A 230,686-nucleotide genomic window follows, 5' to 3' on the forward strand; every position below is an offset into this window, starting at 1 on the left:
ATTTAAACTACTTGATTTCACCCCCTACCTCCTTTATTCTCTGTATATGTAACTCTGGCTTTGCTTATCTATATCTAGTGCTCACATACTGACCTCATTCGTGTACACATGCAAAAATGTACAATTCCGGTGTACTCCATTAAAATTTTACACATAGGGCTTTATATAGATTTTATTTTTGTTAATATCCAACAACAGGGCCTTAGGCACTATGATAGATTACGTTTTAATGATATATTGATAGGTACTATAAAAGACTAATTACCCATGGCTTGGGCTGGAGGATGTATGAAAAAGGAATCAAATCAAGACGAAACCAGTTATTTATTTAATGTAGATGTATTAGTTAAAGGCCGTTCGAACGTAGAGGCCCTTCAGTTCCTGCTTAATCTCTTGAGCCAAAACGAACACATTGCGGATAGCCGGATTCAATCCGGTATTGAACTTGGGAATTTAATCGAAGCTGCACTGTATCTAAAAAAACAGTCAGCCAGTAATAACCCGTCTGACGCAGCTGCTACGCTTGCGGAAAAGTTCTCCAAAAAGAAGTCAGCCGCAGTTACGAACAAGCCGCCAGTCGTTCAAGAGATCAAACAATCCCACGTACAGCCAAAGCCTGCAACACAACAAGAACTTAGTACGTATGAATGGATCAAACGCTATATACAAGATAATACGCTTGTACGGTTAATCGTGAACCGCTATGGCGGACAGCGTAGCATCCCTTGCCGCATCCTCAATCTGGATCATGATAATAGCCTGCTGAGTGTGTATCATGTAGATGAGAAGCAAGTGTACTCCTTTAAAATGAATGAGATCGATGAAATCACATCGTAAATGTAAATACTTCATAAAAAAACGAAGCAAAAAAAAGAGAACGGGCAGGAAAAACATGACGTCTTTCTTGCCCCTTCTCTTTTTTTTGCATTATCCGAAAAGAACTCTAATCCTCTTTCTTCAGACCCATGGCAGCCCATGCCAGCAATATCCATCCTGCAATAAAACACACGCCTCCTAAGGGGGTGATAGCCCCCAGCACACGGATTCCGGTCAAACTTAGCACATACAAGCTGCCGGAAAACAAAATGATACCCGTTAATAACAGACGCGCTGCCCATCTCAAACGGTTGGAAGAACCCCACTGTCCAGCAGCCAACGCAATGATCAGCAAACCGACAGCGTGAATCATATGATATTTCACACCTGTTTCATACACGGCCAAAGCATCCGCGTCGATCCGGGGTTTCACAATATGTGCCCCGAACGCTCCAATGGCTACCGCCAACATCATCATTATAGATCCCACAAATATCCATTTTCGTTGCATGTTTGTGTACTCCTTTTCATCTCATCCTTTTAACCGAATGTTCTTCTTATTTTATCGAAACCGTATGAAGTTTACCAGCCAGCGTGTGTGAACAGACCGCATACAGAATTGGATGATTAGACCCTGTCTTTTGAAGGGTAATGTGTAGGGTGGCTTGCTTTTTTGTTTATTTTGTGGAAAATTAGTACCTGTTCGGACTATGTTCAAGGAGTTGAAAAAATGAGTACCCAAGATCCTAATTTGCAAAAGCCTGCTGCGCCTGAGGAGCACCCTGTTTTTTCAGAAACTCCTGTGTTCCAGCCTCCGGTCAAGCTCAAACATTCCGGTCCCGGAATTGCTTCTTTTATTATGTCGCTTGTCAGCCTGATCGGATATATTATTCTGGCTATTATGGTTATTAATCTGCTGGCTCATTTCGGCCAATACCAAACGATGAACCCGGAAGTCGCTCTGCAGCAAACCGGAACGGTACTGCTTCCTTTTATTTTTTTAGGCAGCCTGTTGCTGAATTGTAGCGGACTTGTGGTCGGTATCATTGGAATTGCGTTAAAAAACCGTAAGAAAACCTTTGCTATTACAGGCTTAATCATTAATGCACTTATTATTGTGGGCTTTATTGCACTTCTTGCCATCGGTCTTTCCGTTCCGAATAGCACAGCGGATATCTATCCTTCCTCCGTGCAATCTTTATAATTTTTCTGCATCACACAGAGAGGATTCAATGTATGAACAAAATTAAAATTTTTGCCGACAGTACCAGTGATATTCCTGCTCACTGGCGTCAACAGTACGAAATTAGTATTGTGCCATTGTATACAGTATTTGGTGATGAGGCATTGCAGGATGGTGTAAACATTCACCCAGAACAATTATTTCAACGTGTAAGCCGCGAGGGACATTTACCGCGTACCGCCGCACCTTCTCCGTCGGATTTTATTCAAGCCTTTGCGCCCTACATAGAACAAGGGGACGACATTTTATATATCAGTCTGTCTTCCGAACTATCATCGACGTACCAGAATGCGCTACTCGCTGCCTCCGAATTTCCGGAAGGTCGCATTACGGTTTTTGATTCCTTGAATTTGTCGTGCGGCTTTGGCCTGCTTGTGATGAAAGCTGCTCGTGCGGCAACCAACGGCAATACGATAGAGCAGATTGTAGACATGTTGACAAAAACCAGGCCGTTAATAGACACGGAATTTGTCATTGATACACTTGAATACCTGTATAAAGGCGGAAGATGCTCAGGCATGCAAAACCTGATTGGCAGTCTGCTCAAAATTCGTCCGGTGATCAAAGTGATTGACGGAAAAATGACGCCTGTCTACAAAGTCCGCGGCAAACGTGAAAAAGCACTGGATCAGATGCTGCAAAACGCTCTGAATCAACGAGATCAGATGGATAACGATATCATTATTGTCGTGCACGCTTTGGCCGAGGAAGATGCGCTGATGCTGCAAGCTCGCTTGAAAGAAGAAACGAACGCACAAGAGGTACTGCTAACTACAGCAGGCTGTGTCATTTCCAGTCATTGTGGTCCACAGACTATCGGTATTATGTATGCCAAAAAAGCATAGTTTATCCAATATCAAACCCGTTGCCGCATAGGTAGCGGGTTTTTTGGTGTTTTTCCAGCAATTTAGCAATGAATAACTTTCCTCTTTTTGATAGTATTATTCGTCGAGTAACGATATATGAATCTACAATCTATCATAAAAAAGAAGGTTATTTGGTATGAGTTCCAAACGATCACGTTGGTTAACCAGGCTCACCCTTTCAGCAACTGCAGCCATCACAATATTCACAACATTCACTTCATACTTAGCTGCTCCAGCAGCAGCATCATCCGGCGCTACGTTCCAAGATATTGCACACAGCTATGCCTATCAGTCTATTATTTCCCTGCACGCTAAAGGAATTTTGAACGGTACACAACCTGGTTACTTCTCTCCTAAAAAGGCTGTTACCAGAGCCGAATGGGTTACCGCACTGGACCGTACACTCGGTCTGGAGCCTGTACAAGCAGCCGTTTCCTCCTACCGAGATGTTGCCCAAAAGACGTGGTACTATGGATGGATTGAAGCGGCTTCTCAACTCAATATCGTTCAGGGGGGAACGTCTGCCACATTCCAACCTAATAGTCCTATAACCCGTCAAGAAGCGGCCTTGATGATCGCACGTCTCATCCGTTCTTCGGGCGGATCAGGAAATGCTACTTCCTCCTTCACAGATACTGGGGAAATTGCAGATTGGGCTCTTGATGCGGTAACCACCGTAAATCGTTACGGCTTTATGAAAGGTGAAAGTAACTATTTTCGTCCAGCATCCTCTCTAACCCGCGAAGAAACAGCGGCATTGCTGGAGCGTCTGCTAACGTATTCAACAAAGCATGCTAACCAAACTGCTTCCACCGCTTCTTCCATCCGACTAGGCTGGCAATATGATCAAACCGTTCAGCAGTTTGAAAATACGGTGCTCCAATCCAACATCAACACCCTGTCACCACGTTGGTTTTTTCTAAATGAAACAGGTAGTATAAGCGACTATACCAATGCGTCGCTGCTTACCTGGGCCAAACAGCATCATAAAAATATCTGGGCTATGGTAGGCAACCGTTCCAATCTGGTGCTGACGCACCAAATTCTATCCAGTGAGGTTCTACGGAATAAAACTATAACTCAGCTTGCCAATGCCGTATCTGTATACGGTTTGAACGGACTTGTCATTGATTTTGAAAATGTAGATGGTCAGGATCGTGCCAATTTAACATTGTTCGTCCAACAATTAAAAGCTAAGTTGAAGAGTCAGAATACGGTACTGGCGATTTGTGTATCTCCTGATTACGGAACGGACTGGACTGCCGCCTTTGATTATAAACAGCTTGGCGCTGCGGCAGACTATCTGATCCTGATGGGATATGACGAGCATTGGGGAGGTAGCTCGATCCCCGGCTCTGTGTCCTCATTGCCATGGCTCCGTGAAAGCGTGCGGCGTTTCGTACAAACCACCTATCCGGAAAAAGCGATCTTGGCGTTGCCATTATTTACACGGAACTGGACTCTTAATGCTAGCGGACATTCAATCGCTTCCTCTGATATATCACTAGATCAGCAAAACCAGCTAGTATCCCGTTCCGTCTCCAAACCAATCTGGAATGAGGATATTCAGCAGTATACCGTGTCTTACAAAGACACACAGCTTCATAAGCTGTGGCTTGAGGAAGGACGATCCTTCACTCGTAAGTATCGCTTGGGGCAGGATGCTGGGTTTGCTGGCTTCGCCTACTGGTATCCGGGCGGAGCCAGCTCTGATCTATGGTCCAGTGTAAAAAACGCAGACCGATTTATACAGCGTGGTTTATAAAATACAAAGCCTTCAACCTCACGTGAAAAGTGAAGTTGAAGGCTTTTGGCATACAACTTATCACCAGCCTATGACCGATATGCTACTTTCCCGTTTACAACTGTCATTCGTACCCTCACGTCAAGTAAAGCTTGCGGGCTTTCCGATACATCACGGTCAATGACTGTAAAGTCAGCGGCTTTCCCTTCAGCTATCGCCCCTCTTTCATCAGCTTCTCCGGCTGCTACTGCGCTTCCCGTGGTAAACAGACGAATGGCTTCATGTACATCCAGCTTTTCAGCGGGAAGATAGCCCTCATGCATTTCTTCCGGCTTGGCGCGAGTCACTGCCGCATGAATACCAAGAAAAGGGTTTAACGGCTCAATCGGCGCGTCACTACCTCCAGCACATGGAATGCCTGCTTCCAACAGCTTTTTCCAGGCATATAAATATTCAGTCCGTTCTTTCCCCACCCGATCCAGTACCCAAGGGAAGTCACTTGCGACAAAACGGGGCTGGATGTCCGCAATCAGCGGCAGCTTCGCCATTCTCTTGACCAAATCCCTCCTAAGCACCTGTCCATGGATCAGGCGATCTGGCAAACCGCTTTCCTCCGTGAGCACATGGGCCTCCATCGCTGTCAAAATCATGTGCGCTGCCCCATCCCCTATAGCATGTACAGCCACTGGAAAGCCTGCGGCCCTGGCAGCTGCCACCATCTGATTCAGCTCTGGCTGCGGTTGAATCGCCATTCCGCGGGTATGTGGAGCATCACTATAAGGTTCTGACAATAATGCCGTTCTTCCACCAATAGCGCCATCGGCAAACATTTTAATCGCACCGATTTTAAACCACTCATTTCCGGTACCTGCACGCAGCCCTTGCACTTTCGCTTCTTCCATAAAGGGATGATAGATGAGCTGGTGTGTGCGAAAAGCAAGACCTTCTTCCCTCAGCTCCCTGTAAATTCGCTGCATCGTCTCCACGCTGCCCAAAAAACGTAAATCTTCCGTGTGCGCAGCAGTTAGACCAAGCCGTAGCGCATCCAGGCAAGCCCGCCGAATCGTATCCTTCTTAACCGAATAATCCGGCTCTGGCTGCACGCTAGTAAAGGCAAAGGATGCTTCCTCATAAATCAATCCGTTCAACCGTCCATGTGCGTCTCGTCCATAGGCTCCCGAAGCCGGGTCAGGGGTGTCCTCGCTAATACCCGCACGCCGAAATGCCTCTGAATTGGCCAAGAACGTATGAAAGCACGTACGAGTGAGATATACCGGATGCTGATCTGTAATGGCATCCAGCTCGGCTATACCCGGAATTTCAACAGGAATAAACGCATTTTCATTCCAGTTAAGTCCTAAAATCCACTCTCCCGGCGGTGTTACAGCGACCCGTTTGCGCAGCATAGCCAGCATCTCTTCCTTGGAGGTAGCTGATGTTAAATCCAGCATAGCCAGCTTCATACCATGCATAGACAAATGCATATGTGAATCGGTTAAGCCTGGCAGTACATAGGCGTCTTCCCAATCCACAGTTTCATATTCCTTACCGGTCAACTGCAATTCAAGCTCCCGAGCATATCCGATGGCTTGTATCCGACCCTGCTGTACAACGATGGAGTCTCCTTTGGAAGCCCAATCCCCATGCAACCGGCCGTGCTTGAACAAAACGAATGTCAACGCCACTCATCTCCTTTTTTCAACTATACGCATATCCACTTCATATTACGCCTGTGTTGCCACTTCCAAGCGTAGTGTATTTATATCTATCTGCTGCACCTGCTGGGCAAATTGGTCATGAGCTGCACAGACAGCCATTTTATAATCCTGATCCAACTCATACTGCTTAAAATGACAATACTCGGTGGTAAAGCCCTCTGTCGTGAAGCCTATGAACGGTTGTGCCTTCAGTTCGAATGAAAAAGACTTCAACGGTAGAGTTAGTCCCTGCCCCTCGGCCTTCACAAAGCTTTCTTTAAGCGTCCATAGATCGTAAAAATAGGACAATCGGTTGTCTGCGTCCTGACGCATTAACGCATCATACTCTTTGTCCGAAAAGCACACTCTACCTACCTCAAAATCAATAGGACGGAGCTGTTCAATGTCGATTCCAAGCGGGTGATCATCAATAGCGCACACCACCCATTTTCCCGAGTGAGAAACATTAAAATGGAATGCGGGTGCATTTATCAAGGAAGGCTTACCGAACGCATTGTATGTAAATTGAAGACTAGCATTAGATACCTTCAATTGCCGGCAGACCAACCATCTTAGCAGCACATCGGCATATAAGCCCCTCAAAGCATCTTCCCGATGTAAAAAACGATCTAACTTGTGCTGCTTTTCCAGCGAAACCCGATTTACCAGTAATTCGTAATGCTCCTCAGCTTCCGGCTTGCTCGTATCAATCGCGTATATTTTCATGGTTGCCTCCTGTATATCTAATGAATATCAGCCAGTTTGTAACACTCACCGTTCGATTGAAGTCTGTTAGATATGGATGGCGTGTGCCGTGTACATGGTCAATATACTACTCTAGCACTTTCAATTCAATATGGATACAATTGGGATAAGCATCTCTATTAAAACTACTTCATAGAGCCTATTAATGAAAGCGCTTTAAAATAACGCATGCAGAGGAGGACGAAACAATGAAATATGATTTTGCCCGCTTGCTGTGTATTATGCTCTCTATTTTGCTGACGTTGAGCATTTTTCAGATGTTTTCACCTAAGATCGCTTCAGCCGCTTCAGCGAATGTTGTGAATGGCATTCAGTTTAAAGATACAGATGGAAACGTGGTCCATGCCCATGGGGGTGGTATGATTAAAGTAGACGGTTACTATTATTGGTTTGGTGAAAATCGTAATCCCAACGGCACGTTCAAGGCGGTATCCGCCTACCGTTCCTCTGATTTAAAAAACTGGGAGTTTCGTAAAAACGTACTAACCAGCAGCTCCGCTGTAGAGCTGAATGTTTCGAATATTGAACGTCCGAAAGTGATTTACAATGAAAAAACACGTAAATACGTATTATGGATGCATAAGGAGAATGGGGTTAATTACAACGAGGCCCGAGTGGCTGTCGCTTCTTCCGATACCGTGGACGGCGATTACACGTATCAGGGCAGCTTCCGTCCTCTGGATCACGATTCGCGCGATATGACCGTATACAACGATAACGGTACAGCTTACCTCATTTCGGCTACCCGGGTAAACGCGGATCTGAACATCTATCGTCTGACACCGGATTTTCTGCAAGTTGAATCGCTGGTGACTACACTTTGGCCAGGACAATATCGTGAAGCTCCGGCGATGTTCAAAAAAGGAGACGTCTACTTCCTGATTACATCCGGGGCAACCGGCTGGAATCCCAATCAAGCCAAGTATGCTACCGCATCCAGCATTGAAGGAACCTGGAGTAATACGATAAACTTCGGGGACGGTACGACATATGGTTCACAGTCGGCTTACGTGATTCCTGTTGAAGGTGCCCAGACAACTTCATACCTGTATTTGGGCGACCGTTGGGCGGGTGCGTGGAGCGGTCCTGTGCAGGATTCTCAATATGTATGGCTGCCACTGCGTTTTCCAACAGCGACTTCATTAGCCATGGATTGGTTCGACAGCATTAATATTGACACCGCCAGTGGTGTGGTCGAGGGGATAACAACGCCAATTGCCATTGATCCGGATGCCTATTATCAGCTAGTGAATCGCAAGAGCAATAAGCCACTAAGCATTATTGGCAATGCAACGACGGACGGCGCAGACCTGGAGCAGCGTGCAAATTCCGGAGCTGCAAACCAGCAATGGCAGCTCAAGGATGCAGGCAGCGGATATTATAAAATTGTGAACCGCAACAGCGGAAAGCTAATTGGTGTTGAAAGCGGTACCACAACAGACGGTACAGTTATTGAGCAGTGGAGTGACGGAGGCTGGTCCAGTCAGCATTGGCAATTAGTATCCGTAACCGGTGGTTATTACAAGCTGAAAAATCGGGCAACCGGCAAGCTGATCGATATTTCTGAAGGCGCCACCGCCGATGGAGCCAAAGCCATTCAATGGGGCGATAATGGTGGGACGAATCAGCATTTCCGTGTAGTTAAAGTAGAATAGCTCAAGTTATTTTCAAAAGGAGCCGTATTCCGAGCAGACATGGTGACTGCTAACGGAAAAGACGGCTCCTTTTTACGTAAAACGATGAAATTGATAATCTCTAGTACGTTACAATTCCCACGGATAATCTGTTGTCAAAAAACTAGCCAACTGTTTGCTTTCTTCCCTCCGCTGACGCCGTATGGCTGCGCGTGATGGAGCCGTCTGGTGCAATTGTAACTGCTCTTCTGTTTCTGGAATCACCTGCGGGACAGTCACCTTACGGTTGTTCTCGTCCAATGCCACAAAGGTCAGAAAGGCGGTGGCTGCGATTTTTCGGTCACCAGTCATCAGTCCTTCACGAATTACCTTTACGAACACCTCCATCGAGCTACGGCCTGTCCAGGTTACGAACGCTTCTAGAGTGACAGAATCACTCGGATGGATAGGTAGCAAAAAATCCACCGAATCCGTAGAGGCTGTAACTGTGTTCGTACGACACAGCTTAGCAGCTGCAATAGATGCGATATCGTCGATATACGACATTAATCGGCCGCCGAAGAGCGTGTTATGATTGTTGATATCGTTGGGAAATACTCGGGACGTCTTGAAGCAGTAGGTTTCTCGGATGTACTTGCTTTCCATGGATTCTTTCCTCTCTTTTCCTCGTTGCTCTCTTTTTATATCTCAGGATTTTGCAAAATCATGATGTGGAAGCCTGTTTTAGACTATGCTAATCATCCCACTAATCCGCATAATAAATCAATACATAAAAATCGGCATCCTCATCCGAATCATTCCGGTAGGTATGTATGTCAGATACTTGAAATTGCACGGCATCCCCTGCACTCAGCTTGAGCTGTTGCCCCTGCATTTCAAAGTACATTTCCCCACGGATCATGAGAATCGTTTCCTCCCCCAAATGCTTCTCTGCCTGGTGTGTAAAACCTGGCTTCAGACTTACCGTGAACACCTCAAACTTCTTTTCAGCGTGATACGGGAATACAGGGTAAACAAAATAGTTACCGTCCTCATCAATAACCGGATGCAGGTCTTCCCTCCGAATCTTCGTGATTTGCGGCGGATCTTCTTTGAGAAAGGTGGAGAAGGATACATGCAAACCGTTCGCAATTTTCCAAAGGGTTGTTACCGTAGGATTGGATTTCCCCTTCTCAATCTGAGCCAGCATCCCTTTGCTGACCCCTGTCAGTTCAGCCACCTTATCCAAACTTAATCCTCTAGTCTTCCTGATTTGAGCCAAATTAGAGCCAATAATATGCTGCATTGAATCCACGGACGATGCCTCCTTGTATCCAAAAGTCTATATAAGAAGAATACACAAAAGACTGTGTGTTCGCTATATATAGACTGTATCGTAAAATATCATTTATCTTTTGCAATTTTGGATGCATGACTTATTATCCACAGTAAATTAAGTGTAGCCGATCAAGGTAATACAAAGCTTAAACGGGAAGTAGACATGCTACAATTTACTGTAATTGTAATATGGTCAGGTTCCTCGCTTACTTCAACATGCAATAAAAACATTTGACATTGAATATAAATGTCCTTAAACTTTTCACTTATTAAAACTTTTTTCAAAACTATTGTAATATCCTGAAGGAGGGCTGCTATCCTATGACTTTTCCGTCCCTGAACACCCAACAGGTGAGAAAATCAAGTTTGGCTATCTAGGAGGGACTAAATTTGAATCTGCAAACCCGCAAGTCCCGCCACATGTATACGATGCAGCTGGCGACAATTTTTATTGGCTTTATTGTATTTGGCATCTCGGAAAATATTAAAGGCCCTGCCATTCCACGCATCCAATTCGACTTCAATCTGGATGAACAGCAGCTCGGAACATTGTTGTCTCTAAACGCACTTGGTTATTTGATTGCCTGCTCGTTCACCGCTGTCCTTGTCCGTAAGTGGGGAATCAAGGCGGTCAGCATCATTTCCTTTGCTTCCATGATCATCTCGGGAGTGTTCATCTATCTGTCGCACACGTATCCGTTCTTCGCCTCGTCCTACTTCTTGATGTATATCGGGAACGGCATGCTGGAGATTGCGCTCGCAATTTTGGGGGCGAGGATTTTTGTGAAAAATACCGGCACGATGATGAATTTGTCCCACTTTTTCTATGGGCTCAGCTCAACAGTCGCCCCTTTGCTGGCGACGGGAGTCATGTCACTGACGGTATTTGGACATATGCTGGACTGGCGGGGGATGTATCTGGCTATGTTGTCGCTCTGCTTGCTGCCGATTGTGGCCGCACTGCTCAGCACCTTCCCGGGAGACGATTTGCAGCATGAGGATCGAACCTCACTCAAGACGCTAACCCGCGATCCAGCACTCTGGATGATGGTAATGATCCTGTCGTTTGGAGTAGTCTCTGAGCTCGCAGTTGGGGGCTGGCTGGTCAACTTTTTAGAGAAAGCGTATTCATGGAGCACGGTGGAGGCGTCCAGCATGCTCTCAGCGTTCTTTCTTACCTTCTCGTTGGGGCGCCTATTGCTTGGTCCACTCACAGACCGGATGGGGTTCGTGCTTTCGACGATTCTATTCTCCGCCTTCTCAGCGATATGTACGTTCGCAGCAATCGCGGGTGGAGAGAGACTGGCGTTTCTCTTTGCCGTATCAGGTGCAGGTATTGCAATGATCTATCCGACCGTGATGGCGTTCATAGCAAGGAGATATCCGAAGGACAGTGATACAGCTATTACGTTCGTCGTCACGCTGATGGGCATAGGTAGTGTCATTGGCAACTATGTGATCGGCTGGGTAATCGAAGGGGTCAAGATAGTCTACGGCGCAACCACTGAGCTTGGCATACTGCGCGGACTTCAGGCGGGATATGGAGTTATCGGTCTATGCGCAGCCATCTGCGCGATCTCGGGAATTATTCTCTACGGATATCTGAAAAAGCGGCAGGAGCTTATATAAATCACCACCTTAGGGTTGCCCCATAAGTCATGAACTGACTGGGACGCCCTTTTTTTACGAGTTCCCCATTCAGTCAAAACAGCCCTTATATGAACACATCCGAGCTGCTTTGATTCATCATCAGTTCTTGCCCGTTTGCCATTTCGAAGAGCTCATCGGGAGTACATTTGAACACCGCTTTTGGATGACTGGCTGCTGCCAAATCGTCTGGAACCGGAACACGACCGAACCTTTTTGGTAAATACATAGCCTTCATTGGGTTGTCAACAGTAAAACAGCTTTTTAAGAGCAATTCTCCTGTAGGAACTATTCAACATAACATACAAACGTATAATATATTGATACTTTACAACTTACGTTATATACTATTATAAAATTTATACACTGGGGGTAAGGTTAAAATGTCCATAGCTTCGGAGTTGAGCGGAACGAAGCACGATTCACTCAGCTTTTTACAAGGGGTTAAAGATTGTATTCCTACATTGCTCGGTTATGTATGTATTGGGTTCGCGGCAGGCATTGTGGGCGCTTCATCAGGGGTTAGCACCATGGAAATTGCCTTCATGTCGGCGCTTGTATACGCAGGAGCCTCCCAGTTTATCATGTGCTCGATGCTGGCTGCAGCCAGTCCTCCATCCGTCATTATTTTAACGACTTTCATTGTGAATGCTCGTCATCTGCTGTTAAGTGCGTCGCTGGCTCCTTACTTTTCTAAATATTCATTGTGGAAAAACATAGGCATCGGTGTTCTTTTGACGGACGAATCCTTTGGAGTAGCGTCGGATAAATTGGCTAAAGGCGGGCAGGTCAGTGACCGCTGGATGAACGGGCTTAATATTACAGCTTATCTCGCCTGGATTGCATCCTGTGTAGCGGGAGGGGTTCTCGGGAACTGGATTTCCCGGCCGGAGGCTTTTGGTCTGGACTTTGCCTTGCCAGCGATGTTTCTTGCCCTGCTCATTTCCCAACTCCAAAGTGTCCAGACCTCCAAACTCAAGCATCGTCTGCTGCTTGTGCTGTGTATGGCTGTTCTGATGTACCTATTGTCCTGGTGGGTACCATCACATATCGCCGTCATTGTAGCGACCATGATCACCGCAACGATTGGAGTGTTAACCGACAAATGAACATTAATCCCAATGTCCTGTATATCATTATCGGTGCCATGATTGTCACGGCGATTCCAAGGATCATTCCCTTTGTCGTGCTGCAAAGGCTGGCGCTGCCCAAGCCAGTGCTACAATGGCTTTCCTATATTCCCATCTGCATATTCACGGCCCTCGTGATGGAAAATTTGCTCGTTCGAACCGAAACCTCCGTCACTCTTAATGGGCAAGTGCTTATGGCTGTTCTTCCTACGCTAGTGACCGCCTTGTGGAGCAAAAACCTGCTGGCTACCGTCGTTGTCGGTATTGTGAGTATGGCTGTAGTTCGACTTTGGTGGTAAAGATAAAAATACCCTCCTACAATAGGAGGGCATCTGCCATTTCTTATGATCCACCTGTCGTTCTTACTAACGAGGGCGACAGATTTTCTTCCTCAAAACCACGTTCTCGTTGTGAAAGATACGAGGAGGCTTGGAGCCTGAACATTTCTGCATACACTCCGTCTATATCTATTAAGCGTTCATGGCTACCTGCTTCTACAATTCTGCCCTCCTCCATTAAAATAATGGTATCGGCCATACGTGCAGAGGACAATCTGTGTGAAATAAACACTCCAATTTTCTCATGAATAAGCTGATCAAACTTTTGAAAAACCTCTTTCTCCGCGTGTGGATCCAAAAAAGAGCTCGGTTCATCCAAGACATATATATCGGCATTTCTCATAAAGGCCCTGGCTATTGCAATACGCTGCCACTGTCCTCCAGATAGCTGCTGTCCATCTTCAAACCATTTTCCAAGCAAGGTATTCATTTTATCAGGCAGGCCGACTATCAAATCTGTAATCCCCGCCTTATCTATAGCTGTCCAAATGGCCTCATCATTTTCTCTGGAAGCCACATTACCAAAGCCAATATTATCTCTAACAGCCATCTCATAATGGACAAAATCCTGAAAAACAACGCCTATCTTTTCTCTAAAACTGTCTTTATCCAATTCATGTATTGAGTGTCCATTAATTAAGATTTCTCCTTCAAAATCGGAATACAAATGAGTCAGTAACTTCACAATCGTTGATTTACCCGATCCATTTCTCCCTACAATGGCCAGCTTCTCTCCTTGATGAAGCTTGAAGCTAACATTAGAAATGGCATTCTCCTCCGTGTTCGGATATCTAAACGATACATTCCGAAATTCAATACTGTGAATAGTGGACAAAGGCAATTGCTGAACCGTTTTTTGTATTTTTGCCTCTTCCGGCATATCCAAAAAGTCAAATAGCTGCTTGATGTACAAATTATTTTGACACAAGCTTAAAATCCCTTGTACAATGCTCTGCGATGTTGACTGGGTTAACGTGATACCCTGAATTAAGCTCACCAAGTTCCCCACTAAAATTTGACCAACATAAGTGGCTTGTATGGCCATGAAAATAATAAATGCACACGCACCCTGATTTACAATCTGAAATACAAGAGAGGTATAGGATCTACGAGCCGCTAGCACTTTATCCTCGCGATAAAACCCTTCGAGTATCGTTTTATATCTTTTTCGCAAATAGTCTCCCAGTTGAAATATTTTCACTTCTTTAAAACTATTATCTCTTGTCACTAAAAACGACAAATACCAGGATTCACGTTGTCTTCCTGCTCTTTGAAAGTGAACATTAAATTCTCTTTGCCCGATACGTAAAAAAGAATAAAATGATAAGCATGGAATGAGAAAAATGAATAAGAATGCCCACCATCTCCATGCGATGAGAATAGCACCCGTCGAAAATAAGGTTACAACACTGCTAATAATGGCAAGGATTTGAGTAAATATTTCAAACGGCCTAAAATCTGCCTCTCCCTGAGCACGTTGGAGCATATTTTGCACATCTGCATCCTCAAACGACTGCAAAGACATCTTTTGTGCTTTTTCAATAATTCTGATATTTACCTGGTTCGATAGCCGGCTTTGAAACATTTTACGAAAAAAGCTTTCGCCAATATTGATCAGATCGTACAGCAAATTGACACCGATCAAGACGCCAAAAGCTATAAAAACAGGTTGAAAGCTGCCCCCTGACGCTCCGGCCACGACACTGTTGATTAATTCTCTCGTGGTTAAAAGGATCACAGCAGGAATTGCACCTTTCAATAAATTCGTAATGAGTATAGCAATCAAAAAGGAAGGATGTGTGTCCCAAAGCAGCCTGAATATACGAGGCCAAAATAAAAAGGTACGAAATATATTTTTATAGGACAAAGAGATCAGGTCATTGGTTTGTCCATTAGACTGTGACATAGCTTACCCCTTTCCTATGCAACAGGTTAGCTACTGTATGCTTAGCTAAAGCCATACATTTTATTTCTCGCTCCCTATTTACACCAAGCAGACGATTCAAATGCATATGAATGATGCTGCCTAAAATATCATCAGAAGGATTGGTAAGTTCGTGATTATTTTTAGCCAGGATTATCGCTTGAGCATACTGCTGAATCATAGTCTGTCTTTTTTCTACAAGCGCTAAGAAAGCAACCTGTGTGTTCGTATCTGCTTGTCCAATCCATTCATAATTCGATTCTACAGCGGTAATCAATGTTTTTTTGACATCCCTGAACGCCTTCATATGAGGCTTGCAATCAATTCTCTCTTCTAGCCATTTCACTTGCTCCTGAATCGTTAAACCAAAACCACTCAGATAATGAATAATGTTAATCACAGCCGCAATCTCTATGTCCAGATTGAAAGCATTAGAGCGAATTCCCTTCATATAGGCGATGACCCATTGACTATCCACGTCAAAAACCTGTTCTGCCAGCTCCATAAGTGTCTGTCCTCCATACCTCTCCAATTCAGGATGGTATGTATCTATGACCATATTCGTTATTAGCCCCTCTTCACGTAACTCGGCTGCCCACTGATTTAATTGCGCCAAACCAGCTGTCCATAGCTTATCGGGCTCTCCCTGAAAACGTAAACGGATATGATGTTCAGGATCAACGTATCGCAAAAAGTAAAATTTTCGACTCCAATCCTTAAACCCCGGCTGTTTTAAGAGATGCCCTAGGCTTAAGCCTACCAGGTCAGTCTCTCTTTCCTTGACTCCGTACAATTTAAGGTATAGCCACTCCCCTCCTGGAAATATGCCTCTATGAATGCTGGAAGGAGTATGAGTAATGAAGTTTTGAGAAACAATATGGTTTTGTGAACTAGGGATACTCGGTTTCACCTTTATTTTTTTCTTCTTTAGTGGAAACACAAATTCTCCCATATATCTTCCTGCCGTCCCCTGTACTGGGGTATGGAAGGGATTACCCAAACACTCGGTAAGAAGAAGTTCCTGTCCTTCACGTGTCTTGCTCACCTCATGTAGCAATTCTTTGATATGGAAGAGGTTACATAGGTCTAATAAAAGGCGATTATCCCCCATCGTTAGATAAACATAGCGCGGTACATTCCATTGTTGTCTCCACACATGGAAAAGTTCTTCTCCTTCTTTGGACTCGCATGATTCTGAAATATTCAATGAAGCTTTGCTCAGTTTCCACTGCGCAGCACTAATAATGATCTTTTTATATACTAGTCTTGGCAAAAAAGGGGATTGCTCTAATGGCCCCCAGTCAAAATAAGACCACGTACCAATCTCTTTATTGGTAATATCCGTTAGAAATCTGAATATATGTGGTGAAAGCTTGTAATTCAGCATGTGTGTTTGCAAGGGGATTATTTCCTTACCCAAACGTCTGGACTTGACATAAAAACGATCATGAGTAGCACCCACCACTAAATCATCAATACAGAGCGTATGGTCCTCATCTTTAGAAGAGGTGGTTCCCGACACAATCTCATATGCCATTAAATTTTTGCTTAATGAGATATTTGATATTTTCCCCTGTTCCGGCATAAAAACCATCTCTGACAATAACGCATCGGGATGAAAGCATCGGTGATGATCATATATTTCAGAGAATTTTTGTACAAACTCCTCACTAAACATATCCAGAAAACGTCCAAAGGTTTTACCCGCTCTATTCGAGCCAGCACTGGCTCCAAGTAAAAGCGAATAGTCTCCAGAATCAACTTTTTCAGGAGACTCAGCAAATATACTGTAATAGATCTCCATTGATTCTGGGGAAGTGTCGTAGTTATCAGAAATCATCAGTTGCTCTAACTGTTCATCTGTAAGGGCGAGTTCTATTTCATGATTAGAAATGGCATTCGAAACCCATTGAAAAAGAACAGCGTTGCGTTTAAATGCCTCCATGCCCATTGATTTTTTTTCATTTGAACGATACATTTCCGGTATACCCAGACCCCAATCCTCATCAAACAGTTCATGAATAGGAACCTCCTGATACACACCGTACTTTTCCAAGAAACGATTCAAATATTCAGCCAATTCATCCGTTTTGGGGGATGCATACAATTTGCACATGACTTCAGCCCCTAATGAAACCTCATCAAGCACATGTTTCGGCAGCGTTACTTCTTTATCCAAAAGAACATCAACTTGTACAGGTGTTTTTACAGAAATGATATCCAGCATTTTGTCACATAATTTCCGGTAGACCTTCTCTCCTTCTCCAATCGTGCATTGATTATATTGAAGTAATAAAGTATCAATTTCGTGTAAAATGTGAATCCAAGGATCGGAAATGTCCAGTTTTTTAATTTTTTCGAATATGTAATGAAAGGGTGAATGATCCATTAACGGAGGTCTAAGCTCGCTCAAAATAAACTCTTGCTCTACTAGTTGCTGCAAATAATCAGCTATGATTTCCAAAGTAGCGTCAGGGAATGCCTTTAATAGTATTTCTTTCAGTTCCATCACCCGAATTGGATGTTCCGCAGCTTCAAACGTCATTCGAACAACGTCAGTAAGCCGAATGGAATTAAAAATTTCTGCCGAATCATCAGCTTCTGCTGCTCCATGCTTAGGTCGAAATGGTAATTTGGCTCGATTTCCTTTGATCATAACCGTTTTGTTTAGGAAAACCTTTAGTTGATTAAATATGGCCGGATCAGCTTCTATTTTTTGAATCAGTTTATATATCCATTCCATGTCGGGTCTGGCTCTCTTCAGATGCTTAGGATAGCTACCAATATCCAGATCGGTGGTCTTCCCGCAAATCCCCTGCCCCACTCCTGAAAATAACCCAAATGGAGTCGTTCGGGTAGTCATCCGAATAAAATAACGATAAAAGCTGTTCAGCGTCTTCTCATACTTCTGTAGCTCTCCTTTATCATCCAAAGCATGACCATCATTCAAGTAATGTAAAAACTGCATTAGGGACGGAGAGGCTAATGCTATGGCTTCTTGAACAACAGCTTCTTGGGATATCAACTTTAATCGACGAGTTATTTCCTCCAAAGTAAGCTGGCTGTCCACATCTTGATCCGAAAACACCTGAAAATATCGGTCTAGCGATAGTAATGGAGCTCTGATTAGAAAAAAATCACATGCACTAAACCATCTTTCATCCCGATCTCTCACTTCATTATGTAGTTTATGCGCATCAGTGTAATGCAGTTGTCTCTTCACAACTGACCACCTCCAAGTTTTTAGGAAATATATTCAACTTGTAACCGATTCCATGACATGTTACCAGAATTTTTGGATGACTTGGATCATCTTCTATTTTCTCTCTCAATTTTCGAATGTGCACATACACCGTATTAGACGTAGTAAAAGCATCCACTCCCCAGACTCTGTCTATAATGTGATCAATCGTAGAAGCACACTCTTTTGCAGTAAGAAGATACATTAATAATCGGAATTCCATCATAGTCAGCATATGCTCATGCCCTTGCTTCCAAATAACCTTTCCAGCAGGATCAAAAATGACATTAGGTGATAAACTAATAGCCTGCTGTTCTCTTTCCATTTCATATGCAGATGAAGCCATTGAAAACAGTTGTTTGAGGAGATCCAATTGCCGTTGGTCATCACTATGATAGGAAAGAAAGATAAATGGAACTGTAAATTTTTCTTTAATGCTGTGCCAGTAAGACAAGTCCTCTAGCGTTATATGATCCTGATTCAAAGCTACACCGATACACTGCTCATCAATCTCCGGTAGAGCCTGGTAAAGCGAATCATAAAACATGATTCGAATGTTTTCTGGAGTGCTTAAAGTCTCAAAAAAATGCTTAATCTTCCTAAAAGATGATATAACCATAAATTTTTGTTTCATCTAATCCCCCCAAAACCAATGCTTCAGATAAGCAATAAGGTAGAGCGCCCTTAAGAAATTAGAAACAATTCACTCCATCTCCCTGAATATTTAGGATGTTCTTTCCCAATTCCATAGTCCAGCAAACTTAACGCAATCCCTGTTGCTCCTTGCAGTATTCCTACATTATGAACATGAGTTGTCCCCTCCAAATCCCGGTATCCAAATGGGAGCTCTTCATCGTATAAATTTACTAACTTTAAAGCTATCTGATCGGCAAAGTGTAAGGCTGCTATATTACCGGTTAAGCTATAGAATCTATGAGCCATATGAAGCAAACCAGCCAACCCGTGACAGAAAGTAGGGGATAGCGCGTTTAGTAGCTCATCATCTAAGCAAAATATGGATTGCATAGCTTTTTCCGCTATCTTTTTCCATTCTTCATTACTGCACTCAATTCCTGCTCTGAATAATGTCCAAGCTATTCCAAAGGTTCCATGACACCAGCCTTCAATTTCTCTCATCCCTACTTTTTTCTCTCTCTTGTTCATTGAAGACGCTTGAGAGTTTACAGGCCAATACCAGCCATATTGATCCTCCTGAATTTGAATAAGCAAAAAATCAGCTATATGTTTTATAGCCTCATGTAGTCCTTCAACTTTGATCTTTTTTTGTAGGGCAGTGACAAGCAGTGCAAGTATTCCGGTGATACCATGCGCCAAACCTAGATGGATTGAAGCCGAATCTTCCCTTGACGACAAATGTATATATTCAGGTATAAAGTGCGTAATGGTGTCTAATAATTGACGAGACAGATCACACATCGTCTTGTCTTCAGCAACCTCCAGAGTGTATCTGCCCACTCCGAGCAGCCCATTGATGATATCCATTTGCCTACTGAACTCTGTAATTGTGCCAATTACAGGTAAATCCCCCCACTTTACTTCAATATACTTATTAAGCTGAGAGATTAGTTTGTTATAATTAGCTCTGTTATTGGAAGCTAATAATATGCCATAAGCTACTCCTGTTGTTCCATAATAAAGAGAAATACGAGGCAATAATAATAGAGAGTTAGTATCTAAGTATCGTAACTGACTATGCACATGCTCTGCCCAATTTTGATCTGGCTCCAGGTAACCCCATTCGGACAACAGCGCAAACACACCCGGAATTCCATCGGCAAGCGAGCCAGGATTCCAAGGGGGATTTCCACGTGAAGGTGAAAGGTTGTTTGTATGATTAACTATCTTTTCTGTATATGATAGGTCTATTAGCTTTTGTGCTATATACTTACTGATTTCAACTGATCTCCCCTTCAAATCTTCAACCATAAATCCTTCCCTCATTTTCGTAACTGGAAAAGACACGGTTATAGAAACCGTGCCTTTTTTCCATGTATTTTCGTTATTAACACGTTTTGCAGAAGGTAAGACTAACTTGACAATTCAAAGTACCTGTTGCACATGAAGGAGTACAGATAATACCACTGGCTGGTTGAACTCCTTTTGGAGCAACCTCATTTTTAGCTACTTGCAAGTCCAGATCAAATTGATTTTTCATCTTGTTACCTCCTTTTTATTTTTTACAATTTTATTATAAGTTATATAATCTTAACTAGACTTTATATAATTCTTACATTTGTCTTAATTTCAACGAGTACATTTAAGATAAACCTTCATTATTTTTTAGTATTTTTAAGGACAACACACTAGATTTTAGTGACAATATAATGAAGAAAAAAATAATGGAGGCTTTCATATGAAAATTGATAGTTTTGTTATACAACAATCCGACCAAGTTCGTGCAAGAGATATTAGTAAAAAAATTGCTTTACGTCTATGCGAGCCCGAATCCGTCTATGCAGCAGTCCATGCGGAACACAATGTTTCGCCAGAAACAAAGTACCACCCATGGGGAGAAACTTCACTTTCGCATGGTTATCCTGGTAACATTCATTTACTATCGCAATGGCGTGCTACAGACCCTTCGTATGATTGGAATAGAGCCATACATTCAAACATGGCTCAGATCCAATCCTCACTTGCTAAAAATGGTCTTCACGATCTCTCTCTTTACAGTGGCTGGGCAGGCATCGCTTCGTCCGTAAGAGAGGCTTCTAATCATGGAAAGTACTACAGTAATTTCTTACAGCAAATACATCAATGGATGATGCCTCTTACAGAGCAATGGCTTCAGTCGAACACAGAAAAATTAAGCCTTCACGAAGGTATGCCCATGCAAGCCTTTGACACCATTTCGGGAGCTTCAGGGATTGGAAGATATATTTTGATGAACTCAACCGATCCTATCTGTACTCCTCTTGTTGAGCCAATTCTTCAATTTCTTACCGATCTTACACATCCCATACATATTCACAATCGTTATGTCCCAGGGTGGTACTCCCCGCAAAAGTTTCAATTTTTAGACCGGGATAAACGTAACTATCCTCTGGGCAATTTTAATTGTGGAATGGCACACGGTATTCCTGGACCGTTGGCTTTATTATCTGTAGCTTACAGTGCTGGAATTGAAGTAAAAGGCCAATATCAAGCGATTGAAACCATTGCGGAATGGTTGCTTAAGTATAAATATGAAGATGAATATGGTAGCTACTGGCCTCATATTGTTCCATTCGAAGCTGAAACAGGCTCTCTACGGTTTGATTTGGAACGAGCAAGAGAAGCATGGTGTTACGGTACCCCTGGCATTGCCTGTACCCTATTTCTTGCCGGAAGGGCTCTCCATAATGAGGAACTGCAAAAATTGGCTGTGAAAGCTTGTGTCGGTGCAATCTCCTATGAGATAGCTAAGCGGGAAATGGACTCTTCTGCACTTTGTCACGGTCTTGCCGGATTACTTACCATCTCTTGGCGAATGTGGTGTCATAGTAAAGAGCCTGCTTTTCTCCCGCTTATTCAACAGTTAACGAATTGTCTGCTTGATCGCTTTCAAATGGATAGCCCACTAGGATATCTGGACCCCGAGCCAAGGGCAGATGGCTCTCTAGTATGGCTGACAAAAGCGGGCATGCTTGAAGGCGTTGCTGGGATTGCAGCTGCTTTATTAAGTGTTTCTGAGAACAAAGAGATCGGTTGGGATTACATCCTCATGCTATCCTAACTACAACCAGTCCCTATTCACAAACATCTTTCTTCCACCATACAGATAGGCTAAAAACGTAAAAATGACAATCAGTCCGAGACTGTAAGGCTCAACTCTGGGTGCATAAGTCGCTGTTTGCGGCATCATAATATAATAAGGAATCGTAAAAGGAAACCACGCACCTATGGAAGAGTGAAAGCCTGTTATGACAATATTAGGAACCACACAACAAATGGACATTCCTAGAGAAGCTCCAAAATTCCGAATTTTTATCGAGAGCATAAGCTGTAGTGCTGCCAGGGGAAAAATCCCGAGCCACCCTCCCAAACCGGTAGAAAGAACGACAGACCAAGGGATTTCTCCTGGAGCACCTGCTATATTTCCACTTACAAAATAGCCTACTATAAATATAAGCTGATCCAGACCCAGTATGAGAATGAGCAATATATATTTTGCATAATAAATTTGCTGACGAGGATACGGGCTGCTTAATAAAATCTTCCATCCCCCATCCCGATGCTCGTACGCACACAAAAGAGAAGCAATAATTCCACAATAGAGCGGATAAAAAAACATAGAGTGAAATTGCGCTGAATAAGTATATAAAGTTAACCAACTGGGTGAAAAAAACTGCTTCAAATCATTCAGTTCCAGGACTCCCATTAAAGAATTTATGATCGCATCCAATATAATGAGAATCCAAACCATGATCCATTGAAGCTTTATTGTCTCCACGCGTAAAATAGAGCCCATGTATCTTTTCCTCTCTATTTGAATTCATGCTTGGTAAACTGTAGTGTACCAAGTCCCGTAAAGATGACTCCTGCACTTAAAGCAACGATCACCCAAATCATGTGTTCCTTCATCAGAGGACTTGATAATGCAGGGTACGACCAAGGCAATATTTTAATCCACAGAATACTTGTGCGTGCCAAAAACAAGCTTGCAATTGAACCGAATATACCAAACGCTAATGGGAATGCCTGATTAGTGAAAAGCGTAGACAGCCAAAGTTGAATTGCAAGTACTGGTAGGGTAGCCAAGCTTGCATTAATCGGCTGTAACAGCATGATCCGCCAAGGAATGGGTTCGTTTGTATATAACACCCAGATGAGGCTCATACCTGCTACAGTGATCAAGGCGGTACCCAACTGCAGAATCACAATCCATACGATTTTGGATAAATAGATATAACTTCTGGGAACAGGCATGGCCATAAGCTGCTTCCATGTTTGAGTATCATGCTCTGTACCGGCCATAATGCTCGCCAAAAGTGTACCGCCAAGCAGCATCACAAACGAAAGGAACATAAACATAACGGCAAAACCAGCGTAGACACCTCCCGGTCCTTGCCGAAAGTAAAGATACCATTCCACAGCAGTCATGCCTGTAAGTACACACCCCTGTATAAGAGGAATCCACCAGCATATTTTCTTCAGCTTAAGCCCCTCTGCCTTTATAACCCGGAGTATCATAAGCTTCGCTCCTTACCTGTCAGTTCCAGGAATATCTCCTCCAATGTTTTTTTCTTCTCTGTGACCCGATAAATGGGATGATTGTGTTCCACAAGCACCTTGATCATCTCCGAAGATTGTTGCCGATCTACAATAGGAGTCACGACCTCATTTTGTTCAATCGATTCAGCTCCGGCCGTCCACCCATGCTGAATCAGTGCACCGGCAGCCAGAACAGGATCTGGGGTTTCAATGAATAATTGAGGCTTGCTTTTGGCGGTGAGTTCCTTCATCGTTCCCTGGAAGATCATTTCACCCTGATTAATAATTCCTACATAGGTTGCAATCTGCTCAATTTCGCTTAATAAATGGCTCGAAACTAGTACCGTCATTCCGTAAGCGCCAGGGAGGCTCATAATTAACTCCCGAATTTCCTGAATACCAGACGGGTCCAAACCATTCGTCGGTTCATCAAGTATCAATAATTTGGGGTTGGCAATAAGCGCCATAGCAATCCCCAGTCTTTGTCGCATCCCCAAGGAATATCCCTTTACCGGACGATACGCATCCTTGGTTAATCTCACTAAATCCAGCACTTCATGAATTCTTCGGGTCGGCAGTCCACGCATGGTTGTAACGATTTCTAAATTTCGATATGCGGATAAATGGGCATAATAGGCAGGTGATTCAACCAAGGAACCAATATCCTTCAATATTTCCATACGCTGATCCTTCAGCTTTTTCCCAAAAATCTCAATTTCCCCGGATGTGGATTTAATCAGCCCAAGTAGCATACGAATCGTGGTTGTTTTACCCGCTCCATTAGGTCCTAAAAATCCATAAATCTGCTGTCCGGGTACCTGGAGATTTATTCGTTTTACAAATTCCCGTTTTCCAAAACGCCTAGTTAGCTGCTGTGTATGTATTACATATTCAGACATTTCCTGATCTCCTCTCGACTTCTAATGCTGAAGCTTAAGTTACATACAGTTTACTGAAGTAAAGTAAACATCAGGTAAACAGTCCCTAAACAACAGGCAAAAAAACCGAGCAAACTGCAAAATGTGAGATCAAATGTTAAAAAGTTAGATGTTTAGCGGCAGTGAAATCTCCATCCTAGTACCCGCTTTACTGCCTGAAAGGATATGAAGCGTTCCGTTATGCGCCTCAATAAAGCTTTTGGCAATAGGTATTCCATGCCCTTGGGAATGAGATACCTGCATGTACTCATTGGAATTCATTCCTATTCCGTCGTCTTCGATAGAAATATGAAGCTTATCGTTCGCTTTGCTTACTTCCATGGAAACGTGTGTACCTGGAGGATTATGAATGATAGCATTAATCAAAAAATTCTGGAGCGCTCTGCCTAATAATTTACTATCGAAGGGCATAATACATGCCGCGTCCATTGACGTAAAAGAAAATTCGTATTGCTCGGCTGAAGGATGGTTAGCGATATCTATGACCGCACTACGTAGAAACTCCACAATGTCCTCCTTCTCCAATTGGATTGGCAATGGACCTTCCTTAAGCTGCATAGAAGCATTCAAATCCTGAATCAACTGCTTCATTTCCGTCACTTTCTCACTGATACCCATACTAAAGCTTCTTCTTTCTTCATCAGACCAGTCATACTCTTGAGCAGTCAGCATGACCGCATATCCTTCAATATAAGATAATGGTGTTTTCAGATCATGGCTTACACCTGCTACCCACTGCTGTTTTCGTTTCTCTATTTCCACTCTCTCTTCCTCATTGCTGCGCAATTGGGCCGATAAGATGTTCATTTGTTCAAAAACTTCTTTATACAATTGATACGGAGGTTTATAACTATTTTTCTGATTTTTTTTGCCCTCTGGCAGTTCCAGTTCACTTAGCGGCGCTTGGAATTCCCCTGTCGCAATATTTCCAATCCATTTAATTACATACACCAAAGGTTTGCCTATATACCATCCGTAGGCAGCTATGAACACAACACTCTGCACGATACCAAGTCCTGTCCAGAATAGATCAATATTTATATTTTGAGATGCTCCAAATATACTTTTTATAAAAATATATAAGATCGTGCAAATAACAAAACATAGAACATAGGCCAGTACAAAGCATAACGTTACTTTCATAAAACGAAAGGACATCTTAACTAGAGAGTTCATTCTTGCTCCTCCATCTTGACTGACATCATTTTATAACCAAGTCCTCTTACATTGATTAAAAATTGCGGGTGCTTGGGATCAGGTTCTATTTTTTTCCGCAAACGGGAGATATGAATCACTACGGTCTTCTCATCACCCAAGAAGGCCTCGCTCCATATCGCCTCATAAAGCTGCCGTACACTGAAAATACGGTTAGGATGCTTGCACAGAAATACCAGCAGTAGCCATTCACGTGCCGGACAATCGACCTGCTTGTCCTCCACATACAATACACCGGATTCCAGTTCCAGACGAAAATATCCAAAATCTAAAGTGCGTAAGGTCGGTTTCATGGCCACTGTCGAAACTTTCCGATATTTCATTCGAGCTTTCATACGCGCAACGACTTCCAGCGGGTTAAACGGTTTGGTAATATAATCGTCCCCTCCGATACCAAACCCCATTAATTTGTCTAGGTCTGTATCTCTTGCCGTCAAAAAAAGAATAGGGGCATCCGTATATAGACGCATTTGACGACACACCTCAAACCCATCGTTATCAGGCAGCATAACATCAAGTACAATCACATCCACATGAGATTCCATCACGACTTGCAGCGCTTCCCGACCCGTTGCAGCATGCTTGACTTGAAGGAATCCTTCTTTTTTTAACACCGTTGTCAGCATATCCCGCAACCCCTGCTCATCGTCTACTATAAGTACTGCAATTTCTTCCATAACCCAAGGTTCTCCATTCTTTTTTTACATTTTTTACTTTCATTATAAAAGCAAACGGGCAGAATTTAAATCGAGTTCCATCACATATCGTTCATCCCCGTGAATATACTTAATAACCAACAAGGCCAAACTGTGCCGTGTATCCACTTGGGGGGTGCCTAATAATGCCGGAACCACGCCAGCCATATTCATTCGTCGTATCCCGCGAAGATTGGTCGCTGCATCGCAAAGGGTACCAGGACCAGCAACGTCATCAGCAGAAGGTCAAAGATGTCATTAAGCAAAATCTACCCGATCTGATAACGGAAGAAAATATTATTATGTCGGACGGTCAACAGATTATTAAAGTGCCGATTCGCAGTCTGGATGAATATCGCTTCATTTATAACTATCAAAAGCAAAAGCATGTAGGCCAAGGAGATGGCGACAGTCAGGTGGGGGATGTCATTGGACGTGATCCTGCTTCCCAGAAGCCAGGTAAAGGTGAGAAAGCCGGCGACCAGCCGGGACACGATATTATGGAAACGGAAGTCAGCATAGAAGAACTGGAAGATATGCTGTTTGAGGAAATGGAATTGCCGAATTTACAGCAAAAAGACAAGGATCAAATTGAGGTTGAATCTATCGTATTTAATGATATACGTAAAAAAGGCATGCAAGCGAACATTGACAAGAAACGAACCATTCTCGAAAATCTGCGCCGCAACGCCCGTGAGGGGAAACCGGGCATTCATCATATTAGTCCGGACGATCTTCGCTACAAAACATGGGAAGAGAAGACCATTCCCCAATCCAACGCGGTGATTATAGCTATGATGGACACCTCAGGTTCGATGGGCTCTTTTGAAAAATATTGCGCTCGCAGCTTCTTTTTCTGGATGACCCGCTTTTTGCGCCGTCAGTATGAAAAGGTGGAAATTGTCTTTCTCGCGCATCATACCGAGGCTAAAGAGGTTACGGAAGAAGAATTTTTTACCCGCGGAGAAAGTGGCGGCACAATCTGCTCTTCCGCTTATTTGAAAGCACTGGAGATTATCGACAAACGATATCCTCCTTCCAGCTACAATATTTATCCCTTCCATTTCTCGGATGGCGATAACCTGACCTCGGACAATGAGCGGTGTGTGAAGCTAATCGAGGAACTTATAAAGCGGAGCAATATGTTCGGCTATGGAGAAGTGAATCAATATAATCGCAGCAGCACGCTGATGTCAGCCTACAAGAATATTAAAAAGGATCAGTTTATGTACTATGTCATCAAGGAAAAAGGTGAGGTATACCAAGCCTTACGTACCTTTTTTCGCAAACGGGAAGGGGGATCGGTGGGATGAGTACCGACCAGAAGGAGCTAGAATATGCGATATCAGAAATTATGGAGATTGCCGATGGATTCGGGCTCGATTACTACCCGATGCGGTATGAGATTTGTCCGGCGGATATTGTATACACGTTCGGAGCCTATGGTATGCCCACGCGCTTCAGCCACTGGAGTTTTGGAAAAACATTTCACAAGATGAAAATGCAGTACGATTTTGGATTGAGCAAAATCTATGAGCTGGTCATTAACTCCAATCCCTGCTATGCCTTCCTGCTGGAAGGAAATTCTTTGGTGCAAAATAAACTGATTGTCGCCCATGTACTGGCACACTGTGATTTTTTCAAACACAACGCTCGCTTCTCAGCTTCTAATCGCAATATGGTAGAGAGTATGTCGGCCACAGCAGATCGAATCAACAGCTATGAAATGGAATACGGGTCAAAGGCTGTAGAATCCTTCATTGACTCTGTACTGGCGATACAAGAGCATGTAGACCCACAGATTATCAAACCAAGGCATCTGGATAAACAGCGTTACATGGAGCTCAAAATTCGGGAGCAGAAAGAACCCGGAAAACGCCAGCGTCCCCCTGGACCTTACGATGATCTGTGGTCACTGGACACAGTGAAGCAGCATAATCCAGCCGAGACCGAGGGCATCAAGATACGCCAGTTTCCACCGGAACCTGAAAAAGATATCGTCTGGTTTATTCAGGAATTCTCGGAGGTACTGGAGGACTGGCAGCGGGATATTATGACGATGCTACGGGACGAAATGCTGTATTTCTGGCCCCAAATGGAGACCAAAATCATGAATGAAGGCTGGGCCTCCTATTGGCACCAGCGGATTGTAAGGGAACTGGATTTAACCGGGGAGGAAACCGTTGAATTTGCGATGCTGAACGCTTCTGTCGTACAGCCTTCCAAGCAAAGCCTGAACCCGTACTATTTGGGACTGAAAATATTTGAGGATATTGAAAAACGATGGGATAACCCAACCCGTGAGGAGCAAGAGCGACAAGGACGCAAACCGGGCGAAGGACGCGCTAAAATGTTCGAGGTACGAGAGTTCGACTCAGACACCTCTTTTATACGCAATTACATGACCAAGAAACTGACAGAGGATTTGGATCTGTACGTGTTTGAGAAACGGGGACCCGATTGGAAAATTACCGATAAATCCTGGGAAAACATACGGGATCAGCTCGTGTTTTCACGTGTGAATGGAGGCTCCCCTTATATCGTCGTCGAGGATGGAGATTACCTGCATACGGGCGAGTTGAAGCTCAAGCACCAGTACGAAGGCATTGAGCTGGATTTAAAATATATGGAGCGCACACTTCCGTATGTATATCAGCTGTGGGGGCGCACCGTTCATTTGGAAACATTGATTGAGGGTAAGCTCGCCTTATTCTCATATGACGGTAAGAAACATCATCGTAAGTTTGTATAGTCATACAAAATCAAATAGCCAGCCTAATTTAAAAAAGGGGCATTCCTAAAAAGGATATGCGCCTTTTTTTTACTATTTCATACAACCTTAAGCGACCTTCGTTTCTTGCCAATTTCAGGACACCTGTTTCGTTTTGGATCAGGGGTGTATTATACTAATATGATAAATGACCCACGGGTCATAGTTGAGAAGCAGAACGAGGAGCGTTGATATAGATGAACACCCATCCCAGCTTTCGTGAAGTTCGTGAAAGTGATCAGCAGGTATTCCCGATCGCCTGGTATGCCGTTGGCTGGTCCAAGGAACTAAAGAATAAACCGCTTAAAAAGCGACTGCTTGGCAAAGATATTGTCCTGTACCGTGATGATCATCGTCAGGTACATGCCATCCATGCTTATTGCCCGCACCGAGGAGCTGATTTATCGCTCGGCTATTGTCAAAGCGGGCACATCACATGCCCATATCATGCATGGTCTTTCGATGAGAGTGGGCAGTGTGTGGATATTCCGGCACACCCGGGACGGGCTATTCCTGAGTTTGCTCATACCTATGCCTATCCCGCGATTGAAAAAGCCGGCCTGCTGTGGGTATATCCTCAGGCCGTTGGCTCAAAGTCTGAGATAAACTCAGAGATGGGGACATCCACGTCCCCACCTCCTCTGGAGATTTTTCCCGAGCTGGAGGACCCCTCTCTCATTTTGTCTCCCTACGATTCCGTGTGGAAGGCACATCTGACGAGAGTTGTGGAGAGCGTGCTGGATGTCGCTCATTTGCCAATTGTCCATAACAAAACGATCGGTAAAAAATCCTCCACCGACATTCATATCGAGTTTGAAGCGGATGACAATCATATTCGAGTGAAAAACGGGAAAGGTCTATTGCAATATACCTTTCCACAGCAATGGATTTTGACTCCCGTAAAAGAAGGACGCAGCAAGTTTATTAATTTCGTCACCTTCACTCCGATTGAGCAAGAGTTAACTGCCATCTACGGAATGGCTGGACGTAATTTTGCCAGATTTGTACCGGGTATGAGCCACATTTTTTCCAGATACAGTGGCAAGGTGCTGGAAGAGGATCGGGCCGTGGTGGAAAGCCAGCATCCGCGTCCAATCCCAGAAGCGCTGCGAATGGAGGCACACGTCCCCGCTGATGGACCTCAGGTTCGGTTTCGCAACCGCTGGTATGATTTCCTTGTCAACGATGAGCCTCGTGTACGACTGGGTCCAGAAACTACTTCCTCTTAAATTCGACGATGTAGCTTTGATTGAGCTGTTTTCCACCTTCCGAGATGTTCTGGTACATGGATAAAAACCGGGCGGATGGGCTCCATACCGTTGGGCTGTCATAGGATTGGATATCGGTCGTAACCGGAGTGGTTTTACCCGTGGACTGGTCAAACACATACAGCCCTCTCATGCCTTGCTGATCCTCATCATAAATGGAATAAGCAAGCTTGGACCCGTCGCTGGACCAGCTTCCACGACTCATTAAAGTGCCTTGACCGACGATTCCTTTCTCTTTGCCCTGTTCATCCAAAATGATCATACGGGCTGGTTCGGATGTATTCCATTTCCGTTTTTCAATGGCAATTGACTTACCATCAGGCGACACGGCAAAGGACATGGCCCCCTCTGCAATGGTCACAGCCTGAGGATGATTGAGGGTGAACCGATTCAGCACCGGATACCCTTGTTTATCACTGCCTGTATAAAATATGGCGTTACCCACTTTTTCGACATGAGACATCAATTCAGAGCGATTTGGATCTTGAAAACTCAATTCTTTAGCTTTTCCGTCCAGACCAATCAGCTGGATTTTACCATCCGGTGTGCCTGTAATGAGATCATTCTCATCGCTCCAGCTCACTTCGTTAGTCATATCCAGCTTGCCGATCGATGTAACCTTACCACTGCTTAGCTCCAAAATGTAGCCCTGAATATCATATTTGCTGCTGGTGCTACCTTCAGTAAAAAAGACATGGCGCTGATCCGGTGATACCACAGCAAGTAACTGTGGAGCCTTACGACCTGGTGTTAAAATCCGCTCCTTGTCTGTCTCTACATTATGAATCCACAGCTGGGTTTTACGCTCCACAATCAGCTCTTCGTCGCTCAGCCAAGACCTCGCGTAGACATCCCCCAGCCTGTCGATAGACGATACCACCAGCTCGTCCGTTACTTGCTGCTGGGCTGCATCCGTGTCAATCACAGTAAGCTGTTGCCCCGGTTTCATACCGGATGCTGGATTTGTCTCTCCTGCGCTCTTTATGCCGCAACCGCTGAACAATCCCCCGGCGATTAAGCCGGCCATGAGCACCCCCGTGGCTTTCTGTCTGAAAACTCTTGTACGGGAATCTTCGCGATGAGAGGAGCCGTTCTTTTGCCCATAGCTGCCTATGTTTTTCTTTATCATGTACAACGGCCTCCTTGTTAACGATACCCCCATTTTAATGCCCGAACATCTCATGAATACATCGGATTGTTTCCAAATTGTAAACAAGACACCATTTTAGCCCTGTGCTAACAGTTGGCCGTTTACAGGGAGCCATCGTGAACCAAGAGAGGGAGTCTAAGCGAAAATTCATTCCCACTTACATTTGTATGCCCGTTGTCATTTTCCAACCCACTATGATCTGAAGCTGTAAGCTGCAACTCTCCCCCCATGCGCTCCGCTAGTCTGCGCGCCAGAGGAAGACCGAGTCCCGTACCGCTGTCCTGACGAGATCGATCACGACTTAAGGTAGCAAACGGCTCAAAAATCATGTCCCATTGCTCCCTAGGAATCCATGGGCCGGAATTGCGTATACACACAATCACGGTGTCCTGTTCTACTCGATTCGATAACGTAATCCATCCACCGTCCCGATTGTACTTCACTGCATTATCCAGCAAATTCAGTACAATATGCATCAGATGCTTAGGGTCTCCCCACACCTGGGCAGGAACGGTATCTATCGAAAAATTCAGCCTACGCGCTGCCGCTTTTCCTCGAATACGGCTCCCTGCATCTTCCAGCAACGAATGCAGTTTCACAGCCTCTGTATGCAATTCAAAATCATATTTATCCAGCACAGATAGCCGCAGCGAGTCCTCGACAAGCTCGTACAACCGTTTTGTTTCCTTACTGATACTTTCTCTCGCTTCACGCACCAGTTCAGGATCATCCCCATACATATCCAGTAAATCAGCATAAGCCTGAATAGAGGTTAATGGAGTCTTTAGTTCATGACTGATATTTCCAATAAAAGATTTTTGCTGCTGCTCCAGCTCTCTCAAACGCTGAACCGCTTCTTCCAGCCGAAGCTTTTCGTTTTCCAGCGCGGTAATGCTCTCCCGAATCACATGACTCATCTGGAGCATTCCTTCATCCAGCCTTCCCAGCTCGTCCTGCCGCCGCAGCAGTCTGGCTTCTGGATAGTGCCCTGTCGATATCTGCTCGGAAGCGCGAGTCAGTCGTCCGATATCTCTCGTCTGGCGGCTGACATAGCCTAAGCCCAAAATAAAGCTCAATACCAGCACCGCACCCCCTGTCCATAGAAACAACTGGGCAATGGCCTGGTAGAACTGCTGCTGCGCTTCTGTTGAGCTATGAAGCTGTACCACTCCCAGTAAGCCGTCCGGACCTTGAAGCGGAGCCAAATAGGTGACTGCGCTACCTTCCGTAATATACGCAATTTTGCCTTGGAGCGCATAGGAAAGGGCCTGGCTGACATTTGTTCTAAAAGCCAGCGGTAGAGAATTGCCAACCTCATGCCCCTGACCATCATATAAAATAACGCGCATATTGCTGGATACGCCCAGTTCCACTGCGAGTTGGGGCGCCTGCTTCTTCATGAAGCCTTCCGGTGATTGGCGCACTCCCAACAGGTAAGACTGTTTTACACGCATTTCTACAATTTCGGCCTGGCGCTTTAAGCTGCGTTCCATTTGGTCTGTCTGGTTAGCGCGAATGCCAGTAAGCACGAGCCAGCTCAGCACACCGACAGTAAACAGCAGCAAAGCCGCCAGTACCAGGGGAAATTTCCAACGCAGGCTTAAGCCTACAGGTTTGCGTTTGCGCTTCTGTTGGTCGGTGGACCGCAAGCTTCCTTGCTGATGGAGTGAATGATGTTCGTTCACGTCATTTTCTCTGCCTTATAGCCGATACCATACACGGTCTGCAATATCGCCTGATGCGGCTCAAGCTTCTTGCGCAAGCGCTGGATATGAATATCCACCGTACGCGTTCCGCCCACATAATCGAAGCTCCATACCTGCTCTAGCAGCTCGTCCCGTGTATACACCCTCCCGGCATGAGACACCAACAGCGCCAGCACATCAAACTCCTTGGGGGTCAGATCCAGCGCTATGGCTCCAAGTTCAGCCGTTCGGCTGGACGGACGTACCCGTAATGGGCCGAGTACCATTTCTGTTCCTTCCGGGGCAGGCGCTCCTTCTCGCTCCAGTCTCCGTACCAATGCTTTAATACGAGCGAGCAGCTCCCTTAGGTCAAACGGTTTGCTCATAAAATCGTCCGCACCCAGCTCCAGCCCGAGTACCTTATCAACAATATCGTTTTTGGCCGTCAGCAGTAAAATACCGATGCCCTTCCGACCTTCCAAACGGCGGCACACCTCATATCCACCCAGTTTGGGCATCATCACATCCAGTATGAGCACATCCGGGTGGAACAAACGCACTTTTTCCAAGGCGTCCTCCCCATCAACAGCGGTTTCCACCAAAAAACCCTCTCGCTTTAACGCATAAGCCAGCGCATTCCGAATGCTTGCCTCATCGTCCGCTATCAGTATTTTTTTATCCATGTCCTGCCCTCCCTGCATTAAAAAAACGCTCCAGCTACCTATGTTCCCGCAAATAATAATGAATCAGACATGTATGACATATAAACTGCTCACGTGGATCGTTAAGATCAAAATCCGTCATGTCGCGTATCCGTTCCAATCTGTATTTTACTGAGTTACGATGTATAAAAAGATAATTGGCTGTATCTACCAGACTGCCCCTGTTTTCCAAATAATAAAATAACGTTTTGAGTAAGTCACTGCCATGTGAGCGATCATATTGCTGAAGTCTCCCCAGCTTGCGTTCAAACAAATTTGAAAATTCCTCTTTGTCCATCGCTTCTCCAAGCATATAGTGCATCTCTATATCGCTGTATTTGCATACACGTTTATCAGGATACAGCCGCTGGGCTACAGTAATGGCACGACGTGCTTCATTGTAGCTTTGCAGCAGCTCCCATAACTTTTTGGCACTTCCGATGCCTAAATAATAATCGGCGGTACCCCAGGCTTTTTCAGTTGACCAGTTTTTCAGCGTATCACTCCAGGACGTTTCCTGATCAGAGCCAGGTGCGTTCTGATGATCATTCGGCTGAAGAGTCGGCAGAAATAATATCGCACGATTTGAACGGAACTCAATATGAGACACCACACGCCGTCGGGTCGATTCCATACTCAATAACCCAGAAAGAATCTCTTCTGGCGGAGCCGTAGCACTTTCCAGTACAGCCACCTCCCAGTTATATTCCGGGTTGAATCCCAATTGACGACCTCTCCGCTCAACCTCATGCCGCACCGGCAACGGAGGTGTCATGAGCTCATCTATAAAATTCCCCCGTAGTCGGCTTTCCGTATCTTCTACTGCCTTTTCACGCATTAATTCTAACGCCATCACCAGCCGTGCCTGCTCAATACCAACCTGCTCCATATCATCCAGTTCATTGCGGGCAATGACCAACTTGGCGACTGTACGTTTATCCACACTAATTGGAAAATGACGAGCATCTTGTACCTTCGCCCAATCCCAATCTTGTGGTGAAGTGACAATGGCTTGACCACCATTATCAACCAAAGCAACCGGAGCTTTAAAAAGCTCTGCTATATTATCGCTTACAGCCTGTATGCCACTGTTCTCCAGCACCATCGTCGTTAACGTTCGATAGATTTCTTCCGAACGTCGCAGCAGCTCTGCCTGTCGGTTCAACACCATATCCATGACACGCTGCGTAATATCCGTATAGGGAATATCGGCTGGAATCTCAATCACAGGAAGGCCACAGGCATTGCTTTCTTCAAGCGCACTATGGGGAATTTCCGTGAGAAAGCGGGTAGGCTTGATCACAAGCGCCGCCGCCCCGCCCTGATGCAGTAATTGAATAATTTGACACAATACCTCAGGCTCATGACGGATCGAATAAGCCGTTGTCATTAATAATACACCTTCCCGGACCCAGCCTTTCAGGTCAGGGACTTCCATAATGTCAATAAACCGGACAACCCGGCTTAGCCCTTGTTCTCCGCTTAATACCTTCGCCTCCTTCAACACGGGTATTGCCATGAGCTCTTGAACTGTTACACCCGGTATTTTCATAAAGACAGACCACCCTGCTATTTATTTTGCAAAATCCTTAGTTCATCTAATTTTCAGGATAGTGTACCAAAAAAGTGTACAAAACAAAACCTTTTACCGCTTGGTCAAATCTATCCACACCAGCCCATTCCTATCTTTAGGAGCTCAATGGAACATAAATAAACCGCCCTTTTCTGGAAAAGGCGGTTTATTTTAATATTCAACTATTTATAATGAAGTTTAAGAACTATCCTGCTTGTACCCCACACGAAGTGTCTGCTAGCGTACCGAAACAGCTGCACCCAACGCCACAATCGGGTCAATAGCCCGAATCCCTAGTGTACGCTCCAGCTCTGGCGCAAAGTTCATCGTTACAAAACCTGTACAGGCAAGTACAATTACCTCAGCCCCCTTCTCCTGAAGCCGTAACGCTGCTGCCATAGCTGCCTCTTTACCTTGTGGAGTGTTCAAGTCCAGTGTCGTCTGCACACCTATGGGACGCTCTGTACCGATATAGGAATCGCCCAAAATGCGGCGAATCAGCGGCGGAGCCTCCTCCAAAATGGTCAACACGCCTACACGGCTGGCCGATGTCAGAGCCAAGAGTGCCGCACAGGACCCCGCCCCGTATACAGGTACAGATACAGCCTGACGAGTTTCCTCTAGCGCTGGATCAGCCGCGCAGCTAATACCGATAGACGTACAGCCTTGTTCAACGAGTTGTTGCGCCGCGAGCACAATTTTAGGCACCGCTTCCCGGTCTGTGATATCATCGTAGATCCCTTTCGGCTGATCGGGAATACATACACTGGTGACAGGTAGCCCGTAGCGCTGCTCAATGACCCGGCCGTGAAGGTCGATAGCTGCTTTGTCCTGCATGGTAAGCACTCTGATCATTCCAAGCATGATAACTTCCTCCCTTTATCGCTCTAGCAACTGACCAGCCTTCATAATCAGACGATCATCCAGATATACATCCGGTTTTTGTACGACTCCGTCAATATGTACACCCGCAGCGACAGTTCCCCCAAAGGTATTATTGCTGCCAAAAGCGACATGAATCGTGCCATATACTTTCTCGTCCTCTAACACAACACCTGTAATGCGGGCTTTATCATTCGTTCCAATACCAAATTCGGCCAGCATTCTACCATCGCCTTCGCCGAGCATATCCAACAGGGACTGTCCGGCTTCCCCTTCTGCCGCGATTAATCTTCCATTTTGCACCGTCAGCAGCAGCGGCTCTTTTAAGGCACCGATTCCCGCTACAGAACCGTCCACCACAATCTGACCCTGTGCCGTTCCTTCCAGCGGAGCAATATACGCTTCACCGGAAGGCAGGTTCCCCGATTCGCCGGGATTCAAATACATACCTGTGCTGGGAACACCGTTGCGCCCTTCTATGGTAAAGTTCAGACTATATCCATCCTTTTCAATCCGTACCTGCTTGGCAGCAGTCAGCAATGCGGTCACCTCTTCGGTCAGCGCCTTGACCTTCGGATAATCAGCAGCAATTGCTCCATTCATGAACATATCGTCTGTCATGCCAGGCATGGTCGCCAGGCGTGCTCCAGCAGCTGCGGCTTGCTTACGGGCACTTGTATGTGTCAGCGAATACCGGGTGACACATACAACAACGTTGGAGCGAAGCATGGCTTCGGCAACAGGGGCCGGAGGCTCCTCGCCCGATTTGGAGCGAACCTTCATCGTCAAAATAGCTGCTTCTGCCCCCAGTGCCTTGCCAGCTTCATATATGGACTCGCCCAATTCTTTTTTATCATCGTCGGTTACGACCAGAAGCGTCTCCCCAGCGGTAAGTCCCAAACATTTTTGCAATACATTTTTACTGATTTCAATACGTTGTTGACTCATAGTTCTTACCTCCAATTTTTAGCTCCTTACACCATTTCCGATACCAGTTTGCCAATCAAGGCATTGGACAATACAACGGGAACCCCTGAGTAATGCGCCGCTAGCTCTCTATGCGTTTCCGTATAGCCCATGCAATCCAGTACAATCAGATCGGCTTGATTCTTGAACTGTCCTGCTGCTCGGCGAAATTCTTCCTCACTGCCACTGTAAGGCGAGGCCGCCGCAAACTCTGGATTCAATCCATAAGGGCTGAATTTAAGCTTGAGGTTGTTCTTCTGTTCTTCGAGCGGTCCAATGAGACCCAACCTTCTTCCGCTGGACATGGCCTTTAGTACAGGAGGAAGCACATGATCTGGCTCAATTAGAAAAGCGCTTCGGGTATGCAATCCAGGAAACACACCGGTACAGAGTAACAAAATAGTACGTATGCCCTGCTCCTCCAAACGTGTGATTTTGTCCTGGAGCAGTGGCTGGATTTTTTCGCGTGAAATGACCACCGACTCCCCGGTCGTCAAGCGCGAGGTTAATACATATTCTCCCGGTGACGGTGATAGATGCTGTTGTATATAGTCCAATGAGAGCCCATCTAGCGCACCAGCCTGTATCAGCTCTGCCCGTCCTTCCAATGCCCTTTCTACGATAGGGGCCACATCTGACCGGGGGGCTTGCCCAATCGTAATCATCCCAAGCTTATGCATTTTGAATCCCTGCTTTCGCTTCATTTTATTTTACGCTCCTGGCGACAAAGGGCAAGCTCGCGGTCTGCCCTTATTTCGGTTCTGATGAATAGTTTTAATTTATGTTACTGCAACTTTCCTAACATAAACAATGTTCATACTGACCAAAACAAAGGCTTGTTTGTTGTGCATAAAGGATAAAAAAACAAAATCATAGCGCTATCATTACATTTTCATCCCTTTTAATGTAAATAAATATAACGCGCTATAAACATCTCTTCCCTCACTGCCCTGCGCTTTGAAGTGCCTTACCTGTCCGTATATGCTAAAATACTTCCGTATCGGCTATTCGCCTACAGGAGGGCATGATCATGAAACAATCTATTTTGATCGTAGAAGACGAAGAAAAGATTGCCCGGCTTCTAGAGATCGAACTTCAATTTGAAGGCTATCAAGTATGTAAAGAAAAAAACGGAATTGATGGGCTGGAGACGTATTGCAAAGGCAATTGGGATCTAGTGTTGCTGGATATTATGATTCCCGGTCTCAATGGCATCGAGCTACTTCGTAGGATTCGTAAGCATGATGCGAACGTTCCTGTCATTTTGCTGACGGCTAAAAGTTCCATTGCAGATAAGGTCGAGGGACTCGATTTGGGAGCCAATGATTATGTTACCAAACCGTTTGTGATCGAAGAGCTGCTTGCACGTGTACGGGCCGCACTCAGAGTGGGTGCAACGAAAGACATGGCTCCACAAGGGGTAGATAAATGGCTTAGTGCCGGGGATTTACGTCTCCATGAAGGTACTCGTGAAGTTCTTCGAGGAGAGCACAACATTGAGCTTACACCGCGAGAGTTTGACTTGCTCGTTCATTTACTCAGACACCAGCGGCAGGTACTTAGCCGTGAACAATTACTGGAAAATGTATGGGGCATAGATTATATGGGCGATACCAATGTGGTCGATGTGTATATTCGCTACGTGCGCAATAAAATCGACCCTACGCGCCAGCTCCCTGAGCTGATCCATACTGTACGCGGAATTGGTTACGTTCTGAAGGAATCCTTATGAAGCTACAAAACAAAATCCATACGTATACCTCGTTATTATTCGGGGTTTTACTTGTGGCCATTCATTTCTCAGTCTACTTCCTATTCAGCCAACTTTCGATAGACAGTCGAAAAGACCAGGTAGAGGCCGCAGCAGAGAACATAGTTCGTGGGATTCAACGTGCTCCGGTATCCGTAGCCGCTGAGGATCTTCTCCGAGCCTATGTACCGCTGGATGGCATGCTTCGGCTGATGAAACCAGAAGGTGACTTTCTTCCCCCTATCACCTCTTCTTCCGAGCAATCTCTTAGCTTGATGAAGGGCGTTTTTGATGAAACACGGCAGGTTCGCATGATTACCTATGAAAGCAATCGTTACATTCTTGTATCGCTCCCCATGATTTGGACCAATGGCGAGGTTGTCAATCTCCAGGTGACCGAAAGTCTGCAACCGACGATGCAGACGCTACAGGTACTCAGAATTGTACTTGTGGCTGTCACTGGAATTGCGCTCATTCCTGTTGTGGTGTCGGGAAGGCTGCTCGGCAGACTGATCACACGTCCAATTACATCTATGATTAGCACGATGAAAGAAATTCAGCGCAGCGGGAAATTTAAACGCCTTCCGCTCAATTCATCATCACGCGACGAACTGGTCGAAATGGGAGAAACATTTAATGACATGATTGAACTGCTGGAGCGGAATTTCGTCAGGCAAGAACAATTTGTATCTAATGCGTCCCATGAATTGAAGACACCGCTCACCATTATTGAAAGTTATGCCAGCCTGCTCAAACGGCGGGGGTTGCAGCATCCCAACATTTTCGCCGAATCCGTTGAAGCGATTCATTCCGAGGCGATCCGAATGAAGGACATGGCAGAGCAGCTTCTTCTGTTGGCCAGAAACGAAGAACAATGGAATGTCGTGCTGGAGCCTGTACACCTGACCAGAATAGCGACAGAATTAAAAGCTACATTTGAAAATGCGTTCGCCCGACAAATTCAACTGGATGTACAGACAGACTGCATTGGCTATACCGATGAAAATAAGCTGAAGCAGCTGCTATTTATCTTTTTGGATAATGCACGCAAATACAGTGACGAGCCGATACACCTGATGATTGATACGGTGGGCGGTACAGCTCAACCCTGCATAAGAATCACAGATCAAGGAATTGGAATCCCGGAAGAAAAGTTATCTAAAGTATTCGACCGCTTCTATCGTGTGGATGAAGCCAGAAGCCGCGAGGAAGGTGGGGCTGGGCTAGGCTTATCATTGGCTACAGGAATTGCACAAGCTATACATGCTCAAATTGGGCTAGAAAGTGTAGAGGGGAGCGGAACAACTGCAACGATCATCCTCCCTAGCGTTCCAAAATAATAAGCCAAAGGAGGGAATAACGATGAAAGCCATCTATGTGTGGATGATTGGGGGTACGCTGGCGGCTGTATTGATTACAATTTGTCTTTTACAGTGGCCTTGGGCACGGTCGTTAGCAGCTTCTCCATTGGAAGAAAAAGCCGTCATCCAATCCGTTTTGCATCAGTATCCCGGCGAGGTGCTCGAATCCCAACGCTTGGGTGATTTTTATCTGATCAGGCTGGAACGCGCCAAAGGGAAGTACGATATAAAAGCCAATGCCTATGACGGTGTCATCGACTCCATTAAGCGGACACAGGCTTATACAGATGCGAAGCAGGAGCCCCAAGATCACAAACCCGGTACCTCACCAACCAGAGACACATCGAATCCAGCTAATAAACCTGACCCGGTTTCTCTCGTTATTACAGAGAAAGAAGCAGCCAAGCTTGCTGCCAAAGCAGTTAACGGAACATCCGATGATATTGAGCTTCATCGCAACGACAAAGGCCTCTACTATCTGGTTGAGGTTGAGGTAAAAGATGGGCGTGAAGCAGTAGTACAGGTCAATGCAGTATCGGGCTCTATCGACTCTATAACGTGGGAAAAAGAAAAACAGGAGCACAACGAATCATGACGACTTGATGATCATCTCAGCTCATGTTTTCTCATGGTTTTCTCATGATTCTATTATGTTCCTCTCATGTTCAAGAGATAAGCTGTATTCATGCTTATAGCACAAGGAGGAATTATGTAATGAAAAAAAACTATACATTAGGAATTATGGCAGCCACGGTTCTGCTTGGAGTTACAGTTACGGGTGTCTCAGCGAATGCCGTATGGGCCGCTAAACCTACGGGCCTTATTGGAGCGACCGCCGCTGCCAACATTGCCAAGAAGGCTGTAGGGAATAATGCACAAGTTGAAGATGTCGAACTGGAGCGCAAGAACGGAAAAGTCTACTATGAGGTGGATCTCCAACAAGGGGATAAAGATTGGGATATAGGTGTTGATGCTTATACTGGGAAAACCATCCGTTCCCATTCTGAGCTTGATCATGACTCGAATGACGAGTCCTCCCTTAACAAGCCAAATCACATCACCCTGACTGAAAAACAGGCTGGACAAATTGCGCTTAAGCACGTACCCGTGAGTACCCTTTTGTCTTCTAAATTGGATAAGGAAGATGGACAGTTCATCTACGAGGTAAAGGTACTCACCAACGAAGGAACCGTTGAGCTTGAAATCCATGCATCATCTGGCGCAATCGTGGATACAGACGAAGATGATGATGACAACGAATATTAATCACCCAGGTCATAATCAGGGTAACTAAATACAGAGCTAATTAAAACGGAGCAGCGAACTTTCGCTGCTCCGTTTTTTTGACCAATGTGACATAGGAAAAGAACGAAGATGGCTTCATAAAACTGCACCTATTATTTCTTCATGAATAGACTGATAACTAACAGAGGATTACCTTTTTCTTCAATCCAAAGTCAAGTGAGGTTCTTATGGCGAAATCCTATACTAAAGCACAGATTCGCAAAATCACCCGTCGTTTCGGCCTGATCCCGTTAAAATCAAGCTTAGTCTCATCATTATACCGAAAAAATGCAGTGATCCAGGTGAAAACGAAAAAGGGAACTTATGCATTAAAGCCCTTTAGTCGTACAAAGATGATCCGTTCAAATACGATTCAACAGATGGAACGAGCTGCGAGTCATATAAGGCTTTTGAAAAAGAGAAAGTATACCTACATGCCCGCATGGCTCCCCACTCATTCCGGTAAGTTATGGACTCTACATCAAGGAACGCCATTTTATGTAAGTCAGTGGATCAAAGGACGGGGACTGGAGACCGCTGAAGATTTCGAAAAACTGGGGCGGGCACTTGCCACACTTCACGCCACCTCCACCGGCTTGCATCGGATGGATAAAGGAAAGTCCCCTCCAACCATTCAACAATTGCGGATATGGAAAAACCAGGATCGTCTTTTTCAAAGAAAAATGATAAAAAACAGTCGCCATGATAAAACGTACCGCAACTGGTACAATGCTCACGGCGAAGACTGCAAACGTTTATCCAGGCGAGCATGGAAGGATTTGCAGGATGCATCCATCATAAGGCTGCTTCGGATGGAACATCGGCATCCCTCCTTGATACACAGTGATATCACTACCCCAAATGTCATTATTTCGGATGACGGTCATCTCAAAATCATTGATTGGGATCGGGCTAAAATCGGCTCAATCTATGCTGATTTGGCAAAGGCCCTTATGAATACTACTCAATTCAATCCTGAATTTGTGCAATCCTTGCTGAAGGGATACCAAAAGCGTAAACCACTAAGCCGTACTGAACGGAAGATTGTTACAGCTTTATATAAACTACCACGAGAAGCCTGGCATGCTTCCCGACACCCGAATCGTTCAAGAGATCGCGAAATCCTGGACAATTGGGATCAGTCGTGGCCTCTTCGATTACAAATCATCCATATTTTGCAAGAGTGGGCTCATGTATAAAAGAAAGTGAGGATCAAAATGTCGATTTTATCGAACGTTGAGCAGATGTACGGAATCAAAATTCAGCGTACCCGTCAAATGAAGGACATTCACAAGATTGAGACCGCTAATACGACTTATTGCTTAAAACCCTACAAATTTCCGGAAGAAGAGATCCGTTTTATTACACGTGTCTTGTCCTACTTGGATGAGCGCGGGTTTACACGCAGCCAAAAGGTCTATCCAACAGTACAACAAACGGCTTACATGACCTATGAAGGTGTTTCGTATACATTAACCAATTGGGTTCATGGACTCAGACCAGAATTCACAAAAAGAATAGACTTCAAAAAGGGAATTGCTACTTTAGCCAAATTCCATTCCAGTGCCGTTAGCTTTCCTATCACTGAAGCTCCGCCATCCAGAATCCGTTATGAAGGCTTGAGCGATGAAATAGCTGGATACAAAAAACGCCTCATCCCATACAGAGGCACAGCACATCTCGTAGCTCTTTGTGAAGAAGTGTCCCATCGCCTACAGCAGCCCAAAGTTAGAGAAGCCATTGCTCAGGAGCAAAAAGCCGCCGCATTTATACACGGCGACTATAATTATCCCAATCTGATTAAAGACAAACAGCTCAAAATCCATTTGATCGACTTTGAAAACTGCTCCCTACATGTAAGGATGAAAGATCTCTCCCATCTTCTTCATCGGAATTGTCTTTGGAATGGGACAAAGATGCTGCGCGCGATAGATTACTATCAACGATATCGTCCATTGAGCACCCATGATTTGCATCTGCTTCACGCACTATTGATCTCTCCCTATCATGTGGTCCGCAATATCAGAATAGGCGGCTTCCGTTCTGCCAAGCGAGTCATTCCGTCGTTCGTGCATTTGAACAAATACCGACGTGAACTTAGATCGTTATTATAATCTGTCAGCTTGGAACTAAACAAAAAAAAACAGACCCGCTGAAAAGGTCTGTTTTTTTGTGTTCTGACAACAACTACAGGAAAAGCGCATGCCGCTAAAGCCAATCGACTTGCTGCCCCCATAGTACATTCAAGCCACATCTTACACCTGCAGCATTTCCGAGGAGTGCTGTAGCATTTCCAATTCCTTCACCATGTTTTCGATCAGCTTTGTGAACGAAGCCAATTTCTCTGAGCTGGAAGCCTGTTGCCGGGCACTGGCTGTTGTGGCAGCTGTTTCGGATTGTACACTGTCAAGCATACGGGCAATATCCAGCACCTTGCGCTGAATTTGCTCCTGTGCTTGCTTCGAATTGGATGCAAGCTTTCGCACCTCCTGTGCCACAATTTGAAACCCGCGCCCTGCTTCCTGCGCATGGGCAGCCTCAATCGCCGCATTCAGTCCCAGCAGATGAGTCTGATCGGACAGTTCCCGGATCGTACCGCTCATCTGCTCAATATGCTTAATCTCGTCACTCAAATGCTGTACCAATTCCTCTGTATGTTCCTGCGAAGAAGCAGTGTTGCAGGCACTCTCCGCGATATTATCCGTATTTTCCCTAAGCTCAGCAATCATCCCGGTCAAATTTTGCGCAATTCGGGACACAACGGTCAGCACCTGCGTTTGTTCGTCGGCCAGCTCGTTGATTTGTTCCTTTTCCTTTTCCTGATAAGCTTCCAGTACAAGCTGGGAATCCAGGTTGAACATTTTGGAAAGAGCATGCACAATAAAAAACCAGTCCTCTATCCCCGAACGCTTTAAAATGTCCACTGCAATATCAAGATAAGCAATGTACGTGCCCAAATAATAATCGGAAGACAATCCGATTCGGGAATGTACCTGCCCCACAAAAAGACGGTGTTCGATAAACTGATCATCTATTTTTCCATCTGCGAGAGAAAGCCAGTATTCACGTTGTGTTTGTTTTAGTCGTTCAATATTCGACCATTTGGAAATAATCGACATGAGATGCGGAACCTTTTCTACATGCTCATAAAACCGATCGACCACCTCATTCACAATAGATTGGAATAGTCCCTGATAATGATGCAATAAAGCCAAATCATCATCAGTAATACCAATATATTGTATCTGTTTTAATCTACTCTCCGCGACATGAATCATAAGTTCCTCCAAATAATAGTTTACATATATTTTACATTACCATATTTATCGGCAACTTTTTAGAAATTGTTAAAAAAGCAGAAGATTGATTATGATTTTTTTCATAGCAATTTCAGAAAATATATAATCACAACTGCCTGATGATACAAAAAAGAATCCGGCAGCACCTGAAATCCCCTGTGCTTGCCGAATTCCCTCTACGAAACACGTTGATCGGATACCTCACAACCGTGTGGCACCATCCAGATTAACCCATGATTTCACCATACTTACTTGTTTATTATTTCGTCTTACCGATTCAGGAGGCTACCTACATACCTCAACAGATCGTTAGCGCTGGCTCCTGTGTAGCCATGCTCCTCAATCAATCGCTTAATCACTTCATTCATCCGTTTGAGCTGATTAGCGTCAGGCGTTTTGGTCGAAGTCGTAATCTTCACAATATCCTTCAAATCGGCGAACAGCTTCTTCTCAATGGCTTCTCGCAGCCGATCATGATGATGATACTCAAACTTCCGTCCCTTGCGAGAATACGCGGAAATACGGATTAATATTTCTTCACGGAACGCTTTTTTCGCATTTTCCGATACCCCGATTTGCTCCTCAATAGAGCGCATGAGCCGCTCATCCGGGTCGAGTTCCTCATCTGTGAGTGGATCGCGAATTTTCGCCCAATTGCAAAAAGCTTCGATGTTATCCAAATAGTTGTCAAACAACGTCTTGGCTGATTCCTCGAAAGAGTACACAAAGGCCTTCTGCACTTCTTTTTTAGCCAATTCGTCATATTCCTTACGAGCCACGGAAATGAAATTCAGATAGCGCTCTCGTTCTTCCTTTGTGATGGAGGCATGTTGATCCAGACCATCCTTAATTGCTCGTAAAATGTCCAGGGCATTGATGGATTCCACATTTTGCTTAATCAATGCACTAGAAATACGATTAATGACGTACCGCGGGTCTACCCCGGACATACCTTCCTCTAGAAACTCACTTTGCATTTCTTTCAGATCGGCTTCCTTGTATCCTTCGACCTCTTCACCGTCATACATGCGCATCTTTTTGACCAGATCCATCCCCTGTTTCTTCGTCTCCTTCAAGCGGGTAAGCACGGAGAAAATGGCAGCCGTTCGCAGCGCATGAGGCGCAATGTGGATATGTTTCATATCACTTTGTTCAATGAGCTTGGCGTAAATCTTTTCTTCCTCAGATACTTTCAGGTTATAAGGAATCGGCATTACAATCATCCGTGATTGCAACGCCTCGTTCTTTTTGTTTGCAATAAAGCTTTTATACTCGGATTCATTGGTGTGAGCCACGATCAGTTCATCTGCACTGATGAGCGCAAACCGCCCAGCCTTGAAGTTTCCCTCTTGGGTCAGAGAAAGCAAATTCCACAAAAACTTCTCATCGCATTTCAGCATTTCCTGAAACTCCATCAGTCCACGATTCGCTTTGTTCAATTCTCCGTCAAACCGATACGCACGCGGGTCAGATTCCGAACCATACTCCGTAATCGTGGAAAAGTCGATGCTGCCCGTCAAATCAGCAATATCCTGTGACTTCGGATCAGAAGGGCTGAACGTACCAATACCAATCCGGTTTTCTTCCGATATAAATACCCGCTCCACGCGGACCTTTTCAATATCGCCATCAAATTCCGTGCGCAATCTCATCTGGCAGGATGGGCAGAGATTACCTTCAATCCGTACACCCAGCTCCTTTTCAAAATCGGGACGCAGCTCATGGGGAATCAGATGAAGCGGGTCCTCGTGCATGGGGCAGCCTTCAATCGCGTATACAGCTCCCTGATCCGTTCTCGAAAATTTCTCCAGACCACGTTTTAGCAACGTGACCAATGTCGATTTCCCCCCACTGACGGGTCCCATCAAAAGAAGGATACGCTTGCGTACATCGAGCCGCCTGGCTGATGAATGGAAATATTCCTCCACCAACTTTTCCAGCGCTCGATCCAGTCCAAAGATCTCCTGCTCAAAAAATTTGTATCGCTTATGTCCCCCAACCTCTTCTACACCAAAAGATTCAATCATCTTGTAAACCCGTGCATGAGCTGTCATCGCCGGCGTCGGGTCTTTCTTGAGTATCTCAATATACTCTCTAAAAGTGCCGCTCCAGGCCAGACGGTTGTTTTCCGCCCGGTACTCCGCAACGCGTTCAAAAATATTCATGCTCGGTTCCTCCCATGACTGCGTAATGACTATCCTCCACTCCTGATGATTATGGCTACACTCGTCACGCCTTTCAGGATATGATGCAATCCCCTTAAAAAAAGTGTAATACATACCTATGCAGATTGATTTAAGAATTGACCTATTTTTTATGACAGGTCTCTCTGCTTTTTCGAAAAAACCAAGGGATACACTGTGCTAAAATATACAACAACGACGCGGACCTGACGCATTATGGTACAATATAAGCTCGGAATAATGGGATAAAGGAGCGGGAGAAGTCATGGCGGTTCGGCATGAGACGGAGCTGTACGCTCCGGTGAAAGCCTTTTTTGAGAACTTGGGATATGAAGTCAAAGGAGAGGTACGCAACTGCGATTTGGTGGGTATCAAGCCAGGGCAACAGACACCACTGATTGTGGAGATCAAAAAGACGTTTAACCTGGCGCTTGTGCTGCAAGGCATGCAGCGTTTGAAACTAAGCAGCAATGTATATGTAGCTGTAGAACGGAATCGTGCCAAAAAAGGGGCAGTCAATCAGCGCTGGAACGAGCTGGTCGGACTGTGCCGCCAGTTAGGACTTGGCTTGCTCACCGTCACCCATTTTAAAACTAAGCCGCCGCTCGTTGAGGTACTGTGTAAGCCTGCGGCGCCTAGCGACAATGTCCACAATGCAGCAAAGGTACGCCCCGGCTCGCGCAAGGAAAAGCTGCTGCGGGAATTTCACGCACGCAGCGGTGACCACAATATCGGCGGCAGCACCCGACGCAAGCTGGTCACTGCCTATCGGGAAAAAGCGCTGCGTGTAGCCGTAGCCTTGCAGAGCTTGGGGGAAGCCGCTCCGGCGCAGCTCGCCCGCATAGCAGCCGTCAGCACAGCTGCTGCCGTACTTCAGCACAACTACTACGGCTGGTTTGAGCGCGTATCCCGCGGCCGCTATCGACTGACTCCGTTTGGCGAAGCTGCCCTGAACGAGTATGCGGCAGTACTGCAAGAGCATGGCATTAAAACGGCCACTGGAATGGACGCAGAGCTTGACGAGGACAGTGGACAGCTTCAGATTGCGGAAGCGCCAATCACTTACTCCACCGTTGCTGCGGAAGCGGAGGATGACTGACATGGGGCGATGGTTTTTGCTAGCTCCGCGCAGTAAATTCACTGATCGTCTCACCGATCAGATTCATGCCCATAAGCAATTGCTCACGGCCCGGATGGCTAAAATTGAGTCGGATATGGGACGCGCCTTCACTGCCAACCGCACATAGCGCACCTGGCATAAAGGCTACGCCTTTGGGTAACGCCGCCTTTAGCAGCAATGCGCTGTCCAGCCCATCGGGCAACTGCACCCATACATACATGCCACCGGACGGAATATGATACGTCACGTCTTTCCAAAACGGGCGCTTGAGCAGCTCCAAGATTAATTGAAGTCGAGTCGAATATTCCTTGTTCAACATCGCCAAGTGCTCGTGCCATTGAAAACGCGAGCTGGTCAACAATTGGAACAGCAGCCGTTGGTTCATCGTACTGGATTGCATATCAGCCAGCTGCTTCAAGGCGTACATCCCTTCAATTAACGGTGCAGGACCAGCAGCCCAACCCGTTCTCAGCGCAGGAGCAACTGTTTTATTGAACGAACCAATATAGAGTACTTGACCTCCCTGGCCCGCATGATCCAGCGCAAATAGTGAGGGGTAAGTCTCTGCAAATTTTCGACTCTGACCATGCGGACTCTTGTCATGGGACTCATTTTTTTGCTTCAAATGCAATTCACCATAAGAATCATCCTCAACTACTAGCACCTCATGATGCCTGCACAGGTCCAAAATTTCCTGCCGCCTTGCCGCGCTCCACAAGGAGCCCGTCGGGTTTGTAAACGTTGGCGTGGCAAAAAAAAGCTTGGGTCGATAACGGATCATTAAAGCTTCAAGCTTATCAGGAATGACACCTTCCGCATCTGATTCTACAGGAACGATCTGCGCACCCTGCATAGATAGTACTTGTAAACATCCAGGAGATGTCGGGTTTTCAACTAATACCGGATCACGCTCATCCACCATCAGCCTTATGATCAGGTCAATGGCCTGCTGACTGCCTGTCGTGAGAAGGATTTGACCTGGTGGTACTCTTACTCCTTTACGCTGTTCCCACTCTCCCGCAAGCCATGCCCGCAAAGGGAAATAGCCCTCCGGTTCACCATACTGGAGGGCGTCAGGGCCGGAGCCAAACACATCATGGGCCGCTTCTTCCAGCAACTTCACCGGAAACAGCTCTTGTGCAGGTAGTTCTTCAGCCAGAGATATAAAGGAGTGTCTTCTCGCATTTTCCCGGATATGACGCACTGGAGAAGCCAACATCGCAGCCGTTCGTGAAGCAAAGGAATATTGCATGAACATCCTCCTTCTCCTGAAAAATAGGTCATGATCTCCGGGCTGACGCGTCAGGCATATAGCTGCTTCATCTGACGCGCATATAAGGCATAACGTTCAATCGCCTGCGCCCGGCTGGACACGCCTAATTTCGCATAAATTTTACGTAGATAATTATCAATGGAGCGCCGGCTAACTTCGATCTCGATAGCAATTTTGTCATATGTAATACCTTGTACAATACGTTCCATAATAAACACTTCGGTTTGTGTCAATTCGTCAAAAGGCTCGGATGCCATTAACGGCATAAAGGGCCAGTTTCCACACCGAATCCAGTCCATTGGTAAAGAAGCAAATCCTTCGCGTAAACCGTTGATCAGATGGATTAACTGGCTCGGTGATGCCTGCTTGGATAACATTCCATTTGCTCCAAGCGAAATTAGCTGCTGAAACAACGTAATATTATCCTCATCCGTCATAATAACAATATGGCTGTCCGGAGACAAGGCCCGCATTTGTGTCAAAAATGGTTCCGCCGTTCCCTCAGGCAACCTGTAGTCCATTAAAATGATTTCCGGTCGAATGGAACAAGCCAGCTCCAAGCCTTCCGTTCCGGAGGAAGACATCCCTCTGACAAGCAAATCCTGCTGGTCTTCCAAAATAAGCTTTGTTCCCAGCATACTTGTAGGATGGATATCTATGATGACCACCTGCCATACTTTTCTCATATCTAAACCTCCTGATTTTACAAAAAAATACATAGTTAGTAGCGAAAATAATTCTAAAATTGGGGATTGCATATGTAGAAATTGCGCGAATGTGAACGTATAGGAAGCGAAAAACGTTTAAGGAAATTGTATCCTAGGACTTCCTTCCGATGCAATCTCTTTTTCCAATATTTTTATACGACTATTTCACTTTTGCGAAATAAATAGGCCCATGATAGAATTGGTACTGCAAATAAAGACTGGAAATTTGACTTTACACGGGAGTTGAAAATCGTATGCAAGCTTCACCTGAACGTCCTCCTACCGAAGCTCGGCGGAGCAATTCAAGAAAGGGGTTACCCGTAAAGGCTTTTCTGCTATTTTGGTTCATTCTTATTATACTAGGTGCTCTCGCAACCTATCTGTATAGCAATCACTTGAAGCAGCAAATGCTAAACGAGATGCAAACCCATACAGACCAACAGATTCAAGCACTCAAATCTGACTATGAAAAGCAACTGACTGCTCTTTCCAAGGAAGTTAGCGGATTGCAGGGAAAAGTCCAGTCCTTCAATGAACTACTGACCTTTACGAAGGATAATGCAAACAATAAGACCGATAACAGCAATAAACTGTATACCCAATTAAACGAAGTCAAGCAGCAACTCAATACACTTCAGAAAAAAATGGACTTGCTAAAATGAATGTAGACGCAAAACAAGTGAACCGGTTCTTTATGTTGGCCCTTGCTCCTTTTATCGGTTTGTTGGGGTGTATTTTGTTAGTGCATCCCTCATTGAGCTTTCCTGGGTCTACTTCTTCGAGTCTGCAAAAAGCTGAAGTCACTCTACAAACGCAATCAGTAGGCAAGCAGCTTGATGAAGCCAAGCAAACGGCAACATACACCTTGTCTACGATTCACCGGACTTCTGAGCTATACAAGCAAACGACCCAAACGATGAATCAGCTTGTCGTGACTGCCTCTACGCAGTCCAAGCGGCCCGCGATCATCTATGATCGACGTATCACCGCCAAACTGGGGGTTCCCTATGAGCGGGTAGATAGCAACCGGATTACCATTGAATTGTTTAAGGTAAACCCGGGAATTTATCATGGCTACGCTATGAAGGTCAAACTTAAAGATCCTACTGCTATGAAAATGTCTTTGGGAAGTGACAAATTGGGTGGCTCCGAAACCACCATGCGTGCAGTCTTGAGACACGGAGCTATTGCAGGCATCAATGCAGGCGGCTTTGCGGATGGAGACGGCAAACGCTATCCATTAAGCACTACTGTCTTGAACGGCCACTACCTTACTGGCTTTCAGTCCAGTTTTAAGGATTTATCCTTCGTCGGACTGAGTAACGATGGCAAGCTTATCGGTGGCAAATTTTACAGTCAAGGTGCTCTTGACAGCTTAAAGCCTGCCTTTGGGGCTACCTTCGTTCCCGTCCTGCTGCAAAGGGGACAAAAAATGCCTATTCCTGACAAATGGAAAGTCTCCCCCAAGCGGGCCCCGCGTACGGTCATTGGCAACTATAAAGATGATCAGTTGCTCATTATTGTCGTAGACGGCTACAATGAAAGCGGGGGTTCGGGCGCGACGCTCGAAGAACTGCAAGGGAAAATGTACAATCTAGGTGTTCAAGATGCCTATAATTTGGACGGAGGCGGTTCCTCGTCGCTTATACTTAACGGTCGAGTCGTAAACAAACCGTCAGATGGTAATTTGCGTCCAGTCCCTACTCATTTTTTGTTCTATAAATAGCTACCTAATAGTCTACTACTAAATTAAATATGCTAGCCGACGTACGGCTCTATCCGAAAAAAAGCATCACGAACGAATGTCGTGATGCTTTTGCCTCATTTAGGAGGAATACTGTGTCATTTCTGTCAGGCATTGAGCACAAATATAACGGTCTTTGAAATCGTTCACTTGTTCTACTGACCCGCAGAATACACATTTTGGACGGTAACGCTCCAAAATAATGTGGTCACCCTGAACCAAAATTTCGACAGGATCTCCCTCATTCATTTGGTACCTTTTACGCAGTGACTTAGGCAAAACTATTCTCCCCAGCTGATCAACTTTACGTACCACACCGGCAGGTTTCATCGTGATCGTACACCTCTCCTATTGAGTAATAACTTACAAATTTCTTACCATGCGAAAAACTAGGTACAAAGACACTATTCTTTATGTAGTATTCGCTGTCTTTTTGTCGAATCCTGCTGATCACAGGAAATTTTATTACATTTTTTCATAAAATCATGAACCATATCAAAGTATGGTACAGAATGTCTATAATATTTTTATCGACCGGAAAGCCAATTATCATTAGCCCTCGCTGAGAAATTTCGCAAATTTTCGACCATACAACCTTTATTTAAGCTCCACTGTCATGTACCTTTGAGCAACAAAGGTGAAACTCTTATTAGCAACTAAGGTCCTGGTTCTTTATTCGCATTTATACTTGTTCACTCGATGCTCTTTATGATAAATCCGGAAAATCCATTTGTCTCAGCGCTTCATATACAATAATCGCAGCGGAATTCGACAAGTTTAGAGATCTTACTTTATCAGACATAGGCATCTTGATACATGTATCTGGATTAGCAGCTAGCAGCTCTGGAGGCAAACCTTTCGTTTCTTTACCAAATACCAAGAAGTCTCCATCCTGAAATGCAATATCACTATATCGCTGATTCGCTTTGGTCGTCGCATAAAAAAAGCGGCCTTCCTGATATTTCTCCTGCACTTCAGCAAAAGACTCGTGATATTCAATGTGGACAGCATACCAATAATCAAGTCCAGCCCGTTTTAACGTGGCATCGTCGGTACGGAAGCCCAGTGGCTTCACCAGATGCAGATGAGTTCCGGTTGCAGCACACGTTCTGGCAATATTACCTGTGTTAGCCGGGATTTCCGGCTCGACAAGCACAATATGTAATGGCATCACGTTTCGTTCCCTTCATCATTAAATTCATCAGACAAATAACCTACAGTTTAACCAAAGTGTATACATTAAAAACATACACATTCTTTTATTTTAACAAAATCAGACAGATATGAACATCAAACGACAAAAATTTCAACCCACACCACTAAAAGCCTTCCCCTATACACATTCAGGGAAGGCTCTACATTTACTTTTTCGATTTTAAATATCGTGTATCGAAATATATGTCCGCGTAATTAACTGTTACGTTGCTTGAATCCGTCCATAAACTCGGCTAATGCTTGACAGTTCTCCAGTGGAACAGCATTGTAGATCGAGGCCCGAAGCCCTCCTACACTGCGATGTCCCTTCAGTCCGATAAATCCGGCCTGTTCGGATTCCTTAATAAATTGTTTTTCCAGATCCTCATTCGCGAGGCGGAAGGTTACATTCATGATAGAGCGATCAGCGCTGTCCACACAACCACGATAGAAGCCTTCGCTACTGTCAATACGGTCGTATAGCAAAGCAGCTTTCTGCTGGTTCACACGCTCAATGCCTTCCAAACCGCCTTCTTCCTGAATCCATTTCAGCACTTCATTCACCATGTATATGGCAAAGGATGGGGGAGTATTGTAGAGAGAGTTATTTTTTTCATATGTGCTATAACGCAACATCGTAGGAATATTGTCCGGTGAGGAAGTCAGCAACTCTTCACGGGCAATCACGACCGTCACACCAGAAGGTCCCAGATTTTTTTGTGCGCCAGCATAAATCAATCCAAATTGAGTAACATCAAAAGGCTTGCAAAAAATATCGCTGGACATGTCCACAATCAATGGTACGGACCCCGTATCCGGGAATTGCTTAAATTGTGTACCTTCAATCGTTTCGTTGGACGTCATATGCACATAAGCAGTATTCTCAGGCAAGTCCAAGGAATCCACATTCGGAAGACGCATGTACTTCTCATCAGCGGAGGATGCGGCAATATGAGCCTTGCCCAGTAGCTTGGCTTCTTTATATGCCTTGTCCGACCAGCTACCTGTCATTACATAGCTCGCAGTCTGTCCTTCGCGCAAGAAATTTAAAGGCAGCATTGCAAACTGCGTACTTGCGCCCCCTTGTAGGAATAACACCTTGTAGCCTTGTGGATTGCCCAGCAGAGATAACAGACGTTCCTGCGCCTCATTATGAACAGATTCATACACAGCTCCACGGTGAGACATTTCCATGATCGACATCCCTGTTCCCTGGAAATCTACGAATTCAGCTTGTACACGTTCCAGTACTTTAAGCGGCAATGCCGCTGGTCCTGCATTAAAATTGTAGGCTCTCTTACTCAACAAATTCCCATCCCTTCTCTACTCTGGTGTGGATATTATCGCTATGATAGCAGTATTCATAAATGCGTTCAAGACTTGTATAAAAATGTTTTCAATTTCATTTATGATGTGACAAAGTTGTGAATGTTAACGTATTTAACATCTTTATTTTGTAATTTTCACTTTAATATTAAAAGGTCCCCGGCATAAGACCGGAGACCTATCTTGAATAACAACTGTTACCCGTAAGCTAGTGGTTGTTATTCAAAGCAGCTAAGCAATCAAGTTATTAGCAGTCAAAATACAGGCTATATTCGTGTGGATGAACACGGATGTTCACCGATTTAGCTTCAGAACGTTTGAACTCTACATAGTTATCAATAAAGTCCTTCGTAAATACGCCACCTTCAGTTAAGAATTCGCAGTCAGCTTCCAGAGCATCCAAAGCCTCATCCAATGAACCAGGTACGCTACGGATTTTACCTTTTTCAGCGTCAGACAGCTCGTAGATGTTGGTGTCAAGTGGACCATAACCCAATTCGATTGGGTTCAATTTGCGCTTGATACCATCCAGACCCGCCATCAGCATCGCTGAGAAGGCAAGGTAAGGGTTAGCAGTGGAGTCTGGTGTACGGAACTCGATCCGACAGCCTTTTGGAGTAACAGCCGCTACTGGAATACGTACAGCCGCAGAACGGTTACCTTTGGAGAATACCAGGTTAACTGGTGCTTCGTAGCCAGGAACGAGACGTTTGAACGAGTTTGTGCTTGGATTTGTCAAAGCGATCAATGCAGGTGCATGGTACAGAATACCGCCAATATAATGAAGAGCCATTTCGCTCAGATTAGCATAAGCACCTTTTTCGTAGAACAAAGGAGTGTCACCATCGAAAATGGATTGGTGAACGTGCATACCACTTCCGTTGTCCCCGAAAATTGGTTTCGGCATGAATGTTGCCACTTTACCATATTGACGAGCTGTGTTGTGTACAATGTATTTATAGACGAGCAGGTTATCTGCTGTTTTCTTGAGTGTGTCAAAACGGAAGTTGATTTCCGCTTGGCCTGCCGTAGCTACCTCATGGTGATGGCGCTCAATTCTCAGACCTGCTTCTTCAAGCAAACGGCACATTTCACTACGGATATCTTGTTGGGTGTCTACTGGCGCTACAGGTACATATCCGCCCTTCACTCCCACTTTAAAGCCCAGGTTGCCGCCTTCTTCCTTACGGTTCGTGTTCCAAGCTGCTTCCTCGGAATCTACGAAGAAGGAGGAGCTATTCATGCCGCTTTCGTAGCGAACATCATCAAAGATGAAAAATTCGGACTCAGGTGCAAAAAATGCTGCTGTGCCCACTCCTGCGGATTGCAGAAATGCCTCAGCTTTTTTTGCAATGCCGCGAGGATCGCGGTCGTATTTTTCGCCATCTGGCGTAGCAATGTCACACAGAATATTCAGTGTAGGATGCTGAGTGAAAGGGTCGATAAAAACCGCTTCTGGATCGGGCAGCATAACCATGTCGGATTCCTCGATGCCACGATAGCCGGGAATGGAAGAACCGTCGAAAGCAACACCGTTAACAAATGTTTCTGCATCTACTTCGGAAGCTGGCAATGAAATATGGTGAGCACGACCAGACAAATCTACAAAACGAAAATCTACCCACTCAATATTATTTTCCTGAATTGTTTTCAATACGTTTTCAACGGACATGTCTTCTTCCTCCCAATTTTTCCGAACATTAAGTCTTATACAACCCTGAAATGTTCATGATCGAATGTTTTTTTCTGTCGTCATTATAAATCTCAAACATGACACGGGTCAATAGCTATGTAAGGTATTTTTTAAACTAATGTTAGATATGCTTACGCCCTTGATAACATTTGAATAGCACAAAAAGCCCGAAACATCGGGCTTTTAGGTAATTTAAATCTCATTACTGCGTTGCAGCAAAACTTTTATGCATTAATGTTAAACATTGGTTTTAAGCAATGGTACTAGGCGTGTGAAATGTTTTCCCCACAGCAGGAGCCAATATTTCCAAATCTTTCAGCAAATCTGAAAATTGATCTGGGAACAGGGATTGTACACCATCCCCCGTCATCGAGTTATCGGGATCTGTATGCATTTCAATAATTAGTCCGTCTGCTCCGGCAGCGACCGAAGCCTTCGTCATAGGAACAACCAATTCACGTCTACCCGTGCCATGACTAGGATCAGAAATAACCGGTAAATGGCTCAACTGTTGCAACACAGGGATCGCAGACAAATCGAGTGTATTTCTGGTGTAGGTTTCAAATGTGCGGATACCGCGCTCACACAGCATAACATTCGGATTGCCCCCTGCCAAGATGTACTCGGCAGCATTCAAGAACTCGTCATAAGTCGAGCTAAAGCCGCGTTTGAGCAACACTGGCTTGCCGCAAGTACCCAACTTACGCAGTAGATCGAAGTTTTGCATATTCCGTGTACCTACTTGCAGGATATCGGCATATTCCGCACAAATGTCTACGTATTCAGGTGTCATGACCTCTGTGATGGTCAGGAGGTCGTGCTTTTGGCCTGCTTCAGCCATCATGATCAAACCTTCTACACCAGTTCCCTGGAAGCTATAAGGCCCTGTACGCGGCTTAAAAGCACCTCCACGGAGAACTTGCGCACCTGCTGCTTTGACCAATCCAGCAATTTCATCTATCTGTGCAGCAGATTCAACGGCACATGGTCCACCCATAATGACAAGCTCGCCCCCGCCGATATTTACACCTTTAATGGAGATAACCGTATTTTCCGGATGAAAATCACGGCTGGCCAATTTGTAGGACTTCGATATTTTAACCACATTTTCTACGCCTTTCATTTGACGCAGATGTTCAGCCAGCTTGGGCTCTACGCTACCAATCAGTCCGATGATCGTGCGATCCGATCCCCTTGATACATGAGCCTGCAATCCTTCTTTCTCAATAACTTCAACAATAGCTTGAATATGTTCTTCAGGTGTTTGAACACCAGCGATAACGATCATTTTTTTCTTCCTCTCTATGATACATATTTTATTAACCCATTATAGATTGATATTATGACACTTAGACGCTTGTTCGCTTTTAAGCTTTTATTCGTTAAAGCAACTATACCTGTTTTAGCTATACTCGTCAAGGCTTAATTATCCCGAATTATTCAATATTCTAACTTAGTGAAGCTAACCGAATAATATCTATAAATTAAAACAATTTGAAAAGCCGCTATCCGGATGGTTGTATCCGAATAACGGCTGTAATCAATCACAAACTATTTCGTCGTTTTTGACTTCTCCCGTACAGGAGGCAGCAGTTTTTTCATATCTATGGTTCGCTGAATCTCCCACGTATCCGGGTTAGCCGCATCATACTGCTCCAAATACGTAATAACCTCTTTGGTAATCAGTGTCGGCGTGGAAGCCCCAGAAGTCACAGCCACTTTGGCTACTCCCTCAAGCCACTCCCTCTTCAGCTCGGTCACATCAGAAATACGATAAGCTGTTGTACCAGCAATTTCCTCCGAAACCTGAGCCAATCGGTTTGAATTGTTACTGCGCGGATCACCGACAACGATCACCAGATCCGCCTGTCCAGCCTGCTCAGCTACCGCTTCCTGACGTACCTGCGTCGCCAAACAGATTTCATTGTGTATCTCAGCACCTGGGAACTTCTCCAGCAGCTTCTTCATAATGTGCTTAATGTCCCATTGACTCATGGTCGTCTGATTCGTGATAAGGATTTTGCCAGCTGGTAACGTAAGACTGTCGATTTCTTCTTCCTTTTCAATCAGATGAACATGGTCAGGAGCAATACCGATAGCTCCCTCCGGCTCTGGATGATTCTTTTTGCCAATATAAACAATCTGATAGCCTTCGGCAGACTTCTCCCGAATCAGATCATGCGTTTTTGTGACGTCAGGGCAAGTCGCATCTACCGTAGTCAGCCCCTTGTCTCGTGCCAGCTTGCGAACCTCTGGTGATACGCCATGAGCAGTGAAGATAACAGTGCCGCTCTCTACCTGGCTTAAAATCTCCATACGGTTCGGACCGTCCAGTGTAATAATCCCTTCGTCTTCAAAGGAATTGGTGACATGACTGTTATGCACAATCATGCCTAATATATAAATAGGCCGGGGTAAGTCCAGATTTCTGGCTGCCTGACGTGCCAATACCATGGCATCGACTACGCCGTAGCAGTAACCCCGGGGCGAAATTCTGAGTACTTCCAAAATGAGCCCCCGCTTTCTTCGACACAGTATACAGCTCCAAAACTGGGCAGCTGTGGGCTTCCACGCCTCTACCGGCCAATTCTATGATGTAGTTGCCTTCCTATTATAGCCTATTCCAAAGGCGCGGAAAAGCTGACCGGAAGCCAGATGACAAATGTCGTTCCTTCTCCTTGGCGCGTAACCACTTCCACAGACCCGTGATGTTCATCAATAATCCACTTGGCAATAGATAGCCCCAACCCAATTCCCTCCGTCACCCCGCGTGACTCATCTGCCCGGTAAAAACGGTCAAAAATAAAGGGAACCTCACTCTTATCCATTCCAATGCCCGTATCACTGATCCGTAGCCCCACCTGTCCTTGATAAATAATGGCATCAAATCGGACTGTGCCTTCAGGTGTATATTTGAATGCATTATCAATGAAAATGAATAGCATTTGCTGCAAATAATCCTTGCTGCCATCCATATAAATACCATTCAGCAACGAAAAATCTCCCACATTCCATTCGGCCGTTCGCTCTAAAAACTGAGCACGACGGGCAACCTCACTTACAAGCGGTTCCAACGCAACGGGAGTCTTATCGAACGTTTTCCCTGTGTCCGCTCTCGCGAGTGACAACATATCACTCACCAAACGGCTCATCCGTTTGCCTTCATCCGCCATGTCATTTAATGCCTCCATAGAAAGCTCGCGAATCATCTCTTCATCCATATTCGGTCGCTCTCCTGGTTCGGTAGTCCACATTTTGAGCAAAAAATCAACGTTGCCACGGATCGTCGTTAGCGGCGTACGAAGCTCATGGGAAGCATCAGCCACAAAACGACGCTGTGCACCGTACGCATCTTCCAGCTCCTTGTAAAACACCTCTGTACGCCCCAGCATGTTGTTAACCGTCCCGATTAATTGTCCAATTTCATCTGGTGGTCCGTCATATTCAATCCGTACACTCAAATCATTACTGGATTGAATCTGATTTGCCCCCTCAATGACCTTGACCAGCGGCTTCATAGACTTGCGAGCCAGAAAGAGACCTGAGGTCGCAGCAGCGAGTAATGCAAACAACGAACCGTATACAAGCACATTTTGTAACCTGTTCATGAGTCGATCCTGAGAGCCCGTGAATTGTCCTACCTGTAGCAACCCGACCACCAACCCCAACTCCTCGGACTTAATGGGCTGTTGATAAATCATAAAGGAATCCCCATTTACGTTCACACGTCGAATCCCCTCATTTTGAACTGCTCCTGCCGCTGTAGATGGAACAGGGAAGGTGATATTGAGGTCTTTCATATTTTGGGTGGTTTTGGTAACCCCGGACGTATAATTGTAAATTTGTACATATAGCTGTGAGTCATCTATTCCACGCCCCTGCTCCAATCCTAAATCCAAGTTAGGGACTTCAAACAATCCCCCTTTAATAATAAGGCGTAATTGCTTGTTAATCTGTGGCGCCTGAGTCATAAGCTGACTTTTCACTTCATTATATGTGTAGTAATATACTAGTCCGTAAATAGCCAGACCAAAAATGACAAGTACAATAGCCAAGATGCTCGAATACCAAGCTGTCAGCCGCCACCGAATAGACATATTACACATCACCTCTTAAAATATAGCCAGCTCCCCGAATTGTACGAATGAGCCGTTTACCGCCATCCTGCTCCGTTTTTTGTCGTAGCATGGCAATATATACTTCCAGCACATTCGATTCTCCGCTATAGTCATAGCCCCAAATTTTGTCCATAATCAGATCACGCGACAGAACACGCTTGGGGTTTTGCATGAACAAATGGAGCAGTTCAAATTCTTTGGCTGTCAGTTCCAAGCGTTTGCCGCCACGAACCACTTCACGGGATTCGTTATCCAGTTGTAAATCCTCGAAGGTAAGCCGATTTCCGTTATTGTCCTGTTGTTCGGTTTTACGCCGCAAAAGCGCTCGCACTCGCGCCAGCAGCTCCTCCAGAGCAAACGGCTTGACGAGATAATCATCGGCCCCTAGATCCAAGCCCTTAACCCGATTCTCAACCTCATCCTTGGCTGTAAGCATCAGGACAGGTACCGTGCTTCCACCCTCCCGCATGCGACGGCATACCTCAAAACCATCGACCTGCGGCATCATTACATCCAGCACGACCACATCAGGCTCAGCTGTCAGCATTTTATTTAATCCCTCTGCTCCATTGGCGGCTGTCAGCACTTCATAGCCTTCAAATGCCAGCCCTCTGCGTAGCATGGAAACAATTTTTTCATCGTCATCAATAATCAGAATAGTAGAACGCATACACGATCGAACTCCTTTATCTCTTCTTTTCCCTCTATTGTAGCAGGAGTAGACGCGTGTAGCATCTGGCTGCTCCATACAGCAAGAAACGGAAGGGATCTTCCTTCCGTTTCTTGCGTGCACATGTTCATTTTTGTAGAGTTATCAGCTTATTGCTGAAGCGTCGAGCTAAAGTCATTTTTGTTGCCTATTTTCAGCTGAACATCTTTTTTCTGCCCAGCTCGTTCGATGTTAAGCGTCAGTGCTGTACCCACTTTTTGTTTTTGAATGAACTGGATCAGCTCTTGTGATGTGCTATAAGGCGTGCCATTGGCTCCGATAATCACATCGTAAGGACGCAGATCGGCCTGATAAGCTGGCGATTTGTATATAATATCCCGTACTACCGAGCCTTCGGTTAGGGATGTGCCCAATTCTTTGGCTACTTCAGGACTCAAATTTAACAGACTTGCACCAATGAAAGGTACAGGTTCTTTCGGGATAGGCTGGTTATTTTTCAGCTTATCGACGACTTCCAAAATTGTATTGGACGGAATCGCAAACCCGATTCCCTGTGCGTCTGCACTAACAGCTACGTTCATACCGATAACCTGCCCTTGCAGATTTAACAGCGGTCCGCCAGAGTTACCAGGGTTAATGGACGCATCCGTCTGAATGAGATGCTTGTATTGCGTCGGTTTTCCAGTCGATTCACTATTAATGGTGATCGTACGTTCTTTCGCACTTAGCACCCCGGCTGTTACCGAATGCTCAAAGCCTTCAGGGTTGCCGATTGCGACCATCCACTCGCCGACTTTAGCGTTATCGGAGTCACCCAAAGTTACTGTCGGAAAGTTGTTTTTGCCTTCAATTTTAAGTACCGCCAAATCAAGATCAGCATTTTTGCCCAAGACTTTGGCTTCGTAAGGCTTATTAGTTCCCTCTACTGTAACCTGAACCACACTCGCGCCTTCAACAACATGGTTGTTGGTTAGGACGTAACCCGATTTATCAAAAATAAAACCGGAACCAATACCAAGCGGAGTCAGCTGCCCGCTGTTGCTACCTTCATTTTCATTACTGTTACCGCTACTGCCACTGTCACCATACTGATTACCGAAAAAGTATTGATACAGCGGGTCATTGTAATAAGGGCTGCTTTGTCTGCCGCTGCTACCACTGGTTTGTTTGGCAAGCGTTTCGATTTTGACGACTGCCGGACCAGCCTTGGCCACAACAGATTGAACATCAGCGGTACCTGAAGGCATCACAGCCGGAACTGCGCTTGGAGTCGAGCCAGTTGTTCCTGAATTAGTCGTTTCTCCACTTTCAGCTGCCGCCGAAGTTAACGCCGTCTCGGGTGTGAACATATTTGTTCGGTCAGCTGTGTACATCAATACCGTAATGACCAGCATCCCAGCCAAAAAAGATAAGAAAATTGTTTTCACCTGCGACTTGGGCTTATTCGGTTTGAATTGCCAGTTGCCACCATTCCGACCCGAACCATCCTGTTGCTCAGGCATAGCGCGATGGTATGAGGGAGGAAGAGGTCTCACTGCCTGTGGTGGCGTAATCTCAACATCCTTTTCCACCGACTGCCCTTCCTTACGTTGTCCGTCCGATTGAACTGAAGAAAAAGGGCCGTAAGAATAATAATATGAGGAACCGTTCGAATCGTTTTGCCGAGTTGCATTATCGGTATCAACCTGATCGTTGTCGTTCCGGCGTCCGGAGTTATTATTTTTAAATTCGTCCATTGTATATCTCCTCCCAAACCCTATGCTTCAAGGTGGTGTTGTTTAACTGACTTTATTTTGCACTTTAAACCTTAATTCCACCTTAAAAACAATTAAAAAGGAGATAAAACCTTAGACCTATTGTACCTATTCACTTTCACTTAAAACGAAATGCCCCGGATATAATCCGGAGCATTATCAATTGTATATGCTTTTTTATTTCGTGTTAAAGTTTTCGTCGAACTTTTCGTTCGGTGTTTGAGCATTGTTTTGAACTTTGTTGCGACTGGAGTTTTGAACTTTTTGAGCTACAGCGCCTGTACCGCCTTGTTCTGTTGCAAATTCTTCATCATACTTCTCATTTGGTGTCTGAAAGTTGTCTTGAATTTTATTTTGTTCAGACTGCTTTACCTTTTGTGAAACGACACCAACCGTATTGTCTTGTGCAAATTCCGCTTTGAACTGATTTCCTGCGCTTGCCTTGAAGCCTTTGTTCGTGAAAGAACTTCCGCCTTGATTTGGCATAATTCTCAACCTCCCAGTATGTTTTGCGGGATAAGCTCATCCCGCAACATAGTATGTGATGTTGGAAAAAACAATATTCAAGGATTATATGGAAGCATCCAGTGTCGCGGTCGGAATAGTTTTATGCGTTTCTATCACCTTTTGGAGCGATTTGACCATCTTTTCTGTACATTTTCCGTTCCCTTTTTTTATAATTTGAACATCCACATCTTTCTTGCCCCATTCAGAATATACCTGCCGGGTTGTTTTAAAATACAAGTCAATTTTATTGCCCTTAATCGCAGAACCTGTATCTGCTACAATCCCGTATCCATAACCTGGAATGTACAATATGCTTCCCAAAGGAAACGTTTTGGGATCAGCCGCAATCGTAGACAGTGTGTTCTTGTCACGACGCACTTTTACACCGGAATACGTAATACCGTAACCGGGATGACTTGGCCGTTTGCCAGTCGATTCATAGCCTGCTGTATATCCTGTTGCCGTGACCGTCATGGTCGTAATAACCTGCTCTTCGCGTGGAGCTAAAACAGGTGTGGACTGCCATTTTTTATGCTGGACCGGTTCTTTGTGACCGTAAACTTCATTGCCGGGCAATACCAGACAGGTTGCAATTAACACGGTTCCCAAAATCCGTTTCCATACCAACATGGATCTCATAAAAAACCTCCCCTTGAGGCAAAGGCTTTCCAGAAATCCATTAGTTTATACGAACAGATTATTATTTTTGAACATCCTGACCTGGATAAAGTCTGCTCAGTTTCACTTTATCTTCAAAAATATGCAGGAGTGTCCGCACTATGGGGGTGTGTTCATCGTCTGTGTGCAATATAATGGAAGCAGGAGAAATCGAAATAAGGGTGCTCACGATTCGATCCTCGACCTCCATTTCCAATTCAATGCCTGGCATCTCGACAATGATGTCATCTGCATCAGGAATCGGTATGGGCACCATGGCACTATCCAGAATCGTAAAATTATGTCCGCCTTGGTGAAGTACGTGTACGAGCGGAACTTTGCTTTCCTGAAAAAAAACAAAATATTTAAGCAGCCCCATAAATTCTTCGTATTGCCGATCTGCCCAGAATTCTTCCATAGCATAGTCGACGATTTCTTCAAGCTCTTTTTTATACGCATGGAGCCTAAATTGAATCAGCCCTTCCAAATTGATCACACGAAGCTCCTTGAAATCCTTCTCCAGGAGAGTAGTCAGCTTACCATGACGCTTCAAACGACCTCTGGGGCCATCATCGTTTAACAGTGAACGAATCATACTGCGAATTTGCTCTGCATCCTCTTTCTCCAGCAACGAACAGGCTTTGGTGAGAATGAGATTGAGCAGCCCCCACTCCTTGACTTCGATAATATAATCCGCTATTGCCGAAGACATGATGCTGTATACACAGGGGAGAAAGCTTTCAAACGCCGAATTGCTTTCTGTGCCCTTGCAGGTCCATGCCACTTTGTTATCCAGCTGTCTGAAAGTGAATCGAAATCCGCGCCGTGACATATGTAGTCCCTTTGTTCTACTTTTGACCACTTCGTAAAACCGGTCGGTTTCCTGATCTCCGTCTGTATTGGTCCACACTGTAAACAGTTCCATTGGCTCACTCCTTTCGATCACTGCTTTCAGTATATGGCGGCCTCTGAAGGGTTATACGAAGTGAACGACTGGAAACAGAAAGACATATTCAAAAGAGGATGATCTGGTTTCAAAAAGCCGGTTGGCGTGTTATAAACATTACTGTGATATAGGAAAAAAACCGAAAGACGTTTGAATATTTAGGGTGGGGTATGTTAAGGTTATAGTAATATGAATTTTTCACAAGAGGGAGGAGATAAGATGTCAACGATGCTGAACATGCTGCGTACATTCATGATCGTCATATTGAGCCTCGTTCAGATTTTGTCCCTTCCTGTGACGTTTCATGCGGAAGACACCACTCAATCCCTTCAGTTTACGGCGGGATCTTCTCTTATGCCTCATGCTGATATTTCCTCGTTAGAAACAGACTCTCACGGTCTGGAGCATCATTCCAAACCAGCTATACGCAAGTCCTCCCCTTTACTTCATCTGGTGATCGCTGCGGCCAAATCACTTCCCTTTGTCATTTTGATAGCGCTTGTGCTGCTATTGAGCATCCCTAAACTACGTCTGCCTTTTATTCCTGTCATTTGCAAACTAAAGAAGCAATTGTACTTGTTCCCCATCAAATTTACCTCTAGTTATGTGGCTTAACCTCCCTTTGCATGCACATCACCACATTTGCATGTCTATTTGTTAACCTGTCCCAATAAGTGTAATACGTAAAGTCTATTTATCAGGTTTTTTATGTTAATTTATAAAATTTAATACAAAAAGAAAGTTTCCATGTCACTCCCAAAGTATGTGATTTATTTCCCATACCATTCATTTAAATAACGTATCATACAGGAGGCTTTACAAATGGATATTCGAGAGTCTATTTTGCCAGGAATCGGGATTAAGTATCGAATAGATGCAGAGAGTGGCGACCGAATTGTCATTATTATTCATGATGATGGCAGGCGCGAGTTGTATCACTTTGATTACGAGGATCTGGAACAAAGTATTTCTATGACAACCCTGAATGATCAGGAAGCGCGATTGGTAGCCTCCATCATCGGTGGTATGACCTATAAGCCCAAACAGCTTGAAAGTGTAGAAATGACGTTTGACGATTTTATTATCGAATGGTATAGAGTGGAATCTCATTATGCAAGTGTCGGCAAATCCATCGGTGAGCTGGATGTAAGGCAAAATTCGGGAGCCACTGTTATTGCCATTGTGGAGAAAAAAGGAAAGAAATATGTAAATCCTGGTCCTGAAGTGATGATTAACGATGATGCCACTGTAGTCGTTGTTGGGGAACGCGATCAGCAAAAACGCTTTAAACAAATCCTTATGAACGGAAGCGGGTGATTGGATGGATCATCTGGTATTTGAGGTTGGATTGGCTATTGCTCTCATCGCTGCAGCCGGACTTATTTCCTCCAAACTGCGCTTCTCGGTCATCCCTTTTTATATCCTGATCGGAATGGCAGTTGGGCCACATGCGATGGAGCTATGGCATTTTGATTTTCGCTTTATCGAAAGCGCCCCATTTATTGATTTTATGGGAAGAATCGGAGTGCTGTTTCTTCTCTTCTACTTGGGTCTCGAGTTCTCAGTAGGTCGGTTAATTAAATCAGGCCGTTCCATTGCCGTGGGCGGAACCATTTATATTGGCATCAATTTTACACTGGGGCTGGCTCTTGGCTTCCTGAGCGGCTTTCCTGTAGCAGAGACACTGGTTATCGCCGGAATTACAACAATATCATCCAGTGCTATTGCTGCGAAGGTGCTGGTAGATCTCAAGCGGACCGCCAATGCTGAAACTGAAATGATTTTGGGCATTATTATGTTCGAGGATGTTTTCCTCGCCGTATACATCTCCATCCTCTCCGGATTGGTTCTTAGCGATTCATCCTCGCTCGGTGGTGTGCTGCTATCAGCGCTAATCGCGCTAGGCTTTATGCTTGCAGTCATTATTATCGGCCGTAAGGCCGTCCCTCTGTTAAATCGGATTCTCCGTATTCGCTCCAATGAGGTATTCGGACTTGTTGTTTTCGGCTCTCTGTTTCTGGTGGCTGGTTTTTCGGAAACGATTCATGTGGCGGAAGCTATCGGCGCCCTGTTAGTCGGTCTGGTACTGGCCGAAACGGAACATGCCAAACGTATCGAGCATTTAATTGTTCCTTTCCGCGATTTCTTTGGCGCCCTGTTTTTCTTCAGCTTTGGATTATCCATTGATCCACTGTCCCTGGGAGGAAACGCGATATGGCTTGCACTGGCAGCAGTCGTCCTCACGTTGTTTGGTAACATTTGGGCAGGAATGCTGGCTGGGCGTACGGCCTCCTTATCTCCCAAAGCGTCAGCAAATATCGGCCTGACCATTGTGGCACGGGGTGAATTTTCGATTATCATGGCCAACTTGGGTAAAGAAGGCGGTTTGCTTGATATTGTTCAACCCTTTGCAGCCATCTATGTACTCATACTGGCGATTCTTGGACCACTTCTGACAAAGCAGTCAAAACCTATTTTTAATATGTTAAACAAAATATTTAAGTTCAAGGACCCCCGCCTACGAAAGGAAGAAAGTAAATCGGCGTAATTGTAAAAGCTGGATACGACAATCCATAGGAGGGAAGGCTATGCCGCACGCTGTAAAACATGCCGAAACTCTATGAGGCGGCTTGTGAAGCCCGCTTCAGGAGATGCGAGCAGGTTCCCTGTCTTTTATACGGTGATTGGCGGAATTACGGCATCCGTCGGTCTGGAATTGTTTTTGCATCCGCATGATATGATCGCTGGAGGCGTCACGGGGATCTCCAGACTCATGTCGCTTTATACACAGGAGCATTTTGGGTTACTGCTATTCGTTTTGAACTTGCCACTCATGCTGCTGTATTCTCTGTCTACTCACAAACCCATGCTGCTTCGTGCACTACCCGGCTTGTTCGCCTTTTCGGGCTCAGCCATCATTCTTTCGCCTTTTCCGGCAGTGAGCGGCCATCCGGTCGTATGTGCTTTGGGCGGCGGAATCTGTATAGGGCTTGGCGCAGGGCTGGCAGCTCGTCACGGTGGTCTGCTCGATTCACTAGGACTTAACGAGTCAGACGATGGCCGTCCATCCACATTATTGCTAACACATCGCAAGATTCCGTTAATACAGATTGTTATGCTGTGTAATGGTCTGCTGCTCATTACGGCTGGCTTTGTGCTAGGCTGGGAGCCAGCTCTCTATTCAGCCTTATCCTGCCTCGCCGCCTATGAAACGACCCGGCTGATGTTTACCGGTCTGACGCGTATGGTTTGTGTTGTCAGCAAGAAACAGCAAACCATCGAAGATGCCATATATCGCAGGCTGCGTATACACAGCACGCCTGTTGTAGACTCTGCCCAGATAGAGGGCAAGATTAAAAGCGAATCTGAGGATAAAAAAGAACAAATGGTCATCGTTTACAGCGTTCATCTGTTGGATTTGCAGCGCTTTAAGGCAGTCATCCAAATGGCAGACCCGCAGGCTGAGATCATGTATATGAAACGATGGAAAGCTTAGCAAAGTAACACATCAAAAAACGCTTATCTACACTAATCCTTGTACATAGATTAGTGATGGATAAGCGTTTTGTAATTAACAATATATTAACGGATATTAATTTTGCATGATAAAATCATGTTCAATACTGCTGGCACTGTCAAAAGTACGAATAATATCATAACGGGTATTGCGCTGTGCCGGAACGTGACCCGTCTCGCGGATCAACTGTAAAATGGATTCGATGTTAACCTTATACGTTGCGCCTGCAGCAGAAACTACGTTTTCCTCAATCATGGTGCTGCCAAAATCATCGCAACCGTAGTACAACGATTTTTTACCGATTTCAGGTCCCATGGTTACCCATGAAGACTGAATATGCTTGATGTTATCCAATACAAGACGACTGATCGCAACGGTCTTCAAATATTCCTCCGGCGTCTGGCGTTCCTTCTTCAGATTGGTGTTGTCTGGCTGGAAGGTCCAAGGAATAAAGGCCAAAAATCCTTCAGAATTATATTTGTTTTCAATGCATTCGTCCTGAGCATCACGAACACGCAACAAATGCAGCGCACGCTCCTCCATCAACTCACCAAAGCCGATAACCATCGTAGCAGTCGTGTTCATCCCAACCTTGTGAGCCGTTTGCATCACATCCATCCAATCACGCCAAGAGCCTTTGAGACGGCTAATTTTGCGGCGTGTGCGGTCATCCAAAATTTCTCCGCCTCCACCCGGAAGCGAATCCAATCCAGCTTCGTGAATGGCTCGAATCGTGTCTTCCATGGATAGACCGGATTTTTCCTTCATTTTGTGAATTTCAGCTGGCGAGAAGGAGTGCATCGTAATATCGGGAAAACGCTCCTTGATAGCTTTCAGCAAATCCGTATAATAACTGAACGGCAGATTCGGATTCACACCGCCTTGCATTAGAATTTCGGTGCCACCTACATCCTGCGTTTCCTTGATCTTCTGAAAGATCACCTCATCCGGCAAAACATAACCTTCATCAGAACCCGGTCTACGGTAAAAAGCGCAGAAGCGACAGTATACGTCACATACGTTCGTATAGTTAATATTTCGTCCGATGACGAAGGTTTTAATGGGATCGGGGTGCATGCGATTCATAACTTTATTCGCCGCATGACCTATTTTTTCTACCTCATCTGATTCGAACAAAGCAACGGTATCCTCTAAATTCAGGCGTTCGCCGCGTAGGGCTTTATCTAAAATATGGTCGATTACACTCATGGTGTATCCTCCTTCGCTGTCACAGGGCGACGAAATGAAAGACAGGACTTATGAACGAGAATGCTTTCACAAACCTGCGTTCGAACCCTGCCGTAATGTATGTTCATGACTGGCCTTGTATGTTGTCTGTGCTATTTAGCATAGTAAAACCTAATGATAATACTAACATATCTTTAGGTAAGGAACCATACTTATTCCCGCTTCTTTCTGCTTTTCACCTAGGAAAACAGGCAACTGCCAAGCTTATCTCAACATTGCATATAGCCAAGAAATAAGAAAACAGAACTGAAAAGTGCATTTTTTCACACTGTCCTTCATGTCATTCTTATAGAAAACAGCAAGCCTCCTGAATGAATGGAAACTTGCTGTTTAGTACTGTACATATTTGCTCCCTGCCTGAAGACGACAAAGATACTACTGATGTGCTAACGCTCTAGCGCAGCGCCTCATCCAGATCACTAATCAGGTCGTCAATATCCTCCAGACCTACGGAGAAACGAAGTAATCCGTCCGTAATCCCGCGCTCCAATCGTACACTATGGGGCATAGCCGCGTGTGACATCATCGCCGGATACGACAAGATGCTTTCCACAGCTCCCAGACTCACCGCTACAATTGGAATACGTACGCGACTGAGGACTTCTTTTGCACGCTCACCAGAACCCACATCAAACGATATCACTGCACCATAACCGCTGGATTGACGCTCATGAACTTCACGTCCTGGATGATTCTCCAGACCCGGGTAGTACACCGCCTCAATGTCGTTGCGCTCGTTCAGCCAATTGGCGAGCTTTGCTGCACTCTTTTCGCTGTGAGCCATACGAGCCTCCAGTGTCTTCATACCGCGCATGAGCAACCATGATTCCTGCGGAGCCAGCACGGTACCCAGTCCATTTTGGAGCTGCTTGATTTGTCTCCCCAGCGATTCGGTACGTGCTACCGCAAGTCCTGCCAGCACATCGCTGTGTCCGCCCAGAAACTTGGTCGCACTGTGCAATACAATATCGACACCCTGCTCAATCGGACGTTGATAATAAGGTGTCATAAAAGTATTATCCAATAGCGTCAAAAGTCCGTTATCCTGTGCCCAAGAGGTTATTCCTGCTACATCGGTAATTTTGAGTGTCGGATTGGACGGGGTTTCCATATATACAGCCCTTGTATTCTCCTGTAACGCCTCTTTCACAAGGTTGAGGTCCGTCATGTCAACAAAGGTCGTTTCGATATTCATCCGTTTCAAAATGGAGGTCAGCAGTCGATATGTTCCTCCATATACGTCCTCTGAAACAATGACATGATCTCCAGCAGACAAGAGCATAAATGTAGTAGAGATGGCCGCCATACCTGATGCAAAGGCAAAACCGCTAGCTCCGCCTTCTAATAAGGCGATATAATCCTCCAAAGCTTGTCGTGTCGGATTACCTGAACGGCTATAGTCATGCTGTGGAGGATTAAAAATATCATGATGGTGAAAGGTAGAAGCTTGATAGATCGGGACGCTCGAAGCCCCCGTAACACTGTCAATTTCAGAGCCGAAATGCAGCAGCTTGGTAGCGAACTTCCGCTCTTTGTCCAGATCCTGGCCGATCCTTCTCGCATCCTCTATCATTGCTGCTCCCCTCCTTCTACTTCTTGACGTGCCGCTTCCAGCGCCGAACGCAAATCTTCAATTAGGTCGTCTGTATGCTCAATGCCGACGGAGAAACGCAACAGCCTGTCATCTACCCCGACTGCATCCCGAATTTCTGCTGGTATGTCCGCATGTGTCTGCACAGCGGGATAGGTCATTAATGATTCCACACCGCCGAGACTTTCCGCAAACGCAATGAGCTTAATGTGACGAAGCAAAGGCTCCACATAACGAGCATCCTTTACTTTAAAGGAGAAGATACCCGTATTTCCGCTGGATTGTTTATTTTGAATCTCACGACCTGGGTGGCCTTCGAGAGCTGGATAAAATACTTCCGCCACCGCCGGATGCGTCAGTAAATAGTTAGATAGCACTGTTGCATTATGCTGATGTCGGTCCATACGCAGCGCTAACGTCTTCATCCCCTTCATCAACTGATAGCAGTCGCTCGGGGAAAGCACGGCCCCTATGGAATTGTGCAGGAAGGAAATTTCAGCTGATAGCTCTTTGCCTTTGGTTACGATCAGCCCTGCCAGCACATCATTGTGTCCGCCCAAATATTTGGTTGCGCTATGTACCACAATATCCGCGCCCAGCTCCAATGGCCGCTGGAAATATGGGGTTAGCAGCGTATTATCTACAATGGTAAGCAACTGATGTTGTGATGCCCACTCGGCAACCGCTCGAATATCAGTGATCATCATTAACGGATTTGTAGGTGTTTCTATGAATACAGCTTTGGTATTCGGTCGACATGACTGTTCGAGTGCTTCAAGATCGTTCGTATCCACATAACTTGCTGTTACACCAAATTTAGATAAAATACGCTCCAGCAAGCGATATGTCCCGCCATACAGATCCAGCGATACAATGAGGTGATCTCCCTGTCCAAACAATGCAAATACCGTTTGCAGCGCCGCCATACCTGAGCTACATGCAAAACCTGCATCACCAGATTCAAGTGCAGCAGAAGCCTCTTCCAGTACCTTTCGCGTGGGATTGATCGTCCGAATGTAATCAAATCCTGTGCTTTGACCTAGACGGGGATGGCGGAACGCCGTAGATTGGTAAATCGGGTAATTAACAGCCCCGGTTACTGGCTCCTCTACTGAACCGATTTGTGCCAATCTGCTTTCGATTTTCCACTGTTTCTCACTCATATGAATCCTCCTGTTAACTTCCATAGTGGGTGCTATAACATATCCTGCAAAAATGGATGTCAAAGACTATACTGCTGCGCTACTGCAAGGTGGTACTGTACAAGGGTAAACTACAAGCCCCTTTTTAAATCTGGGGCCCGATATCGTAAGGTGTTTCTTGGTATACATAATAGTTCAGCCAATTCGAGAATAATAAATTGGCGTGCGCTCGCCAGATTGAGGGCGGTGTGCGCTTGGGATCATCATTAGGGAAATAATTTTTGGGGACTTCAACTTCCATTCCTTTGCCCACATCGCGGTCGTATTCCCATTTCAGGGAAAGCGGGTCATATTCAGAATGCCCAGTTACAAAAATTTGTTTACCGTCAAGCGTGGCTACGAGGTACACTCCAGCTTCCTCGGATTCGGATAAAACTTCTAATTCGGCAATATGATCAATATCTTCCCGCCGAACCTCCGTATGTCTGGAGTGAGGAGCATAAAACAGTTCATCAAAGCCGCGTAGCAATTTTACTTTAGGTTTAATCACAGTGTGTGGAAATACGCCAAAGCATTTGTAGTCGAGCCCGTATTTTGGGACATCGAAATGATGGTATAAGCCTGCCTGTGAGGCCCAACAGATATGCATGGTCGAAGTTACATTCGTTTTCGTCCATTCAAAGATTTGCTGGATCTCCTCCCAGTAGTTCACATCCTCAAACTCAAGCTGTTCAACCGGGGCTCCTGTAATGACCATGCCGTCAAAACGACTGTTCTTGATCTCGTCAAACGTTTTATAGAACATGTTCAAATATTCTTGCGATGTATTTTTGGATACATGAGATTTCATGTGCACCAGCGTGACGTCCACTTGCAGCGGCGTATTGCCGACCAAGCGCAACAGTTGGGTTTCCGTCGTCTCCTTTGTAGGCATTAAATTCAAAATGGCGATACGCAACGGACGAATATCCTGATGATAAGCCAAGCTTTCATCCATTACGAAAATATTTTCGCCCTCCAGCACTTCCTTGGCAGGTAGCGTGTCTGGGATTTTAATCGGCATGTAAACTCACTCCTTGTTCGGTAAGTTTTGCGAAAATCGTCTTGTTGAGATGCCGGGCATATAATAAAAAGACCTTTCTCAGGTTAGAGAAAGGTCATATTTGTATCCATATGCGCCTCTCTCATCTGTCAGGGCAACGCTCTTTGTACAAAGCGCGCGTCCTGCAAGAATTAGCACCGTGCGATTAAAATCGCCGGTTGCCGGGTATCATCGGGCTAGTCCCTCCACCTGCTCTTGATAAGATTTCGCTATATTCATTTTAGGTTCACAAAGTTCTTGTTGTTCACTTTAATGCATCGGCTGGGCTTCGTCAAGATGGGACTTTTAAATTTGTACCCTGCATTCACATTTTGTCTACCTTTTCCATAGGTTAAATCATATCCCTCCTATCGCTGAAGCTCTTGCCACTACTGTTGATTTAGCCCATGATTTTGCGCTTGAAAGGCCGTAGGCCGAGCGTTATACTATACAAGTGCTATTAGGCAAAAATATGGAGCAGTAGTGCAGATTTGAGTGTTTCCTGCGATACTGTGGCAATCTAAAAAAGAACATTTGAGAGGTGAATCCGGAATGGAAGGCGACCCGAGTCCGAATAGGCGGCGATCCCTGAACAACAGCATAGGAATGACTTCAGCTTGCCGAAAGACGGGACGCCAGGCTCTGCATGCTCCAAAAGCCTCCGGCTTTTGATGGGAGTGCACGCTTACCCGCACCGGCTAACTGGCTAACTGAGTCCATTCCTTATGCTTAAGGTAAACGTATTTCCGTTACGACGGAGCATAAGGAGTGACATATATGAAAATCCGTTTGGTCAACAACGGGGTTTTTACCCCTGTCGAAGAAATTGAAATGGCGCTTACTGCACCGGCAGAAGGTTTTTATTGGATTGATGCCGATGTCGATGATTTGGCAGTGCTCCAGCCTTTATTTTCCATGCATGATCTTGCAGTAGAAGACTGTTTGAGTGAAGAAGAACAGCGTCCGAAGATTGAAATTTATGAAAGCCATTATTTTATCGTTGTAAATAGCATTCGTTTTGATGATGAAGAAATATTTTTGCGAGCTTTGAACATTTTTCTCGGCCGCCATTTTATCATTACGGTGACCAAGCAGAAAATAAATGAGCTTCGTACCCTCAAGCCTATGCTGTGGGAGCAAGAAGTCAGCCAGCCTGACCGTTTTATGTATCTGTTGGTCGACTTGATTGTTGACAACTATTTTCTGGTTGGTGACCGGATTGAGGTCCGCATTGAGAAGCTGGAAGAAGATATTCTAATGCATACGAAAAAGTCGCATTTGAACGAAATCATCGGCTTACGAAGTGAGATTCTGTGGCTGAAAAAAGTGCTGGGTCCACAAAAAGAAGTCATCAATACCCTGAACAAACGGGATTTGCGGCTCATCGACGATCAATTGCAAAAATATTTCAGCGACATTTATGAAAATGCTGTGAAAATTTCGGAGACTTTTGAAACTTACCGCGACTTGATGGGTAACCTTCGAGAAGCTTATCAATCCAGTATCGCCAACCGTGCCAATGAAATTATGCGTGTGTTTACGGCAATTACGACCGTATTTATGCCATTGACAGTCATTACCGGAATATATGGGATGAACTTCGATAATATGCCTGAGCTTCATACACGTTATGGCTATTTTGTCGTCATTGGTATTATGGTGGCATTAGGTGTCAGTATGTTCTGTATTTTCCGCAAGAAAGACTGGGTTTAAAAAGAACAGGGGGGAAAAGTACCGAGTTGGATACTTTTTTCGATTTTCAGCTTGGTCATAAAAAGCAGCAGCCGTGTCCTGTGTGGAACTCGCTGCTGCTTTTTAGTATGTTGAACCCTGAATGTACTTTAATACTTTAGCTTTATTCAATCAGTTCTATATTATCCAACATGTCGGTCGGGTACCTGCTGATGACGAAACCGTATACGGATCAGACGCAGACGCTCGTAAATTTGATCCAGTCCTGTTTCGGTTGCCTTTTCTTCCCCATACACTTTCAGCATGACGGGCTTGAGCAGCGTATCCCCCAACTCTTCATAAGCAGACCAGATGGCTGCCTGCTCCTCCTCAGATACATTCACCAACTCCTTGCGGATCAGCTTCTCCATATCAATGCCATCCCTGTCCAAATGCTCCACAGCTTCAATCATCTCTCTACGATGCAAACCTGTCTTCATTCCGATATGCTCCAGTGAAAGACCGTCCGAAATGCCTTCGATAATCGTTCTAGTTAGGCTGAATTTGTTCAGCTCCTGCCTGTACTGGTTCTCTTTTTGCTTGTATAGCCATGACAAAAAAACTTCTTCTTCCAGCGTCTCTGTTACCCAGTTTAACGGAAATGGTGTGGTCCGGTCATTTTGTGTCGTAATAGCCAATAGCTCCGTCCCATATTGCGACACTTTACCCTGCCCCATACCAGGCAGTTCCAACAGTTCTTCTTCGGTATGGGGAAGATAGACGCTAATGAGTCGAAGCAGCCGATTCGTAGCGATAAAATAAGGTGCTTTTCGTTCCGTTGCTGCCTTTTGCCGTCTCCACATCGTCAACTGCTCATACACTTCATCACGTGGAAACAAATCACTGTAGCAATACAGCTTTTGCAGCGTTTGTCCTCGTCCTGATGATCCTTCTTGCTCATGAAATACGCCATGGATTAAGGGCCTATAGCCCTCAGCCATTTTGAGCGCCAGCTCATGACGGTATACATGTAGTAATTCCTGCCACAAGCTGCCCTCATACCAAAGGTCGTCTATACTTTCATCCGGGACATGCTGTGTGCTCCAGCCTGCACTCCATCCCCCTTCATGCTGCCCAATCCATACCTGAGCAAAGTCCTCATAGCCCTGTTCATTTCGTTTGGACAAGCGATTTAAAAATACAATATCCATGATTTCTTCCTCCCTCATATCGTTGAAAGACAGTCCCGCACAACACAAAAACGCAAAAAAAAGCACCCATCCTGCGTATTCGCAAGAAAGGTGCTTCCCTTTTTGAGCCGTACTATACTGTTGCCTATATAATAACCGTACCTTGGAGTGCCGTCAACCATAAATTCTAATGATTCAGCTTTTCCTTTGCCAATGCCAGAGCACCGCACAATCCAGCATTGTCACCCAATCCCGGAGATACGATATATTGCTCAATATCTGTTGCCAGACTCGAATGCTGTACGTATCCGTTCAAAAGTTCTTGAAGCTTGGTACGAATGAGCGGGAACAGTTGGTCCTGCTTCATCACTCCCCCGCCCATAATAATTTTTTGCGGTGACAGGATTAATACATAGCTCATTAAAGCCTGTGCCAGATAGTACGCTTCCATTTCCCAGGCCGAGTGATCGACAGAAAGCTCATGTCCTTTAACCTTCCATCTTTTTTCGAGCGCAGGACCTGCTGCCAGTCCCTCCAAACAATCTCCGTGATAAGGACATGTCCCCTCGTAAGTATCTTCTGGGTGACGACGTACCAGAATATGCCCCATTTCCGGGTGGGATAATCCATGTATCAGCTTTCCACCAACCAAAGCACCCGCCCCGATGCCTGTACCTATCGTAATATACAGACAGTTGTCCAATCCTTTGGCGGCACCCCAAATAGACTCACCAAGTGCTGCTCCATTCACATCCGTGTCAAACCCCATAGGCACATCAAAATGCTCTTTCAGTTTGCCAATCAGATTGTAATTTCCCCAATGTGGCTTTGGCGTTGTTGTAATATAGCCATATGTATCACTACCTTCGATAGGATCAATCGGCCCGAACGAGCCTACGCCCAATGCTTCAATGCCCTTGCCTTCAAAAAATGCGATGACATTCTCCATTGTTTCTGCTGGGGTGGTTGTTGGAAAGCTCGCCCGTTCCAGTACCTCTCCACGTTCGTTGCCAATTCCACATACAAATTTGGTACCGCCTGCCTCAATTGCTCCCAATACTGTCATAGTTGCTGTTGTCCCCTTTCGATAATCCGGTTCTCTCTCCACTATATTCACCTGAAATGTACCTGAGGTCAATCCCCTTATCGCAATTGTATATAATCCTTCACATGACTATATAACTCCGTCGACATATGGGTATATAAATAAGGACACTAACGCACCAAGCGTCAGCATCCCTATATTACTTACTTTACTTAAATTGTCCGTATCAAGCCTAACAGCTTTATTAAGATCCGGTTGCGACACCCATCAATGTACACAAGCTTTTCATTTCAAGCTGCTCAAACTTGTCTACAATTTGCACGTGATCCAGCGTCAGCAGACAGCTATCCAAAGCACATGCTACAGGTACACCACAGTGAATTTCAGCAAGTTTGCGTGAAAGATGCAGCATATCCAAATCACTCTCAATTTTTTTACGGACCGAGGGTGTTAATTGATCCAGATTCTCCAGAATGCCCTCAATAGAGTCGTATTCCTGAACCAGCTTGAGTGCCGTTTTCTCGCCAATACCTCGTACTCCGGGATAATTATCGCTTGCATCCCCCATCAGGCCTTTAAGGTCCACCACTTGACGTGGCTTAAGCCCTTTTTCAGTCAGCAGGGTCTCCGGGGTGTATACCATATAATTGCCGTGCCCTTTTTTCATAATAATGACCCGTGTCCGCTCATCCACTAATTGAAGTAAATCATGATCTCCTGAGAGAATCATTACATCCATGTCCTCATTTTGCGAATAATGACGTGCAAGCGTACCGATACAATCATCGGCTTCAAAGCCTTCCGCTCCAATGTTGGGAATGCCGAGGCTGTCCGTCACTTCACGAATCAATGTAAATTGGGGAATCAAATCATCCGGTGCGTCGGCTCGGTTTCCTTTATACGCAGCAAAATGTTCCCCACGGAATGTCGTTCCGCCCATATCCCAGCAGCAAATGACATGTGTAGGATTAAACGTTTGGACTGCGTCCCAAAAATATCGAATAAAACCATATATGGCGTTCGTTGGCACCCCAGCTTTTGTACGACGGATATAACCGTTTGCGGCGGTTGCATAATAAGCGCGAAATAGCAGGGCCATACCGTCAACCAGCATTACGGATTGTTCATTGCGTTGTGTCACAGATTGTATTGCTCCCATTCATCATAATATTTAACCCCCACAGTATAACATATCGTGAGTGTAAATTGGGCGTTATTGAGCTTCCCATGTGCCCTCAAATGTTTCCTCTTTGAATCCTATCGTTACTTTGTTCCCGTCGGTTACAATCGGGCGTTTGATTAATCTTCCATTCGAGGATAAAAGCGAAATTTGCTCTTCACGACTCATGTCTCCAAGCTTATCTTTCAGCTTTAACTCTTTATACACCTCACCGCTTGTATTAAAAAACTTTTTTAGCTCCAGCCCGCTTTTTCGAATTAAATCTTCCAATTCCTCCGGGCCGGGCGGCTGTTCAAAAATAGGAATAAGTTCCGTCTCATGTCCCTTGTTTTGCAGCCATTTCACTGCATTACGGCAGGTACTGCATTTAGAATACTGATATACTTTCAGTTGGCTCATCGCTAGATTAACCTCCATTTGGTTTTGATAGCTTATTTATATTTTATTCTGAAAAATATTGCGCTCTTAATAGCTCCTGCATTTCAGCCATATCTTCAGGTAGAGGAGCATAGAACGTCAGCCGCCCCCCGGTTACAGGATGCTCCAAGGAAAGCTCTGAGGCGTGCAAGGCTTGTCGAGGCATCCTGGCATCAAGCTGATCATATCGCTCACGTTGCGCAGCATCATCGGGTGTAATCCGGTACATTTTATCTCCGATCAACGGACAACCGATATAAGTCATATGCACTCGAATTTGGTGCGTACGCCCGGATTCCAACTTTAGTCCGATGCGACTTCCCCCGTTCCACACTTCCTCCAGCTTATACAGCGTAAGGGCAGGATAACCATCCGGGGTCACCATACGTAAATGCGGATTATCCGGGCTGCGGTCAATTGGTCCGTCTACCTTACCTTCCTGCAGCTCAGGACGCCCATGCACCAGAGCCGTATAGCGCTTATCCACCGTTCCCGCAATCATCTGCTCAGAAATATGCTGGTGTACATACGGATTTTTGGCTACTACCAGCACACCCGTCGTCTCTTGATCAAGACGATGAACAGGACGAAACCGGAACAGTTCTCCCTTGGCCTGCCAATAATGCACAACCCCATTAGCCAGTGTTCCAGTGTAATGACCGTGAGTTGGATGGACAATCATACCCGCCGCCTTGTTCACCACTAACAAATGTTCATCCTCAAACAATATCTCAAAAGGAATGGGTTCAGGTAAAATATCATCAGAACGCTCGCGCTCCATGCGAATTTCTACTCGATCCCCGGACTTCACCTTTACGCTGATGTACACACGTGTCCCGTTCAGCATAATACCTTGCTCGGTCAGCTTGAGTTTGGATATTAACTTTCGAGAAATGTTCATACGTTTTTGTAAAATAGTCTTCAACAGCATGCCCTCCTCCTCAGGAGGGATCGTATATACGATAGGTTCATAGTACAAGCTCATCACAAATTCCCGGTTGCCTCCTTATTTGCGGAACACTTTTTTGCTGCGCACATATTCGACATCGGGCACACCCTGACGGACATTCGCTGTGCGAGCAACGGCAAAGAAATAATCGGAAAGACGGTTCAAATACCGACGTACCGCCGGATTGATGTCCGTATGTTTACCTAGTGTAACAGCACGGCGTTCCGCGCGTCGGCAAACCGTACGGCAAACATGAAGCGTTGAGGATAATGTGCTACCACCCGGTATAATAAAACGCTCCACCTTCGGATTTTCCTCCTGACATGCATCAATCCAGCCTTCCAGTCGCTCTGCCAGCTCGTCTTTCACCTTATATTTGCTTTCACTGATTTTAACAAACGCCAAATCCGAACCACAATCAAACAGCTCCTGCTGTATTTCCTCCAATTGAGTCCGAATATCCGCAAACTTTTCCCCTTCGGCAAAGCTGATCGCTTGTCCTACAAAGCTGTTCAGCTCGTCAATTGTACCGTATGCCTCCACACGGTCATCATCTTTGGACACTCGACCTCCAATCACAGAAGTTTGTCCTTCATCACCTGTTCTGGTATAGATCCCCATATTACTCCATCCCCCTTATCATTCCGTAAGTGCTTTCAGCACCTTGATGGCTTCTTCCTTATTGCTTGTACGAGGCGGCACGGTAGCAAATAATGTTTTTGAGTTATATTTTAGCTCCTTAAACATCTTCATCTGCTCCACCGGAATTCCGAACAAATGAGTTTCCTTGCTTACATCTGTTTCTTCTTCCTCCTGCCCCTTCTTCTTAAATACGCCGCCCTCGAACACGCCCCGAGCGTACGTCTTCTTGTCAAAAGCATCATCTAACGGCAGATTCGAACCATTCTGTCCATACAGCTTCATGTCCTCTTCCGGCAAAAGAAACAGATCATGCTCCCCGGCCGCATATTCTACAACCAGCTTCTGCTGGTTATACAGCGGACTGACTGAAATCTCAATAGTCGGAGCCTGTTCGCCCAGCTTATCCTTAAGCTTTTGTGCCAGCTCTTCACGGATGACTGAAGCATCCCCTTTATCCATAATAAAAATGGAGAAGCTGTCCTTGTCCCGTCCCCCACATCCAGCCAATAATACAAGTGTCAACATTCCGATAATCCATGGCGATAGCCTTTTTAGCCCTGTTCTCATATGTACGCCCCCTCTTCCATGCCATTAATATATCATAAGTTGTGAACGCAAAAAAAGAAGGCCCTACGGCCTCCTTCTTACCTTTGGCTGACTTCACACGGTTAAACCTTGCATTCCGTACCATACATTTTCATGTATTCATTGATTTTCAAATCGAGCTTGCAACTAATCTCGATGACAAGATCAGAGGTGAAGGACTGCTCTTCCTGAAACGTCCGCATCATCTCATTGCGCAGGAACAAAATTTCATCTTCTAGGGAAATGTCGTATCCTATTGAACTAGACGAATTATATCCAACATATGACATGAGCATTCCTCCTACAATTGAAAAATTGAACTTCCTGCTTTCGAATTCAAATTATAGCATAGAAATTTAGAAATAAAAGACTATTTTTTATGAATTACCCATAAAAAAATAATTTTAACCTTCTTTTCTTACTTTTTCTACAAAATGACCAATCCGATCCAGTGCCTCCGTCAGCTGAGCAACAGAAGTCGCGTATGAGCAACGAAGATAGCCTTCGCCTCCCAAACCGAACACATTACCCGGTACAGCCGCAACTTTAGCCTCTGCCAATAGACGCTGTGCAAATTCATCTGAGCTAAGTCCCGTGCTTTGAATACTAGGGAAAACATAAAAAGCCCCTCTTGGCTCATGGCACTCCAGGCCGATTTCCCGGAACCCTTCAACCATCAGACGGCGACGCTGATTATAGGCTTCTACCATACGATCTTTCTCACCCAAACCATTCCGCAAGCCTTCCAGTGCCGCAACTTGCCCCATAGAAGGCGCACACATTACGGTGTACTGATGGATTTTGAGCATAGCCGCAATCAGATCTGGATGTCCGCATGTATATCCAATACGCCAGCCTGTCATGGCGAAGGCTTTGGAGAAACCACTGACGAGAATCGTACGATCCATCATACCAGGCATAGCGGCAAAACTAACATGCTTCTCTCCATAATTCAATTCAGCATAAATTTCATCAGAAATGACGATCAAATCATGCTTTTCCACGACTTCGGCAATCGGAAGCCAATCTTCATAAGTCATCGTAGCCCCAGTTGGATTACTCGGATAGCATAAAATCAGCACCTTGGATTTAGGTGTAATTTTTGCCTCCAACGCCTCAGCCGTCAGCTTAAATTCATCCTTAGCAAATGTTTCAATACCTACCGGAATCCCGCCTCCAATTGAAGTGATTGGAGAATATGAAATGTAGCACGGCTCGGGCACGAGAATTTCGTCGCCAGGTACAATTAACGCACGCAAAGCAAGATCAATCGCCTCGCTTCCCCCAACGGTCACGATAATCTCATTTTTAGGATCATAATTAACTTCAAATTGCTCATTCAGATAATCACTAATCGCTTCACGCAGTTCTGGCGTTCCCGCATTAGACGTGTAGCTGGTAAAACCTCGCTCTAATGAATAGACACAGGCTTCCCGCATATGCCAAGGGGTTGTAAAATCCGGTTCGCCTACACCAAGGGTAATAATATCCTTGTTGCCACCCACCAAGTCAAAAAACTTACGAATGCCCGAAGATGGAATTTCGCGCACCAACGGGGACAAATAGGAACTCATGGCTTTGTTACTGTCGGTAAATGCTTCTGTTTTGAGATTCATCATGATCTTCCTTTACGGCGAAATCACCAGACGATTATCTTCCTGATGATCCTCAAAGATAATTCCGTCCTGCTTGTATTTTTTAAGCGTAAAATTAGTCTTGGTGGACAAGACCGAGTCAATAGGAGACAGTTTCTCCGACACAAAATTAGCGACCTCACGGAGGTTGCGGCCTTCAACTTCTACCAGCAAGTCGTATGCTCCAGACATGAGATAAACCGATTTAACTTGCGGATACAAATAAATCCGTTCTGCAATACCTTCAAATCCTCTTCCACGCTCGGGTGTAATCTGTACTTCAATCAAAGCAGTAACCTTTTCGTCGTCGACTTTATCCCAATTGACTACGGCGGCGTACTTAACGATTACATGTTGGTCTTCTAGCTCTTTAATTGAGGTGCGTACATCCTGCTCGTCAACCCCCAGTAAAGTAGCCAACAAAGTCGGTGTTCTTCTTGCATCTTCTTTTAACAATTCCAGCACTTTTAATTTCAAACCATTTAGCTCTGTCATTCTACATAAGGCCTCCATCGAAAGAGATTACTATACATCATACAATACGCACTTTAAACCTGCAAAGAAAAACCGTCCGCCCCGGTAAACCCGGCAGACGGACGGCTGTTATGGGAAATTGCTTCAAAAACGGAATATCCCGTTTACATATAGTAAGGGTTATTTTGGTGAGTAGGCTGCCCTTGCTGATGCATAGGTTGACCATATCCCCCCGCTGATGACGACTTTTGCTGAATGAACTGTTGGCATTCGTGTTGGGTCTTGCGAGCTTCTTGAATCTGTTTGTCCAAATCGATGCGCAGTGCTTTTGACGAAGTGGAGTACATATTGTTCTGACTCATCAGACGATACAAATCGCCTTGTAGGCGCAGCGTATCGTTCGTAAGGTCGGTGAACATCTGACGCACAGACGGACAATTGGATTCCGTTGTCGCTGTTGTATACTCTCCCACCGTGCGTTTCATATCGGCAAGAATGGTATAGAGCAAATCTTCTTCGGGCATAAATGACGTATTGTTCTGTGAAAACATCGTGATATTACCTCCTTTATTGGTTAATCCATAATTACTGCTGCGGTTGCATAGGAGCAAGCTGCTGGTGCTGTTGAAGTGCATTGGAAAGCAGGTTCAGGTGGTTCTCATGAGTTCTCGCGAATTGCAGACAAGCTTGCTGAATGGCTGGATGCTGAATGGATGCTGCTGTCGCCGTACATTGCTTGAGCAGCAGTTCTTCATTGGAAATGGAGTCCACGATGTACTCCAGCTCTTTGCCTGTCAAGGGTTGCATGTTGGTAGATTGCATAGTCTCTGTGCCTCCTTAAATGTTTTGTTGCACGCTGGTTATCTTGTCCGTTTGGCGAAATACTATGTACACATAAGAGATACTACATATTGCCTATAAGGAGTGCTGTTTATATGGAATTGATTAGCGGGAATACGTATTGGCCGAGTACCTTGGAGCAAACATCGGATTTTCCGCCTTTGGCAGAGGATTTAAATTGTGATGTACTGATCATCGGAGGCGGGATGGGTGGGTCCATCTGCTCCCGGCTATTGGGAGAACGACAGGTAGACACCGTGGTTATTGATAAACGCAAGCTGGTACATGGAAGTTCTTCGGCCAATACCGGACTGCTGCAATATAGCAATGATAAGACCTTAACCTCCTTCATCAATACGTTTGGTGAAACGAACGGTGTACTGTTTTACCGTATGTGCAAAGATGCTCTGGATCAGTTGGAAAAACTGTCTACCACGCTGGAAATTGATCCGTCCTTTATACGCCGCAGTAGCCTGTACTATGCAAGTACATCGGAGGATGTGCAGATCCTTCAGGAAGAGTACAAACAGCTAACCCGGTTTGGATTTCCCGTCGAATACTGGGATGAGCAACAGATTGCAGCCCGATTTCCTTTTCGAAAATCAGCAGCCTTGTACACGCACGAAGATGCCGAGGTTAATCCATTTTTGTTTGCCCAAGGACTGTTGCAATCCGCCAGCCGTCTCGGTGTACGCTTATATGAGCATACGGAAGCCAAGCATTTTGAATTTAATGAAAATGAAGTTGTTTGTTATACCAGCGGTGGAATTATCCGAGCGAAAAAAATCATTTTTGCAACGGGTTATGAAACACAGGAGATTAAATCAGATCGCGGAGCCGTTCTAGAAAGCTCTTATGCTATCGCCACCAATCCAATCGGAGATGTTCCCTTGTGGTATGAGCAGTGTCTGATTTGGGAAACTACTCGTCCTTATCTGTACATACGCTCAACACCGGAAGGACGCATCATTATTGGTGGTTTGGATGAACCTGTACTGGACGCCCATCAACGTGAAATCAGGCTGCTACACCAACAGCAAAAGCTGCTGCAAACGCTACAGGAGCATTTTCCGGGTGTTCCATTTCAGATCGACTATGCTTGGGCGGCTGTATTCGGCTCCTCTCACGACGGCTTGCCGTATATTGGTCCACATCCACGTTTTCCAAACTGCTATTTTTTGGAGGGTTACGGGGGAAATGGGACGGTTACGAGTATGATGGCCGCACAGCTATTGGCTGATGAACTGACGGGCACACACCGACCTGAAATGGAGCTTTATTCTCTAAACCGTACTACCAAGCCCTCGCCTGAAACAACAGAACCGATGGTTTAACATATGAATACAAAAAGAACCTCTTTCCCCTACTAATTGGGTCTGGAGGTCTTTTTTAATGTATTTTCAAACTATTCGGTTTGCTTGTGCCAGCGTTGTGCATGGGAATGAGATTTGCTCTGCTTCGTCTTTTGTTCCATTTTCAGCACACTTCGCATAAAAAACCATCCGAGCACTGGCATCAATGCAAGGCCAATCAACAACCAGATCATCGCCGTAGGAGCCTTGCTGATACTTAGGACACCCAAGAAAATGAGTGTTCCGGTCAATCGGCCTACCATTAAGCATAGTTCGCGCAGTACAACCAGTTCCACTCTCTGATTGGCATCTCCTTTACTCGTCCCCATTAAATCAAAGCTCGCAGAAATCATGGGAATTAAATATAAAGGCATAAATAAAGCGGTGCCGATCCCCATAATCAGTAGTGTGCTATACTCCATACGCCACAATAACGGTAATAGCGCGATCACCAACAACACGGCACCCAACAGCATACCCGCCGAACGATAGTGTGGCTTGAGCCATTTTCCGACAGCCCAAAAGCTGAAAAATGATACCGCCGAGGTGATAAGTGAAAACTGTGCCAGCTTCCATTCCTGTTGGGTAGCTACATATACGAGCAGCGTAATCAGGAAGGCAAACACCCCTTCACGGATGCCCTGGGCAATAAGCGATAACGACAACGGACGCCACATACTCCCTTTTTGTGACAATCGTTGCTTGGGCTCTTTCCAATTGTAATTTCCTGTCGGCTTACGTTTGCGAAGAAAGAAACTAAGCACCACTCCTACGACATAAAAGGCCAAGGAAATACTGAATATCACGCGATAACCTGCGTCATCCTCCATACGGGCAATAATCCAACCGGACAGCCAAGGACCCACTATACCAGAAAACGAGCCCAGCAGACCCACCCATCCGTTAAAATGATCACGGCTTGCCTGATCCGTGACTTCGAAAAAAATCACATTAAACGCCAGCCAGAATAAACCTAATGCTGCACCCAGCAGCATCCCGAGCGGCCATATGTAGTTCACAGCCTGCGGTCCCGTATATAACACGATCAGATAAAATAGGCCTGATAATGCGGTCCCCACGCGTAGGGCATTCATTTTGTTATGTTCCTTGACCCACTTTCCAGCCACCCAGACCATAATTCCCAGTGCAATTTGTTGACTAACATTAAACCAGCCGATCATCGCGTAATCCTGCCTGCTTTTCCACAAATACACGTTAAGAAATGTGCCTGACAATGCTGCTGCAAACACAAACAATCCATTCAAGCTTAATAGCAGAATGGATTGTCCGTTCAGGTTTGATTTCAATGCAGTTCCCCCTAACCGAAAAATCACCAATCAGCTTATTTCAAGCCAGCTTGTTCAAAGATTTCTTCGATTTAAGATGCCCGTATTGAGCTTGGGCCTATCCGGGGGATTGCTATTTAATTGTTGGAAATACCGCTGAGCTTCTCCAGCATCCGCAGTCGGTCATTCTCTGACAGTGTCTGCTGGACATGGAAGCAGCTAGGGCATACATAAACATTCAAGACGAACGGCAAATCCAGAACGGGCTTGCCCAGCGCTGGAGACATCGACGGTTCAAAACCTTCTCTGGTTACGGTTTGCGAACCTGCATGCAGCATGTACTCCCCACATTGAGAACATTCAAGAACCTCATCTTGTCTGTCGAGTATTTGTTCAGCGCCTTGTTCATAAGCCATCAGATCCGCACCGCTTTCTTCAAATTTTTGCAAAGTATGCAGCACAGGCAACTTATGAAGCTCATTATCCTGCAACAACGGTGCATCAACCGGTTTTTCAACTACGATTTCATCCTCTGCCTCATATAAAATATCCTGCTCCTCATCATCACCGAGCTGAATACTCAGTGTCCGATAACCCTTCAGGTCTTCTTTTTCATGAGAGTGGGGCGCCGGGGTTACAGAAGCCACATGATCATGTTTCGTCTCTTCATGTCCATGCTCACCGGCATGTCTATGAACAGGTGGAGAAACAGACTCATCTTCATCATCGGTGATGTCAGAGTACCCTTTTAGATCATTATGGCAATAAGGACACTCTTCCTCAGGTCCTAATTCTTCATCCCAAATAATTTCCATGTTACACCATGGACAAATAGTCATTTCCAAGCTTTATCATCCTTCCGTTCCAAGCGTATACCAAGCTCTAGTATACAAGTGTGTCAAGTTACACTGGCACCGATCACATAAGATAAAGATATGGAAATAATCATGGAGAACAAGCCGACAGCACGATTATCCTCTTTAATCTGTTGATCGATAGAAAATACTGGTGTCAGAAACTCAAAAAGAAAGTACGCCGCAAGAAGCAGTAAAAAGCCAACGAACGACCAAATCATCGTATCATACACACTGGATTTGGCTTCCATTGCAAAGCGGAGTACGTTGCAAATACCGAACATTTTCCCTCCCGTAGCCATGGCTACCGAAACATTGCCGCGCTTGATCTCTTCCCAGCATTTATAGCGGGTTACCAGCTCAAAACACGACAAAAATACAATTAGCTCCAGCACCGCCACCGAGAAATAACCCAGCATCATCCCCAACGGATGTGACAGCAATTCATCAATCGCCATCTTCACTTCGTCCCTCCCGTTCTACCAAGCGTTCCCGGGCAAAGCCGGCAACCCCTAGCTATTCCAATTCAGCAACTGTTACGCCTGTGCCGCCTTCATTGTAATTACCGATACGGTAGCTTTTCACATGCTTATGCTTGCGGAGGTACTCCTGAATACCGGTTCTCAGGACACCCGTACCTTTACCATGAATAATGTGTACCTGACCCAGATTGGCCAGAAACGCTTCATCCATGAAGCGGTCCACTTCCATCAAGGCTTCCTCCACGTTCGCCCCCCGAAGATCAAGTTCACTTCGTACGTTATCATCCCGTGTCCGCTTAACGCCAGTCACTGGTTTTTGAACTCTTGGAGTCGTTGTTTGTGCAGGTTGCAGTAGTTCCAGATCATCCAGACTGACCTTCATCTTCATGATTCCCAGTTGAATCACAGCTTCCTTGGTACCGGACAGTTCAACCACGTGGCCTTTTTTATTTAGACTGTGGACGGATACTTCATCGCCAGCCATGATAGAACGAGTACGCGTAGCAGCCGGGCGTTTGACGGTACTTTTTTTGCGTTGTTTCGGTTCAGCCTCATCCAGTTCTCTGCGAGCTGCAATCAGCTTATGCTCCTTAACCGAGGCCCCTTCTTCCTGAGCCAATTTACGCAAATCAGTAATGATTTTCTCTGCTTCACTACGAGCCTTATCCACGAGAACCCTTGCTTCGTCCTCAGCTTTTTCCAGCATACGGTCCCGTTGGGACTCCAGCTTATCCAGCTCCATCTGATGACGGCTACGCAATGCTTCCATTTCCTTACGTAGCTGCTCCGCTTTTTCCCGTTCTTGCTCAGCTGTCAAACGGTTCTGCTCCAGTGACGCGATCATGTGCTCAACGCGCTGGTCTTCTTCCGTTACCTCACCACGGGCATAGTCTAAAATACGCCCTGGCAATCCCAATCGCTCGGCAATGGCAAATGCATTACTTCGTCCGGGTACACCGACCAGAAGGCGGTAAGTCGGGCTTAATGTAGCGACATCAAACTCCATGCTTGCATTAATAATTCCTTTGCGCTCATAGGCATACGCCTTCAATTCACTATAGTGAGTCGTCGCAACCATGCGGCAACCCATGGCATGTATATGCTCCAAAATAGATACAGCCAGAGCCGAACCTTCTGCGGGGTCCGTTCCTGCCCCCACTTCGTCAAGCAATACAAGACTTTTTGGCGTCATATTTTTCAGGATGCTAATGATATTGGTCATGTGACTGGAAAATGTACTCAAGTTTTGCTCAATGCTCTGCTCGTCACCAATATCGGCATAGATTGCATCAAATACACATAGCTGGCTTTCATCCTCAACAGGTACAAACAGTCCAGACATCGCCATCAAGCTAAGTAGGCCAATGGTTTTCAGGGTAACGGTTTTCCCCCCTGTGTTCGGTCCGGTAACGATAATAGAGGTGTATGAATTGCCTAACTCCACATCAATGGGAACAACCTGCTCCAACGGAATTAGAGGATGTCTGCCCTTTTTCAGCTTCAAATATCCGCGGTCATTCATTAAAGGTAAGGTTGCCTTCATTTCACGGGCGAGACGCGCTTTTGCAAAAATAAAATCAAGATTGCCCAAAATGTCCACATCATACAGCAACATATCTGCTTGTTCTGCGACGAGTGCGGTCAGCTTTTGTAAAATGACTTCAATTTCACGCTCTTCTCTCAGCCTTGTTTCCCTCAGCTTATTGTTCATGGCTACGATGGATTCAGGCTCGATAAACAATGTTGCACCAGACCCGGATTGATCATGAACAATTCCGCCAAAATAAGAACGGTATTCGGCCTTAACCGGGATCACAAACCGATCTCCGCGAATCGTAATCAACTGATCTTGAAGCATTTTGGAGACAGTTGAGGAACGAATCATGGAATCCAGCTTTTCACGAATACGCACTTCTCCCGAGCGCAGCTCCCGACGGATTTGAGAAAGCTCTGTGCTGGCAGAATCCAGCACCTCAGCATTCTCGTCAATACAGCCTTTAATGGAGTTTTCCAAACCTCTCTGCTCCGAAAGCTGCTCACTCCAATACAGCAATGTTTCGACAGGATTTTCCTCATGCAAACTTGTCACGTATACCTGTATACGGCGTGCGGCCTGAACTGTTGTCCGAATGCCAAGCAACTCCTGCGGGCTTAACGTTCCACCAATACGGGCACGCTTCACCGCCGGAGTGATATCTACTACTCCGTTAAATGAAGGCACTCCTTTGAGGCGATCAGCAGCATAAGCCTCATCCGTGCCTTTCAGCATTTTCTTGATATGCTCCAAATCATCGCTGGGCTGTAGTCGAAGGGCTGTCTGTTGTCCCGTTGCCGTTTGGGCATAGTGACTTAGTTTATTTAGAATTTTTTGATATTCAAGGGTTTTGAAAATTTTAGAGTCCAACTTCACTACTCCTTTCACTTATATCTATATTATACCGAAAGCAGCAAACTTACGCTATTTGCCAACTCTGTTTTACACATAAGAAAGCTCTTCATGCCACACACTAACCTTTGTCTAACCCTGTAAATTCAAAAAACAAAGGAGGTTATTCCGTGAGCATTCTCGGGCACATTGTACGTTTCATCGTTGCCGCTCTGGTGCTGATGGTCGTAAGCTGGATCGTTCCCGGATTTAGTGTAGGCGGCTTTTGGAGCGCGCTGATTCTTGCCATTGTCATTGCCTTGGTTGGTTACATCATCGAGGCAGTGTTCGGCCGACGCGTTTCTCCATTTGGACGCGGTATCGTAGGTTTTCTAGTGAGCGCTCTGGTTATCTGGATCGCTCAGTATGTGGTGACCAATGTCAGTGTTTCCGTTCTGGGCGCATTGCTCGCTGCATTGGTTATCGGGATTATCGACCTGTTCATTCCGGTATCGACACCGTTTGAAGCCGGTCGCAAAGACGGGAAATAATTTCAGTAGACCCTCCCGGCAAAGCTGTCCCGAAGCAGAATTTCGTCTGCCAAAGGACAGCTTTTTGTCATCAACACTTCTGAGTGGATACAATAAGCAAACAATCCCCGGCGATGAGCAGCCGGGGATTGCCATACATTTATAATCCGTATCTACTGATCCTGTTCGATAAGTTCAATCCATTCATTGTACTCCGTTTGAAGCTTAGTGTATTCTTCCTGTAATTGACGTAATTCTGTAGAAATCTTCTCCGTATTTTCCCGATCTACGTCCTGTTGTACTTGTAACAAACGAAGCTGATGCGCCGCCATTTCATATTTTTGACCCACTTCGTCCAATTCAGACTGCAAGGCCATTCGTTCCTGCTCTATGGACTGCTGTTCAGCTTTCGCCGTTTTGGCAGCTTCAACCGCCAAACGAGTCTCCTCCTGAAGCTGTTCCTTTTGTTCAACTGTTACCGCTATTTCACGTTCCCAAGATGCAAATTCTTCCTTACGGGCAGCATCTTCAGCTTCCAGACGTTCCGCTTCTGCCTTCAACTGATCGTATTTAAGTTGCCACTCCAGAGATTCTTCCTCAGCACGTTCCAGTTTACTCCGCCGTTCGTGATCTTCCTGTTGAAGCTGCTTGATGTTTTGCTCCAGCTGTCCAGCTCGGCTCTTCATGCTTCCATATTGCTCCTGAAGCGATTGATACGCCTTCGCTCCCTCTTGCTCTCGGACTTTGGCTTTCTCAAGCTCATCCTGAACACGAATCAGCTCAGGTGAAAGCTCCTTGATTCTCGCTTCGAGTTGAACTAGCCGTTGCTGTTGTGAAGCAAATTTATCATTAATAGCTTCGAGCTCAGCCGCTGCGTGCTGTAATTGCTCCTGTATCGCTTCCTTCTGTTCACGTGCTTCCAGCAGGGAGAGCTCCAGCTCATCAACTGCCAACTGGCGTTCTTCTGCAAGTTTCTTCCATGACTTCTCGCTTTCAGCTAGCGTAGCCAGCTCACTTTGCAGCTTGCGAGAAGATACGTGAGCTTGCTCCAGCAGCTTCTGCATCCGCCGCTGTTCTTCCTCCAGCTTAGCCGTCTGCTGCTGCGTAGCCTTGGCTTCAGCTTCTAATTGATCATATCGGCTTTGCAGTTCTTCACGCGCAAGCGTATCTGCCTGCTCTCGCTCTATCGCAACCTGTCGCTGTGTTTCCAGCACAGACTCCAGCTCGGACTGTTGTTGCTTCAGTACTCTTGCTTGCTCTTGAGCCTCTCCCAGACGAGAAGAAAGCTCTCTACTGCCTGCCTGTACTTGTTCTAATTGTTCCTGAAGCTCCTCGACCCGAATCTCCTGCTCCAGTGCAGCTTCATCAGCTCGTTTCTGCGCTTCCTGATGCTGTAGCTTTTCTTCATTCAACGCCAATTCAGCCTGTTTACGTTCCTGCTCCAGCTGCTCATTCAGCCCGGAGCACTTGGTCTGCCATTCGCTTACCTTCTTACTATGCTCTTGCTGCAAAGCAGATCGCAGCTTGTCCAGTTCTGTACGCTTTTGCTCCTGATGAGTCTTCTCTGCAGCTGACAGCTTGGCTTCAGCCTGTTTAGCCGCTTCAGCCACTTCCTTCTTCATCTGCTCTTCTATCTGCCGGATACGAGCATTGGCCGCCTCCTGCTGCTCTTTCAGCTTGCGAGAAGCTTCTTGACGAGACTCCTCTAATTCACGTTTAGCTTGTTTTTGTCCATTTTCAAGTTCAGCCGCTTTTTTCTCCTGCTGTTCCAGCTTTGCCTTCAATTGGGCAATCTCCTTGGCTGATACAGATTCGGTTTCCATCAGCTTCTTCTGCGTTGCTTCCTTTTCTTCCTTTAGTTGAATAAGAGATTGATGCATATCTGTATTTTTTTGCTGCTGTTCCCCTAGAGCCGTCTGGAGTTGCGCCAGATCCCCCCGGAGCTCTGCTCGTTCCGCTGCTAAGCGGTTCATATGACTCTGAATTTCCTGGATTTGTACAGCTTCTTCTGCCATATGAACCGCAGCCAGCACGGCAATTCGGGGCATATCCAGACGCGAATGAGCTTGAGAAATGCTGTGCATACGCTCATCCACGTAATTGGCAACCTGCTTCATATAATCGGTATTGCTGCCGACGAGTTTATAAGAAGTACCGTAGATCTCTACAGTGACGCGAGTACGATCTGGTGTAGTCACAATTATGCCCTCCTTCAATACTACTGTATGTTGATTCTAAGGTGTGTCCGGTACTATGGTAACCCGCCTTCCGTGAAGCGTTCAACCTTATTAGTCCGGCTTCCCCGCAGCGGGTAAATATCAGAGTAAGAGAGCTCCTATGATGATAGGCCAAAAAGCCGTATCGAACCTCTGTCACTAAGATTCGATACAGCTTCCCGCATTTCCTGCTACTTTCTCAATTCCGCTCCAAAAGTTTGTTCCAGAGACGTAACGACAGGAGTATGCGCCGCATTGATCTCTTCATCCGTCAACGTATGCTCCCAATGACGATAGGTAAGAGAGATAGCTACGCTCTTCTTATCTTCACCAAGCTTACTGCCTGTAAATACATCAAACACTCGCGCATCCTGCAATAGCTCTCCGCCTGCAGCGTGAATAACACGAAGCAGTTCACCTGCCTCAACGTCTTTATTTACCACGAGGGCAATGTCACGTTCCACGGATGGGAAGCGAGCCAGCTCTCTGAACTGAATATGAGAGTTTGCGTGTTCAACGACCTGTTGCAACGCAATTTCCGCTACATACGTATCATTCAGCCCATAAGATTGTTGCAGCTCCGGATGAATCTGCCCAATGGTACCGATCCGTTGAGAGTTCCCATTCACATCCAGCCATACCGAAGCGGAACGGCCCGGATGGTAGCTTTGCGGTTGGTCAGCCACATAACGAATGCTGGCACTCAACCCGAAATACTCAAACACCGTTTCAAGCGCGCCTTTAATATCAAAGAAATCAACCTTTTCAGCACCAATATTCCATTGTTTTTCACGGCGTACCCCAGTCAGCAGTAGACTAAGCACTTGAATTTCCTGCGGCTGACGGGTTAATGTTTGTTCCTCTGTATAAAATACCGTTCCCATCTCAAAAATCGCCAGATTGTCTTGCTTGCGATTCATGTTGTACACTGCTGTATCCAGCATCTGTGGAATGATACTCGTACGCAAAACACTACGGTCTTCGCTCATAGGCATAGCCAAACGTACCGGATGGCTACCTTCTGTCAGGGCATTAAATAACCCCGTACTTTGCGGATGTACAAAAGAGTAACTGATCGTCTCCTGCCAACCACCATGAGCCAGCAATCTGCGCAGGGAGCGGCGCAATGATTGCGATGCTGTCAAAGCTCCCGGAGTTGTCGGCCCTTCAATCGGCGTGGTCGGGATATTGTCGTAACCATACAGACGAGCTACCTCTTCGATTAAGTCCACGTCAATGGTAATATCTCCACGGCGTGTAGGTACTTCAACTTCCAGTACCCCTTGCTCTGCGTCGCCACATCCGAAATGAAGTCTACCGAAAATCGTTTTCACCTCAAGCAGCGACAGTTCGGTTCCCAAATATCGGTTTATTTTATCTAGCGACAGCTTGATAATGCGGTTTTCAGCTTTTGCAGACGCAGATTCTACGATGCCCTGGTGTACAGTGCCTCCCGCATAACGCTGAATCAGCGCAGCTGCACGATTCACAGCAGGCACAACAGCGCCCGGATCAACCTCTTTTTCAAAACGCAGACTTGCTTCTGAACGCAGTCCAAGTTGACGAGACGTTTTGCGAACTGTACCGCCGTCAAACTTCGCAGATTCCAGCGCAATGCTGACCGTCGCATCCGTAACCTCGGAGTTGGCTCCACCCATCACGCCTGCCAATGCAATTGGTTTCACACCGTCTGTAATCAGCAGCATATGCGGCTCCAACTTACGCTCCTGATCGTCAAGTGTAATCAATGTTTCGCCGGCACGAGCGAGTCGAACTTCAATATTTCCATTTTCCAGCTTATCCGCATCAAAAGCATGCAGCGGCTGACCGTATTCCAGCATGACGTAGTTCGTAATATCTACGATGTTGTTGATCGGACGAACACCTGCCGCCATCAGACGGTTTTGAATCCATAATGGGGAAGCCGCCACTTTTACACCTGTGATATAACGGGCCGCATAGTGCGTACACAGTTCAGGAGTATCTACCTTCACGGACAGATGATCTGCTGCTGCATCGCTAATTTCCACCAGATCCTTAGCCGGATCAGCTAGCGAAATGTCACGTCCCAGAATCGCACTCACTTCATATGCTGCTCCGTGCATGCTCAGGCAATCCGAACGGTTGGGTGTCAGATCAAAATCCAGTACCTGATCATCCAGCGCCAGCAGCTTCGTAATTGGCATACCAATTTCAGCATCCTCAGGCAGCACCAAAATTCCTTCTTGCAATTCCTTTGGAAGCAGCTTGTCATTCATGCCCAGTTCTTTGGCCGAGCAGATCATGCCCATAGATACAACACCGCGTAGCTTGGCTTTTTTAATGTGGAAATCTCCCGGCAACTTTGCCCCTACAACTGCAACAGGAACCTTTTGACCTGCATCCACGTTTTTGGCACCACACACGATTTGCAGATCTTCCTCTTGACCTGCATCGACAATACATACATTCAGCTTATCAGCATCTGGATGCTTTTCCTTGCTTTTAACATAGCCGACAACGACGCCAGTAATCCCTTGATTGCGCTGCTCGACCTCATCAATTTCTATACCCGAACGGGTGATTTTCTCTGCTAGATCCTCCGCGCTTACCTGGTCCAGCGATACATACTCGGACAACCACTCGAATGATACTTTCATATGGGTTCACTTCCCTTGATATAGTTGTTTATTGACGCGCAAACTGTTTCAGGAACGACAGGTCACTGTTATAAAAATGACGAATATCGTCGATACCGTATTTCAATATAGCAATCCGCTCTACACCCATACCGAATGCAAAGCCGCTGTACACCTCGGGATCAAAACCGCCCATCTCCAGCACTTTCGGATGGACCATGCCACAGCCCAAAATTTCGATCCATACACGTTCGCCATTTTTCTTCACAAAAGTCACGTCTACTTCAGCACTCGGCTCTGTGAACGGAAAGAAGCTTGGTCGCAAACGGATTTCGGTCGATTCTCCGAACATTTCGCGTGCAAATTGAAGTAAGGTTCCTTTCAAATCACTCATACGAATGTCTTTTCCAATGACAAGCCCTTCAATTTGGTGGAATTGAAAAGAATGCGTTGCATCGTCATCATCACGTCGGAAAACTGTACCCGGACAGATAACCTTAATAGGCGTTTCGCCCTTCATCGCTTCCATCGCACGAATCTGAACCGGTGACGTATGGGTACGCATCAACAGATCCTCGGTCAGGTAAAATGAATCCTGCATATCCCGTGCTGGGTGATTTTTAGGCAGGTTCAATGCTTCGAAGTTATAATAATCCGTCTCTGCCTGTGGGCCTTCAGCCACTCGATAGCCCATACCTGTAAAAATATCCTCGATTTGCTCAATCACTTTGTTGAGCGGGTGCAGTCCACCTTGCGGCAACGCGCGTCCAGGCAGCGTAACGTCGATCTTTTCCGCTTGCAGACGCTCATTCGTTTCTGCTTTCGTGAACTCGTCCTGCTTACGGTTAACGACTTCTTCAATCGCCTCGCGCACCTCATTGGCTACCTGTCCAACAACCGGACGCTCTTCCGCGCTCAGCTTGCCCATACCGCGCAAGATTTCAGTCAGTGCGCCCTTTTTCCCCGAATATTTGACCCGTAAATCAGCCAGCTCCTTGGGTGTTGCCACCTTCTCCAATACTTCCAGTGCTTCTTCCTTCAAGGCCAGCAAATGTTCCTTCATTTGGATGGTTTCGCTCATCGCCTGTTCAGTCCCCTTTCTTCATATCCAGCTTTTCAGACAACAAAAAAAAGGTCTTTTCTCCCGGTAAGGGACGAAAAGACCGTGGTACCACCCTCGTTAGACAATAAGCTCAGCTCACCCGGCGTTCTGCCTTACGGCAACTAGTTACAGGTGATTGTTCATGCTATGCATCATCGTCTCGCTCTGCACGTTGTAACGGTCGTGAACCGGTATCCCCTACTTGCACATTCGCCATTCACATGGCGCCTGAGGTTCAAGGAACTGCTCCGGAGCGAACTTCAACAGCCCAGTATTTGCAGAAACGCTCTCAATCCTACGGCGCTTCCTCCCTGTTCAATCGGACACTGTCTACTCTTCTCCATCAAGACATTTTCAAAAATTCGAACTATTGTTCATTATTATATGCAAACTACCGCGCTTTGGCAAGCAGGGCATACGTTCATTTCTTTAGATATCGAGATCATCCAACCGCTCCAGATTTGCACGAATGCGCCTGATTTCGCTCAACAACTTCTCATTTTCGTCATTCGTGCCCGTCATTCCCATCAACTCTGTAAGACGCAATTGTAATCGAAGACGTTCCTCACGCCGCTCCTGGTCTTCTGGCTCCCGTTGACGGCTTAGCTCATCTTCTTGCTTTTCGTCGGCTGTCCCCTCATAGATTTCATATCCGCCCCCCGGCTTCATATCGAGTAACCGAGTTGCCGTGTACCTCACCAGCTCCCGATCATGTGAGACGAGCACCAGTGCTCCATCATAGTTACGCAAAGAATCCTCTACAATTTCACGGGTTTCAATGTCAAAATAATTCGTCGGTTCATCCAGCACCAGCAAATTGGCTCCACTAAAGTACAGACGAAGAAAAGCTACCCTGCATTTTTCTCCCATACTAAGTGTCCCGATCCTTTTAAACACGTCCTCTTTCGCAAAAAGAAAGCAGCCTAACACCGTTCTCGCTTCTGTTTGGGTCATCGTCGGGAGCGCAAGCAGACTGTCCAGCAACGTTTGATCCTCCGGAAGCTGCTCCAGCTCCTGTGAAAAATATCCGATGTTCAACTGTGGGTTGGCTGTGATTTTTCCCGTCTGCGGCTCCAGTTGACCTGTTAATAACCGAAGCAGCGTGGTTTTACCAATTCCATTGGGCCCCCGAACAGCCAGACGGTCTCCACGTGCAACGATCAGATTTAGATTTTTCACAATGATACGGTCGTCGTAGCTAAAGTCAACCTGCTCAGCACGCAGCAAATATTTTGCCTGAAACCCGCTGTCACTTAATTTCATGTGCAAAGACGCAGCCTCACGCGGTTGCTCTACTCTATTGGCCTCCAGTCGCTCTAGTTCCTTCTCCTTCGCATGATAACGGGAAATATTTTTTTTAGCCTTGGCCTTATAAAAGCTCTGAGTAACGGCCATCTCAACCTTGGATGCGCCACGATGCGCCTGATGAAACCATTCCCTGTAATTTCGAATCGTTTCCTCCAGCGCCTGTTTCGCCAGCTCCTGCTTTCGATAGCTGGCTTCCTGCTCTCGCAGTTCCCGCTCCTTTTGCGCTTTATATTCCTTATAGCCGCCTTTATAGCGCCCAATACCTGTCGATGTGAGCTCAACTATACTCGTAGCCACCCGATCCAAAAAGGCTCTGTCATGCGATACAAACAGCAGCGTTCCCGGATACGTAGACAGCCACTGCTCCAGCCAAAGCAAGCTTTCGGCATCCAAATGGTTGGTCGGCTCATCCAACACTAGCAGCTTCGGCTGCCTGACCATGAGTCCGGCCAATCGCACTCTTGTCTTCTGTCCGCCACTCAGGTCACCATAAGCAATGGACCACGTCTGAACAGGCATTCCCATTCGAGTGAGCGCCTTTTCCACCTCAGACTCCCAGGCAAAGCCTTGCAGGCGTTCGTATTCATCCATCAGCTCGCCGTAACGCTCCAGATGATGCTCCATATCCTTCCCAGCATCGGCTAGGTCAGCTTCCAGCTGTCCCAACGCTTGTTTGAGACGCCAATGCCGAGGGCTGGCCTGCTGTGCGGCCTCCAGTGCGGTTCGAGACCAAGCCACCGTATCCTGCTGCTTCAGCCAGCCCCGCTCTTCCAGTGGCAAATCATGCTCTACTTGACCAGAGGTTGGTGCTTCATCTCCCAGCAATATTCGCAATAGCGTCGTTTTACCTGCTCCATTTCTTCCAAACAGTGCGAGCCGTTCTCCTTCCATCACATCCAGTGACACATTCTCAAATAAAGATGTCCCGTTCCAATCCTTTACTACATTGCGAATACGCAAAATTGTTCTCATACCACGATCATCCTTTCCCAGTCCGGTTTTTTGATCCCGGAAGCAATAAAAAAAGCCGCAGAAGGCTGCGGCTTGCATACAAGGAATATAGAATGACTGTTATGAATCGTTTCAGAACATACGCTTATGAAAAATAACACCGCAAACGAATAAGCCAAATCCCGTTCCGGAATAAACGCATACGTCCCTACATTCATTTTCAGACACACTTCTCCCGTTGCAGCTTACAGCCGCCTGCCAGTAACTGTGCAGTTAAGTGGGAAAATCAGTGTGCTTACTTCATCGGACGTATGGTTACCTTCCTTTTCATGGGATACTTACTTGCAGTCAGTATAGCAGATCACAACACATTTGCAAATAACCCGCGTTATTTTCCGAATACCAAAGTTGTATTGGACGAACCTGCATATTTCGTTACAAACTCTTTAGTATATTCAGGAGTCTGTACCTGATAGCTATAGTTTTTGCTTGGGTTCCAGTTGGTTACACGCGATTTTTGGTTGTTGATGGCGGGTAAACTCCCCACATCTTTAAACTCGCCATTGGCTTTATCATCAAGAATACCGCCCTTTTCACTACCTTTTCCAAAGTAGTTGTACTCAGAATAGATTCTTGCATTCGTAGCAATGGTGTAAGCAAGCTGGAAATTATTAATATAATTATTTTTAACATGGAAATATCCATATCTCATAAGTCCTGGGCCACGTACAAGCAAGTTTTCAAAGTAATTATTAGCGATCGTGATATGGGGCATGCCATCATAATTTTTATTGCCATCATCAGGGTATCCCAAAATGAGACCATATTTATGATTGGCAAATTTGGAGTTACTAATGGTTACATAATCAGCCGATTGACCTATGTACAAAAGTTTGTCCAAATCCGAGCCATTCGCATTATAATTGTGACCTGCAAATGTAACATGATCAATCCAATAATTTGTACCTGCCGTGAGATAAAGTTGGATGTCATCGTTACCGTTAATGTTGGCACTGTGCTCAAAAGTTAAATTTTGAAAGATCACATTTCCCGAATTATTTGTTGTTTTCAAATGAATGTTAACCAGCTTGTTTTGCGCGTAAGAACCAATGAGTGATTTGTTGGAACCAATGTTGACCACGGTTTTAGAGGAGGCAGAAATATTTTTTTCGATTACCAGAATTTTAGGGGTTGAATCCCCTAACTGGTTTTTCAAATCGTTTAGATTATTGATATAGATGACCTGACCACCTTTTCCCCCCGTTGTGGCAGACTTCGTAGCTCCATTTTCACTTTTAGCCTGTCCGGCAAAACCAGTCATTCCATTCGTCGACGTATTTGGAAAATCAGCAGCGGCGAACGTAGAACTAGCTGGAAAATTAAACAGCATCAAAGTTAATGCTAAAAACAGAAAAGAAAATTTCCTCATTGCAGCTACACCATCCTTTTTTTAGTTAAATCCCAACAATGCGACTATACTTATTTTTTAGTAATTGGTAAATAGTTCTTTTTATCTGTTTATTTATAGCATATAAGATAAATATTTTATATTTTATTTTGTGCAGCAATGTAAAAATAGTTCGTAAGAACGCAAAAAAGCCGTGATACCCCGTTGGCATCCCGGCTATAATGTATTTATCTAGCTCCAAATAAAACAAAAACCCTTGCGTCACAAGGATTCCGAACTTCTTAAAACAGTAAGCGGGTGATGGGAATCGAACCCACGCTATCAGCTTGGAAGGCTGAAGTTCTACCATTGAACTACACCCGCATTTTATAACATCGCGATTCTTATGTATGACACGCTTAACCTATCGTCAACCAGCTGAATCAGGATGTTATTTAGTATAACTTACCTTTCAGCAAAATGCAAGCATACTACATACTATCCTGAGCCAGCCAATTCATAGGTTTACGTAAAAACAATTTTTCAAAGACTTCTGCCGGAATGGGGCGACTAAAGTAATATCCCTGACCCTCATGACAATCCTGTGCCTGCAAAAAATGAAGTTGCTCCTCATTTTCCACCCCTTCAGCCGTAACCTTCAGCTTCAAATGGTGAGCCATGGAGGCAATAGTAGATACAATTGCCGCATTTTTGCTGTCGACCAGTACCTCATTTACAAAGGAACGGTCAATTTTTAGACGATCAATCGGGAGATTCTTCAAATAATGCAATGAGCTATAGCCAGTTCCAAAATCATCAATACTGATTGCAACACCAATAGCCTTTATTTTTTTCAACTGTTCAAAGGCCCGATCCTTATCAAAGGTCATACTTTCGGTAATCTCCAGCTCTAGATAGCGTGCTTCAAGTTCCGTATAGGTCAAAATGCCCCGAATTACATCCACCAGCTTTTTTTGCTGAAATTGGCGCATGGATAAATTGACCGAAATCGGGATTGCTGGGTACCCGAGCTCCTGCCACTGCTTATTTTGCAGACAAGCCTCCCGTAACACCCATTCCCCCAAGGGCACAATTAAACCACTTTCTTCAGCCACCGGAATAAAATCGCCCGGCATCACCATCCCACGATGAGGATGATTCCAGCGCACCAGTGCCTCCAAACTCGTGAGCTCACCACTTTGCAGGTGGACACGTGGTTGATACACCAATGAAAATTCCTCATTTTCAAGCGCTCGCCGCAGATCATTTTCCAGCTGGAGTCTTTCATGCGCTCGCATCTGCATCGCGCTGGCATACCGCTGAAAATTCACTCCCTGCTCTTTGGCACTATGGACAGCCGTATCCGCCTGCTGAATAAGCTGTTCACTCTGATTCGCATCCAACGGGTATAAAGCTATACCAACGCTCACCGTCACATGATAAGACTCTCCATCAATATCGAAAGGCTGATCGAACAGCTTCACCATATCATCAATACGATTTCTCATAGCATCTGTATCTTCGTATCCCGTTAGAAGAAAGGCAAATTCATCTCCGCCCATGCTAAAGACAGCTTCCCCTTCATGGCTAAAATGCCCCAAGCGTTCGCCTACTGCATACAGCAAATAATTCCCTGCCATATGTCCAAGCGAATCATTAATCGCCTTGAAACGATCAATATTTAGCACTAAAAGCGCTATTGTCTCATCCGATTTTAATGATTTGCGCAATATTTTATCTAAGCGTTGGGAAAGGCGACGACGATTGGGGAGTCCTGTTATATCATCATTATAAGCAATGTGATTAAACTCAGATTCTGCTGCCTGCTTTTCACGATAAGGAACCAGAACCATCAACCGAACCAGCCCGCTCAACATATTATAAAATGCTATCGCGTTGGTCAAAAGTCCCAGAAGGTGATTAATATCGCTCATTTGCTCAGCAAATAAATAGAACAACTGACTCACAACACACAGCCCAATCCCACGAATAATAAGCAACATGCCCAACTCTGCCGGGCGGGCTTTCCGATATTTTCTCACCCCGAAAATAAAAGTGAGCACAAGCAGTAACATCACAGCCAGATTTAACGTCCAGCCCAGGTTGCCTATTTCGTATCGTATACGTAGATCTGGTAAGCCTGCACCAAATGTCTTAATAACTCCTAGAATCAGCAAAGTGCAGCCTATCCCCGCCCACAAAGCCACTGTTTTGTATTCAGACTTCGTCTTGCTAAACGGGAGGAAACAAACACATAAGAGCAAGACAGCGGTAAAGGCACGATTTACAAACAGCAGCCATAACGAAATGCCCGGAGACAAAGCAAAGTCCGTCAGGCTTACGAAACTAAACGAAACAATATGAACAAGGTAAAGCAGACCAGCCACCAAAAACGTCGGGGCAATAAGAAGCCTCTGCAAAGATAACTGTTCCAGTAAAACGGACCAGGATTGATAAAAAATACAAAAACAAATCGCAGCACAGGCAAATCCTACAATCGGATATAACAAGAAAAAAACATTATGGGAGTATATCTTATTCAAAGTTACGTGAAATAACTGAACCAAGACAAACAAAACTATCGAAGCAATGCCGATACCTATCGTTTTTTTTACTTCCAGCCGTATACTCATTCAGCCTCTTCAGCCCCCTGCATATCGGAGATTCCGATCATCTAAGACGTTTGACAGCTTTGGAAGCCGTTGTTTAAGTCTATAGTATCAAAAATAATGTTGTATTCTGGTATATAATAGCATTTAATCTGTGAAAGGTGAATCATTTTTTTGTCTTAAATTCGTGAATTCATTTTCGCATTTACGCAAATAACCGAGCTTACAGCACCAAAAAAGCGCATCATCTTGTCAGATTATGCGCTTCAGACAACCTTTTCCAAAAAGGTGATACCTATACCCCAACGCTGCACAACATAAAAGAAATAGTATGTACAGGACCCCTCTGCGAAAACCTCCCCATATTAAACTACAGGAAGCGTAATTTTAAATTGTGTGCCACTTCCATGTTTACTGTCTACATGTATGAAGCCTCCGTGATTTTTGATAATTCGATAGCTCACAGCCAGTCCCAATCCGGTTCCACTTTCTTTTGTTGTAAAAAAAGGATCAAATAAACGCGCCAATGTATTGTGATCCATACCTAATCCGTTATCTTCAATACAAATGTGAACATAATTGCCCTCAAGCACTGTATGGATATCGATGCAGCCCTCTCGTTCCCCACCGATGCTTTCAATGGCATCCATCGCATTTTTAATCATATTGAGGATAACCTGCTTAATCTGCTTCACGTCAATGGAAACCTTCATGAGCTCATCATTTTCATCCAATGCAATCTGGCAACCCTTCATCAATGCTTCGCTTTCTGTCAGCATCACTACCTCTTTCAGTAGCCCCATCACAGATACAGCCGTTTTTTGCGGAGCCGAAGGCTTGGACGAATTTAAGAACTCATAAATAATGTCGTTCGCACGATCAATCTCTGTTAATATAATCCGAGCATACTCATCCCTGCCCAACTCCACCAAATGCGGTCGAAGCAATTGAATAAAGCCCCGGATTGCGGTAAGCGGGTTACGGATTTCATGGGCGATAGAGGCAGAGATGCGTCCCAGCATCGCCAACTTATCGTTTTGATACGCCGTCTGCTCAATCTGCTTATAATCCGACACATCCTTAACGCTAAACAAAAAATCGCCATCCATCTGATCACCGTAGGTCACTGTTATCAACCAATGCCGACCATACTCATCAATCAACTCATGATAGCGCTTTCTATGAAAGATAGTTTCTTTATAAATCCGCATGATTTTCTTCTTCTTAAACCGACTTAACTCAGGATGATGCAAAATTTGCATCAAATTGCGACCTGCTAGCGAACTCCGTGGTAGCTCCAGCAATTTCGCCATTTGCACGTTAATAAAGGTCAGTACCCCGTCACTGTCAAACAGCATGATACCACTATCCAGGTTCTCCAGCACATTTTCATACTTGTTATTGGCGATCTGTGTGGAAGGACAAGCTCCCACGGTATCAAGCAAGGCTTCTTGGAATTCACTGATCATGCCAGGCTTCCCCCTTGTTTCGGAATGACAAACTGGCCGTATCGGACGCGTAATAATCTTGAAGAAGAGAAAGGCATCTATCGACTACCCTTCAATGGTGTAGAAAACAGTTTCACAGAAATCCGACCATCTGTTTCCAATTCGAGTCTTATTTTATGATAGACAAGATTAAGGATCGCAGTCAATCGGAAAAAGTGTCGAATCCACATTTTTATCCTGTTTTCTTTCGTCATAATATCTGCGCAACATTACCAAAATGAAAGATTACGTTAGGAACAAGCGCCCTACACACCAAAGAAGCTCTCCAGAATTGAGAGCTTCTTTGGTGTGTAGGATGTCAACTGCCGCTCTTATTATGTTGAAGCCGGGATCGTCTTTGGCTCATAACGGCCAGTCTTCTCTTAAGCTCTCCCTGCCATTTTTCATCATTCATCTGTTTGGCTACCATCAATAAATCCAGGGATATGTCAATTTGACGCTTCACAATTTCAAACGCATCTTCACTTTCACGATTCACACAATTTTCAAATATCGTATCATCGTCTTCCATGACATAATCCTGAAAATCAATCTCGGTTGCCCCATCTCCATGTGCATATTCAGCCAGAATTTCATACTCATTTTCGACTTTATAATGAACTTCAATGCGACGACATACCGGGCAAAACAGCAAAGGAACATTATGAACTTGGGTGCGGTAATGCTTCAGCGTTCCCTTGGTTCCTACCATGCTTGCTCCACAGCAATAACTCATCCGGGCTCAGCCTCCTCTGAACAAAACCTGTTCTGCCTTGTTTATCTTCTACAATACCTTATTCGCTTTCATCAGGCAAAATTCCTCCAGAACACAACAACATTTCCATAATTATTTGTTACTTCACTCTGTATTGTCTCATTCAAACAGGCTATCCTCACATCTTCCGCTGCACAGAGCAGGCAAGCAAGCCCCCAATAACGGAAGAGTAACCGCTAGTTGGGGGCTTGCTTGTTTAATTTCAACTTGTGAAGCTTATATTACAGATTTTGATCGCCTGGTTTCCAGTTCATTGGGCACAAGCCACCGGATTGCAAAGCTTGCAGTACACGCAAAGTTTCTTCCACACTGCGGCCTACGTCGTTGTGGTTAACCACTTGATATTTCAATTCGCCTTCTGGATCAATGATGAACAAACCGCGCAATGCAACGCCTTCTTCTTCGATCAGAACACCATAATCGCTTGCTGTTTTTTTCGTGATGTCAGAAGCCAATGGGAAGTTCAGTTTGCCCAGACCGTTGTTTTCTTTAGCTGTGTTAATCCATGCTTTGTGGCTGTGCACGGAGTCTACACTGATACCCAGAATTTCAGTATCCAGCTCTTTGAATTGGTCAGCAGCATCGCTCAATGCTGTAATTTCCGTAGGGCACACAAAAGTGAAATCCAGTGGATAGAAGAAAAATACGAGCCACTTGCCACGGTAATCGGAAAGCTTCACCGAACCAAATTCTTGACCGTCTCCAGTTACTGTTTCCAATGCAAAATCAGGGGCGGGTCTTCCTACCAATCTTTCTGCCATAATATGAAATCCTCCTTTAAAATATGTAAGAAAAACACCGAATGTGCTTTCCTCAATCATCTGTATTGTAATGAACAACTTACTTGATAAATGTTATCATTCGCTGAAATCAAAGTCAATATTGTAACCATTACTTTTTTATAATTATTTTAAACTAGCTTAAAAATTCACAACTTATTCACATTTTGAACTTTCGAATATACAAGTAGCTCCTGATTGCTCAGGAGCTACTGTGCCAAACATCTGCCGAAAAGGCTGTACTGTATAACCTTACTATATAATAGGAAGCTTTTTTTTCAGAACGGGTACATTTATGGAGCTTTTAACGAATAGCTGCTGCGATCAGATCGCCCATTTGAGTTGTCGAGATCGCTTGAGATTTATCCACCGCAATATCCGCTGTACGGTGCCCTGCATCCAGTACCTCAGCTACCGCTTTCTCAATGGCATCAGCTGCCTTCTCGTACCCGAAGGTGAGACGGAACATCAAAGCAACGGACAAAATCGTTGCAATGGGATTCGCCAGTCCTTGACCTGCAATGTCAGGCGCCGAGCCATGTACCGGCTCGTATAGGCCGAAGCTGCCTTGTCCAAGTGATGCGGAGGAGAGCATGCCGATGGATCCGGTCAGCATAGCTGCTTCATCACTGAGAATGTCACCAAACATATTTTCCGTCACGATGACGTCAAAGCTAGATGGACGACGCAGCAATTGCATGGCACAGTTATCGACCAATACATGCTCCAACTCGACATCCGGGTAGTCTACAGCAACCCGGTTAACTACTTCACGCCATAAACGGGAGGTTTCCAGTACATTAGCCTTATCCACCGATGCAAGTTTTTTGCGACGTTTTTGTGCAATTTCGAAAGATTGGCGCACAATACGCTCTACTTCCGTTACATTATATGCACAAGTATCAACTGCTTCCTCACCTTGAGGACTTTCTCGTCTGAACTTCTCGCCGAAATAAATGCCGCCCGTCAGTTCGCGCACCACGATCAGGTCCGTTCCTTCCAACACTTCCGGTTTCAATGTAGATGCGTCCTTGAGACAGTCAAAGACGACAGCAGGACGAAGATTCGAAAATAGACCGAGCTCTTTGCGTATGCCCAGCAGTCCGGTTTCAGGACGAAGTTCCTTTGGATTGTTGTCCCATTGTGGTCCTCCTACCGCCCCCAGCAGAACAGCATCTGCAGATTGACATACTGCCAGTGTTTCTTCTGGCAATGGTGTGCCCTTCTTATCAATGGCAATCCCGCCGAACAGCGCATGCTCCGTTTCAAATGAAAGGCCGAACACTTCTTCCGTACGTTTCAAAATTTTTTCTGCCTCTGCGACCACTTCCGGTCCAATTCCATCTCCCGCTATTACCGCAATCTTTTTAACGTCTGCCATCACGTACACTCCTCTTGTTATACAGCTATACAACTGTATTTTTCATACCTTCTTTGTAACATACATGGCAGGGCTTTGACCAAGATATAGAATCTATCAATTCAATAGGCACAGCCTATAAGCTTGTTTTTTCATCAGAGAAAAAGAAAACAGGACCGGAAACACCCGATCCTGTATATATCCAACTCTTAAGTCTACATAAAATTAAGATTTATAATCTACGCGATTACTGTAGTTTTTACGCTTGTCGATCAAACCATTCAGCGCATCCACGTAAGCCCGAGCACTTGCTTCCAGAATATCGGTGCTTACCCCGCGTCCCTGTACAGACAGTCCGTTTTGCGTCAGTACTACATGGACTTCACCCAGAGCGTCCTTACCATGGGTAACAGACTTGATGGAGTAATCTGAAAGTACAACGCTCTCGCTGCTGGCTTGGTCAATCGCATTATAGATCGCATCGACTGAACCATTTCCTTCAGCTTCTGTCTCGATAACCTGACCTTCATCGTTAACCAGACGCACTTGTGCGGAAGGCGTAGCCTTGTTCCCATAGGTAACAAAGATGGTTTCCAGCTTGAAAACTTCAGGTGCATCGGCCAATTTTTCTTCCAGCAATGCCAAAATATCATCGTCCGAAACTTCCTTCTTCTTATCAGCCAAATCCTTGAACTGCCCAAAAGCGCGATTCAGATCTTCTTCGTTCAATTCGTAGCCCAACTCGATCAAACGCTCACGGAAAGCATGACGACCTGAGTGCTTACCTAGTACCAGTTTGCTTTCTTTCAGACCGATACTTTCTGGTGTCATGATTTCATAGGTCGTTTTCTCTTTCAGCATACCGTCTTGATGAATACCTGATTCGTGCGCAAAAGCATTGGCTCCAACAATCGCCTTGTTGCCCGGCACTACCATCCCCGTCAAACGGCTAACCAAACGGCTCGTGCGCGCAATTTCAGACAATTGCAGAGACGTTTTGGCCTGAAAAAATTCCTGTCTCGTCTCCAGTGCCATGGCGATTTCCTCAATGGCGGTGTTTCCAGCGCGTTCACCGATACCGTTAATGGTTCCCTCAATCTGATCCGCACCGTTCAGGATGGCAGCAAGTGTATTAGCGGTAGCCATTCCCAGGTCATTGTGGCAATGTGCACTCAATTGAATCTTCTCCACATCGACCACATTTTCCTTAATGTGTTTGAATATATTTCCATACTCGTAGGGTGTCAAGTAACCTACCGTATCTGGAATATTGACGACAGAAGCCCCTTCTTGTACAGCCATAGTGACCATTTCAACCACAAAATCAAGCTCTGTACGACCTGCATCCTCCAAAGAAAACTCCACTTTAGGCAAATATTTCAACCCATAGCGTATGGCAGCACGAGCGGTTTCCAATACCTGTGCCTTCTCCATCCGCAGCTTATGCTGACGGTGAATAGGTGAAGTTGCCAAAAAGATATGGATACACGGGTCCTGAGCTCCCTTGAGTGCCTCGCGAACCGCATCAATATCCTGTTCCCTTGCACGTGAAAGGCCAATAACCGTCGAATTTTTTACAGCTTTTGCTACTGCATTAACAGCCGCCAGATCACCCGGAGAAGCAGCCGGGAACCCAGCCTCCATACGATCGATTCCCAGCTTCTCCAACTGATGAGCGATCTCCACTTTCTCACGAGTATTCAAGTTCACGCCAGGTGACTGTTCTCCGTCTCTCAACGTTGTGTCAAATATATATATTTTGCGCAACCTAACGCACCTCCTCAGGATTAGGACCCTTAAATTACAATGCGGCTCACGCAATAAGCAGGGCCGCATTGTAATTAATATTTATAAATAATTCATGTTGTCGAGTTCATAGTACAAAAGATTATTACTTTTTGATCCAATGCATCATTTCACGCAATTGTCCGCCCACCACTTCAATCGGATGGTTAGCTTCATTACGACGAGTAGCCGTCAGGAATGCACGTCCAGATTGATTTTCAAGGATGAAGTCACGAGCAAATTTACCTTGTTGAATGTCAGTCAATACATCCTTCATGGCTTTCTTCGTATCTTCCGTTACCACGCGTGGTCCAGTTACATAATCGCCATATTCCGCTGTATTACTGATGGAATCACGCATCGTTGCCAATCCACCTTCATACATCAGGTCAACGATCAGCTTAAGCTCATGCAAGCATTCAAAGTATGCCATCTCAGGAGCATAACCTGCTTCAGTCAATGTTTCAAAGCCCGCTTTTACAAGTGCGCTCACGCCGCCACACAATACCGCCTGCTCACCGAACAGATCCGTCTCCGTTTCTTCACGGAAGGAGGTTTCAATTACGCCCGCACGTGTACAGCCAATGCCTTTTGCGTAAGCAAGACCGATTTCTTTGGCTTGACCCGTTGCGTCCTGCTCAATTGCGATCAACCCCGGTACCCCAAACCCTTCTACATAGGTACGACGTACCATATGTCCTGGGGATTTTGGAGCAACCAGCAATACATCGCTATCTTTAGGAGCTACGATTTGTCCAAAATGAACGTTGAAACCATGGGAGAACAAAAGAGCTGCGCCTTTTTTCAGGTTAGGTTCAATTTCATTTTTGTACACAGAAGCTTGAGTTTCATCAGGTAACAAAATTTGAACCACATCTGCACGGCTTGTTGCATCAGCTACGTTCAGAACTTCGAAACCGTCGTTTCTTGCGACATCAGCTGATTTGCCTTCACGCAAACCAATAACAACATTCACACCACTGTCACGCAAGTTTTGTGCCTGAGCATGTCCTTGGCTACCGTAACCGATAACGGCCACTGTCTTTCCTTTCAATACGCTGAGTTCTGCATCTTTTTCGTAGTACGTTGTAACTGCCATGGTTAATTTCCTCCTTTTAATTGGACCCTTCATAATGAGCGGGTACTCCAAGAGACTTCCCTCGTGATTAGTATCTAAAAATCTCTTCGAGCCCCCGCTCTTATGCGGGCGGTTCTTTATTGATGTAATGCGCTATAAGCGGTAATTCGTTAAAGCTCCATATTAAGCATTGCCACGTATCATAGCTGTAACCCCGGTTCGAGTCAACTCCCGAATACCGTAAGGCTTCAACAACTCGATCATGGCATCAATTTTTTCTGTATCGCCAATGACCTGTACGATCAAGCTCGTCGTTCCAACATCAATTACAGCTGCTCTGAATGTTTCTACCACGCCCATGATCTCTGGCCGCTGAGGCGGTTCTGCCTTTACCTTTATCATCGCCAATTCCCGAGCTACCATCGGCTTGGAACTGAGATCAATGACCTTGATCACATCAACCAGCTTGTAAAGCTGCTTTTCAATCTGCTCCAGGTTGTTCTCATCCCCTACAGTCACAATGACCATACGGGATAATCCAACTTCTTCCGATTGTCCCACAGTTATGCTCTCAATGTTAAAGCCTCGGCGACCGAACAGGCCGGACACACGTTGCAAAACGCCGGGTTGATCATTTACCAGTACAGCAATGGTATTTTTTGTTGTCATTTTACTCGTCCCCCATCAGCATTTGATCAATTGTCGAACCTTGCGTCACCATCGGATATACGTTCTCTTCCTTGCTGACTACAAACTCGACAACGACCGGTCCGGGTGTATCAAGCGCCTCCTGCCAAGCCCGACGTGCCTCTTCCTTATTCGTAGCACGCAGCCCTTTGACACCGTATGCTTCGGCAAGTTTCACAAAATCCGGACTTCCAGCCAGGTCAATGTGACTGTACCGATTGTCATAGATCAATTCCTGCCATTGGCGAACCATTCCAAGCACCTGGTTGTTGATAATAACGATTTTAACCGGAATGTTATTGATTGCACAGATGGCTAATTCCTGCGAACACATCTGCATACCGCCGTCCCCGTTAATCGATATTACTAATCTGTCGGGATTGGCCATCTGAGCACCGATTGCAGAAGGGAAACCAAATCCCATCGTACCGAGTCCACCAGAGGTGACCCATGAGCGTGGCTGATTGAATTTGTAATACTGCGCTGCCCACATTTGATGCTGTCCCACGTCCGTCGTTACGATTGCGCCGCCCTTGGTCGTTTCATCCAACAACTCAACAACCCATTGTGGTTTAAGCACCGTTTCAGAATCCTTATAAGAATAAGGTTTCTCATTCTTCCAATGCTGAATTTGTGCTCTCCATGCATCAGCTCGATCCGCGCGTTTCACATCCTGATTCAGCAATTCCAGCACTGCCTTCACGTCACCCACGATAGGAATATCTGCTGCAACATTTTTTCCAATTTCAGCAGGATCGATATCAATGTGGACGATTTTAGCTTGAGGAGCAAACCCATCCAACTTGCCTGTTACCCGATCATCGAAGCGGGCTCCGATACAGATCAACAGATCTGACTGTTGAATCGCCTGATTGGAGGTGTATGTTCCATGCATCCCCGGCATCCCCGTCCACAGTTCATGTCCACTTGGGAAACCACCCAATCCGAGCAATGTTGTCGTAATAGGAATTTCCGTTTTACGAACAAACTCGTAAAGTGCTTCATGTCCACCGGAGTATACAACTCCTCCACCTGCCAGAATGAATGGACGTTCTGCTTCGGAAATAGCTTGAGTTAGCTTGTCTAGTTGAATTTTGTTGGGCAGCACTTTCGGGTTATAACCCCGCATGGTCACTGGTCCCGTTTGTGGAACGAACAACGTCTGGGCTGCGGAAATATCCTTCGGAATATCAATCAGCACCGGTCCCTTCCGCCCTGTGTTGGCAATATGAAATGCCTCATGGATGATTCGCGGCAGATCCTCTACATCTCTTACCAGATAGCTGTGCTTCGTAATCGGCATTGTAATTCCCGTGATATCGGCTTCCTGGAAAGCATCCGTACCGATCAGGGAAGATATAACGTTACCCGTGATGACCACCAACGGCACCGAATCCATAAAAGCCGTCGCAATACCAGTTACCAGGTTTGTCGCTCCAGGTCCGGAAGTCGCGATACATACGCCCACTTTACCGCTCGCCCGTGCATAACCATCTGCCGCATGAATAGCTCCTTGCTCGTGACGAGTGAGGACATGCTTGAAATCCTTAAAGCCATACATGGCATCATAGATATAAAGCACTGCACCACCTGGATATCCGAAGACACAATCTACTCCCTCCAGCAACAGGCTACGGAGTAAAATTTCCGAACCTGTAATCACTTCAGGCTTCATCCACTTTTCACGTAATTCATTGGTTGACCTAACTTCAGGAATTTGTGCACTCATTGGTCATCCTCCTTTACAAAATTTACATACATCTGACATTTGTAAAAACAAAAAAACCTTTCATCCCTAGAACAGACTTGCTGTTACTGAGGGACGAAAGGCTGTAGCTTCCGTGGTACCACCCGTGTTTGCCCGATATTTCGCAATATCGAACCTTGGCAGGTACAGAAATCGCAAAGGATCTCCATATCTGGCGTCTGTAACGTAGACCGTACGATTTTCCCTAATAGGTGATTCAGCGCACCGTTAATATCATCGGGCCCAAATACTTTTCAGGAAAACAGCTCCAAGGTGAGCTCGTTAAAAAGGGATTTTGGTGAAGCTTGCAGCTAATGCCTCACTCTCTGAACAAAAGAGCCCTAATCACTTCGTCCTCTTCATTGCCGTTGAGTTCATGTCATTCTTTCAAATGTTTAGACACATTATATGTCTCTCATCTGGGATAGTCAATACCCATATTTCATAAAAATTTATGTTTCTTTTCTGAAGCACCTCAGAGTCGCACGCTTGTAAGAGGTACCCGCATATTATAAAAAAGACCACACGGTGAGACAGTGCACTCCTCCAAAGCCACGTCTTATCTTGTTAAAAGGGTAGAAAAGGAGGCCCGTTTATGATTCGAAAACGCAGCTCTCAAGATGACACCATCATCTTTCGTCTAATCGAGCAAGAGCTTGTCCCCCTATCGCATTTAAGTGCCCAAGAAATGAAACAAATACGCAAAGAATTACCCCGGCGCTTAAACCGGGGCATCACTTTTGTAGCTTGCAGACCGGATAATGCACAGGTTGTTGGCTTCATTCATGTTATGCTGCATGGCGAACTATTATACATTGATTTGATCGCAATCTCTTCGGCTCATCAAGGTATGCGATACGGAAAAAAACTGCTGGAGCATGCCGAACACTACGGACGACTACGTCGCTGCAAGCGGGCTAAAGTTATGGTGGACGAAGACAATATCAGGGGGATCCATTTTTATCTGCGTCATCAATATCAAATACTGCGATACGTAGCTCTGAGCCGATGCCATGAACTCGAAAAGTCACTGTAAAAAGTATCTTTTTCGGGCTCAAGATTTTGTATGACTAAAATAAATTAGGGTAATACGGATATCCTACTCCGGGGTATCCCCCGTCTGTATACGGGCCTGGCTGCGGACCATATCCTGGTCCTCCATAACCTGGACCGTAGCCTCCATATCCCCCACCATAGGCACCAATGTATGGAGCTGTGCCGATGGCAAGCAAGTCAAACAGCACCAGAGGAATAATCGCCTTCGTGTTTACCTTTTTCTTGCGGTTTGGTTGAAGAACCAGTCGGTTACCCGAAATGCGAATCAGCTTGCCGCTGACCTGGGAACCATCCTTACGAGTAGCAAAGATGACTTTGCCGACAAGCTTCTCCACCTGCTTTCTGGTTACTGCCTGTTTCATCGTATTTCCTCCTTCTTTCTCAACGGATGGACAGATTGAACGGCTCCTTGATAGCTCATCACCACCACAAAATAGACCGGAGCTGACAGGGGCCGAGCGTCCCGTCCAATCTGCATAGCACAGTCTATTCCATTCATGCCAGTAGCGTATGTTTAAATGCCTGCACAATATAAAAAAATCTGGTACCTGCACATGCAGATACCAGATTTTTTATACACCAGGATTTTGCGAAATTCGATTCCAGTCGCTCCGAAGCAAGATATAGACAAACTAAACCATTTCGATCTATATCTTGTTCACTGGAAGTCGCTTATGGGATTTTTGCAAAATCCTCACACCAATGTACATTTTTCAAAACATGCACATTAGCTGTCTATAAGTTTTAACGCTTGCTTGGATCATAAAGTTGACCTAAAGCGGCCGGAGCGCGTGAACGTCCGACAGCCGCTACCAGTACAATAATCGTCAGGAGATACGGCAACATAAAAATAATTTCCTGGGGAATACTTTGCGACCATGCGAACAGCTGCACATAGTTGCGAATGGCTTGTGAAAAACCAAAAAACACTGCTGCGCCAAAAGCGCCGAGCGGATTCCATTTACCGAAAATCATAGCGGCAATAGCAATATATCCCTGCCCCGAAACTGTATTGTGCGAGAACATGTTGGTTGTAGTCAGAGTGATTGTAGCTCCACCAATCCCAGCCAACGCCCCACTGATCATAACACCAATATAACGAAGACGATTTACTTTAATACCCACTGTATCAGCCGCTCCTGGATGCTCCCCAACGGAACGCAAACGCAAGCCAAACGGTGTTTTATACAAAGTAAAATAGCCAATAATAACTAATAGAATGGCTAGATATGTCGTTGGGTAAGCTTGGAAAAAGGCTTTTCCTGCAATCGGGATATCCACAAGGTAAGGGATGGATATTTCGTTGAAACCCTGAATCCGACCGGTGTCACCATCTCCCTCAAATAAAAGCTTAACCATGTACAGTGTACTACCTGCTGCCAGAAAGTTAATAACTATACCGCTTATAACCTGATCGGCTTTAAACGTAATAGAGGCTACAGCATGAATTAGCGAAACCAAAATACCGAACACGGCAGCTGACAGCACACCTACCCAAGCCGCAGAGGTGCCTCCTAGTCCAGCTTGCTCGGCATAAAATCCGCCAACACCCGCTGCAAACGCTCCAAATACCATAAGTCCTTCCAACCCGAGGTTCGTTACACCGGATTTTTCTGAAAAAACTCCGCCGAGAGACGCAAAAATAATCGCCGTCGCAAAAACGAGCGTTGTATGGATTAATTCACCAAGTGTTAACCAACTCATTTTACAACACCTTCTCTTTCTTACGCTTGGAGTAGAGCGGCTTCACAACCCAACGTACAATACCTTGGGCCGCAATGAAGAAAATAATCGAGCCAATGACAACCCGGATAATCTCGGGCGGTACATCTGCGCTAAAGCTCATCCCCGCAGAACCATACGTAAGCGTTCCGAACAAAACAGAACCGAGCAGCACACCGAATGGGTTATTCATCCCAATCAGAGCTACAGCGATACCATCAAAACCCGTTCCCGGTGATCCTGCCATGACAGATTGATAATGGAATACTCCCAGCACTTCAAAGGCGCCTGCCAATCCGGCAAAAACCCCACTAATAAACATCGCTTTTATGATATTACGATTTACATTCATACCTGCATAGCGGGATGCATCCTGATTAAATCCGACAGCCCGAAGCTCATAGCCCTGCTTTGTTTTCCACATGAAAATGTAGAAAAAGACTGCTGCCAGCACAGCAATAACTGTGCCCCAATGTACCCGAGCATTCCCCATCATCTGGGACAGCCATTCGATGGAAATTGAAGCAGAAGGCTGAATATCCACAGAACGATTTTCACCATCCATAAGTGCGAACTGATTGATCACCAAATTAGCCAAATACAGACCAATCCAGTTCATCATAATACATGTAATAACTTCATTCACACCTCTTTTGGCCTTCAAATAGCCAGCAATCGCAGCCCACAGACCTCCAAAAACGGCCCCTGCAATTACAGCTAGCGGTGCATGAATGATAGCTGGCAACCCATGGAGTTTAATGCCCACAATCGAAGCAGCTGTCATACCTACCAGAAACTGACCTTCGCCGCCGATATTAAACAAACCGGCGCGGGCCGCAAAAGCAAATGCCAACCCCGTTAAAATCAGCGGAGTCATCTCACGGATAGCCTCTCCAAAGTTGTAGGAATCTCCGTATACACGGCTAAACAAAGCAGAATAGGCCACAATAGGGTCATACCCGCCAATCAGCATCACAATAGCACCCAGAAGGAGACCCAAAATAATAGAGACCAGCGCCAGTACAAAGGAGTCTTTTGTGAATATTTTCAATAGATTAGCCATTCTCTACTCCTTTCTTCACTGCACTTCCTGCCATCATCAGTCCCAGTTCCTGGTCATTCGTTTCTTCTGGCAGCACTTCCCCGACAATCTTGCCCTCATAGATGACAGCAATTCGGTCGGATACATTCATAATCTCGTCCAGTTCAAAAGATATGAGCAATACAGCTTTACCTTGGTCCCGTTGGGCAATCAGTTGTTTCTGGACAAATTCAATAGCTCCGACATCCAGACCGCGTGTAGGCTGTGCTGCAATGAGAAGGTCTGGATTTTTATCAATTTCACGCGCAATGATAGCCTTCTGCTGGTTCCCACCAGATAATGCTCTTGCCTTCGTGTGAATATCCGGTGTTCTTACATCAAACTTTTCGATAAGACTTTTGGCCTGTTTCTCTATAGCATCTTTGTTCAAGAAGCCATTTTTACTGTAAGGCGCCTGGTAATACGTCTCCAGCACCATATTTTCACTCATAGAAAAATCGAGCACCAACCCATGCTTATGACGGTCCTCCGGTATATGTGAAACGCCTGCCTCTGAAATTTTGCGTGGTGGCTGATTGGCCACCTCTTGTCCGAGCAAACGAATGCTCCCACCATCCACCTTGCGTAAGCCTGTCAAAGCTTCGATCAGCTCACTCTGTCCATTACCATCTACTCCGGCAATCCCCAAAATCTCGCCCGCCTTAACCTGCAGGTTCAACTCATTTAGAACATTAATGCCATCCTTGTTTTTAGAAATTACATTGTTCATTTCCAGTACCGTCTGTCCTGGTTGCGCAAGCTGCTTGTCCACTTTAAAGGACACACGACGGCCCACCATTTTTTCAGCCAGCTCATTGGGTGTTGTTTCAGACGTCTTGACCGTATCAATAACCTGACCTCTGCGAATGATCGTAACCGTATCTGCAATTTGCATAATTTCTTTAAGTTTATGAGTAATAAGAATAATTGATTTGCCTTCAGCGACCAAGCGTTTCATAATGTCCAGCAACTCAGTGATCTCCTGCGGTGTCAGTACAGCTGTAGGCTCATCGAAAATCAGAATATCTGCACCACGATAGAGCGTTTTAATAATTTCTACACGTTGCTGCATACCAACAGATATATCCTCAATTTTGGCATTCGGATTTACCTGAAGGCCGTACTGCTCAGACAACCGCTGTACTTCTGCGGCAGCCTTTTTATAATTGATTTTCAGACCCTTACGTGGCTCCGAGCCCAGGACAATATTTTCGGTCACGGTAAACGGCTGTACGAGTTTAAAATGCTGATGCACCATGCCAATCCCCAGATCAATCGCCTTATTTGGACTATCAATCTGTACGGGTTTACCTCCGATTTCAATTGTCCCTTCATCCGGCTGATACAGTCCGAAAAGAATATTCATAAGCGTAGATTTACCCGCGCCATTCTCACCCAAAAGGGCATGAATTTCTCCCTTATGCAGCTTGATGCTGATGGAGTCGTTGGCAACGATGCCGGGGAATCGTTTTGTAATTTGCTTTAACTCAACGACGGGGGTCGCTGCATCCATGAGATCACCCTTATACACTTTATAGTATGTGCTCCAATGAGCTGATTTTGCCCGTTATAATCCATATAACTCCAGACGTAAGAACAAGGCTAGTCTTATGAACCAGCCTTGTCGCCACCTATATGTTCTTCAAGCAAAACTTATTTCGAAGGAACTGTAATTTCGCCCTTAATAATTTTTTGCTTGTATTGTTCTACAAGATCAAGCACGTCTTTAGGTACGTTTTTCGTTGATGTGTCTGCCAAACCAATACCATTATCCTTCAGAGCCAGTGTCTCGACACCGCCCTTAAATTTACCGTCAATCACTTCTTTAGATACGCGTTTTACAGCTTCATCTACACGTTTTACCATCGAAGTCAATGTTACGTCGTCACCAAACTCAAGCGATTGGTCTTTATCTACGCCAATAACCCATACTTGCTGCCCTTGTTGCTTACGTGCGAGTGCTTCGTTAAATACACCTGTACCAGATCCGCCAGCTGCATGGAAAATAATATCCGCACCGCTGTTATAGATCGTCGCAGCTGCTGCTTTACCCAGGTCCGGCTTATCAAATGCACCTGTGTAGTTAACTTCCAATTTTGCATTTGGATTTACAGCTTTAATTCCTGCTTCGAATCCTTTTTCAAAACGTTTGATCAACGGGCTGTCTTGTCCACCCACAAAACCAATTTTGTTTGTTTTGGTAAGTTTACCAGCTACAACCCCCACCAAGAAGGAACCTTCATTTTCAGCAAAAACAACCGATTTCACGTTAGGCGCATCCACGACACTGTCAATGATCGCCAAGTTTTTGCTTGGGTTGTCTTTCGCTACTTGTCCAATCGCATTCGCCAGATTAAAACCGATTCCCCAAGTCAAGTTAAAATCACCCTTAACAAATTGGTTCAGGTTAGGAATATAATCTTGATCGGATTTACTTTGCAGGTATTTAACTTTAGCGCCTGATTCTTTCTCAGTGGCTTGTAGTGCCTCCCAAGCAGATTGGTTAAACGATTTGTCGTTTACTCCACCCACATCTGTAACCATGCCAATTTGGACATTCGATGTTTTGGCAGAACCACCTGTGTCTCCACCATTTGCGTTGGACGCACCTTGATTTTTGTTACCGCAGCCTGCGAGAATGACCGAGATCGCCAGCAGCATAACCAAAGACATACTGAACATTTTCTTCATGCTGATACTGTTCCCCCTTAGTGTTAGATCCCTGGACTGTCTCTTTTCTTTGAACATGTACATGCTCATGCATGCCATTTACTGACGAGACAGATCGTACAGAAGACTTACTTTAGAGATTATACAATTATGATCGGCTAAAATCTAGACAATTAATAACCTTGGGTCAATTTTTTTTAAAATCCCATCAATGTAAGCGCTGCAAAGTTAAAAAAAACATACATTCTTCCATCTCACGTCATATTTATTCGTATTTTGGAGAAAACGAAGTCTTTACCGTAACATTGAGTATGTACAAAAAAAGGCATCCCTACACAGCGTACTGCTTGGGATACCTTTTACCACTTTCGCGGTTTCCACGCTTAATTATTAATAATTAAGCGTTGATTTTGCCTTTAGCAACAGTTGCCAAAGAGTTGAATGCATTAATATCATTGACTGCAAGATCAGCCAAGATTTTGCGGTTAATGTCCACACCAGCCAATTTCAGGCCGTGCATCAATTTGCTGTAAGACAAACCGTTCAAACGAGCTGCTGCGTTGATACGCACGATCCACAGTCTGCGGAAGTTACGTTTCGTCTGACGACGGTCACGGTATGCGTAAACAAGCGATTTCATTACCTGCTCGTTAGCTGTTTTAAAAATGCGGTGTTTGGAACCAAAATAACCTTTAGCAAGCTTCAATACTTTTTTATGACGACGACGAACGACGAATCCGCCCTTTACTCTTGCCATATCAATAGACCTCCCAAATAATGTTTATACTTCATTCATTGCAGTACTAGTGCTATTTCAGGTTAGCGAGACCTTGTTTCAGACGTTTAACGTCCCCAGGTGCCATCTCAGGGTTAGTACCCAGAACGCGTTTTGCACGTTTGGATTTGTGGGAAAGCAAATGGTTTTTGTAAGCTTTGTAACGCATTACTTTACCAGTACCGGTAATTTTGAAGCGGCCTTTAAGGCTGCTATGTGTTTTCATTTTAGGCATTGAACTTCCTCCTTAATTTGTCATTGACTCTTTGGAGCCAATATCATAATCATGCTGCGTCCTTCGAGCTTGGGTTGGCGCTCCACGGTACAAAGATCAGCAACTTCCAATTTCACACGTTCGAGAATTTTTTGACCCACATTAGCATGAGTAATTTCACGACCGCGGAAACGAACGGAGCATTTCACCTTGTCCCCTTCATTCAGGAACTTCACCACATTGCGAAACTTGGTTTGGTAGTCATGTTCCTCGATGTTGGAACGGAACCATACCTCTTTGATGTCAACGATCTTCTGGTTTTTACGGGCTTCCTTTTCTTTCTTCTGTTGCTCATAGCGGAATTTTCCGTAATCCATAATCCGACACACGGGCGGCTTCGCTTGAGGCGCCACGTTCACGAGATCCAAGTTTGCGTCAATCGCCATTTGCAAAGCTTCACGCGTCGGTGTAATCCCGATTTGTTCCCCATTCGCACCAACTAGACGTACTTCTCTCACCCGAATCTCATCATTGATCATATGTTCCTTACTAATAACCCTCCACCTCCAGAACCTGTTATTGTTGTATTGTGTTTAAGCACAAAAAAGGGATGACGACTACACAGCCGACATCCCTGTCTGATACTCAATTCATCATGAAAGTTCAATTCACAAATCATTGGATCATGACCAGCCGGCAATACCGGGCAGGTGAGAAGTCGGACCTTCTACTTGTTAATCCATCTTTTCAATTAACATACTCGAATATCTTATCACGGTGCAATCGTGGTGTCAACCCTTTAATGAAAAATGAATGACACCGATCTTCAGTCCTATTTCACCGTCCAATTAACCTTGCTTACTTTGAACCTCTTCCAAGCGAACGACACGCGTATGCTGGGTATGGCTCCATTGCTTATTGTTCTGTGTAAAGAACGCATAGACCGTAATCGGATACCACGAAATCGCATAGATCGGGAACAGCAATAAGTACAGATATACTTTTTTGAATGTGACCTTTTCCAAAATCATTGCGATCACAAAAGTAGCAACATTCAGACCAATAGCTATAACACCAGTCCAAGCTGGTAACTGTACATAGATGTTCTCGATATTAGGTCCACCAAAGAAGGCGATATCTATCCACATCGCTACTGTCATCAAGAAGGTGAGCAGTACGATATACACGTTCAGACCATAAAGAGCCATATCGAATTTAATCAGGCTTCTATGCTTGATACTTTGCCACAGCAACGGGAAGAAATAACGACGAGCAACAGTGAAGTGACCTTGCATCCAGCGCAGACGCTGTCTTGACGAGGCCTTGAATGTCAACGGCTTTTCATCATATACCTTGGCATCGTAATTAAATCTTGGATATACGTTGCACTGTGTGCAGCGCATGGTGAATTCCAAATCCTCTACCAGACTTGTCGCACCCCAGCCCATTTCCTTAAGCAGATTTGTTTCAAAGCACATGCCTGTACCACCGAGGAAATTAGCCATGTTCAGATTGTGACGTGACAGCTGCCACAAACGGTTGATGTACCAATAAGATACCCCGTATGCCGCTGTAATCCAAGAATCCTCAGGATTCTTAGTATCAATGTACCCCTGAATAACACGGGCACCTGTACACAGATCATTGTTCATTTCACTCAAGAAATTGGTATGCGCCAAATTGTCAGCATCAAACATGACAATAGCATCATATTGGCGCGGCATAGCCCATAATTCCTTGAGCATCCACTCAATAGCGTAGCCTTTACCACGCAGATTCGGATTCGTACGTTCACAAGCATTCATGCCGTGAGCGCGAACGATGTCCGCAGTCTTATCTGTACAGTTATCACAGATTACGAACACATCGTAAAGTTCCTTCGGATAATCAAGTTGCTTCAAATTTTCCATCAATGCTCCGACAACCTGTTCTTCATTGTGGGCAGCGACTAAAATGGCAAATGATTTTTCTGGAGCCGCGTGCTCTTTCCTTTTCTTGCGAACCAATCCGAACAAGGAGAATGCAAACTGATAGACTGCGATCACCGCCAGTATGATCTGGAGCGTCACGAAAATAGCGTCTAACATGATCTCTTGTTACCCCCTTTTTATACCCCTTAAAATCTTGCGTTTGTTTGTTTTCTATCTGTGTAGCGCAAGTTGCGGCGCTTCGCGCGCCTTTTCTGTAGTTTTTGACCCGACCCTTGCTTTCTTCATTGGCTGTGCGCAGCCCCCTTTTGGCTGACACAGGAATGCCATTACGATTTTCGTTGGTTTTCAATCTTTTGTCAAAGCCCTTAAACTGGTCTCAGCAGCAAAAAAACACAACAAACTCCCGTTTGAACCGGGAATGCGGCGCTGGGCTTCTCATTCATGACGCTTAGGTCTTATTTTCATCCATTTGCTAACTTTTTATTTCTTTGGTCCCTCCTTTTTGTGGGCCAATTAGCAACCACTTCTAAACACTCTATCTTATTAGACGGATGAACGCAAAGAAAGTTATACAATTCGGCTTATATTCCATTAACATTTTTGTGTAGAATTGAACCAAGTAATTTATGAATCTTTAGTGATTCTTGAAATGAACAGCGTTTAAAAATATGATGAGAGCAAGAGAATAATTACTTATGGTCTGATTATGTCAAAATGACTCAAAATATTTGCCGACTGACCTGAACCGGCAACCGGAGGAAACCAAATGCAACGTCTAGTCGTAAAACTTGTAAATCTGGAGCAGCAGTTGTTCAAATGGATCAACGGACGCTTACACAACCGTTTTTTGAACTTCTGGCTTTATTATCTCACACATTTAGGTGGGGCTACCTTTACTATAGCCTCCACACTCCTTATTTGGTGGCTCGCTCCGAATCCGTGGAAAGATTCCGGTATGAAGGGAGCCATCGCTCTCGGGGTCAGTCACATCCCCGTAGCTATCGTTAAAAGGCTGTATCCGCGGATTCGCCCGTATTTGGCGCTACCAGGTACAAATACATTCCGCAACCCCTTGTCGGACCATTCTTTTCCCTCAGGGCACACGACCGCTATTTTTTCAGCTACCGTGCCTTTTATGCTACAGTCACCGATGCTAACACTGCTGCTGTTGCCTGTAGCGACAATTGTAGGTTTTTCTCGGATTTATCTGGGTCTCCACTACCCAACGGATGTACTCGCAGGAGCGGTCATCGGAACGTCTGCAGCAATAGGAACGGTTGCATTCTGGCCTTAAAGCCGATATGGTATGATTGAGAACATCCCAGCAGGAACAGGTGAAATGAGAGTGGCTAAAAAACGAGTGTTATTATTATCGGAAGGTTTCGGTGCCGGACATACTCAAGCTGCCTACGCGCTCTCAAGCAGTTTGCGGAAGCTTTCTCCGAATGTGCAGACAAGAGTGCTGGAGCTGGGGAGTTTTTTGAATCCAAGAATGGCCCCGCTTATTATTACAGCATACAAGAAGACTGTTGTATCGCAGCCTCGCCTAGTCGGATTGGTTTACCGTCATCAGTACAAAAAATCATTAAACCGTCTTACAACGCTCGCTTTGCACCGTCTGTTCTACACGCAGACCCGAAACATTCTCCGGCAGCTTCGTCCCGATTTGGTGGTATGTACTCACCCCATCCCAAGCGCGGTAATTTCACGTTTGAAGCGCTTAGGTTTACATGTTCCGCTTTGTACTGTCATTACAGACTACGATGCACATGGAACATGGATTAGTCCCGAGGTTGACCGGTACTTTGTATCTACGCCTGAAGTCATGCGTAAGCTGCGCGCGCGCGGAGTACCCGTCTCGAAAATCCAGGTGACCGGCATTCCCGTTCATCCAAATTTTTGGGAACATCCTGGGCACGATGAAATTAGAGAACAATTTGGACTTAAACCCATCCCGACCGTACTCGTTATGGGTGGCGGCTGGGGCCTTATGAATGACGAAGTCATACATCGTTCGCTTACTCAGTGGAGAGAAAACATTCAATTTATTTTTTGTTTGGGGCATAATGATAAAATTCGTCGTAAAATGCAATTGGATCCTAGGTTTAATCATCCAAATATTCATATCTTCGGATTTACACGGGAAATCGACAAATTAATGGAGGTATCGAATCTGCTCATCACCAAACCCGGCGGAATGACATGCACCGAGGGATTGGCCAAAGGGATTCCGATGCTGTTTCACAAACCTCTCCCTGGACAGGAGGAGGAAAATTGTCAATACTTTACGGCTCAAGGCTTCGGAGAACCGATTACTTCGCTGGATGTTGTCGTTAAATGGATGAACCGACTGCTACACGATTTTCCAGAAATCGTCCGCAAGCGACAGGAGCACGTCCATAATGTAGCGCGATATTATCCTCTTCAGAGCGCACAGAGTATTCTGGATATACTGGAACCGAACAGGGTGCTTTCCTAAAAGGAAGCACCCTGTCTTATTTTATCCGTTTGATCTGTTTTTATTTCCCATACTTTTCGAGACGTGTTTTTCCGTACTCTTCCAAAGCATCTTTGCCGATCAGCACCTCGACTCGATGAATATTCATACCTTTGCCCATGAACTTTTGTTCATATTCCGTCATGACATGCTCCTCGTTGATCCCCTCACGATGAAGGTTTAACGAAATATTCGTCATCTGCAAACCGCTATCTGCAAATGAATTCAGAGAAAACTCAAACAGTGTCTCCGAATCGGTCTTAAAATGAATTTGTCCTTTGCTGTTCAAAAGCTGACGGTACTTGTCCAAAAAACGAGGATGCGTTAAACGACGACGTGCATGCTTGGCTTTAGGCCAGGGATCACTAAAATTCAGATAAATGCGTTCAATCTCTCCTGGTTCAAAAACATTCTCGATCTGTTCAATGTTTGCCAGTGCCAATTTAATATTAGGCGGCGTATCAACCTCTGAATTACTCCAGGCCAGACGAGACTTTTCTGTTGCACGGCGAACCAGCTCATCATACATATCAAAGCCAATATAGTTAACCTCCGGATTCCGGAAGCTCATTTGGCTTATAAATTGCCCTTTACCCATACCGAATTCCACATGAATGGGACGATCATTATCAAAAACCTGCTGCCATTTCCCCTTATACTGTGCCGGCTCCAAGATGACTAGATCCTGCTGTTCTTCCAGACTTTCCCGTATTCCTTTTCTTCCGCGTAAACGCATGTTACTCCTCCATATACTCTGTTATCAAGGAAAAAGGAATTTCACCCCCCGCTTGAAGATACGGAAATGAAATTCCTTTTTCAATATATTTGGATTGGGGTCCAACTAATTTAATTGTTCATAGTCTACCCCATCAGCAGGTGAAAAATCAATTGTCTTTTGGCAAGCCGCTCTGATTTTTTGACGTGCGGTCGTTCCAATCTGACGATCCTGCCCAAAACGGACACCAGTCAATGCCAACGCCTCATCAAAGGTTAACTCAACAGTAACTTTATCCATACGCGTCTTATCCTGCGCATTCATAAAAGATCACCTCACGGGTTATTTGTGATGGAACCGACGTGCACTTACCCTAAAACAGGCGATAGAAACAGCATAGCTGCCTCCCTGAAGAATAATCATTAGCAACGGATAACTTTTATCTTCAGGATCGAAAACAGTCCTTTTATTGTATGTCTGGTACCGCTTACAATATAACATATTGTGTAACCTTTTTCAATCCGCAACGCCATAAAATCCGCACATTTTATTGACTTGTTCGGTCAAATGATTCCCAATGAAGACTGATTTTTGTTACAATAGGGTGATCGTAAAAAAAGGAGTACACCCATGAAAACAGATTTATTGCCTGCTCCTCTCCTGTGGGGAGATAAACGGTTCCATACTTGGAATTACGAAATGCGTGAGCAATTTCAAAATAAAGTGTTCAAAGTCATGCTGGATGCGGGTTTTACCTGTCCGAATCGCGATGGTTCCATCGCTAAAGGGGGTTGCACCTTTTGTAGCGCACGTGGATCGGGTGATTTTGCTGGGCGTCGTCGTGATGATCTGGTCACCCAGTTCAATACGATTCGGGATCGGCAGCATCTAAAATGGCCAAACGCCAAATATATTGGCTATTTCCAAGCCTACACTAATACGTATGCCCCGGTTGAGGAACTGCGAGAATACTTTGAGGTTATTCTGGAGCAGCCCGGCGTTGTCGGTCTGTCCATCGCTACACGTCCTGATTGCCTGCCTGACGATGTAGTGGATTACCTTGCCGAGCTAAACGAACGCACGTACCTGTGGGTCGAAATGGGGCTGCAAACTGTCCATGAATCGACCTCAGAGCTGATTAACCGTGCTCATGATACTCAATGCTATCTGGATGCGGTGGAAAAGCTGCGCAAGCGGAATATCCGCGTGTGCGCCCACATTATTTATGGTCTGCCCCAAGAGACGCATGAAATGATGCTCGATACGGGACGTGCAGTAGCGGCTATGGATGTGCAGGGCATCAAAATCCACCTGCTGCATCTCATGCGCAAAACGCCCATGGTCAAGCAGTATGAAGCGGGATTGCTACGCTTTCTGGAAAAGGACGAATACGTTAAGCTGATAGTTGATACGCTGGAGATTTTACCTCCCGAAATGATCGTTCATCGGTTAACCGGAGATGCCCCACGCGATTTGCTAGTGGGACCCATGTGGTCGCTTAAAAAATGGGAAGTGCTTAATGCCATCGATCATGAACTGAAGTCACGTGAAACGTGGCAGGGAAAATACTGGAGGCAACCTTAAATGGGGTTCCTATCCGTCCTGAGCTACGCTCATCAATTGGTGGCCGCGCGGGTGCAGCCAGGTGATACTGCTATAGATGCCACCGTCGGCACAGGAGCAGATACGTTGTTTCTGGCAAAAGTTGCTGGCAAACGGGGCTATGTCTATGGCTTCGACATCCAGCAAGAAGCACTGCATTGCGCCCGTCGTCGACTGGAAGAAAACGCTTCGCCTTCATTAGCAGAAGTATCGCTACTGCTACAAGGTCATGAGCAAATGCAGGAGGCCGTTCCGGACATGCTGCATGGCAAAGTCGCTGCGGTCATGTTTAACCTCGGCTACTTGCCTTCCGAAGGCGCCGATCCTACTGTCATCACCCATACAGACAGCACGCTCGTCGCACTTGATGCTGCCTTACAATTGCTGCGACCACGCGGCATTCTGACTGCCGTACTCTATCCAGGGCATGCTGGAGGCAGCGAAGAAGCAGAAGCCGTCCTTCAATGGGCTTCAGCTCTCCCGGTCTCCAGCAGTCAAAGCATTATTTATCGTCAATTACAACGAGCCGCTTCGCCTTACGTAGTGGCGGTTGAGAAGAAATAATGTCGGATTTTAAACTCAGGTTATGAGCGGCTTTTTTAGCCGCCTTACATATATCATTTTTCAAGCTCGTTTGGGCTCTATTCATCCCAGTTTATTGCCCCAGCGGCACGTTATTGATTTCCCTATTCTGTTAGGTCGCACTCATTACTCATTATGGAGGAGAGAAATTATGCTAAAGCCATACCCGCTGCAATTTCAACCTGAGTTCAAAGAGAGAGTTTGGGGAGGACGGGCCTTAGAGCAATTTGGTCTAACCCCACCAGAAGGACATATCGGTGAAGGATGGATGATTGCCGATCATCCAAACGGAACAACAACGGTCATCAATGGTGAGCTGGCAGGCAAAGGACTGGATGAAATCCGCGAGACCTACGGGCAGGATTGGCTCGGGGCCAAGGGTGTATCGGAAAAAGGCGGACGATTTCCACTTTTGATTAAACTACTGGATTGTAATGATGACTTATCCGTTCAGGTGCATCCGACAGATGATTACGCAGGACTTCCAGCCGGAGAATTAGGGAAAACTGAAATGTGGTACGTGCTTGATGCCAAGCCAGATGCCAAGATTATTTATGGTCTGACCGAAGGTGTAACTCGCGAGAGTCTGCGCACAGCTCTTGAAAGTGGGGACATCCTCGGCAGTTTGCGCCAGGTTCCAGTCGAAGCAGGCGATACGTTCTTCATTCCCGCCGGAACCGTACATGCACTGTGTGCAGGCGTTGTCGTTGCTGAAATCCAGCAAAATTCGGATACTACCTATCGCTTATATGACTACAATCGCCCCGGACTAGACGGCAAGCCTCGTGAGTTGCATATCGAGGATTCCCTCAATGTAACCTCCTACGAGGGTGCAGGTGCAACAACGATGAAAACGGACGGCTTACAGCCTGGAAAATGGCTCCAGCTGGCTGCCTGTGAGTATTTTGTTGTGGAAAAGGGTATCGTAGATGGAAGTTGGGCACTTTCTACAACGGAAGACAGCTTCACCATTCTCGTGATTTGTGAAGGCAGTGGGACCATAACATGGAACAATAATACCGAGTCTCTTTCCTGTAAAGCTGGAGATTGCTTCCTGTTGCCTGCTAACCTGAGCGGTTACACGCTGAATGACGGAATGACCGTACTTAGATCTTATCTTCCTTAAAGCTTAAAGGATGTGATGTCTAATTATGCGGGAATACACCTTCACCATCGCTGAAAATGACGGAACAGAGCTTTTTGCCTACCGCTGGCTGCCTGATCAGAATTTGCCCATTAAGGGGATTGTTCAAATTTCGCATGGTATGTGCGAGACATCCTATCGCTACATTCGACTGGCCGAAAAGCTTACTGGTTGCGGTTATGGTGTGTATGCCAACGATCATATCGGTCACGGGCGCACGGCTGGTGATCCTGATAAGCTGGGTATGCCGGGAGCTAATGCGTTTAATCGAATGGCAAACGGCATGCTGGAGCTAGGCGAAATTGCGGCTAAGGAATTCCCTGATCAGTCTCGTTTTTTGCTGGGTCACAGCATGGGGTCCTTTTTAACCCAGAAAATTATGTATGATGATAGGCAAACGTATCACGGGTTTATTTTATCGGGAACCAACGGACGACGTGGTCTCCTAAAGCTCGGAGAGCAAGTTGCTCTACTGCAAGCCAAGCTGCAAGGAATGGATCATCGCAGCATGCTGCTCAACGCTATGGTCTTTGGCGGCTTTAACCGCGCCTTTCGTCCAGTGCGTACGGCGTTTGACTGGCTGTCCCGTGATCCTGAGGAAGTAGATCAGTTCGTACATGACCCATTATGTGGAGCTATTTGCACGACAGGCTTTTTTCTGGATTTTTTCAGGCTATTGCAAGAAATCCACTGGCCTTCCTCGCTGAAACACATCAATCCCAAACTGCCAGTTTATATTTTTGCCGGGGATCGTGATCCAGTGGGTTTGTTCGGTAAAGGTGTGTTGTCACTAGTGGAAATGTATCGAAGCCTAGAGCTTCAGGACATGGAGTATCGCCTCTATCCTGACGGTCGCCATGAGATGCTGCATGAAACAAACCGCGACGAGGTGATGAGTGACATCGTAGACTGGCTCGACCGTCATGTTAACACAGGGGTGACCTCTGTTTCCGCATTGTCTGGAGCCTTCGAGGCACCTGAACAATCAAACTCGCCCAAGTCATCAGCCTTGTGAGGAAATAAGAAAAGAAACCTTTAAAACCACGATCAAAGTGGGATTGAAGGTTTCTTTTTAATTCCTTTATATTTCATTTGGGTATAGTTTTAAAAATCACCATGCATTTCGTTCTCTCAAGGAAGTAATATGAGCTGTATGATGTTTGCCATGCCAGGCATAGATGCCGATGTTTCGTTCCAGGCGGATCGTCTGGCCCGATTCAGGATGAATAAACGATCGATGTAGCTGATCTTCTCCCAACGATCGCAACACGGTCACCCACCGTTCATGCAGTCCTTCTAGCAATTGCAACGAAGGTTCCAGTGGAAGCTCCCTGGCGTCTGGTATTTCGGCCCAACGCCCCTCATCATATGGCTTGATCGTGGGTGTATCCTCCGTCAGTGCCAGCTTAAAACGGATATAGCTGTTCATATGGCTGTCTGCCACATGATGAACTACCTGCCGAATCGTCCAGCCCCCTTCGCGATAAGGCGTATTTAGCTGCTGCTCATTCAGTCCTTCGACCGCCTGACGTAGTTGTGCAGGCAATTCAGCAATATCGTGAATCCATGCGATAAGCTGTTCTTCTGTAATGGTATCTGGAACAACGAATGATCCTATCGGATAGCGCAAGTCTTTGCCCAAAACAGTTCCCGCCCTTCTCTACATCTACTGCCTGTCATATCAGTTGCCTTATGTTATAACTATGCAGGAAAAAAAGCAGACTCGCAAGAGTCTGCTTTTGTCATACACGTAAAGAGAAGATCCACTTACCTTTATTTTATCCTTCCAGTAACAATGATTCCGGATCTTCCAGCAATTCTTTAACCGTTACCAGGAAACGAACCGCCTCACTACCATCAATAATCCGGTGATCGTAGGACAACGCGATATACATCATCGGACGATTTTCCATTCGTTCCTCGTCGATGGCAATCGGGCGAAGTTGGATTTTATGCATTCCCAAAATACCCACTTGCGGCGTATTGAGAATCGGCGTAGACAGCAGGGAACCAAAAATACCTCCATTGGTTATAGTAAAAGTTCCCCCTTGCAAGTCGGCCAGAGAAAGTGAATTGGAGCGAGCTTTGCCAGCCAAATCTGCAATGCTCTTCTCGATCTCAGCAAAGCCGAGACGATCAGCATCCCTTACAACTGGCACGACTAAACCTTCCTTGGCAGATACAGCAATCCCGATATCATAGTATTTTTTCAGTACGATATCATCGCCATTAATTTCTGCATTCACGGTAGGGAAGCGCTTGAGTGCACCAACCACTGCCTTTGTAAAGAAGGACATAAAGCCCAAACCTACATCATGTTTTTCCTTAAACTTATCTTTACGGCGTTTACGCACATCGAGAATGGCAGTCATATCCACTTCATTAAAAGTGGTGAGCATGGCAGCTGTTTGCTGTGCTTCAACAAGACGCTTAGCGATCGTCGCTCTGCGTCGAGACATCCGCTGGCGTTCCACAGGCTTGCTGTACTCCGTTTGTGCTGGAGACGGAGGCGCAGGCTTGCTAGTAGCGGGAGACGCAGGTACAGATGCTGCACGTGACACTTCAGCGCTGTTATGCGTTTTTACATCCTCCTGGAAAACACGTCCGAGCGGGTCCTTTCCCTGTACCTGTTCAAGATCAATCCCGCGCTCACGCGCCAACTTCCGGGCGGATGGTGATGCGGTCTGGCCATTCCCGTCGCCATTCGATGAAATAGGCGGTGCAGACTTTTCTTCTGCTTTAACGCCGCCTCCTACGGAAGACGGTGAAGTCGCTACGGACGGTGCTTCAGGCGCTTGAGTCGCTGCAACTTCTCCAGCACCGGTTGATTCCGCATCACCACTGCCGCTTCCGATCAAGCCAACAGCTTCACCGATGACCACAGTATCTCCCTCCTGACGAAGGATTTTCTGGACCACACCTGCTTCTTCCGCACTAATTTCCAGATTGACCTTATCGGTTTCCAGCTCCAGTAGAACATCTCCCTGTCCTACGGAATCCCCTTCCTTCACAAGCCATTTGGAGATTGTTCCTTCCGTGATGGATTCTCCCATTGCTGGCACTATAATATCGCTCACAGCCGCTACCTCCCAAGTGTAATATTGTTTTTGGAATCCTGCTTCAACGCCGATTGAATAATTCGCTGTTGTTCTAGGCTGTGTACTTGCTGATAACCGCTGGCCGGGCTTGAACGATCTGGTCTGCCTGCGTAACGAATTTCCGCTCCCTGTGGCACTACATTCCGCAGACGAGGTTCAATGTAACTCCAAGCCCCCATATTTTTAGGTTCTTCCTGAGCCCATACGAACTCCTTAACATGCGGGAAGCGGCCGAAGATATTCCGAATTTCCTCTTCCGGGAAAGGGTATAGCTGTTCCACACGAATAATATGCAGACGCTCTTCTGCCTCATTCTTATCCTTTTCCAATGCTTCTTCGAGATCAATGGCAATCTTGCCACTGCATAGTACAATGCGCTCTACACGATCCGGACGTGCACCCAGACCAGGCTGTTCCAACACAGGACGGAATGCTCCTTCACTGAATTCGGAAGCAGGCGAAGCGACACGATTATTACGAATCAGGCTCTTCGGCGACATCATCACAAGCGGACGGGCTTCCTCACTTTCGCTTAATGCAGCCTGACGGCGCAGCAGATGGAAATACTGAGAGGCACTGCTCAAATTAGCGACAGTCCAGTTATTTTGTGCGGACAACTGGAGAAAACGCTCCAGACGTGCGCTCGTGTGCTCTGGTCCTTGTCCTTCGCTACCATGCGGTAACAGCATCACCAGACTCGATTTCTGTCTCCATTTGGCACGGCCCGCAGAAATGAATTGGTCAAAAATAACCTGTGCACAGTTGGCAAAATCGCCGAATTGCGCTTCCCAAATCACTAACGTTTCAGGAGAATACACGTTATAGCCGTATTCAAAGCCGAGGACAGATGCCTCAGACAATGGACTGTTATGAATACTGAACGAAGCACGTGCTTCCGGCAAAGTATGCAACGGGCAATGTGTACGGCCTGTTTCAGGCTCATGCAGCACGAGGTTACGGTGAGCAAATGTAGCTCGCTCCGCATCCTGACCTGTCATACGAATAGGCTTGCCGTCTGCGAGAATGGTGGCCAAAGCCAGCGTCTCCGCCAAGCTCCAATCTACCTTTTCTCCCTCGTTCAGAGCGGTTTTTCTACGCTGTAAAATTCGATCCAGCTTCGGATATACATGAAAAGCCTGTGGCCATTTGAGCAAGTTTTCATTGATTTGGCGCAGCTTTTTCAATTCCACTGCAGTACGTACCATAGAACTCTGATTCTTTTTCGCCTTCACAGGAGTCATTTCCGGCTCTTGTTCCGGTTGATTCTTCACATGCTCATGCGCTTCCTTCAGTCTGGTTTGGACCTTTTCAATGAGGCCGGCACTAAACGCTTCATCCACAACCCCCTGCTTCATCAGCTTTTGAGTATACAATTTGCTCACCGTCGGATGATTCTTCACCTTACGATATACCAGCGGTTGTGTTGTTTCCGGGTCATCGGATTCATTGTGACCATAACGACGGTAACCAATCAGATCAATCAGAAAATCCTTCTTGAAACGATTGCGGTATTCGCCAGCCATACGAGCAGCTGCAATACAAGCTTCGGGATTATCCGCGTTCACATGCACAATTGGAATTTCATAGCCTTTAGCCAGATCACTGGCATAACGGGTCGAACGGGAATCGACACTTTCCGTTGTAAAACCCAGACGATTATTCACAATAATATGGACCGTGCCGCCATTACGGAAGCCACGCAAATTAGTGAAATTAAGTGATTCTGCCACGATACCTTCACCTGGGAAAGCCGCATCACCGTGCATAATAATTGTAGCTGCCTTGCTCACATCCAGCTTCGGATAACCAGCCTCACTGCGGTCTTCCTGTGCAGCTCGTGAAAATCCTTGTACCACTGGATTCACATATTCCAGGTGACTTGGGTTATTCGCTAATGTCAGACGGGCCTGCACCGCTCCCCCATCTTTTACAAAACGATCAGCACCCAGATGATATTTCACATCGCCAGTCCAGCCGTAGTTAATTCCTGTGGAACCTTCCGACGGGATCAAATCTTTATTCGGCGAATGATGAAATTCAGAGAAAATTTTACTGTAAGGCTTGCCCAGCACATGAGCCAGTACATTCAAACGGCCGCGATGCGCCATACCCATCAGGACATGACTTGCTCCTGCATTTGTGGTTAGACGAATAATCTCGTCGAGTACAGGGACAAGCACATCATTACCCTCAATCGAAAAACGTTTCTGTCCGACGAATGTTTTATGCAAAAACTCTTCGAACTGTTCTACTTCTACCAATCTGCCCAGCAACGACTTGCGTTCCTGTGTTGTGAGTGGCTTGGAGGACCAGCCGGATTCTGCATAGCTGTTCAGCCAGCGGCGTTCCTCCTCGTTATGAATATGACTAAATTCATAGGCAATCGGACCTGTGTATGCTACACGTAACCGTTGAATGGCTTCCCATCCGTTAAGTGTTCCCGCAGGAGCGTTATCCCATATTAAAGAGGCTGGAAAAGCCTTTAAGTCTTGTTCAGTTAAACCGTAAGATGCTGGATTAAGCAAGCGTGTATCCTGCTCTGCATCCAGTTCCAGCGGATCGATTTGGGCGGCTAAATGTCCGTATTCACGGATATTCCACACCATTTTCCCCGCTGTAACCGCTTTCTGCAATGTGTTCGAATCAAGGTGCCCCAAAGCACTTGTGGGGGGGCCTTGCAATTTGTTGTCTATCATGGAAGCAGCCGAGTATTCGGATTGTGGCGGCTCACCCCATTGATCAAACAGCTCGCGGTAAGCCGGATCAACTGTTCCGGGGTCCGCTACATACTTTTCATACTGGTCCTGCACATAACCTAGATTAGGTCCGTAATACGCCTGCCAAGGTACCTGTCTGCTGCTCTCTTCCATTGTCATCTCGTTCCCTCCGTCAAATTTTGAAATTCATAGCTGGACGGAAATCATTTTCATTTTTTTATTAAGTCTTCAATTTAAGTTGTTCACAATATGCTCACATTATATGAAATCCTTCATCAAAAGTCGAATTTCACAATTCTTATTCCTCTTCCATTGTATAAAGTTTTCTAGCTATGAGCATTTCCTTTTTCTCAACATATCCATGCGTAAATGAGATGAATCGGGCTATTCTGTAATTCTCCCTCCCATTATAGACAATTACCGTATGGATTATTTCAGACAACATATCGGACAATTAAAAGAGGCCATTCCACAAAAAGAAGAAAAGCTTTGACTGGTATAAAAAAGTAATCACTACAAATGGCGAGGATTTAGCTTCATTAAGATTGAAGACTGACACCCATTTGTGAGTCAGACTCAAACACCTGGCAACTTAAATAACCAGCCGTCAGATATCAACCGACGGCTGGTTATTTAAGTTTATGTTGCTCCTCATACTACGCCAAACCATTTTGAAAACAACTTCCCAGTCCACCCCAATATGATTACGTTAACAGCAGAATTTAAAAGGTAGAGGGTCCGATACGATGCAAATTCAAACTTAAAGTGACATTAAAGTCACTTTTCTGTACAATATTCCTACTTTTCACTATTATTTTAATTAGGCATCTAAAAACCGCTTTGAAAGCGAAAGGGATGGAACTGTGACTGGATTAAAACAAGTACTCAGAAACAAGAATTATGTCAGGTTTTTTCTGGCAACCTTCGCCTCACAAATGGGAGGAATTATCGGGGTTACTGCATTCATGTTTTATTTGTTGAAACGGTTTACAAATCAGCCATACTATGCAACGCTTGCCGAGTTAATGTATTCGCTTCCGATGCTGGTAGTATTTCTCGTGGTTGGAGTGCTAGCAGATCGGATGGACCGACAAAAAATTGCTGTTAATTGTGACTGGATCAGCGCTTTTTTATCCTTATGTTTGCTTATTTTTATTTGGGTCGATTCGATTCCTTTGATATTTGCCCTCCTCTTCATCCGTAGTGCTGCCTCCAAATTTTTCTTCCCAGCCGAAAGTGCCATTATACAGGGGATATTAAACGAAGAGGATTACACCATTGCCGCAGGCCTCAATCAAATGATGGGGAGTCTTTTCATGTTATTTGGAGGAACTCTAGGGGCCGTCGTCTACTGGCACTTTGGAATTACTGGAGCCATCCTAATTGATGCTATTTCTTTTATTGTGTCTGCACTGCTTATTCGTTCCTGCAAAATTCCAAAGGAAGTACGCCTTCCGAACGGGGCACATCAATTTAAACAATTAAAATTCAAACTTGTCATGATCGATTTTAAACAGGGGTTTCTTTACATATTACGCAACAGACTATTGCTTTGGTTGGTTTCAGGCTTTTTTATGTTCGGTATTTTAAATGGTGGTTTTAGCGTTTTACCGATGTTTATTCTTAAATATAAGCTAGCTCCAGGCAACTATGAGCAGTATATGGTTTGGACAGGTATTATTTTTGGAGCTGGTGTGTTGCTTGGTACCCTAATCGCTTCTCTCATCTCCGCCAAGCTAAAGCTACACCAAATGATTGCAGCGGGAGTTCTGGTAGCCGGAATAGGTATGTGCACACTTGGATTTGTCAACCACCTCTATGCTTTTCTGATTATCAATTTTGTCATTGCACTGATACTTCCGTTCATTAACATTGGCATAGGAGGATGGCTTCCTCGTATTGTAGATCCTCAAATGATGGGACGTGTGCAAGGTTTAATTAATCCGTTAATGATGCTGTCCCAGTCTCTTACATTAGGTTTCATTGCTATAAGCTTTCCTTCATTTATTTCAATTGAAGTCTTGTTTTTATTAGTTGGGATCTGTACCGTTATTGTAGGAATATACTACACTATTGTGCTTCCCCGTTATGCTGATTACAGCACTTCTTCTAAAGCCCTTCAGGAATCTGTATAGGCAAATTAAAAAAGTCATACAGCAGACCATTCCGCCAGCGATTGCGATTGTTGTTTTGCCACTTCTGCCTCCGAATCCAGTGCAGAGGTGGCTTCATACATTCGTTGCATACGACTGCTCGTCACAACCCAGTAGAGACATAGACCGATAGGATATGTAATATTCAAAAAAAATGCCCGGCAGACGCATTAGCTGCATCAGCAGGACATTTTGATAAAAATCGGAGTAGCGGGATTCGAACCCACGACCTCACCCACCCCAAGGGTGCGCGCTACCTGACTGCGCTATACCCCGATAACTCAGTGTATGTAGATCGATGCTGTTATTTACCATTATATTCTGGTCATAAAATCCTGTAAAGGGATTATTTTCTCATTCTTCCGTTGCATTTTTAAGTTGTTTTCATTATGGTAGATACAAAAGTTAAGAGGTCAAAGACAGAGATCTTAGGAGCTAACCATGCAAAGCAAAAAAGTGCTTATACCCGTTGCATTACTTCTTTTAATACAGTTAAGTGTTCCTATGTGCTATACCTTTGCACAGGATAACCTTGTCATAGATCATGAAACGAAAGAGAGATTCAAAGAACATTATGGCTTGGATGAACCGGAATTTCCTTCATCAAAGCAGCAGCAAAACATATTATTGGGAGGTGATTTTGGATTTACTCCCTCTGGTGATGCTGTTGTGGTGGAATTGACCATATTGATTCGGTATCCGCTCATTTTTATCAGTCAACAACTGGTACATTCACTGAAATCATAATTTTTTTCTACAAGTTCCATGATATAGAGCATAAAAATCATTTATTTCGTAGCAAGTTGTCTGCCACTTGGGGTCACTTCATCCTTCTTATTGAAAAGGTTTAATTCAATGGGTCCCCTACCATGTAGCCACAGCAGTTCATCGAATAAAAATGTCAGTCCATCCTTAGCGCGTAAGCGTTCGATGATCTCCGTGACAACTTGCATAACTTCCCCTTGTACACCCTCTGCCAGTTGCAATCCTCCGCTCTCTCCATCTAGGTAAAGATGTGTATGATATGATTGCTCCACCTTCTTCACATGGCGCAAACACAGTATGCCATTTTCGAGGTAAAAGAAGTATTGATGGTCATACAGAATTCCTTCGATATTTCATACATATGAGGTAAATCATATGGCCCCTGAACCATGGATACCCGTTCCAATCCCATTACCCATTCTGTCATACATCCTCGCTCCATTCCTTTGTTCAAAGTTTCTTATTTGCCAATATACTTTCTTCTACAGGTAGTTTTTCAAACTAGGTGGTTGAACGATAATTAATTGCTAATTGTAAAACGTTTTGGTACGATAAGCATATTACTACGACGTTCACAAATAACATTTCAATAAACCAAATGCACATTACAGTGTTATTTTTATTGTTTTCAGAATACATCGAACAGTGTTTATTGTCAATACTTTGATGATTCTTTTTAACACTATAGAATGCATTTAGCTGGAGGAAAATATGATAAAGATTCATCTTTCCCGTATTATGGGCGAAAAACGAATAAATATTGCCGAGCTTTCCCGCATGACTGGATTACATAGAAACGGAATCACCAAACTTTACAACGAAGAAACAGACGGTGTGAAATTTGATACGCTAGATAAAATTTGTAAAGCTCTAGACTGCCATGTTCAAGATGTTATCGAGTATGTAGAGGATGATACAAATTAGTAAAATGAACTTCTCTTGTTATGAGAAACTGTTTCAATTAGGTTTAGAACCCTTGGCGTACTCCGAAGACGACGAAGAGAGCCGTTAACATGTTACGGCTCACTGTTTCTTATATAATATTCAAAATACTTTTTTACCGATCTTCCCACTCAAATTAGATTCGAAGATCATAATCCCTTCCTGTCAGGCGATTTTAAATAAATTCTTCCCATGTATGATAAATGTCGAATAAAGCATTGGGGTTACGCTCTCCGTCTAGAACCAGATACATTTTATTCGTTACGATCATGATCACATCCATATCTTTTTGCTTAGTCAAACCAGTGATAACAGGGCGATTAAGGCTAACATACGACTTGGGTTTAAAAACAACTCCCCAATCCAACCCACTGTGATTACTTTTTACAACCTCTCCTAGATAAATGGCAATATCCAGTGTAAAAGCTTGGGATTTTGTGGCGAGTTTATTCTCATATATATAGCTCTTCAACCATTCTTCAGTCTCTGAATGCTCCTCTTCTAATTCTGAAGCACTTTTACTTTGAATCTGCACATTCCTTAGATACCATTCCCAAATATCTATTAGCGAACGATCACTATAATCCAGATGTATCTGTGAAAATGCGCCAAGTTGCTCTAAACGTGAAGGTATTTGTCGTTTAAACCAATTAAAATGTTCTTTTGCTTCGTTTTTACTCATTTCAGAGTATTCTTTCATGACAAAAGGTGGTTGCATTAATTTATATTCCATTTTAAAAATTCCCTTCTTGCTTTGCTATCTTAATTCGAAGAAAAATTCACGGTAACACCACCTGATACTAAGATCGTTAGATGATCCGTAAAATATTGCTGTGGTGAAAATCTATAACATCTCTCTTCTTGATCCCATTCTTCCTCGAATCTTTCCAAGAAATAATGTACGTTTTTCCAATGGATCGTGAACGGTTCTACTGTCCCAAAACCTCCACAGAGACAGTCCGATATACTGTCCAAGCTAAATCCATAGTACCCTCCGGGCCCATTAATCGCTTCACCAAGTGCTATGAAAAATGTTGTAAAATCAGATATGTATTCGCCGTCCAAGGTGTAGACTTCTCCTCGTTTATCCAGTCTAGCAAAATGATTAGATGCAGAATGTATTCTAGTCACGTTTAGCCACCCGGACCGTTCTTCTTTAGAAAAACCTTGCCATATATTATTTTCAAGCGACTGAGCACCCTTTAAAAACTCCCATAATCTTAATTCCACAGGGGAGGGCTTCGCTTCAAGTATACCTGTTAACTCCAGATTGAAGTTTCCTTTATTATAGTTTAGTTTATGGATTATGTAAGATTCAGGTAGGTGATAACAATATATTCCAATCACTGTTTCTTCATCATTTAAAATAGCAATGTACAAGTTGTGTACAGATTGTTTTGTCTTTGTTATGTTTCCTATGAAATCCTCATTAAAGACAAATTGCTCAAAAATGACCTTTTCATATGTTTCGACAATGATATCACCCGTTAAGCCAACCACATCTCTACAATAGCCAACTGTGAGCCAACTTTCATCGTCAATGACAGCAAATCTCGGCCTCATTTTATATCATACCTCCTCACAATATTTCAAGGAATCTAGCATTTTAAGGCATCACTTTTAGCTTCTTGGGTAGAATTAATCAATTATTTTGAAGCCGATAAGGATTGAGATCCTCTACACTTTTTATCTTTTTTAGATCTTCTGCAGGTATTGCAAAATAAATTTTTTCCTTTTCGGACTTAAATGTTAACGAAGCATCATACTTCTTTTCAACAATCCACTGCTTTATTTCCAACATCTCTTGAAGATAATGAGTGGCTGAAAAGTTACCTTTAATATAAATTGAAGCTTCTGAGGAGAGTTTTTGACTAACCTTAGAATATCTTGGAACCTCGTCATGGTAGGTTAAAGCATCCCGCCCCATATGAGAAACATTTATGATGACTTCTGCATCTGATCCTGTAACTTGCTTTACTTTTTGGGCCACTGCCGTCTTTAGCTCATCCCTCCACACAGAAGAGGCATAGTTATCCATCATTTGCCTATAATAGTCTTCTTCCACCAAAAAAGAAATCCCTGAGTCAGAGATCACATTTGCTATAAATTTATCATTCTTAAAATCATAATCAACTGAATCAATTTTCCAGTTCATAGTGTACATTTTATGTAGGTAGTCAGTGACGTTACTCCGAAATTGGACTCTTTCTATCGGACTTCCTGTTGTAATGGATACAACTGTATATGCAATTACAATGATGATCACGAATAAAACAGTTTTTTTTACCACTCCAACCAAACCTCTCTAATAAAAGAATCATGTAAAAAGCTCTAAAGATTCCAGCAAAAAGTCACGCTTATATTTGTTTTTATAATCGGCTAGCTTTCTTCTTATCTTTTGTCTACATATGTCCTTTTGCGCCTTAGTAATTTTATCTTGTACGGTACTTATCAGTTGATAGGATTGTCTACTCGCTTCAAAGGTATCATCCAGTAAATCTACCAGCGCCACAACATGAGTAGATACGTCAAAAAATTCTAAAGCATATAACAGTGTTCCTCTATTCCCCTTGGTCTTTGGATTTCTTAACAAGTCGATAAGAGGTAATTTACATATGATAACAATCCGATGTCTCTTTTGTATATAGCGAACATTGTCGAGACCCTAAAGAGATATCCACTCATTGATTTAAAATAAACAAAATGTTATATTGTCTATAAAATAATCATCATTTAATTGAGGTGTTTGCTAAAATGGATCATTCCGAACTGTTCTGGAATGCTGGAATCGAAGAACTGAAGCGAGGATATATTCGCCAAGAAGAACAGGTCATTTGCCTGCTGGACGGACAGCGATTTGAGCAAGGCATCATATATCAGGATCAAGGGGTATTTTATGACGCCGAGAGGTACATGCGCCTTCATATTGAGCGGACGTACGGTTCGGTCTTTGACTATTTGATCGGTCTGGACAAAAAGCTGACTGGACTGACGGATCATCAGAATCGGTTGCTTCAGTTATTTTATCAAGGCATGGGCGATGCGGATATTCAAAAGGAAACTGGAATCGGTAGCGCATCCACCATACGTAATCATCGCTTTGGTCTCAAAGAAAAAGAACGGCAGGCCAAGGTATTTCTCACATTAATGGAGCTGCTAAAGGAGAAGGACCGCCACGCTCCCGCCATTGTAGAAGTACCCATAGGAGCACGGATGGTGGACGAACGCTACAACATTACGGAAAACGAGCGGCAAAAGGTACTCACGAAGTATTTTCCGAATGGTACGGACGGACGCCTGAAAACCTTTAAAATGCAAGAAAAGCACAAGCTGATTGTGCTGCGTGAAATTGCGGACCGTTTTGTAAAGGGACAAATATATCATGAGAAAGATATCAATGCGATTTTACAGGAAGTATATGACGATTATGTCACGGTGCGAAGATATATGATTGAATACAATCTATTGGATCGTAAGCCGGATGGCAGTGAATATTGGTTGAAGGAATCTTGAATCTCAACGTTTATGAAGTCAGCAATTTGCATAATTCGATTCCCAACGCTCGTAGGTACAATATATAGACGAACTAAATCGTTTCGATCTATACATTGCTGATTTGAAAATGCTCTTGGGATTTATGCAAAATGCTCAAATAGGAGGATTCGACAATGAATCGAAGAAAAGAATTGGTGCAGCAGTACATGGAGATGAAGACAGAGGCAGGAATCTATTGCATTCGAAATACACGTAATGGGAAAATTTTCGTCTCTTCCACGCCGAATTTAAAGTCGCTGAATGGACGGCGTTTTGAGTTGAACATGGGTGGATTTAAGAATAAACAACTACAACAGGAATGGAATGAGTATGGCGAAGATTCGTTTGAATTTGAAGTGCTGGACGTTTTGAAGAAAAAGGACTCCGTGTTCTTTGATGTCAAAGATGCACTAGCAAAGCTGGAGCAGACCTGGCTTGATCGACTCCAGCCTTACGGGGACAAAGGGTATTTGTAAACTTACCGATCCACGGGATGCTCTTCCCGAAGGTATCCAAAAATAACAGCGTCGACAAATTGACCTTTTTCATAAAAATAGTTTCTCAGGTGACCCTCTTTAGTAAAGCCACTTTTGAGTAGCAGCCGTTTGGAGCCTTCGTTATCTGGATCAATGAAGGCTTCTATACGGTGAACATGCGGCAAATGAAAGCCATAATCCACGACCACCTTCATCGCCTCCGTCATCAGACCTTGCCGCCAATATTCTGGTGCCAGCTCATAGCCGATTTCAATACGGGAGTGCTTCTTCTGCCAGTTATGAAATCCAATTGTACCCACGATCCGCTCAGGAGCTTCTTTTAACGTAATCCCCCAACGAAAGCCCTCTTGCTTCTCATATCTGGTTAGCATCGAACGAATAAATTTTTCGGCTTGCTCTACTTCTGTAAAGCTTTCCAAGTCATAATATTGTGTGACCTCATCCTTGGAGAAATAGCCGAACACATCCTCCGCATCCCCTACTGTAAGCTGTCTTAAACGAAGCCTATCGGTTTCTAAAATCGGAAACGTTTCCATTGACATTATCCATCTCCTTCACATCGAAGAACCTATCTTATCAGCCACCAGCCAATCCCAACCATCACTCCATTTATGAAGAATAATACAATACATGCTCTCCACTTGTTGCTTTCACTTGTTTGAAAAAAAACAGTCACTTTACTACGACACATGAACAACGTAAACAACAAATTCCAAATAATACGCATACCATATTTTACGTAGTATAGAGCAGGGTTTAGCTGTACACCGCCCAACGTTGGAGGGACATCCGGAATAAACAGAATTGCACACGTATAACGCATGGTCTCATATGTAAAATAAAATACTGCCAGCCACCAAGCCCACTTCTTACCAAATAACATGCCGACACCGGCAGTCGTCCCTGCCAAACCGAGTAACGCGATAAACCCTTGAAACATGCCCCTACAAATGCCTACTAACGTAGAAGCCTCATTTAATGCATTAAGCGTCAATAGCTGGGTCACCAACAGAAGTGCTCCATTAAAGATCAATAAAATGGCTGAAATGCTTACACCTAAAGGTCGTTCGAAAACCACGTTCGTTACATAATCTTCTACTTCTTTTTTCGTATACAGATCTGACACTTCTTCTACTCTCCTAACCCAAATTATATACATCCATTTTCGGGCGGGTATAATAACAGTATGTTCTCGCCTCATTCCCATATATCGGCTTTTAGGAAAATATGATTTAATCTTTCCTGAAAATTCCGTTATCCGTAAGCTAATCATTATTATTCAGTGCAGCGATACTGCTAATGACATCCTCTAAGGGTGTCAAATTAGCGTCATGAGAATCTCTATCATTAACAGAATCCCAAATAGAGTAATATCTATCCTTATACTACCATTCCAAGAATGAATCTGACAAATGAATAGACTACTACTCGCGCTTATGAATGTAAACGCGTTATTTTCGTGGCCCTGTAACCTTCAGATGACTGGATATACTCTACTTGATAACCCATTCGGGCATCCAAAAGCTCTTCCATAAACGGAAGGCACGGACTGTAAATAAAACTCCCTCCTGGCCGAATGGCTCTAAGCAATTCCATATATTTGCGAGCGTACTCATGAATATTACCATCTGCCTTCAGATGATGATGTATAAAATGATTGGAGAATGCCATATGTGAAACGATCGTTCCCCATGTACGTTCTCCAAAGGTGATCTCTAACCAATCTCCTTGAGTGACACAACCTTCTGTTTCAGCCAACCGATCTGTTCCGTAAGCTTCAATTCCACAGGCACGTAAATAAGTAACTAACCGTGCCTCAGATCCGCAACCAACGTCTAGAACAGGCTCTTGCAAACGAGCAATGTCCAATCCCAGTAGATTGGCTTGCAACTCCGGCGTATACTCCTCACAAGGTATCCAAAAGGTATACTCACACTCTGCATACTTAGCAAACATTTCACGTCCATTGGTACGAGTTAAAAAATCTCTCAAATGCCCGTAATGCTGCTGAAGCAGCAAGTCCAGGGTTGCTCTATCTATAAATTTCTTCTGAAACAGTTTTTCAATCCGGGTGAAAAGTCGATCATACAGCTCCGTAAGCTCCCTCGCATGATCTGTGTGAAAATGTAGATACTGATTGGTATTTACAAACTGGGACAGTATTTTAGCCGCTACATCCTTCACAAAAGCGTTATACATATGCTGGCGCTTCAAGCTTTGAAGCATGAGGATCAGTTCCGAGCTTCTCTGCGTCAGCCAGTACGTCATTTCTGTTGAAGGTCCTAACAGAACAGAACCCTCGCGCATATAAAATAAACTCCGATGCTGATTGTACAGGAGTTGACCGTTAATAAGATTATGAAGTTGAGCGACTGTCATTCTCGCTTCCTCCTTAAGATCCAGAACATTAAAGCCCTACCCAAGCCTCAGCAATGCTATCTTTGGGTAGGGCCAGCTTATTTTCTAAGTATACCATGACTATGGAAATAATGTTTTATTGCGAATCTTCCGCCTGTACATAAGAGGATAAAGGAATATTCAACTCACGTATTCCCTGAGCTACCAGCCGAGCTATTTGCTCCGCACCGTATTCCTGAAAATGTGTATCATCCTTCACTCCATCAGGAAATGCAGGATACACCCCTGGCTCCACATGTAAAAATAACGGGAGTGTTCCTTCCAGGCCAAGTGTATCATAGTACGCTACACTCAAGCGGCTAAGATCGACCAGTGCAACATTTGTCTCCGATGCTGTTTCCTTCATGGCCTGCACATATTCCGGGAAACTAATCCGAAACGAGACACTTGCCGCATCATAATCCCGGCGGCCAACAGGAGTAATTAGCACAGGTGTTGCACCGCGTTGGATGGCTCCTTGGATGTAGGTTTTTAAGTAAACTTTGTAATCCGCGGGTGAAACATAACGCTCTTGGTTGTTGATCGCGGCATCATTATGCCCAAACTGTATGAGCAGATAATCTCCTGGACGGATATTGCGTAAAATATCATCTAACCGCCCTTGTACCAGAAAGGTTTTCGTGCTTCGTCCACCAATAGAACGGTTCACAAATATAGGCTCATCTGTGAAGAACGGAGCAATCTTTTGCCCCCAGCCCGCCTGAGGCTTCATCGCGGATTTATAGGTTTGAACCGTAGAATCTCCCGCAAGGTATACCGAAGGATGTTCTCCAGCCGTTCGAGCATCCTTTGGAGTAATAACCAAAGCGTTAATCTTCGCTTCATTACCTGAGAAATACAATTCGAGCTGACCATCGATGAGTGCAAGTTCAAATCCAGCCTCGACAAATTGTCCTGCTGTTTTGGTAGTAGGTTCTACCTTGACGATGGACTCGGCTTTAACCGTAATGTCTGTGTTTCCGGCAGTATCTCCGGCAATTAGAGAAAGCGTGTAATCCGCAGGTGGTAAATTGACAACAAATGATGATCCTTGAACACGAACAAAATCTGAGCGTATAGCATCACTTCCACCACGATCCTCTTCATTCACTTTGGAAAGATCGGTAAATCCATAGCCTCGCTCAGGCGTGTAAACATCCTTGGCAGTGACTTGGGTGTAGCCGTCAGCTACGTTCCCAGGGCCAAAGTCAAATCGAAGAGGCGCCGCAAGCTGTCTTTCGGCCAGTGCCTGCCCTGGGATAAGTATGGTTGCAAACAACAAGCTGAACCCTGCGCATAATCCAATCATCTTACCGAACAACCTGTGACGCTTTCCCTTTTGTTTCAAGCGCAACCCTCGCTTTTCAGGTTATTTGAGTGGTTTATCATTGTCTATACGTGTATTGATCCCCGCCAACTTTTGACAGCCTTGGTCCAGTGCCCAGGATACCACAATGCCAACCGTGTACCTGATCAGATCCGCGGTCAGGAACCCTTTCCCAAGCACCAAGCCGCCAAGCGTCGTTGCCCGAATGTGGTTAATCCAGGGAGCCTGGTACATCTGACTGAACTCAATGGCGAAGCAAAACAGCAAGCTGCCCCACAGGGCTACAGACAATTGACGATTCACCCACAACATTCTCAGCCCAAAATAAATCATGCACGCCCACAAGGCATCCCCAAAGTGATTAGCAACGAATTCAGGCAACCGGGAGGAGTAAACCCGGCTTCCCAAACCCAACAAAATCGTGACCAGCACAGCAATTAGGTACGCAGCGCGAGCCTTCCAGCGGAATTTCCCCTTTATTTCCCGATTGGCCTTCCTAATGACGCTCTTACGAACGCTCCTCATGCTAAATCACCTGTCCTAATGCTGGGACATCTCCGCCAAGCTGCTGGAAATTCGTAAAGCATCCTCTCTTGGATAGCGCTTGCAAGATTGCTGAACCTTTTGCTGATGTCATATTGTATGCACACCAACTTGTCTGTATTTTTCATAATATAATTAATCATAATAAGCCTCCGTAATATCGTACAAACGTATCAGCAACTTCCAAACTGTTCGTGTGAGGATACTAAAATTCAATACCACGCACCTTGGCAAAAACCATTTGGTGTACCATGCTTCCCTCTTCATCATACTCGACGTTTCTTAAAATCCCCTCCAGTGTAAAACCTGCACGTTCCGCTACCTTGGCGCTGCGCGTGTTTCTGGAATCACAACGAATCTCCACACGATTAGCATGTAAATGCTGAATAGCAAAATCCGTAATACCGTGCACGGCCTCTGTTATAATGCCTTTTCCGGTCCATGATGTTCTGAGCCAATACCCAATTTCAAATCTTCGTGCATCCCAATCAATACGATGCAGACCGCTGCTGGCTACAAATTCTCCCGAAACCGTATCAAATACATACAACATCATATCAGACCGATCCAAAAATTTAAGTCTGGCTTGGCGCGAACGGATTTCAGATTCCTCTGCCGTAGGGAGATTTCTTGCAAACGGAAGCCAAGGCCGCAGTTCATTCGCACTCTCTCGCATCGCCTCATTGACTGCCGCCCCATCCCCCCACTGCGGGGCGCGGATGGTCAATCGTTCCGTCTGGAACTGGTCAGGGAACGATAAGAGAATGGGATTCGGTTGCTGCTCCATACTCATGATGCACCCTCCTCCTTATTCGTTGAATAACTGCGACGATCCAGCCAACCTGTAATTTCACGCAAACTCCCAATCTGATAGTCCGGTACAATGCCCGTTTCCTGCCACGTCATAAAGCCTTCCAGCCAGATGGTATGCAATCCTGCACTTTGTGCACCACGAATATCATTTGTCGGGTGATCGCCTACATAACAGGCATGGCCGGGATCGACAATGTCCAGCTCATTCAGAGCCAACTCGAAAATTCGAGGATTAGGCTTCTGGATGTTGACGCCGCCCGATACGATAATAGAATCCACATAATCCCTCAGCATAACTCGGTCGATTTTCGCTTGCTGCGTGCGGAGTGAGCCATTGGTAATAATACCCAGCTTCAAGCCACGCGACCGCAGTTCGGACAACACTTCCTTGGCCCCGTCCATCAACACCGTAAACTTATGAAATTCACCATACCAAAAGCCCAGCATCTCTTGTACTGATGTATCGGGATTTTTCAGTTCCAAGTCTGCATGCAGCTCGGTATACAGTTCCCTCTTATCCCGGTACCCGTCCTGATCCGCCAAACGTATCTGTTCAACAACAGCCGCGCGGCTCGCCGGTTCTTCTGCCACAATAAATCGTTCAATAAAGCGCTCTGTATATGCCGCAAACGCCTGTTTACGATGAATAAGAGTATTATCCAGATCAAAAATAATCGCTTCTATGGACATAAATAGCTCCCTTCCTTCATCTTCTTGCACCGATTAGGCTGAAACAAATTGAATAATTCCTATTAGAAATAAAAGAAAAAAAACAGACAAGAAAACGATGATCATGTACTTCAAGATTCTCTTGGAGGTCGACTTTTGTTCCAGTTTGATCTCGATCTGGGTCAACCTTTCTTTGATTTCTTCCAAATCCTGCTCCACCTTCACATCATGCTCCCCTTCCTTCGTTTCGACTTATTCATCTTCCTGACACTCACTCACACAAGTTGCTCCAAAAACGCACTTTTTTTACGGCATTAAAATCAATTTGTTCATAAGGCTTCTCCCCAAATTCCAGCTTGAAATACTCCTGCAAACATTCCCCATACACGATAATATCCGTTTGATACACTGAAAATACCGGATTTCCTTCTTCAGATGGCTGCTCTGGGATATATCGATGTCCGTTGATCGGGATTAGCTTGGGCACACGTAAAAACTCACGTTTACATATATCAACGGCTTCCGCCGAATCTGTCGGTTTTTCGCCCCATTCGGGAGGCCAGAATATATGCTGCTCTACATCAAAAATCATACCTTCCAGTGGCCAATTCAACCTTTGCCGAATTACACCCATCCGCTGTGGTGACGTATCTCTCCAAGGGATAAAGCCTTTACCGATGGGAAGAACACTCATCAGAAGCTCCCTCAAATCGGGCGGGAAGTGAATATCATACCTGTCTTCGACGTCGGTAACCTCTTGTATGGATAAGCCTGGAGCTAGGGTCACATCGTGTTTACGTAATAAATCTATGATATAAGCGATATCCATCTCTTATCGACTCCTCAGCAGCTAGCTAGTTGACCGGATTGGTCAAGAGGCCTACCAAGCTTGTAACTTCAACTTCACCAACACGGCGCGGGCCTTCCATAAAATATCCCCTCGTTCCTACCTGTATCCGGTGTCGGTGTACCTTTTCCCTCATTTCTCCAAACAAAACCCACATTCTCGCCTGTCCTTCCCGGTGAACCGGACGCTCGGTATCCATGATCAATTGACCATCTCCATCTTCAAACTCAGGATGTATGGTGTAAATTCCCGTCGTCGTGATATCATCGCTCTCATAGGCAAAATCGCAGCGGTACCCCTGAATAGGCAGCTGTTTCCTGCCTCCTTCTTCCGGCGTGTAAAATCGATACTTTATTGTAAAATCGTGCGTATGCTGTCTGCTATTTTCATAGGGGTTCCACATTTCATATCATCCCCTTAGGTCTTTTCCAAAAATATGTACTTCTTTCTAGTGTAATTCAATAGGAAAAGAAATCCAAGACCTATCCGCAATACATTGCTGAATAAGCTTGGATTATATGAGAGTCCTTTATTATAATATATATGACTTCTATACTTGCTGTCCGTTCACCTGAATATCTACGGCTACTTGCTGCCCCATCCAAGCCTGCATGCGATTCCACGAAAAAACCTGCTCCATGTGAAATACACCATATGGAAGTTCTGAACGGTACAGGGCGAGCGCTGCAAAGACGGTTGCCTTAGCGGTTAAATCAGATTGATGGTGCCCCCTCAGCCGACATTCGACCTTCGTCTCCTTGCCATTGAGCGTTCCTCGGGCATCTACCTTGACCGCTACAGCATTCCCTCCTAGATGTATCTTGCCAAAGCTGCGAACTACAGCATCACGCACAGTTTTCTGTCGGAGTAAACCTGATACTCCTATCGTTCGAAGCCCTGCCAGAAGCCGGGTGGTCAAGCGCGAATCGAAGCAAAGGCGTGTGCTAACCGTAGGAACTTTGAGCGTACGAGGAAGTGTCTGCTGATCCGAAAAAGGAAATCGATACGCCCGATGACGACCCACTCCTGCACCAAAGTCTGCTACTATTCCGTCGGTAAAGCTTTTTCGAGTCACAGGGCGTCCCTGTTCTATAACCTCCAAATCGGCATGAATCTGATCTACTGTCCACTCAATGGCAGCCTGACCGTGTCGATCCCCCAAGCCCAGCATCAAAGATATATTCAACTCATCCGTCTGATCCATGAGCTGTGTCGCTTGCAGTGCTAACAAATTGGTCAGCCCCGGAGCTAATCCTACACTTAACAGGGCTGTGGCCTGATAAGCTCGAGCCTCTTGATGACACTGCTCCACTTGACTCAAAAAGGCCGCATTCGCGGTAATATCCATGTAATGCACCCCATGTCGAAGACAGGCACGTACCAAGGCCGTATTGTCCTGATCCAGACACATGATAACCAATTTAGCTTGCTCTAATATCGACGGGTCCATCGGCTCATGAATATTTAGCTGCAAGGGCCGTATCTTACCATTCGATTGTCTACTAAATTCAGTGGCCCGCTCCAGACTACGACCTGCGGCAAATACCTTGCCGGGAAACATTTCACTTAACTCCGTGCATATAATTTTTCCAACATGGCCATACCCGCCAATGATGATGATGTTATCCTTTGTCATAAGTCGTCTCTCCCTCTTTAACCGCAAACCATGCATTTACTAAAAAAGCGCCATAATACCGGGTGATGTGGGTAAAGCCTGCCTCTATCAACAGTTCCTGTATTGCCGCATTGGACACCGGGTTTGACTCACGACCGATGGAAGCAGCGAATCGTTCCCAATCCTCGAGTGAAATGCCCTGACTCAGCATATGACCTTTCCATGCCTGCATTTGGATGGAAAAAGAAGGCTTCTGCGGATTCCCATTAATAGAAGCTAGACAAAAAGGTGCACCCGGCTTGAGTCGAGCGGATATCTGGCGTAGCAATGCCTGTTTACTTTCCAAGCTCCGAAGAAAATGAAGCACCAGCAGGCAGGTAGCAGCGTCATAGACCGGTTCTCTGCATGACTCTTCGCCGTGCTTTTCGTGCTGTTCTTCAGGCTGTTCTCCAGACAACTCTTCCAACGTACCTGCAACAAACGATATTTTTGAACTGATGCCCGCATGTGTCACACGCTTACGTGCCAAATCCAGCATGTGCTCAGAGGGATCGACTGCCGTAAAGGTCCATGCTTCATGGCGCCCTCCGAGTGTTATCAATTCCTGACCGCCTCCAGCACCGACAATTAGCACATTTGGATCTATATTTCTAGTATGAGCTTGTGCCTCAAGCTGTGCGGTTATCAGACAGTCTGTCATCTCATACAAATGAGCATATCCAGGTATTTTTAAAGCAATCGTATCCGCGTACTTATGCACATTCGGATGATTCCAGCTCATAGGTTGGTTTGAGTCCGTATTTCCAATAGGGGTATGTCTCATATGTGCTTTCCTCCAAACATTTAGCCTTGATCTTCTCAGACCATTCGTTTATTGTAGATTTTATTAAGAATCATTCTCAATTATAAAGACAATACGAATATCCACCATCCCATAAATGTGGGATTTAATAAGCGCGCTTGAGAATCTCCAGCTTTCACGATAGGAGTAAATGATGAACGCACACTACACACAATTTGCACAGCTTAAGGACGCCCGACAGCAAATCATTGATCTGGGGGAAAAAGCACCCTCATCCCTAACGTACAAGCACACCCTAATCGACCGCTTGCGTACTCAGATTGCTTTCGATGCGGCGTGCTGCACCTCAGTAGATCCGCGTACGCTGCTTTCCACGGGGGCATTTACAGAGTCGGGTGTGGAGGACATTCATAACAAACTGCTGGAATACGAATATCTGCACGACGATATGATGAAATATGATCAGTTGGTGCGAGAAGGACAGTCTGTAGCGACGCTACATGGGTCTACACAAGGCCAACCGGATCGGAGCACACGATATAGAGATGTTTTGCAACCCGCCGGATTCGGGGATGAGCTGCGTGTTCCGTTTATGTACAAAGGGAGCTGTTGGGGATTTCTTACGTTGTTCCGTCATCATGGAAAGCCTGTATTCAGCGAGGAAGAGCAACAACTGCTTGAAGCATTAGCGCCGTCCATAGCCTACCATCTGCGTCAGGCCAGTGTCGGTTTATCTCCAGCCCCTGCCATGATCACGGAAAATGAACTTGAGCCAGGGATTCTAATGCTTTCCGATAAGCTAGAACCGATCTCGTCCAATACAGTAGCAGAGCATTGGCTACAGCTGCTTCGGCAGCAGGAGGGAATCCATGAAGACAGCCTTCCGGCTCCTGTCCGGGCGGTATGCCTGCGAGCGCTATCCACTGCCACTGCACCAGCCCGACTATGTATCCCTTCCGCAGACGCAGGCACCCCATGGGTAACCATCAGAGCCACCCTTCTGCAAGGCGGACAGGAGCATACGGGTCAGAAGCAGCTAGCCGTATGGTTTGAGGCTGCTAAAGCAACTGACATGCTACCGCTTATGACCGAGGTGTACTCATGGTCCGAACGAGAGAGACAAATTGTCCAACTCATTGTTCAGGGCTTTTCGACCAAGGAGCTGGCTAGCGCACTTCATATTACTGCCTACACGGTGCAGGATCATCTGAAAGCGATTTTCTTGAAAACAGATGTAAGCAGCCGTCGTGAGCTAGTATGGAAGGTATATTCTAGATTCAATTAACCTATGTAAAGAAGACAGATGACCCGATTAGGGATCATCTGTCTTTGCATCACTGCTCTATTTGGACGCAAGAGCCTTATTTCTTCGAAGAGGAGTTCGTATCATCGTATGACACTGGTGAGGGCTTCGCAATCCATTCATCAGCCTCAGGCTCGATATCCACGCCATTTTCCAGCTTCGTTTTCTCCATCAAGGAATCTCCGTCCTCGTCCTTCTTGTTGCGGATTTTCGCTTCGTCTTGAGTGTGGTCGCTCATGTTGATTCCTCCTTTTTTAATTTCATCTGATGGTTGTACCTTACTCATAATTACCCATTGCCGTCCTGTACAAACCTCTACACGACCAGATGCCCTTTTTTCTCCGCCGGTCCAATGGTCGCCTCAATGCCAGCATTAAACTCCAGAAAGTCGCTCTCCACTCCATCGCTGAAAATAACTCCATTTTCCGGCATCTGCGATGCAATCCGTAACGGCTTTTCGGCTGCTACCTGACCAAACACGAGATCCGCAGCAGTCGTTCGACTGGGGAATGGTTCTCTCACCGTAAAATAAAGCGATGGCGAACTCCAAGTTGCACGATGATCATGACTCATTCCGTCTGCTGTCCCTTCCTGAGTGAAGGCTACACCGGGCATCAGCTGGCCTGGAGTCAGCGAGATTGGATGCCGTGTAGCACTGCCGACAATTCCGGCCGCTCCAGCCAGCACACTGGTCAGCCAGCCTGTCGCTCCCAAACCGGTTGAAACGATAATGCCGCTGGATGATTGTTGCTCTACCTGATCCTCCAGCCTTAGCTCATATCTCGCGGAGACATGAGTTTTGCGCCCAATGAACAAATCATTTACAGCATACAAGGATTGTCCATCATTTAATTGGGCTTTAGCCAGCGTAACTTCCTTAATTGGCCGTCTGTGCACGAACACATCCGGCACCACCCAGCGCAGGTCGGATACAGTAAACGGCAGCAATACCCCGTCCCAGCGCAATGGATCTGGATTCACACCGATAAGTGGCTGCTCGGTCAAATATTTTAACGTGTTGGCTACCAGCCCATCCTGACCCAACACCACCACTGTATCCTGCTCACCAAAAATAAAGTTCGGCACATGCTCCCGCTCCACAATCTGAACACGACCCAAGGCTGTTAACTCCGACGTTGCCGTTGCCACCGCCCTGCGGTAATTTTCGTCCTCCAGCACATAATCACTGAAATCCGCACCCAACCGTTCCATAAAGAAGCGAGCCTGCTGCACCGTATTGTATCGGACAATCAGTTCCTCCAGTCGCGTTTTACGCTTCACCAAAATGATCTTCTGCTCTGTCATTCGGCTGCTCATCGTGTTCTTCCTCCAGACCCTCTCGATCCTGCTGATCCGCTAGCTCCCGTATCTGACATGAGACCTTGCAGCAGATCCGGCGTAATATTCAGCTGACCGATTTTGCCTGCATTTTCTGCAAGCTCCTGGAATGCAATCGCAATTAGCTTATCCGGGCTCATATCCATGTTGGCCATAGCTTGAAGTACGTTCGGCTCAACATCCTGCAACGATTTCATGACTGCTGTCAGCTCATAGGCCTTGGCATCGGCTTCCGCCTTTTTATTTGTTACAGTCAGCTCAATCAGCTCGCGTTTTTTCTCCTCCAAGGCTGTGTCAAATCGTAGCTGCTCCTCTTTCATCTCGCTTTGCTTTTGCTTCACAGAACGCTCGGCATCGAGTTGAGTTTCGCGGATTTGTTTCTTTTTCGTCTCTACTGCAATCTCAGTGTTCAGCTCGTTTTCCTTCACACGCCGCTCTTGCTCAATAGATGCATTACGACGCTCATACAAAGCATGATCCGCGTTGCGAAGAATCTCTTCTCTCGCTTGAGCCTCCAGCGCTCTCATCGTCTCCTTATTGGGTAGAATCGCCAAAATCGACAGTCCCATAACCTCAATGCCGAGCTTTTCCATTTCCGTATGCTGTGCAATATCCTTCGTCATATTTTGGGCCAGACGTTCACTGGACTGAACAGCTTCTTTGAGCGGGACACGCTCCAAATACTTTTTGGTAAGCACCTTGGCGATGTTAATCACCCGTTGGGCCAGCTTGCTCGGATCATCCGAAATGTAGCGTCGTTCCTTCAAGTCATACGTATAGTTTAAAATCTGCGTCGTTCTCCGATAATCCACAATTCGATAAGTTAGTTGCCCCTGCACCGTCACCGCCTGAAAATCATTCGTCATGTCCTCAAACATGAACGGCGCATCAATGGAAGAGACGGGCACGACAACAACCGAGGTGGTCGGGGCGTAGTAATAAAAAGATAATCCAACACCCTCCCGAACCACCTTCCCGTTTTTCACCTTCATCACATATTCACTGGGCTGAAATTTAACAAAATTAAATCCAAACATAGCCACTTCCTCACTTTCTTTATAGTTTATAATATTTTGTTATTATCATTTTGTTATTAACAATAAAATAACACACATTTTCGATAATATCAATATGACATTTATAAAAAAATAAAGGCCATTTCCCCTCCGATATGCTCGGTTAGAGGAAACAGCCTTATTGAAACACTTTATTTATCATCCACATTCCATTCTCTATAAAATTGCTCCAAGTACATCTCCATCCATTGATGCCGAACTTCCGCCAGCTCTCGGGCATAAGCGGTATTCATTAAATCCTTGAGTTTGAGCAGCTTTTCGTAAAAATGGTATATGGCACTTTTACCTGCGGCACGATAATCATGCTGTGAAAAGTCTTTATCCGGGTGATGCATCATACTGCCTTTTGAGCCAGCATACATAAAGGTTCTTGCAATCCCAATCGCTCCAAGAGCATCCAACCGATCCGCATCCTGCACAACTTGACCTTCCAGCGTTTCCATAGGCGGGTTTTGTCCACCATTGTAGGACATCGTAGCTATAATAGTCATCACGTGCGTGATCACATCTGGATCACTTACATGCAGAAGCAGCCACTGCTCTACTTTATCCAGGCCCGCTTGCTTGGAATTATTTAATTTTTCATCCGCTACATCATGCAGCAGTGCTGCCAGTTCACAAATAAACGAATCTGCGCCCTCTTTGGCAGCAATTTTAAGGGACAGCTTTCTCACCCGGTCTATATGCCACCAATCGTGACCACTATGATCATGCTCCAACTGCTGCTGTACAAAGGGCTCCGCCTTTTGAATAATATCTGCCAAAATCGCTTCCTGTTGCTCCGTTCGTCTCTCCATATGTCACCTTTCAATCCCGTCCATACTTTCTATGGTAGGTTCGTTTAATTTTTTAATGCTTGGCCATCTGCTTACTGCGAATCATTGAGAGCGCCTTACGGGCTGCCAGTTTCCCATTCGGGCTTCCGTGCTTCACCACTTCTTTTAATAATTCGGTCGCTGGTTCATATCCATGATGTCCTAAAAGGACACATGCTCGTTCCTGTACATACATATCCTCATCGTCCAAATAGGGAAGCAATGAGTCTAGTTCGCAGGTAGGCGTGATCGCCATTAAGCTATAAAGATGCTGACATCTCACATCATCATCCACAGGTGAATCCTTTTCTAGCAAGGCTCTTAGTTCATTCATGCAACGAATATCTTCCGCTAATTGTTCTGTGCTAATGTCCTCGCCGGACGGATAATCCTTACGGAGCTGTTCCCACTCCAGTGCTGGATTTTGCTCCAACTCTGCAATCAGAGAAAACGCACTTCTGTACGCCGGTGACAAATCCGTTTCCTCGTGACTTATATAACACAACTTATATGCTAACGGCCCCTCCACATATATGCCAACATAATTAGAATGGTCATCCGTCCATAGAGGGACGATATGTTTAAATACCTCGATCTGCCCCATCCACTTGATGCCCTCGGCAAGCTCTTGCTCATTCATGAGTTGAAGCTGAACGTTCCGTCCCTCTCGTTCCTTGCTATGTACATGCAAAGCTTCCACCATGTCGTCTGGCAGATGAATTGCTAGCCGTTCAAGTACCTCTTGTAAGCTCATTTTTCACGCTCCTTATCTTCTCTACTCAAAATCTACTATATAAGACCGAAAAGGACAGGCTTTCTTCATTTTATTCTATATGGTGTATGCTATCCAACCTTTAGAACGAGAAGTCAGTAACCTGACAAAAAAAGAACCTCCAAAACCACACAAATCGCAGTCGCGGAAGTTCTTTTACATTTTCCCTACCCTATTGCTAATCCTATATAACTTATTCCGTATTCTTACTCCACGACACCAAGCTCGCGGTTTTTTTCCTTGAATCGGCTGTTATGAGAAGATACATATGCCGCTTTGTCAGCTGCTGGATCAATGTACAGCTTGGCGCTATTCAGTGCAAGGGCGGCATCTGTGAACGTACCGGCAATTAGATACAGCTTGCTTCCGTACTCGACAAAATCGCCTGCTGCGAAAATCCCTGGCAGATTCGTTTCCAGCTTTTCGCTCACTCGGGCATGCCACTCACCCATATCCAGTCCCCAATCCCGAAGCGGGCCGAAGTCGGATTTAAGTCCATGATTTACGATGACAGCATCGACATTCAACACCTGTATTTCGCCCGTATCTACATGACTGATCGTCACCTGTTCAATCGTCTCTCCATTGTTGCTATGTAGCTGACTCACCGCGTATGGTGTGAGGACACGGACCGAGGATGATTTCATACGAGCTACATTTTTCTCATGTCCGCCAAAGTGATCCCGACGATGTACGACGGTCACACTTGCCGCAATAGACTCTAGCTCATTTGCCCAATCCACCGCCGAGTCGCCTCCACCGGAAATCAGGACGTGCTTGCCCCGGAATGGCTCCAGCTCTTGTACAGTATAATGCAGGTTCGTAACCTCATAGCGGTCCGCCCCCTCAATCTCCAGCTTAGCCATTTTGAGAATACCATAGCCTACTGCCAGAACGATCGTGCGTGTCCAATGCTGTTCCCCTGTGGCAGAAGTTAGCAGGAACGTGCCATCCTCTTGCCGATCCAAACCAGTGATCTGCTGTCCCAGCACAATGGTAGGCTCGAACGTCCGCGCCTGCTGCTCCAGCTGATCAATCAGCTTTTCACATAAAACCGGGGTAACCCCCCCGACATCCCAAATCATCTTCTCTGGGTATATGCGCATTCGTCCGCCCAGCTCATGCTTGGCTTCGATCAGCTTGGTTTTCATATCTCTCATTCCACTGTAAAATGCGGTATACATACCGGCAGGACCACCGCCGATGATCGTTACATCATATAATTCCAAGGACACTGTCACTCTGCAACTCTCCCTATCATAACGTAATATGTCTGCTTCTATTATAAGTGATAATAATTATCAATATCAATTAAGAAATAAAAACATGACCATTAGAGAGGCTTTCGTGACCTTAGAACTACATTTTATAGGTTTATATAGCTACTGATTCCATTATTCTCGTAGATTATGCAAGGATTGCTGCACTATCGCATGCAATGCTTTTTCATTAAGTCCTGTCTGTACAAATTGAAAACGGTGATCTGCCAATCTCTGAACTCGGTCTATGATCTGCCCCAGATGATAAGCCGTATGCTCCACCACATGGTATATGTCATACATATTTATCGCCCCCGTATGGTCCAATGCTGCACAGAAGGATGAAAAAGCTTCTTCTACCTCATCCATCAGTTGTTCCTTGTTTTGCATGGAAGGTATAAAGCTATCCTCCATTCCTTGCTTGTATGTAATCGTCGGATCTATGAGCTTGGCTGCGTTTCTGCGCACATGTACCATGATATGGTTGATGATCCCACCAATGCTATTCGTTTCCGTCTCACCTACTCGCCATAGCACCTGTTCATCCAAAAGCACAATGCATGCCCGCAACTTTACCAAATATTGATCGTACATTCTGTGCTTGGATATGATTTTAAACTCATGCATAGAAGAATCCATATATTTATTTCCTCCTTCGTCCTATCAAGTGAATTTCTCAAAAAAATTACTTCCCTCGATCATCCAATACTGTTCAGGTGAAGGTACCTCGTTCAAAAAGTTTTGATATTCCCCTTTCCACCCCGCTGAGACATAGTGTTCAAACGAGGCTGGCTCAGGAAATAGCGAATAGAGAACTTTTTCATCAAAGTTAACATACAGAGCAGGACAGAACTCCAACACTTCATCCTGATGCTGAATAGCACCATCAAGCAACTGGAGCATTGAAGTTAGTTCCCCAGTAGCCACCTTATATTCACAGATGTGATCCAAAAATGCTCCCACTGTGGTTTCATCCAAAATAGGGATACCAAACCGTTCCTCCATCTCGGTATTCAAAAACCAATACTCTCTTTCCGTCACATACCAATTCCATTCCCCTTCAAAGATAACACCAACAATGATGTTTTGCGCATATTCAGGCCATAATTTCATGAGCTTCTCGCGTTCCCTTCTTTCTCACTCACAGTTCGATCCAAAACCGGTTTACACGGTTTCCGTCTTCCTCTATGTAATCCTTGTCCGGCGTTCCGCCATTTTGTATGATTGTTTTTTTGGAGGCAATATTATCGGAGTCGCATACGACCAGGGCTCGGGAAATCCCCAGCTCTTTTGCTTTTTCTAACGCCAAGGCCAGCATTGTAACAGCGTACCTGTTCCCTCGTGCAGAAGGACGGATACCGTAACCGATATGACCTCCGGCATTCATTAGGTGTTCGTTAAGGTCATGCCTGATATTCACTGCTCCCACGACCTGTTCATTCGCATTCACAAGCCAGTATGTTGAGCTTTTGACCCAGCCTTCAGACAGGTTGATTCCATTTTCCTGATTACTTAAAAGCGACAACATACCTTCAAAATCGTACGGCTCTACAGAGATCACCCAAGGCACCATATGCTCCTGGCTCTGTTTCCATTCCTCATAAAATGAAAGATAAGCTTCATTCCAGTCCTGATCCGGCTGTACCAATCTGACGGTCTGCATCCACTCACGGCCTCCTCTTTAAACGTTCAATTCATCTGCTATTGCTTATATTTCAATATCCATGAATTTTTGCGCCCAATCTGCAAAAGAGAGCTTATTATCCCAAGTGACTCGCTTCATCGCTTTGGCACATCCCCAGTTTAGAATCTGCTGATGCAGCATATGCACCCGGAAACGCTCAGTAAATCCTTCTTTGGCTTCCATCCCTTGTGCGTAAGCAGTAAGAAAACCCTTTGCCAACTCTTCTTCGCCGTTCTCCAGATACATGGTGGTTATTTTCGAAAGATCTGCAACCCCATCCCCAAAATAGGCTGTCGTAAAATCAAAAAGACCACTGACTCTCCAGCCCTTATCCCCATTCTGCACAAGGAAATTTTGCGGTTTAAAATCCCCCATCACAAAGGTGGCAGCTTCCAGCTGATCGAATGCTTGACGGGAGCCTTCCAATATTTCCTCTACCCATTCCATATCCTGTACAGAAATGTTCGAGTATTTTTTGGCATCCTCTAGCCAATATCGAATTCGTCCATACAACCATCCTCGATAAGAGACTTCAAAAGGGCGAATGGCTAGAGTTGTTGTATCCAGCTCTCCACTGTTCTTAACCTTCCAGCTATGAAGCTCCAACAGAACAGTAGCAAGCATTTCAGCCATTTGCTGTTTATCCAGCAAGGTCAGCTTTGCTTGCAACTCAGGTGTATGTATATGCTGACCGTATAGACGGGGCATAACTGCATAGCTCCAGCCGAAAATGTCCTCCGTATGATCCACAAGATACGGTGTTGGCACGGGTATTGGAGTCTGTGTCTGTATTTGCTCCACCATAAACTTTTCTTCTATCCATTGCCCTAGAAAAAGCGGGTTCCCCTTCAGCACAAACTGCCCAGCCGTTGAGGAAACATAGAGAGTTTGCCCTAGGACACCTTCTGCCGTTTTTTCGTAAGATAGCAAACGTCCCAAATCAAAACGATTCAGCATCCTTTGCATTTGATCATTTGTTACCTCGCCTAGCCGATTAGACGAAAAATAAATGGTCGTCGTCATCTCTACACACCATAGCTCTTAATCGTTGCTTCCAGGGTTTCATCCGTATCTGCTAGCCAAACGAAACTAACCTCAAACGTTCCCGGCTCGAAAAACAATGGAAATCTCCGCTTAAACCAATCCTGCATCGGCAGATTTAGCGCCTCCTTCATATCCACCCACAGCAATTCTCCCTCAGGGGGATTTTTTAATAGTTCACCTTCAGTGGCTGTAGCCAAATAGTTAAAGACCATATATCTCAGCCCTTGACTTGGATCACAATATTCGTCGATTCCTTTAAATACAATTTCCGTAACGGTTAAGCCTGTTTCTTCCTTTACTTCACGAATGGCCCCATTCACAATGCTTTCTGGAAACTCTACTTTTCCTCCTGGCGCAATATAACCCGGAAACCCCTTTCGATTTGGTCTATTCATAAGCAATACCTTGCTTCCGTCTTGAATCATACACATGGTATATATTTTGTGTGTCACTTCTGTTGTCAATCCGATCATACCTTTCTTTATTCACGATTCACTATAATCCAGCTTTACTTTCACACCGACATACTGTGGTTAAATATGGAATTTACCATACTTTAACTCGTTATTTTGTAGAGCGCAATAACTCTAACCATAGACTAGATTAGCAGGGTAACCTGGAGCGATCACAGTCCCTCGTCAAACAACTGTAGCCCTATGATTTCAAAGGCTACACCGTCACCCGCTTTAACGTTTACATCACCATTCATTTCTGCAGAATCCAAAATAAACGTAGTGTCTCCTATTACAATCTCCAGACATTCTATCCCGCCTGCTTCGCCCTGCATCACTTGATGTATCGTTCCTTGAATCCAGTAGTCGCCTAGCTTGGGTTGAGGTCGAAAAATCCCTGTCTCTTCAGTAGACTTCAGCCTTCTGAACCCTTCTATACTGGATTGAGAAGTCTCGACCGAAATGACACAGCCGGGAATCATCTTATTCAAGCTTTGTTCATACGGAACAACATACGCATATCCAGAAGTCAGTTCATGCCAAAAATATGTCCAGTAGCCGTATACTTTTTCCTTGCCAATACTACGAATGATGATATGCTGGTCTTTATTTATTTCCTTGATCTGTACGCGCATATATAGAGTCCTCAGTAGATACTTTTCTTATAATAATAGTGTTTAAAGCCTCTCGGAGCATCGTCAATAACACCAACGACTTCATACCCATGCTTTTCATAGAATTTGGGCGCTTGAAAAGTAAAGGTATTAAGTTGTATAAAATTACACCCTTTATCTCTAGCAATCTGTTTGATTTCACCAAGCAGTTGTGAACCGTAGCCCTTTCCTCTGTAACGCTGATCTACCCACAAAATATCAACCTCCACCCAGTTCCAACATAGTACACTTAGGAGACCGCCCATGACCTGACCGTCTTCATCTTTGAGCGTAAGATTAATCTCTTCGTATTGGGTTCGAATATCTGCTGGGACGTGTTTCGCATTAAACTCAATCAACTTGTTTCTGACTAAACGCGCTTCAGCTCTACTACTTCGATTCATCTGAGGTTCCAGCGTCATGGCATAAATCCTCCAATTTAAAATGATTACTAGCACTTACTGATTTAAATATAGAAAATAATAGGGTTAAAATACTTTCATCTTCCTACTGTTATATATTGTATATACTTTTCTATGTTTAGTCACATGATTCATTTAACGGATAGAATTATTCCGATCTATATAGCGCTGATTGAAAGTCGCTCCCTGGATTCATGCAAAATATTTAGTAAACGAAAAAAGCAGGCCCCTCTGAAACGGAGAGCCTGCTATCGTTTGTATCCATCGTCTGTCCTACAGGAAAAAAGATGGGATGATTAAATTGAAATATCCAGTGATTTCCCCACTCCCGTAATATCACTGCTGTTAGCGCTGTTGATACGAGTTGTTTCCATGTTACTTGGAGCGGGCTTTTCCATTTTTGGAGTTGACGTGCTGCTGGATTGCGAACTTTGCTGTGCAATTTGAGCTTCAATCTGTTTAATTTGCTGTTGAAGCTGCTTCATTTTTGTTTCTTTTGTATCTTTATTATCTTTACTTTGCTGTACCTTGTTGTACTCCGCTTCAAGTTGAGCTTTTTGCTTTTCCAGACTAGCTGTATCGTTAGTACTGGATGAAGACGAAGTGCTTGCAATAGATATAGAACTGCTGGATGTGGATGAAATGTTCATACGAGATTTCCCCTTTTTAAAAGTATGAGTTTTACACGTGTGGGCTAACCGGTTCTAAGCTATGGCATTGCACCCTAATGACAATGACGACGATGATACAGATTGTTCAAAAATCTTAGCGATTTTATCGAATAAAGCCGATATTTCTTCATCTGTGGCATTCGATTCATCTGTATTTCCCCACGCGTCTTTTAATGCAGAAAGCAGATCTGTTTCCTGATCTTTGTCCGAAGCTGTTGACCCGGATATAAGACTGGAACTCAGAACGCTCTGCAAATCACTCAGCAAGGATCTTTTTTCATCTACTGTAAGCTCTTTCTCAGATGTAGTGCTGTTATCCTCTTGATTGGAAGTCTCTTGGATATTCCATGCGAATGGAGGCATAATTCCACCCATCGCCTGCATTATAGGAGGCAGACCACTGCTATCCATTTCAGGATGGGACAGGCCACTTTCAGGCGGCGGTGCAGGACGATTATTTTGGATCGTTTCTGCTATCTTATCGAATAGCTCCGATACTTCCTCATCTGTTGCCGTCGAAAGATCCACACCGGCTAATAAGTCGCTAACCGAAGCCAGCGGATTCTTCGTGCTATTGGTGAGTTCATCTGTATCAGAGGAAGCACTTGAAGACATCAGGTAACTTTGCAGATCAGACAACAGCGTTTTCTGTTGGTCTGTAGTTATTGCAATGGTATCCTGGTCGTCGTACTTGTAATCATTACTGTAGTTTTCCGTAGGAAGCGGAGCCTGCATTCCTCCCGTGTACTCCACGAATTCCTTGCTCAATTCGAGTGAATCGTTAGACTTCTTGTGTGTGGTATGACCCGTGGTATTTAGTCCATTCTCATTTGACTTCACCGTATTCGATTGATCATAGGAAGTCGTGATGAGATGCCTGTTAATGGATAGTGACAAAGTAGATCCCCTCTCAGTGTACATAATGTTTTTAGCTGCCCACCTACCTTTCATCGGCAGCAAATCTGAATGCAACCTGAGGGGATGCTGAATGATAACTGAATAAATACAGACTCATTAATACCACTCTTTTTTTATTTCCTAGACCATAGTCAAGGAAAATCCCCTCCGCAGGACGGGGGGATTAACCCTACTCGAGACAGGAGTAAGTAAAGGGATAATTTGTTACTCTTAGCAAAGAATAAATGAACGTATTTTAAAAATTGAAAGTAGGGAAATGATGTATGATCCGTATTAGCCATTTGGTTCACGAGAGACTTATGTTCCTATTCAAATTTTTGTACTCGCCTGCATATGTGGGTAGTGTAACACCAAGTTCCAGATTTTTAGCTAAAAATATGATAGAATCCATTCCATGGAGTGAAGTTCATGCTGTCGCCGAGCTTGGTGCTGGCACGGGGGCAATTACTCAATACATCCCCTCTGCTGCTGAATTTCAACCCAGGGTTTTACTCTTTGAAAAGGACCAGGCCATGCAGCAGAATTTAAAAAGAAGATTCCCGAATTATCTGTGCTATTCCGACTCGCGTGAGCTTCAGCTTGCTATGAAAAATGCCCAAATAGAACAGCTTGACTGCATAATTAGCGGGCTGCCATTTTTCAATTTTCCACAAGAGATGCGAAATCAAATTATAGAACAAATTCATCTATCACTCAGGGATGGAGGAATGTTTGTCGCCTTTCAATACTCTAAACAGATGAAGCAGCAGTTAGGTGAATGGTTTGATATTGAAGAAATCAAGTTTGTGCCTATGAACGTTCCACCCGCATTCGTATATGTATGCCGAAAGAAAGCATAAGAAAGGAGTATGCGTATGGACGTGGAATATTTAATTTCCATCATCGAACAATACGGCTATGCAGCATTATTCTTTTCTCTATGGCTCGGAATTGTGGGTCTGCCCATCCCGGACGAAGTCATTGTGATGACTGGCGGGGCTGTAACAAGCATGGGCATACTTCACCCGTTACCCGCTTTTTTAATTGTATATCTTGGGGTTATATCAGGCTTGTCCTTAGGTTATGTATTGGGGAGAACCGTGGGTACCCCGATTCTAGAACGTTTGCGCCGGAAGAAAAAAATGGACAAGTACATTACGTTTTCGGAAAAATTGATACATAAGTATGGAAACTTCACTATTTGCATCAGTTATTTGCTGCCGATCGTCCGTCACATTATCCCATATATTGTCGGGATCAATAAAATGAGTTTCAAGCGCTATGCCCTCTTCTCTTATTCAACGGGTTTGATCTGGACGCTGATCTTCTTTCTGCTCGGACGTATCTTTGGCGATCATGTACAAGCAGCAGGAGAACTGATCCATCGTTATGGCTTGCAGATGGCATTGCTTCTCATCATGCTGACAATTATATTTTTTATAATGAAATTTGTGTGGGGGAAGAAAACAACGGAGGAGTAAAGGTTGAGCTTATTCGGCATGTTCATTTTGGCGTTACTTACCTACATGAAAAAGAAATAGACCGCCCTAACCAAAGGTCAACGGTCTATTCTCGATCTATCTTACGCGGCCGACTGCTCTTTATGCAGTTGCTGTATGCTGGAGCCGCGTTAGAGCACGGCTCCTTAATTATTCTTACCTCATTATAACCAATATTACGTAATTACGTGTTTTTATTGCTTGGATAATTATATAAGCGAATTTAAAAGTTACCTTAGTGCCACTACGCAGACGGATGGTGCTTCCCACCGCTCCCGGATTCTTCAAGTAAAATCTTTTATAGGTAGAAATCCGGGGAGATGATGCTTCCGAAGCGAGCTTTCCTACGGAAAGCTTTTAAAGCGACCGCTTCGCTTGTACAGCACCATTCCGTCTACTCCGTTTTCCATGTACATTTCTTCAGTTCAGCTTATATAGACTTTATTCCTCACATGAAAGAACAGAGCTATAGGATCAGCCCATAATGGTCGCTTGCTAACTGCAGTTGGTAAAGATCTCATTATTCTCTTCTGTTCTAAACTCGGTTACTAGCCTCAAAATTATACTCATCCAAATCTCTTGCGTCTTTAAAATAAGCCTTAAAGCTCTGGACTACGGTTTGATCCTTACTGAGAAATAAAGTTAAGGTTGAATCCCAGCAAATAACTTCAATTTTCGCTTTGGGATGTTGCATTGTCGATTCCAGTTGCCACCAGCCCTCATAGGCATTTGAATAGGACTGCATAGCTAATGCACCAACATCTGCAGCCTCAGATTTTTCAAATCCCATGAGCATTCCCCAAATAAATTGAATCTCATATCTATGTACAAGACGTGTCAGTTGTTCCCCAGTCATCCATAACTTCGTGTTTCCATACCCGTTTTCTTCAAAAGCCAGATTCTGCTCGACATACTCCAAAAGATCGTCCGGTATCCAATTCAGTTCTAACCCAGTAAGTAGCCAATTATATTCCGTTTGGATATTACTTATGGATTCGAAAACCAACTTTAGATCAGTAAAAAAGGGAATTTGGCGTGAATTAATTAATATAGCGTTCACGCATATTCCCCCTCACACATCTTTTATTTTTATCCACACTAATTAACCCTAAGTTATTCTTGTGTAATAGAATCACCTTTCTTATCTTTTTCTTCTTTTTCTTCAAACTCTTCAATATGCTGTTCAAGTACATATTCAATCTGTTTAGCAATTGATCGTTTGTTCTTATCAGCTATATATTTGATCTTCTCAAAGTTTTCTGGTTTTAATCGCAAAGTAAATGCTTTTTTATTCGTTGTCATTGTTTAAAACTCCTCACAATAGTGATGTCATTATTATAGCATTGTGATAACCCATTTACGCACCCTATTGACATCAAAGTGATGTCACCTTAAAATAAGATTATGATCTCACTTTGATGTCACCATAATGGAGGAAGATAAATGAAAGCTATACAAGAAGCCCTTAATCAATTCGTTTCTATTCGCCTGGAACATGTAGCTGGGTCGATGCTGGCTAATTCTCCAGAATACAAAGACTTAATGAAAGACTGTAATCAACTCTTTTCTATTTTACATGATTGCTTGCCAAAGGAATACATACAAACTCTTTACGATTATGATACCAATACTACTCTACTCCAAGGCATGGTTGAATCTATTATGTATGAACAAGGCTTGAAAGATGGCGTTTGTTTAAACCAAATTTTATCTGATTAATATTTTCACTTTAAAAAGAAACTTCTATCCCTGTTAGGAGAACTTTAGCCCAAATAATATTCTTGACCAAAACTGCGCACTCTACTTGCGTCAAAATTGTCAATTCGGCTAAATAAGTTGAACTCGAAAAATGAAACACAAAAACGGAGTAGGCGGAATGGTGCTGTACAAGCGAAGCGGTCGCTTTTGTCCCCGGATTTCCACCTTAAACAAAGACTAATTCAAGAAATCCGGGGGCGGTGGCGATGGGAAGCACCATCCGACTGCGCAGTGGCACGACAGGTAACTTTTTAGTTCAGGTTTGTCCTTTTTAGCAATACTATCCATATGATATACTATAAACTAACAACAGAATGGCTTAGATGGGCGGTCGGCTAGTCTCCTGCAAAGGAGGTGATGCCTGTGGAGGTTAAAGATACATTAATGTTGATGATTCAATTTGCAACGTTGGTGATCTTGATTATTTCCTTCAACAAAAAGAAATAGACCGCCCTCCGGAAAAGGTTAGCGGTCTATTTTACTAATCCAACCCTACAGCCACCGCCCTTATAAGCGGCTGTTGTAAAAGAGTGAGGATGTTGGTAGCATCCTTACTCTTTTTTAGTATATACTTATTAGCTTTAGTTTATCACAGGAAAAACCATATTGCCAATATGGAAAATCTTTTTAAGAGGCAGCTTTCACCCTACGTTACTTCTTTAATTGAAGCAGCTTAACCAGCTTGTCATGAATGGCAGTATTCGGGTAATTCCCGCTAAACTGAGAAGATCCGGGGCCCATCGCGGTTAACGCCACATCAACAGATGTATGTCCTCCTGTGGTCCAGTCGATATAAAACTTTTCATTAGAGCCTTTTACAGTAAAAGGACCATCCTCTTTGGAGACGCCTTCACCGGATTCATCCTCCGCATCTTCGCCTTCAATCGCCAAACCGCCCGTTTCATGATCTGCCGTCACCAACACTAATGTATCTGGATGCGCTTTGGCATACTCTTTAGCTACTTTAACGGCCTTATCGAGCTGTTGCCCAGCCTTAATCGTTAACTCACCTTCATTGTCATGCGCCATCTCATCCGTTCCTTCTTCCTCTACCATCAGGAAAAAACCTTTTTGGTTTTTGGAAAGAACATCAATCGCTTTAGCCGTCATATCCGGTAAAGAAACCGTTGGGTTGTAAGAGTTACCCAGCTTGTTGTGAGCTTGAAACATCTCTTCATTGGCGAACAGCCCTAACAACTTAGAACCTTTAGCTGCTTTCATTTCTGTCTGATCTGTCACATAGCTATAACCCAGCTTCTTCGCTTGTTCTACCAAATTTCCTTGAGTTCCCTTACTAGCTTCCTCAGGATCTTCTGCCGGAGCATCTGGATGTTTGCCTACTGTTCCTGCAGGGTACCAGAAATCCTCACCACCGCCCAGAATAACATCCACCTTGCTTTTCTCCAGATACTGCTTGGCAATCTCGCTTTGAGCGGAGCGTTTTTCGACATGCGCACCAAAGGCGGCCCCCGTTGCGTCTGTCACTTGGCTTGTCGTCACAACACCTGTAGACATGCCTGCCTTTTTAGCCAGCTCCATAATCGTTGTCACTGGTTTTTTATTCAAATCCATTCCGATCGCGCCGTTATACGTTTTCACACCTGTTGCAATGGCAGTCGCAGCGGCAGCAGAATCCGTAACCAGGTTATCCCCTGAACTTGTGCTAACCAAGCCGGTTACAGGCATGTTGTCCATTTCAAGTAATCCCGATTTCCCTACCGTCGCCAAGCGAATCGCGTTGCGACTTGCTTCTCCCATACCATCGCCGATAAAGAGAATGACATTCTTAGGAGCATCGACTTTCGCTGACGAGGTTTTCAGTCCTTTGGATACCTGTGCGGTAGTAGACTTGGTACTAGATGAGGCTGCAAAAGCGTTAGGGATATTAGCAGATAACAATGGCGCACTCAAAACGGTAATGGCACCGAAAGCAAGGATACTCTTTTTCATCGAACGCTTTTTCACAAGGTCACACTCCAATAAATTTAATATTCATATATGATAAAGTAATCATATATCTGCTTTGTAAAGCATCGTAAAGCAAAAGATTACACGAATGTAAAATTTGGAGTGACCACCTGTTTTTTATAAAACAAAAGAAGACACCGACTCTTGGTTTATCAAAGTCGATGCCCTCTGGCGTCTATATTTAAATGGCGGCGATATTTTTGCCGATCGGCATGGTGTAGTAGAGCGGTTTTTGCTGTCCATTTTGCTGATAGACTACAAGCAGAAGCGTGCGGCCTTCGGCTGTCAATGGGCTTCCCCCACTCAGGATATGATCCAGACTAAATGGCAGTACATCCAGCACCGCGTGCTTTTGCAGTTCCTTTTCACTCAGCTTCAATGAAGCAAAGGCTGGAATAATCTCGCGGTATGGCTGAGGCTGTTGATTGCCTACATTCGCCTCACCTGTACTCTCCTTGCTCGCATCTGCCACTAAATCTGCAACCGCAGGTGACAACAGCGCGTCCGGGTGCTGGAGAATCATTTTCATGTAGCTGGACCAATCGTCCTTCTCCAAGGTATGCTCCCACCAGATTTTACGCGGCTTGTATTTATGGTTCAGGAAATAATCAAGCTTCATCAGTCCAAGCACCATATCCATTCGCTTTGTTCCACGCGATTCCAGAAAGGACTGGAGACGCGTGAACAAGTCTTCGAGCTGATGTCCGATTTTTTGCCAGCCCTGTCCTTCCCAGTAGTCTCCGAATTCCTGAAAGAAATCAAAAGCGGACGAGAATTCACGCTCAATCAGATAGTTGACTGTATGATCCATACGATGAGAGTTCCAGTATTTCTCCAATACATCTTCCAAGCGCTTGAGCCGGACGATATCGGCAAAGGAAAGGACGTCATTGCTCAGCATTTCATACGGCGCAACATCCATATACGTATAGTTATACTTGTCTGCGTCGATACGCAGTCCGGTGCCACGCAGCATTTTGAGGAAGCCAAGTTGAAGCTCTTCCGGGCCGAGCGCAAAAACGTCATTAAACGTTTTACGGAACGTGTTGTAGTCCTCCAAGGGCAATCCGGCGATCAAATCCAAATGCTGGTCGATTTTACCGCTTTGTTTAACCTTGGTAACAGTACGGGAAAGCTTGGTAAAATTCTGGCGACGCTTAACCAACTCATTGGTGGGATCATTCGTTGATTGGACGCCGATTTCAAATCGAAATACGCCCGGTGGCGCGTTCTCCGCTAAATAATCCAACACCTCAGGACGCATAATATCTGCCGTAATCTCAAACTGGAAGACACAGCCACGGTGATTTTCAATCAAAAATTTGAACATCTCCAGTGCATAATCGCGTTTAATATTAAACGTCCGATCCACGAACTTGATTAGATTGGCCCCATTGTCGATCAGATACAAAATATCTGACTTTGTGCGCTCGATATCGTAATAACGCACCCCAACCTCAATGCTGGACAGACAAAACTGGCAGCTGAACGGACAACCCCGGCTCGTCTCAAAATAAACAACCCGTTTCCCGAGTTCCGGTATATCCTCTGCAAAACGATAGGGCGACGGCAGCTCGTTCAAGTCCGCTTTCGGGCGGCCGGGCATCTGAATAACCTCTTCTCCCTTACGGTAAGCCAGTCCATAGACAAAATGGAACTTGCGATCCCCTTCCAGCTCCTGTAGCAGTTGATGGAATGTTTCCTCTCCTTCACCAACCACGATAAAATCCACATTCGCCAAACGCTTCATCCAGTGATCCGTATCGTAGGATACCTCCGGACCACCCAGAACAATTTTGACCTCGGGCATAATTTTTTTCAACACATCAATGACCTTAATCGTCTCTTCAATGTTCCAAATATAACAGGAAAAGCCGATGACATCTGCCCCCCGTTGAAACAAATCGGATACGATGTTCATCACCGGGTCCTTAATTGTGTACTCCGCCAGCTCGATATCAAAGTCCTTTTCACTGTAGGCTTTGAGGCATCGAATTGCCAACGAGGTATGAATATATTTTGCATTTAATGTTGATAAAATGACTTTCATAGGTCACAACCTTTTATAGTTTGCATGAACTGTTCTATCCTTGCCTTAGTATAGCTATTCAAAATCCTCGTACACATCGTCTGCATAAATCTCGTCCTCGCTTACCGTTCCCCCGATATTCCCCTGATTTTGAAAAAAATCAAGAAACGGCTTGCCGTACTTGCGGAACTTCACTTCGCCGACACCCTTGATCCGCAACATGTCTGCCTCGGATTGCGGGCTCGCTACGCTCATCTCACGCAGCGTCGCATCATTGAAAATGATATAAGACGGTACATGCTCCTGAGCGGCCAGATCGCGGCGGATCAGGCGCAATTGCTCGAACACGGTTTCGTTGACTGCAGCCGGGTATGCATCGCGTCCCTGTCGTCCGCGTGAACCTGCTCCACCTGCAAAAGCCGTGGCATGTCGCACCACACGCTGCATGACTTCTCGCTGGCCTTTCAGCACTTCAGCCGCAAGCTGCTGCAAGCGTACGACCGGATATTGTCCCTCGGACAACATCAGATAGCCTTCCGAAACAAGAACATTGATAATTTCAGCAATTTCTTTTTCCGTCCGGTTGCCCATCACGCCATAGGTTGGCAGGCTGTCAAAACCATACTGCAGTACTTTTTTGTTACGCGAGCCTTTCAAGACCGAGGCGACCATCGAGACCCCATAACGCTCCCGCATGCGATGAATGCACGAAAAAATCTTTTGCGCATCTATGGTCATATCAACCAGTTCCCGCTCATCTGTACATGAACTACATATACCGCAAGCTTCATGCTCTTCCGCTTCTCCGAAATACTCAAGCTGTGCCGTACGTAGGCAACGAGTCGTGTAGCAATAATCAACCATCTGCTGGAGCTTGCGGTAGTCGTTGCGCTTGCGGTCTTCATCCTGTGGATTTTGCTCAATCAGAAACTTCTGCGTCACAATATCTTGCGGTCCGAACAGCAAAATACATTGACTCGGGTCGCCATCACGTCCTGCGCGTCCCGCCTCTTGCACGTAAGCCTCCATATTTTTAGGCATGTTGTAGTGAATGACATAGCGTACGTTCGATTTATCTATCCCCATGCCGAAGGCATTGGTTGCTACAATGACACGGATATCGTCGTACAAAAACCCTTCCTGGCTATCTGCACGTTCCTGATCTGTCATCCCGGCATGATAGCGCCCGGCTGCCATGCCTGCGTCACGCAGCCGTTGGTACAAATCGTCCACGTCCTTACGTGTCGCCGCATAAATAATGCCCGATTCACCCTCATGCTCACGGGCATAATTCAGTAAAAAGCTGCGTTTGTCTTCCCCGCGCAGCACACTGAACGCCAAATTGGGCCGTCCAAGGCCTGTAACGAACGTCTCCGGTGAGCGCAGACGAAGCAGGCGCACGATGTCATCCATGACCTGCGGTGTCGCCGTTGCCGTAAACGCCGCCACGATTGGGCGTTCGTACAGCCCGTCCACGAATGGAGCCACAGCCAGATAGCTGGTACGGAAATCATGGCCCCACTGGGATACGCAGTGTGCCTCATCTACCGCAACGCAGGAAATTGGCAACTGAGCCATTTCATCGCGAAACCAGTCCAGTTCCAGTCGTTCCGGTGCGACATACAGCAACTTCAAGTCACCATTTCGTGCAGCTCGTATGCGGTCATTCACTTCTCGACCACTCAACGTACTATTGATGTAAGCAGCAGCAATCCCCATTGTGGTCAGCGCATCCACCTGGTCTTTCATCAGCGAGATGAGCGGTGACACGACAATGGTCAGCCCCTCATGCAACAACGCGGGGATCTGGTAGCATATCGATTTTCCGCCTCCTGTCGGCATGATGCCCAACGTATCGTTGCCCTCCAGCATACTGGCCACAATTTTCTTTTGTCCCTCCCGGAAATCGGGATAGCCATAAAATTTTTGCAGCAAGTCCTGCGCCCGTTCCAATGTTGGTGCTTGTACAGTCATAGTTTCAAAACTCCTCATATTTCTAGCGTCCTTGACGCATATCGGCTTTTCTTTCGTTACCTTTAGTTTACCGGGGTTCAGGGTAATGTTCAACCGCTAGAAGACTGCCAATCTGGTTTAGTCCCTTATGGCGCTCGCTGTTTTCTCATGATATAGTGAACACGGTGCCGCAAATTTGTCCATAACTATGAAGAGACACGGTTCCAAGAAGGAGAAAGAATCCATGAACAATCGGAAACCCCAACGGAAAAATCATACAAAATCTACGTCAAACGCAAGCCATTCCAAACGCAGTCATAAACCTGCCGGAAGATCTGGCTCCCATAAACCGGAAGCTCAACGGAGAACGAATGCTTTAGATAAAGCCCCTGCCAAAACATACATCGTCCAGGAGCCTGCCGAGCTATTGAGCTTTTTAGTAGAACATGTGACTGGCATGGGTCGTAACTCCATTAAATCAGCACTGGCTCGTGGGCAGGTGTCCGTCAACGGCATTCCGCGTACCGTGCATAATTTTCCACTGGAGCAAGGTCAGACTGTCGCTCTTTCCAAGGAAAAAATAACTCCCGTCGTACCACTGACTGGGCTACGTATTTTGCATGAGGATGAAGCCATTATCGTTATCCATAAGGATGCCGGGTTGCTGTCCGTGGCTTCAGCGCAGGAGCAGGAAGTAACAGCATATCGCCAGCTTACGGCCCATGTGAGGCGCGAACATCCGTACAATCGTATTTTTGTACTGCATCGTTTGGATCGTGATACATCAGGAGTGATGATGTTTGCGAAAAGCGAAGCCATACAGCAGGAAATGCAAAAAGCGTGGAAGGAAGTTGTGTATGAACGAACATACATTGCTCTTGTCGAAGGACAAGTTAAAAAAGCTGAGGGTACAATCACTTCATGGCTGAAAGAAAGCAAGACGCTAAAAATGTATTCCAGTCCTTATCCGAATGACGGACAGCACGCAGTCACTCATTACAAGCTGCTTCAAGCCAATCGGCATTTTTCTTTGCTGGAAGTACGTTTGGAAACCGGACGCAAAAATCAAATCCGCGTACATATGGAGGATATCGGCCATCCAATTGTTGGAGATAAAAAATACGGTTCCAAATCCAAGTCGATTGGGCGTCTTGGCCTACATGCGAGGGTATTGTCATTTATTCATCCCGTCACCGGAGTATTGCTGCGTTTTGAATCCGACATTCCTAAAACCTTTTTGAATCCGTTTCGGGAGTAGAATTGGCAAAGCATACGGAGATTAGATGGAAAAATATAAGAGGAAATGAGGGGGCTGTAGAAGACAGCACCCTTTTTTGATTGATTAAGCGGTATACCTCCGAACACCATCAGCCATTTTCATCAACTCATCCCATATATATATGGGCGTATTACACACTGGACAATCTACCCAACCGTTTAAATAGGGTAATTGGGCAAGCAGCTTGTTCTCTTCAATTTTTTGGGCATATTCGTGTAACCACTGCATATTAGCACCTCTACGGTCCAATGAACGGGGGCTGATCGGATGGGGAACCAGATTGTCTGAATTTACAGGATCTTTATCATAGACAACCAGGGTGTCATTCTGTTCATCAGGCCAAATATAGAGCGGGGTACCGCAATGCGGACAATCCAGCGTATATTCGTCACCTGTATCGAAGCTTTGTAGCATATAAGCTACGCAGCGATAACCCTGAAAAGCAGCACCCGCAGCCAGAACATAGCGTTTACCGATATCTCCTTCGTGTTCCTTCGCATAGAGCACCATTTCTTCAGTCAATTCTGCAAGTCGGACAATGGCACTCCGATATTGCGCATAAATATATTCAGCCAGACTAGAATCCACTTTCACCTGATCCCTTGTAAATTCCAATGGAACTTTGGTATGTAGAGGATTGTTATTCTTCGCTTCGAATATTCCGCAAATGTTATATATATCTGCACGAATCCCTATATCAGAACTTTTTAACGCAATGTCTACAAGGTAAGGTACAGCCGCAAATGTACAAGTATACAACGTATTTTGGTGATACAGTTCCTCCCAATACAAGGTGTCAGCCATTTCGCCGTCATATCCGGCTTGGAGCTGCTTCAACATTTCTGGGACGTATTGAGAAGAACCGTAGGGGCCTTGGAGCAGAGTCCAGGCCGGATCGGACAAAGCCAGCATCTTGATACTCCTTTCACCGTTTTTCTTACAGTAGAGGATTTTGCAAAAATCTCATAAGCGACTTCCAATGAACTTTCCAATGAACAAGATATAGATCGAAATGGTTTAGTTCGTCTATATCTTGCACTTCGGAGCGACTGGAATCGAATTTTGCAAAATCCTGACAGTAACATGGGATCGGTTTGTAAATTAAATTTTGCTATCAAAATTCATTTTAACTTCATAATTCTCAGCTTCTTACGTTTATTTCATTATACGCACATTATTAGCTGAAGTTGCTTTTCTCGATTTACGCAATATACAAAATCACTATTTTTTCGGGTCTATAATCATATTCGGTTAAGCTTTCAGCATTGTGAAGGTGACACACATTAAATTAATGAATTACTAACCCGGTTCTTATGTTTTACTACGAGTCCTCTGTCCATTCAGTTCCTTCGCCCTATGCATAGTCTACATTATAAGTCCTGTTACTTAAAAATCGCTGAGTAAGAAATAAAGTATATATACGTTAAAATTTCCATACATGTAAAAACAAAGACGCTCCCCTGCCTGTTTTTAATTATGCCAAACGGGTAAGACATACTTGTTCAAGGCTTTAATCTAACAGCTACAGAACTGATTTTATGAATCGGTATATGAAAAGGAGTGTTGGGAATATTATGTATGAATACTGCGACTATAAGGGGAAATAGCCTATGACCATAACACCGGAACAGCGGATTACCCTGCACGGATTTAACAATTTGACCAAATCATTGAGCTTCAACATGTACGATATTTGTTACACCAAAACCAAAGAAGAACGCGAGGCGTATATTGAATATATTGATGAACAATACAACTCAGATCGGCTGACAGCTATTTTAAAAAATGTATCTGACATTATCGGCGCCCACGTACTCAACGTAGCCCAGCAGGATTATGTACCTCAAGGAGCCAGCGTAACAGTACTTATATCAGAAGGACCCATTGTGGAGGTACCGACTGAATCTTATGCCGAGTCACCAGGCCCCCTACCTGAATCTGTCGTGATACAGCTGGATAAAAGCCACATTACGGTTCACACCTACCCGGAATATCATCCAGACGAGGGGATCAGTACGTTTCGAGCTGATATTGATGTCTCTACCTGTGGGGAAATCTCCCCGCTCAAGGCACTCCACTATTTGACTCATTCTTTCGACACCGACATTATGACGATTGATTACCGGGTACGCGGCTTCACACGTGATACGAATGGACATAAGCTTTTCATCGACCATGATATCGCCTCCATTCAAAACTATATTCCAGACGAAGTGCGCAGTCAGTATGACATGATCGACGTGAATGTGTATCAGGAAAATATTTTCCATACCAAATGTAAGCTAAAACAATTCGATCTGGACAATTACCTGTTCGGCTACACCAAGGAAAGTCTGAGTGAAAAAGAGCAACAAAATATATCAACACGTCTCAAAATCGAAATGGACGAAATTTACTACGGTAAAAATATGACGTAACAGATCGAATGCGTGAAAATAAAATAGATCATTTTATAAAAAAAGGATGATCGCTTGGACTGGAATGCAGCCGGGCTTTCGTCCTTTTTTAAATACAAAATAATAGATATTACTCAACTTGATCTGTACAAGCGAGAGATTGTTCACTATGATAGGGGAAGAAACCACTAATTTAAAATATCAGCATAGATTTTACATCCGCTTCTTATTGTAAGCGCAATCAATTGATCCTACGTATGATTTTGTTATGGAAGACAAAGGAGGAATTTGTATGCAAGGCGGTATTGGCGGTAAAAACATCATTTTGCGATTGGAAATTTCCACCGGACACATCCAATTTGGTCAATTGATTACGCTGGTAAACGAACATGGCGGAGATGTGATTGCCATTGACGTCATTAGCACCTCTGAGAAGGTCACTGTGAGGGATATTACAGTGACCATTGCCGATCCAGCAGAAATCGACCGAATGATTGCTCGGATTAAAAAAGCACAAGGTGTTAAGGTATTATCCATCTCTGATCGTACCTTCCTATTACACCTCGGGGGCAAAATTGAAATGCAGCCCAAAGTCCCAATTCAAAACCGCGATGACTTATCTCGGGTATATACCCCCGATGTGGCACGCGTATGCATGGCGATTCACGAGGAACCGGACAAAGCTTTCCGTTTGACGATCAAGCGCAACACGGTCGCTGTCGTCTCTGACGGAAGCGCTGTTCTCGGGCTAGGTAACATCGGTCCCTATGCAGCCATGCCGGTTATGGAAGGCAAAGCCATGCTGTTCAAGCAGCTCGGCTCCGTCGATGCCTTTCCAATCTGTCTGGATACGCAGGACACCGAAGAGATCATTAAGGCCATTAAACAAATGGCCCCAGCTTTTGGCGGGATTAATCTGGAGGATATTTCGTCGCCACGATGCTTTGAGATTGAACAGCGGTTACGTAAAGAGCTGGACATACCTGTTTTTCATGACGATCAGCACGGCACAGCTGTCGTTTTATACGCAGGGCTGATCAATGCGCTCAAGGTTGTCGGCAAAGCCCTGTCTGACGTCAAAATTGTCGTCTGTGGTATCGGGGCTGCGGGTGTGGCCTGTACGAAAATTTTGCTATCTGCAGGAGCAGTCAACATCATTGGCGTAGATCGTCACGGAGCGCTTACAGCTGATGAAACATACGAGCATCCGATGTGGAACTGGTATGCGCAGCATACCAACCCTGATCGGCTGTCCGGCACGCTGTCCGAGGTTCTGAAGGATGCTGACGTGTTTATCGGGCTGTCGGCAGGTGGACTACTGCAACGAGAAGACGTGAAACGTATGAAAGAAGCCCCGGTGCTGTTCACTATGGCTAACCCGGTTCCCGAAATTGCGCCAGAGGACGTCGAGGACATTGCGGGTGTCATCGCCACCGGACGTTCGGACTATCCTAACCAAATTAACAATGTGCTTTGTTTCCCTGGCATCTTTCGAGCGGCGCTCGACTGCCGTGCCCGTGAAATCAACGAAGAGATGAAGCTGGCTGCCGCAGAGGCCATCGCAGGCACGATCCGTCCTGAAGAACTAAACAAGCTGTATATTATCCCTGGTGTATTTAACGAGAGTGCAGTTCAACGGGTGCGTGAAAAGGTGATTCAAGCCGCGATTGCGAGCGGTACAGCCAGAAGAGTGCCTCGGGATTTCAGATAAAAGAAAAGGATTGCTCCCCTAAATACGGGTGCAATCCTTTTTGCTATGGAAAGGTCAGTCTGCATATCCGTTTTCTTTACAGCGGTTATGACCTCCATTTAGAGAACAATTGACTGGCACGCTGGGCAAACTCCTCCAGATTAAAGTTGGAGTTGTCCAGCTTGTAGTACCATTTTTTTATCGTATCCAAAATCCATGAGGGAACCTTAACCTCCGAGATACCGGAATAAAACGTATGATACGCCCACACCAAATGCTCCCAGCGCTTGTCATCGCCTTCCTTCACGTATTCAGATACATCCAATACCTTGGCACGTCCGTCTTGCATGAGTACATTCTTGAGGTGAATATCACGGGGATTCAGCCCCTTGGATCGGACAAATTCCCTCGCCTTTTCCACATCCAGAATGACCTGCTCTGGCACAGGAATTCCTTGCAGCAGACAATCCAGCAGCGTAATACCGGATTCATAACTTATGACAATATACTTGTCGCCTTTTCCGTAATAATGAGGAAAAAAGTCAGACCCTCGCAAACGCTCATATACGTCGGCCTCCGCATCTTTCTTCTCGATCGCCATGTCTGAGTACACCTTGAACGCGTAGCCTGGCAACGTATCGAGCGTAAATACGGCCGCATCTGTCCCGATGCCAATACAGCGGACGTCTTGAGTGCCTGTTTTAATGGTAACCGGATCATTATCCTCCGTACTGTATACGGTCACTTGACTTATGATGTCTTCTGCCTGCCTCCATTGTTCTACCATGCGCGATCCCCTCCTTCTCTGTTCTAAACCAATACCAATAAAGTTAGTTCTATAACAGATAAATAGTATTACGGGTTATCTTTTGGAATGGCTTCAAAATAGGTTGATTCTTTTATAAATACGGTATGTACCGTGTCTAACGAGCGTCCGGCAGAAGCAACCTTCTTAACTCTGCATAGCTTGCTGCTGTTTTATAGATCCCCAGCACGTCAGTCTCCGGGGGAGCGTTCCTGTGATTGAACCAGATCACCTGCCAATTCGCAGCTATAGCTCCCGCCACGTCATTACGCCAGGAATCCCCAATGTAGCAGCAGTGCTCTGCTAACGTTCCTGTCCGTTCGTTCACTACTTCAAAAATGCGCGGATCAGGCTTGGCATAGCCAACGGTCCCAGATACAAAGATATGCTCTGCTGCAACATGATTTTCCAGTGCCATGGCCTTGATCTTGCTCATCTGGTGTTCCTCAAGACCGTTTGTAATTAATCCAACTAAAAAGCCAGCCGAGCTCAAATCATTTATTAACGAGGTCGCCCCCTCAAAAGGCTCAATTCGGTACTGACGATCCAAGTATTCTTGTTGAACATGTACTGCCTGCTCACGGGTAATTTCTACCCCGAATTCTTGTAAAGCCAGAATGAAACGGCCTTCCCTCATCTCATCCAGTTCATCCGGCCCTGCCTTCCCCTCCAATAGTCCTCCTTTAGCCGATAGTACATCGCTGTAATAGCGAATACGATGGTAGGCTTTCTCATAAGGAAAACGCTCACTCAATCCTAATACTGTACGCAATGCATCGCGTGTAGGGTGCAAATGATCGTACATCGTATCATCTACATCAAAAAAAACAGCCTTCTTTTGCAAATTCATATGCCCACTTCTTTCTGTTAAATCTTCGGATGACGCTCCTTTTCACCTTGTCCTGATATTATACCCGTTGGCCTGTTACGTTGCACCTTGTCCTTCAACTGCGCATCCTGCAATCACACTTCACGTTTGCTAACATACACTGAAAAGACCGCATTTTCACAAACTCACTTTACTTCTCTACCGAGCTAACATAGGTATCTTGTCCTGCTTTGCCCGAAAGCGTTTTATTTGACAACACACGGGTAAAAGGTCACATTTTTGAAAATATTCGTCATACAGGTTTACATTTCGTGTAAAATCACGTACCTTTTAGGGATGAACGCTTTACGGATGTACTTGGATAAGGGAGGCATACACGATGGATTCCGGTTCTAACCTAGCCTATGGATCAGCTACACCTTTGATTGAGGCACTTATAGAATTTGAAAAAGAGCTCGAAGCGAACCGGCATTCTCTGAGTTTTGATTTGGGATTGATTATGGAGCAGGGCCGCGCGCCACGATATATGGCTACACCACCAGATGTTGTTCCTTTTGCCCACGCAGGGGTGGACGGAATACATTATGGCTTTTTAACGGATTTTGGGCTTGAAAAGGACCTTTCCCGGGCCCCTATAGTATGTGTATCTCCCGTCGATTGGACGGGTGTGTGGGTGGTTGCCCGTCATTTGCAGGATTTTTTAAGCGTTGTTTATACAGAGAACAGTTCATTAAAACGATACTACGCCAGTGGAGATGACTATTCTGGACATGCAGGTCAGCGACTGCCTCAGATTGTAGATGAACGCACCGCGTTTGTACGCGAATGCTTTCGCGAACGCTTTGGTATCGAACCGATTCAGGATATGGCTGCGTATATCGACAGCTTGCGAACAGAACGGAAGCACAATGAAGCAGCTCCTACACTAAACGGGTTGGGCATTCAGTTATCTTCTTCTGCGAAGCATAGCTCTTCTATGGAGAGTGCCCTCTTGACCGTAACGGAGCCTTTCCTTTGGGAACAACAAGGCGAAGCTGTGCGTGAGTTGTTCCACAACGGTTCGCGTGAAGCCAGACTGGCTTTTATTCGGGATGCCCAGACACGGCATTTGTTCACCCATTCTGCCCTTCGTGCTTTTGTAGCTGGACAGCTTAAGGTGATGGGTCTGTCTGAGGCCGCAACATATCTGGAAGAGTCCTACTATACCGTTATTCCCGATATGATAGAATCTTGATGAAATCCTTGGCTTCCGCCTAACATAACCGCCTCTGAAAAGGCGGCTTTTTGTGCTACAATAAATGAAAATAATAGGGTCGAACGGCCCGGTACGAATGAAAGAGAGCGAGTATGAATAATCATTCCTATCCTACTCCTGAAATCATTGAGGTTTGTCTGTTGGCGGGCAAACTGATGATGCAAAATGGAGCCGAAACCTATCGTGTTGAAGACACGATGTCCCGCATTGCTTCGGCCTATGGCATATCCCAGTCCCATAGCTATGTAACACCAACTGGGATTTTTTTTGCCATTAATGACTCGGAGCCTGCCAAGCTCATCCGCATCGTAGAGCGGACTACCGATTTGCACAAGGTGACAGAGGTCAATTCCATTTCACGTAAAATCAGCACAGGCGATTTGTCTCCTCGCGCTGCCGTCAAGGAGCTTTCGGAGATTGAACGTGGCCCCCTCCGCTATTCCAACCGTGTACAGCTGATGGCTGCTGCGTTGGCCAGCGGTTGCTTTATGATCATGTTTGGTGGAGTGTGGCGAGATTTCCCCGCAGCTGTGTTATGCGGAGGTATCGGATTTGCAGCTGTACAGTATTTTCACAGGCTCGTTAAGGTTAAGTTTTTCTCAGAGTTTTCTGCATCTTTTCTAATCGGCTTGCTGGCGGCTCTATTAACGATAGTAGGCTGGGGACAGATGATGGATAAAATTATTATTGGCTCTGTCATGCCACTGGTTCCAGGCTTGCTAATTACAAATGCCATCCGTGATTTAATGTCCGGGCACCTTGTTTCGGGTCTTTCCAAGGGAGCCGATGCTTGCCTGACGTCTTTCGGCATTGGAGCTGGCGTTGCGGTTATCATTTCTTATATGTGATTCGGAGGAGATTCAAGTCTATGCTTGCACAATTATTCACAAGCTTTATTGCCACCGCTGCTTTCGGCATACTTTTCCATGCCCCCCGGCGTTCACTACTGCAATGCGGTTTTGTTGGTATGCTAGGCTGGCTTGTCTATTATTCAACCACGGACAGCATGGGGCCTGTGAGCGCCAGCCTTTTGGCAACGATTCTCATCGGCATCGTCAGTCAAGGCTTTGCGCGGCTGTACAAAATGCCTGTGATTATTTTCAGTGTGGCAGGCATGATTCCGCTCGTTCCAGGGGGAATGGCCTATAATGCCATGCGCCAGTTCGTACAACAACATTATCCTCAGGCACTGGAGCTGGCCATGAGCACGCTGATGATCGCAGGTGCTATTGCTGTCGGTTTGGTGCTGTCTGAGGTGCTTAATCAAATTTTTCACAGCATACGTTTTAAACCACAGCGCTAAAAGCGATGAAAATAGCAAAGTAAAAGAGGCTGCTCCTAAAATCATCCGCAGTGTTTGAGAAGATTTTGGAAACAGCCTTTTTCTGTACACATTACAAAGAATATTTAACTGTCATAAGCTATTATTCATCCACTCGCTTACCCAATATCGCTAAATCTCGCTCTATGCTGTCGAGCACAGCTACACGCGGATAGTATCCCCATTGCTCAAAACCAAACTTCTGCAGCAGCCCAATACTTGACTCATTATGACCAAAAACAAATCCCAACAACGTTGTAATCCCCAGTCTCGGACATTCATTTAGCAAGTGCTGTACCAGTCGACTTCCTGTTCCTGTTCCACGAGAATCCTCATGGACGTATATGCTAATTTCTGCTGTACCGTTATAAGCTGGACGCCCATAAAAGGACTGAAGGCTGGCCCATCCGGCAATTGCACCCTTTTGTTTTAATACCCACAAAGGGCGGTGGTTCTCCTGATGAGTCTCAAACCATGGAATGCGACTCTCCACTGTCACCGGTTCCAGATCTGCCGTGACCATTCGTCCTGCGATCGTAGAATTATAAATGTCCACAATATCGGGAAGATCCTCTTTGCACGCAAATTCAATGGAAAAAGATTGGTCCTTATTCATTATTCGTATCCGCCTCCTATTGTGTGATTTATTTATTGTACAAGACAAGCGCCCGATCAGCCATATCGAGTTGTTTTGCGGATTAGTCCCAAAGGGTTTTATAATAGAGCTTGAAGATAAGGAAAAATAAAAACGGGGAAAGCGATTTAACACGATGAGACGGGAGGTATGTTTCGGAGTCAAGGATTCTGAAGCAGCTTAATATGAATATTGGAACTCAACTCTTGATTTTGGAAATACCTATGGAATCTTTTTTTGGAAAAACGACTATTTATCCTGTACTGCTCAAGGACGAGGATGGACTTACACTGATTGACACGGGAATGCTCGGCCAATTGGAGCCATTACGCAAGGCTATCTCAGATGTGGGTGAGGATATCAGCCGCGTGAAAAGAATTATTTTAACACATCAGGATATTGACCATATCGGAAATGTTCATGCACTGCTGGATCTGCTGCCGAATACTGCTCTGTTAGCCCATAAGGATGACGTTCCTTACATGACAGGAGAGCGACCGTTTGTGAAGCTGACGCCCGAACGGATTAAACAAATGGATACTGTGCTTAAGCAGCAAGCAGAGGATATGATTCGCCGCCTGCCAGATTTGCGCTTTGCTCATATTCTTGAGGACGGTGAGCATCTGCCTTATGGTGGGGGCATACAGATTATTCATACACCCGGTCACACGCCCGGGCATATAAGCTTGTATGTGCCCGCACAAAAGCTACTATTGGCAGCAGATGAACTGCTGGTAGTCGAAGGTGAACTGGTCGGTCCTGCAGAGTCGGCTACGCCGGATATGCCACTGGCCCTGAAGAGCCTCGATAAACTAACTGTATTAGATGTCGAGAAGGTACTCTGCTACCATGGTGGTTACTATGATCAGAATGTACAGGCACGACTGCAAACATTATGTCAGGAAAGAGAATAAGTCATTCAATGCTATAAATAATTATGTATGAAGAGCTATAATGAATAAATAGACAGAAAGGAATGAGACTTTATGAATGAGAAAATAACCCGACTGTATGATGAACTGAAGTCACAGTCTTGGGACGGCCTGCTTGTGACCGATCCTAAACATATTTACTATCTGACGGGCTTTGCCAGTGATCCGCATGAGCGTTTTCTTGGTCTGGTGTTGCTTCGGGACCAAGAACCAGAACTGATCGTACCTGCCCTGGATGCAGAAGCCGCCCAAGTTGCTTCTTCTGTGACTCGTATATCCACCCACACCGATACGGACAATCCATATGATCTGCTGCGTCAACGTACAGGCACCGGTGTGAAAGCATTCGCGCTGGAAAAGGAGCACGTCTCCGTCCTCCGTTACGAACAGCTACATACTGCCATTGGCGCGGCTCAATATGTGGATCTAGGTCCAGTGCTTCAAGAAATGCGTGTGAGAAAAACTCCTGAAGAAGTACAACGTCTGAAACATGCAGCTCGTTTGGTAGAAGATGCTCTTCGTCACGGTCTCACCCATGTGCGCGAAGGGGTGACGGAAGTCGAACTGGTGGCAGAAATCGAATACCAGATGAAAAAGATTGGCGCAGATGGCCCGTCCTTTGACACAACAGTGCTGTCTGGACCCAAAACAGCCTTGCCTCATGGTGTTCCAGGCACCCGCAAGCTACAGCATGGCGATCTGCTCATGTTTGATATGGGCGTATACTCCGATGGCTATGCTTCGGATATTACACGTACTTTTGCTTTCGGAAAGCTATCGGCTGAGCTGGAAACGATTTATAATACGGTTCTTCGCTCGAACGAAGCGGGAATTGCCGCCATTCGCCCGGGAGTTTCCTGCGCATCCGTAGATCAGGCAGCACGGACTGTTGTTGAAGCCGCTGGATATGGCCCTGCCTTTAACCACCGAGTTGGACACGGCCTTGGCATGAGTGTTCACGAATATCCATCTGTACACGGAGGCAATAGTGATCTGCTTCATGAAGGCTTCGTGTTCACAATCGAACCCGGCATCTATGTGCCAGGCCTCGGCGGTGTGCGGATTGAAGATGACGTTCTGGTCACCTCTGATGGTGTTGAAGTGCTTACCTCTTTTCCAAAAGAACTGACAGTGCTGGGATAAAAACATCGCTATTCATTATATCGGTATGTAAAAAGTATGAAAAAAGGAGGGGCAACCCCAAGCCATCATGGCTTGAGGGTTTGCTCCTCCTCTTCTATAAAGCGGAAATTGCGTGCGATGTACAAAATGGGTGTACCCGCCGCGGTCAGTACAAATTTTAAGATGTAGGTGGTGAATAATATCTCGAGCCATATCCCCCACTCATAACCGTAAAAGGCAATAGTACAGAAAATGAGCGTATCTATAAACGAGCTGATCATCGTGCTGCCATTGCCGCGAATCCAGAGCTGATGACGTTCCGGAAAAAACTTGCGAATCCAGGCATACAGACGCACGTCCAGCAATTGACTGACCGCATAGGCTGTCAAGCTGGCAAGCGCAAGCCTTGGCAACAATCCAAACAGCTGTTGCATCGGTGTCTGGGCAAAATCCGTTGCAGTAGGCTGGAACTGCAGCACCATTTGCATCGTTATCGTCGTCATAATCAGAGTAAAAAAGCCGAACCACACAGCTTTACGCGCCTCTTTAGGCCCATATTTTTCATTCAGTAAGTCACTGGCCATATACATAGAAACATACATCGTATTTCCCAATGTAGTGGTAATGCCGACCAGATCAATCGTTTTGGTTACCTGAATGTTGGCTAGTACAGTAGCAACACCAATCCAGGCGTACAGCCCTTTTTTACCGAACAACCGAAAACATAACAAAAAGAACATAAAATTGACGAGGACAAAAGTTGCCCCCCATAACAGATTAAACATGAAATCCTCCTAGTTTTGATAGCGCGGGATGGTTGCGAACCGCGGTTCATCCGAAGCAAGCCGGAAAAACATTATTTTAATGTATCATAGATTAGGATTCGTGAACAGCTATAATTTACACTGTCCTAAACTCAATACAAAGAGCCGACCTTATGGCCGGCTCTTTGTATTGAGTACATTCTGTACGTGTGTTATATAGGCTACAGATGCGATAGGGGAATGCATCGTACACCTTTCGTTTATCATTTACTTAGGAGTGTGCCGTTGCATCCAAATCCATGCCATGATTGTTGAACACGTCTTGATCGTTCTCCTTGAGCACCTTGCCTGAAATGAGACCTGCAGTAATAGAATCATTGACATTTAACGCTGTGCGTCCCATATCAATCAACGGTTCGACTGAGATGAGCAATCCTGCCAATGCCACTGGAAGATTCATGGTGGAAAGCACGATCAGGGAAGCGAAAGTGGCACCACCGCCTACACCCGCCACGCCAAACGAGCTGACCGTAACGACCAGAATAAGCGTGAGGATAAAATCCCAGCTCGTTGGATCAATACCCACGGTTGGAGCAATCATGACCGCCAGCATTGCCGGATAAATACCAGCACAGCCGTTTTGCCCAATAGTCGCTCCCAAGGTCGCAGACAGATTCGCGATGCCGTCGGACACACCAAGCTTTTTCGTTTGTGTTTCAACATTTAACGGAATGGTCGCCGCACTGGAACGAGAAGTAAAAGCAAAAACCAGTGTAGGCAATACCTTTTTCACATACGTCACCGGATTGTAGCCGAACAAGGCCAGCAAAATAAGATGAATGATAAACATGACCAACAGAGCCACATAAGAAGCGAGCACAAACTTGATTAGCTTCAAAATTTCATCCGGATTGGTCGTAGCTACTACTTTAGTGATCAGTGCTAAAATGCCGTAAGGAGTCAATCTCAGCACCAGAGTTACAATCCGCATCACTACAGCGTACACTGCATCGATCACTTTACGGAAGGTTTGCGCCTGTTCTGGTTTTTTACGATCCAATCCGAGCACAGCCACACCGATAAAGGCCGAGAAAATGACCACCGCCAGCGTCGACGTACGACGTGCTCCCGTCATATCCTCAAAAGGATTTGAAGGAATAAATTCCAGCACCTGCTGTGGAATGGTCATGTCCTGAACTGTTCCAAGACGCTCTTCCATCTTCAAGCCCTGTGCTTGTTCCTTCTCCCCACCTTGAATCTCAATTGCCTTTAGATCAAACGACAAGCTGGTTACAATACTAACTGAAGCAGCAATTGCCGTTGTAATCAGTAGTACTGCAATAATGGATACGCTGATTTTGCCAAGGTTCTGTCTTCCCTTCAAATTCATAATAGCCGAAATAATCGACACCATGATAAGCGGAATAACTACCATTTGCAGCAAACGGACATAACCATTACCTGCGAGGTTGAACCAATCAACTGATTTTGTAATGACCTCTGAGCCTGCCCCATAGGCATATTGTAGAACAGCCCCGTAGATCAGTCCGAAGCCAAGTCCGGCAAATACCCTTTTTGTAAAGGAGATGTGCTTTTTCTGCATCCAGACCAATACGCCTAGCAGCAAAAGCAGCACAATAACATTTAAAATAATAAAGAAGGTATCCATGTATTATTTCCTCCAAACTTATACTTAATATGTTTTATAAGGTGATCCTTCAATCCGAAGATTACTATATCACAAAACCAACTATTTTTGTAGGTTTTCTAACAATAAAATAGTTAAGCAACTTCCACTTTGGATTTTATCGAAAACGCCAAACAGCAAGCCTTCATCTTTCGAAGGCTTGCTGTTTTTTGTCCTGAACACAACGACATGTATTCAACTTAGGCGTAAAATCTTTATCAGCCGTTAGACGATCACTGTGTATAACAGTTCCTGTTCCTTAACCACTTTATGCTGATTATCAGCGGACTCCAACTCGCTAAACTGAGCTACATTCGTAACAATAACAGGCGTTATCGTTTCGTAACCAGCCTTGCGGATTTCCACCAGATCAAACTCCAGCACGAGGTCTCCTACCTTCACGCGATCTCCTGCTTTAAGATGAGGCGTAAAATGAAGTCCTTTTAGTTTAACCGTATCCATCCCAACGTGAATGAGCATTTCAAGTCCTGAATCACTCACCAATCCAACAGCATGCCCACTTTTGGAAATGGAGAACACTGTACCATCCACTGGGGAAACAACCCGGCCTTCGGATGGTTCAATAGCCCAACCTCTACCCATGATTTCTTGAGAAAATGCAGGGTCATTGACTTCACTGAGCGGCTTAACTTCACCCATAATCGGGCTGTATACCGGGATTTTCTCACCTTTCGGCAGTGAGGACACAGCAGATTGTGCTATTTCATCAGTAGAGATGTCTCCGGCAGCGTCTGTTGTTGCTTGTGGTGCTTCTTCGTTCTTTTCATCTGTAAAGCCGATCAAATAGGTAACAATCGTAGCAACCACAAATGCAATAATAAGACCCAGGATTGCGTATAAGAAAGTCGGTCCAATAAACATCGCCAGACCAGGCACACCAACCAATCCACCCATGACATACGCTTTTGTACCAAACAAGCTCATGAAGCCCCCGCCGACGGCTCCGCCGATCAACGCAGCAGTAAATGGTTTTTTAAACCGCATATTTACACCATACATTGCAGGCTCAGTTACACCCATAATAGCTGTCAAGCTCGTCGAGAAAGCCACTGTTTTGACTTTGGCATTTTTTGATTTTAAGAATACACCCAGTGCAGCACCAGCCTGTGCCAAGTTGGCTGCTCCCATAATTGGAATCATGTAGTCAAAGCCCAACGTTGCAATCGATCCAATCATAATAGGAACCAACGCATAGTGCATACCTGTCATAATGATCAGGGAGAAGGTACCGCCTAGCAGCAGACCTGCAAGTGCACCTGTATTTTCAAACAACCAAGAGATACCGCCTGACAGGCCATTACCAATAATGGAGCCGAGCGGCCCTACAGCAACCAAAGTCAAAGGTACAATAATCAATAAAGTCAATGTCGGAACAACGAGCAACTTCAGTGATGCATGTGTATACTTATCAATGAATTTTTCAACATAAGATGCCAGCCAGACCGCAATAACGATTGGAATCACGGTCGAAGAATACGTGGCCGCTGTCACCGGAAGACCAATAAAGCTAACCTTCACGTTAGATGCCAGTAAAGCTGTAATCGTCGGGTGCAAAATGGAAGCACCAATCGCCGCACCAATAAACATATTACTGCCGAGTTTTCTAGCAGCACTGACAGCCAGAATAATAGGCAGGAAGTAGAACGCACCGTCACCTATTGCCGCTAAAATCGTATAGGTTTGACTCTTATCGGACATCCAGTTCATTGCCACTAAAAGAGCAATGATCCCTTTGATCATACCTGCGCCGGTGATCGCTGGCAAAATCGGTGTAAACATACCCGCAATAAAGTCGAACAGTTTGCTGATCGGGTTTTGTTTTTTCTTAGATGCAGTACTTGCTCCTGAGTCACTTTGCGGAGCCTTGGACATGTTGCTCACCAACGATTTGTACACGTTAGCTACGTCATTACCGATAATAACCTGAAACTGGCCGCCACTCTCCATGACTCCCATGACGCCATCCGTTTTCTGCAACTGCTCTTTCTGAGCTTTCTTATCATCATGAAGGTTGAAGCGCAAGCGGGTCATGCAGTGAATGACCTGCTCTACGTTTTCTTCACCACCAACCAGTGTAAGTATCTCTTTGGATAATTGATTTCGATCCATGAGGTGTTCCTCTTTTCTTTTAAGGTATAAAATAAAATGCGCAAATGGGCAATAAAAAAACCTGAATACAGAAAGCAGACAGCTTAATAAAAAGCCAATCTTCTTTCAGCATTCAGGTTTTGCCTTCTGGTTTAGAAGTAGCAATCCTAAATCCCTGATCATACATAAAATCATTGATTTTTAATGATACGCTCGATATGAATGGTGAGATACAACATCTCATCCTGGGACAAGCTTCGACCATAGATTTTAGTCGTATAATCTCTTATTTTTTCCGCGCAGGCGTAAGCATTCTTATACTGAACCTTAACCATATCATGAAGGGAATTATCTGTATTTTGTACAGGGGTCCCATTCATTACCCGTTGAGCAAAAAATTTGAGATGTGTAATAAAGCGGTAATAGCTTAAAGACTCTTCATCCAGATCCATTACAAAAAAGCGACTTACAATATTTATGATATCCTTGACAATGTTAGTCAGGGTTATCGTTTCGCGCATTTCGCTATTAAGCTGTGCATTCACCAAATGTAAGGCGATAAATGCTCCTTCATCATCTGGAAGTGTAACTCCCAGCTTGTCCTGAATCATGTGCAATGCTTTGGTCCCAATCGTGAATTCCTTACGGTACATTCGCTTGATTTCCCAGTAAAGTGCATTTTTGATATCCATACCCAAGCGATAACGCTCTATGGCAAAATGGATATGATCCGTCAGCGAAATATAGATGCTGTCATGCAACTCTACACCAAGTATCGTTTTGGCATATTGGATGATTTCATCAGAAATTTCAACATATTCAATAGGGATATCAGACATCAGGGTCATGAGTTTGCGGGAAACCTCGGTACTTTCAAGTTTGAAAATTTTCTCGATTTTCTCTTCTTCAATCTCATCGCCTGTGTTTTTTTTAAAAGCAATTCCTCTTCCCATAATGACTAATTCTTTCTGCTGTTCATCAATGACCGTTACGACGTTATTATTCAGCACCTTTGCTATCTTCATTCCATCACCTTAAGCCGCTTGGAGTAGTAAAAAAAGGCAATACCAAAACTGACACATAGTGCCTGCTTATGGTTTTGCCCGATACGCTCAGTAACAATCCACGATTGTGCAGTTTTGAATAACTGACACCATAATATCATATAAAGACTGAGGTGACAAGTTTTTTTGTAAACACTTTCATGAGGCTTTTGGGCGTTGGCACGCCTTAGCTGCCAGGGCTCTTTTCCACAACCGAGTTCGGAGAAGGAGAAGCATTCATGCCAGATGTGGACACTACTTGCGAATGCTCATCTTTTTCATCCACAAAGCCCATAAAATACGTAATTACGCCAGCTGTAACTAGTGAGATTAACATTCCCAAAATAGCATATATAAATGTAGGACCGACGAATAATCCCAAGCTGGGCAGACCTGATATACCACCAATAGCCGTTGCTTCAGTTCCAAATAAACTCATAAATGCACCACCGAGAGCCCCTCCGATCAACGCCGCAACAAAAGGCTTCTTAAAGCGCATTGTGACTCCATACATCGCCGGCTCAACCACCCCCATCATGGCAAGCAAGCCTGTCCAAAAGGCCAGCGTTTTCACTTTGACATTTTTGGATTTAAAAAACACGCCAAATGCTGCACCTGCCTGGGCAAGTACCGCTGCCACTACCACAGGAAAGACATGATCGTAGCCCAGTGTTGCAAGCGAGCTGATCATAATCGGTACCATTATATATTGCATACCTGCCATAATAAGCAAAGACATCGCGCCCCCGAGCAGCAGCCCTGCAAACACTCCTGCATTATCAAATAACCATGCGAGTCCATCCGATAAATGTTGACCGAGATACCCCCACAACGGGCCAAGAACGAACATCATCAAAGGTATAAAAATCATCAGAGTCAAAGTCGGGACAGCCACTACTTTAAGCCAATAGGGGGTATGCTTGTCTAACCATTTTTCCACATACGACGCCATCCAAACGACAACAAGCATTAGTATTATGGAAGAAGCAGACTGCCCGTCTATGACTGACAAGTCGCCAAAGCGAACCTCCTCACCAGACTGGAACAACTCTGTCAGGCGGGGATGCAATACTGATGCTCCGATGGCAGCCGCAACAAACATATTGCTGTTCAGCTTTCTTGCCGCACTTGCCGCAAATAGAATGGGCAAAAAATAGAATACCCCATCGCTGATAACCAATAAAATGGTATACGCCTGTTGATCAGATAACAAACTAGTAAATACCTGTTGGTCTGAAAACAAAAAACCTAAGGACATGAAAATAGATATTAATACCTTGATCATTCCCGCCCCAATCATTGCCGGCAAGATCGGAGTGAATACGCCTGATACATAATCTAATAGACGACTTATCGGATTTCTCCCTGTGGCAGCCCTGTAACTTCCGGAAGTCTGCTCCTGTTCATCTTCTCCCCTGACCTGCGAAATCATTTCTTTGGAAAGTAAATCCCGATTCATAACTACCTTTTCCCCTTTTTATATGTATATTGAAGACCACTTTCGAACTTACCAAACCAAGCTTAGAAGAATATTGTAATAAAAGCGGTATTCCTTATGCTACTTATATTACTTCTTTTTTACAATAGTTTTAAAGAAGGAGTAATCTATTCGTTTTTATGCACCTGATAATTTACATCTAACTTACATCTAAACACCTAAGACCATAGTTATATATTTTTTGTTTGTTTTTGGGCAAATATGACTATTCAACCGCCTGTTAATTATGTAAAATAGGTCTAACCTACTTTTTAGTAAATCATGGATTACTTCCCTTTCACATTCTTGTCCCTTGAATACAGCTGAAATATACATAGAATCCGAACATTTTCAGTCTTTTCTTCAAGCAAGGAGAGGAAAACAAGTAGATCATGGCGTGCCTAGTATCTTATTGGACAAGCGGCCTACATCAAGCAGGGGAATTCGTCTGATTTTATTACCATCATGTGAGAGGAGAATTTTCATGAAGAGTTTTAATCGTTCCATTGGCGCGAAATTACGAATTATGTTTTTGCTGATTCAGCTCTTTGCATCCCTTTTGTTCAGCATCAGTTTCTATGCAATATCCATGAGTATCATTAATAACAGTGTCATGCCTCAAGTAGACCAATTACTAGAAACTGGAGCTAAAAATGTGTATCAGGATCTCAATATTTCCTTAGCGGTTCAGGCCCAACAAGGAAGCGGTTCTGATTCCGGCTCCGCTATACAGATGGAATCCTATCTTCAGGAGAAGGTCGATACTCTCAAATTAGAATCGGCATATATCGCAGTAGTAAAGGATGGTAAAGCCGAAGTCGTCGCACGGAATGTAAAATCAGTATACAAGGTCAAGGATGCACTCATTCCTGTAGAGGATATTAAAAAAGCAAAACAAGGCGAGATGAATATCAGTGAAATTTACAGCGATTCGTACGGAGTACACAAAACCGCCTTCTTTGCTATATCGGGTAGTAATCTAGTTCTGGGCGTGAACGAAGATGTCGGATTCGTACAGGAAAAATCCCAACAAATTTTATGGATTTGCATAGGTATTACAGTGGCAACGCTCCTGCTGGGCGGAATTATTTCTACCCTCGTGATACGTAAAGTTGTAGAACCCATTGCTGAATTGGTTCGTCATAGCGAAAAAATCGCTCAAGGTGATCTTTCACAAGAAGCGAAAGTTCATGGAGTCAATGAAATTGCCCAACTTGCCCGCAGCTTCCAATCAATGTCTCATAACTTGAAAGAAATGATCGGCCATGTGCTTTCTACATCCGGTGCGGTTGTTGAAGGATCGGACGAGCTGCTTCGTCGGACTGAGGCTATGAGTGTAAAAGTGCAGGACTCTACAGTTGCCGCAGAGGAAGTAGCAAAGGGCAGTACCAGCATAGCTACAACTGCTGCTGAAAATGCACAGGCTATGGAGGAAATCGCTCAAGGTGTTCAGCACATCGCCTCCTCTGCCAATGATGTATCCGATCAAATCAGTGAAGCAACGAAAGAAACGGTTAACGGTAATACGCTCGCTCAAAAAGCTGTAGCTCAAATGTCACAGGTAGGACATGCTGCCGATGAATCGCTTCGATACATCCATAGTATGAATGAGCGCTCAGAAGCCATTGGCAGTATCGTTTCGGCTATTTTCGATATTACGAAGCAAATTCAAATGTTGTCCCTGAATGCCTCCATTGAAGCTGCCCGTGCGGGCGAACATGGACGGGGCTTCGCCGTAGTAGCTGGAGAAGTACGCAAGCTTGCCGAGCAATCTAAAGAAGCCACACAAGAAATTTCTGACTATTTGGTTACCATTCAAGAAGTATCGCAACAATCTGTGGACTCTGTGACCCAGGTTAGCCGTGAAATTCATTCAGGAACGGAAATGGTTCAACAAGCGAGCTCAGCCTTTAACCAGCTAAGTGAGCTTATGCAAAAGATCAATGCTACGATTCAAACGGTATCTGCAGCAACGGAGCAAGTATCCGCCAGCTCGGAGGAAGTATCTGCTTCCGTGGAAGAGACAGCTCTCATCGCTGCCAATGCACAGCATATGATTCAAGAAATCGGTTTTAACGCCGATGAGCAACTGAATGAAATGGAAAGCCACAGCGAGGTTGTTCGCCAATTAAGCAAACAAGCAACCGAGCTGCAAAAGGCAGTTCAAAAATTTAAAATTACGTAAGCCGATACAATAGAGGATTTTGCAAAAATCCCATAAGCGACTTCCAATGGACAAGATGTAGATCGAAATAGTTTAGTTCGTCTATATCTTGCACTTCAGAGCGACTGGAATCGAATTTTGCAAAATCCTGAATAAAAAGAGGTATCTCACAGTCTTGAAAATGGCTGTAGAGATACCTCTTTATTTTTTAAAAGCGATTTTAATAATCATCCATGAAGTTTATGAATTCATTCCCATAATACGATAAATTTGCTCCATATCTAAATGAGCCCGTACCACCTCTGCGACACGGTCAAACTCTCGTTCCTTGGCTTCACGTACAGTAAAAGTGCTTTCTAAAGGTGCCAAGCCCTTAGCTTGTCGCAATCCATCCAGCCAGCACCGGCGAAAACGGTCATTATCAAACACACCGTGCAAATAGGTTCCCCATACTTTACCGTCTGTCGTACCCCAGCCTTCCTCAAAAGCTGTTCCTTCGCCACGCCGGATATGGAATAGCCTTTTCATTTCGCTTAGGTTAAAAGTTATATCTGTAGGTTCGTATGGTTCCGTAACATACTCCGTAACGCCCATATGTATTTCATAGCCTTCAATGCTTGGCTTAGAGGCAGAACCCGAATCAGGCGCAGTACTAAGCAAAAGCGGGCAATGATTAGACAGGGTTCCCTGTACGCGTACGGTTTGCTTTTCCTTTAAAAAGGTCGTGGATAGAGCCAGCCAACCTAACCCTTCTGCCTGCTGCGGCAACCCAGATTCGACGGCTTGGGGATCAAATAGCGCTGTACCCAGCATCTGATAACCTCCACAAATGCCAACTAGCTGTGTGCGTCCAGTATTCATAGCCTGCCGAATGTCTTTCTCCAGACCTCTCTCACGCAATTCCAGCAGGTCTCCAATGGTGTCTTTGGTCCCCGGTAAGATAATGGCGTCCGGTACGCCCAACTGTCCGGATTCTGTGACATAACGAACACTCACATCCGGCTCTGCGGCCAGAGCATCCGTGTCCGTAAAATTGGAAATCCGCGGATATCGTATCACTGCAATATCCAGTTCTTTATCCTCTGCTGATCGCTTGGGCTTCTTATCCAGTACTACCGAATCCTCTGCTTCAATGCGAATGTCTGGTAGATAGGGCAATACACCGAGTACAGGAATGCCCGTCCGTTCTTCCAGCCAGTCTAATCCCGGTTGAAGCAGAGACAGATCACCTCTGAATTTGTTAATGATAAATCCGCGGATACGCTGTACTTCATGGGGTTCCAGTAACTCGATGGTTCCTACGAGAGAGGCAAAAACACCCCCCCGGTCGATATCTGAAATAAGCAACACTGGTGCATCCGCCCAACCTGCCAAATTCATATTTACGATATCTCGGTCCTTCAAATTAATCTCTGCCGGGCTGCCTGCCCCTTCCATAAGGACAATATCATAGGTATCACGCAACCGATTCAGAGCATCCATAACGGTCTGTTTGGCTTTTGGCAAAAAATCCTTCCGGTAATCGGAGGCGCTCATATAGGCATAAGGTACACCGTGTACAACAATTTGTGAGTGCATATCTTTGACTGGCTTAATCAGAATCGGATTCATGTCAGTCGTGGCCTCAATACCGCAGGCCTCAGCCTGCACCCCCTGAGCGCGTCCAATTTCCTTGCCGTCCTCGGTAACATAAGAGTTTAACGCCATATTTTGCGACTTAAACGGTGCGGGACGATATCCGTCCTGCGTAAAAATACGGCAAAGCGCAGTTGTCACCACGCTTTTGCCCACATCCGACGCTGTTCCTTGAAGCATCAATACGGCTGCCGGGTTCGTGCAGGACGGTTCGAAAGTTGACAATTGCCTCTTCCCCTTTAACGAATTCATTTCAAATCTGGTCACAACCCGTACAAAATTACAATAAACAACAATAAAACAGTCTCCAGCAATTCGTTTAAAGTTCCGTATATATCTCCCGTAAGTCCACCCAAGCGGCGGTTAATACGGTTTGCCGTGAAGGTTCCAACACCGTAAGCCAAGACCGGAATCAACACAAAACCTATCGAGATTGGAAGGCTCTCAGAATATGAAAGGAACGTCTGTATGGTTGATCCTGCCAACGACAGATTCCCAGTATCCCTTGTTGCTGTAGCCAAACCTGCCAGAAGATATTGTCCTACGGCAGCACTCAGGGTCACTAATACAGCCCAGAATACGGCTAACCCTACGCGGCCACCACTCATATCAGCAAAACGCGCAGCCAGCCCATCATCATTACGGGCTTTAGGCCAGCGCTTCATTGCATGTACCATAAACCAGCGGCTCCAAACCATCGGAAGCAGCAGTAAGCCAGACACATTCCGTTCAACCAACACTGTATACAGCAAAGAAGCCTTGAGCATGAGTAGCAACACACAAGCAATAACGCCCATTGCTCCTACACGGCTATCCTTCATAATCTCCAGCATCCGCTCACGGGATCGGTAGCTGAACAAGGCATCAGCCGCATCCATCCACCCGTCCAAATGCAATCCGCCCGTCAACCAAACCCAGACAACAAGCGTAAGAATCGCACACGGCAACGGCGGCAACACCATAGAAGTAAGCGCCGCAAAGCCCCAGACAATGATGCCAATAACCACTCCGACCAGCGGATAATAACTTGCACTGCGTTTAAGCAAATCCGGGGAAAAATCCAATTCCGCCTTCACCGGAAGACGCGTTAAAAATTGAAAAGCCGCAGCAACAGCCTGACGTTCGCGGCTCATAGCTTATATTCCAACTGTTTGAGTTCTACGGGAATGCCCGCCGTCACCAAAAATACTTCATCACAAAGACGGGCAATCCGCTGATTCATAACCCCACTCAAATCCCGATACAGCCGACCAAGCGGATATTCGGGCACAATACCGTCACCAACCTCGTTGGTCACGATGACGAGCTGCCCCGGATACTGCTCCACAGCTGCCGCCAGTTCATTAATGGCAGCTCTGGACGCAGCTTCGCCGTCCTCGCCTGCGGCCAGCAGCACGTTCGACAGCCACAGGGTCAGGCAGTCGACTAGCACCATAGGCGCGGGTGATGGCTGCGACGCTTGATCGCCGCCAAGCCGTCGCAGCAGCTCCGGCAGCGCCTTCGCTTCCTCCAGCGTCTGCCAGTCGTATCCGGCAGACTCGCGCTGGACCCGATGAAGGGCGATGCGCTCCTTCATCTCCATGTCATAGGCTTGCGCCGTTGCAATGTAGCAGGCGCCAGGCGCGCGCGACATGCATAATCGCTCGGCAAAGCCGCTTTTCCCGCTGCGTGCCCCGCCAGTCACGAGCGCTTTCATCGCTGCGCGGCTCCCTGACCGTCCGATACGCCTGCATCGGCAAAGGTCGCCATTTCGCGCATAATGCGGCACGCCGCATCAATCAGGTGCAAGCTAAGCGCACCGCCTGTGCCCTCCCCGAGCCGCATGTCCAAATGAAGCATGGGCTCCAGCTTGAGCTGCCGGAGCACCGCCGCGTGCCCGCGCTCGTCCGAGGCGTGCGATGCAAGCATGTACGCAGCGCTTGCAGGCGCAAGTGCACGCGCTACGAGGGCGGCTGCGCCTGAAATAAAGCCGTCCAACACAACTGGACAGCGATGTGCGGCTGCCCCGAGGATGACTCCTGCCAAGGCGGCAATCTCTAGACCGCCGACCTTAGTGAGTACGTCGAACGCATCATTTGCATCTGGCTGGTTCACGTCCAATGCGCGGCAGACAACCGATATTTTACGGGTAAGCCCAGCCATATCTACACCCGTCCCCCGGCCTACGATAACTTCCGGCTCCAGTCCGGTGAGAGCACATACGACCGCAGCGCTGGCTGTCGTATTCCCGATGCCCAGCTCTCCGGTAACGAATAGCCGTGTGCCACCTTTGACCGCTTCTGCTACGGCTTCTGCTCCGGCCAAAACCGCCTGTTCCGCTTCTGTACGCAGCATCGCTGGCCCTTTAGCTATATTCGAAGTACCCATGCGTACCTTACGGTCCACCAGATTCGCGTGAGCGACATCCGCATTCACGCCAACATCTACCACCTTGACATCTGCGCCCGCATGGCGTGCCAGCACATTAATTGCCGCGCCACCTGACAGCATGTTATACAGCATTTGCTGTGTAACCTCAGCCGGAAAGGCACTGACTCCCTCTTCACACACCCCGTGATCCGCAGCCATGACCATAACCGTTTTACGATCAAATTCAGGCTTGTCCACTCCTGTAATTCCTGCTAGCTTGATGGCCACACTTTCCAACTTTCCAAGACTTCCCGGTGGCTTTGTTAATTGGTCCAAATGGGCTGAAGCTGCCGAGGCCGCCACCCCATCCGGCTGGGCAATGCTATCGATCAGCTGACGCAGCTTGTTGTTCATAACTTCCACTCCCTGCTCTTTTTAAGTGTGTTTCATCGTTTATTTAATCTGCTGTATCCGAAGCACTCCTGCGCAGCAAGAGCTGCGGCACACCGCTATCGGGATGCGGAAGCATCACAGGCTCAACACCGTATACTCGTCGAATCCGATCCTCGGTTAATAACTTCGATGAAGCTCCCAATCCTTCAACCATTCCATCTTTGAGTACAAGCAAATCTTCGCAAAATTGGGCTGTCAAGTTAAGATCATGCAAGACCGCAATAATCGTCACACCCGTTTCTTGGCGCCAATCTGCCAACAGTTCCATAAATTCAAGCTGATAGCGCAAGTCCAGATAGGTCGTAGGCTCGTCCAGCAGCAATATTCGTGGCTCCTGCACCATTACTTTTGCCAAAGCTACACGCTGTCGCTGTCCCCCACTCAAGCGGTCCAATGCTCTGTCCGCCAGCGTGGTAAGACCCAATCGCTCTAGCACGCGATCCGTGATCGCCTCCACATCAACACCCTTTTCCCTGCCTAGCCAGTCCTGATGAGGAAAACGTCCCATTTCTACGACTTCCCTGACGGTGTATCCCACTGGAGGAAGCCCTTCCTGTTGGAGTACGGCTATGAGTCGGGAAAGCTCTTTTCTGCTGTAGCTACCGACCTTTTTGCCATAGATATGAACGTTTCCCGAAGTTGGCTGATCTACACCGGAAAGCAAATGCAGCAAGGTGGATTTTCCACTGCCGTTCGGACCAATAATCCCCCACCAAGTTCCTTCGTCGACGCTCCAGCTTATATTCTTTAACGCATGGAACTCTCCATAGGCACGTGTTAGACCCGCTACCTCTAACGCCCGATCACGTACCTTCTGTTGTTCACTTTGTTCTGTCACAGCATTTCCCCCCTGCGCAGCTTCTTGTTCCGGTACAGGAGATATGCGAAGAACGGTGCCCCAACAAAGGCCGTCATCACGCCCAGAGGAATTTCCGTGGGGGCTAACAACGTGCGAGCCGCCGTATCTGCCCAAGCCATAAAAATAGCTCCACCGAGCGCAGATAATGGAACAATCATCCGGTAATCAGGACCTGTCACCAGACGAATGATATGCGGTACAACGAGTCCCACAAAGCCAATCACTCCACATACCGAGACAGCGGCTGCTGTCAGTAGCGTGGAAATGATCAGAACAGATAGCTTCGTCGCATCTACATGAACTCCCATGTGAGCCGCCTGACGTTCACCCAAAGCCAAAATATTCAGCACACGTGCCCGGTTCCATAGAAATACCAGTCCTATGACCACATAAGGTAAAAGGATTCCTGTATATGACCAACCGCGCAGGCTAAGACTTCCCATCGTCCAGTACAATATTTCATTGACCGTCTCCTTCGACATGGCTGTCAGAAAGGAAACAACCGCCCCCAGAAAGGATTGCATCACCACACCCGACAAAATGAGACTTTGTGTCGGAATTTTTCCACCTTCCCGTGCCAACGTCAGCACCATCCACAGCGTCAGCATTCCGGTCGTAAATGCCACTAGCGGCAGCGTCCATATGCCAACAAATGAAAATTGAAGGCCCCAATAAATCAGTACTGCCGCTCCTACCGAAGCCCCCGAGGATACCCCCAGTGTATACGGATCAGCCAAAGGATTACGCAGCACACCCTGAAATCCGGCTCCCGCCAGCGCCAGCGCTGCCCCTACCAACATTCCCAGTAACACTCGTGGCAATCTGACCTTCAAAATAATCTGCTCTGAGGATGTATTCCAATCCGGTGTAAACGTATCGCCTAACCACGGAAGGTGGTTAACCAGAATGCCCGTGACCTGGCTGACCGGAAGCTTGGCCGAGCCGATGCCAAGACAGAGCAGCAGCGTCAGTAACAGCAGGACAAGACCTGTTCCTCCAAAGCCGATCAGTTTACGGTTCATTTGAAAATTTCAGGATACACGCCCTTGACCACTTCCTTGAGACCTTCCGTTACGCGTGGACCCGGACGACTGATCAAATTATCATCCACGGCAAACACCCGGTTGTGGCGAACAGCCGATATTTGATCCCATCCACTGCGAGCTTTAATGATTTCACCGAGCGTTTGACCAGTTTTGTCGTCCTTGACACTTTTGCTGTACAAAATCACGTCAGGGTTCGCAGCAATAATATTTTCCTCACTAATTTGGTACCACCCCTTCTGCGTGGCGCCTACATTTTCGCCGCCCGCCAACGTAATCAGCTCGTCCATAAACTCGCCTTTACCAACTGTCCAGCCTGGTGAAAACTCGACGTATACCCGCAGCTTCTGACCTTTACCGATATTTTTAATTCCTTCTTTCACTTCAGCTACATCTGCTCTCATCTTGTCAGTCACCGCTCTCGCTTCTTTCTGATGATCGGTGATTTTCCCATACAATTCGATGTTAGCCATGACATCTTCAACTGTCTTCGGTTCCGTTTTAAAAATCATAATTCCCATGTCGCGCAGCTTGGTCGTAGCCTGTTCACTAAGTGATATCCCTGCAAAAACGACTTCCGGGTTAGCAGCAATGATCGCCTCTTCGTTCGGTTTCATAATACCGCCCACTTTAGGCTTTTTCGTAGCTGCTTCCGGGTAATCAGAGTAGTCGGAGACGCCAACAATTTCCTTATCCAGCCCGATGGCGAACAGCGCCTCGGTTTCTGCCGGGGAGACGGAAACGATTTTATCCGGCGCTTTTTTGAATGTAAATTCCTGTCCTGTTGTATCCTTAACCGTGAGTGGGTAAACTGTTTTGCCCGGAGGCTCTTGTGCGGTTACGGTCTGTCCCGGCTGCTGTGAAGAATTCTGGTTCTCTTTATTTTCAGCATTTTTCCCATTAGCTCCACATGCACTCAGCACAACTGCCAAAATCAGAACCAATAGACCTGTTGTCCAAACCTTTATTTTTTTTCCTGCCATGATTTGCACCCCTTCATAAAAAATCGTTAAGAGCGTTACTTGAACATCATCAGATATCTTCTAAATCCAGCCTTCTTTTCCTATCAAAAAAACCCCGCATCCTCATATCAGGACACAGGGGCCACGTTAGCGCAGATCGTGCGCAGGCGGCAGCTTCTTTCCGCATGGACAGTCACTGCGAACACGTCATCCTTTCCTCGAAGGACTATGGTGACAGGCGGACGGGCAGGTATCCTGACTTATGGTAAAATGCATGTCCTGAAATTCTTTCATATGCTTAGTAGCACATAAAGCAGGACTAACGGGCATGTTTCCATTTACAGTGGCGGGACCGCGCCGGACTCACACCGACTTCCCTTTTAACAGCGCAGGCAAGGGAAACCATAGTTTCATCACGCTGCGCCGACCTCGTCTGCTGGATATTTGATAAGTGGTAGTCAAGCCGTTCTTTTACTTGATGATTATAGGTTAAAAAGAGGCGGCTTACAACCCAAACAGCCTCTTTATCCGCAGGTGTCTAACCTAATGAGGAAGCATTTCTGCTATGTAATTGTGCCGTCCTGCCAGCCTCAATTGAATCCTAAATGCTTCTCCCGGCCTCGGATTCAGACTCCAAAAATCATGACCCGGTATCAGCATGCAAGCCAACTGACGAATTACGCCACCATGCGTAACGACCAAAACAGAGAGCGGCGCAGCAGTCAAATCCATGGGTTGAACTTCCATAGCAACACGCCATTCATACAGAGAGTCAAGAAATTTCCGTAGACGATTCACAAAATCTGTCCAAGACTCTCCTCCAGGAGGGGTTATCCGTTGTGGCTCATCAATCCAAGCGCGATACAAAGACACATCCTTGAGCATGTCATACGTTTTTCCATCCCACTCGCCAAAATGAAGCTCTCGCAGACGTGGTTCCATCATAGGAGACATAGTAGATAGGGAATCTCCAGACGTCAATTCTGATTCCGGCACAATGATCTGCAAGGTCTGGCGACATCGCATTAAATCGCTGCAATAGATTCGAGCAAAGGACTGCCCTTGCAATTTTTCTTGCAAAGGCTTTAATTCCTGCTCTGCTCCCGGTAGCAAACCTAAGTCGGAGTGTCCTAGATATCGACGTTCCTTGTTCCATAAGGTTGTGCCGTGACGAACTAACACGAGTTCCATGTCCCAATGCAGATCTTCTTTAGCATCATACGGCACCTTATCCTCCTGTGAGTTCGGACTTTGTGCGTATTCTACTGTCCTTTTTGCTGCTATATCTTGTTTCAAGATCATGTCACTTCCTGCTCGATCATTATTCAGTGTGTCACTCCTCACCGCACCCATCCCAAGGCAAAACAACCTGCGGCTCCTAACAAACACAATCCTACAAACATACTGGACACGGCGAACATCAGCTGGATCGTATGCCGTATATCTTTCGACTCTAGCGGTCGTATCCAATCGCCCATGTATGCACGAAAGGAGCGCACGCCATGATACACATTATAGCCTCCAAGACGAATCCCCAGTGCACCGGCAACAGCCGATTCCGGGAAGCCACTGTTCGGGCTTGGGTGCAGACGAGCGTCTCGCTTGACTGTGCGCCAGCTTCTTGCAGCATCTCGCTTGTACATCCACGCCGCTACCACAAGCATTGCCGCTGTCAGGCGTGCCGGAATGTAGTTAGCGACATCATCCAGACGTGCTGAAGCCCAGCCTAAATGCAGATACTTTTCATTTTTGTAGCCAACCATGGAATCGAGCGTATTCACAGCACGATAAGCCAGCGCCAAGGGTGCTCCCCCGATCAGGGCATAAAAAAGCGGCGAAATAATCGCGTCCACGATATTTTCAGCGACCGTTTCAACCGTACCGCGTACAATCTCAGGCTCATCAAGCTGTTGCGTATCCCGCCCAACTATCATGCCCAGCTCCCGCCGTGCCGCAGCCAGGTCATCCGCCTGCAATGCTCGGTATACTGCCATTCCTGCGTCCTTTAGTCCTTTGGAAGCAATCGTGGTCGCAATCAGCACCATTTCTACGCCGACAGACAACCACGGATGGATCCAGGCAAGCAAGTGCAATAGCGCCCAGGCGAGCGTAAAGGAGCCTCCCGCCACAATGAGTGGAAGCAGTATACCCGCACGTTTCAACCCCCGGTCACTTCGGGCCTGGCGGCGAATCACTTTTTCCAATGCTGAAATGGCATGTCCCATACCGATGACTGGATGCGGCAACCACCTCGGGTCACCGATCAGCCTGTCCAAAAGATAGGCTGCCAGGATAATCAAGCTAACTGTCACGCCGCTGCTCCTCCTCCAGCACTTCACCCAATACAGACAGCAGCCTGTCGTTGGCTTCTGCATCCTTGACCGCAATCCGAAAATGGCTCGTCGTCAGCCCCGGATACATAGCACAGCTACGTATAAGAATTCCGCGTTGTCCAAGCGCCTGCTGAATCGCCGATGCGCTCCACGTACCCGGCGCCCTTGCCAGCACGTAATTGGCTTCGCCGGGAACAACACCGCAGCCCCATTCCGCCAAGGCGGTCAACAGGCGGTTGCGCTCCGTAGCAATCAGCTCCTGTGTTTGGTGCTCATATGCTTGCCCACTTCTCAAACACGCCTCCCCAGCCAGCAACGCCAATCCATTCACACTCCAGGTCACCTGTTTGGCCGTCATTCGCCGGATATAATCTGGATGAGCAATCGCATAGCCCAATCGCAAGCCAGGAATGGCATAAAATTTGGTCATTGACCGGATCAAAATCACATGAGGATAACGATCCAGCACAGGAAGTAGTGAGATTCGCCGTTCCAGCGGGATAAAATCAATGAATGCTTCATCCACCACCAGCACGGTACCCGTTTTGCCAGCCGCTTCTGCCAGTTCGCACAGCTCCTGCTTACCATATTGCACACCGTTTGGATTATTCGGCTGCCCAAGAAACAAAACATCTACCTGCTCCATGAGCTGAAGGATGTCCTCCACGTCCGCCTTCCATTGAAGCGAGGCCTTCCCGTACACCCGGTTGACCTCAGCTCCGAATTTGCCAGCCAGCTCCGCATATTCTGAAAAACACGGCTCCACTGTACCCACACGCTTAGGAGCCAGTCCCAATAGCAGGAGCGCCATACTTTCAGCCGCTCCGTTTCCGATACTTAACGACTCCGGTGGAACATGCAGTCGCCGTGCGAGCATATTTTTAAAATTCCGATGCCCAGGATCTGGATAGCGAATCACAGTGTCAAATGAGTGTTGCAGCGCCTCAAGCACCTCCGGTGGTGGACCAAGCGGATTAATATTTGCACTAAAATCTACAAAATTCGCAGCAGCTCCGCCGAATGTCGCTGCAGCTGTTTCCCTGTCCCCGCCATGACCGTAAACCTCTATCATTACCTCTCATCCTTTCCGGCCGTTTCCAATCATTTAGCTCCATTATGAGGCTGCTTTTTGCGTCCCGTCAATGCAAATGAGCTTTTGTGTACATGGCTCACTTGGGTTACAATAGAAGGAGGCACACATAAAATTACACAGTTTGTATATACGGAGGAATGGACATGCTGTTCATCGACAACCAGGGCATACACGATCCAGCCATTAATCTTGCCATTGAGGAGTACGCGCTCAAGCATCTTCCGCTGGACGACAGCTATCTGCTGTTTTACATTAATCAGCCTTCTATTATTATAGGCAAGCATCAAAATACTATTGAAGAAATCAATGCCGAGTTTGTCAGAGATAACAATATTCAAGTCGTTCGTCGCCTGTCCGGCGGCGGTGCTGTATATCATGACCTCGGTAATTTAAATTTCAGCTTTATTACCAAGGATAACGGGGAGTCCTTTCATAATTTCCTCAAATTTACGCAACCCGTGATTGATGCTCTTCGCCAAATGGGAGTAGAAGCTGAAATGACAGGCCGCAACGATCTACAGGTCGGAGAACGTAAAATTTCAGGAAACGCCCAATTTGCCACACGCGGACGGATGTTCAGCCACGGTACATTGATGTTTAACCTGAATCTGGACAATGTGGCTGCATCGTTGCATGCCAATCCCGAAAAATTCAAATCCAAAAGCACTAAATCCGTCCGCAGTCGCGTGGCTAACATCAGCGAACTGATGGACCGTGAGATGACCATAGAGCAATTTCGCGAGGAACTGCTGCGTTTCATATTCGGTGCAGAATTGGATCAGGTACCTCAATATAAGCTCACCGATACCGATTGGGCTAAAATCCATGAAATATCCAAAGAACGCTACCAATCGTGGGATTGGAACTACGGTCTATCCCCCGAGAGCAATATCAAGCACACACGTAAATTTCCGGTCGGCATTATTGATATCCGCATGGATCTTAAGGAAGGCTATATCCGTGATATTAAAATCTATGGGGATTTCTTCGGCGTGGGTGACGTTGCTGATATTGAAAATATCCTGCGTGGCAAGCGCTATGATGAAGGTGAGGTACGTCAAGCCTTATCCTCTCTCGATTTGAAGCACTATTTTGGTAATATTGAGCTGGACGATTTTGTTGGACTTGTATTTTTGGAAGACTAACCGTTACTTTTTCCCATCGTTTCAAGCCAATACTTCAGTGGTTATAAGGGGACAGGCTCTTATAGGGGCCGTCCCCTTTTCATTGCGATATTGTCATTTTGAATATTATAAGATACAATTTTAACATTGCCCCATGATAGAGATAAAGGAGAGAATACCGATATGTATAAATTAATTGCCATTGATATTGATGATACACTCATTAACGACCAGAAAGAAGTTACACCAGCGACACAACAGGCATTAGAAGCTGCTGTAGCGAAAGGTGTGGTGGTTACCCTCGCTACTGGACGAGCTTATGCCTCCGCACACAAAATTGCTCGACAAACTGGTTTGAACGTGCCAATCATTACGTACCAAGGAGCTTTGGTTAAAAACCTGCTGGACGAAAACGTGCTGTATGAGCGTTATGTTCCACTCGTGGCTGCACGTCGCCTGTATGAATTCTGCGTAGAACGCAATCTGCATCTGCAAACGTATATAGATGACAAATTGTACACACGTGAAGATAATCAGAAAATCAAAGATTACACAGAACTGAACAACACGGAATATTTTGTAGAGCCTGTATTCAGTAAAGTTATAGAGCAGCCGGCTCCTAAACTGCTGATCATCGACGAGCCGGAAGTGTTAGATGAATTAATTCCTGAACTTCGCGAACTGCTTGGCAATGAAGTTCACATTACAAAATCCAAGCCTCATTTTCTGGAAATTATGCATCATGAAGGCACCAAGGGCCATGCGCTTACCTTCCTTGCAAACCATTTTGGCTGTGAACTGTCGGAAACGATTGCTATCGGCGACTCTTGGAACGACCATGAAATGCTTGAATGTGCTGGTCTCGGCATAGCGATGGAGAATGCCATTCCTGATTTGAAAAAGCTGGCTGATTACATCACTCGTAGCAATAACGAAGACGGTGTTAAGCACGCCATCGACAAATTCGTACTCAATGTTGAATAAGCAAAAAGTGCCTGCTCCCATAATACTTAAATAAAGTAATACAACAACAAAGCCTCCAAACGTCGCATGATCAGTAACATACGACAGTTTGGAGGCCTTTTCTGTCAGATCATATAATAACCTGACCGCTATAAAATATCAGGCAGCAGAACGTACCTTGCGCCTGTTCACCAGACGGATAATTCCATTGTTCATAAGGATTAGTCCGGTCACAATGAGCAGCACCCCAGCCAGCATCCACCAGCTTACATGCTCTCCATACAACAACGCTCCCAAGCCCACCGCAATCGGCGGTGATATATACAGCCACGTCGTCGGAAACAGGGGATTTGTACGCTCCATGAGCCAGTAGAACAGTGTATGTGCAATCATTGAACCAAACAGGATCAGATAAAGTAAAGACCCCATGGCAGGAAGGTACTGCCACCCCTCAGAACTCCACGGTTCCGTGATCGCAGACAGTAACAGCAGCATCCATCCCCCATGGATCATTTGCGCCGCATTCAGGGCAATCGGGTTCGTTTCACGAAATACATCCATCACTCGCTTGGAATAAAGAGCTCCCCCGGAATAACACAGCTCCCCCAGCAAAATGACAAGGCATCCCGCCAGCCACAGACCACTGATCTGAACCGCCAATCCGGGCAGCACAACCAGTACCACACCAAGAAAGCTGATCATGCAGCCAACGACCGTAATCCGTGACGTTTTTTGCCGTAGCAGTACAGATTGCAAAATGACGATCATCATCGGCCCGGTAGCTGACAAAATAGCTCCGATCCCCGAGCTGACATATTGCTCTGCCCAATACAAGGCTGAAAATGTACCGAAGGTCGTTCCTGCTCCAATCAGCAACATTTCCTTACGCCATAATAACGACCATCGTACTTTTCCGGTCAGCTTCATAGCAATGAACAATATCGCCCCTGCCGCGAAAAAACGTACACCTGCCGATAGGAATGGTGGAAGTCCGGCTTCCACTCCCACTTTTATGGCCAAAAACGTTGTGCCAAAAATAAGACACATTACTGTAAACGCGATACCTATCATGATACGTCCCTCTCCCTTCAGTGCTTTTAAGCATACAGGGGGACGAACAGAACAGATGTATAACTACAGAACAGTTGTATATGTTTTTGAAGTGCTATATAGTACAATACACAGAAAGGAGCGTGGATAGCATGGGGAAGAACAACAGCGAACTACTCTTTCCAGCCGATCATGCCTTAAAGCTGTATGAGCAGGTTATCCATTATGTAACTGTGCGGATTGATCGCGGGGATTGGCAAACAGACATGAAGCTGCCGTCCGTACGAAGCTTGGCTCAGGAGCTGGGTGTACATCGGCTAACTGTTTTCCGGGCATATCAGGAGTTGAAGCAACGGGGACTGGTCTATGTAAAGGACAAATCAGGATATTACGTTCATGCTTCCCAAGCGACTGGGCATGCAAAATATGCTGGCTACTCGGGACATTCGTCCATTGACCTCACGATTCACTCCGAATCTGCCCATGCGGCAGATGATCCGTCAGTTTCAGCCTGGAGAGGAATGGATGGACTTAGCCGCGTTCAATCGGTAAATGCGAATTTCCAGTTTTCCAAAGCGCTGATTGACCCCTCGCTCCTGCCCAATCGATTTTGGGGAGAGCTGATGATACAGGTATTTGAAAAGCATCCGAAAGTAGCGGCCACCTATTCCGCTGTGCAAGGTGATGCCGAGCTTCGGGAGGCCATGGCGCAGCATTTTAGCGTGGATAAGCATTTTGCTTTATCACCGGATGAAGTGCTGATTACCTCCGGAGCACAGCAAGCCATTGATTTAATTGCCCGATCTCTGCTCCGTACAGGAGACCGTGTATTGATCGAACGCCCTGCCTATGGCCCCGCTATGGAAATATTCCGTAGACTAGGCGCACGTCTGACTATGACTGATATTCGACCAGAAGGTTATGATATGGACCAGATTGAGTGGTGCATGAAAACGGAAAAACCACGCCTCTTTTATATGAATCCAACATTCCACAACCCGACGGGCTTTACGGTCCCCGATGAGCAGCGCAAACGACTGCCTGAACTAGCCGAGCGCTATGGCTGCCTTATTGTTGAGGATGACAGCACCTATGACATTAGCTTTGGGCAAAAGCCCCCTTCTCCGATTTTCGCCTATGATGTTTCGGGAAGCGTCGTCTATATTCGAAGTTACAGTAAATATGTCGCACCCGGTCTACGAATCGCAGCCGTGACCTGCCGACCACAGCTCATGAACAGCCTGCTGAACGTCAAAGCGTTAGTGGATAATGGATCGCCACTGCTGAATCAAAAGCTGTTTTTAGAATACTTTCAATCTCCACGTATGCAGCAGCATATTAAAAAGCTATGTATCGCGCTCCAGATTCGTAAGGAAACGATGGAAGACAGTCTCCGCGATTCCGGTTGGACGTGGACCAGCCCGGCAGGGGGACTCAACCTGTGGCTCCAGCTGCCTTCTACGTTGAAACCTAATGAATTACTTGCCAAAAGTTTACAAGAGTCTGTATCCTTTGTCCCCGGCAATGTATTTGATCCCATCTGCGCAGAGGGTAAAACGCATATACGGCTGTCTTATTCATACGCCAACGAGCTACAAATCAAAGAAGGAATCTCCACACTTCTACGTATCAGTCAAACGATGTAAAGGTAAGGGCACCTTTATTCTAACGGCAAACTCATGCCGGTGTGTGCCAAGCTAATCCCTTCCAGAAGCCCATAGTTGCGTGTGACATCCACATCATGGGACATATGTGTAAACACTGTGCTTTCGGGTTTAAGCCTTCCTATAAGCTCCTGAGCCTCCAGCATGTCATATACGGAACGGGTGGCATACTCGGCCTCCTCATGATAAAAACTCGTTCCCAGGACGAGCAAATTCAGATTGTGCAAGGGCAGAATTTCCACCTCATTCAATCCAATCGAATCCGAACAGTAAGCCCACGAGAAGCCGTCCTTTTCCAGACGATAAGCGTAGGCATATCCGTTCTTCCCGTGATTCACACGCCATCCCCGGATATTCCATCCGCCAAGTTGGGCTCCCTGGTCTACTGGAATAAGATCCAAGTTTCCAGAGAGCCAGGAAAATTGACGCAAGATCGTGTCAATCACTTCCTGTGGCGCGTACAAGCGACCTCTGTTCCCAGTCCAGCGACAGGCATCTGCCCATTCTGGTAATCCTCCAATATGGTCAAAATGTGCATGTGTCACAAGGATCGTAGGGATATAACGCAGACCGCGCAATTCTAGCTGTCTGCGCCAGTCCGGGCCACAATCAATCATAAAGTCCTCCGTCTCGCTTTCGATCAGCACAGACGATCTCAATCTTACATTCGCCCCTGTCGTGCGAGCTTCTGTGCATACGAGACAATCACAATATACACGCGGAACCCCCATTGCATCCCCCGTGCCAAGAAAAATAAGCCGATTCATGGTTTAACTCCTATCTATCTGGGTCTTTTTACTACTATTATAACGAACAGACCGATTCTACGTAAATCATCTGCGTAAATCCTTCCAGCGTCCAACGCCAAAAGGAGCATGCCCAAAGCCGTGAAATCCGGCTAGACATCCCCTCATGCGTGATCGTATTTATTTTCAAATGATGATAGGCATTGGATCTTCCTTCAGGCGGTTTTCCACCATCCAGCTGGACTGGTCATTATAGAGATAGGCTCGATGCACCAACACTCGCACCTGCTGACCAGGTTCCAGCGTAGACTTCTCCAGTGAGCGGTATGTCATGAGACGATGATCCCCGACCTGTACTTCAACCATCCACTCACTTCCACGAAAATGCAAATGCTTCACTATGCCTTCCTCGGTCGCCGACAGAAGCGTAAATTCCTCGCTTGGCCCGACATCAATATACTCCGGACGGATCAAGGCACGTGTTCCCACTCCAGCAGCTTCTTCGAAGCCTCTAAGACTGCCTGCCTGTTCAATCACTGTAGATTCCCCAATAAAGGAAGCCACGAACGGGGTACCCGGTTTTTTATAAATATCCCAAGGCGTTCCTTTCTGCTCCAGTCGTCCCTGATTAATCACCATAATTTCATCCGCTACTTCAATCGCCTCATCCTGATCATGGGTGACAAAAATTGAAGTAATGCCCACCCGCTCAATCAACTCTCGCAGCCAGGTGCGCAGCTCCTGACGAATCTTGGCATCAATAGCCGCAAAAGGCTCATCCAGCAGCAACAGTTGAGGCTCTGGTGCCAAAGCACGCGCAAAAGCAACCCGCTGTCGTTGTCCACCTGACAACTGATGCGGATAACGATGCTCAAAACCTTTGAGCCCCGTTAGTTCGACCAACTCTGTGACCCGTTCCTTGATGCGGGTTTTGGAGCTTTTTTTCACTTTCAGGCCAAAGGCAATATTGTCGTAGACGCTCATGTGCTTGAACAAAGCATAGTTTTGAAATACAAATCCGATTCCACGTTCCTGCGGGGACAGCTCGTTTACCCTTTTTCCATGAAAATGAATTTCTCCTGCATCCGGTTGCTCCAGACCCGCCAATATGCGAAGAATGGAGGTTTTCCCCCCACCGCTTGGACCGAGTAAGCCAATAAGATGGCCCGCCTGAATATCAAAAGATACGTCCTTTACTGCATGAAAATTACCGAAATGCTTGTTTAATCCTCTTACTTCCACATGCATATCCGTACACTTCCTTTCCGCTTCTGGACCTGTTCAGGCACAGCAGCAGCCTTGCTTACCGCAAAGCACGTACCTCATTTCAAACATTTAATTATTCCAATGCATATACTTTGTTTTTTCTTATGTGATACTTTATCAAAGGAAAGTAATTTTCGTCAACTCTATATATTATCTTAGGAATTAAAAGGGTAAAGTATTAAGAAGAAAGGAGATGGAGTCATTGCTGCATACTTTAGAATTATCCACTACACGGCGAGATGAAATGCGCGATATTACACGAGAGGTTGCTTCATTGATCGAAAAAAGCGGGGTACAACAAGGAACCGCACTTGTTTATTGTCCACACACGACAGCCGGCATCGCCATTAATGAAAATGCAGACCCAGATGTCAAACATGATGTGATGTTAAGACTAGATGAAGTTTATCCGTGGGAGCATCCCCAATATCGCCATATGGAGGGAAATACAGCGTCCCACTTAAAATCCATTACGACAGGCCCCTCACAAACGATCATCATCCATGATGGAAAGCTGTTGCTCGGACGATGGCAGGGACTTTATTTTTGTGAATTCGACGGACCACGCAGACGCCAATACCATGTAAAGATCATGGAGGGCTAAAGGACCGGGTAAAAAAAACAGACCATGATGTTTTCCTGCTGGATGCATCATCGTCTGTTAAATCCTTAGTCGCTTTCGCAAAGTACCGTAATGATAAGTCACCGTCATGAAGTGCATACACCCAGAAAAGCGCCCTACATGTTCATGGCTGAAGCGTGTGAATGCAGGTACGCTCATAGGTGTCTGCACAGCAGCTTTACATGTGCTAAAGCAGCGGGCCTAATTTCTTCAAATGTTAAACCGTCCTGAATATAAAAGGATACAAAGCCATGCATGGATAAAAACAGGCTTTTCGGTACCCTTGAGCAATCTTCCTCCGAGTGCCCCTGACCACTCAATTCTTGACGGATCATAGACGCAAATAGTTCCACACAACGGTTTTGCTCTGTGCGACAGTATGCAAATAGTTCTTCATCGTGCATCATAAACATAATTTCGTACTGATATGGATTTTCCAAACCAAAACGGATAAATTCCAGCATCAAGTACTCCAGTCTGCTCAAGCCATCATCAGACGTACCTGTTGCTGCTTGCAGTAGAATCCCACGCAATGTATTAAAATCTTCAATCACAATGGCATAGAACAGTTCAGCCTTCTCTTTAAAATGATAATATAACGAACCATGACTGTAACCCAGATGCTGGCCAATGCTGCGCATTGAAATCGCACGGTAGCCCTTGGTAATAAACAAGTGCCTGGCCGCTTCCAGAATCCGCCCTCTTGACAACTCCTGTTCTACTGCTCTTCTAGCCATATTATTTATTCCCCTTCAATAAAGTAAAGCTGCTCTCCCTCCGACACAAGCGATTGCCCCTGCGTCAAGTCTGTTATCCAGTTGCTGAAGGATTCCGCATCACCAGCCAGCGGCAGACAGGTTAAGGTAACTTTATCCGTAAACATTGTTTCTCCAGTGCGGATGCTGCGATTGCGTAATTCATTTTCCACTTTGCCCAACCAGGTATAATCCAATTCTACAAAAACTTCGCGATGCAGCACACGCGTAATTGCATCCCCTGCCTCGATTGCTGCAACAGCACCATCTGAATATGCGCGAATCAGACCGCCTGCTCCCAGCAAAATCCCACCAAAGTAACGGGTAACAACAATAGCGACATTTTTCAGCTTCTGGTTGCGGATCACCTCCAAAATAGGCTTTCCAGCCGTACCACTCGGTTCTCCGTCATCCGATTGCTTTTGGATTTCGTCTCTTTCCCCAATCATGTAAGCAGAACAATTATGGGTAGCGTTCCAATGCTCTTTTTTGATACGTTCTATGAAAGCAGTTGCTTCTTCCTCAGTTTGAACAGGCTGAATATGACCGATAAAACGGGATTTTCGGATCACAATTTCCTTGTTTCCGGCACCGCGTACGGTTCGGTATTGTTCCAACATACACGTATAACCTTCCTTACTTCATTTTACAAGAAAGCAGTCCCCCGCTTCTGGCAGCTGGTGAACTGCTTTCCTGTACTTTAATTGATGCTATACACTATAACACTTCTGACCGAAATCCTGTTTCGCATCAGAGATTACAGCACTCTTATTCAGACAATCTCGCTTCAAGCTCAGCTTTTTCTTTTTCGAAGCCTGGTTTGCCGAGCAGCGCAAACATGTTCTTCTTGTAAGCTTCTACGCCCGGTTGATCGAACGGATTTACGCCCAACAGGTAGCCGCTGATGCCGCAAGCTTTTTCGAAGAAATAAGCAAGATAGCCGAAAGAGTAAGGGCTCAAGTCAGGAATATTTACAATCAGGTTCGGTACTTGTCCGTCTGTGTGAGCCAGCAATGTACCTTGGAATGCTTTTTTGTTTACAAAATCCACAGTTTTGCCTGCCAGGAAATTCAGTCCGTCCAGATCATCCTCATCTGCTTCGATGGTGATGTGACTAGGTACATTTTCAACTTGGATTACCGTTTCGAAAATGTTGCGGCTGCCTTCCTGAATGAATTGTCCCATGGAGTGCAGGTCTGTCGAGAAATCAACAGAAGCAGGATAAATGCCTTTGTAATCCTTGCCTTCGCTTTCTCCGTACAACTGTTTCCACCACTCGGATACAAAATGAAGAGACGGCTCGTAGTTTACGAGAATTTCAATTGCTTTACCTTTGCGGTACAAAGCGTTACGAACGGCTGCATATTGATAAGCCTCGTTCTCAGCTACATTCGGGTTGCTGTACTCTTTGGAAGCGTCTGCCGCCCCCTGCATCATTTCCTCGATGTTAATGCCTGCAGTAGCAATCGGCAACAAGCCTACTGCTGTCAGCACGGAATAACGACCACCCACATCATCAGGAATAATGAAGGATTCGTAGCCTTCCTCGTTAGCCAGTTTTTTCAAAGCACCACGTTCTTTATCCGTCGTTGCATAAATACGCTTGCGTGCTTCTTCTTTACCGTATTTTTTCTCCAGAGCTGCACGGAATACGCGGAATGCGATAGCTGGCTCTGTTGTCGTACCTGATTTAGAAATGACGTTCACTGAGAAGTCTTTTCCTTCAATCAGTTCCAACAGATGATTTACATATGTAGAGCTGATGTTGTTGCCTGCAAAATAGATAGCTGGACCCTTGCGTTGATCTTTAGGCAGCGCATTGTAGAAAGAATGCGACAGCATTTCGATCGCAGCACGTGCTCCAAGGTAAGAACCGCCGATACCGATTACGATCAGTACTTCGGAATCGCTTTGAATTTTAGCAGCAGCCTTTTGGATGCGCGCAAACTCTTCTTTATCATAATTAGTAGGCAGGTCAATCCAACCCAAGAAATCGGAACCTACACCGGTTTGGTTGTGCAGTTGCTCATGAGCCAACTTGATAGGCTCTGCAAAATAATCAATTTCGTGCTGACCTACAAAGGAGAGTGCTTTAGTGTAATCAAAAATAACTTTTTTAGACATGTTTGGAACCTCCTGTTTGGTATTACTAAGACCATGAATACGAACATAAGGACTTAGGAATAGGATACTTTAATTTGCTGGGCCTGACAAGCTTGCGTTACCTGTGTATCCTGTGCTTGACAGCCCTTCTTGTAGATAGGGTAGCATGCCCATGCTACAATTAACTGAGATCAACCTGTTTCAATATTCAATTCAAGCCGAACTCGCAATCTGCATCGGACGGCAACTTCCAACAAGAAAGGTGATTAGCAATGAAAAACATCGGATTTATCGGACTGGGCACCATGGGCGCCCCGATGGCATCCAATCTGCTAAAGCAGGGATTCGGAGTCACAGTTTATAATCGTACCGCTTCGCGCTGCGAACCACTGGCAGAGCAAGGCGCACGTACAGCTTCAACTCCTCGTGAAGCAGCTGAAGGTCAGCACTTGGTCATTACCATGGTCAGCGATGATCACTCCATTCGTGACATCTATTACGGCGAAGACGGCGTGTTTGCCGGTCTTACGGCTGGCATGACTGTGATGGACAACAGCACGATTTCACCTGAGCTGGTCAAACAACTAGCCGCCGAAGCGGACAAGCTGGGCTGTTCCTTCATTGATGCACCCGTAACAGGCAGTAAGCCCGCCGCTGTAGACGGCACACTCGTGTTCATGGTTGGCGGTGATGCAGAAGCCATTGCGGCACAATCAGATGTTTTTGATACGTTGGGCAAAAAGGTACTTCATATGGGACCTAATGGCAGCGGAGCCGTAGCCAAGCTCGCTCATAATACGATGGTTGGTATTCATAACCTCGCTCTGGCTGAAGGCTTTGCTATCGCGGCTAAATCCGGTATCCCGGCAGACAGCTTCCTTGAATTGGTACAACTCGGATCGGCAGGCAGCAAGGCCGCTGACCTGAAAGGGCGCAAAATCATTGAACATGATTTTAGCAACCAGTTCTCACTTGCCTTGATGCTTAAGGACTTGAAGCTTGCTTCCTCACTAACAGACAGCCTGTCCATCCCTGCACCTATGTTATCCATTGCCAAAAGCCTGTTTCAAGCCGGGCAAACGCAAGGCTACGGCGACGAGGATCTATCCGCTGTCGTGAAGACATACGAAGCATGGATTGGCCGCACCATTGGTGGTCAACCTCTCGAATAAGCTGTACCTTTCTTTGTAACCATACGGCTGTGCTTGTGTACATATGGCATAGCTTTAGGGTAAGCACACTTGGCTTGAAAGCTGAGTGTGCTTACCCGTTTTGGCTTATTATTCGGGATAAGAACAACAATAATCAGTTACACTTCGTACTTCCAGCTTAAATGATGACTTTGCAGGTACGTGAAAGGTTGCCGCCCCTTGTATTTCCAGCCATTCTTCAGTACCTGGAAGCAACACTCTCAAATCCCCTGCCAAAATCTCCATGATCTCACGGGAATCCGTGCCGAACTCATACGTTCCTGGCAGCATAATACCCAGTGTAACCTTACTGCCGTCACCCAGGATGACTGTACGGCTTGTAACCTGACCATCGTAATAAACGTTTGCTTTTTTAACTACGCTTACTCCATCAAACTGTGTCATTCGTTATCCCCTCATCTGCTCTCAATGGTTGAATGAATATTTGTGCATCATAACATAGATTTGATTCCAGCTTCAGTATGAAAATACACACTGTATCACCGTATGCTATACACTGGAATTCAATAGTGATTTTTTTGCAAAACATCAACTGTATGAAACAAACAGCCGTAAGCCTTTCTCAGGTTACGACTGTCTGTTTTAGATGCTCCAGTGTTTTATTTCAACAAAGCTTTCACACGGCTAACAACATTCTCTACCGTAAAGCCGTATTCCTTAATCACGCGGTCGCCAGGTGCGGATGCGCCGAATGTGCTGATACCGAGAATGTCGCCTTGGTCGCCAACATATTTTTCCCAGCCCAGTGGATACGCCATTTCTACAGCCAAACGAGCTTTCACTTCTGGCAGCAGAACGGAATCTTTGTATGCTTTGTCTTGTTTTTCGAACAGATCCCAGCTTGGGAAGCTGATAACACGTACTTGAATACCTTGTTCTGCCAGTGCTTCCTGAGCTTTAACAGCCAATTGTACTTCGGAGCCCGTAGCCAGAATTTGAGCAACCGGTTTGCCGTCTGCTGCATCTGCAACCACATAAGCACCGCGTTTGATACCTTCGCGTGCATGCTCAGCACTAGCAGCCAGGATTGGCAGGTTTTGACGAGTCAATACCAGAGCAACCGGGTTTTTCTTGTTTTCCAGCGTGTAAGCCCAAGCAGCAGAAGTTTCGTTACCGTCCGCCGGACGAATTACTGTCAGGTTCGGGATAATACGCAGGGAAGCCAATTGTTCGATCGGCTCATGAGTCGGACCATCTTCACCCACAGCAATACTGTCGTGAGTCAAAACGTAGGTTACAGGCAATCCCATCAGAGCTGCCAGACGAACGGCTGGACGCAGATAGTCTGTAAATACGAAGAATGTACCGCCGAATACTTTTACACCTTGGTGCAACGCCATACCGTTCATCGCAGCAGCCATACCAAATTCGCGGATACCGAAATAGATGTTACGGCCGGCGTAGTCTTCTGGCGTAAAGTTCGTCAGGTTGTTCAAATGTGTCATCGTGGAGCTCTCCAGATCGGCAGATCCGCCTGTCAGGAAAGGTACGTTTGGAGCCAATCCGTTCAGAGCATTACCAGATGCTACACGAGTCGAAACGGCTTTGTCTCCAGTCGTGTATTTCGGAAGATCACGATCCCATCCTTCTGGAAGATCGCCGTTTACAGCTGTTTCGAACTGCGCTGCCAAATCAGGGTGAGCAGCTTTGTATTTCGCGAACTGTTCATCCCATGCTTTGTTCGCCGCGATACCGCGCTCTTTTACTTTAGCAAATTGCTCGCGAACCTCTTGTGGTACGTGGAAGTCCTCTTCGTATACCCATTTGTAGAAATCTTTAGTCAGCTTGGCTTCTTCTGATCCCAGCGGGGAACCATGAGTACCACCGTGTCCGCCTTTACCTTGTTTGTTCGGGCTTCCGTAGCCGATGACTGTTTTCACTTCAATCAGCGTAGGGCGTGTCGAGTCGCCTTGCGCTTCTTCAATGGCTTTTTGGATGGCTGGAAGGTCGTTACCATCTTCTACGCGCAGTACTTGCCAGTTGTAAGCTTCAAAGCGTTTGGCAACACTTTCGGAAGAGGACAGGTTAAGCTTGCCGTCCAGTGTAATATCATTGGAATCAAACAATACAATCAGCTTACCCAGTTGTAAGCGACCAGCCAGCGAAGCAGCCTCGTGGGAAATACCTTCCATCAGATCGCCATCGCCGCAGATCGCATATGTGAAGTGATCTACAACTTTAAATTCGTCTTTATTATATGTTGCACCCAGTTGAGCTTCAGCCATTGCCATACCTACGGACATTGCGAGACCTTGTCCCAGAGGTCCAGTTGTAGCATCTACACCAGCAGTGTGCCCAAACTCAGGGTGTCCCGGTGTAAGGCTGCCCCATTGACGGAATTGTTTCAGTTCTTCCATAGGAAGATCATAGCCGCTCAGGTGCAGAAGGCTGTATAGCAACATGGAACCGTGTCCTGCGGACAATACAAAACGGTCACGGTTAACCCATGTAGGTTGATCGGGATTATGATTCATCGTTTTAGCAAAAAGTTGGTATCCCATTGGCGCGGAGCCCATCGGCATCCCAGGATGTCCCGAGTTTGCTTTCTCGATGGCGTCAATTGCCAACGTACGAATAGTTGTGATGGACAAATTGTCGATCGTGGAGTTTTCATCCTTTTGAATCGCTTGGTTCTGGTCAGTCATGGTTTGCCTCCTCATATTGTATAAAGTATGTCAATTGCATTCGGTCATACTCTCCAACATCACCGTCCGATATAGAAACGATGTCTATTGAAGTGAGTGAATCTGCTTGAATGTTTCAATATGACTTATACATTCTTAAGTATTGTACCATCTGCCGTGAAAGTTTGCCAGATCGTTTATAAAGATGATTGTGGAAATGTAGTACCGAGTCCTCATATAAATATACCCGTAATGTATTAACCTCATTTAAAAAATTATAAAATCACAAAAAAATATTATGTACTGACTGTTTATTAAGGCGAGTAACTCACATGAGGATTTTGCAAAATCCTAACATAAAAAAACAAAGCCCGTTATACAGCGGGCTTTGTTCAACAAAAAATATATACTCACAAATTTTTTCTAAAATTTTAAGATTAGTTAAAAACGACCGTTTTGTTCTCATGAACCAGAATACGATCCTCTGCATGCCACTTCACGGCTCTTGCCAAAACGACCCGCTCTATGGTGCGACCGATCCGTTTTAGCTCATTTACATCATCTCCGTGGCTTACACGCTGCACGTCCTGCTCAATGATCGGGCCGCCGTCCAATTCTTCAGTTACATAATGCGCAGTAGCACCAATAATTTTCACACCGCGATTATAGGCTTGGGCATATGGCTTCCCACCCACGAATGCCGGCAGAAAGGAATGATGGATATTGATAATCCGGTTGCGATAATGCTCAATAAACTTGGGAGAAATAATCTGCATGTAACGGGCTAAAATGATAACGTCAATGTCTTCGCCAATGACCTCTAGTTGGCGGCGCTCCGCCTCCGGTTTGGTATCGGCTGTTACCGGAATATGGTGATACGGGATGCCAAATGATTCCACATACTCCTTCATATCCGGATGATTACTAACCACCAATGAAATATCCGCGTCCAGATCCCCTGCCTGCCATTGCCACAGCAGTTCTACCAAACAGTGATCTTCTTTAGAAACGAAAATAGCCAGTTTTTTCTTGCGGCTAACCGCAGAAATCGTCCACTCCATACGGAATTGCTCAGCAACAGCGGCAAAATCCTGCTCCAACTGTGGCTGGGTTGCACTCAAATTCGGCAGATCAAATTCAATCCGCATAAAAAACATACCGCCGGACGGGTCCATTGTATATTGATCAGATTGAACGATATTGGCCCCATGCTCGTACAAAAAACGGGACACGGCCGCTACAATACCTGGTCCGTCTGGACAAGATACAAGCATACGCGCGCGATTTTCATGGGCTGATAGAGTGCTATTTGGCTGATGTTTTACGTGAATTTCCATGTGGCTATTAATCCCCCTTAGCTTATACCGTCACTGGCAAATGACTGCCGGCAAACCAGGCAATCAACCGTTGATTAATGTGTTCTTCACTCAAATCTGGAAATAGTGCTGCTTCCGTTATCATGTCATACAGACGCTCCAACGGCTCACGTGGATCGGCTTTTCTTGCTTTGGCATCATTTTTTAGCAGAGCCCAGGTGTCCAGCACAAATTTACGGACATCCACATCCTGTTTTTTGAAAAACGAATGCAATTGCTCTACCTGACCCAAAAACTCATCCCCAAAGCGTTCCTTTACATTTCCGCGAAGCAGGGCAATTTCAACCTCATACATCGGACGCTGAGTTTTGGCTTCCTTGCCAATCCATGGCGTCTCCAAAATAAACGGACGTCCTTGAAGTGCTTCATGATGCACCACATTATGAATAGTCTGATAGCCAATCCAGCCTGATCCGATCGGAGTATGTCGGTCTTTATGAGCGCCAACTGGATTTTTACTATCATTGATGTGAACAACTGCGATGCGATTCAAGCCGACAATACGGTCGAATTGCTCCAATACACCGTCCAGATCATTTACGATATCATAACCCGCATCGTGAATGTGACAGGTGTCCATACAAACCGTAAGACGCTCGTTATGCTCTACTTTATCTATAATGGAGGCAATCTCCTCAAAGCTACGACCCATTTCCGTTCCTTTGCCTGCCATCGTTTCAAGCGCAATGTTAACATCTGTCTCCTTCACGCCGTTTAGTACCTCGTTCAAACCATCAGCAATACGCCCGATTCCGTATTCTGCATCCTTATCGGTAAAAGCGCCTGGATGCAGCACGATATTTTTCACACCAATCGCGTGTGTGCGTCGAATTTCCTCCTGAAGAAAGCTGACCGCAAGCTCATAGGTATTTTCTTTGTAAGAGCCAAGGTTGATGATATACGGGGCATGCACCACGATATCTTCCATTCCCTTCTCAGCCATTAACTGCTTGCCTTCCTCCAAATACATGGACTCCATCGGCTTACGACGCGTGTTTTGCGGTGCTCCCGTGTATATCATAAAGGAGCTGGACCCGTAAGAAGACGCTTCTTTTGTAGCGCTGAGCAGACCTTTGTCCGAGAAGGACACATGAGAACCAATTTTCAGCATGATCCTGATTCATCCCCTTATCCTGTTATGCTTGTCTTATTTTAATTTAATCATTTTAACGTGATTATTGAAATCAAACAACATAGCTTTTATGGCAGCTTTCTTAAATGACTCTATTAAGGGAACACGTAGATAAAGTACACATCAGAATTTATGTTAGTCAAACGAGGGTAAATAAAATCATGGATTGACATCCTTAATCGTATAAAGGTACATTCATATGAAGTTTTTTTCTCAAAAAGGGTTATATTCTATAACAGATGTATTTTTTTGTGAATCGGAAGGAGAGCTGGCTCCATGAACATCATCGTATGTGGAGGAACTGGATTGGTGGGGAGTGCACTGGTCAAAAGCCTGCTAGACGACGGATACACCGTGAAAGTCGTTACCCGCAAGCCACTGGTAGGACACGAAGCGAGCCCCCGCTTGCAATATATGAGTTGGAACGAATTAAAACAAAAGCCTGAAGTACTGGAAGGCACAGATGCGGTCGTTAATTTAGCAGGCGAAACGCTGAATCAGCGCTGGACGGATAAGTCCAAACAAAGAATTCTTCAATCACGACTGCTATCTGTTGCCCGTTTGGCTCAAGCATTGAATGCTCTACAAAAAAAACCGAAAGTTATCATTCAGGCTTCGGCTGTTGCCGCCTATGGTGCATCCCTGACCGAAACATTCGATGAAACGAGCCCGCGTCGTTCGGAAGATTTTTTGTCTCAGGTGGTTGAGCAATGGGAGGAAGCCGCTAATGCCTACCCTTCTGATGCCCGTTTAATTAAGTTACGCATTAGCCTTGTGCTGGACAGAAAAAAAGGGGCATTCCCACTCATGAAGATACCTTATAGCTTCGGATTCGGCGGCAAAATAGGCAGCGGTCATCAATGGATGAGCTGGATTCATATTGAGGATATCGTTCGTCTGATCACGTACTGCATCCATACGACGGAAATCGTCGGGGCAGTGAATGCTTCATCACCACATCCCTTGACGAACGACCAGTTTGGGAGGACAGTAGCTATGGTATACCACCGTCCGCATTGGTTTCCCGTTCCAGGCATTCTCGTTCAAAAACTGCTCGGTGAGATGAGCACCCTTGTCTTGGATGGCCAAAAAGTACTCCCGCACAAAGCGCTGGAGCACGGATTTAAGTTTAACTATCCTTCACTTAAGGACGCTCTAGAGGAACTCCATTCTTCCCAAAAACAGCATTGAATTCAAAAAGAGGAACTCCAGGCTGGTAGGTAGTGTCACTACCAGCTTAGGGTTCATTTTTTAAGTCAGACACAATCTATCGAGCAGACTGCAAGTTTTTAAGATGCCTCATTTTATTATTATTAATAGTCCACTATTCATAAAGAAGGAAGCCCTAAATCTAACAGGCCTCTTCTTGACATCTATCCATATAACCTTCATTTATGATGCATTGGAGGATTTAGAAGAGTCCAACCGATAAGTATAAGAGACTCCAGCGATTTTAAAAGTGTCTCCCTCATTCAGGATGTACTCCTTATAAGGCACCATAGGCTCTCCATTCAGAGCAGTTCCGTTCGTCGAGGATAAATCCTTAACAATGTGGCTATGTTCTCCTGTAACTATGCAAAGCTCAATATGAGAACGGGAAGCTCCATCCGTATGCTCCACAAACTGGACCAATTGCGGATCTCTCCCGATGATAAAGCTGCCTGCAACGAATTGGTCTGGCTGCAACCGGATGCGCTCGGTCCCTCCACTACCTAGTGGCTTGCGTTCCAGGCAAGCAATCGGTGATTGCTGAACAGGTGAAATCTGTATCTCTTGATCTGGACGAAGCAGCATCGTTTCCTGCTTAGATGCAGCATTTAGCAGCTCCGTTACCCCGGAGAGAGACTTATAATAAGCCTCACTGGTATCACTGGCTTCCAATTCATTTCCCCGTCCCGCACCTTTCCACGATGGCTCGTGTAGGTCATAGTTTGCTGAAGTGTTCTCCCTATCTTCGGTAACTCGGTTTCCCGCGCTTTTAGATTCTGAGTTTGGAAAAGTCCATCTCCAGCTCTCCTGCCCTTGATCACTCGAATCGGAAGATTGCTTGTCTTGATGATGACGTCCCGCTACAAATCCGGTCAGCTTATCTACCTGATAACGATCATTTTTCCGCTGTGCTGAGGAAGAAGTAGTTCCTAACCATTCCGAATCCAATACAGGTACTGAATCGCTGTACATATGAGATGAAGCTCGATTGCGCTCCCATTTCCCCGTCCAGCTTATATAAGCAACAGCGGCAAGTACCAAGGTCAGCACCACGGAAATGATCAACGGTACCGTCTCTGGATGATCCAGATAAATATAACGCCACACGATGGCCGAAGCGAGCAGACATCCGAGAGTAATGTAGGTTTTATATTTTTGCAATCCAGGCTCCACATCTTCTACTTCGTTTTCTGTTACAAGCTCAGAATTCTCCTCTGGTTTCACGGACGGTTTGAGCCGATTGATCCGTTTAAGCTCCTGAATCTCCTGCAGAGTCTCCCGATGCTCTTGCCCGTATGTTCCGCCACGATCAGTATAGTTCCCCTGTGAGGTATGAGCAGATATGATAGGGTCGGCTGATGAAAAAGCTCGCCCTTCCATACTTTCTCCCTTCACGCTAGCACTCTCTGTACCAGCCTTCATTCCTTGCAATAGCAGTTCCTTTAGCAATCCCAATTCAAATTCATTTCTATCACACAGATCGAGTATGCGTTGTATATATTCTCCCTGAAGGTGGGCCACACGAGTCATTAAACGAATAACCATCTGCTTAAATTGACTGCCTGTTTGCCCTGCATACTGTAAACTGCGTAAAGGAACATAGGTTAAACTGGCGGTTTCCCTTGTACCTGAACCACTTAGAAAAATATAATCCTCGTGCAAAATAAACTGGCGGATATCTAACATATATTGCGGGCTGCGATGGAGGGCATCTGCCACTTCAAAAAGAATCCGGTAGAAATCAGAAGTCGACACGCTCCCACCTTTCCATAACTGGGAAAGCATGCGTTGCCCCGAAATATCGTAATGTAACTCTATCTGAAAATCGACTTCCTTTATTCTAAGTTCCAGCAGACCGGGAATCCGATTACCAGTCATCATGCCGGTCTGTACGGAATTTAAATCATCGGTCTTGAGCCCGTCTTCCTTGTTCAGAATCATAAATGTCCCGCCGTTCCGGGCAAAATCCCTGCTTAAACCAAACAATTCATGACCTCCTTAACAATTTCCTATCTCCGTGAGGTAGCATGATCTCCCCCAGCGGACATGTCATGGCAAGAAGTAAAGATAAGCACTGATCGCTCCCGGAATGACTGCCGTCATAAAAGGAAACCTGAGGTGCGCTTCATTTCCACCGGTCAGCGCTTTGCCGCTGCGAAATAGAAAAAATCCTCCTAAATTAAAAGCCACGCGCCGCAGTCTCATGATGGTTTCCCTCTTCCACAGCAAAATTCCTATGCCAATAATACCTGCAAAAAAAATCGAATATAAAGCTGACTGCCATGCAAAAGCGGCACCTGTCCATGCTCCAATCAAGCCGAACAGCTTTACATCTCCTGCACCAACAGCTCCCATCCAGTACAAAATCAGCATGAACCCAAATCCGGTACCCAGTCCAGCAACAGCAAATAAAAAACCGTGCCACCCTCCAAACAGAGTATTGAACACCAAGCCTACCACTATGCCGGGCAATGTAAGCTTATTAGGGATTTTCATGCTACGTAAATCCGTAACTAACGCGATCGCGAGCAGAACTCCGCATACAATATACATCCACGTCAATGCGATCTTCCCCCTTTATAAAATAGAACTAGCAGACTACCAAATCACTTTCCATCGTAGGTATTCCTGTCCGTCTATGTCGAGTCGATTCTATCTATCCATCAGCTGGCTTTTCCACGGTAAACGGAACTTCTATACGTTGACCGTCCTCTGTTTCAATCACAAAGCTCCATTGACCGGGTGTTGTGTTCGTTCCCACAAACCAGTTCCATTCAATAATCCCGTCCGCATTGGCAGAGGTCCAGCCCAAATGCTGGGCCGTGCTTTGGCCCGACTTATAAAGTACAGAAAGATTAGCATTCGTCCCAGGCTCAACCTTGGCCTTGATCAAATTGTACACACCCTTCACAGCAGGTTCAGGCTTAACGAGCAACTGTATGGAATGCTGCGCATCCTTATCCGCTGTTGCCTCTCCTGTACCTGTCCCCTCCCCTGTGTTCCCAATCCAGAGACGTTCCTCTGCCGCCGCTTGAAGCACAATGCTGCGATACAAAAAGGGGACCTTCATCGGCAGTTCATACGATAGCTCTACTCTAAAATAAGGGTCCTTAGTTCCTGTAAGAGCAGGTACATGTACACTCGTTATATGAATACGGTCATACTCCAGAATGCTTTCCTCCATAAAAGGCTTTAGCATCGGCTTCAGAACAGGATCGAGTGCAGCTTCCGTAAATCGCCCCCGCAGCTCCTCCATCGGCTTTTGACCGCCCTGAACAGCGCTTTCTACCCAATCACCAATTGGAGGTGGCAACTGGGCAGCGAATTGGCTTGCATATTCACTCACAGATAACTTGGGCAATTCATCCAGCGGTTCACGGACTGCATCTATTTTCGCGGACGCCGCCTCCACGGCTAGAGAAACTGGGTAAATTTTAGTCGAAACCTGCTTAACCGCTTCTGAAGCGGTGTTCTGCAAGGCTGTGGATACCAGCGTCATCTGAACCATATAAATGAGAAAAATAATAAAAAACAGAAACATTGGCAACACCAGTGACGCTTCTAAAACAATACTTCCTTGTTCACATTGCTTCTGCCCACAAACTTTCCGTAAACACCGATTAATAGGAAAAATGCGCTGTTTTCGTGACATAGTACACACTTCCCTTAATACTCTCGCCTTCTTTTGAGGCGGTTCCGAGCATCTTCATTACCCCAGGTAGAAACCACAGCCTCATCCCATTCTTGACCTCACCCGTTGCATACGTTTGCCGCTCAGCAGGATTGACATCTGTATTCAGGCGGATCAGAGCAAGCATACGGGACATTTTTCGTTCATTATTGCTATGGAGCATCAGGAACAATCGCAAATGATCCTTGTATGTCATTCGAAATTTCAGAAAATCAGACAATGGCACGTCTCCCTTTTGTGCCAGCATAATCATATCTTCTACCGCTTTTTCTACTCCATATAACAAAGCTGCCGCCAAAACGACCAGCGGATTACCTTTTGAGCTGTTTTTAACCAATCCCTCCATTGTTCGAATGGCAAGTCTCATAGCAAAAATTTCTCCATAGGCGGATGCCAGATTACCCGTCGGATTATGGAAGCCATACAGGATATACTCAACTTCCTGATTATTCACCTCCAGCTGATCTCCCAAAATCTGTGCAGCATTTCCCACATTTCCACCCGATCCGGCCAAACTGCCAAAACGGCTAAAATCCACATGATGGAAGTAAGAAAGTGCGTATTCATTCTGGTAAAACTCGTCTCCCAGTTGAGTCAGTAAATTGGATGCCGACCCGTATAGACCATCCATACTATCCATGGAAGCTCCCGCAGCATCATAGGTGTCATAGGGCAAATCAGCGGAAACAGATGGACTGGATGTAGACTGGTTAAACGAAATACTTTCATTGTAATACCGCTCCAGATTTTGGAATTGTTCTGCACTTTGTTTACCTTTGGAAAGAACCTCAATGATCCGATAGGCTTGTTTGAGCTTGTTTTTCGCCTCTTTTTCCATTTTCTTGCGTTCTTTGTCCGGTCCACGTCGCGTATCCATCATTTTGACTTCACCGTCGAGTACATTGGCAGGTCCCGCCCAAGCATACGCATTCAAGTATTTATCTATCTCTTTGAGCGTTGATGCGACTTCTTGCTTGAGCATGTCTGCATTCAAAAATGGATCTGTATAAAAAGATAAGGTACGCATCATGCTCGTTATTCTATTGTTAGCAGTATTTATAGAAGTCCGTTGCTTTTCGATTTCTGCTTCCCATTGCTCAAATTCCTTGTCTGAAATCAACAAATCCTCTGCTTTTTGCCGTGCGCTTCCTACCGACGGATCTGCGTTGGAGCCTGCTCCGCTGGGAGTAGGGGCTGCTGAAACCTCATCGTAGCCTGCATTGGCCGCCCTCTGCTTATATTGGGCAATGACTTTGCGCATCTCTTCATTAATCTGTCGGGCCTCATTTAACGGTTCCTTGGCTTCCAGAAGCAGCTTATCATGTTCTTCTCCAGCCTGAACCATGATCTGACGCAGGCGATCAAGCGCTGCCCTCGCTCTACGTGCATATTTTTCCATCTGCATGATTTTAACATCGTCCACACTCTTCTTATTGTCTTCATATACATGTACGTAATGCTTATATTGAGCGGCAATATCGGCTACAACCTCAAGCGGGTCCCATATATACTGATTGGGCATATAGGTGCCCCTCTGTTTAATAACCCGCTTGCGAACCTCTTCCATATAAGCTCCTGCCTTACGCTGCTTCTCCAGCATGTCATCCAGTTTGGCCTCTCGTCTGTCGTACAGCTTTTGCAACCTTTTCAGCAAATCTACCGTATGAGAAGCCTCTTTCATATTTTGAGAGAGCGGCTTAAGCTTTTCGAGCACTTCAAACGTAAAATCGACAGGTGCTTTATACTTCATCTCTTCACGGATCTGCTCGTTAAATATGGCATATTTACCAAGCTCCCTTTCCATTTGCAGGGAACTAGAATCCAGCTTCATATTCATAAGCGGTAGCGTTTCTGTGCGTGCCGTACGCCGCGCGCTGTCATTCAGCACTTTGACCATAATTTGTTCTCCGCCGCCTTCGCCATAAGCAAACAAACCGTACTCCTGTTGTAATGTCGGATCATAAGCAGACATCACTGAACGAACCGCCGCATGGGTCAGCCGTTCGGTCTGCACATGCAATGCAGCAATTCTCGCGTAATCAATAAATACAGCAATAAAACCGAACATGACCGCCAAAATCAGAATTAAAAAGACCGTGACAGCACCTGATTCCCCGTCCTTTGTGTTGTGTCTCTTACCAAACACCCGCTTCCTCCTTTCCAGTTACATTCCCGTTACTTACTTCTCACTGACCGTTTTGACCATATTGCATCAGTACTTTCCCTACAACTGCCGAATCTACCTTTTCACCTGATCCTCTGCCCATAAACTTCGCACCATAATAACGGACCAACTCCACCGTACGAATCCATTCCACAGGTTCGACCACACCAGAGCTCATTTCCCCTTGCAAATCTGTCTGATCTAAAAACTGATTCAACAAAGGTACCCTCACTATCTTATTTAACTTTGTGGTCACCTTACGGTGAATCATACTGTTCTCATATGTCATCTGCCCCTGCATGCCCGCAGGCATTCTATTTTCTGCATTGGACAGCTTCTGAGCAGGTAACGAGCCTCCCCCATTGCCGCCCGGAACCTGTACACTTTCCTGATTGTTGGCTCCGGTCCAGCCAAACAGGGCTCCCAGCATAATATCATCCTTCAGGCGCCAATAGAGAGAATCCCGTTGCCCTTGTGTAAATGCTCCCGTACGTGGGTCCTTGAAGCTGTTATCCCAACTGTAAGCGGCCCTTTCCGAAGCAGTAGCAGCGACCTGCACCAATATAGATTTTTGATATATGTACAGGCAAAAAAATAACATCACAAAAATGACCAGCAGTAGAATGGGAAAGACGAGGGAAGCTTCCAAGGAGAAGCTCCCGTCCTCTTTTTGTGCTAATTTACGCAGCATTATGAATCCATAAAATCGTTACTTTTTTTATCCGCCTTTTTCAAAAGCCCTTCTACAATTTTCTTGATCTGATCCTTAAAAATAATTGCCACCGCAATCAGAATGGCAATGATCAGGATCATTTCTAACGTACCCAGACCATCCTCATCCTTGTACAACTTACGAATACTGCCTGTTACTAATATCATCATCGTTGTATTCCTCCTACATATTCATCATCATTAAAGCCGGAGCGCCCACCAGCACAATTACCGTTAGCAAAATCAGCGCCATCGGGAATACTAGCTTAGATGAAGCCTGCTCCCCTCTTGTGCGGCTAATTGAAGTCCGCTTGCCCCATAACGTCTGGGATAACTCACGTAAAGCCATCACGAAATCGCTCCCGCCGCGCCTCATATTCAACAAAACTGTCGTCGTAAATACTGTCATTTCCTGAATACCACAACGTTTGCTCAGGTGCTCAAATGCCTGTTGAAAGGAATAGCCGCTTTCCCATTCCGCCACCGTCTGCCTCAGTTCTCGATACAACGGATGTTCCGTATCCGCCCCTTTACGTTCCACGCAATGTAGCAATGCCCGTTGTACCGTCTCACCTGCACCTACTAAAAGCATCATTTTACTCAACAGTTCAGGCAATTCCATTAAAATTTGCTGATCCCGCTTCTGTACTTTCCCATGCAAATCCTTGATCAGCGCGATGGGTACCAGAATACCAAGTCCCAATCCGAGCACCAGCCCGGTCGCATCCCCGCCCAGCATAAGCGATATTAAAGCTCCACCAGCAGCCATTA

General features: G+C 45.6%; 217 protein-coding genes, 2 tRNA genes, 1 pseudogene and 2 riboswitches (1 of these 222 only partly in view). Of the genes and pseudogenes, 60 read left to right on the forward strand and 160 right to left on the reverse strand.

Annotated features, from left to right (window positions below):
• The first annotated feature begins 288 nt into the window (after positions 1-288).
• Entirely contained in the window at positions 289-837 is a 549-nt protein-coding gene (locus BM358_RS03435; RefSeq protein ID WP_023987852.1) for a hypothetical protein, read from the forward strand.
• A 106-nt stretch (positions 838-943) separates the two neighbouring features.
• Here the strand turns inward: BM358_RS03435 and BM358_RS03440 are convergent, their stop codons facing one another.
• Positions 944-1,327 (reverse strand): DUF423 domain-containing protein, encoded by a 384-nt coding sequence (locus BM358_RS03440; RefSeq protein ID WP_028542927.1) that lies wholly within the window; start codon positions 1,325-1,327, stop codon positions 944-946.
• 219 nt (positions 1,328-1,546) lie between these two features.
• Between BM358_RS03440 and BM358_RS03445 the strand changes: the two genes are divergently transcribed.
• The 3 genes from BM358_RS03445 (at position 1,547) to BM358_RS03455 (ending at position 4,690) form a co-directional block, all read left to right on the forward strand.
• Positions 1,547-2,020 (forward strand): hypothetical protein, encoded by a 474-nt coding sequence (locus tag BM358_RS03445; protein ID WP_023987849.1) that lies wholly within the window; start codon positions 1,547-1,549, stop codon positions 2,018-2,020.
• A gap of 32 nt (positions 2,021-2,052) precedes the next feature.
• Positions 2,053-2,904, forward strand: coding sequence for a DegV family protein (locus BM358_RS03450; RefSeq protein ID WP_023987848.1), 852 nt, complete (start codon positions 2,053-2,055; stop codon positions 2,902-2,904).
• A 157-nt stretch (positions 2,905-3,061) separates the two neighbouring features.
• Positions 3,062-4,690, forward strand: coding sequence for an S-layer homology domain-containing protein (locus BM358_RS03455; RefSeq protein ID WP_028542928.1), 1,629 nt, complete (start codon positions 3,062-3,064; stop codon positions 4,688-4,690).
• A 68-nt stretch (positions 4,691-4,758) separates the two neighbouring features.
• Here BM358_RS03455 and BM358_RS03460 read toward each other — a convergent pair whose 3' ends face one another.
• Together BM358_RS03460 and BM358_RS03465 are read right to left on the reverse strand one after the other, a co-directional pair.
• On the reverse strand, positions 4,759-6,348 hold the full coding sequence (locus BM358_RS03460) for an amidohydrolase (RefSeq protein WP_028542929.1): 1,590 nt from the start codon (positions 6,346-6,348) through the stop codon (positions 4,759-4,761).
• Positions 6,349-6,393: 45 nt separating this feature from the next.
• Entirely contained in the window at positions 6,394-7,092 is a 699-nt protein-coding gene (locus tag BM358_RS03465; RefSeq protein ID WP_028542930.1) for a 4'-phosphopantetheinyl transferase family protein, read from the reverse strand.
• Positions 7,093-7,319: 227 nt separating this feature from the next.
• Between BM358_RS03465 and BM358_RS03470 the strand changes: the two genes are divergently transcribed.
• Positions 7,320-8,786, forward strand: coding sequence for an RICIN domain-containing protein (locus BM358_RS03470; protein ID WP_025723966.1), 1,467 nt, complete (start codon positions 7,320-7,322; stop codon positions 8,784-8,786).
• 108 nt (positions 8,787-8,894) lie between these two features.
• On the opposite strand, the gene BM358_RS03475 is transcribed toward BM358_RS03470, so the two are convergent.
• Both BM358_RS03475 and BM358_RS03480 read right to left on the reverse strand, forming a co-directional pair.
• Positions 8,895-9,410: an acyl-CoA thioesterase gene (locus BM358_RS03475; RefSeq protein WP_013309488.1), complete on the reverse strand. Its 516-nt coding sequence runs from the start codon at positions 9,408-9,410 to the stop codon at positions 8,895-8,897.
• Positions 9,411-9,510: 100 nt separating this feature from the next.
• Positions 9,511-10,059, reverse strand: a complete 549-nt coding sequence (locus tag BM358_RS03480) for a helix-turn-helix domain-containing protein (protein ID WP_023987843.1) — start codon at positions 10,057-10,059, stop codon at positions 9,511-9,513.
• Between the two features lie 413 nt (positions 10,060-10,472).
• Between BM358_RS03480 and BM358_RS03485 the strand changes: the two genes are divergently transcribed.
• The gene (locus BM358_RS03485; protein ID WP_028542931.1) at positions 10,473-11,711 is read left to right on the forward strand and encodes an MFS transporter; all 1,239 of its coding nucleotides are present in this window, start codon (positions 10,473-10,475) and stop codon (positions 11,709-11,711) included.
• An 85-nt stretch (positions 11,712-11,796) separates the two neighbouring features.
• On the opposite strand, the gene BM358_RS26365 is transcribed toward BM358_RS03485, so the two are convergent.
• Entirely contained in the window at positions 11,797-11,958 is a 162-nt protein-coding gene (locus tag BM358_RS26365) for a YbaK/EbsC family protein (protein ID WP_155613661.1), read from the reverse strand.
• Positions 11,959-12,112: 154 nt separating this feature from the next.
• Between BM358_RS26365 and BM358_RS03495 the strand changes: the two genes are divergently transcribed.
• Positions 12,113-12,838 (forward strand): AzlC family ABC transporter permease, encoded by a 726-nt coding sequence (locus BM358_RS03495; protein WP_028542932.1) that lies wholly within the window; start codon positions 12,113-12,115, stop codon positions 12,836-12,838.
• Positions 12,835-13,158, forward strand: a complete 324-nt coding sequence (locus BM358_RS03500; protein ID WP_028542933.1) for an AzlD domain-containing protein — start codon at positions 12,835-12,837, stop codon at positions 13,156-13,158. Before BM358_RS03495 ends, BM358_RS03500 begins: the two co-directional genes overlap by 4 nt.
• 43 nt (positions 13,159-13,201) lie before the next feature.
• Here BM358_RS03500 and BM358_RS03505 read toward each other — a convergent pair whose 3' ends face one another.
• The 5 genes from BM358_RS03505 to BM358_RS03525 form a co-directional block, all read right to left on the reverse strand.
• A complete protein-coding gene (locus tag BM358_RS03505) occupies positions 13,202-14,983 on the reverse strand; it encodes an ABC transporter ATP-binding protein (protein ID WP_256253338.1) in 1,782 nt (593 codons plus the stop codon).
• A 106-nt stretch (positions 14,984-15,089) separates the two neighbouring features.
• Complete coding sequence (locus BM358_RS03510; protein WP_028542935.1) at positions 15,090-18,344, reverse strand: lantibiotic dehydratase; 3,255 nt, start codon at positions 18,342-18,344, stop codon at positions 15,090-15,092.
• On the reverse strand, positions 18,319-18,996 hold the full coding sequence (locus BM358_RS03515) for a winged helix-turn-helix domain-containing protein (RefSeq protein ID WP_023987836.1): 678 nt from the start codon (positions 18,994-18,996) through the stop codon (positions 18,319-18,321). Before BM358_RS03515 ends, BM358_RS03510 begins: the two co-directional genes overlap by 26 nt.
• A 50-nt stretch (positions 18,997-19,046) precedes the next feature.
• Positions 19,047-20,309 (reverse strand): lanthionine synthetase C family protein, encoded by a 1,263-nt coding sequence (locus tag BM358_RS03520; RefSeq protein WP_023987835.1) that lies wholly within the window; start codon positions 20,307-20,309, stop codon positions 19,047-19,049.
• Between the two features lie 76 nt (positions 20,310-20,385).
• Complete coding sequence (locus BM358_RS03525; RefSeq protein ID WP_023987834.1) at positions 20,386-20,538, reverse strand: FDLD family class I lanthipeptide; 153 nt, start codon at positions 20,536-20,538, stop codon at positions 20,386-20,388.
• A gap of 198 nt (positions 20,539-20,736) precedes the next feature.
• On the opposite strand from BM358_RS03525, the gene BM358_RS03530 reads away from it, so the two are divergent.
• Positions 20,737-22,098: a lanthionine synthetase C family protein gene (locus BM358_RS03530; protein ID WP_028542936.1), complete on the forward strand. Its 1,362-nt coding sequence runs from the start codon at positions 20,737-20,739 to the stop codon at positions 22,096-22,098.
• Here the strand turns inward: BM358_RS03530 and BM358_RS03535 are convergent, their stop codons facing one another.
• The 5 genes from BM358_RS03535 to BM358_RS03555 form a co-directional block, all read right to left on the reverse strand.
• Complete coding sequence (locus tag BM358_RS03535; RefSeq protein ID WP_013309463.1) at positions 22,099-22,833, reverse strand: ABC transporter permease; 735 nt, start codon at positions 22,831-22,833, stop codon at positions 22,099-22,101.
• 14 nt (positions 22,834-22,847) lie between these two features.
• On the reverse strand, positions 22,848-23,555 hold the full coding sequence (locus BM358_RS03540; protein ID WP_023987832.1) for an ABC transporter permease: 708 nt from the start codon (positions 23,553-23,555) through the stop codon (positions 22,848-22,850).
• Positions 23,552-24,475, reverse strand: a complete 924-nt coding sequence (locus BM358_RS03545; RefSeq protein ID WP_023987831.1) for an ABC transporter ATP-binding protein — start codon at positions 24,473-24,475, stop codon at positions 23,552-23,554. Before BM358_RS03545 ends, BM358_RS03540 begins: the two co-directional genes overlap by 4 nt.
• Positions 24,476-24,619: 144 nt before the next feature.
• Complete coding sequence (locus BM358_RS03550) at positions 24,620-25,690, reverse strand: sensor histidine kinase (RefSeq protein ID WP_028542937.1); 1,071 nt, start codon at positions 25,688-25,690, stop codon at positions 24,620-24,622.
• Positions 25,687-26,406: a response regulator transcription factor gene (locus tag BM358_RS03555; protein ID WP_023987829.1), complete on the reverse strand. Its 720-nt coding sequence runs from the start codon at positions 26,404-26,406 to the stop codon at positions 25,687-25,689. Before BM358_RS03555 ends, BM358_RS03550 begins: the two co-directional genes overlap by 4 nt.
• A 164-nt stretch (positions 26,407-26,570) precedes the next feature.
• Here BM358_RS03555 and yhbH point away from each other — a divergent pair, with 164 nt between their 5' ends.
• From yhbH to BM358_RS03570, 3 genes are all read left to right on the forward strand, one after another.
• Positions 26,571-27,737 (forward strand): sporulation protein YhbH, encoded by a 1,167-nt coding sequence (gene yhbH / locus BM358_RS03560; protein ID WP_023987828.1) that lies wholly within the window; start codon positions 26,571-26,573, stop codon positions 27,735-27,737.
• Positions 27,734-29,176, forward strand: a complete 1,443-nt coding sequence (locus BM358_RS03565; protein WP_028542938.1) for a SpoVR family protein — start codon at positions 27,734-27,736, stop codon at positions 29,174-29,176. Before yhbH ends, BM358_RS03565 begins: the two co-directional genes overlap by 4 nt.
• 215 nt (positions 29,177-29,391) lie before the next feature.
• Positions 29,392-30,423, forward strand: a complete 1,032-nt coding sequence (locus tag BM358_RS03570; protein WP_028542939.1) for an aromatic ring-hydroxylating oxygenase subunit alpha — start codon at positions 29,392-29,394, stop codon at positions 30,421-30,423.
• On the opposite strand, the gene BM358_RS03575 is transcribed toward BM358_RS03570, so the two are convergent.
• The 7 genes from BM358_RS03575 to BM358_RS03605 all read right to left on the reverse strand — a co-directional run bounded on the left by BM358_RS03575 (position 30,410) and on the right by BM358_RS03605 (position 38,123).
• The gene (locus BM358_RS03575) at positions 30,410-31,591 is read right to left on the reverse strand and encodes a TolB-like translocation protein (protein ID WP_023987825.1); all 1,182 of its coding nucleotides are present in this window, start codon (positions 31,589-31,591) and stop codon (positions 30,410-30,412) included. The two genes, BM358_RS03570 and BM358_RS03575, sit on opposite strands and share 14 nt — an antisense overlap.
• A 122-nt stretch (positions 31,592-31,713) precedes the next feature.
• Positions 31,714-33,297, reverse strand: coding sequence for a sensor histidine kinase (locus tag BM358_RS03580; protein WP_028542940.1), 1,584 nt, complete (start codon positions 33,295-33,297; stop codon positions 31,714-31,716).
• Entirely contained in the window at positions 33,294-33,980 is a 687-nt protein-coding gene (locus BM358_RS03585) for a response regulator transcription factor (protein ID WP_028542941.1), read from the reverse strand. The genes BM358_RS03580 and BM358_RS03585 overlap by 4 nt, the downstream gene beginning before the upstream one ends.
• Positions 33,981-34,014: 34 nt before the next feature.
• Positions 34,015-35,550: a PucR family transcriptional regulator gene (locus tag BM358_RS03590; RefSeq protein WP_028542942.1), complete on the reverse strand. Its 1,536-nt coding sequence runs from the start codon at positions 35,548-35,550 to the stop codon at positions 34,015-34,017.
• 258 nt (positions 35,551-35,808) lie between these two features.
• Complete coding sequence (locus tag BM358_RS03595; protein WP_028542943.1) at positions 35,809-36,435, reverse strand: aspartate/glutamate racemase family protein; 627 nt, start codon at positions 36,433-36,435, stop codon at positions 35,809-35,811.
• 15 nt (positions 36,436-36,450) lie between these two features.
• Positions 36,451-37,401, reverse strand: a complete 951-nt coding sequence (locus tag BM358_RS03600; protein WP_028542944.1) for an aminopeptidase — start codon at positions 37,399-37,401, stop codon at positions 36,451-36,453.
• 26 nt (positions 37,402-37,427) lie between these two features.
• Complete coding sequence (locus tag BM358_RS03605; RefSeq protein ID WP_028542945.1) at positions 37,428-38,123, reverse strand: AroM family protein; 696 nt, start codon at positions 38,121-38,123, stop codon at positions 37,428-37,430.
• A gap of 326 nt (positions 38,124-38,449) precedes the next feature.
• Here BM358_RS03605 and BM358_RS03610 point away from each other — a divergent pair, with 326 nt between their 5' ends.
• From BM358_RS03610 to BM358_RS03635, 6 genes are all read left to right on the forward strand, one after another.
• Positions 38,450-39,151 carry a response regulator transcription factor gene (locus tag BM358_RS03610; RefSeq protein ID WP_023987818.1) on the forward strand — a complete coding sequence of 234 codons (702 nt, stop codon included), beginning with the start codon at positions 38,450-38,452 and terminating at the stop codon, positions 39,149-39,151.
• Positions 39,148-40,509 (forward strand): sensor histidine kinase, encoded by a 1,362-nt coding sequence (locus tag BM358_RS03615; RefSeq protein WP_028542946.1) that lies wholly within the window; start codon positions 39,148-39,150, stop codon positions 40,507-40,509. Before BM358_RS03610 ends, BM358_RS03615 begins: the two co-directional genes overlap by 4 nt.
• A gap of 22 nt (positions 40,510-40,531) precedes the next feature.
• Complete coding sequence (locus tag BM358_RS03620; RefSeq protein WP_023987816.1) at positions 40,532-41,125, forward strand: PepSY domain-containing protein; 594 nt, start codon at positions 40,532-40,534, stop codon at positions 41,123-41,125.
• A gap of 119 nt (positions 41,126-41,244) precedes the next feature.
• Positions 41,245-41,796, forward strand: coding sequence for a PepSY domain-containing protein (locus BM358_RS03625; protein WP_028542947.1), 552 nt, complete (start codon positions 41,245-41,247; stop codon positions 41,794-41,796).
• 206 nt (positions 41,797-42,002) lie between these two features.
• The gene (locus tag BM358_RS03630; RefSeq protein WP_028542948.1) at positions 42,003-43,013 is read left to right on the forward strand and encodes an aminoglycoside phosphotransferase family protein; all 1,011 of its coding nucleotides are present in this window, start codon (positions 42,003-42,005) and stop codon (positions 43,011-43,013) included.
• Positions 43,014-43,031: 18 nt separating this feature from the next.
• A complete protein-coding gene (locus tag BM358_RS03635; protein ID WP_023987813.1) occupies positions 43,032-43,928 on the forward strand; it encodes an aminoglycoside phosphotransferase family protein in 897 nt (298 codons plus the stop codon).
• A gap of 141 nt (positions 43,929-44,069) precedes the next feature.
• Here the strand turns inward: BM358_RS03635 and BM358_RS03640 are convergent, their stop codons facing one another.
• Both BM358_RS03640 and BM358_RS03645 read right to left on the reverse strand, forming a co-directional pair.
• On the reverse strand, positions 44,070-45,092 hold the full coding sequence (locus BM358_RS03640) for a globin-coupled sensor protein (protein ID WP_028542949.1): 1,023 nt from the start codon (positions 45,090-45,092) through the stop codon (positions 44,070-44,072).
• Positions 45,093-45,382: 290 nt separating this feature from the next.
• Positions 45,383-47,278: a PrkA family serine protein kinase gene (locus BM358_RS03645; RefSeq protein WP_023987811.1), complete on the reverse strand. Its 1,896-nt coding sequence runs from the start codon at positions 47,276-47,278 to the stop codon at positions 45,383-45,385.
• Positions 47,279-47,561: 283 nt separating this feature from the next.
• Between BM358_RS03645 and BM358_RS03650 the strand changes: the two genes are divergently transcribed.
• Entirely contained in the window at positions 47,562-48,395 is an 834-nt protein-coding gene (locus tag BM358_RS03650) for a DUF2161 domain-containing phosphodiesterase (protein ID WP_023987810.1), read from the forward strand.
• 19 nt (positions 48,396-48,414) lie between these two features.
• On the opposite strand, the gene BM358_RS03655 is transcribed toward BM358_RS03650, so the two are convergent.
• Both BM358_RS03655 and BM358_RS03660 read right to left on the reverse strand, forming a co-directional pair.
• Positions 48,415-49,668: an aminotransferase-like domain-containing protein gene (locus BM358_RS03655; protein WP_023987809.1), complete on the reverse strand. Its 1,254-nt coding sequence runs from the start codon at positions 49,666-49,668 to the stop codon at positions 48,415-48,417.
• 50 nt (positions 49,669-49,718) lie between these two features.
• Complete coding sequence (locus tag BM358_RS03660) at positions 49,719-50,375, reverse strand: response regulator transcription factor (RefSeq protein ID WP_023987808.1); 657 nt, start codon at positions 50,373-50,375, stop codon at positions 49,719-49,721.
• Between the two features lie 275 nt (positions 50,376-50,650).
• On the opposite strand from BM358_RS03660, the gene BM358_RS03665 reads away from it, so the two are divergent.
• Both BM358_RS03665 and BM358_RS03670 read left to right on the forward strand, forming a co-directional pair.
• A complete protein-coding gene (locus BM358_RS03665) occupies positions 50,651-51,058 on the forward strand; it encodes a hypothetical protein (RefSeq protein WP_023987807.1) in 408 nt (135 codons plus the stop codon).
• Positions 51,055-52,122 (forward strand): phosphodiester glycosidase family protein, encoded by a 1,068-nt coding sequence (locus tag BM358_RS03670; protein ID WP_023987806.1) that lies wholly within the window; start codon positions 51,055-51,057, stop codon positions 52,120-52,122. The genes BM358_RS03665 and BM358_RS03670 overlap by 4 nt, the downstream gene beginning before the upstream one ends.
• Positions 52,123-52,221: 99 nt before the next feature.
• On the opposite strand, the gene BM358_RS03675 is transcribed toward BM358_RS03670, so the two are convergent.
• The 12 genes from BM358_RS03675 to BM358_RS03730 form a co-directional block, all read right to left on the reverse strand.
• Entirely contained in the window at positions 52,222-52,470 is a 249-nt protein-coding gene (locus tag BM358_RS03675; protein WP_013309439.1) for an AbrB/MazE/SpoVT family DNA-binding domain-containing protein, read from the reverse strand.
• A 376-nt stretch (positions 52,471-52,846) separates the two neighbouring features.
• On the reverse strand, positions 52,847-53,311 hold the full coding sequence (trmL, locus tag BM358_RS03680) for a tRNA (uridine(34)/cytosine(34)/5-carboxymethylaminomethyluridine(34)-2'-O)-methyltransferase TrmL (RefSeq protein ID WP_023987805.1): 465 nt from the start codon (positions 53,309-53,311) through the stop codon (positions 52,847-52,849).
• 239 nt (positions 53,312-53,550) lie between these two features.
• Positions 53,551-54,642 (reverse strand): 3-phosphoserine/phosphohydroxythreonine transaminase, encoded by a 1,092-nt coding sequence (gene serC, locus BM358_RS03685; RefSeq protein ID WP_028542950.1) that lies wholly within the window; start codon positions 54,640-54,642, stop codon positions 53,551-53,553.
• Between the two features lie 265 nt (positions 54,643-54,907).
• Positions 54,908-56,332, reverse strand: a complete 1,425-nt coding sequence (glnA, locus tag BM358_RS03690) for a type I glutamate--ammonia ligase (RefSeq protein WP_028542951.1) — start codon at positions 56,330-56,332, stop codon at positions 54,908-54,910.
• Between the two features lie 271 nt (positions 56,333-56,603).
• Complete coding sequence (gene aroF / locus BM358_RS03695) at positions 56,604-57,641, reverse strand: 3-deoxy-7-phosphoheptulonate synthase (protein WP_023987802.1); 1,038 nt, start codon at positions 57,639-57,641, stop codon at positions 56,604-56,606.
• A 263-nt stretch (positions 57,642-57,904) separates the two neighbouring features.
• A complete protein-coding gene (locus BM358_RS03700; RefSeq protein WP_013309434.1) occupies positions 57,905-58,861 on the reverse strand; it encodes a 4-hydroxy-3-methylbut-2-enyl diphosphate reductase in 957 nt (318 codons plus the stop codon).
• A gap of 110 nt (positions 58,862-58,971) precedes the next feature.
• A complete protein-coding gene (locus BM358_RS03705) occupies positions 58,972-60,450 on the reverse strand; it encodes a sensor histidine kinase (protein WP_013309433.1) in 1,479 nt (492 codons plus the stop codon).
• A gap of 1 nt (position 60,451) precedes the next feature.
• Entirely contained in the window at positions 60,452-61,141 is a 690-nt protein-coding gene (locus BM358_RS03710) for a response regulator transcription factor (protein WP_013309432.1), read from the reverse strand.
• A gap of 149 nt (positions 61,142-61,290) precedes the next feature.
• Positions 61,291-62,877 (reverse strand): S1C family serine protease, encoded by a 1,587-nt coding sequence (locus BM358_RS03715; RefSeq protein WP_023987800.1) that lies wholly within the window; start codon positions 62,875-62,877, stop codon positions 61,291-61,293.
• A 195-nt stretch (positions 62,878-63,072) separates the two neighbouring features.
• On the reverse strand, positions 63,073-63,381 hold the full coding sequence (locus BM358_RS03720) for a hypothetical protein (protein WP_023987799.1): 309 nt from the start codon (positions 63,379-63,381) through the stop codon (positions 63,073-63,075).
• Positions 63,382-63,465: 84 nt separating this feature from the next.
• Positions 63,466-64,041: a 3D domain-containing protein gene (locus BM358_RS03725; RefSeq protein WP_023987798.1), complete on the reverse strand. Its 576-nt coding sequence runs from the start codon at positions 64,039-64,041 to the stop codon at positions 63,466-63,468.
• Between the two features lie 61 nt (positions 64,042-64,102).
• A complete protein-coding gene (locus BM358_RS03730; protein WP_028542952.1) occupies positions 64,103-64,984 on the reverse strand; it encodes a putative sporulation protein YtxC in 882 nt (293 codons plus the stop codon).
• A 240-nt stretch (positions 64,985-65,224) separates the two neighbouring features.
• On the opposite strand from BM358_RS03730, the gene BM358_RS03735 reads away from it, so the two are divergent.
• The 4 genes from BM358_RS03735 to BM358_RS03750 all read left to right on the forward strand — a co-directional run bounded on the left by BM358_RS03735 (position 65,225) and on the right by BM358_RS03750 (position 68,501).
• On the forward strand, positions 65,225-65,620 hold the full coding sequence (locus tag BM358_RS03735) for a hypothetical protein (protein WP_025723301.1): 396 nt from the start codon (positions 65,225-65,227) through the stop codon (positions 65,618-65,620).
• Between the two features lie 207 nt (positions 65,621-65,827).
• A complete protein-coding gene (locus tag BM358_RS03740) occupies positions 65,828-66,322 on the forward strand; it encodes a cation:proton antiporter regulatory subunit (protein WP_023987795.1) in 495 nt (164 codons plus the stop codon).
• A 4-nt stretch (positions 66,323-66,326) separates the two neighbouring features.
• Positions 66,327-67,553, forward strand: coding sequence for a cation:proton antiporter (locus BM358_RS03745; protein ID WP_028542953.1), 1,227 nt, complete (start codon positions 66,327-66,329; stop codon positions 67,551-67,553).
• An 84-nt stretch (positions 67,554-67,637) separates the two neighbouring features.
• The gene (locus BM358_RS03750; protein WP_028542954.1) at positions 67,638-68,501 is read left to right on the forward strand and encodes a YitT family protein; all 864 of its coding nucleotides are present in this window, start codon (positions 67,638-67,640) and stop codon (positions 68,499-68,501) included.
• A 96-nt stretch (positions 68,502-68,597) separates the two neighbouring features.
• On the opposite strand, the gene mqnC is transcribed toward BM358_RS03750, so the two are convergent.
• The 4 genes from mqnC to metA form a co-directional block, all read right to left on the reverse strand.
• A complete protein-coding gene (gene mqnC, locus BM358_RS03755) occupies positions 68,598-69,731 on the reverse strand; it encodes a cyclic dehypoxanthinyl futalosine synthase (RefSeq protein ID WP_023987792.1) in 1,134 nt (377 codons plus the stop codon).
• Between the two features lie 433 nt (positions 69,732-70,164).
• Positions 70,165-71,343, reverse strand: a complete 1,179-nt coding sequence (locus BM358_RS03760) for an aminotransferase class I/II-fold pyridoxal phosphate-dependent enzyme (RefSeq protein WP_028542955.1) — start codon at positions 71,341-71,343, stop codon at positions 70,165-70,167.
• Positions 71,340-72,524 carry a PLP-dependent transferase gene (locus tag BM358_RS03765; protein ID WP_023987790.1) on the reverse strand — a complete coding sequence of 395 codons (1,185 nt, stop codon included), beginning with the start codon at positions 72,522-72,524 and terminating at the stop codon, positions 71,340-71,342. Before BM358_RS03765 ends, BM358_RS03760 begins: the two co-directional genes overlap by 4 nt.
• A gap of 124 nt (positions 72,525-72,648) precedes the next feature.
• Positions 72,649-73,566 carry a homoserine O-acetyltransferase MetA gene (gene metA / locus BM358_RS03770; RefSeq protein WP_028542956.1) on the reverse strand — a complete coding sequence of 306 codons (918 nt, stop codon included), beginning with the start codon at positions 73,564-73,566 and terminating at the stop codon, positions 72,649-72,651.
• A gap of 118 nt (positions 73,567-73,684) precedes the next feature.
• A riboswitch (SAM riboswitch) is annotated at positions 73,685-73,810 on the reverse strand.
• Positions 73,811-74,361: 551 nt separating this feature from the next.
• On the opposite strand from metA, the gene corA reads away from it, so the two are divergent.
• Complete coding sequence (gene corA / locus BM358_RS03775) at positions 74,362-75,297, forward strand: magnesium/cobalt transporter CorA (RefSeq protein ID WP_023987788.1); 936 nt, start codon at positions 74,362-74,364, stop codon at positions 75,295-75,297.
• 161 nt (positions 75,298-75,458) lie between these two features.
• Here corA and BM358_RS03780 read toward each other — a convergent pair whose 3' ends face one another.
• The 12 genes from BM358_RS03780 to BM358_RS03835 form a co-directional block, all read right to left on the reverse strand.
• Positions 75,459-76,466 carry an HRDC domain-containing protein gene (locus BM358_RS03780; RefSeq protein WP_028542957.1) on the reverse strand — a complete coding sequence of 336 codons (1,008 nt, stop codon included), beginning with the start codon at positions 76,464-76,466 and terminating at the stop codon, positions 75,459-75,461.
• Positions 76,467-76,632: 166 nt separating this feature from the next.
• Positions 76,633-77,511, reverse strand: a complete 879-nt coding sequence (locus tag BM358_RS03785) for an ROK family protein (RefSeq protein WP_023987786.1) — start codon at positions 77,509-77,511, stop codon at positions 76,633-76,635.
• 223 nt (positions 77,512-77,734) lie between these two features.
• Positions 77,735-78,631, reverse strand: a complete 897-nt coding sequence (locus BM358_RS03790) for a 5'-3' exonuclease (protein ID WP_013309415.1) — start codon at positions 78,629-78,631, stop codon at positions 77,735-77,737.
• A 72-nt stretch (positions 78,632-78,703) separates the two neighbouring features.
• A complete protein-coding gene (locus tag BM358_RS03795) occupies positions 78,704-79,069 on the reverse strand; it encodes an arsenate reductase family protein (RefSeq protein ID WP_023987785.1) in 366 nt (121 codons plus the stop codon).
• 43 nt (positions 79,070-79,112) lie between these two features.
• On the reverse strand, positions 79,113-80,072 hold the full coding sequence (locus BM358_RS03800; protein WP_028542958.1) for an RluA family pseudouridine synthase: 960 nt from the start codon (positions 80,070-80,072) through the stop codon (positions 79,113-79,115).
• Between the two features lie 21 nt (positions 80,073-80,093).
• Positions 80,094-80,657 carry a cob(I)yrinic acid a,c-diamide adenosyltransferase gene (locus BM358_RS03805; RefSeq protein WP_028542959.1) on the reverse strand — a complete coding sequence of 188 codons (564 nt, stop codon included), beginning with the start codon at positions 80,655-80,657 and terminating at the stop codon, positions 80,094-80,096.
• An 18-nt stretch (positions 80,658-80,675) separates the two neighbouring features.
• Complete coding sequence (locus BM358_RS03810; protein WP_023987782.1) at positions 80,676-81,245, reverse strand: type 2 periplasmic-binding domain-containing protein; 570 nt, start codon at positions 81,243-81,245, stop codon at positions 80,676-80,678.
• Positions 81,246-81,346: 101 nt separating this feature from the next.
• Entirely contained in the window at positions 81,347-81,553 is a 207-nt protein-coding gene (locus BM358_RS03815) for an aspartyl-phosphate phosphatase Spo0E family protein (RefSeq protein ID WP_023987781.1), read from the reverse strand.
• Positions 81,554-81,667: 114 nt separating this feature from the next.
• Positions 81,668-82,879 (reverse strand): aminotransferase class I/II-fold pyridoxal phosphate-dependent enzyme, encoded by a 1,212-nt coding sequence (locus BM358_RS03820; protein WP_023987780.1) that lies wholly within the window; start codon positions 82,877-82,879, stop codon positions 81,668-81,670.
• Positions 82,880-82,891: 12 nt separating this feature from the next.
• Complete coding sequence (locus BM358_RS03825) at positions 82,892-83,392, reverse strand: Lrp/AsnC family transcriptional regulator (RefSeq protein WP_023987779.1); 501 nt, start codon at positions 83,390-83,392, stop codon at positions 82,892-82,894.
• A gap of 143 nt (positions 83,393-83,535) precedes the next feature.
• Entirely contained in the window at positions 83,536-83,922 is a 387-nt protein-coding gene (locus BM358_RS03830; RefSeq protein WP_013309407.1) for a spore coat protein, read from the reverse strand.
• 34 nt (positions 83,923-83,956) lie between these two features.
• The gene (locus tag BM358_RS03835) at positions 83,957-84,193 is read right to left on the reverse strand and encodes a hypothetical protein (RefSeq protein WP_013309406.1); all 237 of its coding nucleotides are present in this window, start codon (positions 84,191-84,193) and stop codon (positions 83,957-83,959) included.
• A gap of 113 nt (positions 84,194-84,306) precedes the next feature.
• On the opposite strand from BM358_RS03835, the gene BM358_RS03840 reads away from it, so the two are divergent.
• Positions 84,307-85,545 carry an NAD(P)/FAD-dependent oxidoreductase gene (locus BM358_RS03840; protein WP_028542960.1) on the forward strand — a complete coding sequence of 413 codons (1,239 nt, stop codon included), beginning with the start codon at positions 84,307-84,309 and terminating at the stop codon, positions 85,543-85,545.
• Between the two features lie 71 nt (positions 85,546-85,616).
• Here BM358_RS03840 and BM358_RS03845 read toward each other — a convergent pair whose 3' ends face one another.
• The 4 genes from BM358_RS03845 to BM358_RS03860 form a co-directional block, all read right to left on the reverse strand.
• Entirely contained in the window at positions 85,617-86,870 is a 1,254-nt protein-coding gene (locus tag BM358_RS03845; protein WP_023987777.1) for an MFS transporter, read from the reverse strand.
• A 116-nt stretch (positions 86,871-86,986) separates the two neighbouring features.
• Complete coding sequence (locus BM358_RS03850) at positions 86,987-87,694, reverse strand: hypothetical protein (protein WP_028542961.1); 708 nt, start codon at positions 87,692-87,694, stop codon at positions 86,987-86,989.
• A gap of 53 nt (positions 87,695-87,747) precedes the next feature.
• Positions 87,748-88,161, reverse strand: coding sequence for a DUF350 domain-containing protein (locus BM358_RS03855; RefSeq protein ID WP_013309402.1), 414 nt, complete (start codon positions 88,159-88,161; stop codon positions 87,748-87,750).
• Positions 88,162-88,219: 58 nt separating this feature from the next.
• Positions 88,220-90,589, reverse strand: coding sequence for an endonuclease MutS2 (locus tag BM358_RS03860; protein WP_023987774.1), 2,370 nt, complete (start codon positions 90,587-90,589; stop codon positions 88,220-88,222).
• A 152-nt stretch (positions 90,590-90,741) separates the two neighbouring features.
• Between BM358_RS03860 and BM358_RS03865 the strand changes: the two genes are divergently transcribed.
• On the forward strand, positions 90,742-91,101 hold the full coding sequence (locus BM358_RS03865) for a phage holin family protein (RefSeq protein WP_023987773.1): 360 nt from the start codon (positions 90,742-90,744) through the stop codon (positions 91,099-91,101).
• A 152-nt stretch (positions 91,102-91,253) separates the two neighbouring features.
• On the opposite strand, the gene BM358_RS03870 is transcribed toward BM358_RS03865, so the two are convergent.
• The 15 genes from BM358_RS03870 to ilvB all read right to left on the reverse strand — a co-directional run bounded on the left by BM358_RS03870 (position 91,254) and on the right by ilvB (position 112,951).
• Positions 91,254-93,278 (reverse strand): cell division protein ZapA, encoded by a 2,025-nt coding sequence (locus tag BM358_RS03870; RefSeq protein ID WP_028542962.1) that lies wholly within the window; start codon positions 93,276-93,278, stop codon positions 91,254-91,256.
• A gap of 209 nt (positions 93,279-93,487) precedes the next feature.
• Complete coding sequence (gene pheT, locus BM358_RS03875) at positions 93,488-95,935, reverse strand: phenylalanine--tRNA ligase subunit beta (protein WP_028542963.1); 2,448 nt, start codon at positions 95,933-95,935, stop codon at positions 93,488-93,490.
• A gap of 28 nt (positions 95,936-95,963) precedes the next feature.
• Entirely contained in the window at positions 95,964-96,995 is a 1,032-nt protein-coding gene (pheS, locus tag BM358_RS03880) for a phenylalanine--tRNA ligase subunit alpha (RefSeq protein ID WP_269321413.1), read from the reverse strand.
• A gap of 450 nt (positions 96,996-97,445) precedes the next feature.
• Entirely contained in the window at positions 97,446-99,296 is a 1,851-nt protein-coding gene (abc-f, locus tag BM358_RS03885) for a ribosomal protection-like ABC-F family protein (RefSeq protein ID WP_028542964.1), read from the reverse strand.
• A gap of 367 nt (positions 99,297-99,663) precedes the next feature.
• The gene (locus tag BM358_RS03895) at positions 99,664-100,665 is read right to left on the reverse strand and encodes a polysaccharide lyase family 1 protein (protein WP_371263053.1); all 1,002 of its coding nucleotides are present in this window, start codon (positions 100,663-100,665) and stop codon (positions 99,664-99,666) included.
• 310 nt (positions 100,666-100,975) lie between these two features.
• A tRNA-Gly gene (locus BM358_RS03905) sits at positions 100,976-101,046 on the reverse strand.
• A 107-nt stretch (positions 101,047-101,153) separates the two neighbouring features.
• On the reverse strand, positions 101,154-103,295 hold the full coding sequence (locus BM358_RS03910) for a bifunctional diguanylate cyclase/phosphodiesterase (RefSeq protein ID WP_028542966.1): 2,142 nt from the start codon (positions 103,293-103,295) through the stop codon (positions 101,154-101,156).
• Positions 103,296-103,636: 341 nt separating this feature from the next.
• Positions 103,637-104,740 carry an ATP-binding protein gene (locus BM358_RS03915; RefSeq protein ID WP_023987764.1) on the reverse strand — a complete coding sequence of 368 codons (1,104 nt, stop codon included), beginning with the start codon at positions 104,738-104,740 and terminating at the stop codon, positions 103,637-103,639.
• 337 nt (positions 104,741-105,077) lie between these two features.
• Positions 105,078-105,494, reverse strand: a complete 417-nt coding sequence (locus BM358_RS03920) for a hypothetical protein (protein ID WP_013309391.1) — start codon at positions 105,492-105,494, stop codon at positions 105,078-105,080.
• A gap of 260 nt (positions 105,495-105,754) precedes the next feature.
• Entirely contained in the window at positions 105,755-106,294 is a 540-nt protein-coding gene (locus BM358_RS03925) for a peroxiredoxin (protein ID WP_023987763.1), read from the reverse strand.
• A 322-nt stretch (positions 106,295-106,616) separates the two neighbouring features.
• Complete coding sequence (leuB, locus tag BM358_RS03930; protein WP_028542967.1) at positions 106,617-107,693, reverse strand: 3-isopropylmalate dehydrogenase; 1,077 nt, start codon at positions 107,691-107,693, stop codon at positions 106,617-106,619.
• A 204-nt stretch (positions 107,694-107,897) separates the two neighbouring features.
• Positions 107,898-109,439, reverse strand: coding sequence for a 2-isopropylmalate synthase (locus BM358_RS03935; protein WP_025724101.1), 1,542 nt, complete (start codon positions 109,437-109,439; stop codon positions 107,898-107,900).
• A 124-nt stretch (positions 109,440-109,563) separates the two neighbouring features.
• Positions 109,564-110,556 (reverse strand): ketol-acid reductoisomerase, encoded by a 993-nt coding sequence (ilvC, locus tag BM358_RS03940; RefSeq protein WP_013309387.1) that lies wholly within the window; start codon positions 110,554-110,556, stop codon positions 109,564-109,566.
• A gap of 162 nt (positions 110,557-110,718) precedes the next feature.
• Complete coding sequence (gene ilvN / locus BM358_RS03945; RefSeq protein ID WP_023987760.1) at positions 110,719-111,204, reverse strand: acetolactate synthase small subunit; 486 nt, start codon at positions 111,202-111,204, stop codon at positions 110,719-110,721.
• A gap of 1 nt (position 111,205) precedes the next feature.
• Positions 111,206-112,951 carry a biosynthetic-type acetolactate synthase large subunit gene (gene ilvB / locus BM358_RS03950; RefSeq protein WP_023987759.1) on the reverse strand — a complete coding sequence of 582 codons (1,746 nt, stop codon included), beginning with the start codon at positions 112,949-112,951 and terminating at the stop codon, positions 111,206-111,208.
• A gap of 613 nt (positions 112,952-113,564) precedes the next feature.
• On the opposite strand from ilvB, the gene BM358_RS03955 reads away from it, so the two are divergent.
• The gene (locus tag BM358_RS03955; protein ID WP_023987758.1) at positions 113,565-114,005 is read left to right on the forward strand and encodes a GNAT family N-acetyltransferase; all 441 of its coding nucleotides are present in this window, start codon (positions 113,565-113,567) and stop codon (positions 114,003-114,005) included.
• 34 nt (positions 114,006-114,039) lie between these two features.
• Here the strand turns inward: BM358_RS03955 and BM358_RS03960 are convergent, their stop codons facing one another.
• From BM358_RS03960 to BM358_RS04000, 9 genes are all read right to left on the reverse strand, one after another.
• On the reverse strand, positions 114,040-114,387 hold the full coding sequence (locus tag BM358_RS03960; protein WP_023987757.1) for a hypothetical protein: 348 nt from the start codon (positions 114,385-114,387) through the stop codon (positions 114,040-114,042).
• A 382-nt stretch (positions 114,388-114,769) separates the two neighbouring features.
• Positions 114,770-115,729, reverse strand: coding sequence for an ABC transporter permease (locus tag BM358_RS03965; protein ID WP_010349245.1), 960 nt, complete (start codon positions 115,727-115,729; stop codon positions 114,770-114,772).
• A gap of 1 nt (position 115,730) precedes the next feature.
• Complete coding sequence (locus BM358_RS03970) at positions 115,731-116,810, reverse strand: ABC transporter permease (RefSeq protein WP_013309382.1); 1,080 nt, start codon at positions 116,808-116,810, stop codon at positions 115,731-115,733.
• The gene (locus BM358_RS03975; RefSeq protein WP_023987756.1) at positions 116,803-118,341 is read right to left on the reverse strand and encodes an ABC transporter ATP-binding protein; all 1,539 of its coding nucleotides are present in this window, start codon (positions 118,339-118,341) and stop codon (positions 116,803-116,805) included. The genes BM358_RS03970 and BM358_RS03975 overlap by 8 nt, the downstream gene beginning before the upstream one ends.
• Before the next feature lie 140 nt (positions 118,342-118,481).
• Positions 118,482-119,519 (reverse strand): BMP family lipoprotein, encoded by a 1,038-nt coding sequence (locus BM358_RS03980; RefSeq protein WP_023987755.1) that lies wholly within the window; start codon positions 119,517-119,519, stop codon positions 118,482-118,484.
• A 376-nt stretch (positions 119,520-119,895) separates the two neighbouring features.
• Entirely contained in the window at positions 119,896-120,255 is a 360-nt protein-coding gene (gene rplT / locus BM358_RS03985) for a 50S ribosomal protein L20 (protein WP_007429517.1), read from the reverse strand.
• A 52-nt stretch (positions 120,256-120,307) separates the two neighbouring features.
• On the reverse strand, positions 120,308-120,508 hold the full coding sequence (gene rpmI / locus BM358_RS03990) for a 50S ribosomal protein L35 (protein WP_013309379.1): 201 nt from the start codon (positions 120,506-120,508) through the stop codon (positions 120,308-120,310).
• 20 nt (positions 120,509-120,528) lie between these two features.
• Positions 120,529-121,026, reverse strand: a complete 498-nt coding sequence (gene infC, locus BM358_RS03995) for a translation initiation factor IF-3 (protein ID WP_013309378.1) — start codon at positions 121,024-121,026, stop codon at positions 120,529-120,531.
• A 309-nt stretch (positions 121,027-121,335) separates the two neighbouring features.
• Complete coding sequence (locus tag BM358_RS04000; protein ID WP_023987754.1) at positions 121,336-122,574, reverse strand: glycosyltransferase family 2 protein; 1,239 nt, start codon at positions 122,572-122,574, stop codon at positions 121,336-121,338.
• Positions 122,575-123,184: 610 nt separating this feature from the next.
• Here BM358_RS04000 and BM358_RS04005 point away from each other — a divergent pair.
• Together BM358_RS04005 and BM358_RS04010 are read left to right on the forward strand one after the other, a co-directional pair.
• Entirely contained in the window at positions 123,185-123,712 is a 528-nt protein-coding gene (locus BM358_RS04005) for a phosphatase PAP2 family protein (protein ID WP_013309376.1), read from the forward strand.
• Positions 123,713-123,757: 45 nt separating this feature from the next.
• Positions 123,758-124,897, forward strand: a complete 1,140-nt coding sequence (locus BM358_RS04010; RefSeq protein ID WP_028542968.1) for a UDP-N-acetylglucosamine--LPS N-acetylglucosamine transferase — start codon at positions 123,758-123,760, stop codon at positions 124,895-124,897.
• A 40-nt stretch (positions 124,898-124,937) separates the two neighbouring features.
• On the opposite strand, the gene trmB is transcribed toward BM358_RS04010, so the two are convergent.
• Positions 124,938-125,651, reverse strand: a complete 714-nt coding sequence (gene trmB / locus BM358_RS04015; protein ID WP_028542969.1) for a tRNA (guanosine(46)-N7)-methyltransferase TrmB — start codon at positions 125,649-125,651, stop codon at positions 124,938-124,940.
• A 105-nt stretch (positions 125,652-125,756) separates the two neighbouring features.
• A complete protein-coding gene (locus BM358_RS04020) occupies positions 125,757-125,954 on the reverse strand; it encodes a hypothetical protein (RefSeq protein WP_013309373.1) in 198 nt (65 codons plus the stop codon).
• A gap of 306 nt (positions 125,955-126,260) precedes the next feature.
• Between BM358_RS04020 and BM358_RS04025 the strand changes: the two genes are divergently transcribed.
• The 4 genes from BM358_RS04025 to BM358_RS04040 all read left to right on the forward strand — a co-directional run bounded on the left by BM358_RS04025 (position 126,261) and on the right by BM358_RS04040 (position 129,973).
• Positions 126,261-127,214 carry a tRNA modification radical SAM protein MnmL/YtqA gene (locus tag BM358_RS04025; protein WP_028542970.1) on the forward strand — a complete coding sequence of 318 codons (954 nt, stop codon included), beginning with the start codon at positions 126,261-126,263 and terminating at the stop codon, positions 127,212-127,214.
• Positions 127,215-127,796: a tRNA 5-(aminomethyl)-2-thiouridylate-methyltransferase MnmM gene (locus BM358_RS04030; protein WP_028542971.1), complete on the forward strand. Its 582-nt coding sequence runs from the start codon at positions 127,215-127,217 to the stop codon at positions 127,794-127,796.
• A 169-nt stretch (positions 127,797-127,965) separates the two neighbouring features.
• A complete protein-coding gene (locus BM358_RS04035) occupies positions 127,966-128,940 on the forward strand; it encodes a type I phosphomannose isomerase catalytic subunit (RefSeq protein ID WP_023987749.1) in 975 nt (324 codons plus the stop codon).
• A 25-nt stretch (positions 128,941-128,965) separates the two neighbouring features.
• Complete coding sequence (locus BM358_RS04040; protein ID WP_023987748.1) at positions 128,966-129,973, forward strand: alpha/beta fold hydrolase; 1,008 nt, start codon at positions 128,966-128,968, stop codon at positions 129,971-129,973.
• Positions 129,974-130,069: 96 nt separating this feature from the next.
• Here BM358_RS04040 and BM358_RS04045 read toward each other — a convergent pair whose 3' ends face one another.
• From BM358_RS04045 to BM358_RS04055, 3 genes are all read right to left on the reverse strand, one after another.
• The gene (locus BM358_RS04045) at positions 130,070-130,600 is read right to left on the reverse strand and encodes a YfiT family bacillithiol transferase (RefSeq protein ID WP_023987747.1); all 531 of its coding nucleotides are present in this window, start codon (positions 130,598-130,600) and stop codon (positions 130,070-130,072) included.
• Between the two features lie 136 nt (positions 130,601-130,736).
• A complete protein-coding gene (gene odhB / locus BM358_RS04050) occupies positions 130,737-132,035 on the reverse strand; it encodes a 2-oxoglutarate dehydrogenase complex dihydrolipoyllysine-residue succinyltransferase (protein ID WP_028542972.1) in 1,299 nt (432 codons plus the stop codon).
• Positions 132,036-132,040: 5 nt separating this feature from the next.
• Complete coding sequence (locus BM358_RS04055) at positions 132,041-134,932, reverse strand: 2-oxoglutarate dehydrogenase E1 component (protein ID WP_023987745.1); 2,892 nt, start codon at positions 134,930-134,932, stop codon at positions 132,041-132,043.
• A gap of 704 nt (positions 134,933-135,636) precedes the next feature.
• On the opposite strand from BM358_RS04055, the gene BM358_RS04060 reads away from it, so the two are divergent.
• Positions 135,637-136,908, forward strand: a complete 1,272-nt coding sequence (locus BM358_RS04060) for an MFS transporter (protein ID WP_028542973.1) — start codon at positions 135,637-135,639, stop codon at positions 136,906-136,908.
• A gap of 220 nt (positions 136,909-137,128) precedes the next feature.
• Here the strand turns inward: BM358_RS04060 and BM358_RS04065 are convergent.
• Positions 137,129-137,202 (reverse strand) — tRNA-Pro (locus BM358_RS04065).
• Between the two features lie 165 nt (positions 137,203-137,367).
• Between BM358_RS04065 and BM358_RS04070 the strand changes: the two genes are divergently transcribed.
• Complete coding sequence (locus BM358_RS04070; protein WP_023987743.1) at positions 137,368-137,673, forward strand: hypothetical protein; 306 nt, start codon at positions 137,368-137,370, stop codon at positions 137,671-137,673.
• A gap of 41 nt (positions 137,674-137,714) precedes the next feature.
• Here BM358_RS04070 and BM358_RS04075 read toward each other — a convergent pair.
• Positions 137,715-138,118: pseudogene (locus tag BM358_RS04075) on the reverse strand (hypothetical protein).
• A gap of 284 nt (positions 138,119-138,402) precedes the next feature.
• Here BM358_RS04075 and BM358_RS04080 point away from each other — a divergent pair.
• Positions 138,403-138,615, forward strand: a complete 213-nt coding sequence (locus BM358_RS04080) for a helix-turn-helix domain-containing protein (RefSeq protein WP_016820594.1) — start codon at positions 138,403-138,405, stop codon at positions 138,613-138,615.
• 193 nt (positions 138,616-138,808) lie between these two features.
• Here the strand turns inward: BM358_RS04080 and BM358_RS04085 are convergent, their stop codons facing one another.
• The 3 genes from BM358_RS04085 to BM358_RS04095 all read right to left on the reverse strand — a co-directional run bounded on the left by BM358_RS04085 (position 138,809) and on the right by BM358_RS04095 (position 140,923).
• On the reverse strand, positions 138,809-139,366 hold the full coding sequence (locus BM358_RS04085; RefSeq protein WP_049828508.1) for a hypothetical protein: 558 nt from the start codon (positions 139,364-139,366) through the stop codon (positions 138,809-138,811).
• 29 nt (positions 139,367-139,395) lie between these two features.
• Positions 139,396-140,196: a barstar family protein gene (locus tag BM358_RS04090; protein WP_028542974.1), complete on the reverse strand. Its 801-nt coding sequence runs from the start codon at positions 140,194-140,196 to the stop codon at positions 139,396-139,398.
• Between the two features lie 79 nt (positions 140,197-140,275).
• Positions 140,276-140,923, reverse strand: coding sequence for a hypothetical protein (locus BM358_RS04095; protein WP_028542975.1), 648 nt, complete (start codon positions 140,921-140,923; stop codon positions 140,276-140,278).
• Positions 140,924-141,387: 464 nt separating this feature from the next.
• Between BM358_RS04095 and BM358_RS04105 the strand changes: the two genes are divergently transcribed.
• Both BM358_RS04105 and BM358_RS04110 read left to right on the forward strand, forming a co-directional pair.
• Positions 141,388-142,146 carry a DUF2087 domain-containing protein gene (locus BM358_RS04105; protein WP_023987737.1) on the forward strand — a complete coding sequence of 253 codons (759 nt, stop codon included), beginning with the start codon at positions 141,388-141,390 and terminating at the stop codon, positions 142,144-142,146.
• Between the two features lie 155 nt (positions 142,147-142,301).
• A complete protein-coding gene (locus BM358_RS04110; RefSeq protein WP_028542976.1) occupies positions 142,302-142,643 on the forward strand; it encodes a GIY-YIG nuclease family protein in 342 nt (113 codons plus the stop codon).
• A gap of 2 nt (positions 142,644-142,645) precedes the next feature.
• On the opposite strand, the gene BM358_RS04115 is transcribed toward BM358_RS04110, so the two are convergent.
• From BM358_RS04115 to BM358_RS04165, 11 genes are all read right to left on the reverse strand, one after another.
• Complete coding sequence (locus BM358_RS04115) at positions 142,646-143,206, reverse strand: GNAT family N-acetyltransferase (protein WP_028542977.1); 561 nt, start codon at positions 143,204-143,206, stop codon at positions 142,646-142,648.
• A 26-nt stretch (positions 143,207-143,232) separates the two neighbouring features.
• Complete coding sequence (locus BM358_RS04120; RefSeq protein WP_023987734.1) at positions 143,233-143,790, reverse strand: hypothetical protein; 558 nt, start codon at positions 143,788-143,790, stop codon at positions 143,233-143,235.
• Between the two features lie 308 nt (positions 143,791-144,098).
• Positions 144,099-145,043 (reverse strand): class I SAM-dependent methyltransferase, encoded by a 945-nt coding sequence (locus tag BM358_RS04125; RefSeq protein WP_028542978.1) that lies wholly within the window; start codon positions 145,041-145,043, stop codon positions 144,099-144,101.
• A 115-nt stretch (positions 145,044-145,158) separates the two neighbouring features.
• Positions 145,159-146,370 carry a rhamnogalacturonan acetylesterase gene (locus BM358_RS04130; protein ID WP_028542979.1) on the reverse strand — a complete coding sequence of 404 codons (1,212 nt, stop codon included), beginning with the start codon at positions 146,368-146,370 and terminating at the stop codon, positions 145,159-145,161.
• A 60-nt stretch (positions 146,371-146,430) separates the two neighbouring features.
• The gene (locus tag BM358_RS04135) at positions 146,431-146,913 is read right to left on the reverse strand and encodes a ribosomal maturation YjgA family protein (protein ID WP_028542980.1); all 483 of its coding nucleotides are present in this window, start codon (positions 146,911-146,913) and stop codon (positions 146,431-146,433) included.
• 223 nt (positions 146,914-147,136) lie between these two features.
• Positions 147,137-147,724: a GNAT family N-acetyltransferase gene (locus tag BM358_RS04140; protein WP_028542981.1), complete on the reverse strand. Its 588-nt coding sequence runs from the start codon at positions 147,722-147,724 to the stop codon at positions 147,137-147,139.
• Complete coding sequence (locus BM358_RS04145; protein ID WP_013309351.1) at positions 147,721-148,434, reverse strand: HAD family hydrolase; 714 nt, start codon at positions 148,432-148,434, stop codon at positions 147,721-147,723. Before BM358_RS04145 ends, BM358_RS04140 begins: the two co-directional genes overlap by 4 nt.
• A 250-nt stretch (positions 148,435-148,684) precedes the next feature.
• Positions 148,685-149,242, reverse strand: coding sequence for an SMI1/KNR4 family protein (locus tag BM358_RS04150; protein ID WP_023987726.1), 558 nt, complete (start codon positions 149,240-149,242; stop codon positions 148,685-148,687).
• A gap of 25 nt (positions 149,243-149,267) precedes the next feature.
• On the reverse strand, positions 149,268-149,663 hold the full coding sequence (locus BM358_RS04155; RefSeq protein WP_028542982.1) for a hypothetical protein: 396 nt from the start codon (positions 149,661-149,663) through the stop codon (positions 149,268-149,270).
• Positions 149,664-149,810: 147 nt separating this feature from the next.
• The gene (locus BM358_RS04160) at positions 149,811-150,896 is read right to left on the reverse strand and encodes a saccharopine dehydrogenase family protein (RefSeq protein WP_028542983.1); all 1,086 of its coding nucleotides are present in this window, start codon (positions 150,894-150,896) and stop codon (positions 149,811-149,813) included.
• On the reverse strand, positions 150,883-151,698 hold the full coding sequence (locus BM358_RS04165) for a class I SAM-dependent methyltransferase (RefSeq protein WP_028542984.1): 816 nt from the start codon (positions 151,696-151,698) through the stop codon (positions 150,883-150,885). The genes BM358_RS04160 and BM358_RS04165 overlap by 14 nt, the downstream gene beginning before the upstream one ends.
• A gap of 172 nt (positions 151,699-151,870) precedes the next feature.
• On the opposite strand from BM358_RS04165, the gene BM358_RS04170 reads away from it, so the two are divergent.
• On the forward strand, positions 151,871-152,962 hold the full coding sequence (locus BM358_RS04170) for a LuxR C-terminal-related transcriptional regulator (RefSeq protein WP_028542985.1): 1,092 nt from the start codon (positions 151,871-151,873) through the stop codon (positions 152,960-152,962).
• A gap of 76 nt (positions 152,963-153,038) precedes the next feature.
• Here the strand turns inward: BM358_RS04170 and BM358_RS04175 are convergent, their stop codons facing one another.
• From BM358_RS04175 to BM358_RS04245, 15 genes are all read right to left on the reverse strand, one after another.
• Positions 153,039-153,218 carry a hypothetical protein gene (locus BM358_RS04175; protein WP_013309345.1) on the reverse strand — a complete coding sequence of 60 codons (180 nt, stop codon included), beginning with the start codon at positions 153,216-153,218 and terminating at the stop codon, positions 153,039-153,041.
• Positions 153,219-153,295: 77 nt separating this feature from the next.
• Positions 153,296-154,297: an NAD(+)/NADH kinase gene (locus BM358_RS04180; protein WP_028542986.1), complete on the reverse strand. Its 1,002-nt coding sequence runs from the start codon at positions 154,295-154,297 to the stop codon at positions 153,296-153,298.
• Positions 154,294-155,355: an SPFH domain-containing protein gene (locus BM358_RS04185; RefSeq protein WP_013309343.1), complete on the reverse strand. Its 1,062-nt coding sequence runs from the start codon at positions 155,353-155,355 to the stop codon at positions 154,294-154,296. Before BM358_RS04185 ends, BM358_RS04180 begins: the two co-directional genes overlap by 4 nt.
• Positions 155,356-155,525: 170 nt before the next feature.
• Positions 155,526-156,191, reverse strand: a complete 666-nt coding sequence (locus BM358_RS04190) for an HD domain-containing protein (protein ID WP_028542987.1) — start codon at positions 156,189-156,191, stop codon at positions 155,526-155,528.
• 52 nt (positions 156,192-156,243) lie between these two features.
• Positions 156,244-156,963, reverse strand: a complete 720-nt coding sequence (locus tag BM358_RS04195) for a HEAT repeat domain-containing protein (protein ID WP_028542988.1) — start codon at positions 156,961-156,963, stop codon at positions 156,244-156,246.
• Between the two features lie 224 nt (positions 156,964-157,187).
• Positions 157,188-158,222, reverse strand: coding sequence for an NAD(P)/FAD-dependent oxidoreductase (locus BM358_RS04200; RefSeq protein WP_023987717.1), 1,035 nt, complete (start codon positions 158,220-158,222; stop codon positions 157,188-157,190).
• 153 nt (positions 158,223-158,375) lie between these two features.
• On the reverse strand, positions 158,376-158,879 hold the full coding sequence (locus tag BM358_RS04205; protein ID WP_049828509.1) for a hypothetical protein: 504 nt from the start codon (positions 158,877-158,879) through the stop codon (positions 158,376-158,378).
• Positions 158,880-158,903: 24 nt separating this feature from the next.
• Entirely contained in the window at positions 158,904-159,353 is a 450-nt protein-coding gene (locus BM358_RS04210) for a hypothetical protein (protein WP_028542990.1), read from the reverse strand.
• Between the two features lie 28 nt (positions 159,354-159,381).
• Positions 159,382-159,903 carry a GNAT family N-acetyltransferase gene (locus tag BM358_RS04215; protein ID WP_028542991.1) on the reverse strand — a complete coding sequence of 174 codons (522 nt, stop codon included), beginning with the start codon at positions 159,901-159,903 and terminating at the stop codon, positions 159,382-159,384.
• A 45-nt stretch (positions 159,904-159,948) separates the two neighbouring features.
• Complete coding sequence (locus BM358_RS04220) at positions 159,949-160,947, reverse strand: phosphotransferase family protein (RefSeq protein WP_028542992.1); 999 nt, start codon at positions 160,945-160,947, stop codon at positions 159,949-159,951.
• A gap of 2 nt (positions 160,948-160,949) precedes the next feature.
• Positions 160,950-161,441 (reverse strand): 8-oxo-dGTP diphosphatase, encoded by a 492-nt coding sequence (locus tag BM358_RS04225; protein ID WP_028542993.1) that lies wholly within the window; start codon positions 161,439-161,441, stop codon positions 160,950-160,952.
• Between the two features lie 152 nt (positions 161,442-161,593).
• Entirely contained in the window at positions 161,594-162,055 is a 462-nt protein-coding gene (locus BM358_RS04230) for a hypothetical protein (RefSeq protein ID WP_028542994.1), read from the reverse strand.
• Positions 162,056-162,066: 11 nt separating this feature from the next.
• The gene (locus tag BM358_RS04235; protein ID WP_028542995.1) at positions 162,067-162,495 is read right to left on the reverse strand and encodes a GNAT family N-acetyltransferase; all 429 of its coding nucleotides are present in this window, start codon (positions 162,493-162,495) and stop codon (positions 162,067-162,069) included.
• Between the two features lie 296 nt (positions 162,496-162,791).
• Positions 162,792-163,145 (reverse strand): FlxA-like family protein, encoded by a 354-nt coding sequence (locus BM358_RS04240; RefSeq protein WP_023987707.1) that lies wholly within the window; start codon positions 163,143-163,145, stop codon positions 162,792-162,794.
• Positions 163,146-163,199: 54 nt separating this feature from the next.
• Positions 163,200-164,063 carry a hypothetical protein gene (locus tag BM358_RS04245; RefSeq protein WP_028542996.1) on the reverse strand — a complete coding sequence of 288 codons (864 nt, stop codon included), beginning with the start codon at positions 164,061-164,063 and terminating at the stop codon, positions 163,200-163,202.
• A 284-nt stretch (positions 164,064-164,347) separates the two neighbouring features.
• Between BM358_RS04245 and BM358_RS04250 the strand changes: the two genes are divergently transcribed.
• Together BM358_RS04250 and BM358_RS04255 are read left to right on the forward strand one after the other, a co-directional pair.
• The gene (locus BM358_RS04250; RefSeq protein ID WP_028542997.1) at positions 164,348-164,923 is read left to right on the forward strand and encodes a class I SAM-dependent methyltransferase; all 576 of its coding nucleotides are present in this window, start codon (positions 164,348-164,350) and stop codon (positions 164,921-164,923) included.
• A gap of 15 nt (positions 164,924-164,938) precedes the next feature.
• Entirely contained in the window at positions 164,939-165,544 is a 606-nt protein-coding gene (locus tag BM358_RS04255) for a DedA family protein (protein WP_028542998.1), read from the forward strand.
• Positions 165,545-166,097: 553 nt separating this feature from the next.
• On the opposite strand, the gene BM358_RS04260 is transcribed toward BM358_RS04255, so the two are convergent.
• Positions 166,098-166,622, reverse strand: coding sequence for a hypothetical protein (locus BM358_RS04260; RefSeq protein WP_049828510.1), 525 nt, complete (start codon positions 166,620-166,622; stop codon positions 166,098-166,100).
• 53 nt (positions 166,623-166,675) lie between these two features.
• Positions 166,676-166,864, reverse strand: a complete 189-nt coding sequence (locus BM358_RS04265; RefSeq protein ID WP_028543000.1) for a hypothetical protein — start codon at positions 166,862-166,864, stop codon at positions 166,676-166,678.
• 141 nt (positions 166,865-167,005) lie between these two features.
• On the opposite strand from BM358_RS04265, the gene BM358_RS04270 reads away from it, so the two are divergent.
• On the forward strand, positions 167,006-167,281 hold the full coding sequence (locus BM358_RS04270; RefSeq protein ID WP_028543001.1) for a hypothetical protein: 276 nt from the start codon (positions 167,006-167,008) through the stop codon (positions 167,279-167,281).
• A gap of 396 nt (positions 167,282-167,677) precedes the next feature.
• Positions 167,678-167,767, forward strand: coding sequence for a putative holin-like toxin (locus BM358_RS27120; protein WP_007429455.1), 90 nt, complete (start codon positions 167,678-167,680; stop codon positions 167,765-167,767).
• Between the two features lie 204 nt (positions 167,768-167,971).
• On the opposite strand, the gene BM358_RS04275 is transcribed toward BM358_RS27120, so the two are convergent.
• From BM358_RS04275 to recQ, 3 genes are all read right to left on the reverse strand, one after another.
• Positions 167,972-169,285: an alkaline phosphatase gene (locus tag BM358_RS04275; RefSeq protein ID WP_023987703.1), complete on the reverse strand. Its 1,314-nt coding sequence runs from the start codon at positions 169,283-169,285 to the stop codon at positions 167,972-167,974.
• Between the two features lie 184 nt (positions 169,286-169,469).
• Positions 169,470-171,338 carry a B12-binding domain-containing radical SAM protein gene (locus BM358_RS04280; protein WP_028543002.1) on the reverse strand — a complete coding sequence of 623 codons (1,869 nt, stop codon included), beginning with the start codon at positions 171,336-171,338 and terminating at the stop codon, positions 169,470-169,472.
• 54 nt (positions 171,339-171,392) lie between these two features.
• A complete protein-coding gene (gene recQ / locus BM358_RS04285; RefSeq protein ID WP_023987701.1) occupies positions 171,393-173,291 on the reverse strand; it encodes a DNA helicase RecQ in 1,899 nt (632 codons plus the stop codon).
• 223 nt (positions 173,292-173,514) lie between these two features.
• Here recQ and BM358_RS04290 point away from each other — a divergent pair, with 223 nt between their 5' ends.
• Positions 173,515-174,528, forward strand: coding sequence for an RluA family pseudouridine synthase (locus BM358_RS04290; protein ID WP_023987700.1), 1,014 nt, complete (start codon positions 173,515-173,517; stop codon positions 174,526-174,528).
• 84 nt (positions 174,529-174,612) lie between these two features.
• On the opposite strand, the gene BM358_RS04295 is transcribed toward BM358_RS04290, so the two are convergent.
• Complete coding sequence (locus BM358_RS04295) at positions 174,613-175,461, reverse strand: hypothetical protein (RefSeq protein ID WP_023987699.1); 849 nt, start codon at positions 175,459-175,461, stop codon at positions 174,613-174,615.
• 698 nt (positions 175,462-176,159) lie between these two features.
• On the opposite strand from BM358_RS04295, the gene speD reads away from it, so the two are divergent.
• Positions 176,160-176,966: an adenosylmethionine decarboxylase gene (gene speD / locus BM358_RS04300; RefSeq protein WP_013309324.1), complete on the forward strand. Its 807-nt coding sequence runs from the start codon at positions 176,160-176,162 to the stop codon at positions 176,964-176,966.
• Positions 176,967-177,237: 271 nt separating this feature from the next.
• On the forward strand, positions 177,238-178,656 hold the full coding sequence (locus BM358_RS04305) for an NAD-dependent malic enzyme (RefSeq protein ID WP_028543003.1): 1,419 nt from the start codon (positions 177,238-177,240) through the stop codon (positions 178,654-178,656).
• 85 nt (positions 178,657-178,741) lie between these two features.
• On the opposite strand, the gene BM358_RS04310 is transcribed toward BM358_RS04305, so the two are convergent.
• Positions 178,742-179,422: a serine/threonine-protein kinase gene (locus tag BM358_RS04310; RefSeq protein ID WP_023987697.1), complete on the reverse strand. Its 681-nt coding sequence runs from the start codon at positions 179,420-179,422 to the stop codon at positions 178,742-178,744.
• Positions 179,423-179,558: 136 nt separating this feature from the next.
• Positions 179,559-180,290, reverse strand: coding sequence for an HAD family hydrolase (locus BM358_RS04315; RefSeq protein WP_025724310.1), 732 nt, complete (start codon positions 180,288-180,290; stop codon positions 179,559-179,561).
• 358 nt (positions 180,291-180,648) lie between these two features.
• On the opposite strand from BM358_RS04315, the gene BM358_RS04320 reads away from it, so the two are divergent.
• The 3 genes from BM358_RS04320 (at position 180,649) to BM358_RS04330 (ending at position 182,827) form a co-directional block, all read left to right on the forward strand.
• Complete coding sequence (locus tag BM358_RS04320) at positions 180,649-181,503, forward strand: hypothetical protein (RefSeq protein ID WP_028543004.1); 855 nt, start codon at positions 180,649-180,651, stop codon at positions 181,501-181,503.
• A gap of 113 nt (positions 181,504-181,616) precedes the next feature.
• Positions 181,617-182,372, forward strand: coding sequence for a threonine/serine exporter family protein (locus tag BM358_RS04325; protein ID WP_013309319.1), 756 nt, complete (start codon positions 181,617-181,619; stop codon positions 182,370-182,372).
• A 20-nt stretch (positions 182,373-182,392) separates the two neighbouring features.
• The gene (locus BM358_RS04330; protein ID WP_013309318.1) at positions 182,393-182,827 is read left to right on the forward strand and encodes a threonine/serine exporter family protein; all 435 of its coding nucleotides are present in this window, start codon (positions 182,393-182,395) and stop codon (positions 182,825-182,827) included.
• Between the two features lie 121 nt (positions 182,828-182,948).
• Here the strand turns inward: BM358_RS04330 and BM358_RS04335 are convergent, their stop codons facing one another.
• Complete coding sequence (locus BM358_RS04335) at positions 182,949-183,461, reverse strand: GNAT family N-acetyltransferase (protein WP_028543005.1); 513 nt, start codon at positions 183,459-183,461, stop codon at positions 182,949-182,951.
• 203 nt (positions 183,462-183,664) lie between these two features.
• On the opposite strand from BM358_RS04335, the gene BM358_RS04340 reads away from it, so the two are divergent.
• Both BM358_RS04340 and BM358_RS04345 read left to right on the forward strand, forming a co-directional pair.
• A complete protein-coding gene (locus BM358_RS04340) occupies positions 183,665-184,393 on the forward strand; it encodes an MBL fold metallo-hydrolase (RefSeq protein WP_028543006.1) in 729 nt (242 codons plus the stop codon).
• 72 nt (positions 184,394-184,465) lie between these two features.
• A complete protein-coding gene (locus BM358_RS04345) occupies positions 184,466-185,554 on the forward strand; it encodes a M24 family metallopeptidase (RefSeq protein ID WP_028543007.1) in 1,089 nt (362 codons plus the stop codon).
• Positions 185,555-185,619: 65 nt separating this feature from the next.
• Here BM358_RS04345 and BM358_RS04350 read toward each other — a convergent pair whose 3' ends face one another.
• The 5 genes from BM358_RS04350 to BM358_RS04370 form a co-directional block, all read right to left on the reverse strand.
• Positions 185,620-186,318, reverse strand: coding sequence for a queuosine precursor transporter (locus BM358_RS04350; RefSeq protein WP_028543008.1), 699 nt, complete (start codon positions 186,316-186,318; stop codon positions 185,620-185,622).
• 250 nt (positions 186,319-186,568) lie between these two features.
• Positions 186,569-187,966 carry an L-cystine transporter gene (locus BM358_RS04355; protein ID WP_025724316.1) on the reverse strand — a complete coding sequence of 466 codons (1,398 nt, stop codon included), beginning with the start codon at positions 187,964-187,966 and terminating at the stop codon, positions 186,569-186,571.
• 243 nt (positions 187,967-188,209) lie between these two features.
• The gene (locus BM358_RS04360; RefSeq protein WP_023987657.1) at positions 188,210-190,114 is read right to left on the reverse strand and encodes a beta-glucoside-specific PTS transporter subunit IIABC; all 1,905 of its coding nucleotides are present in this window, start codon (positions 190,112-190,114) and stop codon (positions 188,210-188,212) included.
• Between the two features lie 170 nt (positions 190,115-190,284).
• Complete coding sequence (licT, locus tag BM358_RS04365) at positions 190,285-191,118, reverse strand: BglG family transcription antiterminator LicT (protein WP_023987656.1); 834 nt, start codon at positions 191,116-191,118, stop codon at positions 190,285-190,287.
• A gap of 205 nt (positions 191,119-191,323) precedes the next feature.
• Positions 191,324-192,595: a PTS transporter subunit EIIC gene (locus BM358_RS04370; protein WP_028543009.1), complete on the reverse strand. Its 1,272-nt coding sequence runs from the start codon at positions 192,593-192,595 to the stop codon at positions 191,324-191,326.
• Between the two features lie 502 nt (positions 192,596-193,097).
• Here BM358_RS04370 and BM358_RS04375 point away from each other — a divergent pair.
• The gene (locus tag BM358_RS04375; protein ID WP_028543010.1) at positions 193,098-194,798 is read left to right on the forward strand and encodes a methyl-accepting chemotaxis protein; all 1,701 of its coding nucleotides are present in this window, start codon (positions 193,098-193,100) and stop codon (positions 194,796-194,798) included.
• 219 nt (positions 194,799-195,017) lie between these two features.
• On the opposite strand, the gene BM358_RS04380 is transcribed toward BM358_RS04375, so the two are convergent.
• The 10 genes from BM358_RS04380 to cobD form a co-directional block, all read right to left on the reverse strand.
• Positions 195,018-196,637, reverse strand: coding sequence for a cobyric acid synthase (locus tag BM358_RS04380; RefSeq protein WP_028543011.1), 1,620 nt, complete (start codon positions 196,635-196,637; stop codon positions 195,018-195,020).
• Between the two features lie 38 nt (positions 196,638-196,675).
• Positions 196,676-197,545, reverse strand: a complete 870-nt coding sequence (cobS, locus tag BM358_RS04385) for an adenosylcobinamide-GDP ribazoletransferase (protein ID WP_023987652.1) — start codon at positions 197,543-197,545, stop codon at positions 196,676-196,678.
• Positions 197,542-198,108: a bifunctional adenosylcobinamide kinase/adenosylcobinamide-phosphate guanylyltransferase gene (cobU, locus tag BM358_RS04390; RefSeq protein ID WP_023987651.1), complete on the reverse strand. Its 567-nt coding sequence runs from the start codon at positions 198,106-198,108 to the stop codon at positions 197,542-197,544. Before cobU ends, cobS begins: the two co-directional genes overlap by 4 nt.
• Entirely contained in the window at positions 198,105-199,175 is a 1,071-nt protein-coding gene (gene cobT, locus BM358_RS04395; RefSeq protein WP_028543012.1) for a nicotinate-nucleotide--dimethylbenzimidazole phosphoribosyltransferase, read from the reverse strand. The genes cobU and cobT overlap by 4 nt, the downstream gene beginning before the upstream one ends.
• A 43-nt stretch (positions 199,176-199,218) precedes the next feature.
• The gene (locus BM358_RS04400) at positions 199,219-200,052 is read right to left on the reverse strand and encodes an ABC transporter ATP-binding protein (protein WP_028543013.1); all 834 of its coding nucleotides are present in this window, start codon (positions 200,050-200,052) and stop codon (positions 199,219-199,221) included.
• On the reverse strand, positions 200,049-201,095 hold the full coding sequence (locus BM358_RS04405; RefSeq protein ID WP_028543014.1) for a FecCD family ABC transporter permease: 1,047 nt from the start codon (positions 201,093-201,095) through the stop codon (positions 200,049-200,051). Before BM358_RS04405 ends, BM358_RS04400 begins: the two co-directional genes overlap by 4 nt.
• Positions 201,092-202,099, reverse strand: a complete 1,008-nt coding sequence (locus BM358_RS04410; protein ID WP_028543015.1) for an ABC transporter substrate-binding protein — start codon at positions 202,097-202,099, stop codon at positions 201,092-201,094. Before BM358_RS04410 ends, BM358_RS04405 begins: the two co-directional genes overlap by 4 nt.
• A gap of 206 nt (positions 202,100-202,305) precedes the next feature.
• A riboswitch (cobalamin riboswitch) is annotated at positions 202,306-202,500 on the reverse strand.
• Positions 202,501-202,621: 121 nt separating this feature from the next.
• Positions 202,622-203,380: a histidine phosphatase family protein gene (locus BM358_RS04415; RefSeq protein ID WP_371263051.1), complete on the reverse strand. Its 759-nt coding sequence runs from the start codon at positions 203,378-203,380 to the stop codon at positions 202,622-202,624.
• 38 nt (positions 203,381-203,418) lie between these two features.
• Positions 203,419-204,390 carry an adenosylcobinamide-phosphate synthase CbiB gene (gene cbiB / locus BM358_RS04420; protein WP_023987645.1) on the reverse strand — a complete coding sequence of 324 codons (972 nt, stop codon included), beginning with the start codon at positions 204,388-204,390 and terminating at the stop codon, positions 203,419-203,421.
• Positions 204,380-205,483: a threonine-phosphate decarboxylase CobD gene (gene cobD, locus BM358_RS04425; RefSeq protein WP_028543017.1), complete on the reverse strand. Its 1,104-nt coding sequence runs from the start codon at positions 205,481-205,483 to the stop codon at positions 204,380-204,382. The genes cbiB and cobD overlap by 11 nt, the downstream gene beginning before the upstream one ends.
• A gap of 164 nt (positions 205,484-205,647) precedes the next feature.
• Here cobD and BM358_RS04430 point away from each other — a divergent pair, with 164 nt between their 5' ends.
• Both BM358_RS04430 and BM358_RS04435 read left to right on the forward strand, forming a co-directional pair.
• Positions 205,648-206,649, forward strand: a complete 1,002-nt coding sequence (locus BM358_RS04430) for a lipoate--protein ligase (protein WP_023987643.1) — start codon at positions 205,648-205,650, stop codon at positions 206,647-206,649.
• Positions 206,650-206,811: 162 nt separating this feature from the next.
• Positions 206,812-207,612 carry a Cof-type HAD-IIB family hydrolase gene (locus BM358_RS04435; RefSeq protein ID WP_023987642.1) on the forward strand — a complete coding sequence of 267 codons (801 nt, stop codon included), beginning with the start codon at positions 206,812-206,814 and terminating at the stop codon, positions 207,610-207,612.
• Positions 207,613-207,750: 138 nt separating this feature from the next.
• Here BM358_RS04435 and BM358_RS04440 read toward each other — a convergent pair whose 3' ends face one another.
• Positions 207,751-208,662: a DMT family transporter gene (locus BM358_RS04440; RefSeq protein WP_013309297.1), complete on the reverse strand. Its 912-nt coding sequence runs from the start codon at positions 208,660-208,662 to the stop codon at positions 207,751-207,753.
• A 131-nt stretch (positions 208,663-208,793) separates the two neighbouring features.
• On the opposite strand from BM358_RS04440, the gene BM358_RS04445 reads away from it, so the two are divergent.
• Entirely contained in the window at positions 208,794-210,287 is a 1,494-nt protein-coding gene (locus BM358_RS04445) for an aminotransferase-like domain-containing protein (protein WP_028543018.1), read from the forward strand.
• Positions 210,288-210,301: 14 nt separating this feature from the next.
• On the opposite strand, the gene BM358_RS04450 is transcribed toward BM358_RS04445, so the two are convergent.
• Together BM358_RS04450 and BM358_RS04455 are read right to left on the reverse strand one after the other, a co-directional pair.
• A complete protein-coding gene (locus BM358_RS04450; protein WP_028543019.1) occupies positions 210,302-211,072 on the reverse strand; it encodes an MBL fold metallo-hydrolase in 771 nt (256 codons plus the stop codon).
• Positions 211,073-211,237: 165 nt separating this feature from the next.
• Positions 211,238-212,299: a sulfate/molybdate ABC transporter ATP-binding protein gene (locus BM358_RS04455; protein ID WP_023987638.1), complete on the reverse strand. Its 1,062-nt coding sequence runs from the start codon at positions 212,297-212,299 to the stop codon at positions 211,238-211,240.
• A gap of 220 nt (positions 212,300-212,519) precedes the next feature.
• On the opposite strand from BM358_RS04455, the gene BM358_RS04460 reads away from it, so the two are divergent.
• Complete coding sequence (locus tag BM358_RS04460) at positions 212,520-212,921, forward strand: secondary thiamine-phosphate synthase enzyme YjbQ (protein ID WP_023987637.1); 402 nt, start codon at positions 212,520-212,522, stop codon at positions 212,919-212,921.
• Positions 212,922-213,094: 173 nt separating this feature from the next.
• On the opposite strand, the gene BM358_RS04465 is transcribed toward BM358_RS04460, so the two are convergent.
• The 3 genes from BM358_RS04465 to BM358_RS04475 form a co-directional block, all read right to left on the reverse strand.
• Positions 213,095-213,676 carry a TetR/AcrR family transcriptional regulator gene (locus BM358_RS04465; RefSeq protein ID WP_023987636.1) on the reverse strand — a complete coding sequence of 194 codons (582 nt, stop codon included), beginning with the start codon at positions 213,674-213,676 and terminating at the stop codon, positions 213,095-213,097.
• 5 nt (positions 213,677-213,681) lie between these two features.
• Positions 213,682-214,314: a YigZ family protein gene (locus tag BM358_RS04470; protein WP_023987635.1), complete on the reverse strand. Its 633-nt coding sequence runs from the start codon at positions 214,312-214,314 to the stop codon at positions 213,682-213,684.
• Positions 214,315-214,462: 148 nt separating this feature from the next.
• Complete coding sequence (locus tag BM358_RS04475) at positions 214,463-215,818, reverse strand: glucose-6-phosphate isomerase (RefSeq protein ID WP_013369975.1); 1,356 nt, start codon at positions 215,816-215,818, stop codon at positions 214,463-214,465.
• A 251-nt stretch (positions 215,819-216,069) separates the two neighbouring features.
• On the opposite strand from BM358_RS04475, the gene BM358_RS04480 reads away from it, so the two are divergent.
• Positions 216,070-216,969, forward strand: a complete 900-nt coding sequence (locus BM358_RS04480; protein WP_028543020.1) for an NAD(P)-dependent oxidoreductase — start codon at positions 216,070-216,072, stop codon at positions 216,967-216,969.
• Positions 216,970-217,077: 108 nt separating this feature from the next.
• Here BM358_RS04480 and BM358_RS04485 read toward each other — a convergent pair whose 3' ends face one another.
• From BM358_RS04485 to BM358_RS04500, 4 genes are all read right to left on the reverse strand, one after another.
• Positions 217,078-217,392: a pyrimidine/purine nucleoside phosphorylase gene (locus tag BM358_RS04485; protein ID WP_023987633.1), complete on the reverse strand. Its 315-nt coding sequence runs from the start codon at positions 217,390-217,392 to the stop codon at positions 217,078-217,080.
• A 215-nt stretch (positions 217,393-217,607) separates the two neighbouring features.
• Positions 217,608-219,653: a transketolase gene (tkt, locus tag BM358_RS04490; protein ID WP_028543021.1), complete on the reverse strand. Its 2,046-nt coding sequence runs from the start codon at positions 219,651-219,653 to the stop codon at positions 217,608-217,610.
• Positions 219,654-220,069: 416 nt separating this feature from the next.
• Positions 220,070-220,969: a formyltetrahydrofolate deformylase gene (purU, locus tag BM358_RS04495; protein WP_023987631.1), complete on the reverse strand. Its 900-nt coding sequence runs from the start codon at positions 220,967-220,969 to the stop codon at positions 220,070-220,072.
• A gap of 22 nt (positions 220,970-220,991) precedes the next feature.
• Positions 220,992-222,119: a deoxyribonuclease IV gene (locus tag BM358_RS04500; RefSeq protein ID WP_025722686.1), complete on the reverse strand. Its 1,128-nt coding sequence runs from the start codon at positions 222,117-222,119 to the stop codon at positions 220,992-220,994.
• A gap of 297 nt (positions 222,120-222,416) precedes the next feature.
• On the opposite strand from BM358_RS04500, the gene BM358_RS04505 reads away from it, so the two are divergent.
• Positions 222,417-223,331 (forward strand): TIGR01777 family oxidoreductase, encoded by a 915-nt coding sequence (locus tag BM358_RS04505; protein WP_028543022.1) that lies wholly within the window; start codon positions 222,417-222,419, stop codon positions 223,329-223,331.
• Positions 223,332-223,532: 201 nt separating this feature from the next.
• Here BM358_RS04505 and BM358_RS04510 read toward each other — a convergent pair whose 3' ends face one another.
• The 7 genes from BM358_RS04510 to BM358_RS04540 form a co-directional block, all read right to left on the reverse strand.
• Positions 223,533-225,335 carry a DUF6382 domain-containing protein gene (locus BM358_RS04510; protein WP_028543023.1) on the reverse strand — a complete coding sequence of 601 codons (1,803 nt, stop codon included), beginning with the start codon at positions 225,333-225,335 and terminating at the stop codon, positions 223,533-223,535.
• A 63-nt stretch (positions 225,336-225,398) separates the two neighbouring features.
• Positions 225,399-225,911, reverse strand: coding sequence for an A24 family peptidase (locus BM358_RS04515; protein WP_028543024.1), 513 nt, complete (start codon positions 225,909-225,911; stop codon positions 225,399-225,401).
• A 94-nt stretch (positions 225,912-226,005) separates the two neighbouring features.
• Entirely contained in the window at positions 226,006-227,001 is a 996-nt protein-coding gene (locus tag BM358_RS04520; RefSeq protein WP_028543025.1) for a TadE/TadG family type IV pilus assembly protein, read from the reverse strand.
• A complete protein-coding gene (locus BM358_RS04525) occupies positions 226,970-229,186 on the reverse strand; it encodes a DUF5702 domain-containing protein (protein WP_028543026.1) in 2,217 nt (738 codons plus the stop codon). The genes BM358_RS04520 and BM358_RS04525 overlap by 32 nt, the downstream gene beginning before the upstream one ends.
• Positions 229,187-229,226: 40 nt before the next feature.
• On the reverse strand, positions 229,227-229,895 hold the full coding sequence (locus BM358_RS04530; protein WP_028543027.1) for a TadE family protein: 669 nt from the start codon (positions 229,893-229,895) through the stop codon (positions 229,227-229,229).
• Positions 229,895-230,086, reverse strand: a complete 192-nt coding sequence (locus tag BM358_RS04535) for a Flp1 family type IVb pilin (protein WP_023987623.1) — start codon at positions 230,084-230,086, stop codon at positions 229,895-229,897. The genes BM358_RS04530 and BM358_RS04535 overlap by 1 nt, the downstream gene beginning before the upstream one ends.
• 13 nt (positions 230,087-230,099) lie before the next feature.
• A protein-coding gene (locus tag BM358_RS04540; RefSeq protein ID WP_028543028.1) for a type II secretion system F family protein crosses the window boundary here: on the reverse strand, positions 230,100-230,686 show its 3' portion. Its footprint extends 292 nt past the window's final position; 587 of the gene's 879 nt are visible here — the last part of the coding sequence; the start codon falls outside the window, past its right edge; its stop codon occupies positions 230,100-230,102.

Source organism: Paenibacillus sp. cl130, assembly GCF_900116035.1.
Classification (GTDB): Bacteria; Bacillota; Bacilli; order Paenibacillales; family Paenibacillaceae; genus Paenibacillus; species Paenibacillus polymyxa_B.

Coding starts and splice junctions, on each gene's coding strand:
- BM358_RS03435 (WP_023987852.1), top strand. CDS start 289: ATGAAAAAGGAATCAAATCAAGACGAAACCAGTTATTTATTTAATGTA.
- BM358_RS03440 (WP_028542927.1), bottom strand. CDS start 1,327: ATGCAACGAAAATGGATATTTGTGGGATCTATAATGATGATGTTGGCG.
- BM358_RS03445 (WP_023987849.1), top strand. CDS start 1,547: ATGAGTACCCAAGATCCTAATTTGCAAAAGCCTGCTGCGCCTGAGGAG.
- BM358_RS03450 (WP_023987848.1), top strand. CDS start 2,053: ATGAACAAAATTAAAATTTTTGCCGACAGTACCAGTGATATTCCTGCT.
- BM358_RS03455 (WP_028542928.1), top strand. CDS start 3,062: ATGAGTTCCAAACGATCACGTTGGTTAACCAGGCTCACCCTTTCAGCA.
- BM358_RS03465 (WP_028542930.1), bottom strand. CDS start 7,092: ATGAAAATATACGCGATTGATACGAGCAAGCCGGAAGCTGAGGAGCAT.
- BM358_RS03470 (WP_025723966.1), top strand. CDS start 7,320: ATGAAATATGATTTTGCCCGCTTGCTGTGTATTATGCTCTCTATTTTG.
- BM358_RS03475 (WP_013309488.1), bottom strand. CDS start 9,410: ATGGAAAGCAAGTACATCCGAGAAACCTACTGCTTCAAGACGTCCCGA.
- BM358_RS26365 (WP_155613661.1), bottom strand. CDS start 11,958: ATGTATTTACCAAAAAGGTTCGGTCGTGTTCCGGTTCCAGACGATTTG.
- BM358_RS03495 (WP_028542932.1), top strand. CDS start 12,113: ATGTCCATAGCTTCGGAGTTGAGCGGAACGAAGCACGATTCACTCAGC.
- BM358_RS03500 (WP_028542933.1), top strand. CDS start 12,835: ATGAACATTAATCCCAATGTCCTGTATATCATTATCGGTGCCATGATT.
- BM358_RS03515 (WP_023987836.1), bottom strand. CDS start 18,996: ATGAAACAAAAATTTATGGTTATATCATCTTTTAGGAAGATTAAGCAT.
- BM358_RS03520 (WP_023987835.1), bottom strand. CDS start 20,309: ATGGTTGAAGATTTGAAGGGGAGATCAGTTGAAATCAGTAAGTATATA.
- BM358_RS03525 (WP_023987834.1), bottom strand. CDS start 20,538: ATGAAAAATCAATTTGATCTGGACTTGCAAGTAGCTAAAAATGAGGTT.
- BM358_RS03530 (WP_028542936.1), top strand. CDS start 20,737: ATGAAAATTGATAGTTTTGTTATACAACAATCCGACCAAGTTCGTGCA.
- BM358_RS03535 (WP_013309463.1), bottom strand. CDS start 22,833: ATGGGCTCTATTTTACGCGTGGAGACAATAAAGCTTCAATGGATCATG.
- BM358_RS03540 (WP_023987832.1), bottom strand. CDS start 23,555: ATGATACTCCGGGTTATAAAGGCAGAGGGGCTTAAGCTGAAGAAAATA.
- BM358_RS03545 (WP_023987831.1), bottom strand. CDS start 24,475: ATGTCTGAATATGTAATACATACACAGCAGCTAACTAGGCGTTTTGGA.
- BM358_RS03550 (WP_028542937.1), bottom strand. CDS start 25,690: ATGAACTCTCTAGTTAAGATGTCCTTTCGTTTTATGAAAGTAACGTTA.
- BM358_RS03555 (WP_023987829.1), bottom strand. CDS start 26,406: ATGGAAGAAATTGCAGTACTTATAGTAGACGATGAGCAGGGGTTGCGG.
- yhbH (WP_023987828.1), top strand. CDS start 26,571: ATGCCGGAACCACGCCAGCCATATTCATTCGTCGTATCCCGCGAAGAT.
- BM358_RS03565 (WP_028542938.1), top strand. CDS start 27,734: ATGAGTACCGACCAGAAGGAGCTAGAATATGCGATATCAGAAATTATG.
- BM358_RS03570 (WP_028542939.1), top strand. CDS start 29,392: ATGAACACCCATCCCAGCTTTCGTGAAGTTCGTGAAAGTGATCAGCAG.
- BM358_RS03575 (WP_023987825.1), bottom strand. CDS start 31,591: ATGATAAAGAAAAACATAGGCAGCTATGGGCAAAAGAACGGCTCCTCT.
- BM358_RS03585 (WP_028542941.1), bottom strand. CDS start 33,980: ATGGATAAAAAAATACTGATAGCGGACGATGAGGCAAGCATTCGGAAT.
- BM358_RS03590 (WP_028542942.1), bottom strand. CDS start 35,550: ATGAAAATACCGGGTGTAACAGTTCAAGAGCTCATGGCAATACCCGTG.
- BM358_RS03595 (WP_028542943.1), bottom strand. CDS start 36,435: ATGCTTGGAATGATCAGAGTGCTTACCATGCAGGACAAAGCAGCTATC.
- BM358_RS03600 (WP_028542944.1), bottom strand. CDS start 37,401: ATGAGTCAACAACGTATTGAAATCAGTAAAAATGTATTGCAAAAATGT.
- BM358_RS03605 (WP_028542945.1), bottom strand. CDS start 38,123: ATGAAGCGAAAGCAGGGATTCAAAATGCATAAGCTTGGGATGATTACG.
- BM358_RS03610 (WP_023987818.1), top strand. CDS start 38,450: ATGAAACAATCTATTTTGATCGTAGAAGACGAAGAAAAGATTGCCCGG.
- BM358_RS03615 (WP_028542946.1), top strand. CDS start 39,148: ATGAAGCTACAAAACAAAATCCATACGTATACCTCGTTATTATTCGGG.
- BM358_RS03620 (WP_023987816.1), top strand. CDS start 40,532: ATGAAAGCCATCTATGTGTGGATGATTGGGGGTACGCTGGCGGCTGTA.
- BM358_RS03625 (WP_028542947.1), top strand. CDS start 41,245: ATGAAAAAAAACTATACATTAGGAATTATGGCAGCCACGGTTCTGCTT.
- BM358_RS03630 (WP_028542948.1), top strand. CDS start 42,003: ATGGCGAAATCCTATACTAAAGCACAGATTCGCAAAATCACCCGTCGT.
- BM358_RS03635 (WP_023987813.1), top strand. CDS start 43,032: ATGTCGATTTTATCGAACGTTGAGCAGATGTACGGAATCAAAATTCAG.
- BM358_RS03640 (WP_028542949.1), bottom strand. CDS start 45,092: ATGATTCATGTCGCGGAGAGTAGATTAAAACAGATACAATATATTGGT.
- BM358_RS03645 (WP_023987811.1), bottom strand. CDS start 47,278: ATGAATATTTTTGAACGCGTTGCGGAGTACCGGGCGGAAAACAACCGT.
- BM358_RS03650 (WP_023987810.1), top strand. CDS start 47,562: ATGGCGGTTCGGCATGAGACGGAGCTGTACGCTCCGGTGAAAGCCTTT.
- BM358_RS03655 (WP_023987809.1), bottom strand. CDS start 49,668: ATGCAATATTCCTTTGCTTCACGAACGGCTGCGATGTTGGCTTCTCCA.
- BM358_RS03660 (WP_023987808.1), bottom strand. CDS start 50,375: ATGAGAAAAGTATGGCAGGTGGTCATCATAGATATCCATCCTACAAGT.
- BM358_RS03665 (WP_023987807.1), top strand. CDS start 50,651: ATGCAAGCTTCACCTGAACGTCCTCCTACCGAAGCTCGGCGGAGCAAT.
- BM358_RS03670 (WP_023987806.1), top strand. CDS start 51,055: ATGAATGTAGACGCAAAACAAGTGAACCGGTTCTTTATGTTGGCCCTT.
- BM358_RS03675 (WP_013309439.1), bottom strand. CDS start 52,470: ATGAAACCTGCCGGTGTGGTACGTAAAGTTGATCAGCTGGGGAGAATA.
- trmL (WP_023987805.1), bottom strand. CDS start 53,311: ATGCCATTACATATTGTGCTTGTCGAGCCGGAAATCCCGGCTAACACA.
- glnA (WP_028542951.1), bottom strand. CDS start 56,332: ATGTCCGTTGAAAACGTATTGAAAACAATTCAGGAAAATAATATTGAG.
- aroF (WP_023987802.1), bottom strand. CDS start 57,641: ATGATCGTTATCGCTGGTGTTCAAACACCTGAAGAACATATTCAAGCT.
- BM358_RS03705 (WP_013309433.1), bottom strand. CDS start 60,450: ATGTCTATTCGGTGGCGGCTGACAGCTTGGTATTCGAGCATCTTGGCT.
- BM358_RS03710 (WP_013309432.1), bottom strand. CDS start 61,141: ATGCGTTCTACTATTCTGATTATTGATGACGATGAAAAAATTGTTTCC.
- BM358_RS03715 (WP_023987800.1), bottom strand. CDS start 62,877: ATGGACGAATTTAAAAATAATAACTCCGGACGCCGGAACGACAACGAT.
- BM358_RS03720 (WP_023987799.1), bottom strand. CDS start 63,381: ATGCCAAATCAAGGCGGAAGTTCTTTCACGAACAAAGGCTTCAAGGCA.
- BM358_RS03725 (WP_023987798.1), bottom strand. CDS start 64,041: ATGAGATCCATGTTGGTATGGAAACGGATTTTGGGAACCGTGTTAATT.
- BM358_RS03730 (WP_028542952.1), bottom strand. CDS start 64,984: ATGGAACTGTTTACAGTGTGGACCAATACAGACGGAGATCAGGAAACC.
- BM358_RS03735 (WP_025723301.1), top strand. CDS start 65,225: ATGTCAACGATGCTGAACATGCTGCGTACATTCATGATCGTCATATTG.
- BM358_RS03740 (WP_023987795.1), top strand. CDS start 65,828: ATGGATATTCGAGAGTCTATTTTGCCAGGAATCGGGATTAAGTATCGA.
- BM358_RS03745 (WP_028542953.1), top strand. CDS start 66,327: ATGGATCATCTGGTATTTGAGGTTGGATTGGCTATTGCTCTCATCGCT.
- mqnC (WP_023987792.1), bottom strand. CDS start 69,731: ATGAGTGTAATCGACCATATTTTAGATAAAGCCCTACGCGGCGAACGC.
- BM358_RS03760 (WP_028542955.1), bottom strand. CDS start 71,343: ATGATAGAGGATGCGAGAAGGATCGGCCAGGATCTGGACAAAGAGCGG.
- BM358_RS03765 (WP_023987790.1), bottom strand. CDS start 72,524: ATGAGTGAGAAACAGTGGAAAATCGAAAGCAGATTGGCACAAATCGGT.
- metA (WP_028542956.1), bottom strand. CDS start 73,566: ATGCCGATTAAAATCCCAGACACGCTACCTGCCAAGGAAGTGCTGGAG.
- corA (WP_023987788.1), top strand. CDS start 74,362: ATGAAAATCCGTTTGGTCAACAACGGGGTTTTTACCCCTGTCGAAGAA.
- BM358_RS03780 (WP_028542957.1), bottom strand. CDS start 76,466: ATGGATATTGTATTTTTAAATCGCTTGTCCAAACGAAATGAACAGGGC.
- BM358_RS03785 (WP_023987786.1), bottom strand. CDS start 77,511: ATGACAGTATTGGGAGCAATTGAGGCAGGCGGTACCAAATTTGTATGT.
- BM358_RS03795 (WP_023987785.1), bottom strand. CDS start 79,069: ATGAGCCAACTGAAAGTATATCAGTATTCTAAATGCAGTACCTGCCGT.
- BM358_RS03800 (WP_028542958.1), bottom strand. CDS start 80,072: ATGAGCTTGTACTATGAACCTATCGTATATACGATCCCTCCTGAGGAG.
- BM358_RS03805 (WP_028542959.1), bottom strand. CDS start 80,657: ATGGGGATCTATACCAGAACAGGTGATGAAGGACAAACTTCTGTGATT.
- BM358_RS03810 (WP_023987782.1), bottom strand. CDS start 81,245: ATGAGAACAGGGCTAAAAAGGCTATCGCCATGGATTATCGGAATGTTG.
- BM358_RS03815 (WP_023987781.1), bottom strand. CDS start 81,553: ATGTCATATGTTGGATATAATTCGTCTAGTTCAATAGGATACGACATT.
- BM358_RS03820 (WP_023987780.1), bottom strand. CDS start 82,879: ATGAATCTCAAAACAGAAGCATTTACCGACAGTAACAAAGCCATGAGT.
- BM358_RS03825 (WP_023987779.1), bottom strand. CDS start 83,392: ATGACAGAGCTAAATGGTTTGAAATTAAAAGTGCTGGAATTGTTAAAA.
- BM358_RS03830 (WP_013309407.1), bottom strand. CDS start 83,922: ATGTTTTCACAGAACAATACGTCATTTATGCCCGAAGAAGATTTGCTC.
- BM358_RS03835 (WP_013309406.1), bottom strand. CDS start 84,193: ATGCAATCTACCAACATGCAACCCTTGACAGGCAAAGAGCTGGAGTAC.
- BM358_RS03840 (WP_028542960.1), top strand. CDS start 84,307: ATGGAATTGATTAGCGGGAATACGTATTGGCCGAGTACCTTGGAGCAA.
- BM358_RS03855 (WP_013309402.1), bottom strand. CDS start 88,161: ATGGCGATTGATGAATTGCTGTCACATCCGTTGGGGATGATGCTGGGT.
- pheT (WP_028542963.1), bottom strand. CDS start 95,935: ATGAAAGTATCATTCGAGTGGTTGTCCGAGTATGTATCGCTGGACCAG.
- pheS (WP_269321413.1), bottom strand. CDS start 96,995: ATGAGCGAAACCATCCAAATGAAGGAACATTTGCTGGCCTTGAAGGAA.
- abc-f (WP_028542964.1), bottom strand. CDS start 99,296: ATGAGAACAATTTTGCGTATTCGCAATGTAGTAAAGGATTGGAACGGG.
- BM358_RS03895 (WP_371263053.1), bottom strand. CDS start 100,665: ATGCTGTTTAATTTTCCAGCTAGTTCTACGTTCGCCGCTGCTGATTTT.
- BM358_RS03910 (WP_028542966.1), bottom strand. CDS start 103,295: ATGAGTATACGGCTGGAAGTAAAAAAAACGATAGGTATCGGCATTGCT.
- BM358_RS03915 (WP_023987764.1), bottom strand. CDS start 104,740: ATGATCAGTGAATTCCAAGAAGCCTTGCTTGATACCGTGGGAGCTTGT.
- BM358_RS03920 (WP_013309391.1), bottom strand. CDS start 105,494: ATGAGTTATTGCTGTGGAGCAAGCATGGTAGGAACCAAGGGAACGCTG.
- BM358_RS03925 (WP_023987763.1), bottom strand. CDS start 106,294: ATGGCAGAAAGATTGGTAGGAAGACCCGCCCCTGATTTTGCATTGGAA.
- leuB (WP_028542967.1), bottom strand. CDS start 107,693: ATGGCAGACGTTAAAAAGATTGCGGTAATAGCGGGAGATGGAATTGGA.
- ilvC (WP_013309387.1), bottom strand. CDS start 110,556: ATGGCAGTTACAACGTACTACGAAAAAGATGCAGAACTCAGCGTATTG.
- ilvN (WP_023987760.1), bottom strand. CDS start 111,204: ATGACAACAAAAAATACCATTGCTGTACTGGTAAATGATCAACCCGGC.
- ilvB (WP_023987759.1), bottom strand. CDS start 112,951: ATGAGTGCACAAATTCCTGAAGTTAGGTCAACCAATGAATTACGTGAA.
- BM358_RS03955 (WP_023987758.1), top strand. CDS start 113,565: ATGATTCGAAAACGCAGCTCTCAAGATGACACCATCATCTTTCGTCTA.
- BM358_RS03960 (WP_023987757.1), bottom strand. CDS start 114,387: ATGAAACAGGCAGTAACCAGAAAGCAGGTGGAGAAGCTTGTCGGCAAA.
- BM358_RS03965 (WP_010349245.1), bottom strand. CDS start 115,729: ATGAGTTGGTTAACACTTGGTGAATTAATCCATACAACGCTCGTTTTT.
- BM358_RS03970 (WP_013309382.1), bottom strand. CDS start 116,810: ATGGCTAATCTATTGAAAATATTCACAAAAGACTCCTTTGTACTGGCG.
- BM358_RS03975 (WP_023987756.1), bottom strand. CDS start 118,341: ATGGATGCAGCGACCCCCGTCGTTGAGTTAAAGCAAATTACAAAACGA.
- BM358_RS03980 (WP_023987755.1), bottom strand. CDS start 119,519: ATGAAGAAAATGTTCAGTATGTCTTTGGTTATGCTGCTGGCGATCTCG.
- rplT (WP_007429517.1), bottom strand. CDS start 120,255: ATGGCAAGAGTAAAGGGCGGATTCGTCGTTCGTCGTCGTCATAAAAAA.
- rpmI (WP_013309379.1), bottom strand. CDS start 120,508: ATGCCTAAAATGAAAACACATAGCAGCCTTAAAGGCCGCTTCAAAATT.
- infC (WP_013309378.1), bottom strand. CDS start 121,026: ATGATCAATGATGAGATTCGGGTGAGAGAAGTACGTCTAGTTGGTGCG.
- BM358_RS04000 (WP_023987754.1), bottom strand. CDS start 122,574: ATGTTAGACGCTATTTTCGTGACGCTCCAGATCATACTGGCGGTGATC.
- BM358_RS04005 (WP_013309376.1), top strand. CDS start 123,185: ATGCAACGTCTAGTCGTAAAACTTGTAAATCTGGAGCAGCAGTTGTTC.
- BM358_RS04010 (WP_028542968.1), top strand. CDS start 123,758: ATGAGAGTGGCTAAAAAACGAGTGTTATTATTATCGGAAGGTTTCGGT.
- trmB (WP_028542969.1), bottom strand. CDS start 125,651: ATGCGTTTACGCGGAAGAAAAGGAATACGGGAAAGTCTGGAAGAACAG.
- BM358_RS04020 (WP_013309373.1), bottom strand. CDS start 125,954: ATGAATGCGCAGGATAAGACGCGTATGGATAAAGTTACTGTTGAGTTA.
- BM358_RS04025 (WP_028542970.1), top strand. CDS start 126,261: ATGAAAACAGATTTATTGCCTGCTCCTCTCCTGTGGGGAGATAAACGG.
- BM358_RS04030 (WP_028542971.1), top strand. CDS start 127,215: ATGGGGTTCCTATCCGTCCTGAGCTACGCTCATCAATTGGTGGCCGCG.
- BM358_RS04035 (WP_023987749.1), top strand. CDS start 127,966: ATGCTAAAGCCATACCCGCTGCAATTTCAACCTGAGTTCAAAGAGAGA.
- BM358_RS04040 (WP_023987748.1), top strand. CDS start 128,966: ATGCGGGAATACACCTTCACCATCGCTGAAAATGACGGAACAGAGCTT.
- BM358_RS04055 (WP_023987745.1), bottom strand. CDS start 134,932: ATGACAATGGAAGAGAGCAGCAGACAGGTACCTTGGCAGGCGTATTAC.
- BM358_RS04070 (WP_023987743.1), top strand. CDS start 137,368: ATGCAAAGCAAAAAAGTGCTTATACCCGTTGCATTACTTCTTTTAATA.
- BM358_RS04080 (WP_016820594.1), top strand. CDS start 138,403: ATGATAAAGATTCATCTTTCCCGTATTATGGGCGAAAAACGAATAAAT.
- BM358_RS04085 (WP_049828508.1), bottom strand. CDS start 139,366: ATGGAATATAAATTAATGCAACCACCTTTTGTCATGAAAGAATACTCT.
- BM358_RS04090 (WP_028542974.1), bottom strand. CDS start 140,196: ATGAGGCCGAGATTTGCTGTCATTGACGATGAAAGTTGGCTCACAGTT.
- BM358_RS04105 (WP_023987737.1), top strand. CDS start 141,388: ATGGATCATTCCGAACTGTTCTGGAATGCTGGAATCGAAGAACTGAAG.
- BM358_RS04110 (WP_028542976.1), top strand. CDS start 142,302: ATGAATCGAAGAAAAGAATTGGTGCAGCAGTACATGGAGATGAAGACA.
- BM358_RS04115 (WP_028542977.1), bottom strand. CDS start 143,206: ATGTCAATGGAAACGTTTCCGATTTTAGAAACCGATAGGCTTCGTTTA.
- BM358_RS04125 (WP_028542978.1), bottom strand. CDS start 145,043: ATGACAGTCGCTCAACTTCATAATCTTATTAACGGTCAACTCCTGTAC.
- BM358_RS04130 (WP_028542979.1), bottom strand. CDS start 146,370: ATGATTGGATTATGCGCAGGGTTCAGCTTGTTGTTTGCAACCATACTT.
- BM358_RS04135 (WP_028542980.1), bottom strand. CDS start 146,913: ATGAGGAGCGTTCGTAAGAGCGTCATTAGGAAGGCCAATCGGGAAATA.
- BM358_RS04140 (WP_028542981.1), bottom strand. CDS start 147,724: ATGAGTATGGAGCAGCAACCGAATCCCATTCTCTTATCGTTCCCTGAC.
- BM358_RS04145 (WP_013309351.1), bottom strand. CDS start 148,434: ATGTCCATAGAAGCGATTATTTTTGATCTGGATAATACTCTTATTCAT.
- BM358_RS04150 (WP_023987726.1), bottom strand. CDS start 149,242: ATGGATATCGCTTATATCATAGATTTATTACGTAAACACGATGTGACC.
- BM358_RS04155 (WP_028542982.1), bottom strand. CDS start 149,663: ATGTGGAACCCCTATGAAAATAGCAGACAGCATACGCACGATTTTACA.
- BM358_RS04160 (WP_028542983.1), bottom strand. CDS start 150,896: ATGACAAAGGATAACATCATCATCATTGGCGGGTATGGCCATGTTGGA.
- BM358_RS04165 (WP_028542984.1), bottom strand. CDS start 151,698: ATGAGACATACCCCTATTGGAAATACGGACTCAAACCAACCTATGAGC.
- BM358_RS04170 (WP_028542985.1), top strand. CDS start 151,871: ATGAACGCACACTACACACAATTTGCACAGCTTAAGGACGCCCGACAG.
- BM358_RS04175 (WP_013309345.1), bottom strand. CDS start 153,218: ATGAGCGACCACACTCAAGACGAAGCGAAAATCCGCAACAAGAAGGAC.
- BM358_RS04180 (WP_028542986.1), bottom strand. CDS start 154,297: ATGAGCAGCCGAATGACAGAGCAGAAGATCATTTTGGTGAAGCGTAAA.
- BM358_RS04185 (WP_013309343.1), bottom strand. CDS start 155,355: ATGTTTGGATTTAATTTTGTTAAATTTCAGCCCAGTGAATATGTGATG.
- BM358_RS04190 (WP_028542987.1), bottom strand. CDS start 156,191: ATGGAGAGACGAACGGAGCAACAGGAAGCGATTTTGGCAGATATTATT.
- BM358_RS04195 (WP_028542988.1), bottom strand. CDS start 156,963: ATGAGCTTACAAGAGGTACTTGAACGGCTAGCAATTCATCTGCCAGAC.
- BM358_RS04205 (WP_049828509.1), bottom strand. CDS start 158,879: ATGGATTCTTCTATGCATGAGTTTAAAATCATATCCAAGCACAGAATG.
- BM358_RS04210 (WP_028542990.1), bottom strand. CDS start 159,353: ATGAAATTATGGCCTGAATATGCGCAAAACATCATTGTTGGTGTTATC.
- BM358_RS04215 (WP_028542991.1), bottom strand. CDS start 159,903: ATGCAGACCGTCAGATTGGTACAGCCGGATCAGGACTGGAATGAAGCT.
- BM358_RS04220 (WP_028542992.1), bottom strand. CDS start 160,947: ATGACGACGACCATTTATTTTTCGTCTAATCGGCTAGGCGAGGTAACA.
- BM358_RS04225 (WP_028542993.1), bottom strand. CDS start 161,441: ATGATCGGATTGACAACAGAAGTGACACACAAAATATATACCATGTGT.
- BM358_RS04230 (WP_028542994.1), bottom strand. CDS start 162,055: ATGCGCGTACAGATCAAGGAAATAAATAAAGACCAGCATATCATCATT.
- BM358_RS04235 (WP_028542995.1), bottom strand. CDS start 162,495: ATGACGCTGGAACCTCAGATGAATCGAAGTAGTAGAGCTGAAGCGCGT.
- BM358_RS04240 (WP_023987707.1), bottom strand. CDS start 163,145: ATGAACATTTCATCCACATCCAGCAGTTCTATATCTATTGCAAGCACT.
- BM358_RS04250 (WP_028542997.1), top strand. CDS start 164,348: ATGATCCGTATTAGCCATTTGGTTCACGAGAGACTTATGTTCCTATTC.
- BM358_RS04255 (WP_028542998.1), top strand. CDS start 164,939: ATGGACGTGGAATATTTAATTTCCATCATCGAACAATACGGCTATGCA.
- BM358_RS04265 (WP_028543000.1), bottom strand. CDS start 166,864: ATGACAACGAATAAAAAAGCATTTACTTTGCGATTAAAACCAGAAAAC.
- BM358_RS04270 (WP_028543001.1), top strand. CDS start 167,006: ATGAAAGCTATACAAGAAGCCCTTAATCAATTCGTTTCTATTCGCCTG.
- BM358_RS27120 (WP_007429455.1), top strand. CDS start 167,678: ATGCCTGTGGAGGTTAAAGATACATTAATGTTGATGATTCAATTTGCA.
- BM358_RS04280 (WP_028543002.1), bottom strand. CDS start 171,338: ATGAAAGTCATTTTATCAACATTAAATGCAAAATATATTCATACCTCG.
- recQ (WP_023987701.1), bottom strand. CDS start 173,291: ATGACTGTACAAGCACCAACATTGGAACGGGCGCAGGACTTGCTGCAA.
- BM358_RS04290 (WP_023987700.1), top strand. CDS start 173,515: ATGAACAATCGGAAACCCCAACGGAAAAATCATACAAAATCTACGTCA.
- BM358_RS04295 (WP_023987699.1), bottom strand. CDS start 175,461: ATGCTGGCTTTGTCCGATCCGGCCTGGACTCTGCTCCAAGGCCCCTAC.
- speD (WP_013309324.1), top strand. CDS start 176,160: ATGACCATAACACCGGAACAGCGGATTACCCTGCACGGATTTAACAAT.
- BM358_RS04305 (WP_028543003.1), top strand. CDS start 177,238: ATGCAAGGCGGTATTGGCGGTAAAAACATCATTTTGCGATTGGAAATT.
- BM358_RS04310 (WP_023987697.1), bottom strand. CDS start 179,422: ATGGTAGAACAATGGAGGCAGGCAGAAGACATCATAAGTCAAGTGACC.
- BM358_RS04315 (WP_025724310.1), bottom strand. CDS start 180,290: ATGAATTTGCAAAAGAAGGCTGTTTTTTTTGATGTAGATGATACGATG.
- BM358_RS04320 (WP_028543004.1), top strand. CDS start 180,649: ATGGATTCCGGTTCTAACCTAGCCTATGGATCAGCTACACCTTTGATT.
- BM358_RS04325 (WP_013309319.1), top strand. CDS start 181,617: ATGAATAATCATTCCTATCCTACTCCTGAAATCATTGAGGTTTGTCTG.
- BM358_RS04330 (WP_013309318.1), top strand. CDS start 182,393: ATGCTTGCACAATTATTCACAAGCTTTATTGCCACCGCTGCTTTCGGC.
- BM358_RS04335 (WP_028543005.1), bottom strand. CDS start 183,461: ATGAATAAGGACCAATCTTTTTCCATTGAATTTGCGTGCAAAGAGGAT.
- BM358_RS04340 (WP_028543006.1), top strand. CDS start 183,665: ATGAATATTGGAACTCAACTCTTGATTTTGGAAATACCTATGGAATCT.
- BM358_RS04345 (WP_028543007.1), top strand. CDS start 184,466: ATGAATGAGAAAATAACCCGACTGTATGATGAACTGAAGTCACAGTCT.
- BM358_RS04350 (WP_028543008.1), bottom strand. CDS start 186,318: ATGTTTAATCTGTTATGGGGGGCAACTTTTGTCCTCGTCAATTTTATG.
- BM358_RS04355 (WP_025724316.1), bottom strand. CDS start 187,966: ATGGATACCTTCTTTATTATTTTAAATGTTATTGTGCTGCTTTTGCTG.
- BM358_RS04360 (WP_023987657.1), bottom strand. CDS start 190,114: ATGGATCGAAATCAATTATCCAAAGAGATACTTACACTGGTTGGTGGT.
- licT (WP_023987656.1), bottom strand. CDS start 191,118: ATGAAGATAGCAAAGGTGCTGAATAATAACGTCGTAACGGTCATTGAT.
- BM358_RS04370 (WP_028543009.1), bottom strand. CDS start 192,595: ATGAATCGGGATTTACTTTCCAAAGAAATGATTTCGCAGGTCAGGGGA.
- BM358_RS04375 (WP_028543010.1), top strand. CDS start 193,098: ATGAAGAGTTTTAATCGTTCCATTGGCGCGAAATTACGAATTATGTTT.
- cobS (WP_023987652.1), bottom strand. CDS start 197,545: ATGAGCCGCGAACGTCAGGCTGTTGCTGCGGCTTTTCAATTTTTAACG.
- cobU (WP_023987651.1), bottom strand. CDS start 198,108: ATGAAAGCGCTCGTGACTGGCGGGGCACGCAGCGGGAAAAGCGGCTTT.
- cobT (WP_028543012.1), bottom strand. CDS start 199,175: ATGAACAACAAGCTGCGTCAGCTGATCGATAGCATTGCCCAGCCGGAT.
- BM358_RS04405 (WP_028543014.1), bottom strand. CDS start 201,095: ATGAACCGTAAACTGATCGGCTTTGGAGGAACAGGTCTTGTCCTGCTG.
- BM358_RS04410 (WP_028543015.1), bottom strand. CDS start 202,099: ATGGCAGGAAAAAAAATAAAGGTTTGGACAACAGGTCTATTGGTTCTG.
- BM358_RS04415 (WP_371263051.1), bottom strand. CDS start 203,380: ATGATCTTGAAACAAGATATAGCAGCAAAAAGGACAGTAGAATACGCA.
- cobD (WP_028543017.1), bottom strand. CDS start 205,483: ATGATAGAGGTTTACGGTCATGGCGGGGACAGGGAAACAGCTGCAGCG.
- BM358_RS04430 (WP_023987643.1), top strand. CDS start 205,648: ATGCTGTTCATCGACAACCAGGGCATACACGATCCAGCCATTAATCTT.
- BM358_RS04435 (WP_023987642.1), top strand. CDS start 206,812: ATGTATAAATTAATTGCCATTGATATTGATGATACACTCATTAACGAC.
- BM358_RS04440 (WP_013309297.1), bottom strand. CDS start 208,662: ATGATAGGTATCGCGTTTACAGTAATGTGTCTTATTTTTGGCACAACG.
- BM358_RS04445 (WP_028543018.1), top strand. CDS start 208,794: ATGGGGAAGAACAACAGCGAACTACTCTTTCCAGCCGATCATGCCTTA.
- BM358_RS04450 (WP_028543019.1), bottom strand. CDS start 211,072: ATGAATCGGCTTATTTTTCTTGGCACGGGGGATGCAATGGGGGTTCCG.
- BM358_RS04455 (WP_023987638.1), bottom strand. CDS start 212,299: ATGCATGTGGAAGTAAGAGGATTAAACAAGCATTTCGGTAATTTTCAT.
- BM358_RS04465 (WP_023987636.1), bottom strand. CDS start 213,676: ATGGCTAGAAGAGCAGTAGAACAGGAGTTGTCAAGAGGGCGGATTCTG.
- BM358_RS04470 (WP_023987635.1), bottom strand. CDS start 214,314: ATGTTGGAACAATACCGAACCGTACGCGGTGCCGGAAACAAGGAAATT.
- BM358_RS04475 (WP_013369975.1), bottom strand. CDS start 215,818: ATGTCTAAAAAAGTTATTTTTGATTACACTAAAGCACTCTCCTTTGTA.
- BM358_RS04480 (WP_028543020.1), top strand. CDS start 216,070: ATGAAAAACATCGGATTTATCGGACTGGGCACCATGGGCGCCCCGATG.
- BM358_RS04485 (WP_023987633.1), bottom strand. CDS start 217,392: ATGACACAGTTTGATGGAGTAAGCGTAGTTAAAAAAGCAAACGTTTAT.
- tkt (WP_028543021.1), bottom strand. CDS start 219,653: ATGACTGACCAGAACCAAGCGATTCAAAAGGATGAAAACTCCACGATC.
- purU (WP_023987631.1), bottom strand. CDS start 220,969: ATGGAAATTCACGTAAAACATCAGCCAAATAGCACTCTATCAGCCCAT.
- BM358_RS04500 (WP_025722686.1), bottom strand. CDS start 222,119: ATGCTGAAAATTGGTTCTCATGTGTCCTTCTCGGACAAAGGTCTGCTC.
- BM358_RS04505 (WP_028543022.1), top strand. CDS start 222,417: ATGAACATCATCGTATGTGGAGGAACTGGATTGGTGGGGAGTGCACTG.
- BM358_RS04520 (WP_028543025.1), bottom strand. CDS start 227,001: ATGTCACGAAAACAGCGCATTTTTCCTATTAATCGGTGTTTACGGAAA.
- BM358_RS04530 (WP_028543027.1), bottom strand. CDS start 229,895: ATGCTGCGTAAATTAGCACAAAAAGAGGACGGGAGCTTCTCCTTGGAA.
- BM358_RS04535 (WP_023987623.1), bottom strand. CDS start 230,086: ATGATGATATTAGTAACAGGCAGTATTCGTAAGTTGTACAAGGATGAG.